At 54.0% G+C, this 230,686-nt stretch carries 211 protein-coding genes, 2 pseudogenes and 1 riboswitch (1 of these 214 cut by a window edge); of the genes and pseudogenes, 126 read left to right on the plus strand and 87 right to left on the minus strand.

What is annotated here, in order from left to right:
- Positions 1–263: 263 nt before the first annotated feature.
- A complete protein-coding gene (locus ACA373_RS00005; RefSeq protein WP_370733794.1) occupies positions 264–1,130 on the plus strand; it encodes a hypothetical protein in 867 nt (288 codons plus the stop codon).
- Positions 1,131–1,519: 389 nt separating this feature from the next.
- Here ACA373_RS00005 and ACA373_RS00010 read toward each other — a convergent pair whose 3' ends face one another.
- A complete protein-coding gene (locus ACA373_RS00010) occupies positions 1,520–2,251 on the minus strand; it encodes a hypothetical protein (protein WP_370733795.1) in 732 nt (243 codons plus the stop codon).
- 91 nt (positions 2,252–2,342) lie between these two features.
- Between ACA373_RS00010 and ACA373_RS00015 the strand changes: the two genes are divergently transcribed.
- Positions 2,343–2,627, plus strand: a complete 285-nt coding sequence (locus ACA373_RS00015) for a hypothetical protein (RefSeq protein ID WP_370733796.1) — start codon at positions 2,343–2,345, stop codon at positions 2,625–2,627.
- A gap of 54 nt (positions 2,628–2,681) precedes the next feature.
- On the opposite strand, the gene ACA373_RS00020 is transcribed toward ACA373_RS00015, so the two are convergent.
- The 5 genes from ACA373_RS00020 to ACA373_RS00040 all read right to left on the minus strand — a co-directional run bounded on the left by ACA373_RS00020 (position 2,682) and on the right by ACA373_RS00040 (position 5,310).
- A complete protein-coding gene (locus ACA373_RS00020; RefSeq protein WP_370733797.1) occupies positions 2,682–2,957 on the minus strand; it encodes a hypothetical protein in 276 nt (91 codons plus the stop codon).
- Entirely contained in the window at positions 2,950–3,111 is a 162-nt protein-coding gene (locus ACA373_RS00025; RefSeq protein WP_370733798.1) for a hypothetical protein, read from the minus strand. The genes ACA373_RS00020 and ACA373_RS00025 overlap by 8 nt, the downstream gene beginning before the upstream one ends.
- A 399-nt stretch (positions 3,112–3,510) precedes the next feature.
- Positions 3,511–4,131: a hypothetical protein gene (locus tag ACA373_RS00030; RefSeq protein ID WP_370733800.1), complete on the minus strand. Its 621-nt coding sequence runs from the start codon at positions 4,129–4,131 to the stop codon at positions 3,511–3,513.
- A gap of 16 nt (positions 4,132–4,147) precedes the next feature.
- Positions 4,148–4,921, minus strand: a complete 774-nt coding sequence (locus tag ACA373_RS00035) for a DUF2971 domain-containing protein (RefSeq protein WP_370733801.1) — start codon at positions 4,919–4,921, stop codon at positions 4,148–4,150.
- A 44-nt stretch (positions 4,922–4,965) separates the two neighbouring features.
- On the minus strand, positions 4,966–5,310 hold the full coding sequence (locus ACA373_RS00040; RefSeq protein ID WP_370733802.1) for a hypothetical protein: 345 nt from the start codon (positions 5,308–5,310) through the stop codon (positions 4,966–4,968).
- Between the two features lie 222 nt (positions 5,311–5,532).
- Between ACA373_RS00040 and ACA373_RS00045 the strand changes: the two genes are divergently transcribed.
- Positions 5,533–6,210: an EAL domain-containing protein gene (locus ACA373_RS00045; RefSeq protein WP_370733803.1), complete on the plus strand. Its 678-nt coding sequence runs from the start codon at positions 5,533–5,535 to the stop codon at positions 6,208–6,210.
- 38 nt (positions 6,211–6,248) lie between these two features.
- On the opposite strand, the gene ACA373_RS00050 is transcribed toward ACA373_RS00045, so the two are convergent.
- Positions 6,249–7,448 (minus strand): DUF3800 domain-containing protein, encoded by a 1,200-nt coding sequence (locus ACA373_RS00050; protein ID WP_370733804.1) that lies wholly within the window; start codon positions 7,446–7,448, stop codon positions 6,249–6,251.
- 117 nt (positions 7,449–7,565) lie between these two features.
- On the opposite strand from ACA373_RS00050, the gene ACA373_RS00055 reads away from it, so the two are divergent.
- The 18 genes from ACA373_RS00055 (at position 7,566) to ACA373_RS00140 (ending at position 28,094) form a co-directional block, all read left to right on the plus strand.
- Entirely contained in the window at positions 7,566–8,102 is a 537-nt protein-coding gene (locus ACA373_RS00055) for a hypothetical protein (protein WP_370733805.1), read from the plus strand.
- Entirely contained in the window at positions 8,014–9,927 is a 1,914-nt protein-coding gene (locus ACA373_RS00060) for a terminase gpA endonuclease subunit (protein WP_370733806.1), read from the plus strand. The genes ACA373_RS00055 and ACA373_RS00060 overlap by 89 nt, the downstream gene beginning before the upstream one ends.
- Positions 9,928–9,941: 14 nt before the next feature.
- Positions 9,942–10,430 (plus strand): hypothetical protein, encoded by a 489-nt coding sequence (locus ACA373_RS00065; RefSeq protein WP_370733807.1) that lies wholly within the window; start codon positions 9,942–9,944, stop codon positions 10,428–10,430.
- Positions 10,430–11,941, plus strand: a complete 1,512-nt coding sequence (locus tag ACA373_RS00070) for a phage portal protein (protein ID WP_370733808.1) — start codon at positions 10,430–10,432, stop codon at positions 11,939–11,941. Before ACA373_RS00065 ends, ACA373_RS00070 begins: the two co-directional genes overlap by 1 nt.
- Complete coding sequence (locus ACA373_RS00075) at positions 11,895–13,781, plus strand: phage major capsid protein (protein ID WP_370733809.1); 1,887 nt, start codon at positions 11,895–11,897, stop codon at positions 13,779–13,781. The genes ACA373_RS00070 and ACA373_RS00075 overlap by 47 nt, the downstream gene beginning before the upstream one ends.
- An 11-nt stretch (positions 13,782–13,792) precedes the next feature.
- On the plus strand, positions 13,793–14,092 hold the full coding sequence (locus ACA373_RS00080; protein ID WP_370733810.1) for a hypothetical protein: 300 nt from the start codon (positions 13,793–13,795) through the stop codon (positions 14,090–14,092).
- 1 nt (position 14,093) lies between these two features.
- Positions 14,094–14,531, plus strand: coding sequence for a hypothetical protein (locus ACA373_RS00085; protein ID WP_370733811.1), 438 nt, complete (start codon positions 14,094–14,096; stop codon positions 14,529–14,531).
- 5 nt (positions 14,532–14,536) lie between these two features.
- Positions 14,537–16,225: a hypothetical protein gene (locus tag ACA373_RS00090; protein ID WP_370733812.1), complete on the plus strand. Its 1,689-nt coding sequence runs from the start codon at positions 14,537–14,539 to the stop codon at positions 16,223–16,225.
- Positions 16,225–19,050, plus strand: coding sequence for a hypothetical protein (locus ACA373_RS00095; RefSeq protein WP_370733813.1), 2,826 nt, complete (start codon positions 16,225–16,227; stop codon positions 19,048–19,050). Before ACA373_RS00090 ends, ACA373_RS00095 begins: the two co-directional genes overlap by 1 nt.
- A 53-nt stretch (positions 19,051–19,103) precedes the next feature.
- On the plus strand, positions 19,104–19,577 hold the full coding sequence (locus tag ACA373_RS00100) for a hypothetical protein (protein WP_370733814.1): 474 nt from the start codon (positions 19,104–19,106) through the stop codon (positions 19,575–19,577).
- A 47-nt stretch (positions 19,578–19,624) separates the two neighbouring features.
- On the plus strand, positions 19,625–19,915 hold the full coding sequence (locus ACA373_RS00105) for a hypothetical protein (RefSeq protein ID WP_370733816.1): 291 nt from the start codon (positions 19,625–19,627) through the stop codon (positions 19,913–19,915).
- A 56-nt stretch (positions 19,916–19,971) separates the two neighbouring features.
- The gene (locus ACA373_RS00110; protein ID WP_370733818.1) at positions 19,972–20,280 is read left to right on the plus strand and encodes a hypothetical protein; all 309 of its coding nucleotides are present in this window, start codon (positions 19,972–19,974) and stop codon (positions 20,278–20,280) included.
- On the plus strand, positions 20,270–22,453 hold the full coding sequence (locus ACA373_RS00115) for a hypothetical protein (protein ID WP_370733819.1): 2,184 nt from the start codon (positions 20,270–20,272) through the stop codon (positions 22,451–22,453). Before ACA373_RS00110 ends, ACA373_RS00115 begins: the two co-directional genes overlap by 11 nt.
- Positions 22,454–22,642: 189 nt before the next feature.
- Positions 22,643–23,197 (plus strand): hypothetical protein, encoded by a 555-nt coding sequence (locus ACA373_RS00120; protein WP_370733820.1) that lies wholly within the window; start codon positions 22,643–22,645, stop codon positions 23,195–23,197.
- Between the two features lie 2 nt (positions 23,198–23,199).
- Positions 23,200–23,838 carry a DUF2163 domain-containing protein gene (locus ACA373_RS00125; protein ID WP_370733821.1) on the plus strand — a complete coding sequence of 213 codons (639 nt, stop codon included), beginning with the start codon at positions 23,200–23,202 and terminating at the stop codon, positions 23,836–23,838.
- A 2-nt stretch (positions 23,839–23,840) separates the two neighbouring features.
- Positions 23,841–24,236: a hypothetical protein gene (locus ACA373_RS00130; protein ID WP_370733822.1), complete on the plus strand. Its 396-nt coding sequence runs from the start codon at positions 23,841–23,843 to the stop codon at positions 24,234–24,236.
- 6 nt (positions 24,237–24,242) lie between these two features.
- Positions 24,243–27,770, plus strand: a complete 3,528-nt coding sequence (locus ACA373_RS00135; RefSeq protein WP_370733823.1) for a fibronectin type III domain-containing protein — start codon at positions 24,243–24,245, stop codon at positions 27,768–27,770.
- A gap of 51 nt (positions 27,771–27,821) precedes the next feature.
- Complete coding sequence (locus ACA373_RS00140; RefSeq protein WP_370733824.1) at positions 27,822–28,094, plus strand: hypothetical protein; 273 nt, start codon at positions 27,822–27,824, stop codon at positions 28,092–28,094.
- A gap of 24 nt (positions 28,095–28,118) precedes the next feature.
- Here the strand turns inward: ACA373_RS00140 and ACA373_RS00145 are convergent, their stop codons facing one another.
- Positions 28,119–28,565: a glycoside hydrolase family protein gene (locus tag ACA373_RS00145; protein WP_370733825.1), complete on the minus strand. Its 447-nt coding sequence runs from the start codon at positions 28,563–28,565 to the stop codon at positions 28,119–28,121.
- A 40-nt stretch (positions 28,566–28,605) separates the two neighbouring features.
- On the opposite strand from ACA373_RS00145, the gene ACA373_RS00150 reads away from it, so the two are divergent.
- Genes ACA373_RS00150 through ACA373_RS00165 form a run of 4 tightly spaced genes read left to right on the plus strand, consistent with a single transcriptional unit; the run spans position 28,606 to position 30,263 of the window.
- Positions 28,606–29,037, plus strand: coding sequence for a hypothetical protein (locus ACA373_RS00150; protein WP_370733826.1), 432 nt, complete (start codon positions 28,606–28,608; stop codon positions 29,035–29,037).
- Positions 29,037–29,645 carry a hypothetical protein gene (locus ACA373_RS00155; protein WP_370733828.1) on the plus strand — a complete coding sequence of 203 codons (609 nt, stop codon included), beginning with the start codon at positions 29,037–29,039 and terminating at the stop codon, positions 29,643–29,645. Before ACA373_RS00150 ends, ACA373_RS00155 begins: the two co-directional genes overlap by 1 nt.
- Position 29,646: 1 nt before the next feature.
- Positions 29,647–29,976 carry a hypothetical protein gene (locus tag ACA373_RS00160; RefSeq protein ID WP_370733830.1) on the plus strand — a complete coding sequence of 110 codons (330 nt, stop codon included), beginning with the start codon at positions 29,647–29,649 and terminating at the stop codon, positions 29,974–29,976.
- Complete coding sequence (locus tag ACA373_RS00165) at positions 29,973–30,263, plus strand: hypothetical protein (protein ID WP_370733831.1); 291 nt, start codon at positions 29,973–29,975, stop codon at positions 30,261–30,263. The genes ACA373_RS00160 and ACA373_RS00165 overlap by 4 nt, the downstream gene beginning before the upstream one ends.
- A gap of 26 nt (positions 30,264–30,289) precedes the next feature.
- On the opposite strand, the gene ACA373_RS00170 is transcribed toward ACA373_RS00165, so the two are convergent.
- The 3 genes and pseudogenes from ACA373_RS00170 to ACA373_RS00180 form a co-directional block, all read right to left on the minus strand.
- Positions 30,290–30,892 (minus strand): hypothetical protein, encoded by a 603-nt coding sequence (locus ACA373_RS00170; protein WP_370733832.1) that lies wholly within the window; start codon positions 30,890–30,892, stop codon positions 30,290–30,292.
- A 98-nt stretch (positions 30,893–30,990) separates the two neighbouring features.
- Positions 30,991–31,809: a pyridoxal phosphatase gene (locus ACA373_RS00175; RefSeq protein WP_370733833.1), complete on the minus strand. Its 819-nt coding sequence runs from the start codon at positions 31,807–31,809 to the stop codon at positions 30,991–30,993.
- Positions 31,810–31,947: 138 nt separating this feature from the next.
- Positions 31,948–32,184, minus strand: a pseudogene (locus ACA373_RS00180) (HAD-IIB family hydrolase); the annotation flags it as partial.
- A gap of 149 nt (positions 32,185–32,333) precedes the next feature.
- Between ACA373_RS00180 and pgl the strand changes: the two are divergent.
- Positions 32,334–33,329: a 6-phosphogluconolactonase gene (gene pgl, locus ACA373_RS00185; RefSeq protein ID WP_253454848.1), complete on the plus strand. Its 996-nt coding sequence runs from the start codon at positions 32,334–32,336 to the stop codon at positions 33,327–33,329.
- A gap of 33 nt (positions 33,330–33,362) precedes the next feature.
- On the opposite strand, the gene ACA373_RS00190 is transcribed toward pgl, so the two are convergent.
- Genes ACA373_RS00190 through ACA373_RS00200 form a run of 3 tightly spaced genes read right to left on the minus strand, consistent with a single transcriptional unit; the run spans position 33,363 to position 35,588 of the window.
- A complete protein-coding gene (locus ACA373_RS00190; protein WP_253454847.1) occupies positions 33,363–33,839 on the minus strand; it encodes a kinase inhibitor in 477 nt (158 codons plus the stop codon).
- A 14-nt stretch (positions 33,840–33,853) separates the two neighbouring features.
- A complete protein-coding gene (locus tag ACA373_RS00195) occupies positions 33,854–34,534 on the minus strand; it encodes a type 1 glutamine amidotransferase domain-containing protein (protein ID WP_253454846.1) in 681 nt (226 codons plus the stop codon).
- 1 nt (position 34,535) lies between these two features.
- Positions 34,536–35,588 (minus strand): NADP-dependent oxidoreductase, encoded by a 1,053-nt coding sequence (locus ACA373_RS00200; RefSeq protein WP_253454845.1) that lies wholly within the window; start codon positions 35,586–35,588, stop codon positions 34,536–34,538.
- A gap of 657 nt (positions 35,589–36,245) precedes the next feature.
- Between ACA373_RS00200 and ACA373_RS00205 the strand changes: the two genes are divergently transcribed.
- The 5 genes and pseudogenes from ACA373_RS00205 to ACA373_RS00225 all read left to right on the plus strand — a co-directional run bounded on the left by ACA373_RS00205 (position 36,246) and on the right by ACA373_RS00225 (position 41,228).
- Positions 36,246–36,845, plus strand: coding sequence for a fimbrial protein (locus ACA373_RS00205; RefSeq protein WP_253454844.1), 600 nt, complete (start codon positions 36,246–36,248; stop codon positions 36,843–36,845).
- Positions 36,846–36,914: 69 nt separating this feature from the next.
- Entirely contained in the window at positions 36,915–37,655 is a 741-nt protein-coding gene (locus tag ACA373_RS00210) for a molecular chaperone (RefSeq protein ID WP_370733834.1), read from the plus strand.
- 23 nt (positions 37,656–37,678) lie between these two features.
- Positions 37,679–39,889 (plus strand): annotated as a pseudogene (locus ACA373_RS00215) (fimbria/pilus outer membrane usher protein); the annotation flags it as partial.
- A gap of 33 nt (positions 39,890–39,922) precedes the next feature.
- Complete coding sequence (locus ACA373_RS00220) at positions 39,923–40,153, plus strand: FimD/PapC C-terminal domain-containing protein (protein WP_370734440.1); 231 nt, start codon at positions 39,923–39,925, stop codon at positions 40,151–40,153.
- 37 nt (positions 40,154–40,190) lie between these two features.
- Positions 40,191–41,228, plus strand: coding sequence for a fimbrial protein (locus ACA373_RS00225; RefSeq protein ID WP_253454841.1), 1,038 nt, complete (start codon positions 40,191–40,193; stop codon positions 41,226–41,228).
- Positions 41,229–41,237: 9 nt separating this feature from the next.
- Here ACA373_RS00225 and bioA read toward each other — a convergent pair whose 3' ends face one another.
- The gene (gene bioA, locus ACA373_RS00230) at positions 41,238–42,527 is read right to left on the minus strand and encodes an adenosylmethionine--8-amino-7-oxononanoate transaminase (RefSeq protein WP_370733835.1); all 1,290 of its coding nucleotides are present in this window, start codon (positions 42,525–42,527) and stop codon (positions 41,238–41,240) included.
- 86 nt (positions 42,528–42,613) lie between these two features.
- Here bioA and bioB point away from each other — a divergent pair, with 86 nt between their 5' ends.
- From bioB to bioD, 4 genes are read left to right on the plus strand one after another with little or no spacing between them, the layout of a single operon-like run.
- Positions 42,614–43,645 (plus strand): biotin synthase BioB, encoded by a 1,032-nt coding sequence (bioB, locus tag ACA373_RS00235; protein ID WP_253454839.1) that lies wholly within the window; start codon positions 42,614–42,616, stop codon positions 43,643–43,645.
- Positions 43,646–44,800 (plus strand): 8-amino-7-oxononanoate synthase, encoded by a 1,155-nt coding sequence (gene bioF, locus ACA373_RS00240; protein WP_253454838.1) that lies wholly within the window; start codon positions 43,646–43,648, stop codon positions 44,798–44,800.
- The gene (bioC, locus tag ACA373_RS00245) at positions 44,781–45,539 is read left to right on the plus strand and encodes a malonyl-ACP O-methyltransferase BioC (protein WP_370733836.1); all 759 of its coding nucleotides are present in this window, start codon (positions 44,781–44,783) and stop codon (positions 45,537–45,539) included. Before bioF ends, bioC begins: the two co-directional genes overlap by 20 nt.
- Complete coding sequence (gene bioD / locus ACA373_RS00250) at positions 45,532–46,203, plus strand: dethiobiotin synthase (protein WP_253454836.1); 672 nt, start codon at positions 45,532–45,534, stop codon at positions 46,201–46,203. The genes bioC and bioD overlap by 8 nt, the downstream gene beginning before the upstream one ends.
- A 35-nt stretch (positions 46,204–46,238) precedes the next feature.
- On the opposite strand, the gene ACA373_RS00255 is transcribed toward bioD, so the two are convergent.
- Positions 46,239–46,955 carry an ABC transporter ATP-binding protein gene (locus ACA373_RS00255; protein ID WP_253454835.1) on the minus strand — a complete coding sequence of 239 codons (717 nt, stop codon included), beginning with the start codon at positions 46,953–46,955 and terminating at the stop codon, positions 46,239–46,241.
- Between the two features lie 897 nt (positions 46,956–47,852).
- Between ACA373_RS00255 and uvrB the strand changes: the two genes are divergently transcribed.
- Positions 47,853–49,874, plus strand: a complete 2,022-nt coding sequence (gene uvrB / locus ACA373_RS00260; protein ID WP_301251296.1) for an excinuclease ABC subunit UvrB — start codon at positions 47,853–47,855, stop codon at positions 49,872–49,874.
- 53 nt (positions 49,875–49,927) lie between these two features.
- On the opposite strand, the gene yvcK is transcribed toward uvrB, so the two are convergent.
- Positions 49,928–50,836: a uridine diphosphate-N-acetylglucosamine-binding protein YvcK gene (yvcK, locus tag ACA373_RS00265; RefSeq protein ID WP_301251295.1), complete on the minus strand. Its 909-nt coding sequence runs from the start codon at positions 50,834–50,836 to the stop codon at positions 49,928–49,930.
- A 177-nt stretch (positions 50,837–51,013) separates the two neighbouring features.
- Positions 51,014–51,147: riboswitch (molybdenum cofactor riboswitch) on the plus strand.
- On the opposite strand from yvcK, the gene moaA reads away from it, so the two are divergent.
- The 8 genes from moaA to ACA373_RS00305 all read left to right on the plus strand — a co-directional run bounded on the left by moaA (position 51,134) and on the right by ACA373_RS00305 (position 55,857).
- Complete coding sequence (gene moaA / locus ACA373_RS00270) at positions 51,134–52,123, plus strand: GTP 3',8-cyclase MoaA (protein ID WP_253461063.1); 990 nt, start codon at positions 51,134–51,136, stop codon at positions 52,121–52,123. It overlaps the preceding riboswitch by 14 nt.
- 15 nt (positions 52,124–52,138) lie before the next feature.
- Entirely contained in the window at positions 52,139–52,654 is a 516-nt protein-coding gene (gene moaB, locus ACA373_RS00275; protein WP_253454832.1) for a molybdenum cofactor biosynthesis protein B, read from the plus strand.
- Positions 52,655–52,657: 3 nt separating this feature from the next.
- Positions 52,658–53,143 (plus strand): cyclic pyranopterin monophosphate synthase MoaC, encoded by a 486-nt coding sequence (gene moaC / locus ACA373_RS00280; protein WP_253454831.1) that lies wholly within the window; start codon positions 52,658–52,660, stop codon positions 53,141–53,143.
- Positions 53,136–53,381 carry a molybdopterin synthase sulfur carrier subunit gene (gene moaD / locus ACA373_RS00285; protein WP_253454830.1) on the plus strand — a complete coding sequence of 82 codons (246 nt, stop codon included), beginning with the start codon at positions 53,136–53,138 and terminating at the stop codon, positions 53,379–53,381. The genes moaC and moaD overlap by 8 nt, the downstream gene beginning before the upstream one ends.
- Before the next feature lies 1 nt (position 53,382).
- Positions 53,383–53,835 (plus strand): molybdopterin synthase catalytic subunit MoaE, encoded by a 453-nt coding sequence (moaE, locus tag ACA373_RS00290; RefSeq protein ID WP_125288839.1) that lies wholly within the window; start codon positions 53,383–53,385, stop codon positions 53,833–53,835.
- 122 nt (positions 53,836–53,957) lie between these two features.
- The gene (locus ACA373_RS00295; RefSeq protein WP_253454829.1) at positions 53,958–55,046 is read left to right on the plus strand and encodes a DUF1615 domain-containing protein; all 1,089 of its coding nucleotides are present in this window, start codon (positions 53,958–53,960) and stop codon (positions 55,044–55,046) included.
- Between the two features lie 108 nt (positions 55,047–55,154).
- Entirely contained in the window at positions 55,155–55,538 is a 384-nt protein-coding gene (locus ACA373_RS00300) for a type II toxin-antitoxin system RelE/ParE family toxin (protein ID WP_370733837.1), read from the plus strand.
- Positions 55,531–55,857 carry a DNA-binding transcriptional regulator gene (locus tag ACA373_RS00305; protein WP_301251287.1) on the plus strand — a complete coding sequence of 109 codons (327 nt, stop codon included), beginning with the start codon at positions 55,531–55,533 and terminating at the stop codon, positions 55,855–55,857. The genes ACA373_RS00300 and ACA373_RS00305 overlap by 8 nt, the downstream gene beginning before the upstream one ends.
- Before the next feature lie 50 nt (positions 55,858–55,907).
- Here ACA373_RS00305 and ACA373_RS00310 read toward each other — a convergent pair whose 3' ends face one another.
- Positions 55,908–57,851, minus strand: coding sequence for a methyl-accepting chemotaxis protein (locus ACA373_RS00310; RefSeq protein WP_253454826.1), 1,944 nt, complete (start codon positions 57,849–57,851; stop codon positions 55,908–55,910).
- Positions 57,852–58,078: 227 nt separating this feature from the next.
- On the opposite strand from ACA373_RS00310, the gene ACA373_RS00315 reads away from it, so the two are divergent.
- Positions 58,079–58,789, plus strand: coding sequence for a Bax inhibitor-1/YccA family protein (locus ACA373_RS00315; RefSeq protein WP_125288836.1), 711 nt, complete (start codon positions 58,079–58,081; stop codon positions 58,787–58,789).
- Positions 58,790–58,818: 29 nt separating this feature from the next.
- Here ACA373_RS00315 and ACA373_RS00320 read toward each other — a convergent pair whose 3' ends face one another.
- The 3 genes from ACA373_RS00320 to ACA373_RS00330 are packed head-to-tail and all read right to left on the minus strand — an operon-like array spanning position 58,819 to position 61,795.
- Positions 58,819–59,787, minus strand: a complete 969-nt coding sequence (locus tag ACA373_RS00320) for a lysylphosphatidylglycerol synthase domain-containing protein (protein WP_370733838.1) — start codon at positions 59,785–59,787, stop codon at positions 58,819–58,821.
- Complete coding sequence (clsB, locus tag ACA373_RS00325; protein ID WP_370733839.1) at positions 59,787–61,037, minus strand: cardiolipin synthase ClsB; 1,251 nt, start codon at positions 61,035–61,037, stop codon at positions 59,787–59,789. Before clsB ends, ACA373_RS00320 begins: the two co-directional genes overlap by 1 nt.
- On the minus strand, positions 61,034–61,795 hold the full coding sequence (locus ACA373_RS00330) for an endonuclease/exonuclease/phosphatase family protein (RefSeq protein WP_370733840.1): 762 nt from the start codon (positions 61,793–61,795) through the stop codon (positions 61,034–61,036). The genes clsB and ACA373_RS00330 overlap by 4 nt, the downstream gene beginning before the upstream one ends.
- Before the next feature lie 186 nt (positions 61,796–61,981).
- Between ACA373_RS00330 and ACA373_RS00335 the strand changes: the two genes are divergently transcribed.
- From ACA373_RS00335 to ACA373_RS00350, 4 genes are all read left to right on the plus strand, one after another.
- Positions 61,982–62,362, plus strand: coding sequence for a YbhQ family protein (locus ACA373_RS00335; protein WP_253454822.1), 381 nt, complete (start codon positions 61,982–61,984; stop codon positions 62,360–62,362).
- A 265-nt stretch (positions 62,363–62,627) separates the two neighbouring features.
- On the plus strand, positions 62,628–64,028 hold the full coding sequence (gene rhlE / locus ACA373_RS00340; RefSeq protein ID WP_301729814.1) for an ATP-dependent RNA helicase RhlE: 1,401 nt from the start codon (positions 62,628–62,630) through the stop codon (positions 64,026–64,028).
- 88 nt (positions 64,029–64,116) lie between these two features.
- Entirely contained in the window at positions 64,117–65,064 is a 948-nt protein-coding gene (gene dusC / locus ACA373_RS00345) for a tRNA dihydrouridine(16) synthase DusC (protein WP_253454820.1), read from the plus strand.
- 101 nt (positions 65,065–65,165) lie between these two features.
- A complete protein-coding gene (locus ACA373_RS00350; protein WP_369894954.1) occupies positions 65,166–66,356 on the plus strand; it encodes an MFS transporter in 1,191 nt (396 codons plus the stop codon).
- 34 nt (positions 66,357–66,390) lie between these two features.
- Here ACA373_RS00350 and ACA373_RS00355 read toward each other — a convergent pair whose 3' ends face one another.
- On the minus strand, positions 66,391–67,998 hold the full coding sequence (locus ACA373_RS00355) for an inorganic phosphate transporter (RefSeq protein ID WP_370733841.1): 1,608 nt from the start codon (positions 67,996–67,998) through the stop codon (positions 66,391–66,393).
- 220 nt (positions 67,999–68,218) lie between these two features.
- Between ACA373_RS00355 and ACA373_RS00360 the strand changes: the two genes are divergently transcribed.
- Positions 68,219–69,232, plus strand: coding sequence for a DUF481 domain-containing protein (locus ACA373_RS00360; RefSeq protein WP_253454817.1), 1,014 nt, complete (start codon positions 68,219–68,221; stop codon positions 69,230–69,232).
- 58 nt (positions 69,233–69,290) lie between these two features.
- Here ACA373_RS00360 and treB read toward each other — a convergent pair whose 3' ends face one another.
- The 3 genes from treB to ACA373_RS00375 all read right to left on the minus strand — a co-directional run bounded on the left by treB (position 69,291) and on the right by ACA373_RS00375 (position 74,178).
- Positions 69,291–70,712 (minus strand): PTS trehalose transporter subunit IIBC, encoded by a 1,422-nt coding sequence (gene treB, locus ACA373_RS00365; RefSeq protein WP_253454816.1) that lies wholly within the window; start codon positions 70,710–70,712, stop codon positions 69,291–69,293.
- A gap of 247 nt (positions 70,713–70,959) precedes the next feature.
- Positions 70,960–72,192 (minus strand): L,D-transpeptidase family protein, encoded by a 1,233-nt coding sequence (locus ACA373_RS00370; protein ID WP_370733842.1) that lies wholly within the window; start codon positions 72,190–72,192, stop codon positions 70,960–70,962.
- Positions 72,193–72,363: 171 nt separating this feature from the next.
- Positions 72,364–74,178, minus strand: coding sequence for a glycoside hydrolase family 15 protein (locus tag ACA373_RS00375; protein WP_253454814.1), 1,815 nt, complete (start codon positions 74,176–74,178; stop codon positions 72,364–72,366).
- 142 nt (positions 74,179–74,320) lie between these two features.
- On the opposite strand from ACA373_RS00375, the gene ACA373_RS00380 reads away from it, so the two are divergent.
- The gene (locus tag ACA373_RS00380) at positions 74,321–75,097 is read left to right on the plus strand and encodes an SDR family oxidoreductase (RefSeq protein ID WP_370733843.1); all 777 of its coding nucleotides are present in this window, start codon (positions 74,321–74,323) and stop codon (positions 75,095–75,097) included.
- 39 nt (positions 75,098–75,136) lie between these two features.
- Here the strand turns inward: ACA373_RS00380 and ACA373_RS00385 are convergent, their stop codons facing one another.
- Positions 75,137–75,712 (minus strand): DedA family protein, encoded by a 576-nt coding sequence (locus tag ACA373_RS00385; protein ID WP_253454812.1) that lies wholly within the window; start codon positions 75,710–75,712, stop codon positions 75,137–75,139.
- Between the two features lie 219 nt (positions 75,713–75,931).
- On the opposite strand from ACA373_RS00385, the gene ACA373_RS00390 reads away from it, so the two are divergent.
- From ACA373_RS00390 to ACA373_RS00400, 3 genes are all read left to right on the plus strand, one after another.
- Positions 75,932–76,519, plus strand: a complete 588-nt coding sequence (locus ACA373_RS00390; protein WP_125288822.1) for a Yip1 family protein — start codon at positions 75,932–75,934, stop codon at positions 76,517–76,519.
- Between the two features lie 179 nt (positions 76,520–76,698).
- Entirely contained in the window at positions 76,699–77,637 is a 939-nt protein-coding gene (gene pbpG / locus ACA373_RS00395; protein ID WP_253454811.1) for a D-alanyl-D-alanine endopeptidase, read from the plus strand.
- Positions 77,638–77,722: 85 nt separating this feature from the next.
- A complete protein-coding gene (locus tag ACA373_RS00400; protein WP_370733844.1) occupies positions 77,723–80,158 on the plus strand; it encodes a DUF3772 domain-containing protein in 2,436 nt (811 codons plus the stop codon).
- 281 nt (positions 80,159–80,439) lie between these two features.
- Here the strand turns inward: ACA373_RS00400 and dld are convergent, their stop codons facing one another.
- Positions 80,440–82,173, minus strand: coding sequence for a D-lactate dehydrogenase (gene dld / locus ACA373_RS00405; protein ID WP_370733845.1), 1,734 nt, complete (start codon positions 82,171–82,173; stop codon positions 80,440–80,442).
- Between the two features lie 148 nt (positions 82,174–82,321).
- Here dld and bglX point away from each other — a divergent pair, with 148 nt between their 5' ends.
- A complete protein-coding gene (bglX, locus tag ACA373_RS00410) occupies positions 82,322–84,619 on the plus strand; it encodes a beta-glucosidase BglX (protein ID WP_253454808.1) in 2,298 nt (765 codons plus the stop codon).
- A 56-nt stretch (positions 84,620–84,675) separates the two neighbouring features.
- Here bglX and ACA373_RS00415 read toward each other — a convergent pair whose 3' ends face one another.
- The 3 genes from ACA373_RS00415 to ACA373_RS00425 all read right to left on the minus strand — a co-directional run bounded on the left by ACA373_RS00415 (position 84,676) and on the right by ACA373_RS00425 (position 86,523).
- Positions 84,676–85,161, minus strand: coding sequence for a GNAT family N-acetyltransferase (locus ACA373_RS00415; RefSeq protein WP_253454807.1), 486 nt, complete (start codon positions 85,159–85,161; stop codon positions 84,676–84,678).
- Between the two features lie 364 nt (positions 85,162–85,525).
- On the minus strand, positions 85,526–85,915 hold the full coding sequence (locus ACA373_RS00420) for a lysozyme inhibitor LprI family protein (RefSeq protein WP_253454805.1): 390 nt from the start codon (positions 85,913–85,915) through the stop codon (positions 85,526–85,528).
- Positions 85,916–86,280: 365 nt separating this feature from the next.
- Positions 86,281–86,523: a hypothetical protein gene (locus ACA373_RS00425; protein WP_370733846.1), complete on the minus strand. Its 243-nt coding sequence runs from the start codon at positions 86,521–86,523 to the stop codon at positions 86,281–86,283.
- Between the two features lie 221 nt (positions 86,524–86,744).
- On the opposite strand from ACA373_RS00425, the gene ACA373_RS00430 reads away from it, so the two are divergent.
- The 3 genes from ACA373_RS00430 to idi all read left to right on the plus strand — a co-directional run bounded on the left by ACA373_RS00430 (position 86,745) and on the right by idi (position 89,458).
- On the plus strand, positions 86,745–87,617 hold the full coding sequence (locus ACA373_RS00430; RefSeq protein WP_370733847.1) for an oxygenase MpaB family protein: 873 nt from the start codon (positions 86,745–86,747) through the stop codon (positions 87,615–87,617).
- Positions 87,618–87,717: 100 nt separating this feature from the next.
- Complete coding sequence (locus ACA373_RS00435) at positions 87,718–88,824, plus strand: suppressor of fused domain protein (protein ID WP_370733848.1); 1,107 nt, start codon at positions 87,718–87,720, stop codon at positions 88,822–88,824.
- 85 nt (positions 88,825–88,909) lie between these two features.
- A complete protein-coding gene (gene idi / locus ACA373_RS00440; protein WP_369894945.1) occupies positions 88,910–89,458 on the plus strand; it encodes an isopentenyl-diphosphate Delta-isomerase in 549 nt (182 codons plus the stop codon).
- Here idi and ACA373_RS00445 read toward each other — a convergent pair.
- On the minus strand, positions 89,427–90,917 hold the full coding sequence (locus ACA373_RS00445) for an MFS transporter (RefSeq protein ID WP_370733849.1): 1,491 nt from the start codon (positions 90,915–90,917) through the stop codon (positions 89,427–89,429). The two genes, idi and ACA373_RS00445, sit on opposite strands and share 32 nt — an antisense overlap.
- 183 nt (positions 90,918–91,100) lie before the next feature.
- Between ACA373_RS00445 and ACA373_RS00450 the strand changes: the two genes are divergently transcribed.
- Genes ACA373_RS00450 through ACA373_RS00465 form a run of 4 tightly spaced genes read left to right on the plus strand, consistent with a single transcriptional unit; the run spans position 91,101 to position 94,843 of the window.
- The gene (locus ACA373_RS00450) at positions 91,101–92,018 is read left to right on the plus strand and encodes an ABC transporter substrate-binding protein (RefSeq protein ID WP_301251268.1); all 918 of its coding nucleotides are present in this window, start codon (positions 91,101–91,103) and stop codon (positions 92,016–92,018) included.
- Between the two features lie 14 nt (positions 92,019–92,032).
- Entirely contained in the window at positions 92,033–93,187 is a 1,155-nt protein-coding gene (locus ACA373_RS00455) for an ABC transporter permease (RefSeq protein ID WP_370733850.1), read from the plus strand.
- The gene (locus ACA373_RS00460) at positions 93,184–94,116 is read left to right on the plus strand and encodes an ABC transporter ATP-binding protein (protein WP_370733851.1); all 933 of its coding nucleotides are present in this window, start codon (positions 93,184–93,186) and stop codon (positions 94,114–94,116) included. Before ACA373_RS00455 ends, ACA373_RS00460 begins: the two co-directional genes overlap by 4 nt.
- Before the next feature lies 1 nt (position 94,117).
- Positions 94,118–94,843, plus strand: a complete 726-nt coding sequence (locus tag ACA373_RS00465) for an ABC transporter permease (RefSeq protein ID WP_253454796.1) — start codon at positions 94,118–94,120, stop codon at positions 94,841–94,843.
- Here the strand turns inward: ACA373_RS00465 and ACA373_RS00470 are convergent.
- Positions 94,830–94,934: a protein YohO gene (locus tag ACA373_RS00470; RefSeq protein WP_125288804.1), complete on the minus strand. Its 105-nt coding sequence runs from the start codon at positions 94,932–94,934 to the stop codon at positions 94,830–94,832. The genes ACA373_RS00465 and ACA373_RS00470 overlap by 14 nt on opposite strands.
- Positions 94,935–95,066: 132 nt before the next feature.
- Complete coding sequence (locus tag ACA373_RS00475; protein ID WP_253454795.1) at positions 95,067–95,798, minus strand: MerR family transcriptional regulator; 732 nt, start codon at positions 95,796–95,798, stop codon at positions 95,067–95,069.
- A gap of 217 nt (positions 95,799–96,015) precedes the next feature.
- Between ACA373_RS00475 and ACA373_RS00480 the strand changes: the two genes are divergently transcribed.
- The 6 genes from ACA373_RS00480 to ybiB all read left to right on the plus strand — a co-directional run bounded on the left by ACA373_RS00480 (position 96,016) and on the right by ybiB (position 101,656).
- Positions 96,016–96,546: a GNAT family N-acetyltransferase gene (locus tag ACA373_RS00480; protein WP_253454794.1), complete on the plus strand. Its 531-nt coding sequence runs from the start codon at positions 96,016–96,018 to the stop codon at positions 96,544–96,546.
- Positions 96,547–96,698: 152 nt separating this feature from the next.
- Complete coding sequence (locus ACA373_RS00485) at positions 96,699–96,971, plus strand: type II toxin-antitoxin system RelE/ParE family toxin (RefSeq protein ID WP_301251263.1); 273 nt, start codon at positions 96,699–96,701, stop codon at positions 96,969–96,971.
- A gap of 70 nt (positions 96,972–97,041) precedes the next feature.
- Positions 97,042–97,410, plus strand: a complete 369-nt coding sequence (locus tag ACA373_RS00490) for a helix-turn-helix domain-containing protein (protein ID WP_253454792.1) — start codon at positions 97,042–97,044, stop codon at positions 97,408–97,410.
- A gap of 187 nt (positions 97,411–97,597) precedes the next feature.
- Entirely contained in the window at positions 97,598–98,374 is a 777-nt protein-coding gene (locus tag ACA373_RS00495; RefSeq protein ID WP_301251262.1) for a DUF3750 domain-containing protein, read from the plus strand.
- Between the two features lie 127 nt (positions 98,375–98,501).
- Positions 98,502–100,664, plus strand: coding sequence for an ATP-dependent DNA helicase DinG (gene dinG, locus ACA373_RS00500; RefSeq protein ID WP_253454790.1), 2,163 nt, complete (start codon positions 98,502–98,504; stop codon positions 100,662–100,664).
- A gap of 20 nt (positions 100,665–100,684) precedes the next feature.
- Positions 100,685–101,656, plus strand: a complete 972-nt coding sequence (gene ybiB, locus ACA373_RS00505; protein ID WP_370733852.1) for a DNA-binding protein YbiB — start codon at positions 100,685–100,687, stop codon at positions 101,654–101,656.
- A 190-nt stretch (positions 101,657–101,846) separates the two neighbouring features.
- On the opposite strand, the gene ACA373_RS00510 is transcribed toward ybiB, so the two are convergent.
- The 5 genes from ACA373_RS00510 to ACA373_RS00530 all read right to left on the minus strand — a co-directional run bounded on the left by ACA373_RS00510 (position 101,847) and on the right by ACA373_RS00530 (position 105,314).
- Complete coding sequence (locus ACA373_RS00510; RefSeq protein WP_253454788.1) at positions 101,847–101,999, minus strand: hypothetical protein; 153 nt, start codon at positions 101,997–101,999, stop codon at positions 101,847–101,849.
- Positions 101,980–102,555: a hypothetical protein gene (locus ACA373_RS00515; protein WP_370733853.1), complete on the minus strand. Its 576-nt coding sequence runs from the start codon at positions 102,553–102,555 to the stop codon at positions 101,980–101,982. Before ACA373_RS00515 ends, ACA373_RS00510 begins: the two co-directional genes overlap by 20 nt.
- Positions 102,556–102,650: 95 nt before the next feature.
- Positions 102,651–103,805: a M20 aminoacylase family protein gene (locus ACA373_RS00520; RefSeq protein ID WP_370733854.1), complete on the minus strand. Its 1,155-nt coding sequence runs from the start codon at positions 103,803–103,805 to the stop codon at positions 102,651–102,653.
- An 80-nt stretch (positions 103,806–103,885) separates the two neighbouring features.
- A complete protein-coding gene (locus ACA373_RS00525; protein WP_253454785.1) occupies positions 103,886–104,410 on the minus strand; it encodes a 5'-3'-deoxyribonucleotidase in 525 nt (174 codons plus the stop codon).
- A gap of 271 nt (positions 104,411–104,681) precedes the next feature.
- Complete coding sequence (locus ACA373_RS00530) at positions 104,682–105,314, minus strand: flavin reductase family protein (protein ID WP_253454784.1); 633 nt, start codon at positions 105,312–105,314, stop codon at positions 104,682–104,684.
- A gap of 125 nt (positions 105,315–105,439) precedes the next feature.
- Here ACA373_RS00530 and rlmF point away from each other — a divergent pair, with 125 nt between their 5' ends.
- Complete coding sequence (rlmF, locus tag ACA373_RS00535) at positions 105,440–106,372, plus strand: 23S rRNA (adenine(1618)-N(6))-methyltransferase RlmF (protein ID WP_253454783.1); 933 nt, start codon at positions 105,440–105,442, stop codon at positions 106,370–106,372.
- Positions 106,373–106,393: 21 nt separating this feature from the next.
- Here rlmF and ybiO read toward each other — a convergent pair whose 3' ends face one another.
- From ybiO to rhtA, 7 genes are all read right to left on the minus strand, one after another.
- Positions 106,394–108,625, minus strand: a complete 2,232-nt coding sequence (ybiO, locus tag ACA373_RS00540; RefSeq protein WP_370734441.1) for a mechanosensitive channel protein — start codon at positions 108,623–108,625, stop codon at positions 106,394–106,396.
- Positions 108,626–108,785: 160 nt separating this feature from the next.
- Positions 108,786–109,508, minus strand: coding sequence for a glutamine ABC transporter ATP-binding protein GlnQ (glnQ, locus tag ACA373_RS00545; protein ID WP_125288793.1), 723 nt, complete (start codon positions 109,506–109,508; stop codon positions 108,786–108,788).
- The gene (gene glnP / locus ACA373_RS00550) at positions 109,505–110,164 is read right to left on the minus strand and encodes a glutamine ABC transporter permease GlnP (protein WP_125288792.1); all 660 of its coding nucleotides are present in this window, start codon (positions 110,162–110,164) and stop codon (positions 109,505–109,507) included. The genes glnQ and glnP overlap by 4 nt, the downstream gene beginning before the upstream one ends.
- Positions 110,165–110,245: 81 nt before the next feature.
- Positions 110,246–110,992, minus strand: a complete 747-nt coding sequence (gene glnH / locus ACA373_RS00555) for a glutamine ABC transporter substrate-binding protein GlnH (protein ID WP_253454782.1) — start codon at positions 110,990–110,992, stop codon at positions 110,246–110,248.
- Positions 110,993–111,258: 266 nt separating this feature from the next.
- A complete protein-coding gene (locus ACA373_RS00560) occupies positions 111,259–111,522 on the minus strand; it encodes a DksA/TraR family C4-type zinc finger protein (RefSeq protein ID WP_253454781.1) in 264 nt (87 codons plus the stop codon).
- Between the two features lie 96 nt (positions 111,523–111,618).
- Positions 111,619–112,122: a DNA starvation/stationary phase protection protein Dps gene (dps, locus tag ACA373_RS00565; RefSeq protein WP_125288897.1), complete on the minus strand. Its 504-nt coding sequence runs from the start codon at positions 112,120–112,122 to the stop codon at positions 111,619–111,621.
- A 372-nt stretch (positions 112,123–112,494) separates the two neighbouring features.
- A complete protein-coding gene (rhtA, locus tag ACA373_RS00570; RefSeq protein WP_301251257.1) occupies positions 112,495–113,391 on the minus strand; it encodes a threonine/homoserine exporter RhtA in 897 nt (298 codons plus the stop codon).
- Between the two features lie 377 nt (positions 113,392–113,768).
- Here rhtA and ompX point away from each other — a divergent pair, with 377 nt between their 5' ends.
- From ompX to ACA373_RS00610, 8 genes are all read left to right on the plus strand, one after another.
- A complete protein-coding gene (gene ompX, locus ACA373_RS00575) occupies positions 113,769–114,281 on the plus strand; it encodes an outer membrane protein OmpX (RefSeq protein WP_253454779.1) in 513 nt (170 codons plus the stop codon).
- 335 nt (positions 114,282–114,616) lie between these two features.
- Complete coding sequence (mntR, locus tag ACA373_RS00580) at positions 114,617–115,069, plus strand: manganese-binding transcriptional regulator MntR (RefSeq protein WP_253454778.1); 453 nt, start codon at positions 114,617–114,619, stop codon at positions 115,067–115,069.
- 21 nt (positions 115,070–115,090) lie between these two features.
- Positions 115,091–116,206 carry an SLC13 family permease gene (locus ACA373_RS00585; protein ID WP_301729795.1) on the plus strand — a complete coding sequence of 372 codons (1,116 nt, stop codon included), beginning with the start codon at positions 115,091–115,093 and terminating at the stop codon, positions 116,204–116,206.
- A gap of 108 nt (positions 116,207–116,314) precedes the next feature.
- A complete protein-coding gene (locus ACA373_RS00590) occupies positions 116,315–117,490 on the plus strand; it encodes an HlyD family secretion protein (RefSeq protein WP_253454776.1) in 1,176 nt (391 codons plus the stop codon).
- Positions 117,487–119,055 (plus strand): DHA2 family efflux MFS transporter permease subunit, encoded by a 1,569-nt coding sequence (locus ACA373_RS00595; protein ID WP_301251253.1) that lies wholly within the window; start codon positions 117,487–117,489, stop codon positions 119,053–119,055. The genes ACA373_RS00590 and ACA373_RS00595 overlap by 4 nt, the downstream gene beginning before the upstream one ends.
- Position 119,056: 1 nt before the next feature.
- A complete protein-coding gene (locus ACA373_RS00600; protein WP_253454774.1) occupies positions 119,057–120,619 on the plus strand; it encodes an efflux transporter outer membrane subunit in 1,563 nt (520 codons plus the stop codon).
- Between the two features lie 448 nt (positions 120,620–121,067).
- Positions 121,068–122,555: a sugar porter family MFS transporter gene (locus tag ACA373_RS00605; protein WP_253454773.1), complete on the plus strand. Its 1,488-nt coding sequence runs from the start codon at positions 121,068–121,070 to the stop codon at positions 122,553–122,555.
- Between the two features lie 102 nt (positions 122,556–122,657).
- Complete coding sequence (locus ACA373_RS00610) at positions 122,658–124,250, plus strand: ABC-F family ATPase (RefSeq protein ID WP_253454772.1); 1,593 nt, start codon at positions 122,658–122,660, stop codon at positions 124,248–124,250.
- A gap of 56 nt (positions 124,251–124,306) precedes the next feature.
- Here the strand turns inward: ACA373_RS00610 and ACA373_RS00615 are convergent, their stop codons facing one another.
- The 4 genes from ACA373_RS00615 to moeA all read right to left on the minus strand — a co-directional run bounded on the left by ACA373_RS00615 (position 124,307) and on the right by moeA (position 128,533).
- Entirely contained in the window at positions 124,307–124,735 is a 429-nt protein-coding gene (locus tag ACA373_RS00615) for a hypothetical protein (protein ID WP_370733855.1), read from the minus strand.
- A 138-nt stretch (positions 124,736–124,873) separates the two neighbouring features.
- Entirely contained in the window at positions 124,874–126,418 is a 1,545-nt protein-coding gene (locus ACA373_RS00620; RefSeq protein ID WP_370733856.1) for a diguanylate cyclase domain-containing protein, read from the minus strand.
- Positions 126,419–126,545: 127 nt separating this feature from the next.
- Positions 126,546–127,298, minus strand: a complete 753-nt coding sequence (gene moeB / locus ACA373_RS00625; protein ID WP_370733857.1) for a molybdopterin-synthase adenylyltransferase MoeB — start codon at positions 127,296–127,298, stop codon at positions 126,546–126,548.
- Positions 127,298–128,533, minus strand: coding sequence for a molybdopterin molybdotransferase MoeA (gene moeA, locus ACA373_RS00630; protein WP_253454768.1), 1,236 nt, complete (start codon positions 128,531–128,533; stop codon positions 127,298–127,300). The genes moeB and moeA overlap by 1 nt, the downstream gene beginning before the upstream one ends.
- Before the next feature lie 253 nt (positions 128,534–128,786).
- On the opposite strand from moeA, the gene ACA373_RS00635 reads away from it, so the two are divergent.
- From ACA373_RS00635 to ACA373_RS00660, 6 genes are all read left to right on the plus strand, one after another.
- Positions 128,787–129,749 (plus strand): isoaspartyl peptidase/L-asparaginase, encoded by a 963-nt coding sequence (locus tag ACA373_RS00635; RefSeq protein ID WP_253454767.1) that lies wholly within the window; start codon positions 128,787–128,789, stop codon positions 129,747–129,749.
- Between the two features lie 9 nt (positions 129,750–129,758).
- Positions 129,759–131,612 carry a glutathione ABC transporter ATP-binding protein GsiA gene (gene gsiA / locus ACA373_RS00640; protein ID WP_370733858.1) on the plus strand — a complete coding sequence of 618 codons (1,854 nt, stop codon included), beginning with the start codon at positions 129,759–129,761 and terminating at the stop codon, positions 131,610–131,612.
- 34 nt (positions 131,613–131,646) lie between these two features.
- On the plus strand, positions 131,647–133,179 hold the full coding sequence (gene gsiB, locus ACA373_RS00645) for a glutathione ABC transporter substrate-binding protein GsiB (protein ID WP_253454765.1): 1,533 nt from the start codon (positions 131,647–131,649) through the stop codon (positions 133,177–133,179).
- A 55-nt stretch (positions 133,180–133,234) separates the two neighbouring features.
- Positions 133,235–134,155, plus strand: a complete 921-nt coding sequence (gene gsiC / locus ACA373_RS00650) for a glutathione ABC transporter permease GsiC (RefSeq protein ID WP_253454763.1) — start codon at positions 133,235–133,237, stop codon at positions 134,153–134,155.
- A 9-nt stretch (positions 134,156–134,164) separates the two neighbouring features.
- Positions 134,165–135,070 carry a glutathione ABC transporter permease GsiD gene (gene gsiD / locus ACA373_RS00655; protein WP_253454762.1) on the plus strand — a complete coding sequence of 302 codons (906 nt, stop codon included), beginning with the start codon at positions 134,165–134,167 and terminating at the stop codon, positions 135,068–135,070.
- A 61-nt stretch (positions 135,071–135,131) separates the two neighbouring features.
- Entirely contained in the window at positions 135,132–135,581 is a 450-nt protein-coding gene (locus ACA373_RS00660; RefSeq protein WP_301729788.1) for a DUF4385 domain-containing protein, read from the plus strand.
- A 47-nt stretch (positions 135,582–135,628) separates the two neighbouring features.
- On the opposite strand, the gene ACA373_RS00665 is transcribed toward ACA373_RS00660, so the two are convergent.
- Together ACA373_RS00665 and ACA373_RS00670 are read right to left on the minus strand one after the other, a co-directional pair.
- Positions 135,629–136,477, minus strand: a complete 849-nt coding sequence (locus ACA373_RS00665; protein WP_253454760.1) for a manganese catalase family protein — start codon at positions 136,475–136,477, stop codon at positions 135,629–135,631.
- Positions 136,478–137,132: 655 nt separating this feature from the next.
- On the minus strand, positions 137,133–137,840 hold the full coding sequence (locus tag ACA373_RS00670; protein ID WP_253454759.1) for a phage antirepressor KilAC domain-containing protein: 708 nt from the start codon (positions 137,838–137,840) through the stop codon (positions 137,133–137,135).
- 201 nt (positions 137,841–138,041) lie between these two features.
- On the opposite strand from ACA373_RS00670, the gene ACA373_RS00675 reads away from it, so the two are divergent.
- The gene (locus ACA373_RS00675) at positions 138,042–139,154 is read left to right on the plus strand and encodes a PQQ-dependent sugar dehydrogenase (RefSeq protein ID WP_301251245.1); all 1,113 of its coding nucleotides are present in this window, start codon (positions 138,042–138,044) and stop codon (positions 139,152–139,154) included.
- Positions 139,155–139,199: 45 nt separating this feature from the next.
- Here ACA373_RS00675 and ACA373_RS00680 read toward each other — a convergent pair whose 3' ends face one another.
- Complete coding sequence (locus ACA373_RS00680) at positions 139,200–139,856, minus strand: HAD family phosphatase (protein WP_301729921.1); 657 nt, start codon at positions 139,854–139,856, stop codon at positions 139,200–139,202.
- Positions 139,857–140,090: 234 nt separating this feature from the next.
- On the opposite strand from ACA373_RS00680, the gene ACA373_RS00685 reads away from it, so the two are divergent.
- Positions 140,091–141,293: a serine hydrolase gene (locus ACA373_RS00685; RefSeq protein ID WP_370733859.1), complete on the plus strand. Its 1,203-nt coding sequence runs from the start codon at positions 140,091–140,093 to the stop codon at positions 141,291–141,293.
- 47 nt (positions 141,294–141,340) lie between these two features.
- Here the strand turns inward: ACA373_RS00685 and ACA373_RS00690 are convergent, their stop codons facing one another.
- The 3 genes from ACA373_RS00690 to ACA373_RS00700 form a co-directional block, all read right to left on the minus strand.
- Positions 141,341–142,600, minus strand: coding sequence for an HAAAP family serine/threonine permease (locus ACA373_RS00690; protein ID WP_253454757.1), 1,260 nt, complete (start codon positions 142,598–142,600; stop codon positions 141,341–141,343).
- Between the two features lie 499 nt (positions 142,601–143,099).
- A complete protein-coding gene (ybjG, locus tag ACA373_RS00695) occupies positions 143,100–143,705 on the minus strand; it encodes an undecaprenyl-diphosphate phosphatase (RefSeq protein WP_253461051.1) in 606 nt (201 codons plus the stop codon).
- Positions 143,706–144,090: 385 nt separating this feature from the next.
- The gene (locus tag ACA373_RS00700; protein WP_253454756.1) at positions 144,091–145,776 is read right to left on the minus strand and encodes an aspartate:alanine antiporter; all 1,686 of its coding nucleotides are present in this window, start codon (positions 145,774–145,776) and stop codon (positions 144,091–144,093) included.
- 263 nt (positions 145,777–146,039) lie between these two features.
- On the opposite strand from ACA373_RS00700, the gene ybjM reads away from it, so the two are divergent.
- Positions 146,040–146,408, plus strand: coding sequence for an inner membrane protein YbjM (gene ybjM, locus ACA373_RS00705; protein WP_253454755.1), 369 nt, complete (start codon positions 146,040–146,042; stop codon positions 146,406–146,408).
- 78 nt (positions 146,409–146,486) lie between these two features.
- Here ybjM and ACA373_RS00710 read toward each other — a convergent pair whose 3' ends face one another.
- The gene (locus tag ACA373_RS00710) at positions 146,487–146,750 is read right to left on the minus strand and encodes a GrxA family glutaredoxin (protein WP_125288765.1); all 264 of its coding nucleotides are present in this window, start codon (positions 146,748–146,750) and stop codon (positions 146,487–146,489) included.
- 186 nt (positions 146,751–146,936) lie between these two features.
- On the opposite strand from ACA373_RS00710, the gene ACA373_RS00715 reads away from it, so the two are divergent.
- The 8 genes from ACA373_RS00715 (at position 146,937) to potI (ending at position 153,929) form a co-directional block, all read left to right on the plus strand.
- Positions 146,937–147,221, plus strand: a complete 285-nt coding sequence (locus ACA373_RS00715; RefSeq protein ID WP_253454754.1) for a DUF1418 family protein — start codon at positions 146,937–146,939, stop codon at positions 147,219–147,221.
- Complete coding sequence (nfsA, locus tag ACA373_RS00720) at positions 147,205–147,927, plus strand: oxygen-insensitive NADPH nitroreductase (RefSeq protein ID WP_253454753.1); 723 nt, start codon at positions 147,205–147,207, stop codon at positions 147,925–147,927. Before ACA373_RS00715 ends, nfsA begins: the two co-directional genes overlap by 17 nt.
- A 20-nt stretch (positions 147,928–147,947) precedes the next feature.
- Complete coding sequence (rimK, locus tag ACA373_RS00725) at positions 147,948–148,850, plus strand: 30S ribosomal protein S6--L-glutamate ligase (RefSeq protein WP_253454752.1); 903 nt, start codon at positions 147,948–147,950, stop codon at positions 148,848–148,850.
- A gap of 86 nt (positions 148,851–148,936) precedes the next feature.
- On the plus strand, positions 148,937–149,416 hold the full coding sequence (locus ACA373_RS00730) for a YbjN domain-containing protein (protein WP_253454751.1): 480 nt from the start codon (positions 148,937–148,939) through the stop codon (positions 149,414–149,416).
- 396 nt (positions 149,417–149,812) lie between these two features.
- The gene (gene potF, locus ACA373_RS00735; RefSeq protein ID WP_253454750.1) at positions 149,813–150,922 is read left to right on the plus strand and encodes a spermidine/putrescine ABC transporter substrate-binding protein PotF; all 1,110 of its coding nucleotides are present in this window, start codon (positions 149,813–149,815) and stop codon (positions 150,920–150,922) included.
- Positions 150,923–151,014: 92 nt separating this feature from the next.
- Positions 151,015–152,148: a putrescine ABC transporter ATP-binding subunit PotG gene (gene potG, locus ACA373_RS00740; RefSeq protein ID WP_125288891.1), complete on the plus strand. Its 1,134-nt coding sequence runs from the start codon at positions 151,015–151,017 to the stop codon at positions 152,146–152,148.
- A gap of 12 nt (positions 152,149–152,160) precedes the next feature.
- The gene (potH, locus tag ACA373_RS00745) at positions 152,161–153,087 is read left to right on the plus strand and encodes a putrescine ABC transporter permease PotH (protein WP_367652763.1); all 927 of its coding nucleotides are present in this window, start codon (positions 152,161–152,163) and stop codon (positions 153,085–153,087) included.
- Positions 153,084–153,929 (plus strand): putrescine ABC transporter permease PotI, encoded by an 846-nt coding sequence (gene potI, locus ACA373_RS00750; protein ID WP_253454749.1) that lies wholly within the window; start codon positions 153,084–153,086, stop codon positions 153,927–153,929. Before potH ends, potI begins: the two co-directional genes overlap by 4 nt.
- A 59-nt stretch (positions 153,930–153,988) precedes the next feature.
- Here potI and ACA373_RS00755 read toward each other — a convergent pair whose 3' ends face one another.
- Genes ACA373_RS00755 through ACA373_RS00765 form a run of 3 tightly spaced genes read right to left on the minus strand, consistent with a single transcriptional unit; the run spans position 153,989 to position 156,237 of the window.
- Complete coding sequence (locus tag ACA373_RS00755; RefSeq protein WP_370733860.1) at positions 153,989–155,092, minus strand: M20 peptidase aminoacylase family protein; 1,104 nt, start codon at positions 155,090–155,092, stop codon at positions 153,989–153,991.
- A gap of 13 nt (positions 155,093–155,105) precedes the next feature.
- Positions 155,106–155,579 (minus strand): YjiG family protein, encoded by a 474-nt coding sequence (locus ACA373_RS00760; RefSeq protein ID WP_370733861.1) that lies wholly within the window; start codon positions 155,577–155,579, stop codon positions 155,106–155,108.
- A complete protein-coding gene (locus tag ACA373_RS00765) occupies positions 155,569–156,237 on the minus strand; it encodes a nucleoside recognition domain-containing protein (protein WP_125288756.1) in 669 nt (222 codons plus the stop codon). The genes ACA373_RS00760 and ACA373_RS00765 overlap by 11 nt, the downstream gene beginning before the upstream one ends.
- Before the next feature lie 262 nt (positions 156,238–156,499).
- On the opposite strand from ACA373_RS00765, the gene ACA373_RS00770 reads away from it, so the two are divergent.
- Positions 156,500–156,952, plus strand: a complete 453-nt coding sequence (locus ACA373_RS00770) for a YbjO family protein (RefSeq protein WP_301251309.1) — start codon at positions 156,500–156,502, stop codon at positions 156,950–156,952.
- A 48-nt stretch (positions 156,953–157,000) separates the two neighbouring features.
- Complete coding sequence (gene rlmC / locus ACA373_RS00775; protein WP_369894913.1) at positions 157,001–158,128, plus strand: 23S rRNA (uracil(747)-C(5))-methyltransferase RlmC; 1,128 nt, start codon at positions 157,001–157,003, stop codon at positions 158,126–158,128.
- On the opposite strand, the gene ACA373_RS00780 is transcribed toward rlmC, so the two are convergent.
- From ACA373_RS00780 to ACA373_RS00805, 6 genes are all read right to left on the minus strand, one after another.
- Positions 158,114–158,875, minus strand: coding sequence for a transporter substrate-binding domain-containing protein (locus ACA373_RS00780; RefSeq protein WP_301251236.1), 762 nt, complete (start codon positions 158,873–158,875; stop codon positions 158,114–158,116). The genes rlmC and ACA373_RS00780 overlap by 15 nt on opposite strands.
- A gap of 131 nt (positions 158,876–159,006) precedes the next feature.
- The gene (gene artM, locus ACA373_RS00785; protein ID WP_253454743.1) at positions 159,007–159,675 is read right to left on the minus strand and encodes an arginine ABC transporter permease ArtM; all 669 of its coding nucleotides are present in this window, start codon (positions 159,673–159,675) and stop codon (positions 159,007–159,009) included.
- Complete coding sequence (artQ, locus tag ACA373_RS00790; RefSeq protein ID WP_253454742.1) at positions 159,669–160,391, minus strand: arginine ABC transporter permease ArtQ; 723 nt, start codon at positions 160,389–160,391, stop codon at positions 159,669–159,671. The genes artM and artQ overlap by 7 nt, the downstream gene beginning before the upstream one ends.
- Positions 160,392–160,395: 4 nt before the next feature.
- On the minus strand, positions 160,396–161,127 hold the full coding sequence (gene artJ / locus ACA373_RS00795; protein WP_370733862.1) for an arginine ABC transporter substrate-binding protein: 732 nt from the start codon (positions 161,125–161,127) through the stop codon (positions 160,396–160,398).
- 14 nt (positions 161,128–161,141) lie between these two features.
- Positions 161,142–161,870, minus strand: coding sequence for an arginine ABC transporter ATP-binding protein ArtP (gene artP / locus ACA373_RS00800; protein WP_253454740.1), 729 nt, complete (start codon positions 161,868–161,870; stop codon positions 161,142–161,144).
- A gap of 187 nt (positions 161,871–162,057) precedes the next feature.
- On the minus strand, positions 162,058–162,594 hold the full coding sequence (locus tag ACA373_RS00805) for a lipoprotein (protein WP_370733863.1): 537 nt from the start codon (positions 162,592–162,594) through the stop codon (positions 162,058–162,060).
- Positions 162,595–162,698: 104 nt separating this feature from the next.
- On the opposite strand from ACA373_RS00805, the gene ACA373_RS00810 reads away from it, so the two are divergent.
- Both ACA373_RS00810 and ACA373_RS00815 read left to right on the plus strand, forming a co-directional pair.
- On the plus strand, positions 162,699–163,022 hold the full coding sequence (locus ACA373_RS00810; RefSeq protein ID WP_125288747.1) for a heavy metal-binding domain-containing protein: 324 nt from the start codon (positions 162,699–162,701) through the stop codon (positions 163,020–163,022).
- A complete protein-coding gene (locus ACA373_RS00815; protein ID WP_370733864.1) occupies positions 163,022–163,840 on the plus strand; it encodes an N-acetylmuramoyl-L-alanine amidase in 819 nt (272 codons plus the stop codon). Before ACA373_RS00810 ends, ACA373_RS00815 begins: the two co-directional genes overlap by 1 nt.
- Here the strand turns inward: ACA373_RS00815 and ltaE are convergent.
- The 4 genes from ltaE to cspD all read right to left on the minus strand — a co-directional run bounded on the left by ltaE (position 163,837) and on the right by cspD (position 168,908).
- Positions 163,837–164,847 carry a low-specificity L-threonine aldolase gene (gene ltaE / locus ACA373_RS00820; RefSeq protein ID WP_370733865.1) on the minus strand — a complete coding sequence of 337 codons (1,011 nt, stop codon included), beginning with the start codon at positions 164,845–164,847 and terminating at the stop codon, positions 163,837–163,839. The two genes, ACA373_RS00815 and ltaE, sit on opposite strands and share 4 nt — an antisense overlap.
- A gap of 59 nt (positions 164,848–164,906) precedes the next feature.
- A complete protein-coding gene (poxB, locus tag ACA373_RS00825; RefSeq protein WP_370733866.1) occupies positions 164,907–166,628 on the minus strand; it encodes a ubiquinone-dependent pyruvate dehydrogenase in 1,722 nt (573 codons plus the stop codon).
- A gap of 129 nt (positions 166,629–166,757) precedes the next feature.
- Complete coding sequence (gene hcp / locus ACA373_RS00830) at positions 166,758–168,395, minus strand: hydroxylamine reductase (protein WP_369894911.1); 1,638 nt, start codon at positions 168,393–168,395, stop codon at positions 166,758–166,760.
- A gap of 279 nt (positions 168,396–168,674) precedes the next feature.
- Positions 168,675–168,908: a cold shock-like protein CspD gene (cspD, locus tag ACA373_RS00835; protein ID WP_125288742.1), complete on the minus strand. Its 234-nt coding sequence runs from the start codon at positions 168,906–168,908 to the stop codon at positions 168,675–168,677.
- A 317-nt stretch (positions 168,909–169,225) separates the two neighbouring features.
- Between cspD and clpS the strand changes: the two genes are divergently transcribed.
- The gene (gene clpS / locus ACA373_RS00840; protein ID WP_125288741.1) at positions 169,226–169,546 is read left to right on the plus strand and encodes an ATP-dependent Clp protease adapter ClpS; all 321 of its coding nucleotides are present in this window, start codon (positions 169,226–169,228) and stop codon (positions 169,544–169,546) included.
- Between the two features lie 28 nt (positions 169,547–169,574).
- A complete protein-coding gene (gene clpA, locus ACA373_RS00845; RefSeq protein ID WP_125288740.1) occupies positions 169,575–171,851 on the plus strand; it encodes an ATP-dependent Clp protease ATP-binding subunit ClpA in 2,277 nt (758 codons plus the stop codon).
- A gap of 86 nt (positions 171,852–171,937) precedes the next feature.
- Here the strand turns inward: clpA and infA are convergent, their stop codons facing one another.
- From infA to trxB, 5 genes are all read right to left on the minus strand, one after another.
- The gene (gene infA, locus ACA373_RS00850) at positions 171,938–172,156 is read right to left on the minus strand and encodes a translation initiation factor IF-1 (protein ID WP_125288739.1); all 219 of its coding nucleotides are present in this window, start codon (positions 172,154–172,156) and stop codon (positions 171,938–171,940) included.
- A 257-nt stretch (positions 172,157–172,413) separates the two neighbouring features.
- Positions 172,414–173,106: a leucyl/phenylalanyl-tRNA--protein transferase gene (aat, locus tag ACA373_RS00855; RefSeq protein ID WP_253454730.1), complete on the minus strand. Its 693-nt coding sequence runs from the start codon at positions 173,104–173,106 to the stop codon at positions 172,414–172,416.
- A 33-nt stretch (positions 173,107–173,139) separates the two neighbouring features.
- A complete protein-coding gene (gene cydC / locus ACA373_RS00860; RefSeq protein WP_370733867.1) occupies positions 173,140–174,849 on the minus strand; it encodes a cysteine/glutathione ABC transporter ATP-binding protein/permease CydC in 1,710 nt (569 codons plus the stop codon).
- Positions 174,846–176,603: a cysteine/glutathione ABC transporter permease/ATP-binding protein CydD gene (cydD, locus tag ACA373_RS00865; RefSeq protein WP_370733869.1), complete on the minus strand. Its 1,758-nt coding sequence runs from the start codon at positions 176,601–176,603 to the stop codon at positions 174,846–174,848. The genes cydC and cydD overlap by 4 nt, the downstream gene beginning before the upstream one ends.
- Positions 176,604–176,751: 148 nt before the next feature.
- Positions 176,752–177,717, minus strand: coding sequence for a thioredoxin-disulfide reductase (trxB, locus tag ACA373_RS00870; protein ID WP_125288736.1), 966 nt, complete (start codon positions 177,715–177,717; stop codon positions 176,752–176,754).
- A gap of 521 nt (positions 177,718–178,238) precedes the next feature.
- Between trxB and lrp the strand changes: the two genes are divergently transcribed.
- From lrp to ACA373_RS00900, 6 genes are all read left to right on the plus strand, one after another.
- Positions 178,239–178,733 carry a leucine-responsive transcriptional regulator Lrp gene (lrp, locus tag ACA373_RS00875; protein WP_006118610.1) on the plus strand — a complete coding sequence of 165 codons (495 nt, stop codon included), beginning with the start codon at positions 178,239–178,241 and terminating at the stop codon, positions 178,731–178,733.
- Between the two features lie 119 nt (positions 178,734–178,852).
- The gene (locus ACA373_RS00880) at positions 178,853–182,629 is read left to right on the plus strand and encodes a DNA translocase FtsK 4TM domain-containing protein (protein WP_370733870.1); all 3,777 of its coding nucleotides are present in this window, start codon (positions 178,853–178,855) and stop codon (positions 182,627–182,629) included.
- 172 nt (positions 182,630–182,801) lie between these two features.
- On the plus strand, positions 182,802–183,413 hold the full coding sequence (gene lolA, locus ACA373_RS00885) for an outer membrane lipoprotein chaperone LolA (RefSeq protein WP_125288734.1): 612 nt from the start codon (positions 182,802–182,804) through the stop codon (positions 183,411–183,413).
- Between the two features lie 7 nt (positions 183,414–183,420).
- On the plus strand, positions 183,421–184,764 hold the full coding sequence (locus ACA373_RS00890; RefSeq protein ID WP_301729777.1) for a replication-associated recombination protein A: 1,344 nt from the start codon (positions 183,421–183,423) through the stop codon (positions 184,762–184,764).
- Between the two features lie 86 nt (positions 184,765–184,850).
- Entirely contained in the window at positions 184,851–186,143 is a 1,293-nt protein-coding gene (gene serS / locus ACA373_RS00895) for a serine--tRNA ligase (protein ID WP_125288732.1), read from the plus strand.
- Positions 186,144–186,459: 316 nt separating this feature from the next.
- On the plus strand, positions 186,460–187,611 hold the full coding sequence (locus ACA373_RS00900) for an MFS transporter (protein WP_253454718.1): 1,152 nt from the start codon (positions 186,460–186,462) through the stop codon (positions 187,609–187,611).
- Positions 187,612–187,648: 37 nt separating this feature from the next.
- On the opposite strand, the gene pflA is transcribed toward ACA373_RS00900, so the two are convergent.
- From pflA to ycaO, 4 genes are all read right to left on the minus strand, one after another.
- Entirely contained in the window at positions 187,649–188,389 is a 741-nt protein-coding gene (pflA, locus tag ACA373_RS00905) for a pyruvate formate lyase 1-activating protein (protein WP_253454716.1), read from the minus strand.
- A gap of 137 nt (positions 188,390–188,526) precedes the next feature.
- On the minus strand, positions 188,527–190,809 hold the full coding sequence (pflB, locus tag ACA373_RS00910) for a formate C-acetyltransferase (protein WP_370733871.1): 2,283 nt from the start codon (positions 190,807–190,809) through the stop codon (positions 188,527–188,529).
- A 71-nt stretch (positions 190,810–190,880) separates the two neighbouring features.
- Entirely contained in the window at positions 190,881–191,738 is an 858-nt protein-coding gene (gene focA / locus ACA373_RS00915; RefSeq protein WP_253454714.1) for a formate transporter FocA, read from the minus strand.
- Between the two features lie 359 nt (positions 191,739–192,097).
- Positions 192,098–193,855: a 30S ribosomal protein S12 methylthiotransferase accessory factor YcaO gene (gene ycaO, locus ACA373_RS00920; RefSeq protein ID WP_369894902.1), complete on the minus strand. Its 1,758-nt coding sequence runs from the start codon at positions 193,853–193,855 to the stop codon at positions 192,098–192,100.
- A 307-nt stretch (positions 193,856–194,162) separates the two neighbouring features.
- Here ycaO and serC point away from each other — a divergent pair, with 307 nt between their 5' ends.
- The 12 genes from serC (at position 194,163) to ACA373_RS00980 (ending at position 208,164) form a co-directional block, all read left to right on the plus strand.
- Positions 194,163–195,248 (plus strand): 3-phosphoserine/phosphohydroxythreonine transaminase, encoded by a 1,086-nt coding sequence (gene serC, locus ACA373_RS00925; protein ID WP_370733872.1) that lies wholly within the window; start codon positions 194,163–194,165, stop codon positions 195,246–195,248.
- A 78-nt stretch (positions 195,249–195,326) separates the two neighbouring features.
- Positions 195,327–196,613 (plus strand): 3-phosphoshikimate 1-carboxyvinyltransferase, encoded by a 1,287-nt coding sequence (gene aroA, locus ACA373_RS00930; protein ID WP_370733873.1) that lies wholly within the window; start codon positions 195,327–195,329, stop codon positions 196,611–196,613.
- Between the two features lie 207 nt (positions 196,614–196,820).
- Complete coding sequence (cmk, locus tag ACA373_RS00935) at positions 196,821–197,507, plus strand: (d)CMP kinase (protein ID WP_125288724.1); 687 nt, start codon at positions 196,821–196,823, stop codon at positions 197,505–197,507.
- A gap of 117 nt (positions 197,508–197,624) precedes the next feature.
- A complete protein-coding gene (gene rpsA, locus ACA373_RS00940; protein ID WP_125288723.1) occupies positions 197,625–199,298 on the plus strand; it encodes a 30S ribosomal protein S1 in 1,674 nt (557 codons plus the stop codon).
- Between the two features lie 86 nt (positions 199,299–199,384).
- Entirely contained in the window at positions 199,385–199,669 is a 285-nt protein-coding gene (ihfB, locus tag ACA373_RS00945; RefSeq protein WP_013201528.1) for an integration host factor subunit beta, read from the plus strand.
- Between the two features lie 230 nt (positions 199,670–199,899).
- On the plus strand, positions 199,900–202,161 hold the full coding sequence (locus ACA373_RS00950) for a ComEC family protein (protein WP_369894898.1): 2,262 nt from the start codon (positions 199,900–199,902) through the stop codon (positions 202,159–202,161).
- 36 nt (positions 202,162–202,197) lie between these two features.
- Positions 202,198–203,946, plus strand: coding sequence for a lipid A ABC transporter ATP-binding protein/permease MsbA (gene msbA, locus ACA373_RS00955; RefSeq protein ID WP_253454708.1), 1,749 nt, complete (start codon positions 202,198–202,200; stop codon positions 203,944–203,946).
- Entirely contained in the window at positions 203,943–204,923 is a 981-nt protein-coding gene (gene lpxK, locus ACA373_RS00960) for a tetraacyldisaccharide 4'-kinase (protein WP_370733874.1), read from the plus strand. Before msbA ends, lpxK begins: the two co-directional genes overlap by 4 nt.
- A 39-nt stretch (positions 204,924–204,962) precedes the next feature.
- Positions 204,963–206,168, plus strand: a complete 1,206-nt coding sequence (locus tag ACA373_RS00965; protein WP_370733875.1) for a winged helix-turn-helix domain-containing protein — start codon at positions 204,963–204,965, stop codon at positions 206,166–206,168.
- Between the two features lie 80 nt (positions 206,169–206,248).
- Complete coding sequence (locus tag ACA373_RS00970; RefSeq protein WP_125288718.1) at positions 206,249–206,431, plus strand: Trm112 family protein; 183 nt, start codon at positions 206,249–206,251, stop codon at positions 206,429–206,431.
- Positions 206,428–207,174, plus strand: coding sequence for a 3-deoxy-manno-octulosonate cytidylyltransferase (kdsB, locus tag ACA373_RS00975; RefSeq protein WP_253454703.1), 747 nt, complete (start codon positions 206,428–206,430; stop codon positions 207,172–207,174). The genes ACA373_RS00970 and kdsB overlap by 4 nt, the downstream gene beginning before the upstream one ends.
- A 96-nt stretch (positions 207,175–207,270) precedes the next feature.
- The gene (locus ACA373_RS00980; protein WP_301251212.1) at positions 207,271–208,164 is read left to right on the plus strand and encodes a YcbJ family phosphotransferase; all 894 of its coding nucleotides are present in this window, start codon (positions 207,271–207,273) and stop codon (positions 208,162–208,164) included.
- On the opposite strand, the gene elyC is transcribed toward ACA373_RS00980, so the two are convergent.
- Complete coding sequence (gene elyC / locus ACA373_RS00985; RefSeq protein WP_370733878.1) at positions 208,129–208,920, minus strand: envelope biogenesis factor ElyC; 792 nt, start codon at positions 208,918–208,920, stop codon at positions 208,129–208,131. The two genes, ACA373_RS00980 and elyC, sit on opposite strands and share 36 nt — an antisense overlap.
- Before the next feature lie 129 nt (positions 208,921–209,049).
- Here elyC and cmoM point away from each other — a divergent pair, with 129 nt between their 5' ends.
- From cmoM to ACA373_RS01020, 7 genes are all read left to right on the plus strand, one after another.
- Complete coding sequence (gene cmoM, locus ACA373_RS00990; protein ID WP_253454699.1) at positions 209,050–209,832, plus strand: tRNA uridine 5-oxyacetic acid(34) methyltransferase CmoM; 783 nt, start codon at positions 209,050–209,052, stop codon at positions 209,830–209,832.
- Entirely contained in the window at positions 209,829–211,151 is a 1,323-nt protein-coding gene (gene mukF, locus ACA373_RS00995; protein WP_125288713.1) for a chromosome partition protein MukF, read from the plus strand. The genes cmoM and mukF overlap by 4 nt, the downstream gene beginning before the upstream one ends.
- Positions 211,132–211,842, plus strand: a complete 711-nt coding sequence (gene mukE, locus ACA373_RS01000; protein ID WP_125288712.1) for a chromosome partition protein MukE — start codon at positions 211,132–211,134, stop codon at positions 211,840–211,842. Before mukF ends, mukE begins: the two co-directional genes overlap by 20 nt.
- Positions 211,839–216,290, plus strand: coding sequence for a chromosome partition protein MukB (gene mukB, locus ACA373_RS01005; protein WP_370733879.1), 4,452 nt, complete (start codon positions 211,839–211,841; stop codon positions 216,288–216,290). Before mukE ends, mukB begins: the two co-directional genes overlap by 4 nt.
- Before the next feature lie 157 nt (positions 216,291–216,447).
- Positions 216,448–218,238: a L,D-transpeptidase gene (ldtD, locus tag ACA373_RS01010; protein WP_301251209.1), complete on the plus strand. Its 1,791-nt coding sequence runs from the start codon at positions 216,448–216,450 to the stop codon at positions 218,236–218,238.
- A gap of 187 nt (positions 218,239–218,425) precedes the next feature.
- A complete protein-coding gene (locus ACA373_RS01015; protein ID WP_253454695.1) occupies positions 218,426–218,980 on the plus strand; it encodes a YcbK family protein in 555 nt (184 codons plus the stop codon).
- Between the two features lie 34 nt (positions 218,981–219,014).
- Positions 219,015–219,644 (plus strand): MBL fold metallo-hydrolase, encoded by a 630-nt coding sequence (locus ACA373_RS01020; RefSeq protein ID WP_301251207.1) that lies wholly within the window; start codon positions 219,015–219,017, stop codon positions 219,642–219,644.
- Between the two features lie 83 nt (positions 219,645–219,727).
- On the opposite strand, the gene ACA373_RS01025 is transcribed toward ACA373_RS01020, so the two are convergent.
- The 5 genes from ACA373_RS01025 to pncB form a co-directional block, all read right to left on the minus strand.
- Positions 219,728–220,918 (minus strand): amino acid aminotransferase, encoded by a 1,191-nt coding sequence (locus ACA373_RS01025; protein ID WP_301251206.1) that lies wholly within the window; start codon positions 220,916–220,918, stop codon positions 219,728–219,730.
- A 182-nt stretch (positions 220,919–221,100) separates the two neighbouring features.
- Positions 221,101–221,466 carry a hypothetical protein gene (locus ACA373_RS01030; RefSeq protein ID WP_301251205.1) on the minus strand — a complete coding sequence of 122 codons (366 nt, stop codon included), beginning with the start codon at positions 221,464–221,466 and terminating at the stop codon, positions 221,101–221,103.
- A 259-nt stretch (positions 221,467–221,725) separates the two neighbouring features.
- Positions 221,726–222,886, minus strand: coding sequence for a porin OmpF (gene ompF, locus ACA373_RS01035; protein WP_301729766.1), 1,161 nt, complete (start codon positions 222,884–222,886; stop codon positions 221,726–221,728).
- A 300-nt stretch (positions 222,887–223,186) separates the two neighbouring features.
- Positions 223,187–224,587 carry an asparagine--tRNA ligase gene (gene asnS, locus ACA373_RS01040; protein WP_253454691.1) on the minus strand — a complete coding sequence of 467 codons (1,401 nt, stop codon included), beginning with the start codon at positions 224,585–224,587 and terminating at the stop codon, positions 223,187–223,189.
- A 167-nt stretch (positions 224,588–224,754) separates the two neighbouring features.
- A complete protein-coding gene (gene pncB, locus ACA373_RS01045) occupies positions 224,755–225,960 on the minus strand; it encodes a nicotinate phosphoribosyltransferase (RefSeq protein ID WP_253454690.1) in 1,206 nt (401 codons plus the stop codon).
- A gap of 263 nt (positions 225,961–226,223) precedes the next feature.
- On the opposite strand from pncB, the gene pepN reads away from it, so the two are divergent.
- Positions 226,224–228,839, plus strand: a complete 2,616-nt coding sequence (gene pepN, locus ACA373_RS01050; RefSeq protein WP_253454689.1) for an aminopeptidase N — start codon at positions 226,224–226,226, stop codon at positions 228,837–228,839.
- 64 nt (positions 228,840–228,903) lie between these two features.
- Here the strand turns inward: pepN and ssuB are convergent, their stop codons facing one another.
- The 3 genes in view from ssuB to ssuD are tightly spaced (at most 7 nt apart) and all read right to left on the minus strand, a layout consistent with a single transcriptional unit that may run on beyond the window.
- Complete coding sequence (ssuB, locus tag ACA373_RS01055) at positions 228,904–229,692, minus strand: aliphatic sulfonates ABC transporter ATP-binding protein (protein ID WP_370733880.1); 789 nt, start codon at positions 229,690–229,692, stop codon at positions 228,904–228,906.
- Positions 229,689–230,480 carry an aliphatic sulfonate ABC transporter permease SsuC gene (gene ssuC, locus ACA373_RS01060; RefSeq protein WP_253454687.1) on the minus strand — a complete coding sequence of 264 codons (792 nt, stop codon included), beginning with the start codon at positions 230,478–230,480 and terminating at the stop codon, positions 229,689–229,691. Before ssuC ends, ssuB begins: the two co-directional genes overlap by 4 nt.
- A 7-nt stretch (positions 230,481–230,487) precedes the next feature.
- Positions 230,488–230,686, minus strand: partial view of an FMNH2-dependent alkanesulfonate monooxygenase gene (ssuD, locus tag ACA373_RS01065; protein ID WP_253454686.1) — the final stretch only. It continues 947 nt past the right edge of the window; the window shows 199 of its 1,146 coding nt (coding positions 948–1,146); the start codon falls outside the window, past its right edge — the gene reads right to left on this strand; its stop codon occupies positions 230,488–230,490.

Consider the following 230,686-nt stretch of genomic DNA (forward strand, 5'->3'; position numbering starts at 1 on the left):
ATTACATCACGGGATATTACAGCCAGCTCAGACCTCATCAATATAACGGGGGTTTGACGCCAAATGAATCAGAGCGATTGTTCTGGAAAAACTCTAAAGCCGTGGCCAGTTTTTGTTGACCACTACAACAACAACTATTCAAAGACTTTGAAGATCTTTCTGATAAGTACGTAACCGCTAAAGCCATAACTGATTTTGATGATGATTTAGTACTTTCAATGGCTAAGTGTTTTGGCTTCATCCAAGACTATGATCACTTCGTCATGAATAGTAACTTCTTCGATAAGATCGGCAAAATAGGTAATCTTGATGTGTACTCAAACGAGAACAAGCAACTTACTATCCTTGCATGGGTGAACATAGCTAAGTACTCAAACCTTGATGTTACCTTCATGGCTAATAAGTTCGAAGAAAGCCTAATCTACAAGGGAATACCAGCCTTGTTTGAAGAGGTAGAGCTATCAGGTATGCGGGAACGTAAAGTACCAGTACAGGATCGCCTGAAGGTTTACTACTTCTCCGAGGAACGTTTCAGCCGTACCTACCGTAACGCGAATCCTGAAGCCTTACCGAAAGTATCAGCATGGATAAACGCAAACCTCACTGAGTACTTTTACACTACAAACTCAGATAGTAAGGGCATTCTCAATGGGCAGTACATTGATCCAGTTAGCCGGGGGATGAACACCTATCAGGACTATACAAAGTGCGTATGGCTTGCGAGTATGAAACCTTCACCAGTCGAAACCAAACAGTTAGAACTGATGTTCAATCTAACGCGTGAAGAGGTAGTACAGGCACGCGAACACGAGAACCTTTATCAGTTTATCAACCGTAGTAAATTACGTGCATATGATAGTGAACAGGTAGTTGAAGTGTATGTGTTCGATAAGGAACAGGCTTTATCTTTGAGTACTAACATTGAGCTGATAGATGTAGGTTTAGATAGTACTCAGGAAGTGTTTGTACCATTGAATCTTAGCGGTACTAAGAAACAAAGATTAAAACGAGTCACTAAAGAGAAATATCCTAGTATTGAAGAATTTGAAAAGTGGCTAGGAAAGAGTACTAACGCTGATCTAACGGAACGTGAGCGTGAACACTTTCGAAACAAGTACAATAAACTTTGATTTTTCACCATCACAACCCCTTTGAAATGTACCCAAATTACTAAAGGATCTATAGGTAAAAAAGGTACAGAAACGAGTAAGACAAGTACAAGAGGACGGGCTTTGCTCGTTCGATTGTACGAAGGATTGCGAGATAAGGCGGTTAGCTCGTCTAACTGCCTTCATAGAGATGTATAAAGAAGCACAAACGCTAAGGCGTTCGGCTTGAATTAATTAATTTCGTATACCTCGCAAGCGAGCTACTTAAAATTAAATAATTCTCTTATTTGCATTAAGTACTCAACAATTGTCTTGGCGGCACTGCGTGCCTAAACTATTCGTGAGTAACTACCGCACTTCGCTTTGCTCCGCTTGCTTAGGTCGTCGGCTGTTGAAGCCTCCTATAATACCTACGTTATTATGGTGAAATAATCATTGAGGTTGTCGCTGTAGTCACTCATTACTTTGTTAAGATTTTTTAAATTAGCTATTTGCTCAGTTACTTTTGAAGAGATTTTTATAATCTCTGCTGCATAGTTATCATAGTCTTCAACTGAAGCATCTTCATTTACCATCAAGGATCTGGTTTTACGCCAAGCTCTTAAGTTTAGTAAGGTAAGTGAATAACTATATTCAAGCATTTCACTATGAATATGAGCAATGTCTTCATTGACAGAAAATTTTAGTTTCCTCAAATTTGAAAACTTGTGATTTAGGATAACAGGTTTTAGTTCAAGATCTCTGATGGCTGACATGAAGTTATCACAATCGCTTAATGTCACGAAATCATATGGATTATGACTGATAAATCGCAGATTGAATCCAAGCATTGATAGTTTATGACTGGCAGTAAACCAACTCAGATAATATTCATTATAATCATTAAGAACGAGTTCTTTTAGAAGAGTATATCCGTCTTCTTCTTGCTTTTGATGTAGCCACTTAGGAGCATTTTTATATACAAGATAAGCGACTACTAAGGTTCCTAAAGTACCTAAGGTATTGAAGAAATCCATTAAACTTCCGAATTCAAAATGACCTTTAGCCTGCTTTAAGGATGCGTTCACTACAAGCCAAAGTGAAAGTACTAAAAGCGTTGCTATAGCCACTTTTACAAATAAGTTATAAGCCTTGCTAAGCATAGATAATCCCGTCCAAAAAAGAGAGCTTTTAACACAAAACCTAAGGAAAATCTAGGTTTGTAATAAATAGTTAGTCTAAAAAGGAGGATTTATGAAGACTGAATTTAACATATACGATGACGATACTTACTACTTCTTGTATGTAACTGATGAAGTACGTATTGAAACTGATGGCATTGACGGATTAATGATAGAAGACCGCAATTGCAACCTACGCAAAATATCCGATCCCATGAAGTACCTTACAATAAAAAATGAACCTGATGAGTACTTTAACGAAAGCTTGATCAACCCACATATTGATACGCTGATAGAGGCCGTAAAAGTACTAAAAGTAATGTATGGTAATGAGTTCAGGATGAATAGTTTAAAATAGGGCGTATAAGCCCTAACTTATTGTAATTTTAATGAATGAAATCTGGATGCTAATTTAGTCAAATTTGCTCTTTAATAGCTTGAGAAGGGTGCTTTTAGCTCGGTTCACAAACTGGTCTTCTGTTTCTCCTGGCAACACGTCACCAACTTTATCATCTAGTTTAATAATAAACTCATCACTTTGTACAAACTTCATGACATCATCAGTAAATTCTTCAGCTTTGCTACTACCTACAATTGGGGTGGTTAATTTAGTTAACTGCAATTTTGAGTTCTCTAACTTATTAGCAGTTAAAGTTTTTTTCAGCAAAATTAATTCACTTTTATGCATTTTTCTTTTCTCCTGTTTTGTTTTTATACATCTGTCTAAATAATGCTTCAAACATATCTAAGAACAGAGCATAAATTTTTTCTTTGGTTTCAGGTGGTAGTGAAGAGAAAAAGTTAAAAATCGTCATTACGATTTTGATAAGTGTAGATAGCATCGCAATTCCCTCTAAGAAGTGATGCAAGTACTATCGGCAATGCACCAAAAACCTTTAACAATTTTGATAATTTTGAGATAATTTTAGTGGCCCTGAACCGTCTACAGCGGGTGTTCTGCAAAAACTTTCCGTGGTTCAGGGCTATCACTTTAGTTGCTTTAAACCAGCTATCTACCAATTCTGCATAGTATCCAATCAACGCTAAGTGGAAAAAGGCTACTTTCCACCTGTAAAGCAAAAAAACGTTTGAATGCTCAGAGTGCTAAGTACTTTTGAGAATATCAGAAAGAACATCCTGTTCTAGATGAAAAAGCGTTAACCAATAATTGAGAGCTATAGAGATGTGCGAAATGAATCAATTAAATATATTTAAGCTCGTAAATTGCTTCTGCGTAATTATTATTTGAATAAGAAAATCGCTTCTATGTCACATTGGAAAGATTTAGCATCCCTAATGATGTGGTTTTTAGTATTGATCAATTTATCTTGTTCTTTATGAAATTTGTCTTTATCTCCTAAATCTGAACAATGTAATATTGTAAGTGATGTGGAGCAGAAGTCTTGAAGAAGGGCAAAAGCATCATACACTTTTACTGGAACACCTATTTTCCATCTCCTGCAAGACCCAAGTTTTTCTCGCAATGCTATTATTCTATATGTATGTTCAATTAATTGTTTGCTTATTTCTTCATTACGAAATTTTTGGTAATTAATGCTTGCGATATCAAAATATAGTTTCTGCAAGTCCAGTTGAATTTCATCATATTCAGACATGAGAGAGCATACATGGTTAAATCCAGTCTCATTTTGTTTTTGTTTTAGCCAGTTAGGAGCTGCTTTATATGCAAGATAAGCAATTATAGTTGTAATAATTGATGAGGCAGCACTGAACCAATCAGATACACTCCCCCATTCAAAATTATCTTGGTCAATAAAAAATATCTTTACTAAGATAATGGTTTCGATGATCATTAAGGTTGATAAAATCGCAACTAATGTACTCTTTGAATTATGTTTCATGTAGTTATCCTAAAAGTCACATTCTGAATGGTATTTTAGTCAATTCGAATTTATCATAAGCCATGACAATATCATGCTTTCTGATTTTCGTGCCAGTATAATTATTTGAACTATCAACTAAGCGAGATATTTCCTTTTTATCACTACTAGAAACTTTCATACCAAAGTATATTCCCGTCATTTGATTTCTTTCAAATGAGTATATTCCTTCTGGCTTTTTGATTATCACTCTTAATTCTTTTTCATATTCCCATTCTTTAGATTTTGTCAAGGATGCATAGAAACCGGTAGTTTCAGTATCAGTTCTACCTTGATTATCATAAAGAGGAGGACGGTTAGGAGAATAATTTACATGAAAGGGAACGAGAATAATGTAAGACAACTTCCCCGTTAAAAGTAAAATGTCATTTGATGAGTAATCATCGGAATTAAACTCAAATTCAATCACACACCCTTTATGGTTATCAGCATAATGTGCCCACATAGGTAGTATATAAGGAGATTCGCTAAAACAACTAACTGACATTTCACCCGTATAAATCTCTCTAAACCTTTCACTACGGAGAGACTGCAAATGTTTCAAGGATTCGCGATGATTAGTTTTATAACGTTTAATACCTTGACCAAGCTCAGTGTTGAGTCTATTAGCAAATTTTTTAAACCCTGTCTCAAGTACAGCAGGATGATAATCAAAAGGGTCGTTAAAGTTTATTGGTGATGTGAACTTCAAGGTTCCATCCCTAATAATTATTTTTGCAACTTCCTGTGTAACATACTTATAAAATTTCATTTTGAGTTCTAATTGAATTTTTCAGACTTAAGATTGTATCAAGATCAAAAAGGCAATTCACCTTGCATATCACTGAACTCGTCCAGATCACCGTTATGTGCATCTAACATAGTCTGACGTGCATTGAACCAGCTACCTACAGCAAAGATGTTTACTGGCTTAGCTTCTTCAAGGACAAAGTAGTATGCGGTACTTGAAACGATACCAAACCAGTACATACGAGTACCATCATCTTTAGGCTTTGTTTCGAACAATACACATTGTCGATTCCCGATACCTGCTGAAGGTAAGTACCCGCCAGGGTGAACTACAACGATACGTTCACCTAATTCCCAATACACCTGTACACCTTTTCTTATACCCGGATCAAACCCATTCTTATTGCCCACTTTTTAGCCCTCTATGTTATGGATATACTGTAAATCTATACAGTGTTTGCTACCGTGGCAAGTTAGTACGTCAAAAATGCAAAAATGGGCTTTGCAATACCTTAGATGGAAAAAATCTGATAAAAATGATCATTTTCAAGCACTTAATGATCAAGGTGGCTCTTTCAATGATATCTAAAAATGATCAATAATTGATCTATTATTACTTTTAGAGATATCAGGATGATTACCAAAACCTTCTTTGCTGAACCAGTAATAAGCACCGACGGAAAGCTTTTAGGGGTAGAACTGCTAACTAAGTTCCATCATGCAGATATGCCTGTACTGGACAGTAAGTACTACATACTCGTAATGCCGATAGAGCAGAAGCGGCAACTACTGATACAACAACTAACAGAGATTCAGATCGCCGCATCCTGGTTCAGGGACTACGGATTGTTCTGTTCCTTGAACGTTGATAGGCATCAGGCAAGGTTATGTGCGTATGACCGTGAGTTAGTTGAATGGCTACAGGGATTATGTGATGTAGTACGTATCGAGATCTCAGAAGACTTTGAAGGTTTAGAGTACGGTATCAATGAACCCTTACTGAGAAAGCTGATTGCCAATGGTAATGATCTTTTTCTTGATGATTTAGGTGCAGGGCGGGCTAACTTAGCTGCACTAACCACAGGCTGCTATCACACTGTAAAACTTGATAAGGCTTTCTATCGTCATGAAGTACAAAAGCCAACCTTCAGTACTCTGATCAAGAACATTAAGCGTTATTGTGATCGCATCATCATTGGAGGCGTAGAAGAGAAGGGCGAACTTAAAATTTTAAATGATGCGGAAGTATGGGGCGTGCAAGGCTATCTGTACCGTTCAGTAATTTTTCATAAATTAGAAGTATTGCTTTAAACTAGAGATAAAACCCTCAGAAAACGAGGGTTTCAAAATCATATAAAAGTTAATGCTCTTGATATTCTATATATTTCTTGTTCGATACCATCTAAAACTGATAATGAATTGCGGCTACGAGATGTGATTTCTTCAAGTATATAACGATTGAGATGGCTTTTTGAGTTAGAAGGATCTAACAGCTCAGGCGTGGGCACAACACAACACTGCCAGTAAAATACTTCCTTTTCAAAAATATTAATCCATTTTTTATGAAAACTTTCACTATGGTTTTTTTTCTTCATGAGATAATTACTCATGGCGGCTACTATATCAGCTATTTGTATTCCATATGCCTTTTTTGAATCTGCAAGAATTAAAGGCTCAGACAGCATAAATGTAAATGGTAGATTTTTTCCATCAAAGCTTTGATAAGCAATTTTTTCTGAACCAACCATTTTATTAAACATCTCTTGATTAGAGATTAATGGCTTCGATTCGTCACAGATGGCACGTATTTTCCCAAACTTAACGCTTACATCGCATAATAAATTATAGAGGGATGTGGTTGTTAAATCCAGCATCCATTTTTCAATGCCAGTGCCTTCTGATCCATTATATTCCTCTTGAATAATGTCAATATGAATTCTCGCAAAATCATGAATATCCTTCATGAAGTCAGAATATTTCGAATCAGCTACCGGTTGCAAAAATTGATCTACTGAAATATTCCTACGCGAAAAATCTTCAAATCTGTTATGAAGTTCATTTGAATATCCATCATTAGCTATCATAGAAAAATACATCATATTAGATATGAATCTGTGAAAATTTAAATTATAAAAGATAGAGCTTTTAGCTGCGAGGACAGGTTCAAAAACATATTCAAAAAACTTCCCAGAGAGAGCATATTTTTTTTCATTGACGACAACACGCATTCTGCCTCTATAGTGAGTGAGTATTTCATCAACAGCTTTCTGAAGCCTTTTACTGTTAACTAATGTGCTTCCTTTTAATTCACCCGCCGAAATTTTATACTTATCAATAATACGTTCAACAAAGGCCTTGCTTTCTTCTTCATCACTAACTACAGCAGCATAACTGAAAAAAGGCTGGTCTCTTGAAAGCAGGTTGTTGCCAGTAAATCCAGATTCATCGAAATAAACCGTTTTAACCATTTCGTTACCTTGGAATTGAAAGGATCTGATTGAAATAAATATAATAGCATTTTGGTTTTTAACTTCAAGCAGAACGCTCATGTAGCTTCAAATAAAGCAAGGTACTCCGACGAAATTTCAAAAAATCGCGTAGTTTCGCCGCTCGATGTGTTTTTTGTATGTGAAGTTTTGAAGCCTATTCATTCAGCAGAGGAAAAGATGACATATAGCCAGCTAGCAAAGATCTATGGATACGATCCAGTAACTGTAAGCAGGGACTGGAATTCGAGAGGACTAGATATTTCCCTAAGCGACGACGAAATCTACCAGTGGGTAGCAGACAATGTACTAACACCGCTTAGAGGCCAAACAGATTTAAAAACAGAAACGCAGATAGAGCAGCTAAGGCTTGCTAAAGCGAAAGCAGACATTGAAGAAATGGAAGCAGATTTAAAAAGAAAGAATTTAGTAGAAGTAGATTACGTGACAGAAACACTATTAGGTTACTTCAACCAATTGAAGAGTATGTTACGTAGTATACCTAATACTACCTATATCGAATTATTTTCAAGCGAGGATGCAAACCAGCTTAGAGAGAAACTAAAAGATAAAATTGATGAAGTACTTCGTGACATTGGAAGTTACGAATATGAAGAGGAAACTGAAAATGGATTTTCAGAATCAGAGGAAACTGATCAAGATACTGAACAAAGCAGTGAAGGCAATACTACCGCCAGAGAAAATAAAACCGAGTGATTGGGTACAGAAAAATTTAAAGTTCTGCGATGGAGAATTACAGGGATCTCCAATGCGGTTGTATGAGTTTCAGAAGGAACCACTAGACGCAATTATAGAACAAGGCGTACGTAAAATTTGTCTCATGAGCAGTGCACAACTTCTCAAGACGACAATAGTTACTGGTGCATCACTTTACTTTCTACACCATGATCCTAGCAATATGGTTATTGCAGGAACAACCGCGAATACAATTAAGAAGTATAAGAATGGTAAGTTTGATCCTACCATTCAGTTAACACCAAGCCTTGCAGAACTAATTACAAGTAAAAGCGACAGAACTAAAACTAACGATGCAACTACCCAAGAAACAACTCTAGGTACTTTTAACTATTTTGTTTCTTTATCATCACCTTCAACCCTTCGAGGTTTGACGGCGAAGAGGGTATTTTGCGACGAAATCAGCGGCTGCGATACAGAAGGTGCAGAAGGAAACCCAATAGCGTTAGTTTCACAGCGTTGTGAATCATTCCGTGATTCACTGATCATGATGTGCAGTACTCCACTAGTACCGGATGATCCGATCTGCCAGGAGTTCGAAATGTCGGATAAGCGGTACTTTTATGTACCTTGTCCGAAGTGTGGTAGTGAACAGCGTCTGATATGGGAAAACGTTAAGTTCAAATGGAAGGTAATCGACGGTGGACGCCGTTCTATCCCTGATGCGGATACTGCTTACCTTGAATGCCCTGACTGCAAACATCAGTACACAGAAGCAGAGCGTGTACGTTCGGTATCACAGGGTAGATGGATTGCAACTTGTCCAGAAGTGAAGGATGTACGCGGCTATCACATATCCCGCCTTTACTCGCCAGTAACAACCATTCGTAAGTTAGTACTGGACTTCGCAGAAGCTTTCAAAACCTTCGATCTGATGCGGTTCGTGAACAACTCTTTAGGTGAACCGTACTACGATAAAGAAAACGTAGAACATGATTTAGCAGTACTAGAACAGCTTCGAGACTTTAACCTAGATATAAACAACATACCTAACGATTGCGTAGGGGCGTTCTATTCTGTTGACCAGCAATTAGACCGATTAGAAGTAACATGCATAGGACTATCTGAGAAAGCATATTATGTTCTCGATCATAGAAGCTTCTACGCTGTTGATTGTAATAAATATGACTCGCCAGCTTATATAGAACTTCAGAACTTTATCAACAATACGCAGCTTAAAACCATAAACGGTACACCTTTACGTACTCTACAGGTATGGGTAGATAGTTCAAACGGTGCAGCCACTAATACTATATACCGCTTCTGTTCAAAGAAAGGAAACGAGATATACAAACCAATCAAAGGTGATGGACGTACTACCATTCCTCTGTACAAAGAAAGTACTTCAGGCGGCTATAAGTTTATGCTTTTGAATGTTAACGAGGGTAAGAACCGTATTCGTAAACTTTTAAATGCAGCTATTAACGAAGAAGAACATGAAGGTAAGCGTATCTATTTTAGCCATAAATTACCTGATGATGCATTCTTACAATACACAAGTGAAAAGAGAATAGTAAAAGCTGGTCAATTAGTTTGGGTAAAACGTAGTGGTTCTAAAGATGATCGTAATGAGATGCTGGATACATTGAATTACGCATTAATATCTATTGAGTACATGTTAAATAAGCTAGGTACTAATCCATATAAAACGCTCAGAACTTATAACGCTAATCAGGCTAAAACTAAATACAAGGAAGATACACAAACCGAGGAAGAACCAGCACCACATGTACCAACCCGAAAAAGGCGTAGGCGTGTAGCTGGTAAGAACTGGTTTAATGAATAAGGAAATTAACAGAAATGGCAGTTATTCGCAAAGTAGATTTCACGACTGATATTATCCAGGGTGAAACCATTGTGTTTAATTTTTCCGAAGATTCTGTAGTAGAGGTAGTGGATAGTAAAGGTATCAAAACATCATATAAGTATCCATACCAGCCTATTGATACATCCTCATGGGAAGACGGTGCATATACTGCGATCATTAATGATACCAGTTTTGCAGTACGTACTTTTCAGGTTGTCAATCCTACTACAACAGCGGATAAATATAATCAATATCTAAACATTATCAACGAAATTAACCAGGTTATAGAATCTAAAGTACAGGGCGGTGGTGTTATTACTCAAAGTATCAATAACAAAAGCCTTACTACTGAAAGTATGGATGCACTACTAAAACTTCGGTCACATTATACGAAACTTGCTAATCAAGAAAAAGCACGTATGAAAGGTATTCCCCTTGGTAATCCAATCAAATCAATTACTACTTTTAACAGGGGTGTTTAATGTTCTGGCGAAAGAAAGAAACTGTACCTGATAAACCAGTACAGCAACCAAAAATCTTTGAAAAGAAACCACTAACAGATGGTGCATTGAAGCGTGAACTACGAGAGATTCGTACCAGTACACAATCACCAATTGTTAGTTTCGGGTTTTCAGCAGGTAATGCAGCGGGTAATATCAATAGTATTATCAATATGTCTTTACCTGTATTAGTAGCAAAATCACGCGATCTAAGCCTTAACAATGGTATCGCTAAAAAGTACTTTCAAGTTAACAGTGATGGCGTAACAGGGGCTTCAGGTCTTTATATCCGTCCTGATGTTCATCTATACGATGACAACTCAGAGAATCTAAAAGTAAATGAAGAACTAGAGCAATTATTTTATAAGTACGCGGATAATCCTGAAGCCTTCTCTATGAATGGTAAGTTGGATATGGCCGCGTTCCAGCGTCTGGTAGAGCGTACTCGTTCTATCGATGGTGAAGCCTTCGTTGTGGTACATGAACTGAACGGTATAGTGAAGTTTGAACTGATTGACTCTATGCGAGTACCGGTAATCGGCAATCGTATGTTTGATGATGGTTCTTATGTATCTAACGGTATCCGGTTCGATCAGTACGGTAAACCTATTGAGTACTATGTAACGCGTCTAAACCCTACCAGCTACACATACCAGACAGGGGATTATGATGTAGTACCTGCTTCGCGGATGCTGCACCTAATGATTCAGGACTACCCAGGGCAAGAACGGGGCATACCAGACATCATAGCCGGTACTACCTTGCTCAAGGATCTTGAAGCTTTCATCAAAGCGGCAATTGTGAGTAAGAAGCTATCCGCGTCTGCAATGGCATTCATCACCAACCCTGATTCGGGCGATGCAGAAACCGACTTCCTAAAGAGTGATCAGCCTGAGTACTACGATAACGATAGTCTTCAGAGCGGTGCACTGGTTGAGCTACAACCCGGACAGAACGTAACCAGCGTAAACCCTAATGGGGCGACCGATGGCATTACCGAGTTCGTAGATACACAGATGCAGATGATCGCAATGTCATTAGGCATCACAGAACAGAACTTATCTGGTTCAACTGCAAACGCCAGCTTCTCAGCCGCAAAGCTTACCGATAAGTTGCAGCGTCAGACATTCAAAACACGTACTAATGCACTTACTACTTTTGTACTTAAACCTATCTACTCACGCTGGTTAAAGACAGAGGTACTTAGAAACCCCGAATTGAATGCAAGTGATTTCGATAAATTACTAAACGCTAAATATATCAGTGAATCAGTCGAATCACTTGATCCTCTAAAAGATGTACAGACCCAAGTATTGATGATCGATAACAAGATCAAAAGCCGCTCTATGGTTATTTCTGAATTCGGTTATGACCCATATCAGGTACAGAAAGAAATTGATGAAGAGGAAAAGGATAAAATAAATAATACACAGGAAGTAATTCAGGATGAAGAACCAACTAACGAGGGAACTAAACCTACAGAAGATAAGTAATGCTATTGATGTAGAAAACCGTACCGTAGAAATTGCCTTTGCTAGTGAAACACCGGTTAAGCGTGATTTCGGTGAAGGTCTTGGTGTACTTAATGAAATTCTACGCTGTACATCAGAATCAGTAAATCTATCAAGATTACTAAATGGTGCACCACTATTAGTAGAACACGATTTTACTAAACAAGTGGGCGTAGTACTGGACGCGAGAGTAGATAGAGATGGAGTATGTAGAGCAACAGTGAAGTTTTCTACTATTCCAGATGCTGAAACTATTTTCACAATGATTAAGGAAGGTATACGTACAAAAATATCTGTCGGATATAACATCGAATCATATCACATTGAAGGTAATAACCTCATCGTAGATTCATGGAATCCCTATGAACTAAGTAGTGTATCTGTACCCGCAGATGATCAAGTAGGTGTTTCGCGTTCACTAAATACAAATGAAATTCAACTTAGTGAAGGCGAACAAATGGAACTTGAAAACCAACCAGAAAATAATGAAGAAATTACTGAAGTAGAAACTTCAAATGAAGAAGTACCAGCGGTAGAAGAACGTGCCGTAGAAAATGATGAATCTGAATCACAAGAAGGTGCAGAAGAAGAATCAGACGCTACTGATGAAGTACTTGAACGTGCAGCCAATCTTATTAACTCGTTTGAGCGTGTGCAGGAAGAACTAAATAAGGTAGTGGAAAATGAACGTAAGCGTGAAATGGAATCTACGCGTGTTCGTGAACTAAATGCTATCGCGGAACTATTCAATGTAGATAGTTCTGAAGCAATTAAATCAGGTGTATCAGTTGAACAGTTTAAACAGGAAGTTCAAACCAGATCCCTAAACAAAGAAAAAAATCTAATTAACAAGGATGTTAAAATGAAGAAAAATCTAATTGGTGAACTAATCCGTGGTATCAACGAAGATAAATTTGATGCTGTTAAAGCTGAACTTGAACGTGGTCAACGCGGCTTTAAAATGGATTTCGCCCGTGCACTAGGTGATGCAACTGATACCAGTACTGCACCAGGCACAATCAAAACCGTTTTTGCAGATTCTTATATTTCTGCACTATTAGCGAATAGCGTACTTGGTCAACTAAACCCAACCATTTATTCAGGTCTAGGTTATAAAGGTGTTCTAAGTATTCCTCGTTTGTCTGGTCTAACTCCAGCAGCACCAGGTAACTTCAAATTCTATGAAGAAGGTGATGCAGTAGAAGACAGCATTGCAAGTTTTGATTCAATCAAACTTACCCCTAAGATGTTTGCAGGTTCTATCCCTGTAACTAAGCAACTAATGCTCAGTTCTGATACCGCTGCTACCTTCGTTCAAGATGCACTTATCAAGTATGCCGCTAACGGTCTTGAAATGCAGATCTTCAGTAAGCTACAGGCAGCAGCTCCAGTACAACTATCAGCAACCGCTGGTACTCTAACTGAAGCAGATGTACAGAAAGCTATCGAAGCACTAGGTACAGCAAATGTTGATGTAAGTTCATGTGTTGCTGTAATGCATCCAAGTACTTTAGCAAAACTACGTCAGACCGCAGTTCTTGGTAACACCGCAGCCGTATCTATGGTTGAAGGTCATCGTTATGAAATGTGGCTTAATGATGAAGTACGTGTAATTGAAAGTACTTTCGTTGCAGTTGATTCAGTATTGATTGGTGATTACCGTAATTTGATTATTAGTAGCTGGTCGGATGGACAAGAGATTGATGTAGATACCACTACACATCGTGCTGCACAAATTACCGTTTTCCGTTCTTTCCAGTTCCTAGATACTGCGATTGCTAACGAAGAAGGCTTTGTAAATCTAAAAATTAAATCAGCGTAATGGTGAAATAAATGAGAGCATTTTTTAGTAATTCGCAAAGCGAGTCACTACTTAATGCTTTTGGTGAAAAGCTCGTTATTGTTCAGGATGGTGTATCTTCAGAGATAACCGCTATTTTCGAGCAAGACGAGCTTTTTTTTGAAGATACAAAAACTACTGTAACGTATTTTAGTGCTAAGTCAGGCATCAAACTACAAAGTACTTTTACCTTTGATGGCGAAGAGTATGTAGTAAATAGTATAGATGATGATATGAGCGGAGTTTCTAATTATCACTATATAAAGAAACTTGATTTAGAAAAGGATATCTAAAATGCTTACGGCAGACTATACAATCAGAAAGTACTTAATCAATAAACTAAGTGCTTTATCTCATCTTCAATTTCCATCGAAAGCAACAGTAGATCATAAAGCTACTATCCATATTGGTGACAGTAATGTAGTAAGAACACAAATTGCACGAGCTAATACTATCCTTAACGGTCAGTTTGTACCTGATAGTGTCAGTAATTTATGTGAATTTCGTGTTGAATTTGTAGCAGTCGGACAAGATTTCAAAGGGGCTTCTGATCAGATTGAAAAGGTACTTGAAGCACTTTTCACACCGGGATTCTTTGATGATTTAGACAAGCTATTACCTATGCCTGTATTCAATATTAAGATTGAAGAAAGTCTTATGACTACTCAGGCCGAAGCTACAAAACCCTCATACGCACATACACAGACAATTTCATTAAGCTATGGGGAGTAATTATAATGGCACAAACTTTTTTAGGTAATCTAACTTCCGTCTGGATTACTACAGACAATATTAATACTGATCCAAATGCAAGTTCTTTTGAGAAAGTACAGAACCTTGCAGCATTCCCTAGCTTTGGTGAAAGTACATCAGTAAGTAGTACCGAAACGTATAACAGCGAGTACGTGCAGAAGACAACCGGAGATAGCTCATATGCAGATATGACGGTTGAAGTTAACTATGTACCTACAGAGCACGCAACGATAGATGCAATGGTTAATTCTCAGGCACTGGTACAGGTTAAGGTAGAGATGCTTGATGAAGGGGCTAACGATACATCGGTTAACTACGTTGTCTATAACGGTTACTTTACGTCTTACTCTGATTCTTCAGATGCTAACTCTGTTGTTACTCGTTCCTACGTATTCAGCCCTAACCAGATGGTATCAAGCGGTATTCTGGACGAGTCCATAGTAGTACTTAACCGTGGTGATTGGGGCTTAGGTTCTAACGGGGTAGAGTTCCCCAGCTATCAAGGCCGTGATGGTAACTCGTTCGTTAAAGTACCTTCTTCAAGTACCAGTACAGGTACAGATATGCTTGGTATCTCGAACCTTGATAACAACAATGGTACTCAGCTTGTAATCAGCAAGACGGGTACACCAGTTATCAACGTGCGTAACTTCTCCAGCTCCAGTACTGGTTCATGGTACAAGGTCTACACCAGTGCAGACAAACCAACACTAAGTGAACTAGGTGCAGCAGCCGCGACGAGTCTAGCCAACTATGTACCGATCACACGTACAATCAACAGTAAGCCGCTCAACGCGAACATCACATTGCTTGCAGCAGACATTACTGATGTGTACTCAAAGACTCAGACAGACAATAACTATGTACCGAAGGTCTTTCAGTTAAATGGTCATGCTCTATCAGGTACTTCACTAAACCTTGTCGCAGCAGATATTTTAGATGTGTATTCGCAGACGCAGGTTATTACTAACTTCGTTGCAAAGACCACTACAGTAAACGGCGTAGCATTATCAGGTAATATTACTCTAACGGCAGCACAACTAACCGATATGGCAAGCCTAAGTTATAGTAATAGTACTTTTGTCCCTAAGTCATTCTTGATAAACAACAAACCGCTTTCAGGTACTAATATTCAGTTAGTAGCAGCGGATATTGCAGATGTTTACTCGCGTACTCAGGCTAATGATCTCTTCGCATTACGTATTACTACCGTTAACGGCTATGCATTAAATTCTAACGTTACTCTGAACTTTGATGATGTTGGGGCATATTCTAAAGCACAGGTTGATGCAAAAGACAAAGCACTACAAGCTAACATTGATACTAAAGTAACAATCACAGACGATTTACTAGTACTAAATACCGTAGCAGACACTCTAGAACTTGATATGTCAGACGGAAAGCGAGTATTCACAGCTACATTATCAGTAGCAAGTACACAGGTAAGTATTATTAACGCCAGTGGTAATAAGAAGAATAGTCAGACAGTCACGATAGCACTTACACAAGGTACAGGTGCAAATAAAATAGAATGGCCTTCAAATGTAATTTGGTCTTATGGCCGTACTCCTGTTCTTACTTTTACTAAAGATTCGGTTGATGTTTTTCAATTCTTGTCAGTAGATGGGGGCAGTACCTGGTACGGATCTCTACTAATGGCGGATCTTCACTAATGATCAGAAAAGGAAATATAAGTAATGCCCTTCAGATGATGGAAGGGCATCTAAAATTTTTAAGTCGCAATACTGGACTAACTACAGATAATAAAACAGAACATTATGTAATCAATCCTGATTTTGTTATCGCAAACAACAGGCATTTTATTGCTGAAACTGGTTGGGAGGCTCAACCTGAAGGGGATAGCCCTACAGAAAGTGCGGCTTTAGGGATATTAGGTGCAATATATGCATACCAAGCTACAAAGGGATCACACTACTTAGAACTGGCAAAAAATTTGTTTAATGGTTATCACAAAGCGTTCTATAGAGGTGTAGCTTTTCCTGATCCAGCGGATGGTTCACTTCGTTGCAACTGGATATGTAACGGTAAAGCTCCTGTACTGGCACACTATCCCCTAGATCCAGAGTACCCAACACATGGTGGATTCAAAGGTACTTTGTTCACCTGGACGAACGGACAAACACAGATACCTTCAGGTGCACCACATTACGGTAACTATCTCGATGCTGTATGGTTCGCTTTTCCAGAACGTGCAGGCTTAGGATGGAATCAGGTAAACGCTACCGTATATGCATGGTTAGCTGATGAAGACTCTATTGATTGGGACACTAAAGCACCTACCTATGATGTTGACTGGATCATAGATCGTACAGGACGCAAGGTAGACAGTAACGGTGATGTACTGGCAGAAGGTCTAACAAACCAGATAGGTACTGTTCAGCTCAAAGATACTTCAATCAACGGTAATTACCGCTTTAACTATGCGACACGTAACCCTGTAGAAGAAGGCGGTTATCTCTTAGGACGTAATGAACGTTGGCACAATCGCCCGGTACACGTACCGATTGATAACTATGGTTCACTGGACTTTGCAGACAATGCTTCAGATGCTGAACTCTGGTTCTGTCATGCAAGTAAACTACTTTGGGACATTACCGGAGATAGGCAGTACTGGTTAGCCTGGCAGAACTCACTACTTACCTGTATCGGATACTCTGATATAGACAAGTACGATATGTTTTTCAGAAAATCTACACAGGCAATTAGCCCTTTTACTGATGGTATCTCATATGATTATTTCTATCCCAGCGATCAAGTAGCGAGTTATTCGCGTGATAGCGATGGATATGTAGTAATAAATCAGAATGCTTCAGCACAAACCACTTTAGAGCAACAATCTATTTGGTTTAAATTCAACAATAGTAGTAATTTCTATGTTGAATATGGCGGCTTTGATACTACAGGAACCTCACTAAGTCTAGGAGTAGCTCTAACAGTTAATAAAACAAAAACAGATAATGGATCAGTAAAATATCGTTGTGGTCTTCCAATCACAAATACGGATGGAAGCATTACCGCTATGAATATCCCAATGAATCATTTTACGCGAATCAATAAACCTGATGGCGGGCAATACCTAACCGCAGATATGCGTATGATTTCTGATTACGGTGATAACACAGTAACTAAACTAGAATACCAAAGCGGCATTGCAGGTACTTATTATGATAACGTCATTACCAGTACTATGGACAGTGACGGTAGTTCTACAGTAGGTTTCTGGATATTTGACAATGAAAAGCAGGATTTAATATCTTTCACTTATCGTACTTACAACGATGATTTCAACATCAGGATTACAGATGATCTTGGTTGGCGTTGGTGGGCTATGTTACCTGCAAGTAATAGTGCATGGGTTACACAAACCTTCTCTGTACTGAACTTCAAACTAAGTTCCTATCAGCCAGATCATGAAGAGGGTGATGAACAGCCGGGACAACCAGTACTGACCGGACGAGAAGAGTTTACGCTACTACTCGATACTGATCCTGTAGATGGTGTGTCAGGCCGTATTGACTGGTATTGCGTAAATGATTTACCCGCATTGTATGATGATGGCGGTACTGGCGATTACTCTGTACTGGTCAGTTTGACGTTTAATGATAGTACTGGTAATGGCTATACGGCACGGTTAGGTGACTGTGTAATTAAACAATATATGCTTGATAGTCTTGCATATACTCCTGGACTTATACCATTCAGTTCAATTACCGATCCATATGCAAATTTATACTCTGGATGGCGTGGACTACCATACCCTGGCTATCAATTGCCTACAATCTGGTGTTTTCAAGGTACTACTATTGATGAAACCAGATTAAATAACAGTATTAGATTTTTATGTGATGCTCAGAACTGGTTTACTAATAAATTTCATCCCGCTGTACCTGGTCCATGTGCTCAGGCTTTTGTATGGAACAGACAAGACGCATTAGCGTACTTACCGGATGGAGAACAACCAGATGTGTTTATTATGCAGCACTGGTATGAAGAAGCCTGGTCAGGGTATGAACCTCGTGCTTTCTATGCCGGGTGCGATGTAATACATGAATTATACAAACGTGGTGATTATACGATACCGAAAAATATTATTACCTATTGCCAGAACTGGATGAATTATCTGAAATGGTTCATGAAGAATAATGATGGTCATGCACCTACAAGATTCAAAGATGATGGGGAAGTACTCTATGATGGCTTTACTGGTCATATGTCTGGATTGTGGTTAGCGGGTGCTTCATTGATGGCTATTGCAGGTTATCCAGATCATGAATTACTGGATTTACTCTTTACTGAGATTCAGAACAACTATGATGTAGTTTCTGCTAATCATGTAATGAATGGTGGCTGGTCTTCAGCTATCAGAGGTGGTGATCCTACAACAGCTAAAAACAATTCGATGTATTTTGGTTTTTACACAGGTGAGCTACTTAGAGGTTTAGGACTATATACTAAGTACTACAACCTACATATATAAATAATACGGAAGGGTAAAAAGGATTTTACCCTAAAAATAAAGGAATATTAAATATGGCTTTTAATACTAACTTCGTTGGTAATAACGTAACGGTAGAAGTTGCAGACGCTCCTGCAAATGGTGGTCAGGCAACTACTTATAACTTAGTAGAAGATCTTGCAGCATTCCCACAGGCAGCAGGTGCAGAGTCTACTGTAATTAGCGTGAACGTGTTCGGTGAACAATATGCTAAAAAACTAATCGGCTCGCGTTCTGTACCAGATCTAACAATTTCTGTTAACTGGAAGCCGGGTGCAACTGGTCAGGAAATGCTTGCTACCGCTGCTTCTTCTCAGAAACTAGTACAAATCAAAGTAACTTATTATCAGAACATTGCAGATAAAGACGGCCCTGCATATTACAGCATTATAAATGGTTACGTGAATTCGGATGTTGTGAATGGTGATTTTGATGCTGTGGTAACTCGTGATTTTGTTGTGTCGGTTACTGGTGCACCTGTAGCCGTTGGTCAGGTATCTGGCAGCTAATAACTCTAAACTACAACTTCTAAAAATAAATCAAGGAATATAATAATATGGATATTGCAAATCTAATGAAGGCTATTGGTGTTAAGATGACGCCTTTTGAAGTAGCACAAGGCATCACTGTTTATATCAAACTACCATCAGTAAGCAAGTACTCTGAATGTTCTGATCCCTATAAAACAATCTTTTATTGTGTCGTGGATGAAGAGGGCAAGCAGATTTTTGATTCAGCCGAACAGGTTGAACATAAAGTTGATATGACTGTACAAGTAAAATTGAATCAGGAAATTAGCCGCTTATTCGTTGAAGCTATGAATATTGAAGATGTAGAGTCAAAGTAAGAAGCGACCCTTTTCTTAAACTATCACTAAAAATGTTAATTCAAAAAGGGTGTAGTGTGGATGAACTCTGCACTATGCCCTTTGATCTTTTCGTGCACTTATATGTGTATGAAGAGATAGTAAATCCTTCTTCTGCGAAAGTAGAACAGATCCGGCATACAGAGCTACTTCAAGCTATCTGGCTTAGTACTGGAAACATCAAAAAAGAAGATATACATAAATTCAGCATTACGGAACTGGATAGTTTAAACCTCATTTCTATGAAAACAATTAAAGAACAGAGTGATGAAAGGGAGAAGAGGATCGCAGAACAACAGAAAAATAACATGCTTAACTGGATGGGGATAAAATCTAATGGCAAGTAATCAATCATTAATATTTGAAATCAGAGGTGATGAAAGCGGTTTACAGAGGTCATTGAAAAATGCAGGTAACGGACTATCAGAATTCGGTGATAAGGCTGGCGGTATCTTTGGTGATCTTGGAAGTAATATCACTACTATCACAGGTCAGCTCTCAGGGTTCAGTACTGGTTTAGTTGGGGTAGCAGGTAGTGTAGGACTAGTTGCAGCCGGTATCTCTGGATTACTACTATCAAGTAATGAGTACGTAAAATCTTTGAATGAAGTATCACGTGCATCAGGACTATCAGTAAAAGAACTACAGCAACTTCAAAGTACATTTCAGGGCTTAGGGTTGGATATTGAAAAGTATGGTGATATTAACCGTGATGTACTTGATCACGTGGGCGATGCTTTCGCTAATGGCGGTTCTATTGCCGATGACTTGAAAAGCGTTGGGGTAAATGTTCAGGATATGAATAAGTACCTTAATCAAAGTGACGGCGGTATTAAAGCTATTGCCCATAGTTTCTATGAAATGCAAAAAGCAGGAAAAACTACAGCAGAAACTACTTTCTTACTTGAATCGATGGGTTCAGATGCATCAAAGCTTGTAGACGTGATGAAGCAGTACAAGAACGAAACAGAACTGATGAATGCTATCTATTCTCAGCACGCAATACTTACTGATGACAATGCGAAAAAATATCAGGAATTTGATAAAAAAGTTGCTTCATTAACTACTTCATTTTCTCTGTTTAAGGCTAATGCTCTTGCACCTACTGTAGATGAACTTAATACCATACTGAACATCCTTAACGGAGATGGCTGGACTACTAACAAGTTTACCGATTGGGCTAAGCAGTTCTGGTATGGCGGTGAAACGGCGATTGCTAAAGCTTTCCGTAAGCTTGATGGTGTAGGGGAAGTTGGGTACAGCATAGACGTAACCGCCAAGCTAACCAGCCAGGCACAAGATCTACTGGACTTTGTGAACAACAATACCGGTACTAAGAAAACGGTAGAAGCACCTAAAGGTGGTTGGGTAGATAAGGACGCTGAAGCAGCTAAGGCCAAAGCCGCAGCGGAGAAAGCAGAAGCCGAACGTAAGAAGGCAGAAGCCAAACGCATTCAGGCAGCAAAAGTACTACAGCAAACTCTAACTGGTATCGCCGGATCTGGTGCAATGGCTCAGGTACAGCAGTTCAATCAGGCACAGAACGATATAGAAAAACGCATCAGGGATAGTGCAAAGACGTTAGGTAAAACTGAAGCTGAAACTACTGAAATGTTGAAGCAGCAGTACGAGAACCGTAAACGACTATTCAAAGAAATGACGGATTCAATGCTTCAGGAATCTGATCCTAAAAAACTTGCACAAAATATTGCAGCAATTGGCGGGCAGAACGTAAACGGTACACAGCTAACAGATATTCAGAATGCACAGAATACACGATTAGGAATTGACAATACTGATCCGTTTAAGATGCAAGCAGATCAAAGTACTTTAGATAAAGTTCAATCTGACGGACAGGCAGAACTTGCATTAAACCAGCAGTTATACGAACAAAAGCTAGTATCTTTCCAAGACTATCAAAGCCGTATGGCAGCTATCAACACTTCAACTAATAATAAAATGCAACAGGCAAACATTGATGCTCAGCAGAAAACATTATCTATGTATGCAACTGGTGCACAAAACCTAGGTACTATGTTATCAGGTGCATTTGGTGAAAGTAATGCAGCAGCACAGGCAGCTTTTGCAATCAGTAAAGGTATCGCTATCGCACAAAGTATTATCAATATTCAGCAGGGTATTAGCCAGGCTATGTCTTTGGGCTGGCCTATGGGTATTGCAGCAGGTCTTAAAGTTGCCGCAGAAGGTGCAAGTATTATTAGTACTATCAAAGGTACTTCAATTCAGGGACAGGCTCATGATGGATGGGACAGCTTACCGAGTACAGGTACTTATAATCTAGAAAAAGGTGAGCGTGTTGTAGGTAAATCACTGAACCAGGATTTAACGAAGTATCTTTCTAATCAGGGCGGTAATAACTCAGGTGATATTAAAATTGAAGCACCATTGATTATTCAAAGTTCTGGTAATATTTCTGATTCTGATTTTCAGGCTATGTGTGACAAGCACGCTGATACTATCACACAGGCAGTGCGTAAATCTCAAAAGAATAACGTGTAATAAATAATTCAAAGCCCGCATTATGTGGGCTTATAAAAGGATAAGATATGACTTACGAAGAATTTAAAAAATTACTGGGCGAACACACTGATAAGATTATAAAGGTTGTGCTTAAATCAAAAAAGAATAACGTTCAATAAATACCGTGAAGCCTACAAGGAGTGGGCTTTTTAGAAAAGGAATATTCACATGTTAAATAATGCACTAATCAGTGATTACACTTTAACAGATAACATCCCCCAATATCAGAATCAAACCTGGTCAGGGGAAACTATTACACGAATGGTAGGTACTCAATACTTCAGTCTCAGCTTTAAAATCACTCTGAACAAAAAAGACCGTGCAGAACTCGCTAACTTCCTTGCCTTATATGGTAATGGTAAACCTTTTGATATGTCTCTAGGTTGGTGGGGTACTTACAGCGGTACACAGAACGCAGTGATTCAGGCAACGGCGGCACGTGCAGCAGGAGCTACTTCAATTGCTGTAAATTCAAATAGTCTGGAAGTAGGTAGCCTTGTTCAGTTCAATGGACATAAGAAGCTATACCGCGTACTAGCCAATACAGGAACCACTATCACTATTTTTCCTGGATTAGTTAACAGTATCCAGACAAGTGAAGTTATGAAGTACAACAACCTTCAGGGATCATTCATCCTTACCCCTCAGAACTCAGCTTATCAACTTCCTAGTACTAACGTGATTGAATTCACTGTACAGGCTACAGAAAATATCAGGGGTTAATTATGGCTATACCTGATAACGTATTAAACAACCCTGAATTAGTATCGTACTGGAATCTTGTCAGGGGTGATCATAAAACAGCATTGACAGAAAAAGAACTATATCAAAGTGGCATAATGGTTAAGCTAATCGATGTATTGCCACCACAGGGAAGTAACATCTATATTACTGACGCGATAGTAGAACAGAACTATAACGGTATCGTATATAAACCTGTACCTGATTTACTCGATACAAGCTTTGCCAACTATGTAGAAAAGAACCAAATCAACAATAACGGTACTACTTTCAAAGTAAGTAATGTCAGTCAGGACTATCTTTCTATGGCATTGCGTGGGCTATGGAATGATGCAAAGGTTAATATCTGGATGGCTATTGTTAATCCGGCTAACGGCTCAATCCTTTATGCTTACCGTATCTTTAGTGGTTATGTTGACTATTTCAGTTCTGATTTCAACAACAGCACTCAAAGTACTACTAACGAAACTACCGTTAACCTTAATAGCCTCTGGAAGAAGTTAGATCAAACCCAACGTTTACTATCAAGTACCAGTATTCATCAAAGCTTACATAAGGGTGATAAGTTCTTTGACCTAATCGGCATACTAAATAGTTCAGAACAAAACTGGAAGAGTAAGTAACAATGAAGAACGGATTCATAACAGAATACCTTAGCAGTCTTTCAGAGCAACCATTAGTTTATGGGGTGAATGATTGCCACATTATGGTATTAACAGTAATTGATATGATTTGCGGTACTACTTACCGTGATGAAATCTACGAAAAGTACAGTAACCCAACAGAAGGTAGAAAGTATGCAAAAGAAAATTGCTCTTTCCCTACGCTATTGGGCTTGTGCAAAGAAAAAGGTCAGGCAGTAACTGAACCATTGGACGGGGATATTATTCTTGCTTCTGGTCACAGTACGGTGTACTGGCGTGGGAAAGTTATAACGCTATCAGAAGATAAATCAAAATATATCGTTTCATATTACTACCCACAAGAAAAACAAAAAATATACAGATTCAAAGGGGAGTAATATTTTATGGCAATTGCAGCAGTAGCTGTAGCAGTAATCGCAGGTGCATCAGCGGCAGCCGCCGCATATGCCGCAGGACTTGCATTACTCGCTGTAGTAGCAATAGGTGTTGGTGCAGCCGCTCTATCGTATATCAGTTCATCGCAAATGATGAGCGTTGGTCAATCGGGGGTATCGTATCCAAGTACCAGCAGTACTAACGCACGATCAACAAGCCCAAGTACCGGTATCCCGATCAGTTATGGCGGTTCTAACCGTAACGCAACAGAGGATGCATACAACAAGTTAGGCTCTATCGTTGTATGGCAGAACGTATACAAGGGAACCTCCAATACTCTCTGTACCGTGCACTGTATCAGTATCGGGGAAGTAGGTCAGGTGCCGGGTGCACAGTCTGGCGGCGTAATCAAACAGATCTATATCGATAACAGCCCTGTACTGATAGATGGTGCATACATCACTACTGAAGGTCAGATACCTACTTCAATGATGATTGAGAAGTACCGTAAGTACCTTCAGTTAGAAGTACGCTTTGGTAAACCTTCTTACGGTGGTTCTATGACGCTAGCACGTCAGTACGGCGGTGATCGCTGGACTGATGATATGCGGGGTGATGGACTCGTACAGATTTGTAGTGTTATCAAGAAAACCAATGATTCTTTGATTGACGGTATTTTGACTAATGAGAACTATACGCTATCAGTAGAGATGAAAGGGCGGTTGATCTATGACCTAACAGATAATGTTAAAAAACCTAGTTCTAATCCACCAAGCCAACTTTATGATTTTATCACTAATACAGAGTTTGGTTTCGGACTTGATCCAAATGATATTGATATTACAAGCTTTAGGCAAATGGCACAGTATTGTTCTAATAATCATTTCTATTCGAACGGCTCTATCCAGTACGATAAAAGTTTCAAAGAAAACATTGAAGCAATTCTATCTACTTTTGGGGGTGTACTATATGAATCAAACGGTGTGCTTTACCTTACAGTAGATGCACCAGATATACCAGTACAGCATTTCGATGAAAGTAATATTCTTGGTTCAGTGAACGTTACTACAGGTTCTAAATCTGACTACTTCAATACGATGGATAGTACTTATACTAACCCTGATAATGATTTTTCTCAGGATATTATACGATTCCCTAGTGATGCAATCAGTAATGAATCTATTGCAGCAGATGGTTATATCATCAAGAAAGATTTAAATTACCTATGGGTACTTGATAAAACTCAGTTGGCAACTCTGAGTAATATCGAACTTCTTAAATCGAAGTACATCAGCAATACGATTACATTCAATACCTACATAACCGATATGAAGGTATTCGATGTTTTCACTATTAGTTTCAAAGAAGCTGGTTTTAGTAATAATAAGTACCGTGTAGTTTCTCGTACCGTACCAATGACAGTAGATAAATCAGGTATCGTTCAGATCACCGCGATTAGTTATGATGATGGTATCTATCAGGGGAAAGATCCTGGTAAGTTCCCACAGGATGGATTGACTAACTTACCGTCACCAACATATGTATCACCACCAAGTAACTTACAGGCACAACGCTTAGGGGCTACTGTTTCAGGTAATGCAGTATTGCTTACATGGGACCTTAGTCAGGATACATCAGTACGTGGTTACAAGATTCGCTATAAACGCAGCGATTCCGGTACTTGGGTCAACATCGGTAATGTAGGGCCGTATACAACCAGTTTTGAGATTTTAAATCTTCTGCATGGGGTTCAGTATGACTTTGCGATTGAAGCCTACAACACCTTGGGTTACACCTCAGAACTTATAGCTATCTACAACCAAACACCGCAGGTAATCTTTGCTTTACCGAAGATCACCAGCCTGGACATGGTGAACGATGATGTAGGGCTAAACCAGACCTACGCACAGGATTTTATTTTTACATGGGATGATCAGAGCGGCTTAGCTGTGAACGGTAAGACATTCGCAGATTTTTTTAAGTACTATGAAATTCGTGTGTATGACCGCTACCGTAACTACATCAAGTCGTACTACACCACAGTAAGCAACTGGACGTATACCTTTGCCATGAATACCAGTGATGGCCTAAGCCGCTATCGTGTATTCGGTATCATCGCACATGGTTACGGTACTGGTATCTACAGTGAAGAAGTACAGATCGAAGTAAGTAACCCACAGCATCCACAGGTATTAGGTATCACATTACGTAGTGGCTATGATTCAGTGTTCATTGACTGGACAGAATCTAACGTACCGGATTACTCAGGTATCGTTATGCAGATTGCGAAAGATGAAGGTTTCAGTTCAGACGCACACTACTTCAGTAGCTCTAACCGCTACAGTGCATCTTTCGGAGTTGAAGACGGTTCCTGGTTTGCACGTATTGCGGCTTATGATGTGTTCGGACAGGATGAACTTGTATGGTCGCCTACCATCGGCTTTAACCAGAATACGAAGGTTCCATACTCCAAGCTGAATGATGATGTAGTAGATGGTCTACTTAACAGTGATACAGCAACAGGTATCGTTGAGAAACAGATCGTTGATCAGCTTGGTTCCCGCTGGCAGGTACAGGTATCGAACAATGGAAACGTAACAGGTATCGCACTTGCAGCAGATGAGAAAGAATCTGTGTTTACGGTTATGGCAGACCGTTTCAGCATCATCAGTACAGATAGTGCAAAGCAAAGTGATAAGGTCTATCCGTTCGTAGTACAGGGTGGTAAGACTTACATCAACTCAGCAGTTATTGCAGATGCAAGTATCAATACCGCTCAGATAAACAACTTAGCAGTATCTACCGCCAAGATTCAAAACGCTGCAATAGATAATACTAAAATTGCAAATGCTGCAATTCGTAATGCACATATCATGAATGGTGAAATTGATTCTGCGAAGATTAGTCAGCAGATACAATCCAGTAATTGGGATGGTACTAACGGTTGGATGATCAATAAGAATGGTAATGCTAACTTTGGTAACGCTACTATTCGCGGTACGATTTATGCAAATAGTGGTGTATTGAACAACGTTACCATTAACGAGAACTGTAATATATTAGGTACTTTAAGTGCTACAAGAATCATAGGTGACATATGTAGGCCACAGTCTACAGGTATCTCTTCAATACCTTTTTTATGGGGTTCTAAGACGGTATCAGGTGGACAACAGGCACTACCGCCTGTAGCGAATCAACACTATGTAGCTTTGCGGATTCGTGGAGAAGATTTTGATCGTATACTAGATAGTAACGCTACAATATCAATGGCATCTAGCGAAAGACAATATTTTTATGTACGTATGGGTGGTGATGGAATTGGCCTAACAAACTTATTCTATTACGATGCAGGTAACGGCGGTTCAAGCACAGCTTACAGGTTAAATGGTATCAGTATTCCGGCTGTTGGCCGTGGTAGATGGAATTATATATACATAATGTGTACTACTGATCGTAGAAGTTATGCAGCCTTAAACATTCCTACTGATTTTCAATCTTTCGTATACCGTGCAGGCGATCAACCTTTATATAACTAATAAATACTTTGGCACATGTTGTGCCAAGATAATAAGTATAAAAGGAATGATATGATTGCTACTATAAGTGCGATTGGTTCATTAATTGTTGCTGTACTTGTTCTGCTATGGACAGTCTACCGTGATTCTTCTTCTGATAACACAGTGTTGGAATCACGGATTAATGGCGTTGAAACTAAGGTGGCTCTAATGAAACAATCATTAGTTGCATTAGAACAAGAACAGGATCAGATGAAAAGTACTCTGAAGAATCTAGAAAATGGACTACATGAACTAGATCTGAAGATTGAAAGGATTCTAACAATTCTGGATACCAAAAAATAATTAAGGGGCGTAATGCCCCTTTTTTTATTTGTTTACTAACTGTTCTAACATATCGTTTAAGCGATTTGGTGTCTGTACATACCACCGGCTGTCTTTTGCCTGTTTAATGGCTTCTTTGTAATCCTGCACTTTCAACGCAGCAATCATCTTCTTAAACTTCTGAACGCCAGCTAACCCAAGTTGGAAAATCATAATGATCATGAAGTCTTGCCAATCGTTAGGAAGATATAGACCAAGCTTACTGTACTGGATTTGTGCTGTCTGTATGTCCTGTTCTAGCAAAGCATCAGCTTGTGCTTCTGTAATGCCCTGTGAATAATCCAGGCTGTTTGCCATCAAATGACCATAGCCGATAGTTTCGTATCCCAATGAATCTTTGTATGGGTAGAACTTACCATTTTTAAAGTACTTTAATTTTGCCTGATACTCTCTAGTACCTTCGTATTGTTTTAATCTGTTTTTTAATTCCATTCACTAAATACCTTTATAACAATAATAAGGGTATTTAATTATGAAAGAATGGAAGGTTTATAACTCAAATGAGTGGGCGATAGATGATATTACTAGTGGTAACTATGCTGCATTCCTCTATCTAATGGTATTTGAAACAGGTGAGTTCTATATAGGCATGAAGCATGTCTATGTGAAGGTAAGAGACGCTAAGAAGATCAAAGATAAATCTAAGGAATCAAACTGGAAAAGTTATACCAGTAGTTCTAATTCAGTAAAGAATATGATTGAAAACGGGGTAGGTTATGAGAAGTACTTACTATGGTGTTTCCCTACAAGTAACCAGACAGCGTTAGTAGAAGCAATCTTGATTGGCCTCTTTGGTACAAGGCATGATTGCGTGAACAAAGCAGTACTATGTAAATCCAGACTACCAAAAGATAACGGTGAGACTTTCAAAATAGTGCAGCAATTAATACAGGAATTACAGTAATGACATGGCGAAGAGGGCATAGCCCCGGCGATATGAAAAGGTTCATCAACAGGAACAGCCCGAAGATAGGACAGCAATTCAATAAAGAACTAAGTAAAAGTATGAGTACAGTAACGCAGCAGATGCAGGCAAAGACCAATACAGATGTAGCTGGCGGGGCGGTTCCATTCACTACTAAAAGTATGTTTTTCAACTTCAAGAAGATTAGTGAATTCGAGTCAGTTAATCAGATTATCTTAAAATCTAATCAAACATCCTATCTGAAGTACATCCTAGATCCCCAAAGTGCAGCAACTGTAGAATCTAAAATTATTCCATACAAGAACGCACCTCTGACTAAGCAAGGAAACATCACACAGCTTCGTTCCAGGTCTAAGAACAATAAATATAAAAAGGTAAAGAGCAAGAGCGGTAACACGTACTTAATCGATACTACAAAGAAATCTGCTAAGCGTAATCCAAAACTGGCACGTGAAAAGAGAGTAATTGGCTATTACGGTTCAGTAGGAAGAAGACCACTGTTTGACTACTACGATGAAACCGAAAAGAAAGTAATACAGCAATTAAGGAATTTACGCGGTATCTTTGATTACCGATGGAGAAATTAAGATGAATAACTTAGAACAATTCCCATGTTACGATCATTCTGTACTAGAAGATTTTTCATTTCAGGCTATCAAGCCAGTAAGTGTTACCATACCATATGATAAAGCACTATCTGGAAATAAGCTTATCAAAAAGAAAGTAGATGATGAACATGGTAAATTAGTAGTGTATAGCTTCAATCATGATAATACACCTCGTGTAAACGTAGACGATGTATTAACTGTTGAGCTAAGCAAAGAGAAGACAGAAGTAAAGGTACTATATTCTTACAATCACATCTATAAAGGTCATCGCGTTTATTCCTGTGTTTGTCAGATACAGGAGGATGTATGATAAATATTCTTATCGATTTATTTAAAACGGCTACAACGTTCTTTACTAAGAAGCAAGAAAGTAAAGATGAGTTAGTAGCTAAGAACTCAGAGCAACAAAACGAAATTACTTTAGAGGAAACGAAGAAGGGGTTTACCTGGCGGCAAGCACTAGGATACGTACTAACGTTCATTGTGTTTTATAACTACGTTGTGATTCCTATCCTGGCTCTATTCGGGATAGTACTTCCCGCAATCCCATTACAGGATGTTTGGAAAGTACTTATTATATTGATAGGCGGAAGTTAATACCGAAATTTCCGAGTTGTTGAGTTTTATTTAGTGATGTACTCCGGTTTTTTTTTCGCGACTTCCTCAATATCTCTAATTATTCTATTGTTACGTTGATTATTGTGTTGATTGTTATTATTTGCTAATAAACCTTTTAATTTATTATATAAATCCGCTCTTTTGCTTGCTCTTTCTATAACTTTTTCTTTGTGTTCAAGTTCTTTTGCTTTACGCTGATTTTCTTCTGCTTTATGTTCTTCCAGAGCATGTGCAGCGTCTCCAAAAAGAAGACCGGTTACAGTAACAGTAAGGAAAAGATTAAGAGCAAAGACAGGCAATGATGGGGAAGGAATTAATTCACTAGGGTGGAAGAAAGCAATACAGCTAGAAATCATATTACTTAAAGTTATAGCGTAAGAAAAAATTGCTATCGCATCAATCCCTTGACCAATCTTAAGTTTACGATTATCTTTTTTGAAATAATTGCTATTAGATATAGTGGCTAGTATTAGAGAGATATAAGCACTTGATTGAAGGTAAGAGGCGAAGTTGTGAGCAAATAACTGATGTGCGAGAATAATTAATAAAAAGATCGATATTAGAGTGCAAGCTACAGCTCTATTTTTTAATTTTTTAAAAATATTCATAGATTATCCTTTCAGTGAAATTTGAGGGCGATTATCTTGGTTTTGATTCCAATGTCGCCCTTCTTTTGATAAAAATCAAATTGACTATTTCCAGCACGCTATCTAAATTTTTTTTCTAAAAAATCAGCAATGCTAGGCTCAGTATTATTACCGATAACTAAATCAGCACGTGCTTTTATCTTGTCAGAAGCATTACCCATCGCTACACCAAGACCTGCACTCTCTAGCATACTTAAATCATTATAATTATCACCAAAGGCAATAACCTGATTCATTGACAAGCCTTGAGATTCAACCCATTGAGCCAATCTTTTTCCTTTGCTGTTTCCGCTTTGAGCAATATCAACTTGATCATGCCAAGACCATTCACAAGATAGGCCAAGCTCACGCTCAACAACTTCAGTAAATTCTTGCAATTTAACTATATCATTACCAGTAAGTGCAAACTTCCAAATCTTATCAACAGCCCTTGCTGATTCTCTTAGCGAATCTACTTTTCGAAATACCGGACGCTGTGATTCTGGTAAAGATCTCGCCCAATTTTCTGTACGAATAATATGGCCCGTTGGTTCCTGATAAATCATCGCATCGTCGGCGTACATCAAACTATGAACATTATAACTATCAAGCAGATCAATTAATTGAGTAGCTTGGTTCGGCTGCAATGGATCAGACGCAAGCACCTTCTTTCCTTGATAATCGTACAGTAATGCACCATTGCAACATATTGCAGGTGTATCTAACTCAAGTGCTTGATAGAAAGGATGAATTGCAACAAAGTGACGTCCAGTAACAATGATAACTTTTGCTCCAGATTCACGTACTTTTTTTATTGCACTTAGTGATTCAGGAAGGATTTTTTTCTCTGGGGTTAACAAAGTACCGTCTAGATCAAGAGCTACTACCTGATAGTTCATATCTTGTTTCGCCGTCATTAAATGATGAGTTTTTCCGATAGTACACCGCTTAATGCCTACTTCAAACTTACCACGTAGTGGTAAAGGTAGGTGAGCAGGGTAAGCAACAGAATGAATTCAATGTAGTTTTAGGCTTTTTGTTTGTATACTGTAGCCTCTATTCAAATAGGTGCCATTACAGCAGATTGCAGGTGTGTCGAGCGCCAGCGCCTGATAAAAAGGGTGGATAGCGACGTGATGGCGGCCGGTCACTATCACAATTTTTACGCCAGCCTGCCGGGCCTTTTGCAGCGCTTCCAGCGATTCAGGAAGAATGGTCTTACGCGGCGTCAGCAGCGTACCGTCCAGATCTAAAGCAATAACGCGATAACTCATAAATCGTTCCGAATGTGGTTTGAAAACGAATTTTTGAGTCTACACCCTGTGGCGGCGCTGACAAAATCGTCCGGCACAAATCCGCCTGCGTGGCCTGCGAAAACGCGCTACGCTGAAGCAGACCCGATTGACCTGAAAAAGGAGCATTTATGAAACAAGTCGTTTATACCGCCAGCCCGGAAAGCGGGCAGATCCATGCCTGGCAGCTTGACCCGCAGGGCGCGCTGACGCTGCTGCAGGTGGTCGATCTGCCAGGCCAGGTTCAGCCAATGGTGGTCAGCCCGAATAAAGCTTTTCTGTATGTCGGTATCCGTCCTGATTTCCGCGTTATCGCTTTTCATATCGACAGCGAAGGCAAGCTGACCAAAGCGGCAGAAGCGCCGCTGCCGGGCAGCCCGACCCATATTTCTACCGATCTTCAGGGACGCTTTATTTTTACCGGTTCCTATAACGACGCCTGCGTCAGCGTCACGCCGATCGATGCGCAAGGCCTGCCGGGCGAACCGTTGCAGGTGATTAAAGGGCTGGATGGCTGCCACTCGGCTAACATCGATCTTAAAAACGAAACGCTGTTCGTCCCGGCGCTAAAACAGGATCGCATCTGTCTGTTTGATTTACAGGAAGACGGTCAGCTGCTGCCGCACGCGCAGCCTCAGGTCAATACGGTTGAGGGCGCTGGCCCGCGCCATATGGTGTTTCATCCGAACCAGCAGTACGCCTACTGCGTAAACGAACTGGACAGTACGGTTGACGTCTGGCAGCTGAATAACGCGCATGGCGAAGTCGAACGCGTGCAGAGCCTGGATATGATGCCCGCAGGCTTCAGCGACACGCGCTGGGCGGCGGATATTCGCCTGACCCCGAACGGTCGTCACCTTTACGCCTGCGACCGTACCGCCAGCGTACTGACCACGTTCAGCGTCAGCGAGGACGGCGGACTGTTGACGATTGAGGGCCATCAGCCAACGGAAACGCAGCCGCGCGGCTTTAACATCGACGCCAGCGGTCGCTACCTGATTGCGGCGGGACAGAAGTCGCACCATATTGCAGTCTATAGCATTGCGGAAGAGAGAGGACTGCTGACGCCGCTGGGACGTTATGCGGTAGGGCAGGGGCCGATGTGGGTGACCATCACGGAAATTTAAAGGACAGGCGGCGATAAGGCCGCCTGTTTTTTATCAGCTGTAGATAGCGGTAAGCGAAGCGCTCGCCAGCTGATGGAAATGCACGTTAAAGCCCAGCATCGCGCCGCTCGCCTGCTCGTCCACGTCCAGCTTTTCCACGTCCAGCGCATAAACGGTGAAAATGTAGCGATGGCTTTCGCCTTTTGGCGGTGCCGCGCCGCCATAGCCCGCTTTGCCGAAATCCGTGCGGGTCTGCACCGCACCGGAAGGCAGTTCGGCCACGCCGGAGCCTGCGCCCTGCGGCAGCACGCGCGTGTCGGCAGGCAGATTGGCCACGCCCCAGTGCCACCAGCCGGAGCCGGTTGGCGCATCGGGATCAAAACAGGTGACGACAAAACTTTTGGTGCCGGCGGGCACGTCATCCCAGGTCAGATGCGGCGACAGGTTATCGCCTTCGTAGCCCATCCCGTTAAAAACCTGGCGCGCCGGTAGCTTGTCGCCGTCGTTAAAATCCTGACTAAAGAGTTTCATTTCCCCTCCTGGCATTATTGATGAAGCAGTTTCAGCAGCTCCTCGGCTGCGGCGACGGAGGATGCGGGATTCTGGCCGGTCACCAGGTGACCGTCCGTAATGGCGAAACTGCCCCAGTCATGGGTTTTTTCATAGTTGCCGCCCAGCCCTCTCAGCGCATCCTCAACCAGGAAAGGTACCACATTCGTCAGCCCGACGGCGCTTTCTTCACTGTTGCTGAAGCCCGTCACGCGTTTTCCGGCCACCAGTGGCGAACCGTCCGGCTTTTTCGCCCGCTTCAGCACGCCCGGCGCGTGGCAGACCGCGCCGACCGGTTTGCCGTTAGCGTAAAAACTCTCAATCAGTTCAATGCTCTGCCGATCCTCCGCCAGATCCCAGAGCGGGCCGTGGCCGCCGGCATAAAACACCGCGTCGAATTTGCTGCTGTCGATGTTGCCCAGCTGCTGGGTATTGGCCAGCGCCTGCTGAGCGGCAATATCTTTACGGAAGCGTTCGGTATCGGCGCTTTGCGCATCCGGCTCGTCGCTTTTGGGATCCAGCGGCGGGTGTCCGCCAGCGGGCGACGCCAGCACCACGTTGATGCCCGCATCGCGGAAAATGTAATAAGGCGCTGCGAACTCCTCCAGCCAGAAACCGGTTTTTTTGCCGGTTTCGCCAAGTCGGTCATGCGAAGTCAGCACCATTAAAATTTTCATTTCAGGCTCCTGTTGGCGTGTCGCCAGCCACTTTAATCAGCACTTTACCGAAGTTTTTACCTTCGAGCATGCCGATAAAGGTTTCCGGCGCGTTGTCCAGACCCTCTACTATGTCTTCGCGGAAAACAAAACGATCTTCCGCGACCCACTGACTCATCTGCTGGAAAAATTCGTTAAAGCGATGACCGTAATCCTGATTGATAATAAAGCCCTGAACGTGCAGGCGTTTACGCAGGATGGCGCTCTGGAAAAGCGGCAGGCGATTTGGCCCTTCCGGCGCATCCTTGCTGTTGTAGTCGGCGATCAGGCCGCAGACCGGGATACGGCCTTTGGTATTCATCAGCGGCAGGACGGCGTCAAATACCGGGCCGCCGACGCTTTCAAAATAGACGTCGATACCGTCGCGGCAGTAGCGTTTAAGCGATTCTGATAAGTCGCCTGACCGATGGTTGAGGCAGCGGTCAAAGCCCAGCACATCTTCGGCGTAGCGGCATTTTTCTTCGCCACCGGCAATACCCACCACGTAACAGCCTTTCAGCTTCGCTATCTGGCCTACCATAGAGCCGACCGCGCCGGTTGCCGCCGCCACGACCACGGTTTCGCCCGGCTGCGGATTACCAATATCCAACAGGCCCATATAGGCGGTAAAACCGGTCATCCCCAGCATGCCGAGCGCCCACGAAGGGTGTTTCAGCACGGGGCCGCTGAGCTTAAACAGATCTTTGCCGTCCGACAGGGCAAAATCCTGCCAGCCGCTCTGGCTGACTACCCAGTCGCCAGGCTGGTAATCTTCATGATTTGATTGTTCAACGATGGCGACGGTGCCCGCGCCCATGACGTCGTTAACGGCGATCGGCGGCACATAGGAAGGCGCGTCGCTCATCCGGCCACGCATATAAGGATCCAGCGAGAGCCAGATCGTCCGAAGTAGAATCTGGCCTTTCCCTGGCGTTGGTACGTGCTGTGACTCCAGACGAAAGTTAGCTTCAGTCGGTGCGCCATGCGGGCGCGAGGCGAGCACGATACGGCGATTTGTCTGTTTGTCTTGCGGCATAGTTTTTCTCCTTTACAAAATACAACCCGTAAAAAGCGTAGTGCATATGTCTCGTGCTCGCTTTGCTCTGGGCCGTAAAACAGGTAAAACAGCGCCACTGAAATTTAGTGAGGCTTTTTAATCTTTTTCTGCTTGCCTGTGGGTTAAAACCGGGGCGGCAACGCAATTATTATTAACAATTTTTAAAAGCTTTATCGCGCAATCAATGTAAAAGCGTTCATATAATTAACGCAAAAATAGAGCTTGTATTGGGATATAAATAGGTTAGTTATTGCGTATTTCCTGATGAAGATGTGCGTTTCATTAACAATGTTTTAATTATTGTCCGGGCGAGAAATTCAGAATTTTAGGTATAAATTATGAATCTTCTGACAAAACTTAGTTTAACTTAAGAGTATTGTTAGTTAATTAATGTATTTATATTTATTTTTATCGTTACCCTTAACATAATTTACTATTTATCTAAACAATAGCTAAGCTTTTTGATGGGACTGTTTAATTAGATTTGTCCTAAAAACTATTTACAAGAAATTAGAAATAGGGCGATAATAAGGCTCGGGGCCTTCTTAAGGAATGCTATATTCCTGAGCTGGAATGTTCCTGATGAATTTATATCTAAAAAGTCAGCCACATAAACATGTGAAGTAGAGGGAATTTATGGAAGAATTTAAAAAATTATTATTAGCTACCGCTATGGCGGGTACCCTTTTTACTGGCAGCGTATATGCAGCAACCGGCACCTCTGTCGCCGGGGGCACTATTACCTTTAACGGCGCGGTCAGCGACACAACCTGTAATGTCACCACGAATAGCGGGTCGGACTTTACCGTTAACGTGTCGCCTGTCACTAAAGAAGACATGGGCACCACGCCAGGCGTGATCGGCAGCAGCGCCACGCCTTTTACGATTACCGTTTCGGGCTGTAGCGGTTTTGATGACGCCAGCACGGCCGCACAGTCGTTGAATATTGTCTTCACCGGCGCCAATGTTTCTGATGATATGAATTACCTGAAAAACGAATCGGGTTCAGCCGAAGGTGTCGGTATCGCCATCACTAAAAACGGTAGCGATCTGGTAAAAATGAACGAGGCTCTGGCAACAGGACTGGCTACAAGCCAATCCGCTGCCAGTGGGAATTACGATACGGCTGCGGCAGGCGACATTAATCTTTACGCGCATTATTACAACTACGGCGGCAGCAACGTTTCTACTGGTTCAGTAGTGACTACCGCAACTTATACGTTCAGCTACGAATAATCTACCTTGCACCCGGACAGGAGAGCGTCGGCTTTCCTGTCTCTTCCGGACGGCATTTCAGGAGTGTTTGTGAAAAAGTTTTTGCTTATTATCGTCTGTTATGTCTTCAGCTGCGCCGCCAGCGCCAATGTTATTATTAATTCAACCCGCGTGATCTTTCCTGCCGACGCTAAAAGTGTTTCAGTGCAGCTAATCAATAAAAGTAAAGAACAGCATCTGGTGCAGGCATGGATAGATGACGGCAGACAAAACGAAAAGCCTGAAAACATCTCAACGCCCTTTATGGTGGTTCCCCCGGTGGTAAAAATTCAGGGTAACGATGGCCAGGTTTTAAGGATTAATCACAACGATCAGGTCAGAACCCTGGCCAAAGATCGCGAGTCGCTGTACTGGCTGAACGTGCTGGATATTCCTCCTGTACCGAAAAAGCTGGATGCGGCGGCTAACTATATGCAGGTCGCTATACGCAGCCGGATAAAAATTTTTTGGCGTCCGGCAGGACTAAAGATCTCGCCTGAAAATATTGGTCGGTACCTGAGCCTGAAAAGGAAAAACCAGAATGTCTGCATCAATAATGCATCGCCTTTTTATCTGACTGCCATACAGCTGATGAGATGGGACGGAAAAAGCACGCGCGTTCAGCAAGGAAAAAAACAGGATAATCTGATTAGTAAAACCGTTTCGGTACCGCCTTTTACCTGTCAGCCTCTTGATGCAGGAAAAGTATCCGCTTCAGGCGGCAAGTATCAGCTGACTTATATTGACGACTATGGCAGCAGAGTCCCTGTTACAATTGATTTAGTAAAATAAAAGGAATTATTCAGGAGCAAATAATGAAGGCGACAGTAAATTTGCTTGCCCCAACAGGCTATGGAAAGCTATTTTATCTCACCTGTATTATTCTGAACTGCTCTGTAGTCAACGCGGCTGAAACATTCAATACCAGTTTGATGGTAGGGGATTCTTCTCAGGCTGACTGGAATAATCAGGGGCAGACCATTTTATCCGGAGTTTACGATCTGGATATTTATATTAACGGCAGCTGGAGCGGTAATTTTCCGGTGAAAGTGGATTCAGGGGAAGCTTTCTGGCTGTCAGGCGCAACGCTTAAAGCTCTGCCAATTAAATATATTGATAAAAAAGCGATAACTAAAAAAGAGTGGGTGCCGGTAGCCGAAATACTTTACGGCGGACAGGCCACGCTTAACAGAGGAATGCTGCGCCTGAATCTGACTATTCCTCAGGCCAGGATAGATAAAAAAGATCGCCGCTGGATCGCGCCGGAACTGTGGGATGCAGGGATTAATGGCGCTTTTACCAATTACAGCCTCAGCTATAATAACCTCCAACAGCATAACAACGATGGCAATGCGGATAACGTTTTTCTTTCGCTCAGCAGCGGCATTAATTTAGCCCACTGGCAGTTGGTCGATAACAGCCAGTTTCAACGTACGCGTAGTCGCCAGGGAGAATGGAATACGCAATCCCGCTATGTCGAACGCGCGCTGCCAGCTATTAATTCGTTATTCAGGATAGGGGACAGCTATACCAATTCGCCCTGGTTCGATAACGTACGTTTTCGCGGCATCACCTTAAAACAAGACCAGCGCATGTATCCCGATTCTTATCGTACCTATATGCCGGTTATTCGCGGTAACGCCACGGCGAACGCCGTAGTCAGCGTTTATCAAAACGGCAGCGCCATTTATCAAACAAACGTGCCGCCGGGCCCTTTTGTTATTGACGATCTTATGCCTGGCGGATCGCGCAGCGATCTCACGGTAGAAGTTGCCAACGCTGGCGGCATCACCGAGCGTTTTACCGTCCCTTACTCTACCGTTTCCGATATGTTGAGAAGCGGCTCGTCAGAGTGGCTGTTAACGGCGGGTAACGTTCAGCTGCATGACGTGGATTTACACCCGGCCTTTGTTCAGGGCAATGGCTCACACGGCATTAATAACTATCTGACGCTCTATAGCGGCGCCACGCTAAGCCAGGATTATGCTTCTTTTCTGCTGGGCGGCGCGTTCAGTTTGCCACGGGTCGGATCATTTTCAACCAATGTGGACATGGCCCGCGCGCATCTGAACAGTGGGGAATCGATGCAGGGAGAGCGCTGGAAATTAGCTTACAGCCGCTTCTTTATGACCAAAACCAACCTGACGCTGGCGACTTACTATTACAATACGGCGCGCTATCTTTCCCTGTATGACACGGTACAAACCAATGCGCTAGCGCGTGAGGAGAATGGTAAGCAATACCTGCGAAGCAAACAGAGCTTCAGCGTTAACCTCGATCAGACCCTGCCGCCGGGCTGGGGACGGATTGCGATTGACGGCTTGTGGCGTCAGTACTGGAACAGCGATCGCATGCTAAAGCAATACAGCCTGACCTACAGCAACCTGTACAAAAAAGCGACGTGGAGCCTGGCCTTTCGCCGCAATCATTATGAATATGACGGCAGCGAAGAAGAGCGGCGTTACAGCAGCAAAAGCTACGATGAGCAGCGGATCGACCTGGCCGTTACTATTCCACTCTCTCTGTCCGGCAACCGCCACAGCGTCACGCTGCGTACCTCGTCGCAGGACGGTAAATATAGCGGTATGGAAGCCGGGGTCAACAGCTCGCTGGAAAGCCTGGACTACAGCCTTAACTTCAGCCATGACCGTACCGGACACAGCGCAAAGTTTGGGGCCTACAGCGCCTAGCGCACGCCTTATGCAAAGTTAACGGGTCAGTACAGCGAGGCGAGCGATTTCCGCCAGCTTGGCATAGGCGCCAGCGGCAGCGCCGTACTCTGGCGCGATGGCGTGTTGGCTTCAGGCAACACGGGCAATACTTTTGTGATCCTGGACGCGCCGGGTATTGCTCAGGCCACGGTCAACGGCAATCCCAATATGAGAACCAACCGCGCAGGCCGGGTTCTGGTTCCTTCCGTCACGCCTTACCGTATGAACACTTATCTGTTGGATAACCCTCGCGGTGAAAGCGAGGGCGAACTGCTGGGCAATATCGGACGCGTGACGCCCTGGGCAGGCAGCATTAACTATGTGCAATATAAAACCGACACGCGTGCCGTGTTTACCTTCAAAGCGCTGTTTGATAACGGGCAGCCTTTGCCTTTTGGGGCCGGCGTCACCGATGCAGAAGGCAACTCGCTGGGCTACGTAGCGCAGGGCAGCCTGATTTATCTCAAAGCGAAGCAGCTCCCCGAATGGCTGCACGTGCAGCTGACGGAAGGGCAGGAAAGTAAAACGTGCCGGATCCATTTAGCCAACGCGGCGCAGACCTCTTTTTGCGTGCGCTAAGCAGAAAAGGCGCCGCATTCATTTTCAGGGAGTCATCATGAAAAAATACTGGATAGCGTTACTGCTCGGGTTGTGCGCTGTTTCCGCAGGCGTGCAGGCGGGCTGTACCCTTATAAGCGGTTCGACGGTAAAGGCCAACGACAGCCTGAACCTTTCAGGTTTGCTGACCGCGCAGGATAGCCACAGCGAAACCCGAACGGCAACCTGGTCAGTGCCGGTAACATGCTATCTTATTTTCAATAGCAACGCGGTGCACTTTGTCAGCCCGATACAAAATGGCTTTTGGGTGAAGTTTGTTAACGCAGCGGGCACGGCACGCTGGATAAAACTTCAGACCAGTGGATTTATCGAAAAGATAGATTATGAAAACGGCGACAGAACGCTGCAAGGCTCGGATTTTAGCTATCAGCTTACCGCCACCTTACTGGACAGCGATCCGGGCGTAACCGACAGCAAATTTTACAAGGTGACCGACGCCGGGAGCGCGGAGATCGTGACCATGGTGATGCATAACGCCAACTTTATTGGCTCCACGCCTACGGTGGAGCAGGCGGCTGAAGTGGCGGCTTCGGGCAACTGGAACAATGATTACCTGGGCTATCAGTCCCTGACGGTGACCTTTAACCCGGCGGAAACCACCTGTGAAATGCCGGATCAGCAGGTGACGCTACCCAGGGTGTCGTTGAATATGCTGCGTAACGGCATTGCCACCGACAGTACCTCTTTTACGCTGCCGATCAGCTGCTCTGCAACCCTGGCGGGTGGCGCTACGCGTTCGGTTAATGCCTGGCTCTATAGCGCCGACCTGGTGGAGAACAGCCAGCAGATTATGCGTAACAGCCGCTCCAGCTCGCAGGGCGTCGGCATCGTCTTGAGCGACAGCGCCGGTAAGGCCGTTTCTCTGTCAGGCGGGACGGCGGCAGGTGAAGCCACTTCGCTGCTGTCGATTACCAAAGGCGCCGACATTCATGCCAGCGCCATTAACCTGAACGCTGCCTATAAGGTGTTCGATCCGGCTAATCTCAGTCCAGGGTCGGTCGTTGCCACCGCGACTATTTATTTTGACTATGACTGATCGCCGTCGTCAGGATAAAAACAGCGTGGGGCAGGCAACCGCCGCCGCTATCGCTGTCGTCAGCTTTTGCAGCGCTTCCGGCTCGATAACGTAAGGCGGCATCAAATAGATAAGCCTGCCGAAAGGACGGATCCAGACGCCGCGCTCAACGAAAAAGCGCTGCAGCGCCGCCATATTCACCGGTCGACGAGTTTCGATAACGCCAATCGCACCCAGTACCCTGGCATCCGCCACTTCCGGCTGCGCTTTTAGCGGCAGCAGCGCGGCTTTCAGCTGCGCTTCAATCGCGCTTACCTGCTGCTGCCAGCGATTTTCCTGCAGCATCGCCAGGCTTTCGCTGGCCACCGCGCAGGCCAGCGGATTGCCCATAAACGTCGGGCCGTGCATAAAACAGCCCGCCTCGCCGTTGCTGATGGTATTGGCAACCTCGCGCGTGGTCAGCGTGGCGGAAAGCGTCATGGTGCCGCCGGTCAGCGCTTTGCCAACGCACAGAATATCAGGCGATATCCCGGCGTGATCGCAGGCGAAAAGCTTGCCGGTACGGCCAAAGCCTGTTGCGATTTCATCGGCTATCAGCAGCACGTTGTGGCGATCGCACAGCTCGCGCACGCCTTGCAGATAGCGCGGATGATAGAAGCGCATTCCGCCCGCGCCCTGCACGATGGGTTCCAGGATCACCGCGGCCAGTTCGTGCGCCTGTTCGCCAATCAGACGGGCAAAATCGGCGATATCGCTTTCCTGCCACTCATCGTCGAACCCGCAGCCCGGCGCGGCGGCGAACAGGTGGTTCGGCAGATAGCCCTGATAGAGCGAATGCATGGAGTTCTGCGGATCGCATACCGACATCGCGGCAAAGGTATCGCCGTGATAGCCGTTGCGCAGCGTCAGAAAGCGCTGACGCCTTTCGCCGCGCGCCTGACAATATTGCAGCGCCATTTTCATGGCAACCTCAACGGCTACCGAGCCCGAATCCGCCAGAAAAACGCACTCCAGCCCCTGCGGCGTCATCTCTACCAGACGACGACAGAGCGCCACGGCCGCAGGATGGGTGATCCCGCCAAACATCACGTGCGACATCTGCTCGATCTGCGCGTGCATCGCCTGGTTCAGGCGCGGATGGTTATAGCCGTGGATAGCTGCCCACCAGGAAGACATGCCGTCCACCAGCTCGCGGCCGTCAGCCAGCTGCAGCGAGGTGCCAGAGGCCGCGACCACCGGATACACCGGCAGCGGTTTGCTCATTGACGTGTAGGGATGCCAGATATGGTCGCGGTCAAAAGCGAGGTCGAGAGGGGTCATAAAATACTTGTAAACCAAAATTAAAAAATTTAGTTTACAAGTATAACCGTAAAATGAACATGAGATCTTTTCTTTTGGAGCAAGCAATGGCAAATCGCTGGACAGTCGCCCAGGCCCAGGCCCTTTTCGACAAGCCTTTTCTGGAGCTGATGTTTGAAGCGCAGCAGGTGCATCGTCAACATTTCGATCCGCGTCAGGTGCAGGTCAGCACGCTGCTGTCGATCAAAACCGGCGCCTGTCCGGAAGACTGTAAATATTGTCCGCAGAGCGCCCGCTACAAAACCGGCCTGGAAGCGGAGCGCCTGATGGAAGTGGAAGAGGTGCTGACCTCTGCCCGCAAAGCCAAAGCCGCAGGATCTGACCGCTTCTGCATGGGCGCGGCGTGGAAAAACCCGCACGAACGCGATATGCCTTATCTGGAGCAGATGGTCAAAGGCGTTAAAGCAATGGGGCTGGAAACCTGTATGACGCTGGGCACGCTGAGCGATGAGCAGGCGCAGCGGCTGGCGCACGCCGGGCTGGATTTCTACAACCATAACCTGGATACCTCGCCGGAATTCTACGGCAGCATTATCACCACCCGCAGCTATCAGGAGCGCCTGGACACGCTGGGCAAGGTACGCGACGCGGGCATTAAAGTCTGCTCCGGCGGCATCGTCGGCCTGGGCGAAACCGTTAACGATCGGGCCGGTCTGCTGGTGCAGCTGGCTAACCTGCCGGTGCCGCCGGAAAGCGTGCCGATCAACATGCTGGTCAAGGTCAAAGGCACGCCGCTGGCCGACAACGACGATGTCGATCCTTTCGATTTTATCCGCACCATCGCCGTGGCGCGCATTATGATGCCGACCTCCCACGTGCGTCTTTCCGCCGGCCGCGAGCAGATGAGCGAGCAGACGCAGGCGATGTGCTTTATGGCTGGCGCCAACTCGATTTTCTACGGCTGCAAGCTGCTGACCACGCCGAACCCGGAAGAGGACAAGGATCTGATCCTGTTCCGCAAGCTGGGCCTGAATCCGGCGCACACCACCACGGAAGCGGGCGACAACGAGCAGCAGCAGGCGCTGGCGGGTCAGCTGCTGAATGCCGATACCGACCAGTTCTATAACGCGGCCGTGTAAATGGGCTGGCAACAACGCATCAGCCTGGCGCTTGCGGAGCGCCGGGAGAAGCAGCAGTTTCGCCAGCGCCGCGTCAGCCAGCACGACGACGTGCGCACCCTGTGCGTGAACGACCGTCGCTACCTGAACTTCTCCGCTAATGACTATCTGGGGCTGAGCCGGGATCGGAACGTTATCGCCGCCTGGCAGCAGGGGGCCGAACGCTACGGCGTCGGCGCAGGCGGATCGGGTCACGTTACCGGCTATGGCGCGCCTCATCAGGCGTTTGAGCAGCAGCTGGCCGACTGGCTGGGCTATCCGCGCGCGCTGCTGTTTATTTCAGGCTTTGCGGCGAATCAGGCAATCATTGCCGCAATGCTGCAGAAAAACGATCGCATCTTCGCCGATCGCCTGGCGCACGCTTCGCTACTGGAAGCGGCCTCGCTCAGTCCGGCTACGCTGCGCCGCTTTGCGCACAATCAGCCGGAAGCGCTGGCGAAACTCTTCAGCCCTGCCGACGGCGGCGAAACGCTGGTGGTGACGGAAGGCGTTTTCAGCATGGACGGCGACAGCGCGCCGCTGCAAGAGCTGCATCAGCTTACCGCTCTGCACAACGGCTGGCTGCTGGTGGACGATGCGCACGGCATCGGCGTAACGGGCGAGCAGGGGCGCGGCAGCTGCTGGCAGCAGAACGTGCGTCCGGAACTGCTGATCGTGACTTTCGGCAAGGCATTTGGGCTGAGCGGCGCCGCAGTGCTCTGTAGCGAAGAGACGGCGGACTACCTATTGCAGTTCGCGCGTCATCTGATCTACAGCACGGCGATGCCGCCCGCGCAGGCTTTCGCGCTCCAGACGGCTTTACGCGCCGTACAGCAGGGCGACGACCTGCGCGCGCGGCTGCAAAAGAATATCCGCCTGTTTCGCGAAGGTGCGGCGGCTGGCGGGCTGGCGATCCTGCCTTCTTCAACGGCTATTCAGCCGCTGCTGGTAGGTGAAGAGCAGGCGGCACTGCGGCTGGCGGAACGGCTGCGGGAAAGGGGATGCTGGGTAACGGCTATCCGCCCGCCCACCGTGCCGCCGGGAACGGCGAGGCTGCGCATCACGCTGAGCGCGGCGCATCAGGAAGAAGATATTCAACGACTGCTGGAGGCGCTGCATGACGCAAACGGTCAATAAAGCGGCGATCGCCAGAGCCTTCGGCCGGGCGGCGCAGAGCTACAACCGGCACGCGGAGCTGCAGCGTCTGAGCGGCGAAGCACTCTTTTCGCTGGCGCGCGGCCGTGAGCAAAAGCAGGTGCTGGATGCGGGCTGCGGGCCGGGCTGGTTCAGCAAGCGCTGGCGCAGTGCGGGCAACAGGGTCACCGCGCTGGATCTTTCTCCGGCCATGCTGAACGAGGCGCGGCTTGGCGACACCGCCGACGCCTATCAGCTGGGCGATATCGAAGCGCTGCCTTTTACCGATGCCGCCTTCGACGTGTGCTGGAGCAACCTTGCCGTGCAATGGTGCAGCGACTTACGGCTGGCGCTGGCCGAAATGCGCCGCGTGACCCGGCCTGGCGGCCAGGTGCTGTTTTCAACGCTGGCCGCCGGCTCGCTGAACGAGCTTAACCAGGCCTGGCAGGCGCTGGATCTGCCCGCGCCCGTTAACCGTTTTCTGAGCGAGGCGCAAATAGCGGACGCAGGAAGCTCGCTCGGGCTTCGGCTGGAGGCGCAGACGCAGACGCTGGCTTTCCCGGACGTGCTCGGCGCGCTGCGTTCACTGAAGGGCATCGGCGCCACGCATCTGCATCAGGGCCGCCGTGACGGCCTGCTGAGCCGTCATCATCTGAGTCAGCTGGCGCAGAGCTGGCCGCGCGACGAGCGCGGTTTCCTGCTCAGCTATCATCTGCTGTATGGAGTGATTGATTGTGAGTAGCTGGTTTATTACCGGAACGGATACGGAAGTAGGGAAAACGGTCGCCAGTACCGCGCTGTTGCAGGCTGCCCGCGCCGCCGGATTGCGCAGCGTAGGCTATAAGCCCGTTGCTTCCGGCTGTGAAATGACGGCGGAAGGTATCCGCAACAGCGACGCGCTGGCTTTACAGCGCAACAGCGTGCTGACGCTGCCTTATGAGCAGATCAATCCGCTGGCCTTTCTGGAGCCGACGTCTCCGCATATCGTCAGCGCGGAAGAGGGCAGGCCCATTGAGTTTACTCAGCTTTCGGCTGGCCTGGCGGCATTGCGCGAGCAGGCGGAGTGGGTGCTGACCGAAGGCGCGGGCGGCTGGTTTACGCCGCTTTCAGCCACGACGACCTTCGCGGAGTGGGTGACGCTGGAACAGCTGCCTGTGGTGCTGGTGGTCGGCGTCAAGCTGGGCTGCATCAATCACGCCATGCTGACGGCGCAGGCCGTCACGGCCAGCGGTCTGCGTCTGGCTGGCTGGATAGCCAATACGGTGCAGCCGCCGGGCAGGCGTCATGCGGAATACATGGCGACGCTGCAACAGCGGCTGCCCGCGCCGCTGCTGGGTGAAATCCCTTATCTCACCGACAGCGCCGATTTTGACCGGCTTGGTCACTACGTGCGCCTGCCGGAATAAGGCGATGCCCTCAGGCAGCGCGCCGGAGAGCATGACTAAACGGTCAGCCAGGTGTTGACTATTCTCTCATCCAGCTGCGCCACGCTGCCGTGGGCCACGTTGCGCCCACGATGCAGCAGCAGGAAATAGTCCGCCACCTTACGGATAAAAGAGATCCGCTGCTCCAGCAGCAGAATGGTCAAACCGAAATCGTGATTCAACCGATGGATCAAATTCCCCATCTCCTCTTCCAGCCACGGCGACATGCCCTCCGTCGGCTCGTCCAGGATCAGCAGCTTCGGCTGGAGCACCAGCGCTCTGGCCAGCGCCAGCTGCTGCTGCTGATCGAGCGGCAGTTCGCCGCTGCGCCGGTGACGAAGCGAATAAAGCGCGGGAAAAAGATCGAAAACCATCGGCGGAATGGCCGGATGGCGCTGTTGTCCTGCGCCCGCCAGCAGCGCTATCTGCAAGTTCTCCTCGACGCTGAGCTGTGAGAAAATATGCCGCCCCTGAGGCACATAGCCGATGCCGAGCGCCGCGCGTTTTTCTACCGGCTGCTGCAGCAGATTTTGCGGCGGCAGATTGCCTTCCTGCCACATAATGGTGCCGCTGTTAATTGGCAGATGGCCCATAATGCAGTTGACCAGCGTGGTTTTCCCCATTCCCGGCCTTCCCAGCACGCCCGTACAGGTGCCCGGCGGCAGTTCCAGATCCACATCCCATAAAATATGATCCTGCCCGTAAAACTGATTTATCGCATGTAAGCTCAGCATCTGACACTCTCCTCCAGACAGTTTTCGAGCGCGCCTTCGTAGCGTGACGAAGGATTGACCATGGACGCAGCGTCCATGGCTTGGGCTTCTCGCTCTAGTATGTTGAAAGCGTGAGGCGGTCAACAGGAACTGCAATTCGCAGGCCAGGTTTTAAAATGCAGAAAAAAACGACCGGCAAATCAGGAAAGCAGGGCGGGTAATTGGTCAGAAAAGGTTAACAATTGCCGACGGAAATTTCCGACTGCACTTTGATGGTGCCGTAAACCCAACATTTATGGTGCAGGCGCCTGCCTGTAAGGCAGAACGGCCGCCCGACCCGCTGAAAAAAAAGCCTTAATGGGGATAGCCCTGAAGGCAGAAGTATGCTTCAGGTCGGACAAGACCGCGCAGGACAGGTAAAAAATTTAAGGAAAAAATTTTTTTTGCGTACGCGCTCACAGGACGCTGCGTTTTATACACAGCAGACGGGTTGGGCGTTGAAATCAGTTATCCACCATTCCTGTGGATAACCATGTGTATGAATGACTGAAAACCTGTAAAAGGCGAGAGCCGGCGCGGCTTAAGCTTGAGTTGGTGCTAAACTCGGCTGAAATAACATTGCATTAAATTTCAATGCGTTAGTGAAAATCAAGCGGGGAAGGATCGCAGCATATTTTGCCCGCGCCATTTTGTCAGGATGTCTTGACAAATGTTAAAGTTTCAGTCCGGCTGGGGATAACCCCTTCACTTTCTTGCCGCTTAAGCATCCGTTCAACGCTGTTGGCCCACACGCGCGCTGCCTTCCCTTTGTTCTAATCGATAACTGGAGATATATCCAGTATTTTTTGCTGGCAAAATCGTCATAGCAGAGTAAAATTACCACCCTGTCCGCGCTTTTCATCATCAGGTAGCCATGCAATGAGCAAAGTCTTTAAACTTAATTCCGCCTTTCAACCTTCCGGCGATCAGCCTGAAGCCATTCGCCGCCTTGAAGAAGGGCTGCAGGATGGACTGGCGCATCAGACGCTGCTCGGCGTAACGGGGTCGGGCAAAACGTTTACCGTTGCCAACGTCATCGCCGATCTCAATCGGCCTACGATGGTGCTGGCGCCGAATAAAACCTTAGCGGCGCAACTTTACGGGGAGATGAAGGAATTCTTTCCGGAAAATGCCGTGGAGTATTTCGTCTCCTACTACGACTACTATCAGCCGGAAGCCTACGTGCCCAGTTCGGATACCTTTATCGAAAAGGACGCCTCCGTTAACGAGCATATTGAACAGATGCGTCTGTCGGCGACCAAAGCGCTGCTGGAGCGTCGGGATGTCATCGTGGTGGCGTCGGTGTCGGCGATTTACGGCCTGGGCGATCCGGATTCCTATCTGAAAATGATGCTGCATTTGACGCGCGGCATGGTTATCGATCAGCGCGCCATTCTGCGGCGTCTGGCGGAGCTGCAATACAGCCGCAACGACCAGGCTTTTCAGCGCGGGACTTTCCGCGTACGCGGCGAAGTGATCGATATCTTCCCGGCGGAATCGGACGACTATGCGCTGCGCGTCGAGCTGTTTGACGAAGAGGTCGAACGGCTGTCGATTTTCGACCCGCTGACGGGCCAGATCACCTCGGTGATCCCGCGCTATACCATCTATCCAAAGACGCACTACGTGACGCCGCGCGAGCGCATCATACAGGCGATGGAAGACATTAAAGTCGAGCTGGCCGATCGCCGTAAAACGCTGCTGGCGAACAATAAGCTGCTGGAAGAACAGCGTATTTCCCAGCGCACGCAGTTCGATTTAGAAATGATGAACGAGCTGGGCTACTGCTCGGGCATTGAGAACTACTCGCGCTACCTTTCCGGCCGTGGGCCTGGCGAGGCGCCGCCGACGCTGTTTGACTATCTGCCGGCGGATGGCCTGTTGGTGATTGACGAATCGCACGTCACCATCCCGCAGATCGGCGGCATGTATCGCGGCGACCGGGCGCGTAAAGAAACGCTGGTGGAGTACGGCTTCCGCCTACCGTCGGCGCTGGATAACCGTCCGATGAAGTTTGAAGAGTTCGAGGCGCTGGCGCCGCAGACCATCTACGTTTCCGCTACGCCAGGCAAGTACGAGCTGGAAAAATCGGGCGGCGAAGTGGTGGATCAGGTGGTGCGTCCGACCGGCCTGTTGGATCCGCTGATCGAAGTGCGTCCGGTCGCTACTCAGGTTGACGATCTGCTGTCGGAAATCCGCAAGCGCGTGGCGATTGACGAGCGTGTGCTGGTGACGGTGCTGACCAAGCGTATGGCGGAAGACCTGACCGAGTACCTCACCGAACACGGCGAGCGGGTGCGCTATCTGCACTCGGATATCGACACCGTAGAGCGTGTGGAGATCATTCGCGACCTCCGCCTCGGCAAGTTTGACGTGCTGGTCGGCATCAACCTGCTGCGTGAGGGTCTGGATATGCCGGAAGTTTCGCTGGTGGCGATCCTGGATGCCGACAAAGAGGGCTTCCTGCGTTCCGAACGCTCGCTGATCCAGACTATCGGTCGCGCCGCGCGTAACGTTAACGGCAAGGCTATTCTCTACGGCGATAAAATTACGCCGTCGATGGAAAGGGCGATTGGCGAAACTGAACGTCGCCGCGAGAAGCAGGAGATCTACAACAAGGAAAAAGGCATTGTGCCGCAGGCGCTCAACAAGAAGATCGCCGACATTCTGGAGCTGGGCCAGGGCATCAACAAAAATAAACCGAAACGCCTTAAATCGCCTCGCGATGTGGTGGAGGACGATGCGGCGGTGGTCGATTTATCGCCAAAAGGGTTGCAGAAGCGTATCCGCGAGCTGGAAACGAAAATGCAGGAGCACGCCAAAAACCTGGAGTTCGAAGAGGCCGCCAACGTACGCGATCAGCTGCATCAGGTACGCGAGCTGTTTATTGCCGCTTCCTGAGACGCGGCACCAGGCCGTCGCCGTCTCGTCCTGGGAGCAAGGGTTTCGGCGCGCTAGCCCAGTCGCTGGATCGCGTGCTCCAGCGCGCTGTGCAGCAGCTGGCGGTCGTGGCGGTATTTGATATCCGCCGCCTCCAGCGGCTCCTGCACGATCAGGCGTTCGCTGACGCCCGTAGTATCCACATGCGGGCCGACCACGACGGCATCAATCACCTTCCTGCCGATATATTTTTCCATGACGGTCAGCTTATCCGCCAGCGTCAGCTGTGCCGCCGCCGGGCTAAGCTCTTTGCCCAGATTACCGATAAACACCATCGGCGCGGGCGTGCGTCTGAGCGCCTGCGCCATATCCGGCAGCAGCAGCACCGGCATCAGGCTGGTATAGAAACTGCCTGGCCCAATCAGGATCAGGTCGGCCTCGTGGATTGCCTCAACCGCTTCTTTGGTCGCGTTGGCTCTGGCCGAAAGCAGCAGCTCGCGCGGCGGCATGGCAAGCTTGTCGATCGCCGTTTCGCCGTAAACCTGCTGACCCCGATCGTCAAGGGCTATCAGGTCGACCGGCTGTTCGGACATGGGGATCAGAAAAGCATCCACCTTCAGCAAACTGCGGATCAGATTGATCGCCTCGATCGGCCGCACGCTCAGGTGATCCAGCGCTTTCAGCATCAGATTACCCAGGTTATGTCCGGCCAGCTCGCCCTGGCCACCGAAGCGATACTCGAACATGGCGGAGGCCACGCTGGGTTCGGTAATCAGCTGGTTCAGGCAGTTGCGCATATCACCCCAGGCGATGCCGCCTTCCGCATGACGAATACGTCCCGTGGAGCCGCCGTTATCGGTGGTCGTGACAATGCCGGTCAGGCGTGAGCCGAGCGACGACAGCGCGGATAAAACACGGCCCAGGCCATGCCCGCCGCCAAGCGCCACGACGCGATCGAGATCGGCCAGAGTACGGTTACGCATAAAATTCCTTCAATATGTTAACAGTGCAGCCAGCCTGTCAGTGGTTTTTGCCTTATTTTACGCTAAGGTGCCGTAAAACGGCGGTAAAAAAACGTTATATATCAAAATACATAGCGAAATTCCTTACTGGCAACCGCGCTTCGTTAGCAGTAGACTTTTACTACCATGGCTTACCATACCGGTAAGTCACACTTAGCCCTGGCGCCTAAGTCTTCGGATAGGGTGCTTTGGCCGCAACTTTACGTTGCCAGGGTGCAGAAAGAAATGCCTGCATCTCCCGATATTTGGAAAGGTGTTCTGGTGTCACAATTTACTGATAATTTCGACCGCAGCTTTTACTATCTGCGCCTGTCGATCACGGACGTTTGTAATTTCCGCTGTACCTATTGCCTGCCGGATGGCTACAAGCCGCAGGGCGTCACCAACAAAAGCTTCCTCTCGCTGGATGAAATCCGGCGCGTCACCCGTGCCTTTGCGGCGGCGGGCACGGAAAAGGTGCGCCTGACGGGCGGTGAACCTTCGCTGCGTCGCGATTTTACCGACATTATCGCCGCGGTGCGCGAAAACAGCGCTATTCGTCAGCTGGCGGTCACCACTAACGGCTACCGGCTGGCGCGTGACGTGGCGTCCTGGCGTGAAGCGGGGCTGACGGCGCTGAACGTCAGCATCGACAGCCTTGATGCCCGTCAGTTTCACGCTATCACCGGTCAGGACAAATTCCATCAGGTCATGGCGGGTATTGACGCGGCCTTTGACGCAGGCTTCAGCAAGGTCAAAGTCAACACCGTGCTGATGCGCGACGTTAACCATCACAGCCTGCAAACCTTCCTTGACTGGATCCGCGACCGGCCAATCCAGCTACGCTTTATTGAGCTGATGGAAACCGGCGAAGGCGGCGATCTGTTCCGTAATCACCACGTATCAGGCGAGGTGATCCGCGACCAGCTGCTCCAGCAGGGCTGGGTTCGCCAGCTACGCGGGCGCAGCGACGGCCCGGCGCAGGTGTTCTGCCATCCGGACTATGCCGGTGAAATCGGCCTGATCATGCCCTACGAGAAAAATTTCTGCGCCAGCTGTAACCGCCTGCGCGTGTCGGCCGTCGGCAAGCTGCACCTCTGTCTGTTTGGCGATGGTGGCGTGTCGCTGCGCGATCTGCTGCAAAGCGACGATCAGCAGGCAGAGTTGCAGGCGCGCATTGCCGCCAGCCTGAAAACCAAAAAGCAGACGCATTTTCTGCATCAGGGCAACACCGGCATCACGCAGAATCTCTCTTTTATCGGCGGCTAACGCATGGAGTCTACAATGGCAAAATCGACGGCGGAATTTATCCCGCTTAACGTGGCGGTGTTGACCGTCTCCGACAGCCGCGACGCGGCGGAAGATACCTCGGGCGACTATCTGCGTGAAGCGCTGGCGGAAGCCGGGCATCAGGTGCTGGATCACGCGCTGGTGAAAGACAACCGCTACCGCATTCGCGCCGTGGTCTCCAGCTGGATCGCCAGCGCGGATGTCCAGGTGGTGATCGTGAACGGCGGGACGGGCTTTAACAGCAAAAACAGCACGCCGGAAGCGCTGCTGCCGCTGTTCGATCGTGAAATCGACGGCTTTGGCGAGCTGTTCCGCATGGTTTCCTGGGAAGATGTCGGCAGCGCGACCATTCAGTCGCGCGCCGTCGCGGGCATGGCCAACCAGACGGTGATTTTTGCCGTTCCCGGCTCCACCCGCGCCTGTCAAAGCGCCTGGGAAAGCATTATCCGCGATCAGCTCGACGCCCGCACTCGTCCCTGTAATTTTGTCTCGCACCTGAAGAAGCCCTGAACTATGTCCCAACTGACCCATATTAACGCCTCCGGCGAGGCGCACATGGTGGATGTCTCCGCCAAAAACGACACCGTACGTGAAGCGCGTGCGGAAGCCTTTGTGGTGATGCATCCCGATACGCTCCAGATGATCCTGGACGGCAGCCATCACAAGGGCGATGTCTTCGCCACGGCGCGCATTGCGGGTATTCAGGCCGCCAAGCGTACCTGGGAGCTGATCCCGCTGTGCCATCCGCTGCTGCTAAGCAAGGTCGAAGTGACGCTGAGCGCCGATACCGCCAACAGCCGCGTGCGTATCGAATCGCTGTGCCGTCTGACCGGCAAAACCGGCGTAGAGATGGAGGCGCTGACGGCGGCCTCGGTGGCCGCGCTGACCATTTACGACATGTGCAAAGCGGTGCAGAAAGATATCAGCATTGAACAGTGCCGACTGCTGAGCAAAAGCGGCGGCAAATCCGGCGATTTTAAGGCGGATAAGCATGATTAACGTTCTTTTTTTTGCGCAGGTGCGCGAGCTGGTCGGCACCGACAGCATCAGCGTTACCGAAGACTACGCCACCGTGGAAGCGCTGCGTGCGGCACTGGCGCAGCGAGGCGATCGCTGGTCGCTGGCGCTCTCGTCAGACAAGCTGCTGGCGGCGGTCAATCAGACTTTGGTTTCCGCCCAGCATCCGCTGAAAGCGGGCGACGAGGTCGCGTTTTTCCCACCGGTAACCGGAGGTTAAAATGGAAACCCGGATCAGAGTAGGGCAGGCGCCGTTTGAGATGGCGGAAGAGTACCGCTGGCTGGCCGCCTGTGATGAAGATGGCGCCGTGGTGACCTTTACCGGCAAAGTGCGCAATCACAACCTGGGCGATAACGTTTCTGCGCTGACGCTGGAGCATTATCCGGGGATGACCGAAAAGGCGCTGGCGGAGATCGTGGCCGAAGCGCGCGAACGCTGGCCAATGCAGCGCGTGACGGTGATCCACCGTATCGGCGAGCTGTTTCCCGGCGATGAAATCGTGCTGGTTGGCGTCAGCGGCGCGCATCGAGGCGCGGCTTTTGCGGCGGCGGAATTTATTATGGATTATCTGAAAACCCGCGCGCCGTTCTGGAAAAGAGAAGCCACGCCGGAAGGCGAGCGCTGGGTTGATGCCCGCGACAGCGATAAAGAAGCCGCCTCGCGCTGGGCATAGCGGTTCTTTGCCGCCGGTCGGCAAGGGCGGGCCGTTCCGGAGGCTGTTTTAGCCCGCTCTGATGGATTAATCATGTTTCGCTGTGTAACCTTGAGGTAAATTTTTTTTACACATGGAAAGTCATGGTTTACTCCGCCGTTAAACGTCTGTCGCTGCTGGCCTTGCTGGTGCTGGCAGGCTGTAGCACTCAACCTGAAAAGAAGCTGCCCGAGCGGCGCCCGGCCGATGTAAAAGCGCAGATCACCCGGCTGCTGCCGTCCAAAGTCAGCGATCGTCAGGGCTGGACTGACGACATCTTCGCCGCGTTCACCAGCCAGAAGCTCGATCCTTCCGTCAGCAACGTCTGCGCCGTTATTGCCGTCGCCGATCAGGAAACTACCTTTAATGCTAACGCCAGCGTGCCGGGCCTGCCGAAAATCGCCTGGGGCGAAATCGACCGCCGCGCGGGCAAGCTGCATATTCCCTCCTTCGTGGTGCGTACCGCGCTGCGGATCAAATCGCCGAACGGCGAGAGCTATACCGACAGGCTGGACAAGGTGCGCAGCGAAAAAGAGCTGAGCGCCATTTTTGATGATTTTATCAATATGGTGCCGATGGGGCAGACGCTGTTTGGCAACCTCAACCCTATCCACACCGGCGGCCCGATGCAGGTCAGCATTGCTTTTGCCGAGGCCCATGCCGATGGCTACCCTTACCCAATCGATGGCACTATTCGTCGGGAAGTGTTCAGCCGTCGCGGCGGCGTCTGGTTCGGCACCCGCCATCTGCTTGGCTACCCGGCTAACTACAGCAAAACGCTTTACCGCTTCGCGGATTTCAACGCGGGCTGGTATGCCAGCCGCAACGCGGCGTTTCAGGCTGCTGTGGCGCGGCTTAGCGGCATTAAACTGGCGCTGGACGGCGATTTGATCCAGTACGGTTCGGATGCGGCCGGCTCCACCGAGCTGGCGGTACGGGCGTTGCACTTAGGGTTAAGCGACGGCGCCATCCGCAGCGCGCTGGAGAAAGGCGAAACGCTGGCGTTTGAAAAAACCGACTTATGGCAGCAGGTGTTTGCCCGGGCGGATAAAAATGCCGGCAGGCGTCAGCCGCGCGAGATGCTGCCCGGTATTAAGCTGGAAAGCCCGAAAATTACCCGCAGTCTGACTACCGCCTGGTTCGCGCAGCGCGTGGACGGACGTTATCAAAGCTGTCTGGGACGGGCAAACTAAGTCGGTATGGTTAAATATTGCGCTTTGCTACTGTCCTTAGTACTATAGTAAGGTAAGGTCTGTCAGGGCGCAGGAAGCGCCGGGTAATTGATAGCAAGGATAGCGATAATGGCGATTTTTGTATTAAAGCCGTTCGACAGAAGTCTCAAGGGGACGGGTATTGATAACGATAAGATTCGGCAGGCCGCCAGAGAAGTAATAGCCGGTTATTATGAAGCCAGTCTGGGCGGCCATGTCTATAAAAAGCGCATTCCGCTGGAGGCTGGAAAAAGCGGAGGCGCGCGTGCTGTGGTGGTGTTTAAATTGCAACAGCATCTTTTCTTTGTTAACGGTTACCCTAAATCCGCTGCAAAAAAAGCGGGTAAGGAAATTTCAGCCAGCGAGCTTGAAGCATACAGAAAAATTGCGGCGGAGCTGTTCACTATGTCGCCTGAAATAGTGGAAAAAGCGCTGGCCGCAGGAAAAATGCGAGAGGTTAAATTTGATGGTTGACCATTTAAAGGACTTACAGGAAATCGCCCACGACTTTCATGAAGTCGGCGGCGTTTCTGCTGAAACCGTGCACTACATTGATGCCCGTGTTCGATTGCAGGAGCTACGCCAGCGTCTTCCGGCGGTGCAGGATATGCCCGGCCAGGCGATACGGCAGCTGCGCGAGCGTTTCGATCTCAGCCAGGCGATGCTGGCCGAATACGTCAATATGTCGGTGGTAACCATTTCCAAATGGGAGCGGGGCGAAAAGAAACCTAACGGCGCGGCGTTAAGGGTACTGAATACGCTGGCGCGCAAAGGCCCGGATGCTTTTGCCTGACGTTATCCTGAGCGATTAAGGCAGCCTCACTAAGAGGCTGCCATCTTCCGTTATGCCGATTCCAGCCTGAAAATTTGTACCGTTTGCGCCAGCTGTTTCGCCTGATCTTCCAGCGAAGCGGCGGCGGCGGACATTTGCTGAACCAGCGCGGAGTTCTGCTGCGTCGCGCCGTCCATCTGGTTGACGGCCACCGTCACCTGGCCAATGCCCTGCGACTGCTCGTCGGAAGCGTGCACGATCTCGCCGATAATCGTCTTCACGGAATTCACGGCGGTATTCATCTCCTGCATGGTTCTGCCCGCGTCCTGCACCAGCGAAACCCCGGTATTCACGCGCTGCGTTGATTCGCCAATCAGCGCCGAGATGTCTTTTACCGCGTTGGCGCTGCGCTGCGCCAGACTGCGTACTTCCGACGCCACCACGGCGAAACCACGGCCCTGTTCGCCAGCCCGAGCGGCTTCCACCGCGGCGTTAAGCGCCAGAATATTGGTCTGGAAAGCAATGCCGTTAATGATGCTGGTGATCGCACCGATTTTCTGCGAGCTTTCGTCAATCTGCTGCATGATTTCCACCACCTGCTGCACCAGCTGCTCGCCTCGCTGTGCGATAGCGGTGGCGTTATCGGTCAGCTCGGTGGCGCTGTGCGCGTTATCGGCATTGTGCTTCACCGTGGCGGTAAGCTGTTCCATGCTGGCGGCGGTCTCTTCCAGCGCGGCGGCCTGCTGTTCGGTACGTGATGCCAGATCGAGGTTGCCGGAAGCGATCTCTTCTGCGCCCTGGCGGACGGAATCGCTGGCGGAAATGATCTCGCCAACCATCGTGCGCAGCTGCTGCTGCATGGTCTGCATGGCGAAGAAAATGCTTTGCCTGTCCTGCGCACCAACCGGAATATCCGCGCTGAGGTTGCCTTCCGCCACGCCAAGCGCGATTTCTGCGGCCTGAGAGGGTTCGCCGCCCACCGGCCGGGAGATTTTTCGGCTGAACAGCACACCCAGCACGGCGCAGACAATCACAATGCTCAGCACCATCATAATCAGCGCATGGATCAGCTGACGGTTGGCCTCAGCCATTACCGCACTGACCGGCGCCACCACGCCCAGATACCAGGGCTGCTGGCTGTTGCCGATGGTCACAGGGCGCCAGGTTTCCAGCACATCCTCGCCCAGCACGCGGTCAAAATGCTGCACCACATCCTGGGTAAAGCCGTTGGTTTCGCCTTTATACGCCTTGCCCGCTTCCGCTTTGTCAGGGCTGGACACCACCAGGCCTTTGTTGGAAAGCAGCAGCGCATAGCCGGTGCCGCTCCAGGGCTTCACCGCGCCCACGCTTTTTTGCAGCGAGGCGAGCGAGATATCGGACGTGGCGACCGCTTTCAGCTGGCCGTTATCCATAATCACCGCCGCCACCGAGGTCAGCAGCGTCGGCACGCCGTTATAGGCGTAGCTGTAAGGTTCAATCAACACATCCTTTTGCAGCTTTTGCGGGATCAGATAGTAGTCGCCCTGGCCGGGCGTGAAGATGGATTCCAGATTATGCATGGCGAAATTGCCCGCGCTGTCGCGATCGACAAAGCGCGCGAAACGTCCCTGCGGCGGCGTACCGGGCCGGGCGGCGAATTCCGCATCTTTGCCGTCAAAGGCATTGGCTTCAAAGGTGATCGACAGCGACAGATAGTCCGGATTCTGCTTCATGGCTGCCTTCATTAACTCTTCCGCGACTTTGCGATCGGGCACGCCAGCGGCGGGCAGGGCGAGAATGCTCTGGCCCATATCTCTGGCTACCGTGCGGGCGTAATCAAGGCTTTGCTGCACGCTGAGCGCGTTGCTTTGGGCAATTTGTCCCAGATACTGCTCGGCGATTTTGCGCTGTTGCTGGCTGGACTGCCAGCTGAGCAGACCAATAGTGATGGTAAAACCGAGCGTGATAGTTAACGCGCCGGTCAGGAGCATCATGGTGCGCGTGCTCATTTTTCGCTTCTGGTGTGGCTTGTTCATCAGGAACCCCTGGAGTGAATTAAATTGTTCTCAGACTTCCCGGTAAGCGTTCTCCCTGTGTTCACTCTATCGGCAAAAAATGGTTGACCTTTATACAGTCGCGGGGCGTCAGGCCAGGTTTGTGGTGCAAGGGGAATTTTTGTCACGAAAAAGCTACAGGCGCTGCTGGCCCAACCCGGCCGGACTGTGCCAGACTTAGCAGTAAATTCACCTTAAAGGAGAGCATCATGGAAAGATATCCTCGTTCCAACGGTTCTATTGTTTCCGGCGCCACCACGGGCCTGCAAACCTACATGGCGCAGGTCTACGGCTGGATGACCTGCGGTCTGCTGCTGACCGCTTTCGTGTCCTGGTTTGCCGCCAACACCCCTGCGGTCATGCAGCTGGTTTTTGCCAATAAAATTACCTTTTACGGGCTGATTATCGCCCAGCTGGCCGTGGTCTTTGTGCTGTCCGGCATGGTGCACAAGCTGAGCGGCGCGGTCGCGACCGGTCTGTTTATGCTCTATTCGGCGCTGACCGGGCTGACGCTGGCCAGCATCTTTTTGCTATACACCTATTCGTCTATCGCCAGCACTTTTGTGGTCACGGGCGGGATGTTCGGCGTAATGAGCTTCTGGGGCTATACCACTAAGCGCGATCTGAGCCGGATGGGCAGCATCCTGTTTATGGCGCTGATCGGCATTTTGCTGGCGTCGCTGGTCAACTTCTGGCTGAAAAGCACCGCGCTGATGTGGGCGGTTACCTATATCGGCGTGCTGGTGTTCGTCGGGCTGACCGCGTATGACACGCAGAAGCTGAAAAATATCGGTGAGAATATTGATGTGCGGGATAAAGAGAATCTGCGCCGCCACTCGATTATGGGCGCGCTGACGTTGTATCTGGACTTTATTAACCTGTTCCTGATGCTGCTGCGGATTTTCGGCAACCGCCGTTAATGAACAAGGGGCGTTTACCGCCCCTTTTTTTACGCCTGCTTTTGCATATCCTGCTGGTTTTTATGCCGCAGGCTTTTCGCCCGGCTCTCCAGCCACAGATAAAGCACCAGCGCCAACAGCAGCGGCGCGATAAAGTAGATGACGCGATAGGCCAATAGCCCGGCGATAATGGCGCCGTGCGACAGATGCTCGCCGCTCAACAGCGCCAGGAATACCGCTTCCAGCACGCCAATTCCGGCAGGGATATGAATAATCACGCCCGCAATACTGCTGATCAGCAGCACGCCCAGCACCTGAGGATAATCAACCTGCTGCGCAAACAGCAGCCAGATAATCATCCCCATCACCAGCCAGTTAGCGCTGGACACCGCAAACTGCAGCATCGCCATACGGAAAGAGGGCAGAGCCAGCTTGTGGCCTTTTACCGTCCAGCGGCGACGTTTGGAGAAGGCGCAGAGTGCAAGATAAAACACCACAAAGGCCAGCAGCCCCGCGCCGATCGCGCGCAGCGTGCCTTCGCCGATAAACCAGCCTTTGGGGATCGGCACCGCGCCGCTGCTGAAGACGATACCGGCCACCAGCACGTAGCCCAGCCAGTTGGTGGCGATACTGAGCGAAAAAATACGCGTAATGGTGCTGCCGCTCAGGCCGAGCCGCGAATAGAGCCGGTAGCGCATCGCCACGCCGCCTACCCAGGTACTGAGCGTCAGGTTAAAGGCGTAGCAGATAAACGACACCAGCATCACCTGCCGCTTTTGCAGCTTGTGGCCGCAGTAGGCCTGGCCGATTAAATCGTAGAGGCCATAGGTCAGATAGCTGACCACCACCAGGCCTACGGAGGCGAGAATAGCCGTGCGGTTATAGTTGGTGATAACGTTAAGCACGTCATGCCAGTTAACCTTGCGGGCGTAAATCACCAGCAGCACGATTACCGCGATAAAAAACAGGCCGGTCAGCCCTTTTTTTATCCATTTCCAGCGAGTATGTGACTGAGACATCAGGATTTAGCCCTCTCTTTTTCACTGTCAGATTCGACGCGATCCTGGGTTTCCATTTCAGGCTGCACCGGCGGCGCGATCTGCGCCAGCTTAGGCGTATGCGCGGGCAGCCAGCCGGCAATCGCCGGGAAATGCCGCAGGAAGTGGAAGACCACAATGCTTTTCCCCAGCTGCCACCAGTTTTGAGGAGGGAGCTTATCTTCATCCACCCGTACGCAATCCTCGGCCAGCAAACGCGCCAGTTCGGTGCGCAGGGTCTGGTTGAATGCGCGATCGTGAATGATCAGATTCGCCTCCAGGTTCAGCGACAGGCTAAGCGGATCGAGATTGCTGGAGCCAACCGTTGACCAGAAGTTATCCTGGATGGCAATTTTGGCATGGAGCGGACGCCGGATATATTCGTACACCTCCACGCCGCCGCCGACCAGATAGTTATACAGTAGCTCTGCGCCGACCTTGACGATCGGCATATCGGGCTTGCCCTGCACGATCAATTTCACCGATACGCCGCGCTGGGCCGCCGAGCGCATTTCGCGCAGCAGACGATAGCCGGGGAAGAAATAGGCGTTGGCGATAATCACCTCTTCTTTGGCCTCGCGCAGCATATCGATATAGTGTTGCTCGATATCGTCGCGGTGCTCGTCGTTATCGCGCCAGACAAACAGCACCTGCGCATCGCCCGGCGCACGGTTGCGCACGGCGCGGTGCGACCGTCCGTTCCACCAGCGCCTGACCGGCTGTTCGCTGTTGATCGCCTCCTTGACGTAGCGGGCAATATCTTCCACCACCGGGCCTTTGACCTCGACGGTGTAGTCCTGCTTCGCTTCTTCGCCGTAGCTGGAATTATGCTCGGCGGAATAGTTAATGCCGCCGACAAAAGCGATTTCACCGTCGCAAACCACGGTTTTACGGTGCATGCGGCGGAAAACGTTGGTTCTCATGCCAAACACCAGCGGGCGCGGATCGTAAAAGATAAAGCGCACGCCAGCGGAGGTGAGACTGCGGATAAATTCCGGCGAAAGGTCGTTAGAGCCATAGCCGTCCAGCAGCATTTCAACCTTCACGCCGCGCGTGGCGGCATCCAGAATAACTTCCTGCAGGGCTTTCCCGACTTCATCCTCAAAAAGAATAAAAGTTTCCAGCAGCACGCTCTCTTTTGCGCGGCGGATCGCCTCGAAGACGCGGGGAAAATATTGTTCGCCATTGGCCAACAGGCGCAGGCGATTACCGTCACGCCATTCCGTTTTCATAAGTGTATCTCCACAGCCAGAGGCGCGTGATCGGACAGGTGCGACCAGGGTCGCAGCGGTATTTTGTGCGGATGACTGACGGCGGCATTACGAACGTAAATTCGATCCAGTCGTAACAGAGGAAAGCGGGCAGGGAAGGTACGTGCCGGGCGGCCGTTTTTCTGGCTGAATACCTCTTCCATCCCCGCTCCTCGTTGTAATATTTTATTGGCTTTTTGCTGCCAGTCGTTGAAGTCGCCCGCCACCACCACGGGTTCATCCGGCGGCAGACTATTAAGCAGCTCGCAGAGCATGGTTAGCTGAGCGGCGCGATGCGCGTCCCGCAGGCCCAGATGCACGCAGACGGTATGCAAAATCTTGTCGCTGTCGGGGAGCGTTATTTTACAGTACAGGAGGCCCCGCTTTTCCGTGCCCTCTACGGAGATATCCCGGTTTTCATAGGACAAAATGGGAAAGCGGGACAGCAGCGCGTTGCCATGATGGCCTTCAGGATAGACGGCGTTGCACCCATAGGCGAAATCTTGCCACATCATCTCGGCAAGAAATTCGTAATGGGGCGTGTCGGGCCAGTTCTGCACCTTAATAGAGTGCAGATCGTGAGAGCCCATGACCTCCTGCAAAAAGACAATATCGGCCGAGGTATCTCTGACCGCATCCCTTAATTCCGGCAAAATAAAACGCTTATTGGTCGCGCTGAAACCCATGTGCGTATTGATCGTCAGGACTTTTAATGAAAATCCTTGCGGTTTTTGTGACATACTGTGCGCGCTCTCCTCTTCGGATCAGGAAGAGTAAAGTGTAGTCCTTGTCACAAAAGTGTGCCGCTAAGTGCAGAAATTTACGGCATTAATTAAGAACTACGGTAGTCTGATGAAATGCGTTGTCACTTACTGTGACAGCCAGGCTTGGGCAGACCTCAGTCAGGTCTGTCGGGAGATAAAATAATGAAATGGTCCAATCGTGTTCAGATTGTTACCGGACAAACCTGTGTCCATATCACGCTGCACCTGCTGCTGATTGCCGCCCTTGTCTGGGGCTGGCAGCATCATGCGCTGTTCCAGGTGAGCTCGGTGTTACTGGCGATGTACGCCAGCGTCTTTATCGTCATGCTGCCGGCCCAGCGCCTGCCGCGTTTACGTCGCCTGGGCGACTTCCTGGAAGACGTCACCACCACTTACTATTTTGGCGCCGCGATGCTGGTGCTGTATCTGCTGTCCCGCGTAGTGCATAACAACCTGCTGCTGGGCTGCGTTGGCGTGGTCATGCTGACCGGGCCCGCCGTGGTTTCGCTGCTGGCTAAAGAGCCGGTGCGCGTTCGCCGTTAACGCCGGGCGGGCCGCGACGGCCCGCCATCCTGCAGCTTCCCGCCATCCTGCAGCTTCCCGGCCCCTGTTCCCGTGATAAACCCGCCGCTTTTTTGACCGTGAAAGAATATTTCGCGCCGGGCGTGGAACATCTGTTATAATCCGGCCCTTACGCACCGTGGTTTGTGCCCCCTTTCAAGCGTCAGGCTGAGCCTGGCGTCATATTCTCCCCCTGGAAACTACACCGCTTGTCGCGGTCAGGGCGGAACCGGAGTCAGTCAACTTTATGTCATTTGATTCTCTCGGCCTTAATGCCGATATTTTGCGTGCAGTTAACGAACAGGGCTATAACGAGCCAACCCCTATTCAGCGTCAGGCGATCCCTGTCGTACTGGGCGGGCGCGACCTGATGGCCAGCGCCCAGACCGGTACCGGTAAAACCGCTGGTTTTACGCTGCCGCTGCTGCAGCTGCTGAGCAGCTCAAGCCCGCATCCAAAAGGTCGCCGCCCCGTTCGCGCGCTGATCTTAACCCCAACCCGCGAGCTGGCCGCGCAGGTTGGCGAAAACGTGCGCGATTACAGTAAATATCTGGATCTGCGCTCGCTGGTCGTCTTTGGCGGCGTCAGCATCAACCCGCAGATGATGAAGCTGCGCGGCGGCGTTGACGTGCTGGTGGCAACACCGGGCCGTCTGCTGGATCTGGAGCATCAGAACGCGCTGGATCTGTCACAGGTTGAAATCCTGGTGCTGGACGAAGCGGACCGTATGCTGGATATGGGCTTTATCCACGATATCCGTCGCGTGCTGTCCAAGCTGCCGGCTAAGCGTCAGAACCTGCTGTTTTCCGCTACCTTCTCCGACGAGATCAAAACCCTGGCGGAAAAACTGCTGCATAACCCGGAGCAGGTGGAAGTGGCTCGCCGTAACACCGCTTCCGAGCAGATTACCCAGCACGTGCACTTTGTGGACAAAAAGCGCAAGCGGGAACTGCTTTCTTTCCTGATTGGTCGCGACAACTGGCAGCAGGTGCTGGTGTTTACCCGCACCAAGCACGGCGCTAACCATCTGGCTGAACAGCTGAATAAAGATGGCATCACCGCCGCCGCCATCCACGGCAACAAGAGCCAGGGCGCGCGTACCCGTGCGCTGAGCGACTTTAAAGACGGCAACATTCGCGTACTGGTGGCGACCGACATCGCCGCGCGCGGTATCGATATTTCCGAACTGCCGCACGTAGTTAACTACGAGCTGCCGAACGTGCCGGAAGATTATGTGCACCGTATCGGCCGTACGGGCCGTGCTGCCGCCACCGGCGAAGCGCTGTCGCTGGTCTGCGTGGACGAGCACAAGCTGCTACGCGATATCGAGCGCGTGCTGAAGCGTGAGATCCCGCGTATCGCTATTGAAGGCTACGAGCCGGATCCGAGCATCAAAGCGGAGCCGATTCAGAACGGTCGTCAGCAGCGTGGCGGCGGTGGCGGCGGTGCAGGCCGTGGTCGCGGCGCGCCGCAGGGCAATCGCGGCGGCGAACGCGGTCGTAGCGGTAACGGCGGTGGCCGTGGCCAGGCAGCCAGCGGCGAGCGTAGCCAGTCGGAGCGTCAGGGCAGCGGCCCACGTCGTCAGGGCGAAAGCGCTGGCGCACCGCGCACCAACAAAACCCGTCAGCGTCGCTCTAACCCGGCGTAACGGTAAATAAGGGGGATCGCCCGATCCCCTTGTTTTCGCTGGCGGTTAAGCCAGCCTCCTCTTTCCTTTATCAGCAACGGTTTGTGACATGCGCGTTTTACTTGCCCCGATGGAGGGCGTGCTTGATTCACTGGTGCGCGAACTGCTCACCGACGTCAACGATTACGATCTCTGTATCACCGAGTTTCTGCGGGTGGTCGATCAGCTTTTGCCTGCCAAATCCTTTTACCGGCTCTGTCCGGAGCTGCTTCACGCCAGCCGTACGCCTTCCGGCACGCTGGTGCGTATTCAGCTGCTGGGTCAGTATCCTGAATGGCTGGCGGAAAACGCGGCGCGCGCGGTGGAGCTGGGCTCCTGGGGCGTCGATCTGAACTGCGGCTGTCCTTCCAAAACCGTTAACGGCAGCGGCGGCGGCGCCACCCTGCTGAAAGATCCCGAGCTGATTTATCGCGGCGCGAAAGCGATGCGCGCAGCCGTTCCTGCGCATTTGCCGGTGACGGTGAAGGTGCGGCTGGGATGGGAGTCAGGCGCGCGACAGTTTGAAATCGCGGATGCGGTAGAGCAGGCCGGCGCCAGCGAACTGGTGGTGCACGGGCGAACCAAAGAAGATGGTTACAAGCCGGAGCGGATTAACTGGCAGGCGATTGGCGAGATCCGCCAGCGTCTGACTATCCCGGTTATCGCCAACGGTGAAATCTGGGACTGGCAAAGCGCGCAGGATTGTCTGCGGGTAACGGGCTGCGACGCCGTGATGATCGGGCGCGGCGCGCTTAACGTGCCCAATCTGAGCCGGGTGATTAAATATAACGAACCGCCTTTGCCCTGGCCGCAGGTGGTGACGCTGCTACAGCGCTACGTGCAGCTGGAAAAACAGGGCGATACCGGGCTTTATCATGTTGCCAGGATCAAACAGTGGCTGGGCTATCTGCGCAAAGCCTATCAGGAAGCCAGCGATCTGTTTAGCCAGGTGCGCGCGCTGAAAACCTCAGGCGAGATCGCGCTGGCGGTGGATCGCTATGCGTTAACGGTGAGATAACTCGCCGTTCCTATTACAAATTTGTAACATTTGGCCGCAGGATCTCACCTTGTGCTAAGGGTATGATGTGAGGCTTATCACACTTATTTTCCGGCTCTGACATGTCTGCGATCCCAGCCTTATCCAGCGCTCAGCTCAACAAGCGCATTATTTCCGTGGTGATTTTCACCTTCTTTTGCTACCTCTCTATCGGTCTGCCGCTGGCGGTTCTGCCTGGCTACGTGCATAACCAGTTGGGCTACAGCACCTTTATCGCTGGCTTAATTATCAGCCTGCAATACTTCGCTACCCTGATCAGCCGTCCACAGGCCGGGCGCTATGCCGATCTGCTCGGCCCGAAAAAAGTGGTGCTGATGGGCCTGGTGCTGTGCGGCGCCAGCGGTTTGTTCAGCATCCTGGCGGTGATGTTTAGCACGCCGCTAACCAGCCTGATTTTATTGGCTATCGGGCGCGTTATGTTAGGACTGGGCGAAAGCCTGACCGCCACCGGCTCCATTCTCTGGGGCATTAATATTGTCGGCACCACGCAAAGCGCGCGGGTAATCTCCTGGAACGGCGTGGCGACCTATCTGGCGATGGCGATGGGCGCGCCGCTGGGCGTGATGCTTAACGCCGCCTTCGGCATCCCTGGTTTTGCCGGATTGATTGTGCTGATGGCGGTTTTTGGTTTCTGGCTGGCGTCTCGCCGTGCGGCGGTGGTGGTCACTACAGGCCAGCGCATTCCGTTTAACCAGGTGTTTTCCCGTATCTGGCCGTACGGACTCTGTCTGGGGTTGGGCACTATCGGCTTCGGCGTTATTGCCACCTTTATCACGCTCTATTTTGCCAGCCACGGCTGGCGCGGCGCGGCCTTTTCGCTGACGCTGTTCAGCGCGGGTTTTGTGGCGATGCGTCTGGTGTTCAGCAACTTTATCAGCCGGTTTGGCGGCCTGCGCGTTTCCGCCTGCTCTTTCGCTATCGAGTGCGTTGGCCTGCTGATTATCTGGCAGGCGCACTCGTCGCTGGTGGTGGATATCGGCGCGTTTCTGACCGGCTCCGGCTTTTCGCTGATCTTTCCGGCGCTGGGCGTGGAGGCTATCAGGCAGGTGGCGCCGCAAAACCAGGGATCGGCGCTCGGCCTCTATTCTGCCTTTCTGGATTTTGGCCTGGGCATCACCGGGCCGGTGGCGGGACTGCTGATAGGGCGCTGGGGTATTGATACCGTTTATCTGGCAGCGGCTGTGGTGGTGGCTTTTGCGCTGGTGGTGATTATGCGGTTACGCCTGCGGGCGGGCGCAGCGTTAGAAAACTAAGGCTGCATCAAGGTGATGCAGCCTGAAGCGGCGGTTAAAAGCGGGTAAAAAGCCAGTAAAGCGAGGCGGAAAGCAGGATCGACACCGGCAGCGTTAATATCCAGGCCATGGCCAGGTTGCGCAGCGTGGCAAGCTGTAGCCCGGAACGGTTAGCGGCCATGGTGCCCGCCACGCCCGAAGAGAGCACGTGCGTGGTAGAAACCGGCAGGCCAAAACCATCTGCGGCGCCGATAGTCGCCATTGCCACCAGCTCCGCGCTGGCGCCCTGGGCGTAACTCAGGTGCGTTTTGCCGATTTTTTCACCCACCGTTACCACGATCCTGCGCCAGCCCACCATCGTCCCCAGACCCAGCGCGATAGCGACCACCACCTTCACCCACCAGGGAATAAAGCGCGTGGCGTTATCCAGCTCTGCCTTCAGCGCATCCAGATCCCGCTGCGTCTGCGCGGGCAGCCTGAACTGCGGGTCGCTCTTCAGATGCTTGATGGTTTCCGAAGCCAGATACATAGTATTGCGGGTATTAGAAACGGCCTGCGCCGGGATCTTATCCACGGTGCCGTATTGTCGGATCTGATCGCCGATAGCGCCGGTTAGCTGCGCCAGCGCGGGAAGAACCTGCGGCGTCAGCGTGGTGGTGCGTACGTAGGCCGTCAGCACGTCGTAGGGCGAAGCGGGCATCGGCACGCCGGACGACTGGCGCAGCAGCTCCTGTTGCGTCACGGTAGCCAGCGCCGCCACGCGCGGGCTTTGTTCAGCAGGGATAGAACGGTTCAGCGCGTAGGCCATCGGCATGGTGCCGACCAGGATCAGCATTATCAGCCCCATGCCTTTCTGACCGTCGTTGGAACCGTGCGCGAAAGAGACGCCGGTACAGGTTAAAATCAGCAGCCCGCGTATCCACACCGGCGGCTTGCGGTTGCCCTGCGGCGCGCTATACAGGCGACGATTTTTCACCACGCGCTTCATCACCAGCAGCAGCAGGCCCGCGCAGACAAAGCCCACTACCGGCGACAGCAGCAGCGCATAGCCCACTTTCAGCGCCTGATCCCAGTCCACGCCGCTGGTGCCGGTACGGCCGTGGATCAGCGCGTTCGCCACGCCGACGCCGATAATAGAGCCGATAAGCGTATGGGAAGAGGAGGCGGGCAGGCCAAACCACCAGGTGCCCAGGTTCCAGAGAATAGCGGAAAACAGCAGCGCATAAACCATCGCGAAGCCGCCGCCGCTGCTCGCCTGTAAAATCAGCTCCACGGGCAGCAGCGAAATAATGCCGAAGGCGACCACGCCGCTGGAAAGCAGCACGCCCAGGAAGTTAAAAAATCCCGACCAAATCACCGCCACGGTTGGCGTCAGCGAGTGGGTATAGATCACCGTCGCCACGGCGTTGGCCGTATCGTGAAAGCCGTTGACGAACTCAAAGCCCAGCGCAATCAGCAGCGCCATGCCGAGCAGCAGATAGGGAACGTAGCTGGTGCTGGCGCCGCCCGCGTCGCTGACGTCACGAAAGAGGTTCACGCCGGCGAAGGCGATGCCCAGCACCAGCAGCAGAATAAACAGCAGCACGGAGAGCCGACTGTTCTTTTGGAAAACGGGGCGACTGCTGGCCGCCGGATAGTGCGGTACTGCGCTATTGTCGCTCATAAATCCTCTCAGCCGTCAGCGAAAAAGAGACACCTGTCTGAAGATGTACGCAGGCTTGATGACAGTAAGATGACCGAAATAGTGTCTGATAACGCCTACTAACGCAGCATATAACGTTAATCGCCTCATTTATCAGATATATTCCCGTGCTTAGCGCCCGCGTTATCAATTAGGGTATAAAGACATTCGCCCGCCGTTTCAGAGGATTCTGTTCACGCCTATGTCTTTTTCTTTATTTCGCTCGCCGCTTACCGGCCTGCTATTACTGCCCGTGCTGGCGACGGGGGCTGCCCGCGCCGATACGGTCTGGATGAAAAATGGCGATCGCCTCAGCGGTACCATCCGTTCGTTAAGCGACGGCAAACTGGTGATGGACAGCAGCTACGGCGGTACGCTTTCGCTGGACTGGGGGGCGGTCAGCACGCTTTCCAGTGAAAAGGCGATAGATCTGCGCAGCGGCGATACGGTGTTTAAAGCGCAGCTGGAAGCCGCCGATCGGGGCTATATTGTGGTGCGGCGCGGCGATGACGAGCAGCGCGTTCAGGTTGCGAAGTTCGACGAATTTATGAAGCCTAAACCCAAAACCGACGCGCTGACCTGGACCGGCAATATCGATGTGGGCGTCAGCCTGAAAAAAGCCTCTACCCATACTCAGGACTCGCATTTCGCTTACAACAACAAGGTCAACGTGGGCAAATGGCGTAACGATTTCGGCGGCACCTATACGCGCGAAAAAGAAGACGACAGCATGAACACCGAAAACTACAGCCTTCGCTATGCGCTGGACTATAAGTTTCAGGATCGGCTGTTCTGGCAGGGCAGGGCCAGCTACAAGCGCGACTGGGTGGAGGATCTTTCCGAACAGGCGCTGCTGGGCACCGGCCCTGGCTATCAGTTCTGGGATGACGAGCTGGGTTCTTTCTCGCTGGCCCTGCTGGGCGGCGCGTTTACCTATGGCTATAGCGACGGCAGTTATGACAGTCATTTAGGCGCGTCGCTGCGCTGGGACTATCAGCGCTTTCTTGAGGGCAGAAAGATCGCGCTGTTCAGCCACGGCGACGCGGGGCATTCGCTGGATGGCAACATCTTTACGCTGGATGCAGAGGTCGGCCTGCGTTACCAGCTGACCAGCTGGTCTTCGCTGAACGTCAGCTACGGCCATAACCTGGTCAGCGGCACGCGCGATACGCTCAACGAGCGTAACTTTACTACCGGACTGGGCCTGAAATGGTAGCGCCCGGAGGCCTTCGCCGCAGACGGACTAACGCTCCGTCATTTTTAGCGGCCTTTTCTCAGACTACCAGCAGCTTGCCGGCGGCCTGTTTGCGTTTGTAAATCGCCATCGTAAGCAGCAGCGGAATAACAATAGCGACGACCATCGCCATGCCAAACACGGCCCAATATTGCGTTTTAACCGACAAAATAGCCGGCAGCCCGCCAACGCCAATCCCGTTCGCCATCACGCCGGAAAGCCCGCAGATAAGACCGGCGCAGGCCGATCCCACCATGCCGCACAGCATGGGAAAACGGTATTTCATGTTGATCCCGTACATGGCCGGTTCGGTTACGCCCAGATAAGCGGAGATAGCCGCTGGTACGGAGATTTCACGCTCGTTCACTTTTTTGCTCATAAAGATGATGCCGAGCACCGCTGACCCCTGCGCCATGTTCGACAGGGCGATAATGGGCCAGACCGGTGTGCCGCCAAGATTCTGGATCAGCTGTAAATCTACCGCCAGCGTGGTCTGATGCACGCCGGTGATAACCAGCGGGGCATACAAAAAGCCAAACAGCGCGGAGCCGACGGGGGCAAAAGGCCCGGTCATCAGGTGGCTTACGCCCCAGGCGATACCGTTACCGACAATGCGGCCAAAAGGCCCAATAAGGGTATGCGCCAGAAACACCGCGATCAGCAGCGATACCACCGGCACCACCACCAGCGTTAAATAATCCGGCACGATACGCTTCAGCTTAAGCTCAATCCATGCCAGCGTCAGGCCAGCCAGAATTGAAGGGATAACCTGAGACTGATAGCCGACCTTATCGATAGTAAACCAGCCAAAATTCCACGACTCAGGCACCTGCTGGCCTAACAGGTAAGCATTCATCAGCTGCGGCGAAACCAGGGTGATCCCCAGCACGATCCCTAAAATCGGGGTACCGCCCATTTTTTTAACCACAGACCAGCACAGGCCTACCGGAATATAAAAGAAGATCGCCTCGCCAATTAACCACAAGAAATCGTAAACGCTTTTCCATACTACCGATGCGGCGGTAAGCGGAGCATCGTTATAAAGCGGTAAATCCCCAATCAGATTACGGAAGCCTAATATTAACCCTCCGCTGATAAGCGCCGGCAGCAGCGGGAAAAAGATTTCGGCAAAGTGCGAGATCAGGCTTTCGTGCCATTTCATATTCTGCCTGGCGACCCGCTTGGCGCTTTCTTTATCGGTGCCGCTAAGCTGTGTTTGTTTGAGCAATACCTGATACCAGTCATCGACATCCGTGCCGATAACCACCTGAAACTGACCGGCATTGGTAAAACAGCCTTTCACCATCGGCAGCGTTTCAATCTCTTTGGGCCTGGCTTTCGCCGGATCGTTAAGCACAAATCTGAGCCTCGTAATACAATGGCTCACCGTTGCTATATTTTCTTTTCCGCCCACCAGTTCGATCAGTTTATCAATATCCTGAGCATTACTTTTTTTCGCCATTTTTGCCTTCCAGAGGTGAAAGATAAGTCTTGCTGGCCATTATTGTTTTAATGGGATGTCGTTGCGTTTTTAAAACGTAGCCGTTTAAAAAATAATCTCTGGCAGGAATGTAGTAATTATTGAAAACGATCACAGAACAGGTTGAGAAAAAAATGAAAGTTGCGGGAGAGAACGGTCAGAAAGCCCACGGCGTGCAATAAAAAACGGGCCATAAGGCCCGTTTTTGCTGGTGAGTGAGCGAGTTCGGTTACGACTGCGCTGGCACCGCGACTTTCGCTGCCGGTTTGGTAGTCTTATCGTAAACCGGGCCAGGCTGCGCCGGCACGACAAAGCCGTTGTCGCCTGCTGCCGGTGCCTGCGGCGCGTCGGTTGCGCCTTCGCCGGTGGCCTGACCGTCTACGGTCGCGGGCGCGGGCTGGCCGTCTACCGTAGCCGCCGGGGCCGCCTCGCCGCCCACGTTAGCGCCCTGCGGCGTAACTGGCGTGGTTGGCTGCTCTGTTGGCTGCGCGCTGTTGTTCTCCTGAACAGGGATCGGGGCCGCATAGCCGTTGCCGGACGCGCCGTTGACCTTGGTCGGCATGCCGGTACGGGCTTTCAGCGCGGCTTCGAGGCTCGCGCTGTCCACGCTGGCGTCGCCAACCACTTTATTCACGGCGGCGGTCAGCGTCAGCGGCACCGGCTCGCGTGAGTTGAACTGCTCTTCGGTCTGCGACAGCGGGTTGTGCACCTCGATATAGCGGGTGCCGTCCGGCTCCACGCTCGCCTTCACCGGCTGGTCGATAAACTGTACGCGCGTACCCACAGGCACGTTGTCGAACAGCCATTTGATATCGTCGGCGCGCAGACGCACGCAGCCGTGGCTGACGCGCAGGCCGATGCCAAAGTTAGCGTTGGTGCCGTGGATAGCGTACAGGCGGCCGATATAGAGCGCGTAAAGGCCCATCGGGTTGTCCGGGCCGGCCGGGAAGATCGGCGGCAGCGGCGAACCGGCCGCCGCGGCGTCTTCATGCATCTTTTTCGTCGGCGTCCAGGTTGGGCCGTCTTTCTTGCTTTGTACCGTTGTCGTCCAGTTTACCGGCGTATCTTTACCCAGTTCGCCCACGCCGACCGGCAGCACGACCACGGTCTTACCGCCTTTCGGATAGTAATAAAGACGCATTTCAGCGCTGTTGATCACCACCCCTTCGCGCGGCGCGTCGGGCAGGATCAGCTGCTGAGGCACGATCAGTTTTGAGCCTGCTTTCGGCAGATAGACATCCACTCCGGGGTTGGCTTCGAGCATGTTGCTCAGGCCCATCTGATACTGTGCGGCAAACGCCTCCAGCGGCAGTTTGCTGTCCTGAGGCACGGTAATTTCAATGTTTTCGCCAATAAGACGGCTGTTGGCGGCGGGCAGATTATAAACCACGGCAAAAGCAGACTGGCTGTAAGCGGTGGCGGCCAGCAGTAAAGTGGCTAACGCGCGGATGCTTTTTTTCATATTCTTCAAGGTATTGCGCCATGTAAACTGTGGATAAAGGAGCCTGTGCAGGTCGGCTGTGACCGGCTGCACATTATATGGTCATAACTCAGCAGGAATAAACCTGCATTTGCGGCCAAAGGCCAGCTTTACGTAAATTTAGCCGCAGAGCGTTCTCTGCGGCACGCCGCGTCAGGGCTGCCATAGCGGATCGTCGCCGTTCAGCTTGCGGTTCAGGAAAAAGGCCGCGCTGATCAGCGCCAGATGGCTGAGCGCCTGCGGCGTATTGCCCAACGCATAGCCCTGGTGATCGAACTCCTCGGCATAAAGCCCGAGCGGATTGGCATAGCTTAGCAGTTTTTCAAATTCAAAATGGGCTTCGTAAACCCGCCCGGCGCGCGCAAGGCACTCTACGTACCAGAACGAACAGGCGGTAAAGGAGCCTTCCGTGCCTTCCAGCCCGTCAGCCGGCGTTTCGGTTCGGTTATAGCGTTTAACCAGGCCGTCACTGACCAGCTTATCTTTAATGACGTCGAGCGTCGCCAGCCAGTCAGGATCGGTCGCGCCGACGAACCTCACCAGCGGCATCAGCAGCATTGAGGCGTCAACAAAGTCGCCGTGGCGTGTGGCAACGAAATGGCCCTGTTCTTCATTCCAGAAGTTTGTCCAGATATCTTCGCGGATCTCGTCGCGGATGCGTAGCCAGCGCTCATAGGGAAACGACAGCGAGCGCTTCTGGCCCAGCCGTATCGCCCGATCCAGCGCCACCCAGCACATCAGGCGCGAATGCAGAAAATGCTCCGGTTCACCGCGCATTTCCCAAATCCCCGCATCGGGCTTGTTCCAGTTTTCGCCGACGTGATCGATCATTTTACTGACGTGTAGCCAGCCGCGATGGGAGATGGCCTCGCCATATTTATTAGCCAGGTAAACGGCGTCCATCAGCTCGCCATAGATATCCAGCTGCGTCTGATTCCAGGCGTCGTTGCCGATGCGTACCGGCGTGGAGTTCGCGTAGCCGGAAAGATTAAGCAGCTCGCTTTCGTGCAGCTCGGTACCGCTGTCGATGCGATACATTACCTGAAGTTTTTCCACGTCGTGATGGCTGTTTTCGACGCAGCGCCCAACCCAATGCGTAAAGTGGCGGGCTTCATCGACGTAGCCCAGCCGCATCAGCGCGTACATGCTGAAAGAGGCGTCGCGCAGCCACGAGGCACGATAGTCCCAGTTGCGTTCACCGCCCAGCTCCTCCGGCAGGCCGAAGGTGGCGGCGGCGGCGATCGAGCCGTGCTTCCACGAGGTCAGCAGCTTCAGGGTCAGCGCCGAACGGGTCACCATTTCCTGCCAGCGGCCGCGATAGGTGCTTTTCGCGCTCCAGTCCCGCCAGAAACGCAGCGTATCCTGGAAACACAGGGCGGTCTTTTCCTCATCCACCTTCTCGTCGTCCGCGCAGCCCAGCACGAACTCGCGGTGTTCGCCAGCCTGTAAGGTAAAAGTAGAAGTTGCCGCGTTGCGCGCCAGCTGGAAGTCAGCTTTACCGCTCAACCGCAGCGTGGGCTGGTTCTCCGCGCTGAAGAGTACGTCGCCCTCGCTCAGGCTGGCCGTGGTTTCCGCGCGGGCATAGTCATGAACCGGCGCGCAGCGCAGCGTAAACGTTGCTTCGCCATGAATGACCTTAACCCGTCGGATCAGGCGTGGCTGCCGGTCTTCCGGCTGGCAGAGCGGCATATAGTCGGTAATTTCCGCCACGCCTTTGCGATCCAGCCAGCGGGTTTGCAGAATATTGGTATCAGGCAGATAAAGCTGCTGGCGGCGCGCCTCCGGCCAGTCAGGCTCAATGCTGAACAGGCCCGCTTCGTCACCGTCCAGCAGCGCGGTAAACACGGACGGGCTGTCCAGATCCGGCCAGCAAAAGTAGTCGATTGCGCCATCGTTGGCGACTAAAGCACAGGTGCGTAAATCCCCGATAACGCCATGATCCTCGATCTTTCTTTTTATCTTGCTCATGCCCCTTCCTCGGGTAGCCGGTTGTTTTTTAACTATAGCCAGCGTCCGGCGGGACGGGCGTCAGGAAGCGCAAGCAAGTGTAAATGCCGCTGAATCTCCCTCATCTATACTTAGCTTTTTTACAGCGACCGAGGAGAAACCCATGAGTAAAGCAGAGCAGAAAGTTGCCGTTGTTACCGCTTCCGATTCCGGGATAGGCAAGGCCAGCGCGATTATGTTAGCGGAGCAGGGGTACGATATCGGCATTACCTGGCGCTCGGATGAAAAGGGCGCGCAGGATACGGCGGAACGGGTGCGTGCACTGGGCAGGAGAGCGGAAATTCAGCATCTTGACCTGGCGGATCCGCAGGAGGGCGGCAAGGCGCTGGAGGCGTTAATCAGTAAACTCGGCCGCATTGACGCCCTGGTCAATAACGCCGGCACCAACGATAAATCTCCTTTTCTGGAAACCTCGTTTGATTCGTGGCGGAAAGTCTTTACCGTGGACGTGGACGGCGCTTTTGTCTGTGGGCAAATCGCCGCGCGCCATATGGTTGAACAGGGCGAGGGCGGCAGGATTGTCAATATTACCTCCGTACACGAGCACACGCCGTTGCCGGATTCAACGGCCTACACCTCCGCCAAACATGCGCTGGGCGGCCTGACCAAATCGATGGCGCTGAGCCTGATGCCGCATAACATTCTGGTAAATTCGGTAGCGCCCGGCGCGATCGCCACGCCGATGAACGACATGAGCGACGATGATGCCCGTAACGTTTCTATTCCGGAGATCCCGGCAGGCCGACCGGGCGATCCGCGTGAAATAGCCAGCATGGTCGCCTGGCTCTGTTCCGAATGGGCCAGCTACACTACCGGGCAGTCTTTTGTGATAGACGGCGGCTTTACGCTGGCGAACCCGCAGTTCTATATTCAGAAGTAGCCGATGACAAAGGGCGACCTCGCCCTTTGTCTGTCAGCATTACTCTTCATCCGTCTGGTGCGCCGCGCGGCGCTTAAACCAAATCCTTACTCCCCAGACCAGCGCCACAATCAGCACCACCCAGAAAATCTGCTTGAGGTGGCGATCCAGCGTATGCAGCCACGGCGCGATAACCTGGCCGCCGATATAGCCCAGCGAAACGAAAATCAGCGCCCACAGCACCGCGCCAATCACGTTCAGCAGCATAAATTTTTGCGGCTTCAGGCGGCTGGAACCGATGATAATCGGGCCGACAATTCTCAGGCCGTACATAAAGCGTACGCCGATCACAAACAGTACCGGCCGCTTACGGATTAACGAGTTGGCTTTTTTGATCTGCTTCTGATGTTTTGTAAATTTTTTAAGGATATTTGCGCCGTAGTAACGGCCCAGGAAAAAGAGCGCGGTATCGCCCAGAATGCCGCCCGCCATCGCCACCAGCACCACCAGACCGTAGTGCAGCAGGCCTTCATGCGCCGCCACGCCGCCCAGCAGCGTGAAGGTTTCCCCTTCGGCAATACAGCCTAAAAACAGCGCCACGTAACCGTACTGCGTGATCAGTTGATTGATATCCATTTGCCTTTGCTCCTGCGGTTAATGCGCTAAAAGCTCTTAGTCTAAACGTTGATGACCAAAGCGGGACAAAAGTTGCCGTAAAGCGCACTTTTTTTCGTAACAAACAGAACCGCTTAGCCTGAGGATGCAGCGTTTAAAAAATAAACAGTTTACGATCGTTTATACTTTATCCTGACCCGCCAGTCCGCTGCGGCCTCTCAAAGCTAAAGGAGTGAAGATATGAACCATGTCTGGGGACTTCTTGCGCATCCTGACCGTGAAATGCGCGATATCCGGCAAGAAAACGAAACCGTTTCGCATCACTATACCCATCACGTTTTATTGATGGCGCTGATCCCGGTGATTTGTGCGTTTATCGGCACCACCCGATTAGGTTGGGACTTTGGCGCGCAGCGTACCGTTCAGCTGTCACTGATGACTGCTTTTGCCCTCGCCATTCTGTTTTATGGCCTGATTTTAGGCGGCGTTGCGGTGATGGGCCGGGTGATCCACTGGATGGCGCGGAACTATCCGCAACGTCCCAGCCTGCAACGCTGTACCGTTTTTGCGGGCTATGTCGCTACGCCGCTGTTTATCAGCGGGCTGGTCGCGCTTTATCCGCTGGTCTGGCTTTGCGTTTTTGTCGGCGCGCTGGCGCTGGCCTATACCGGCTATCTGCTGTACCTCGGCATCCCTATGTTTCTGAATATCGACCGGGAAGAAAGCCTGCGCTTTTCCGGCTCGACGCTGGCGATTGGCGTGCTGGTCTTTGAAGTGCTGCTGGCCATGACCGTGGTTCTTTGGGGCTACGGCTATCGCCTGTTCTGACTGTCGCCGCCGTCGGGTCGCCGACGGCGGATTCGTTACGCCCGGATACGAATATCCCTTAGGAAAAAGATGAGTCACCATCGTATGATGACGCCGCCAGCCCCCGCGTGGCGTGCATTGTGCGGCGGCGGCGTATGGCCTGGCCATACCTGAATCACTACCCGATTAAGTTTTCAATAATGCCTGCAAAAATTCGCTTGTCTCTTTTAAGTTTGGCCCTGCTTTTTTCCGGACAGGTTGCTGTGCATCAGGCCGCTGCCAGCCCGCACGAGGTCTCGCTGGCGCAACCGCAGATTGCCTCCGGCAGCGCGATGATTGTCGATCTCAATACGAATAAAGTGATCTACGAAAGCCATCCCGATCTGGTACGGCCGATGGCCTCTATCACCAAGCTGATGACGGTGATGGTGGCGCTCGATGCGCATCTGCCGATGAACGAGATGCTGAAAGTGGATATCAGTCATACGCCGGAAATGCGCGGCGTCTTTTCCCGCGTGCGTTTAAACAGCGAAATCAGCCGCAAAGATATGATGCTGCTGGCGCTGATGTCCTCGGAAAACCGGGCGGCCGCCAGCCTGGCGCATCACTATCCCGGCGGCTACGACGCCTTTATCCGGGCGATGAACGCGAAAGCGCGCGAGCTGGGCATGACCCATACCCGTTACGTAGAGCCTACCGGGCTGTCGATTCAGAACGTGTCGACCGCGCGCGATCTCACTAAGCTGCTGATCGCCAGCAAGCGCTATCCGCTGCTTGGGCAGCTGAGCACCACCCATGAAGAGATGGCGACCTTCGCCAATCCACCCTATACGCTGCCGTTCCGCAACACTAACCATCTGGTTTACCGGCCGGACTGGAATATCCAGCTGACCAAAACCGGCTTCACCAATCAGGCGGGCCACTGCCTGGTAATGCGCACCGTCATCAAACAGCGTCCGGTGGCGCTGGTGGTACTGGACGCTTTTGGAAAATATACCCACTTTGCCGACGCTAATCGTCTGCGCAGCTGGCTGGAAACGGGGAAAGTTTCGCCGGTTCCCGCCGCCGCCCTGAGCTATAAAAAGCAGCGCGCGGCGGAAATGGTCAGCAATGGCGGTAACGGCGACGTTACTGAATAGTTAAGCATCTGCTGGTTTTCAGGCGGGCAAACCCCTAAAATAGCGCGCGTTTGCCCGTCCGATTGTCTGATATCTGGAACTTTTCATGTCTACCATAGTGACTTTTTTACGCGCCTGTCTGTTTGCGCTGATCGCGTTTTCGCCCGCGCTGAGCTGGGCCGCTGACGATGATGCCAGCCAGCAAACCGCCGAGGCACCGGCCAAACTCAACGCCGCCGTTGAGCTGCCTAAAATGCAGAAGGTGCTGGATAAAATCAAACAGCAGGTTTCCGGCGAAACCAACGACAGCAAGCTTAGCGCGCTGAACGAGATGGCGCAGGAGCTGTCCGGCGACGCCGACACGCTGGTGCAGGCCATTACGCCGCAGCGTGCTCAGCTTCAGGCCCAGCTTGACGTGCTCGGCCCGCCGCCGAAGCCGGAAAGCGGTGTCAAAGAGACTTCGGAAGTCACCAGCAAGCGTAAAAATCTGCAAAACCAGAAGGCAAAAATCGACGATCAGATTAGCCAGGCGGAAGCGATTAAAAGCGGCGCGACCAACCTGTCTACGCAGATCGTCAGCCTGCGCCGCGATGCGTTAAAGACCCAGCTGGCCCTTAACGCGGGCAGTATTTTCGGGCCGCGCTTCTGGTCGCCGCTGTACAACAGCCAGAGCAACGACAATGAGAAAGTGAAAGGCTTTCTTGACGAGCTGGCCGATACGGCGGTGCTGGCCTGGCAGCCGGACTGGCGCATGGGCACGGTGGTGTGGATAGTGTTAGCGGGCCTGGTGGCGACGTTCGGACGCCGCTATATGGAAGAGTTTCTTGCGTGGGTGGGTATCCACCGTCTGCCGGAAGGACGTTTGCGCCGCAGTTTTCTTGCCGCCGCGATTGCGCTGACCACGCTGGCCGCCGTGGTGCTGGCCTTTAACTTCCTCAACCTGGCCTTTACCCGTCATCCTGACGTGACGGACGACGTGCGCGCCTTTGCCGATAAGCTGGTCGGCCTGAGCATCTTCTGCGGTCTGATTGCGGGCCTGGGCCGGGCGTTTCTCTCCACGCGTCGGCCTTCCTGGCGTCTGCCGACGATTTCCAACGAAGTAGCGCTGGCGTTAAAACCCTTCCCGCCGCTGATGGCGGGACTGGTGTTTGTGTTTCAGGCGCTGGAAAACCTTAACAGCAGCGCCAATACCAGCGTCGCCACCACGGTGATGGCAAACGGCATCACCGCGCTGCTGATCGGCGCGGCGGCGCTCTCTATCAGTTTCCGCACCAATCGCGTGCGCCGCAAACTGGCGCTGGAAGGCGCGCAGCCGGAAGCCAAATCGACGCTGGTTGGCCTGATCCAGATGGCGATCACGCTGACCGGCGTGGCGATTATGGCGGCGCTGGTGATCGGCTACGTCACGCTGGCGCGCTTTCTGAGCTACGAGCTGGTTTGGGCGGGGATCGTCTGCGGCTCGTTTTATATTCTCAGCCACCTGGTGGCCGACGCCAGCGAATCGCTGTTTTCTACCAGCAACGCCACCGGCAAAGGCATTCAGCGCTCGCTGAATATCGACGAGCGCCACCTTTCCCAGGTCGCTGCGCTGCTGGGCGCGCTGGGTAAAACCGTGCTGGTGCTGATCGCCGCGATAGCCTTGCTGAACGGCACATTCAGCAGCGCCACGCCGATTGAGCTGGTGCAAAAAGCCATTGAGTTCTGGGGCGGCAAAGGGCTGGAGTCGCTGAACATCGTGCCGGCGCACGTGCTGAACGCGCTGCTGTGCCTGATTGTCGGCATCTACGTGCTGCGTTCGGCTCGCCGCTGGCTGGATCAGGATTTCCTGCCGAAAACCACTATGGACACCGGGATGCGGGTGTCGCTGATTACGCTGTTCAGTAACCTGGGCTATGTGTTGGTGATCCTGCTGGCGCTGTCGGTGATGGGGCTGCAATGGAACAAGCTGGCCTGGATCGTCAGCGCCCTGTCGGTCGGTATCGGTTTCGGCCTGCAGGAAATCGTTAAAAACTTTATCTCTGGTCTGATCCTGCTGACCGAACGGCCGGTAAAAGTGGGCGATCTGGTCAGTATCAGCGGCATTGAAGGGGATATCCGTCGTATTAACGTGCGCGCCACCGAGATCCAGCTGGGCGATAAATCCACGGTGATCGTGCCGAACTCGCAGTTTATCTCGCAGAACGTGCGTAACGCGACAATGGGTAACGCGCAGGGCGTGGCGACCATTACGCTGACGTTCCCGCTGGATATCGATCCGGTCAAGGTGCGCCAGCTGCTGCTGGACGTTTATGTCGATAACGAGCGCATTCTGGATACGCCGGAGCCTTCCGTCACCTTTAAGGATCTTACCCCGGCCGGCATTGTGCTGTCGGTGACCGGCAACGTCACCAGTCCGCGCCAGGTTTCCGGCGCGAAGAGCGATCTGCTGTTTGATATTCTGACGCGGCTGCGCAAAGAAGGCATCGTGCTTTCCACGCCGCAGACGATGATCGTCGAGCAGCGTAACGGTCAGAAAGTGGTGGTGCAGGACGGCGAGGCGTAAACGCCAGGCGGCATATGCCGCAGGAGATTACTGACAAACTCATATGCTGTCACCAGGTCGCGTTCGGGCCGGTGAAAAGCAGCAGAGGCAGATCGGAACACGGACGCGCACGTCCCTCCAGGCTCGTTTGGCGCGTCCATGCGCCAAAACGGTCCGCTTATCCGCTCAGCCTCTGCTGCTGCGGGGCTGCGGTTTCGCTGCAAAAAGTCCGGTTCGCACGTATTCTTTATCTTTGTCAGCAGTCTGAGGCGGCATGCCTATCGGTCATGCCGCTATCTGGCTTAGCGTTCCGCTTTCCCTGTACAGCCACACTCCGCCCAGTTTTTCGCCCGGGTGGTTTTGCCGATGCCGGGGTTAAAACTGTTGGTGGGATCGAGCTGCTGATAAAAAGCTTTCAGCTGCGGTTTGGCCTGGTAAAGATGGCCTACGTTATGTTCGGCAGGATATTCCGCGCCGCGCTCGCTGAGGATCTGCAACATCTTCTCCTTCAGGGCATGCGCGTCAACGCCCTTTTTCACGATGTAATCCTGATGGAAGACGTGGCAGAAAAAGTGGCCGTAATAGAGACGATGCACCAGCGCGTCGTCAAATTCCGGCGGCAGCTTTTCAAACCAGTCGCGATCGTTGCGGCGCAGGGCGATATCCAGCGCCAGAATATCCTCCACTTCCTGCTGATGCACCGCATGATAGCGAACGGCCGCGCCCGCTGCGGCAAAGCGATGCAAAAAGGCCTTGCCGCCTTCTTCCGGCGTGCACTCAAAATAGTCGCCGTCCGCCTGCTGAAAATAATCTTTCAGGTACTGGCGCGCTTCCTCCACGCCCGGCCCGGCCATTTTCAACATCAGATGATGCTCGAAACGATCGCGGTAAGCTTTCAGCCTGGCGGGAAGGTGTGAAGGCAGCAGGCCGCTGATTTTTTGCATCACGCGGTCGGTAAGGTTGGGCTTAATAAACGAGAAGCGCTTCAACAGCGCGTCGGTATGGCCTTTCAGCGCGAAAAACAGCGGCATTTTATCGGTGCCGAGTTTATCGATCATCACAAAGGTGTCTTTACCGTAAGTTTCGGCAATATCAAACATATCGCGGTGCAGATATTCGCCTGCCACCGGCAGTTGGTTAAAGTGTTGCAGGATATGGCGGCGCAGCTCGTCCAGCACGGCAGGCTGATTGGTGCCGATATAAAAAACCTGCTGGGCTTTTTCGCTGGTGAAGGTATCCAGCCGCACGGCGAAGACGGCCAGCTTGCCCGCACAGCCGGAAGCCTCAAACAGCCGCCGCGCATCGGCGTTAAAGCGGGAGGGCGTATCCGCCTCGACTTCGCGCACGCGTTCCGCGTAGTCGTGATCCGACGCGTGTCGCCTGTCGTAGCGCACATCTTCAGGCCGCCAGGTTTCATCATCAAGCCGGCTGAGAATTTGCTCCGGCGTGCTGCCCAGCTCAATACCAAGATGGTTTACCAGCACCAGCCTGCCGCTGGCATCTTTTTGCGCATAGAGCGCCATTTCGCTGTAGGCCGGGCCGCGCTTAATCAGCGAACCGCCGGAGTTGTTGCAGATGCCGCCCAGCACCGACGCGCCAATGCAGGAGGAGCCAATCACCGAATGCGGTTCGCGCCCCAGCGGCTTAAGGATTTTTTCCAGCTGATAAAGCGTGCTGCCGGGAAACGCCAGCACCTGTTTGCCGTCATCCAGCAGCTGAATTTTATCCATCCGGCGGGTGCTGACAATCACGATGTCGCGATCGTAATCGTTGCCGTTTGGCGTCGAGCCTTCGGTAAGGCCGGTATTGGCCGCCTGCATCAGCACGATGACGTCTGCCGCCACGCAGGCCTGTAAAATGCGCCACTGTTCCAGCAGCGTGCCGGGAAACACCACGGCCAGCGCTTCGCCTTCGCCAGAGCGGAAGCCTTTGCGGTAGCGTTCGGTTTTTTGCGGATCGGTCAGCAAGTGGGCGCGGCCGACGATGCGGCCCAGTTCCGAAACCAGCCTGCTGCCGGTTGATGAGGGTCTGTTCATATCCTTGTGTCCTTTTTTATCGCACGCCCTAACTTTAGCACCGCTGAACTAAAGCAGGCTCAACCGGCTTGAAAACTACCTGCTATCCTCAACTTATGGCACACTCGCCGCACGATTTTCTGTCGTTTACCTGAGAGAAACTACCCTGATGAAATGGATTTGTTCTGTTAGCTTCGCCGTTGCGCTGGCGCTACAGCCTGCCTTTGCCGACGATAACCACGGGCAGCACCCGCTGACGCCCGAAGCTCGCGATGCCTTTGTGAGCAACCTCCTGCAGAAAATGACGCTGGATGAAAAAATCGGCCAGCTCCGGTTAATCAGCGTCGGCCCGGATAACCCGAAAGAGGCTATCCGGGAAATGATCAAGCAAGAGCAGGTCGGCGCGATCTTTAATACCGTCACGCGCCACGATATCCGCGCGATGCAGGATCAGGCGATGCAGCTCAGCCGCCTGAAAATTCCGCTGTTCTTTGCCTATGACGTGGTACACGGTCAGCGTACCGTTTTCCCTATTCCGCTGGCGCTGGCGGCAAGCTGGGATCTGGATGCTATCGCAACCGTGGGGCGCGTGTCGGCTTATGAAGCGGCGGACGACGGCCTGAACATGACCTGGGCGCCGATGGTGGACGTCACGCGCGAACCGCGCTGGGGCAGGGTATCGGAAGGGTTCGGCGAGGATACCTGGCTGACCTCGGAGATGGGCCGCATGCTGGTGGAATCCATGCAGGGCAAAAGCCCGGCGGATCGCTATTCGGTGATGACCAGCGTGAAGCACTTCGCCGCCTATGGTGCGGTAGAGGGCGGTCGCGATTACAACACGGTGGATATGAGCCCGCAGCGGCTGGCGCAGGACTATCTGCCGCCTTACAAAGCGGCGCTGGACGCGGGCAGCGGCGGCGTGATGGTCTCACTGAATTCAATCAACGGCGTGCCTGCCACTTCCAATAGCTGGCTGCTGAAAGATTTGCTGCGGGATGACTGGAAGTTCAAAGGCATCACCATCAGCGATCACGGCGCGATCAAAGAGCTGATGAAGCACGGCGTGGCCAGCGATCCGCAGGATGCCGTACGTGTCGCCATCCAGTCCGGCGTGAATATGAGCATGAGCGACGAATACTACAGCAAGTATCTGCCGAACCTGGTAAAAAGCGGCGCGGTCAGCATGGCGGATATCGACGATGCCACGCGCCACGTGCTTAACGTCAAATATGATATGGGGCTGTTTAACGATCCCTACAGCCATCTTGGCCCGGCGGAGAGCGATCCCAAAGACACCAATGCCGAAAGCCGCTTACACCGGCCGGAAGCGCGTGATGTCGCTCGCAAAAGCATCGTGTTGCTGAAAAACCGCAATGACACGCTGCCGCTGAAAAAAGCGGGCACTATTGCGCTGATCGGCCCGCTGGCCGACAGCCAGCGCGATATTATGGGCAGCTGGTCGGCGGCAGGCGTTGCCTCGCAGTCCGTTACCGTCATGCAAGGCATTAAAAACGCTACCGCAGGCAAAGCCACGCTGCTTTACGCCAAAGGCGCTAACGTCAGCGACAACAAGGGCATTCAGGACTTTCTGAACCTCTATGAAAAAGCGGTCACGGTGGATGCGCGCACCCCGCAGCAGCTGTTGGACGAAGCGGTAGAGACGGCGAAAAAAGCGGATGTGGTGGTTGCCGTGGTGGGCGAAGCGCAGGGCATGGCGCATGAAGCGTCCAGCCGCAGTGATATCACCATTCCGCCTTCGCAGCAGGCGCTGATTAGCGCGCTGAAGGCGACCGGCAAGCCGCTGGTGCTGGTGCTGATGAACGGGCGCCCGCTGGCTATCGTTAAAGAGAGCCGCGAAGCGGATGCGCTGCTGGAAACCTGGTTCAGCGGCACCGAAGGCGGCAACGCCATCGCGGACGTGCTGTTCGGCGATTACAATCCGTCCGGCAAGCTGCCGATGTCTTTCCCTCGTTCGGTAGGGCAGATCCCAATCTACTACAACCACCTGAACACGGGGCGGCCTTACGATCCGGCAAGGCCGAACAAATATACCTCGCATTACTATGATGCAGAGAATGGCCCGCTTTATCCGTTTGGCTACGGGCTGAGCTATACCAGCTTTACGGTATCGCCGGTCACGCTTTCGGCTAAAACCATGCCGCGTAACGGTCAGGTTTCGGCTTCGGTCACGGTGACCAACACCGGCAAGCTTGACGGCGCGACCGTGGTGCAGCTTTACCTGCGTGACCAGGTCGCCAGCGTTAGCCGCCCGGTGAAGGAGCTGAAGGGCTTTAAGCGCATTATGCTGAAAGCGGGCGAGTCGCAGACCGTGACCTTCCCTGTTGACGTGAAGGCGCTTAAATTCTGGAACGCCAAAATGCAGCAGGTGGCGGAACCGGGTAAATTCAGCGTGATGATCGGGCTGGATTCTGTTCACACCAGCGATGCGGAATTTAATTACCTGTAAAAACCGGGCGTGAAGGCCCGGCTGTAGACATCAGGAGGCGAATATTCGCCTCCTTTTCACTTTCCTGCTTCGGCAAATTTCAGCAGCGCGTCGCCGTCCAGGCGATAACGCACCCATTCGCTTTGCGCCACGGCGCCAATGCTTAAATAGAAGTCGATAGCGGGCTGATTCCAGTCCAGCACGCTCCACTCCAGACGACCGCAGCGGCGCTGCACGGCCAGCTGCGCAATATGCTTAATCAGCGCTTTGCCCGCGCCGTTGCCGCGCGCATCGGGCGAAATATAGAGATCTTCCAGATAAATGCCGTTGCGGCCAAGCCAGGTTGAGTAGCTGGTAAAAAACACCGCATAGCCGACGGCGGTGCCGTCCACTTCGCAAATCAGCGCTTCGGTTTTGCTTTCTGCGCCAAACAGCGTCTCGCGAATTTCCTCCGGCGTGGTCACAACTTCTTCCGGCGCTTTTTCATAAACGGCCAGTTCATAAATCATCGCGTAAATGGTTTGCGCGTCTGCCGGACGGGCCTGGCGGATAGTGATACTCATGGCTTTTCCTTTTCCCTGCGGGTTAAAGCGGATAAGCATAAAGGTTATTGCGTGCGGAATTAAGCGCAATCAAACTTTTTACCTGCGCCCGACTCTCCCTGTGATGCGAAGTTTCCGCACCGATATGGTGGATTTTTCAGTCAGGAACCACGCGTGACCTTTTTACATAATCTGGATAACAGCTGGAAAGCTTTCGCCGCCGCTACGATCGCCAGCTTGCCGCTGCAGAGGGCATTTGTGCATTTCGTCGTGGTATGGCCGCCGATTTGCTACCGTAGACGGCGTTTGTACATTCCTGCCCCCTGGCGGCAAGAAAATCCGGGCAACTAACGGTGAGCATACCGGCTGGCGTGGCTTGTACTGGTTAAATATTGGCTATCATTTCTGCCAGCTCCGTGACTCTTTTTTCCGACATATCAGTAACACATTGATTAATTGCCGCGGTATGACGCTGGTTATTTTCGTCGATCTGAAAGGCATAAATATCACAAGTAGCGTGCATATAATTAAGCCATGCTACCTGAGATTTTTTAATTTTAGCCAGAAGATCCTCACCAATATTTTTATGCTCAGTGTAGCTATGAGTAACTTCAGTTAAATACTTACTGTAAACAGCATCCAGCCTTTTGGTAGCGGCCTCCTTTTTGATATATGAGCAGTTATAGTACTGCTCGCTATTGGTGATCGTCGCGCAATTCTCCTGAGCAAAGCTCGCCTGGCAGATAAGTAATACGAACGCGAGAGATTTTTTCATCGCGACTCCAGTAAATAGTTTACTCTTCGTCTGGCAGGCTCATCATCACGAAGGGCCGGCGTATTTCTTATATAATTAATAAGTTCCTGTGGATTGTTATGTGCACCAGCCAGCATAGGGCGCGCGCTTTTGGTATAGCCTTGATAAACGAAATCAATTAAAACATTTTTGATGGCCAAACTTAGGGATCCCCAGGGAACGATATCCGATCTGTTTTTTAGCCAGGAGTTATAGTTGTTTTTCGCCCTTACTTCATAATCAGGATGTATTTTTTCAAACAATTTTACCTGTTGAATTTCAGTAATAATGCCAATTTCATGATGATGCTTTTTTACAAAATTTCGTGCTTCACACCCTGTCAGGCGTTATGCTTCAGCAAGCTTTTTCGCTTTACTGACCGGCAAGCCCGCATAAGTAAGGTCACTGATGATTTCTGACCGGCTACGGTGACCCAGGTCGTAGCCTCTGCCGAGCGTGACGCCTGACAAAACGCCATCACATCTTTCTGCATCCTGCGGGAAATGAATTTTTCTGGAAAAATAAAGGCTACTTTTATTATTGCTGCCTTCAGCTCTGAAGGTTAATAATCCTTTTTCTGGTTCAAGCATATTCCCTTATCCTTTTGATATCTGATTTAAAGGCTGAGTAAGCTACTCGAGAAATATAACGAAGTATCATCTTGCTTGCAAAGTCTAAAAAAGAACAAAGGAATATTATATAATTTATTACATCGGCAAGGCCGGATGTCACGTTGGCACGAAGATGAACTGCCCGAAAACGCAGCCTGGGCTGTATCAGACGTCATTAACGCCCCAAAATCAGGAAAATAATGCTTTCACTCAGAGACAGGATCCAGCAGCAGGTCTTTCGCCTGAACGGGCTGGCGATGAACGACTTCGACCTCAGCCAGCCGCCTGGCGATCCCGGTCTTTACGGGCCGGACAGCGTTATCTGGCAGGTGCACGGCGATTTCTCGTCGATGCTGTGCGGCGGTATCTCCGCGCTGCTGATGCAGATGCTGCATCCGCAGGCGCTGGCAGGCGTCTGGGATCACTCAACCTTTCGCGAGGATATGTCAGGCAGGCTGCGGCGCACCAGCCAGTTTATCGCCGTGACCACCTTTGGCAACACGGCGGACGCCCATACGTTAATTGAGCGCGTAAAACGGATCCATCTGCGGGTAACGGGCGTTGATGGCCAGGGCAACCCCTATGCCGCCAGCGATCCGGCGCTGCTGACCTGGGTACACGTGGCGGAAACCAGCCGCTTTCTGGCTGCCCATTTACGCTATAAAAATCCGCAGCTCAGCCGCGAGGATCAGGATCGCTATTATGCGGAGGCCGCCGTGGTGGCCGAAGCGCTGGGCGCGGAGCAGGTGCCGAAAACGGTACAGGAAGTTGAGGCTTATCTGACGGCGATGCGGCCGCAGCTGCGCTGTGACGAGCGCACCAGAGCGGTGCTCGCCGTGCTGCTGACCATGCCCGCGCCGAGCTGGCAGGCGCGTCCGGCCATGCGCACTATGATGATGGCGGGCATTGAGCTTTTGCCCGAATGGACGCAGCAGCAGTTTGGCTTTCGCTTTTCCGGCTGGCGGCGGGCGCTAATCCGCCAGCGGATGAAATGGCTGGCGGCCGGGCTGCGCTGGTGCGTGCGTCGCGGCGGCTATTATCGTGCCATGCAGCGCATGGGGCGCGAAATTTGAGATTATTACCCTTGTTGTGACATGGCGCGCACGGGCATCCTGCTCTATTCTCCGGGAAATTCCGGGAAAAGGGATGACCCTGAACCCTTGTCGAGGCGCTATGACACAGACGTACCGGCTGGCTGAAGTCTTTAATCAGCAACAAACCCTTATTGCCACGGTTGAGCAGGATGAGCGCACCGCCTATTTTTACATTCGTCCGGCCGAGCCGTTTCGCGGCCAGTTTGCCGTGCGCGGCTGTTGGCTGAGAAACCTGCTGCCTGCGCCCGCGCAGGAAGACAGCGAGGCGATGGCGCAGGGCATTCCGCCGCTGCTCAGCGCCGAATACTGCCGCACGCTGGAAGCGGAGCCGATATTGCATCCGGCAGGCCTGCAGGTTATCTGGACGCCCGGCGATGACGGTGCGGCGCTCTGGTATCAGGGGCAGCTGCTGGCGGTTATTCCCGGCTGGAGCCTGTATCAGGATAAACAGGTCAGCTTTTCCGCTGGCTGCATCAAAGAGAACCGGCTGACCGCGCCGCTGGGTTCCGCCTCTACCAACAGCTGGTACGCGCGGGCGGAGAAAGATCGTCTTTTCTGGCGCGACTGGCAGGATGCCCAGCCGTGGGAAGGCATTCAGCGAGAAATGCTGCGCTGCTACGAGGCGCAATATGGTGAGTCGCTAAAGTACTACGCTATCGACCAGGGCAGCTGGCCGCCAATGGCCATCTCGCAGCACTATCATCAGGGCAACTGGTATTTTCTGACGCTGGGTATGAGCATCCGGCCCATGCCGTGGATCGATTTCCTCTATAAGGATAAAGACGCTGCCGATCATCGCCGTATCGAGCTGGCGATGGCGATCGACGGCGAGGTGATGAGCGAAGAGAACGCGGTGCAGATGGCCAGCGCGCTGGCAAGCTTTGCGCATTTTCCCTGGGCGCGCCTCAGTTGGCTGGGCGAAGGGCACACGCTCTCTTCCGCCGTCGCGCCGATAGGTTTTGAAGGCTTTTTGCTTTCGGCCACGCTGGGCGACAGTTTCACACTGCCGCCGCGCGAAGGAGAAAAAGTGACGCTGTTATGGGCCACGCCGGTGACGGCCGCCGAGCAGGAATTCGTCGAACAGAAACCACAAGGCGGCCTGCAATTAGTGGAACGCTTAACCGAGGCGGGGTGTAATCCTGTCTTCCGGGCGCGGCCCGAGCTGGTGGATCCGCCGGCTGGCTAAGCCGTCATACTTTCGCACGATTTTACCCAGCCACGGCCGCCAAAGATATGCCACAATTATCTGAGATAATTCTTAAGAGGTGTGCATGTCTGCAATCGAAGTTATCCTGGTCGATGACCAGGATCGCGCCATCGGTCGAATGGAAAAGCTTGAGGTTCATCAGAAAGGATTGCTGCATCGCGCGGTCACCGTTTACGTGTTTAACTCCCACCATCAGCTGCTGCTGCAACAGCGCGCCAGCGGTAAATACCACTGCGGCGGGCTGTGGAGCAACACCACCTGCGGCCATCCTTACCCGGAAGAGTCGACGCGACACGCGGCCGAGCGACGCCTCAATGAAGAAATGGGGTTATCGCTGAGGCTACAGCCCATGTTTGAGCTGAGCTATTACCTGCCGCTGGCAAATGGCCTGATCGAACATGAATATGGTCACGTCCTGTTTACCCTGAGCGATGAGCTGCCGCAGCCTAATCCGGAAGAAGCAGACGACTGGCGCTACGCTTCGCTGCCGGAAATTCAGCAGGAAATGGCGGCGCACCCCGAGCGTTTTACGCCGTGGTTTCTGCATACCTTTGCCCGCATCCCCGCCGAATTTGCCCGCTTTACTGCGGCCGCGCTGGCGGTTCAGCCGTAAAATCCTCGGCGTCCACGTCGTAGCCTGACGGCTCCCAGCGTACCAGCAGCAGCGCCAGCAGGCCCGCCAGCGGCGCAAAGCCGATAACCCAGAATACGTTAGTACCCAGCGCCGCCGACAGCAGCGGAAACAGAAACAGCGACAGGGTAGAGCTGCCGCGCATCAGCGTCTGGTTCATACCCACGCCCACGCCGCGTAGCGAGGTTGGATAGCTAAGCGAGGCAAAAGTCATGGTATGCGAGCCTGGCCCAAAGCCCTGGCCCAGCAGAAACAGCGCCAGCATGGCGACAGACACCGCCGCCTGCGTGCCGTCGTCCGGCCTGCCTACCAGCGCCAGGCCGAGCAGCGCCACAAACTGGCAGCCGTAGCCGGCTACCGTCATCCGCCAGGCGCCCAGACGCGGCACTAAACGTACCGCCAGCAGCCCGCCAACAAAGGCGAACAGCAGATTCAGCGCCAGCGAGACCAGGATGGTGGTCAGCATCGACTGCGCCAGAAAGCTGGAGAGGATCACCGGCAATCCAAACGCAACGGCGTTATAGGCGAAAGCCGAAGCGACGGCGGTAACGGTAGCGAGCAGCGCACGACGCAGGTAAATGCCCTTAAACAGTTCGCCATAGTTGCGCCAGCTGGCGCGACGAACCGGCACGGCGGGCGTCAGATCGGCTTCTTTCGCCACCTGTGCATTGATGCCGTAAGAGCGCCGTAAAATAGCGGCCGCACCATGCAAATCGCCCTGGTTAGCGGCCCAGACGGGCGATTCGCTCATATAGCGGCTGCGAACGGCGATAATCAGCAGCGCGGGTACCGCGCCAAAGCCCAGGATAATCCGCCACAGCCAGCCCGCCTGTGCTTCCGGTAGCACCGAGTAAAAAAACAGCACCAGCAGATAAGAGACAGAAATAGCGGCATACCAGGTAGGGCACCACATGGCAATGCTGGCCGCCTTGTTGCCTCGTCCTTTCAGCTTCGAGAACTCCGCTAAAAAAGCCATCGCTACCGGCAGATCGATGCCCACGCCCAGCCCCATCACAAAACGCGCGCCCGCCAGTACGTATTCGTTTGGCGCAAAAGCGCAGGCCAGCGCGGCCACCACAAAGAAAAACATATCGGCCATAAACACGCGGTAGCGGCCAATTTTATCGGTGAGATAGCCGCCAATCAGCGCGCCGACGATAGCGCCAAAGGCAATAGCGGAAGCCACCATGCCTGCGCCCGCAGGCGTCAGGCCAAACTCTTTGGTTACGTCCTTCATGCCAAACGCCAGCGCGCCCAGATCGTAGGCGTCCAGAAACACGCCGCCCAGCGCAATCGCGATCACGATATGCGCATTGCTACGCGCCTGGGTACTGTTGTTGACCAGCGTTGCAACGTCCGCAGCCTGACGGATAAACAACGTTTCGCCCGTTGGCTCGCTCCCTGCCGTGGCGACATGCGATTCAGCCGTTAAGTCAGTCATGAGGTTATATTCAGTTTTAGTGGTGTGGTTTGTGAGCATACTCCCGGCGCTGGCAGAGTTAAATTCCCGCTCGTTATAAGTTACAACCAAACGGTGCAATGTAATTTAGTTGTAAGGCGGCGGTTTTAAGTGGTTAATTCTTCAGCTACTCTTGAAGCTGAGTCGATAACAGGGAAACGCGAAATGGCTAAAAGCATAAGATTGGGCGGCGCGCTGGCGCTGGCGGTTTGGCTGGCGATGGCGGGCGGCGCGCAGGCGGCGGAGGCGGTAAAGGTCGGGTCGAAAATTGATACGGAAGGTTCGCTGCTGGGCAACCTGATTTTACAGGTGCTGGATAAACACGGCGTAAAAACCGTGAACAAAATTCAGCTGGGAAATACGCAGGTCGTCAGGGGCGCCATCACGGCGGGCGAACTGGATATCTATCCGGAATATACCGGCAACGGCGCTTTCTTCTTCCACGACGAGAAAAACCCCGCCTGGAAAAATGCCCAGGCAGGCTATCAGCTGGTTAAGAAGCTCGACGGCGAGAAAAATCATCTGATCTGGCTGACGCCGTCGCCCGCTAACAATACATGGACCATCGCGGTACGCGGCGATGTGGCGCAGAAAAACAAGCTCGCCACGCTGGCCGATCTCAGTGCCTGGCTGAAAAGCGGCGGCGAATTTAAGCTGGCGGCCTCGGCGGAGTTTATCGAAAGGCCCGACGCGCTGCCCGCTTTTGAGCGTGCCTATCAGTTTAAGCTGGATCAGGATCAGCTGCTGTCGCTGGCGGGCGGCGATACGGCCGTTACGCTGAAAGCGGCAGCGCAGCAAACCTCCGGCGTTAACGCGGCGATGGCTTACGGCACCGACGGCCCGGTAGCGGCGCTTGGCCTGCAAACGCTGAGCGATCCCAAGGGCGTGCAGCCCGTATACGCGCCGACGCCGGTTATCCGCGAAGCGGTGCTGAAAGCGTATCCGCAAATCGGCGACTGGCTGAAGCCGGTTTTCGCCTCGCTGGATGAAAAAACGCTGCAGCAGCTTAATGCCAAAATTGCGGTAGAAGGGATGGACGCGAAAAAAGTGGCCGCCGACTATCTGCAACAGAAAAATCTGTAGCCACGCGCGGCAAAATGACTATTCGGGTACATAACCGCGTCACATTGACGCTGGCGCTGCTGCTGACGGCAGCGCTGACGGCGCTGCCGTTTCTCAACTGGGCGCCGAACCGGCTTGTTTCCGGTCAGCCGCTTGGGCTGCAACAGGTAGCCAACGGCCTGGGCTGGTGGCTGTTGCTGCCCGCATTGTTACTGATGCTGCTCGCTTTTTGGCCGCAGAAGCGCACCAGCCTGGCCTTAACGCTGTTCTGTAGCGAAACGCTGTTTATCGCGCTGATCGCCGCTGGCGGTTATGCGGCCGCCTCGCTGGCGCAGCAGGGCCATCCGCTGGCAAGAACCTCTCTGGGCAGCGGCTTCTGGCTGGCAGCCGCGCTGGCGCTGCTGATGGCGACAGATGCCATCAGCCGTTTGACCCGACAGGCGTTATGGCGTTTGCTGCTGAACGCGCAGATCTGGCTGCCGGCGGTCTTTTTGCTGCTGAGCGGCCAGCTCGACGCGCTTTCCCTGCTGAAAGAGTATGCCAACCGGCGCGATGTCTTCGACCAGGCGCTGTCACGACACCTGCTGATTTTGGGCGGCACGCTTTTGCCGGCGCTGCTGATCGGCGTGCCGCTGGGCTGGTACTGCTGTCGTCGTCCGGCCATACAGTCATCGGTTTTCGCCACGCTGAATATCATTCAGACCGTGCCTTCCGTCGCGCTGTTTGGCCTGCTTATCGCCCCGCTCAGCGGGCTGGCGCGCGAGTTTCCGGCACTGACCACGTTAGGCATCAGCGGCATCGGTATGGCGCCCGCGCTAATCGCGCTGGTGCTCTATGCGCTGCTGCCGCTGGTGCGTAGCGTCGTGAGCGGATTGCAGAACGTGCCGCAAGCGGTGATTGAAACCGCGCGGGGCATGGGCATGAGCGGCGGCCAGATATTCCGCCAGGTCGAGGTGCCGCTGGCGCTGCCGGTACTGCTTGCCGGCCTGCGCGTCACGGCGGTGCAAACCATCGGCATGGCGGTTATCGCCGCGCTGATCGGGGCGGGCGGCTTCGGGGCCGTCATTTTTCAGGGCCTGCTCAGCAGCGCGCTGGATCTGGTCATGTTGGGGGTGATCCCTGTTATCGCCCTGGCGGTGGCGGTGGATACGTTATTTAAGCTGTTGCTCTCCGGGATACAACGCCAGTGATTGAATTCAAAGAGGTGAGTAAATATTTTGCGGGCAAGGCGGCGGTCAGCGATTTGACGCTGCATATCGCCAAAGGCGAATTTACCGTGCTGATCGGCACGTCCGGCTGCGGTAAATCGACCACGCTGAAGATGATTAATCGTTTGATCGAACACGATAAGGGCGCGATACGTTTTGGCGGCGAAGAGATCCGTCGCTTCGACCCGCAGGCGCTGCGGCGGCGAATGGGCTACGTTATCCAGTCCACCGGGCTTTTCCCGCACTGGACGGTAGAAAAAAATATCGCCACCGTGCCGAAACTGCTGGGCTGGAGCAAGCCGCAAATCGACGCGCGCGTCAGTGAACTGCTGGCCTTGCTGAATATGGAAGAGACGTTTCGCCATCGCTATCCGCATCAGCTTTCCGGCGGGCAGCAGCAGCGTATTGGCGTGGCGAGAGCGCTGGCAGCCGATCCGGAAGTGCTGCTGATGGATGAGCCTTTCGGCGCGCTCGATCCGGTGACTCGCGCCACGCTTCAGCAGGAAATTGCCCGTATTCATCGCCTTTCCGGCAAGACGATAGTGCTGGTAACGCACGATATCGACGAGGCGCTGGCGCTGGCAGACCGGCTGGTCTTAATGGACGGCGGCAAAGTGGTGCAGCAGGGCACGCCGACGGCGCTGCTGACAAAACCCGTTAATGACTTTGTGCGTCGCTTTTTCGGCCAGAGCGAATGGGGTATTCGCCTGCTTTCGCTGGGGCTGGCCGGTGAGGCGGCGCGGCGCGGCGAGTGGCTGGAGGAGGAAAGCATTGCGGAAACGCTGACGCTGCGCGAAGCCCTGTCGCTGTTTATCGCGCGTGGAACCGACCGGCTGGCGGTACGGGACAGCAATCAGCAGCCGCTCGGCGTGCTGCACTTTGCTGATTTACTGCGGCAGAAGAAGCCATAATATGCGCCTGCTTCGCGATCCGCTCCTCTGGCTGATTTTACTGTTTGTAGCGCTGCTGCTGCTGATGCCCTATAGCGGCCCGCTGTTCGCGCGCGCTTTTCCCCAGCTCGACAGGCCGCTTTACCAGCAGGAAAGCTTTATCCGGCTGGCGCTGGCGCATATCCGGCTGGTGGCGTTCTCCAGCTTCGCTGCGGTGATAGTGGGTTTGGGCGCCGGTATTGCGGTAACGCGCCGGGCGGGAAAGGCGTTTCGCTCGGTAGTAGAAACGCTGGTGGCCGCAGGCCAGACCTTCCCGCCGGTGGCCGTGCTGGCGCTGGCGGTGCCGGTTATCGGCTTTGGCGAACAGCCTGCGATGGTCGCGCTGCTGTTGTATGGGCTGCTGCCGATCTTACAGGGCACGCTGGCCGGTATTGACGCGGTGCCGCCGACTTTGCGCGAGGTGGCGGCGGGCGTCGGTATGAGTCCGCGTCAAATACTGTTTAAGGTAGAGCTGCCGCTGGCCGCGCCGGTGATCCTGGCCGGGATCCGCACTTCGGTGATTATTAATATCGGCACGGCCACCATCGCTTCAACGGTGGGCGCTAACACGCTGGGATCGCCGGTGATTATCGGGCTGAGCGGCTTTAATACCGCCTATATCTTACAGGGAGCCTGCCTGGTAGCGCTGCTGGCGATCGTGACGGACCGCCTTTTCGAGCGCCTGCTACGGCGGTTTAAGCGCGAATAAGGATGGTGTAGCCGGTCAGCATGACGCCGCCGATACCGCCCAGCGCCATCATTAAGAAGATAAAAATTACGCCGATTTTCTGCCAGTTCATACCGTTATCCGCCTGCCGTAAAAAAGAGAGCAAAGTATATCGCTTTTACTGAGCGGACGTTAAGCCTTTGCTGGTTTTTAGCAGGAGAAAACGGACGAGGCCAGCAGGGCGCTGGCGACGATGACCATAAAGCTAAGCGGCCTGATGCGCCACGGCGTAGCCCTGTTCCTGCCAGTGGGCGATCTGCTCCTGCTGGCGGCGCGTCAGAGGTTTGCCGGTGAAAATAAACAGCTGCTGGCCGGGAAAAAGTTCAGGACGCGGCATCTCCAGCGGTTCGGCCAGCACTTCCATACGCCAGCCCTGCTGCGACAGACGCCAGGCCTCCAGCCAGATGCGCGTACGATCTTCCGTGCCCCAGCCGATAATCAGCGCATCCTTGCCGGGCTTCTTGCGGCTGCCTGCAAGGCAGAAGGTCACGTAATCGATCAGGATGCCGTCAAGCAGGCTGCACATCGTTCTGGCCGTATTTTGATCCAGGTTCAGTCGCTGGCGGATAGGAATAAAAACATGGTCAATCAGCGCCGCCGCCGGATGTTCCCGACCGGCCGTTGCCACTTTTGCTCTGAGCTTAGCGGGCCTGACGTGACGCAATACCGTCATCATCTCTTCCTGTAGCGTCATCCAGCCGTCGTGCGCGTTAACGCTTTCACCTTCCAGCAGCGCTTTAACTTTGCCTACCGGTACGCCGCTCTCTATCCAGCGTTTAATCTCTTCAATACGCTGTATATCTTCATCATCAAACTGACGATGGCCGCCTTCGGTGCGCTGCGGTTTCAGCAAACCGTAGCGGCGCTGCCACGCACGAAGCGTAACAGGATTTATCCGACAGCGTTCGGCGACGTCACCAATACTGTATAAAGCCATGCCTTTCCTTAAACCTGTTTGACTCCCCTGAGCCTAACCAACTCTCTATTGTTGTACAACTATTATTTAATTGTACAACTTGCCGGGCGAGGCGCCACGTCGTATATCTTATTGAAACGCGGCGGGAAACCCTCAGTCTCCGTCACGCACGATAACGGTAGTCTACCCGTTAATCCACGTGTCGCCAAAGCACGATTTACAGGACGATCTGCTACTTATGACCACTATCACTTATTCGCTTCTTACCGCAGAAGAGGCCGCTAAAGGCCAGGATGAATTATACAATGTATTGAGCGCTTGTGTTGCGCTGGGCGCCAGTATCGGCTTTGTCAGTAACGAACCTGCACCTATGAAACAGTTCTGGACAGGGGTAATCGCCAGCCTCGCCAGCGGCGAAAAGCGGCTGCTGGTTGCACGTCGACAGCAGGAGATTGTCGGCACGGTCATCGTAGAATTTTGCGGCAAGCCAAACGGCTCTCATCGTGCAGAAATCGCCAAATTGCTGGTACATCCTGATGCCAGACGGCAGGGCATCGCTCGTGAGCTGTTAGGCCGCGCTGAACGGCTGGCGGAGCAGGAGGGCAAAACGCTGCTGGTGCTTGATACGCGCTCCGGCGATGCGGCCGAGCAGCTTTACCTGGCGCAGGGCTGGCAGGTTTGCGGGCAGATCCCGTATTTTGCTCTCTCGACCCGTGGCGAACCGGAAGCGACTACCGTTATGTACAAACAGGTCACGGCGGGTGTATAGCTACAGCCCTCGCAGTCCCGGATACAATAGCCGTCGCCAGTTTTTATAGATAAAAACACGACGTAGTTCTATTTTTATGTTGTTCTCATAGAATATAATATCTATATTTATCGAGTTTGATAAGGATGTATCCTTTAAAAGGTGGGCAAGGAATGCCGGAACTGAAATGGCGCAAAGCAGCGCGGAAACAACTTCTTGCTATCAAAAGCAAAAGCGACAGAGAAGCGATTAACGCAGCGGTGAATGAGTTAAAAAATTTTCCGCTGCACACGCCAAATCTGGACGTAAAGCCCTTGACGGCAGGTGAAGCCGATTACCGGCTAAGATGGGGTAACTATCGGGTATTATTCGACTATGTAAAAGACGGGGAACCCAAAATCATTGCCATCCAGCAAATTGCGAGGCGTACCAGCAAAACTTATTGAATAAAATTCGATTTGCCGAATTTGTCTTAAATAACTTCATTATTGCCGGTCTACTACAATGAGAAACGATATGATTGAATTCATCACTGACAGCGCCGGAAATCGCAAGGCGGCAATAGTGCCAATAGCGCTATTTGAAAAACTAACGCAAAGCGCCGATCTGGCTGAATTATGGGAATCAGTACCCTATGTTGCGGGAAAAAATGATGATGCTTTTATCCCCGGCGAGGTAGTCGATATTTCTGTGCAAAAAGGCGTAACGCTTCATGCGGCGTGGCGTCTTTATCGTGGCCTGACCCAAAAGCAGGTCGCTGAGGCGCTGAACATTACTCAGGCTTCTGTATCAGCCATGGAAAAAAGCGAGAGACCACGCAATTTTAATTTGCACAAGCTGGCGGAGCTGTACGGTTGCCAGCCAGAGCAATTAACTGACGAATAACTAAAAGGCCGGGCAACCGGCCGGTTTTTGTGAATTTTACTCACGACGGCATGCGGTGGACAAAGATTGAATGCCGCGCCGGTTTTCAGTAATGTGATTCTGCTCACACCTTAAGCGACAGCATGCTGCTCGCTGATGTTATCCCACTCTCTGATCCGACCCGCAGCTGCGGGCAGCCAAAGGTATTATGTTCCTTGTAAAAGTGATAGGTATCAGTTTTATCTGTATGCTGCTGCTCTCTTTCGCGCAGAGCTACGTTAAGGCGACCCACAGCGGCGTCGCCATCAATGGCCAACATTGGTCCACAGCCAGACGTGATTCGGCAGAGATGGCGCCCGATCCGCAGAAGTTTATCGATACGGCCATCGTGCAGGTTTATACCGCGCCGACCTTTGGCTGGCGTGGACTGTTCGCCGTCCATCCGTGGATCATTTTTAAAAAGGCCGGCGAGAGCCAGTATCACCGCTACGAGGTGGTCAGCTGGGGCAGCAGCAACGTTATTCGCCATAATTACGCTTTGCCCGACGGCTACTGGTTTGGCGCTAAGCCCAGACTGCTGGTCGATCATCGCGGCGAACGCGCGGCGGCGATGATCCCGTCGATCGAAGCCGCTATCGGCAGCTATCCCTGGCCGCACAGCTATCGGGTCTGGCCCGGCCCCAACAGCAATACTTTTCTGGCCCATATCGGCAGAGAAGTGCCGGAGCTGAAGCTCGATCTGCCTGCGAACGCCATCGGTAAAGATTTCCGCCCGCTGAGCCGTCCGGTGGGGCTGCCCGCCTCAGGCAAAGGCTTGCAGGTTTCACTGCTGGGCGTGCTTGGGCTGACGCTGGGTGCGGAGGAAGGCGTGGAATTTAACGTGCTGGCCTTTAATTTCGGCATCGATTTTAAGCATCCGGCGCTGCGGCTGCCTTTTACCGGCAGGCTGGGCACCAATAAAATCGAAACGGACAGCGGCGAGTAAATTCGGCCCGTCAGCAGGCGCGGACAGCACCAGGTTGCGAGCCGCGCCGCAGGATTAACCTTCAGGGACTATTGCTGAACGAAATACTGTGTAAAAATACAGGCCGTTTCAATAAAAAGTGATTGATATGGCGCTAACTGCCGCGTTAAAAGCGCAAATTGCCGGCTGGTATAAGGCTCTCCAGCAGCAAATCCCCGATTTTATTTCCCGAGCGCCGCAGCGGCAGATGATTGCCGAAGTGGCGAAAACGCTGGCGGGCGACGAAGGGCGCCATCTGGCGATTGAAGCCCCGACCGGCGTCGGCAAAACGCTCTCCTATCTGATCCCCGGTATCGCCGTCAGCCGTGCGGAAGATAAGCCGCTGGTGGTCAGCACCGCCAACGTGGCGCTGCAGGATCAGATCTTCACGAAAGATCTGCCGCTGTTGCAGAAGATCATCCCCGATCTGCGTTTTACCGCCGCGTTTGGCCGGGGTCGCTACGTCTGCCCGCGCAACCTGTCCGCGCTGGGCGGCGATGAAGAAAAGCAGGGCGATTTGCTGCTGTTTCTTGATGATGAAATGACCGCCAGCAAGGATGAGCGGGCGCTCTGTACTACGCTGGCGAAAAACCTCGATCGCCATCAGTGGGACGGCCTGCGCGACCACTGCGAAGAGACGATTGAAGATTCGCTCTGGCAGCGCATCAGTACCGATAAAGCCAACTGTCTGGGCAGCAACTGTCACTGGTTCCGTGAATGCCCGTTCTACCTGGCCCGGCGGGAAATCGAAAACGCCGACGTGGTGGTGGCTAACCATGCGCTGGTCATGGCGGCCCTGGAAACGGAATCGGTGCTGCCGCCGCCGAAAAATCTGCTGCTGGTACTTGATGAAGGGCACCACCTGCCGGACGTGGCGCGCGACGCGCTGGAAATGAGCGGGGATATCACGCCCGCCTGGAGCACGTTACAGCTCGACCTTTTCTGTCGTCTGGTTGAACAGTGTATGGCGCAGTTCCGGCCGAAAAAGCCGCCGCATCTTGGCAATCCGGAGCGGCTTAAAGCCCACTGTGAAGAGGTGCGCGAGCAGCTGCAACAGCTGTCGCAAATCCTGGTGCAGCTGTTGCCGCCCGGCAATCAGGAAGGCGAATACCGTTTCGAGATGGGCCAGCTGCCGGAAGAGGTGATGACGCTGTGCGCGCGCCTGTTCAAACTCAGCGACGGGCTGCGCGGGCTGGCAGAGGCGCTGCTGAACGATCTCAGTGAAAAAACGGGGCAGTTCGACGTAGTGCGCCTGCACCGTACGCTGATCCAGATGAACCGCGCACTGGGCTGGTTCGAGGCCAGCAGCAAGCTGTGGCGGCTCGCCTCAATGGCGCAGGCTTCCGGCGCGCCGGTGTCCAAATGGGTGACGCGTGAGCTGCGTGAAGGTAACCCGCACCTGCTGTTTCACTGCGCCGGTATTCGCGTCAGCGAGCAGCTGGAAAAACTGCTGTGGCGTAAAATCCCGCACGTGGTGCTGACCTCGGCCACGTTACGCTCGCTGAACAGCTTTCAGCGCCTGCAGGAAATGGCGGGCCTGAGCGAAAAGCCGGGCGATCGCTTTGTCGCGCTGGATTCGCCTTTTAACCACGTTGAGCAGGGCAAGCTGATTATCCCGCAGATGCGCTACGAGCCGATGCTGGCTAACGAAGTGGAACACCTGGCGGAAATGGCGCACTTTTTCCGCCAGCAGATTAAAGAAGGCAAACACAAAGGGCTGCTGGTGCTGTTTGCCAGCGGGCGGGCGATGCAGCAGTTTATCTCTTACCTGCCGGAGCTGCGGCTGATGCTGCTGGTGCAGGGCGACAGGCCGCGTCCGGCGCTGGTGGCGCTACATCGTAAAAAGGTGGAGCAGGGCGAAACCAGCGTGCTGGTGGGCCTGCAATCCTTTGCCGAAGGGCTGGATCTGAAGGGTGACCTGCTGTCGCAGGTGCATATCCATAAAATTGCCTTTCCGCCGGTGGACAGTCCGGTTATTTTGACGGAGGGCGAATGGCTGAAAAGCCTGAAGCGCTATCCTTTTGAAGTACAAAGCCTGCCGAGCGCCTCCTTTAACCTGATCCAGCAGGTGGGCAGGCTGATCCGCAGCCACGACTGTTTCGGCGAGATAGTGATTTACGATCGTCGTTTGCTGACCAAAAGCTATGGCGCGCGCCTGCTGGGCGCGCTACCGGTTTTCCCCATTGAGCAGCCGCCTATGCCGCCGGGGGAGCCGCCAAAAGCCGTTGCGGCCGTACCGGGTAAGAAAACCGTACGTCGCCGCCGTCGCTAACAACCCAACAGAGCAGAAGCATGGACTATACAAAAATTATTAAAGAGATCGGCCGAGGGAAAAATCATGCCCGCGACCTCGATTTCGCTACCGCCAGCGAGCTTTACAGCCGGATGCTGGCGGACGAGGTGTCGCCGCTTGAGATGGGCGCGATCCTGATTGCGCTGCGAATCAAAGGCGAGGGCGAGGAGGAGATGCTCGGCTTTTATCAGGCCGTACAGGCGCGCGTGCTGAAACTACAGCCGCCTGCCAGCCTGCCTATGCCGGTGGTGATCCCAAGCTATAACGGCGCGCGTAAACAGGCGAACCTGACGCCGCTGCTGGCGCTACTGCTCTCCCTGCTCGGTTTTCCTGTGGTGGTGCACGGCGTTAGCGATGACCCGACTCGCGTTACCAGTGAGGCGGTGTTTGCCGCGCTGGGCGTTAAGGCGGTATCGGACATGCAGGAAGCGCAGCAGCGGCTGGAAGAGGGCAAACTGGTCTTCGTGTCGGTTGAAACGCTTTGCGCGCCGCTGGCGCGGCAGCTCTCGCTGCGCTGGCTGCTGGGCGTACGCAACAGCGCACATACGCTGGCGAAGCTGCTGACGCCGTTTGGCGAAGATGCGGCGCTGCGGCTTTCCAGCGTGTCGCACCCGGAATATATCCCGCGCGTGGGCAAATTCTTCCAGGCCATCGGCGGCCGCGCGCTGCTGCTTAACGGTACGGAAGGCGAGGTTTATGCCAATCCGCAGCGCTGCCCGGCGCTGAACCTGATTGCCGGAGAGGAGCCAGAGGTGCTGTTACCACGCCAGCCGGAAAGCCATATCGCCCGCGACGCGCTGCCTGCGGGTAAAGAGGCTGAAACAACGGCTGAATGGATCGGGCGTTGCCTCAACCGCGAAGTAGCGGTGCCACAGTCGCTGCGTCAGCAGATCGCCTGCTGTTACGTCGCTACGGGCCGCGCGGTGGACGTAGAGAGCGCGCTGGAGCAAATCGCGAAGGCCGGATACTGAGGCGGACCGGGCGTTTTAGCCAGGGCGGCGATAAGCTGTTTATCGGGGCAACGATTTTGCCGGGCTGAGGCTGAACGCTTTACCAGATGAATGGCCTCGCCAGACTGATGCTGAACGTTTTGCCGGATGGATGGCTTCGCCGGGCAGGTAAGCGTTCGAAAGGTAAGGCTTTGCAAGCCTTACCTGGCGGTTACGCATCCGGCCTGAAAAAAATAACGGATGCGCTGCGCTTTTTGTCCTGCTTCTGAAAGTGCTCATAAACAGCTTTCATCCGCCGGGCTTTAAGCGCGATGGCCTCTTCCAGCGTCAGCGGCCTGGTGGGTTTATCTGAGTTTAACGGCATAACCCCTCCTGTGAGGATCAAGGTTTGGGTAAACGGCGGCTATCCGCTGCGGCTGGCTTCTGCTGAGCAGTAGTATTCGCAAGCGATAAGCTCGTGAAAGCAGTTCGTCAAAAGCCAAAAACGTATAGCAATAAGGCCGGTACGCAGTGTAGTGCTTGTCGATTATATAATCAATAATGCAGTTCAGAGCCTGCGCGCGCTGACCCCTAAATCGCCTTTTAAAAAAGGGCGTGCCGGCTTCGATATTATCCAGGCTGTCAAAAGCGATATCATAACAGCCGCCCTTCAACGTTAGCCTGTGCGGTCGTTTACCTGTCAGTAGCCCCTGCGGCAAATTAATAAGTGAATCCTCAACCGTAACAATTTCCGTTAACTGCACCAGGTAAACGCCCGCTTCGCCTGCCTCAACCCGATATAACATGGCGTGTCTGCCATCCGGCAGTACGCTTCGCGTTCTGTGCATAAATCCCGCCTTCCCTGAAAAATCTGCCGTCAGGATAAAGCGGTTTGGCCGTGAAGTCAGCGACGTTTTCATGAAGCGGAACAGGTCACGCAAAGTTTTTTACGTGCCTGCCTGCTTCTTGCATTCTTTTTTGAAGTGGATCTAAAAAGCGAGGCAGCCTTCCCGTCGGGCCGGAAAGCGCATGGCGCTTATCCGAGCGGCAGAAGCTTTTCCGCCAGCGCCGTCCAGAACGTAACGCCTTCCGGGATAACATCATCGTTAAAATCGTAGCGGGCGTTATGCAGCGGAGCAGAAGGCACCTCGCCGTCTGCTCCTATCCAGAAATAGGCACCGGGGCAGGCTTCCAGCATGCAGGCAAAATCTTCCGACGCCATTGATGGGCTGGTTTCCCAGTGCACCTGTTCTGTCGGCAGTAATGCCAGCGCGCAGTCGCGAACCTGCTGTGCGGCGGCGGCGTGATTGCAGGTCACCGGGTAATCGGTCAGGTAGTCAATGCTGCCGTCAATACCCAGCGGCGCGGTAAAAGTAGTGACAAAGTCGTCAATCATGCCGCGCACCCGGCTACGCACATCGGCCTGCAGGCATCTTAGCGTGCCGCGAAGCACCACGCTTTCCGGGATAACGTTAATGGCTTCGCCGCCATTAATTTGCGTGATGCTGACTACCGCAGAGGAGAGCGGCGACAGGCGTCGGGCCGGGATAGTTTGCAGCGCAAGAATGAGCTGCGCGGCGGCTACGATCGGATCTGCGCCGTTTTCCGGCATCGCCGCGTGGCAGCTTTTCCCGCGCAGCGTAATTTCGAAAGCGTCCAGCGAAGCCATCATGGGGCCGCTGTTCACCGCCACATGACCGACCGGCAGGCCTGGCCAGTTATGCAGGCCGTAGATAGCGTCCATGGGAAACAGCGTAAACAGGCCGTCGGCGACCATTTTTCTGGCACCGCCCAGGTTTTCTTCCGCCGGCTGGAAAACAAAATGCAGCGTGCCGCTGAACCGCCGCGTGGCGCTGAGATGTTTCGCCGCCGCCAGCAGCATGGCCGTGTGGCCATCGTGTCCGCAGGCGTGCATCACGCCAGGCTGCGAGGAGCGCCACGGCGCATCGCCCAGCTCGGTGATGGGCAGGGCGTCCATATCCGCACGCAAACCGATAGCGGGACCGGGACCGTTCTCCAGCGTGCCCACCACGCCGGTGCCTGCCAGGCCCGTATGCACCTGCAAACCAAACTCGCGCAGCAGCGCCGCTACGCGCTGTGAAGTCTCATCTTCGTGATAGCCCAGCTCCGGCCTTAAGTGAAACTGTCTGCGCCATTCAATGGCTTCCTGAATCAGCGAAACGGGGATCATATCTTCTCCTTTGCGGACGATAAGCCGGAAGGCGAGCGCGGCACTGCTGCCTGACAGGTATTTTTCAAAAGTGAGGGAGCTCAGAGCAACAGGTTCTCTATTTCCTGCCAGTTTTTAACCCGCCTGTAGCCGGTTACCTGCAGGTTGTGCGGGGCGCTATAAAGGATGCCTTCTCCGCAAAACCCTGTGAAATTATGGGCGTTATCATCAATCATATAATCCGCATTGATAATGCTTTTGTTGCCGCAGAACACAATATTACTGGGTTTGATGGCCGGGAAATGGGTATTTAACCAGCGGAATTTTGCATTAAACGAAGAGGGCATCTGCATGGCGGCCGTGGTGATAAAGATCTCGTAACGATGGCTTAGCGCCTCAATCACGCGCTGGCTGTCGGCAATTACGCCCAGATCGCCAAAAAATTCCGCGTCTTCGCTGACCCGGCTAAAGATCTCCTGCAGCATCTCGGGCTTTTCCTCTGCCAGGCTGAACAGATTGAATTCGCTGTGCGCCAGTTCCAGCGAGAAATGGCGGTTAAACGTGGCGACCATTTTAGGATGGAAATCGGCAATGACCTCATCCATATCAATAGCAATTCTCTTCATTATCACTCCATGATGGCTTTCGGGATGCATAACATCATACCAAAAAAAGGTGCGCAGCAGGGTTTCCTGCTCGCGTTGAAAAGCAGAGCTGCGCGTCTAAAAACAGCGCGGGGCGTGGCCGTTCACTCAGGCTTTTCGTGGCTGCGGCCGCTTACGGCGCGGCCGCCAGCATGTCTGCGCCAGGCTGCCCGGCGAGCTTGCCTGATAGCAATGCTGTATAAGCTAAAAGAAAGCGATCTAAGCCGCCCTGTATAAGGCGGCACAGAACGGCTCAGGACTGGCGTGCGTCCGGCCGTACCAAATCAAAACGTAAATCGTCGCTAATGGCGTAATAGGCGCTGGGGCCGCCCGCACGCAATATAGGGTTGGCTTTCGCCGTCTGATAGATGCCGTTTTCCAGCAGTTTGTGATCGATATGGATCGCCACCGCTTCGCCCAGCACCAGCCACTGCTCCAGCTTGCCGCCGTCGGCGTCTTGCAGCTGGATAACCTGCGTCAGCTTGCATTCAAAATTCACCGGGCTTTCGGCTACCATGCTGACCGCTACCTGCGTGCCGGGAATGGGCGTCACGCCGGAAAAAGCGAATTCATCCTCGCCGCGCGGCAGCGAAGCCGAACTTTCATTCATCGCCACGGCCAGCTCGCGGGTAGCCAGGTTCCAGACAAACTCGCCTGTTTCCACGATGTTCGCCACGCTGTCTTTCCAGCCCTGGCTGGAGAAACCAATAATAGGCGGCTTATAGTTAAAGCAGTTAAAAAAGCTGTAGGGCGCCAGATTGCGCTCGCCGCTGGCGCTTTGGGAACTGATCCAGCCGATGGGACGCGGGCCGATAATGGCGTTCAAAGGATCATGAGGCAGACCGTGGCCAAGACGCGGTTGATAAGTATGGCGGGAAGAGGACATCTGAACTCCTGATAAAGGGATAGTTATTACATAGTAGCCGCTTCGCCGTGGGAAAAAAGGCGGGAATTGTTTACGATCTTTACCGCAGCAGGTATCTTACGCGCCTGCAGATAAGAGAGCCGTTCATGAAAAAGATTGTCGAAAAAACCCAGCTTCATCCCCGTAACCGCCATCGTGGCCGCTATGATTTTCCTGCCCTGATTGCCAGCCATCCGCCGCTGGCGGAGTTTGTGGCGGTTAATCAGTACGGTGATGAATCGGTGAATTTCGCCGATCCGGCCGCGGTAAAAATGTTAAATCAGGCGTTGCTGAAGCATTTCTATCAGGTTGAACAGTGGGCGATCCCGGATGGTTTTCTTTGTCCGCCGGTGCCGGGCCGGGCTGACTATATTCATCATCTGGCCGACCTGCTGGCGGAAGATAACCGCGCCGTCGCGCCGCGCAATATTAACGTGCTCGATATCGGCTGCGGTGCCAACTGCATTTATCCGCTGATTGGCTATCGGGAATATGAGTGGCGCTTTACCGGCAGCGAAATCAATGAAGAGGCGATGCGCGCCGCTAACGCCATTATCGCCGCCAATCCGGGCCTGAATCGCGGTATTCGCCTGCGTCGTCAGAAAAATACGCAGGCGATTTTTCACGGCGTTATTCATAAAAACGAGCAGTATCATGCCGTGCTGTGCAACCCGCCGTTTCACGCGTCCGCCAGCGAAGCGCAGCAGGGCACCCAGCGCAAGGTGCGTAATCTCGGTCTGGATAAAAACGCGCCGTTAAATTTCGGCGGCCAGCAGGAGGAGCTGTGGTGTGAAGGCGGCGAAAAAGCCTTTATCAGCCGCATGATTAATGAAAGCGTGGATTTTGCGAAACAGTGCGTGTGGTTTACTTCGCTGGTGTCCCGCCGCGAAAACCTGCCCGAGCTGTGGCGTGCACTGGAGCAGGTCGATGCGGTGGCCGTACGCACCGTGGAAATGGCTCAGGGCCAAAAGCAGAGCCGTTTTATCGCCTGGACCTTTATGGAAAAGACGGCTCGCGAACGCCAGATGAGCCGTCTTTAATACCGCCAGTACGGCCGTCCGTTACTCCGGCGCAGGCAGCGCAGGCACAGCGGCGGCGGCGTCCAGCCCGCTGCCGTTTTGCATGACCTGCACCGTTGGATGCGGCGCTTTGATCCCCGCCGCATCAAAATGCTTCTTCACCCTATTGTCGAGCGCGAAACGCACCGTCCACTGCTTCAGCGGTTGGGTAGTAAAGGAGACGCGCACGGTAAAGGCCTGGTTGGTCAGCCCGACCAGTCCGGCGAAATTAGGCTCGCCAATAACCATGCCGCGAATGGTTTCGTCCTGCATCAGTTCGTTCACCGCCTCGCGCAGCGCGGCATTCACCTTATCGCTGTCCTCACTGCGATCCACATCGTAATTCGCCACGAAAGAGCCAATGCCGCGCACGAAATTGGCGAAGGTGGTGATCGAAGACCAGGGGATAATATGGTAAGCGCCGGTATCCTGGCGGACGCCCACCGAGCGGATTGACATGCGCTCCACCGTGCCGGTAATGGCGCCGATAGTGACCAAATCGCCCGTGTTCATTCCGTTCTCAAACTGAATAAAAATACCGGTAATAATATCCTTAACCAGCGTTTGCGAACCAAAGGATACCGCCAGGCCCAGCGCGCCTGCGCCCGCCAGCAGCGGCGCGATATTCACGCCGATTTCCGACAACAGGATCATGATAGTGATGGTACTGATGACCACGGCCAGCGCGTTGCGAAACAGCGTCAGCAGTGTGCGGGTTCTGGCGCTGGGCATCGGCCTGCCGTGAGAATCGGAAGCGAGACGGCTCTCGATCAGACTGGCAAGCAGTGTCCAGCCCACCGCCGAGAAAAACAGGATCATGACAATACGGATGATCACATCTACCAGCTTCACGCCTGCGCCGACCGTCAGCCAATGCCAGAGGTCGAAAAGATTCCAGGCGTTCAGCAGCAGTAGGCAGACGGCAAACACCGTCAGCGTACGCGCCAGCTTTAACATCATGGAAACCCAGCCGTTCACTCTTTTTTGTAGCTCGGGATAGTTGCGACGCAGCTCTGGCGAGAGAATAATGGTTTTTGAGATCCAGCGGCTGAGAACGCCGGAAATCAGCGCGCCCAGCCCTATTATTGCCAGCGAACGCACGGTAGCGGACATCATAAATCTGAGGCTGTCGCCGGGGTTAAAGATCGAGAGCAGGAACAGCGCGATAAAATAGGCGCTGGCAAGCCAGTGCCAGATGACGGCGAAAGCGCGGATAAACAGTGAAAAAAAGCTCATCGAGCGGTCGGCCAGCTGAACCAGCGCCAGCTGCACGGGGCGGCGGTTGCGGAAAATCAGATAAAGCGCCCACCCGGTGATCAGACACATCAAAACCAGGTTAACCAGCGCCGCCGCTTGCACGTTAACCTGATTAGAAACAATAGGCACGATAACCAGCAGTCCGTAGCCGATAACGCTGCTCAGCCAGCTTAGCCGCGTATTCCAGTAGTTAGCGCGCTCGTCGGAAAGATGGAAAAAACGCAGCTGCGGATAGCGCGGGCAGAAAATCAGCCGCAGGATCGCCTTAAAGAATTCAATCAGTGCAAAAGCGCTTAAGAACAGGCCCTGCTGGCGGGCAATCGTCCTGCTACCGGCATTGAGCGTATCGCTGAGCATCTGGCCGACAAACAGCGCGATGCCCAGCAGCAGCAAATCAATGATAAACGCGCCCAGGATCATCGCCGGAAGGTGCAGCCAGCTGGTGCGCTCGCTATTTTTACGGCGGCCCCATGACCCCATGCGGCGATAAAGCGGCGTCGCCGCCCGGCAGAGCAGCCAGTAGAAAGCGAACAGTGCGATGGCCAGCATCGCAAAGTGGCTCAGCGCGTTATAAAAAGTTTTTGGGTTAAAGGTTTTATGAGGAGCGTTAACGATATTGCGGTGGAGTTTTTCTACTTTACCCAGCACCTCGCTGCCAAACTGACGGCTGACGTCGGTGACGCTTTCCAGCACCGTTTTATCTTCTTCTTCATCCGGCGGCGTCAGCACGGGATCTTCAGTTTTAGCAGTGCTTTCGGAAGCGCTCCGCAGCTGGTTAATCAGCTCGGTTCGCGATTGATCATTTTGCAAAATGTTGGCCAGCGCGGCGTAGGCGGCTTTTTTCTCTTCCAGGCTCGGTTCGCCGGAAGCATCGGCCGCGGGTTGCGACCGGGACGCCGCAACGGCGGCGACAGGCAGGCTGACGGCCTCAGCCTGACAGCAAAAAACAGCAGCGACTAACGGTAGCCATCTGAACATACAGCGCCAGAAGGGCGGGGTTCCCGACATCATATTCTCCTTTAACGGCGCAAAGAAGCGTCGAGCAGCAAGTATAGCCGGACAAAGAAAAGGAGAGAGGGGGGGAAGAGTTTTTTAAGAGCGGGCCGGGAAAGCGGGGCGGCCTGACCGCCCCAAAAAATTAGGAGACGTGCTGTAAGAATTCCTGCAGGCGTGCGCCCGGCGGGTTATCAATCAGCTCTGCCGGATCGCCGTCTTCCGCAATGCGGCCTTTATCGATAAAGATCAGGCGTGAAGCGACTTTCTTCGCAAAGCCCACTTCGTGCGTCACAATAACCATGGTCATGCCTTCTTCCGCCAGGTCCTGCATTACCTTCAGCACTTCATGACGCAGCTCCGGATCCAGCGCGGAGGTTGGCTCATCGAACAGCATCATCTTCGGCTTGACCGCCAGCGCGCGGGCAATGGCCACACGCTGCTGTTGGCCGCCGGAAAGCTCCGACGGGAAATGGTGCGCGCGTTCGGCCAGGCCGACCTTGCCCAGCAGCTCTTTTGCCAGACGCTGCGCATCGGCTTTGCTGGCGCCGCGTACGCGGATTGGGCCAAAAGCGACGTTATCCAGCGCGCTCATCTGCGGGAACAGATGGAACTGCTGGAACACCATGCCCGCTTCCTGGCGGATCAGGCGATCGTCTACTTTAGGATCGTTGACCTTCAGCCCGTCCACAATCAGCTCGCCGGTGGTGATCTCTTCCAGCTTGTTAATGCAGCGCAGCAGCGTGGATTTGCCGGAGCCGGACGGCCCGATAATCACCACGACCTCGCCCTGTTTAATAGTCAGATCGATATTATGCAGAACCTGCGTTTCGCCAAAATGTTTGGAGACGTTTTTAAATTCAATCACAGGATCTTCATCCTTTTTTCAATGCGACGCAGAACAAAGCTCAGCACCAGCGTAATAAACAGATAGATAACGGCTACGGCGCTCCAGATTTCCAGCGCGCGGAAGTTACCGGCAATGATTTCCTGGCCCTGGCGAGTCAGCTCCGCCACGCCGATAACGATAAACAGGGAGGTATCCTTGATGCTGACGATCCACTGGTTACCCAGCGGCGGCAGCATACGGCGCAGCGCCAGCGGCATGATAACGTAGCGCAGCGTTTCGCGACTGGAAAGACCCAGCGCCAGACCGGCTTCACGAAAGCCCTTATTGATTGACAGCACGGCGCCACGGGTAATTTCAGCGATGTAAGCGCCGGAGTTAATCATGATGGTGACCACTGCCGCGCTAAAAGGGTCGATGCGCAAATCGTTAAAGGCCATCGGCAGCGCAAAATAGATAAACATCACCTGCACGACAATCGGCGTGCCGCGGATCAGTTCAATAAAGACCAGGGCGATATTACGCGACAGCCAGCCGCCGTAAGCGCGGGCAAAACCCGCTATAAGGCCGATAATCAGGCCGCCAATCAGGCCGAGGACGGATATCCACAGCGTCAGGCGGGCGCCCTCGAGCAGGGCCGGAATAGATGGCCAGATGGCGCTCCAGTCAAACTGCATTCTTATTTCTCCGGATCAAAACCATATTTCGTTGGTGTGGAAAACGCAGGCGCACAGCGCGCCTGCGAAAAGTAAAAGCGATTATTTAGGCTCGGAACCGAACCATTTTTTATAAATTGTGTTGTAGGTACCGTTTGCACGCAGCGTTTTCAGCGCGCCGTTTACTTTTTCACGCAGCTCGTCGCTGCCTTTCGGGAAGGCGATACCGTAATCCTGCGCTTCGATCGATTCGCCTACGGCTTTGAACTGGCCTTTGCCTGCGGTGTTAATGAAGTAAAGGATGTTTGGCGTATCGTGCAGCACGGCGTCCGCACGGCCCGTGCCCAGCTCCATATAGGCATTATCGATATTAGGGAACTGGCGCAGATCTTTGGTTTTGATGTGCTGCTTAGCGTAATCCACGGAGCCGGTGCCGCTTTTCACCGCAACGACTTTGCCATCAAGATCTTTCAGACCCTGAATTTTGTCGTTATTGGCTTTGACCATCACCAGCAGACCGCTTTTATAGTAGCTGTCGGAGAAATCAATCGCCTGCTTGCGGGCGTCAGTGATAGTGATACCGGCCAGCGCCAGATCGACATTACGCGTCTGCAGACCCGGAATGATACCGCTAAAATCCATTGGTTTAAGGGTATAGTCCAGCTTCAGTTCCTTCGCGATAGCCGCCCACAGCTCCACATCGAAGCCCACATATTGGTTACCCTGTTTGAACTCAAAAGGAACAAAGGCGGTATCGGTGGCGACAACCAGCTTTTTTTCTGCGGCGGTAGAAGAGACGGCAAACGCCAGCGTCAGCGCAGCCAGGGAAAACTTAACAAGTGACTTCATCTTTTTATCCTTATTGCAGTCGGACAAGCGCCTTGTCCGATTGAATGCCAGCAGCCATATGAAAAAACTATGCCAGGTTTTCAAAATATATTGAAAACAGCACGTTGAGTCAATTTAACAGGGATAATTACGCCTTAAGTAGCGCGATGCACCATAATGAGGCACCAAAACAGTGCGCTGGTTTCATTATGGTGCAATCCAGTTTTAACCTGGCGGAGGATAAAAAACAAAGTAAAAAAGGAAAGGGTGCGAGAGCGCTCGCGTGATTAACGCAGCTGGCTGTCTTTACTGCCGCGGCGATTAAAAAGCGTCGACTGCTGCTGTTTGTCTCGCTGTGCCTGGCATTGAATACAATATTGCACGCCGGGCAGGGCCAGACGGCGAGCTTCAGGAATGGCATCCCCGCACTCTTCGCAATATTTTGCGCTGGCGCCATGATGAATGGCGCGCCGGGCGCGATTAACGGCATCTTCTACCGTTGAGTCGATCTGTTCCTGTACGGCATCATCACGTGCCCAACCACTGGCCATCGCTTTCCTCCATATAAGAAGAGCAGATGAAAGGCCTCATCTGCTCGCAAAACCACGCTATGAAAAGTGGGGCTACTGAGCGCAGCCCGCATCGACTTACTCGATGTTAGATTCGATAAACCACAGGAATTTATCCAGGTCGCGGGAAGCGGCGGTAAAGATATCTGCGGTGTCTTCGTCTTCAACTTCACTAATCGCTTTACGAGTATCGTTAGCGACAACGGCATAGCGTTCTGCCAGCGCTTTAAGGTGATCCTGAACGGTATGAATGTTCAGCGGATAGCTTTTCAGCGGAGTGCGATCGTTCACTACCTGAGTGGTGCCCAACGCCACGCCGCCCAGCTGTACTACGCGCTCTGCAATGGTGTCCTGATGATCGGTAATCGTAGTGCGGAAACCGTCCAGCATTTCGTGTACGCCAATAAAGTTAGCGCCGCGCATATTCCAGTGCGCCTGTTTGGTAATCAGGGACAAATCAATGAATTCCGTTACCAGACGATTCAACACCTCAATGGTGGCTTTCTTTTCCTCATCGGCCACGTTGTTGCGGGTGTAATGCAGATCGGTCGCAGTCGTTTTTACCAGTTTAGCGGTACTCATCATTAATATCCTCTTAATGGTCAGTTGTCCTGAATGTACCGAATAAGTATAGCAGCGCTTTTCAACATTGCCATCACGATACTGCCTATCGCACAAATAGTAGCGGCCTTAGGGTTTAACTGACTGGTATTAAAGAGGAATAATTTATCGAATGCGATTAATAAATATTCTCATTTAGATTGATAAAGATAAATGACTGATAAAAAATAGATTTTTAATTTATCGTTTCGTTACAAATTGCGTAAAAAACCCTGTTAAAAAGCCACGATTTATTAAATTGGCTCAGAATTATCCGAGCCATATATGACATATTCCTTTTTTAACAGACGCCTCTTTAAATTTGTCTGCCGGGATAAACTTTTCTGAATATAGCTATTCACGCAGCTCGCTAATCGGAACGACTTTTTGCTTAGCGGGACGCAGACTCAGCGTAGCGCCTGCCGAGGCGATAATAATCGACAGCAGGCCCAGCCATTGCGGCAGCGTCAGCAGCTCGCCCAGGAAAATCATGCCGGAAAGCGCGCCCATGGCCGGCTCCAGGCTCATCAGTGTGCCAAACGTCCTGGCCGGCAGCCGGGTCAGCGCGACCATCTCCAGCGTATAGGGGAACGCGCTGGAAAGAATGGCGACAATAAGCGCAACCGGTAAAACTGCCAGGTTCCAGACGCCGCTTTCGGCAAACGTAAAGCCAACAGGGACAAAGACCAGCGAAGCGATCAGCGATCCCATGGCGACGGTAGCAGGGCCGTGCTCCGCTCCTGCGCGTTGGCCGCTCAGAATATAGATGGCCCAGCAGGCACCAGCCAGCAGCGCAAAAAATGCGCCTTTGGGATCGATGCCCGACATGCTCTTGCCAAGAGGCAGCAAAAGCCACAGCCCAAGCAACGCCAGCGCCACCCAGAGAAAATCGCGAGGCTTTCTCGACCCCACCAGCGCCAGCGTCAGCGGACCGACAAATTCCAGCGCAACGGCAATGCCCAGCGGGACGGTACGCAGCGCCAGATAAAACGTATAGTTCATGCCGCCCAGCGCCAGGCCATACAAAACCAGAGGTACTACGCGATCGCGGCTGAACCGCAGCCGCCAGGGTTTGAAGATAAGGCAAAGAATAAGCGTGCCCAGCCCAAGACGCAGGGCGGTGATCCCCGGTGCGCCGACTACCGGAAACAGGGTTTTTGCCAGCGCGGCCCCGCCCTGAATTGAGGTCATGGCGAGCAAGAGCAGTAAGACAGGAAACCAGATTGAAGAACCGCGTGAAGAGGGAGACATCCTTTTGACCAACCTTATTTGTCCATCGAACGGGAGAAAAGTTCCCCGAAGTGTACCAACAGATTGTGCAAACCAGGCAAAAATGGCCTGGGAAAACGTTAAAGAAATTCGGAAAATTCGTCGTCAAGCGCACGCAGACGGGTAAAGAAGTGTCAGTTTAATTAAGATTTATCTCAATGAACAAATTTTTACATTGCTGGTCAGGCGAAGCGGCAAAGAGAGAAACATAAGTAAAAAGAATGAGATAGAAAGAATCATTAACGTCCTGTTACACCAAACATTGTCTTGGACAACAAAAACGGGGCAGAGTTTCTGGCTGAGGTTTGTTATATTTTCAGCGTTGTCAGGAGATAAGTACTTTCACATTTGAGGTGGTTATGAAAAAAATTGCATGTCTTTCAGCACTGGCTTGTGTACTGGCAGTTTCTGCTGGTTCAGCGATGGCACAGAGCACAGTTTCCGGTGGTTACGCACAAAGCGATATGCAGGGCGTGGCTAACAAAGCTAACGGTTTCAACCTGAAATACCGCTACGAAAACGGCAGCGATCCACTGGGCTGGATCGGTTCTTTCACCTACACCGAGAAAGATCGTACCGACGCTGGCGTCTATAACAAAGGCCAGTACTACGGCATCACCGGTGGTCCTGCTTACCGTCTGAACGACTGGGCCAGCATCTATGGCGTGGTTGGTATCGGTTACGGTAAATTCCAGCAGAACGCACCAGCGCGTGACAAGTCTGACTCAAGCGACGTAGGTGTTTCCTACGGTGCGGGCCTGCAGTTCAACCCAGGCATCGAAAACGTTGCTCTGGACGTTGGTTACGAGCAGAGCCGCATCCGCAGCGTAGACGTTGGCACCTGGATTGCTGGTGTTGGCTACAGCTTCTAAGATTGCCTGAAACCAGCTTCGGTTGGTTGATAAAAAATCCGCCCACGTGGCGGATTTTTTTTATGGCTGAATCAGCCGCCGGGATTTTTTTCTGCTGTCAGCATCTCCAGCAGCATCAGCCGTAGCGTAAAAGGCGAACGACAGAGCAGCTGTAGTAAAAGTGGTTTTTTCATGGTCTCCTCCGTTCGCTTTATGTACAGGTATAGCACAGGCTATAATTCGTAGCCAGCGCTATTGCGCGAGATTTTGTGCTTCCGTGCGCTTCGTTTACAATGTGGCACCATCAGGCTGATGCGAGCGCCCGCACGCGCCAGAAATAATAATGAGGAAGCTGAATGAGTCGTCGCGCTAAAACCGCAGTGCCTGCGCCACTGAAAGAGATAGAAGAGCATGTCGAAGGCTTCCGTCAGGTCCGTGAAGCCCATCGGCGTGAATTAATTGATGACTATGTTGAGCTGATTTCCGATCTGATCCGTGAATTTGGCGAAGCCCGCCAGGTTGATATGGCGGCGCGGCTCGGCGTTTCCCAGCCTACCGTTGCCAAAATGTTGAAACGCCTGGCTACGGTTGGACTGGTCGAGCAGGTTCCCTATCGCGGCGTGTTCCTGACTGCTGAAGGAGAGGCGCTGGCGGAAGAAAGCCGCAAACGCCACCATATTGTGGAAACGTTTTTGCTGGCGCTGGGCATCAGCCCTGATACCGCCCGCCGCGATGCGGAAGGGCTGGAACATCACGTTAGTGACGAAACCCTGGCTATTTTTCAGCAATTCTACGAAAGCCGTCAGTAATTTCCTCTCAGGTGAGTCCGTATGGCAACGCTGCTCAGGCCTTTTTTGCACGATCGCTTTCTGCATCTGTTAATTTTACTGGGCCTGCTGCTGGCCTGCTTTGCGCCTTTCTCGCTGCGGCAGCTGCCTGCGGCGGTGGACTGGTCGACCATACTGACGCTGGGCGGGCTGTTGATGCTGACCAAAGGCATCGAAGCCAGCGGTTATTTCGACGTGTTGGGACGTCGCCTGGTGCAGCGCTTTCAGTCAGAGCGTTCGCTGGCGCTGTTTCTGACCGCTGCCGCCGCGCTGCTGTCCACTTTCCTGACCAACGATGTCGCACTCTTTATCCTGGTGCCGCTGACGCTGACGCTGCGTCGCTACTCCTCGCTGCCGATCGCCCGGCTGGTCATCTTTGAGGCGCTGGCGGTTAACGCCGGATCGCTGCTCACGCCCATAGGCAATCCGCAAAATATCCTGCTGTGGCAACACGGCCACGTCGGCTTCGCCGGTTTTATCGGCCAGATGCTGCCGCTGGGCGGGGCGCTGCTGGCCAGCCTGCTGCTGCTTACCGCCGTCAGTTTTTCGGCGAAACGGATCGAGCGCTCGTCACAGTCGCCGGAAACGCAATGGCAGCGCTCGTTGCTGATTGCCAGCGTCGTGCTCTATTTGCTGTTTATTATCGCGCTGGAGATGGGCTATGCGGGCTGGGGCGTTCTGCTGGTATTTGGCGTTTTCCTGCTGATGGCACGCCGCACGCTGCTGGCGATCGACTGGAGCCTGCTGGCGGTATTTATCGCCATGTTCGTGGATGTTTTTCTGTTAACCCGACTTCCCGCTTTACAGCATCTGCTCCAGCAAATTCCGCAGCTGCCGGAGGGCGGGAAATATCTGCTGGCGATCGGCCTGTCGCAGATTATCAGCAACGTGCCGGCTACTATTTTACTGCTGGCGAATCTGCCAGCCAGCACGCTGCTGGCCTGGGCGGTGAATATCGGCGGTTTCGGGCTGCTGCCCGGTTCGCTGGCAAACCTTATCGCGCTGCGGATGGCGAAAGATCGCTCTGTCTGGCTGCGTTTCCACTTCTACTCGCTGCCCATGCTGCTGTGGGCGATGGCGCTGGGCTGGGTGCTGCTTTTAGGCATTGATGCGCTGTAGCCTGAATCTTTTCTGACTTTGTAAAGAAACACTGGCATTTGTCAATTTAGGCCCTATGTTTATAACAGCGTGAATCTTGCGGGCTTGGCTTGAGCCCGCCGTAACCTGATGAGAACTATGGCTAATCAATCAAATTCTTCCTCAGATGATGACCAGCGTCATCCGCAGAATAATTCGCAGTCTGACGACCAAAACGACAAACCGCAGCAGGACGACCAGCAGCAGGACGAGGGCCAGGCGGAACGTAAACGCCCCGGCAAAAAGCCGCTGATTATTCTGGCGATTGTGGTGATCGTCATGATTATTGTCGGCTTTTACTTCTGGTTTACCGGCCGCAATATAGAAACGACGGACGACGCCTTTACGGAATCGGACGCCGTGACTATTGCGCCTAAAGCCTCCGGCTATGTCACTAAGCTGCTGGTTACCGATAACCAGCGGGTGAAAAAGGGCGATCTGCTGGTAGTTATCGATCCGCAGGATACCCAGGCGCAGCGCGATCAGGCTCAGGCCCAGCTTGGCCTGGCCGTGGCGCAGCTGCATCAGGCGCAGGCTTCTCTGGCGCTGTCTAAAGTGCAGTATCCGGCGCAGAAAGATCAGGCGCTGGCGCAGCAGGCCAAGGCGGAAGCTAACTTCCTTAACGCTCAGGAAGATTACAAACGCCAGCGCGGCGTCGATCCGCGTGCAACCTCGCAGCGTAATATTGATGCGGCCAGCGCGCAGTTAAGAAGCGCGAAGGCCGAGCTGGAAAGCGCGAAAGCGCAGGTAGAAGTCGCTTCGCAAATCCAGCTGCAAATTCGCCAGCAGGAAACCAACGTGGAAGCTCGTCAGCAGCAGGTCGAACAGGCCAAAGCGCAGCTGAACACGGCTAACCTCAACCTTTCCTATACAGAAGTGCGCGCGCCTTACGATGGCTTCGTCACTAAACGTAACGTGCAGGTCGGCACGCTGGTTCAGGCTGGCACCTCGCTGTTTTCGCTGGTTTCGCCAGATGTCTGGATCACCGCCAACTTTAAAGAGTCGCAGCTGGAAAGAATGAACCCTGGCGATAAAGTGCATATTTCCGTGGATGCCTGGCCGGATATGAAGCTGGAAGGGCACGTGGAAAGCATTCAGATGGGTTCAGGCTCCCGTTTCTCTACCTTCCCGTCGGAAAACGCGACCGGCAACTATGTGAAAATTGTCCAGCGCGTGCCGGTCAAGATCGTTATCGATAAGGGACTGGATCCGAACAAGCCGCTGCCGCTGGGGCTGTCGGTGGAGCCTGAGGTAACAGTGGAATGAGTCAAAGCCAGAGCTGGCAGCCGGCCAGTAACCCCTGGCTGGTCGCGATGACGGTGACGCTGGCGGTGTTTATGGAGATCCTGGACACCACCATTGTCAACGTGGCGCTGCCGCACGTCGCCGGTTCGCTCTCATCCAGCTATGACGAGTCAACCTGGGTGCTGACCTCCTATCTGGTGGCGAACGGCATCGTGCTGCCGATCTCCGCCTTCCTCAGCCGCGTATTTGGCCGCAAGCAGTTCTTTCTGATCTGTATTGTGATGTTTACCGTCTGCTCTTTCCTGTGCGGCATCGCTACCGAGCTGTGGCAGATCATTCTGTTCAGGATCCTGCAGGGCTTTTTCGGCGGCGGCCTGCAGCCGGTACAGCAATCGGTACTGTTGGACTACTTTAAGCCGGAAGATCGCGGCAAGGCATTTGGTCTTTCCTCTATCGCCATTATCGTCGCGCCGGTGCTTGGCCCGACGCTGGGCGGCTGGATCACCGATAACTACAGCTGGCGCTGGGTATTCTTTATCAATATTCCGGTCGGCATCCTCAGCGTGCTGGCTATCTATCAGCTGCTGGAAGATCCGCCGTGGGAGCGTAAGTGGGCGAAAGGAAAACTGAATATCGACTATATCGGTATCGGTTTAATTACCCTGGGACTGGGCTGTTTGCAGGTCTTTCTCGATCGCGGCGAAGATGACGACTGGTTCAGCTCTAATTTTATTATGACCTTCGCCATACTGAGCGCCATCGGGCTGGTCGGCGCGGTTTACTGGCTGCTGTACGCCAAAAAGCCGGTGGTGGATCTGCACGTGCTGAAAGACCGTAACTTTGCCGTCGCCAGTATTCTGATGTCCGGCATGGCGGCCATCCTCTATGGCAGCTCGGTGGTGATCCCCCAGCTGGCGCAGCAGGATCTGGGCTATACCGCCACCTGGTCAGGGCTGGTGCTTTCGCCCGGTGCGGTGCTGATTGTGCTGACCATTCCGCTGGTGCTGAAGCTGATGCCGATCGTCCAGACGCGCTGGATTATCGCCTTCGGTTTTACCTGCCTGTTTGTCTCTTTTCTCTATTCCGCGAAGCTGACGCCCAATATCGATTTCACCACGCTGGTGATGATGCGCAGCGCGCAGACCATCGGGCTGGGTTTCCTGTTTGTGCCGTTAACGACCATTGCGTTCGTGACTATTCCACAAAAGCTAAATGCGGATGCGTCAGCGCTGTTCACCATGTGTCGTAACGTGGCGGGTTCGATAGGCATTTCGCTTTCTACGGCGATGATTACCGAGCGGGAGCAGGCGCGTAGCGCGCACATGGTGCATAACATGACGCCGCTTAACGAGCCGTTCAATCTGACGGTAGAACGCTGGGCGCAGGGGGTCAGAGACTTTACCTCAGCGGTGGGCGATCCGATTACGATAGCGACAGGGCAGGTCTATAAAGAGATGATCGTCCAGGCGCGTATTCTGGCCTATATCGACGTTTTTATGGGCCTGAGCATTGTCGCCCTGGTTCTTATTCCATTTTGTTTACTGCTGGCGCCGATTAAGAGCGAGGGCAGTGCAGGAGCACACTGACATGAACGTTTCTCCTTTATTTACGCGTTCGCGGCTCGGCGTGCTGCTGGTTGCGGCTATTACGCTGTCGGCCTGTAGCGTCGGGCCGGACTACCGGGCGCCGAAACCGTCCACGCCCGCTGCTTTCAACTCGCTGGCATCGGATCGCGCGTCTCGTCCCCAGGCCACCGTCACCAATCCGGGCTGGTGGAAATCGTTTAACGATCCGCAGCTAAACAGCCTGATCGATCGCGCCATCGTCGGCAATCTGAGCCTGCAGCAGGCTGTTTTGCGCATCGCCGGTTCTCGTCAGCAGCTTAATCAGGCTCGCGGCGCATGGTTCCCCTCGATCAACGGTGCCGCCTCGGCACAGCGCCAGCAGCTGGGCCTGAAAGGCGAGCTGGAATCGAAAGGCGTCTACAGCCAGCTGGATGAGGTCAGCGGCGATACCGACGTTCGCTCGGCGCTGAACGGGCTGACCAAGCCGGTCGGGCTTTACCAGGGTAGCTTCGACGCCTCCTGGGAGCTGGATCTGTGGGGCAAAGTCCGTCGGCAGGTTGAGGCGGCAGGCGCGCAGCAGCAGGAGTCGCTGGAAAGCCGTAACGACGCGCTGGTTTCGCTTGAGGCTGAGGTGGCCCGCACCTATTTACAGCTGCGCGGCGCGCAGCTGATTAGCCAGACGCTGCAAACGCAGATTGAAGTGGCGCAGCAAACGCTGGAGCTGACGCAAAGCCAGCAGCGCAACGGCCTCGCGCCTCAGATGGACGTGGAAAACGCTCGCGCCCAGCTGCATTCTCTGCGCGCGCAGCTGCCGCAGTATGAATCGCAAATGCATCAGGCGATGAACGGGCTGGCGGTGCTGATCGGCAAGCCGCCGGGGGCGCTGGATGCCGAACTGGCCGCGCCGAAAGCGATGCCGGCCTTGCCAAAAGCGGTATCGGTGGGTCTGCCGTCCACGCTGGCGCGCCGGCGTCCGGACGTGCGTCAGGCGGAAGCGAGACTGCATGAGGCGACAGCCAGTATTGGCGTTTCCGTCGCACAGCTGTTCCCGGATTTCTCGCTGACCGGGCAGTTCGGAATGCGTAATACCGACGCCAGCTATCTGGATAACTGGAGCAGCCATTTCTACAGCTACGGCGCCTCGGTCTCGCTGCCGATTTTCCAGGGCGGCAGGCTGGTTTCTGGCGTAAAACTCGCCAGAGCGGAGCAGGCCAGCGCCGCGCTTGGCTATCGGCAGACGGTTCTGACCGCCTTGCAGGATGTGGAAAACGCGTTAGTCAGCTATCGCACCGATCAGCAGCAGGTGGAAGGGTTGGATCAAACGGTTGACGCGCTGCAAAACGCCTTCGATTTGGCTAACGACAGCTATGGCAAGGGGCTTTCTTCGTTTATCGACGCGCTAACCGCGCAGCGCCAGCTGGCTCAGGCGAAGCAGCAGGCCGCATCTGCCAGGGTGCAGAGCAGCCTGGATCTGGTCGCGCTCTATAAAGCGCTGGGCGGCGGCTGGGAGCTTTATCAAAACGTGCAGCTGCCGGACTACTCCGTTTTCGGCCCCGCAGAAAGCGGCGATACGCCTGCGGGCTGAGACCCTTTCCCAACCGGCGGTAACGCAACGTCGCCGCCGGTCGCCTTACCTGGCTTTGCCCGTTCCTGCCAGTGCCGCCTTTTATGAAAACATCTGCCTCGCCTGTTACAGCCGTTTTTCCCTCCACGATCGAAATGCTTAACGGTCATAAACCGCCCACGGCAAAATTATCCGATACTTTTTCATTAAAATGAAATAAAAGTTTTAGTTGGATAAGGGCGCGCTTTTCTGTTTTAACCCAGGCAGGGTAAGGTTTGGCGACAGGTTGCGCCCCACTTATGATACTTGCGTCACAAAAGCAGCGATGCGGTGAGAGCTGTGCCGCAAAATTTAATTTTCATTGTTATTTTAAATGAAAGAAATGCACTAAGTTAAGAGCCTGGAGAACACACCAGGCGCCACTTTATTTCTGGCGGCCTGACCTGCGAATAACGAAGAGGTCAACATAATGCCTAAAGAACAATATCTCACGCCCAATCGGGCCTCGGGGCCTAACAGCACGTCGCGAACGGAACCCTTCGTCAAAGTGATCGCCGTTATCGCCACGCTGGGCGGCCTGCTGTTTGGTTACGACACCGGGGTTATTTCCGGTGCGCTGCTGTTTATGGGCACGGAGCTGCATCTTACGCCATTCACTACCGGCCTGGTGACCAGTTCGCTGCTGTTCGGCGCCGCGTTCGGCGCGCTGATTTCCGGTCATTTCGCCGCGGCAGCCGGGCGGAAGAAAATCATTATCGTTCTCGCCGTCATTTTCGCCATCGGCGCACTGGGAACCTCACTGGCACCTGATGTGCACTGGATGATTTTCTTCCGCCTGGTATTAGGCGTGGCGGTAGGCGGCGCGGCGGCAACCGTGCCGGTCTACATTGCCGAAATCGCGCCTGCCAACAAGCGCGGACAGCTGGTTACGCTCCAGGAGCTAATGATCGTGTCCGGTCAGATGCTGGCCTATATTTCCAATGCCGGTTTTAACGCGGCCTGGGGCGGCGAGCAGACCTGGCGCTGGATGCTGGCGGTCGCTACCGTACCCGCCGTAGCGCTCTGGTTCGGCATGATGTTTATGCCCGATACGCCGCGCTGGTACGCGATGAAGGGACGTCTGGCGGAGGCGCGCAAGGTGCTGGAGAGAACCCGTGCCAAAAGTGACGTCGAGTGGGAGATGACGGAAATTGAGGAAACGCTCAGCGAAGAGGAAAACAAAAACAAGCCCAGCCTGAAAGAGCTGCGCAAGCCCTGGCTGTTCAAACTGTTTCTTATCGGGATCGGCGTAGCGGTGATCCAACAGCTTTCCGGCGTAAACACCATTATGTATTACGCGCCTACCATGCTGAAGGCGGTGGGTATGAGCACCGACGCTGCGCTGTTTGCCACTATCGCCAACGGCGTGATTTCAGTACTGATGACCTTTGTGGGGATCTGGCTGCTGGGCCGTTTGGGACGCCGCACCCTGACCATGATCGGTCAGTTCGGCTGCACCGCCTGCCTGCTGTTTATTGGCTGCATCAGCTATTTTATGCCGGAAACGGTCAATGGCCAGCCGGACATGATGCGTAGCTATCTGGTATTGCTGGGCATGCTGATGTTCCTTAGCTTCCAGCAGGGCGCGCTGTCGCCGGTCACCTGGCTGCTGCTTTCGGAAATCTTCCCGACTCGCCTGCGCGGGATTTTTATGGGCGGCGCGGTATTTGCTATGTGGATTGCCAACTTCATTATCTCGCTGGTTTTCCCGATGCTGCTGGCCACGGTAGGGCTTTCCGGCGCGTTCTTTATCTTCGCCTTTATTGGCCTGTTTGGCGCGGTCTTTGTTATCAAATGCGTGCCGGAAACGCGCAACCGCAGCCTGGAGCAGATCGAACATTATCTGCATGACTGGCTGAGTAACGACGTTGAGACACGAGCCGTACGATCGCCGGAACGTAAAGCGGAAAGTCATTAGCGAAATCGGGAAGCTTCAGCGGGCGGCGGTGTATTCGCCGCCCCTTTTTTTTGGCATACTATGCGCTGATTTATTCCCCCATCGTAAATGAAAGGCAATCCTGTGCTAGTTTCCAGCAACGTCACCATGCAGTTTGGCAGTAAGCCGCTGTTCGAAAACATCTCTGTCAAATTTGGCGGCGGCAACCGCTATGGCCTGATCGGTGCCAACGGTAGCGGCAAGTCCACCTTTATGAAAATTCTCGGCGGCGACCTGGTGCCGTCTGCGGGCAACGTGTCGCTCGATCCTAACGAGCGCATCGGTAAACTCCGTCAGGATCAGTTCGCCTTTGAGCAGTACTCGGTGCTGGATACGGTCATCATGGGCCACGGCGAGCTGTGGGAAGTGAAAGAAGAGCGTGACCGTATTTACGCGCTGCCGGAAATGAGCGAAGAAGACGGCTATAAAGTGGCCGATCTGGAAGAAAAATACGGCGAAATGGACGGTTACACCGCAGAATCGCGCGCTGGCGAACTGCTGCTGGGCGTGGGGATTCCGCTGGAGCAGCATTACGGCCCCATGAGCGAAGTTGCGCCGGGCTGGAAGCTGCGCGTGCTGCTGGCGCAGGCGCTGTTCTCTAATCCAGAGATCCTGCTGCTCGACGAACCAACCAACAACCTGGACATCGATACTATTCGCTGGCTGGAGCAGGTGCTGAACGAACGTAACAGCACCATGATTATTATTTCGCACGACCGTCACTTCCTGAATATGGTCTGCACCCATATGGCCGATCTGGATTACGGCGAGCTGCGCGTTTATCCGGGCAACTATGACGAATACATGACGGCGGCAACCCAGGCGCGCGAACGTCTGCTTGCCGATAACGCCAAGAAGAAAGCGCAGATTAACGAGCTGCAATCTTTCGTCAGCCGCTTTAGCGCCAACGCCTCTAAATCGCGTCAGGCAACTTCCCGCGCCAAGCAGATTGATAAAATCAAGCTGGATGAGGTGAAGGCCTCCAGCCGTCAGAACCCGTTTATTCGCTTCGAGCAGGATAAAAAGCTGTTCCGTAATGCGCTGGAGCTGGCAGGACTGACCAAAGGCTTCGATCAGGGCCCGCTGTTTAAAAACGTTAACCTGCTGCTGGAAGTAGGCGAAAAGCTTGCGATTATCGGGCCGAACGGTATCGGTAAATCCACGCTGCTGAAAACGCTGGTGGGCGAACAGCAGCCGGATAACGGCACGGTTAAATGGTCAGAAAACGCCCGCATCGGCTATTATGCGCAGGATCACGCGCATGATTTTGCCAACGACCTGACGGTGTTCGACTGGATGAGCCAGTGGATGCAGGAAGGGGATGACGAGCAGGCAGTACGCAGCATTCTGGGTCGCCTGCTGTTCAGCCAGGACGATATCAAAAAGCCAGCGAAAGTCCTCTCCGGTGGCGAAAAGGGCCGTATGCTGTTTGGCAAGCTGATGATGGAAAAGCCGAACGTGCTGATTATGGATGAGCCGACCAACCACCTGGATATGGAATCCATCGAGGCGCTGAACATGGCGTTGGAGATGTACGAAGGCACGCTGATTTTCGTTTCGCACGACCGTGAGTTCGTCAGCTCGCTGGCGACCCGCGTGATTGAAATGACGCCGGGCAAAATCCACGACTTCACCGGTAATTACGAAGATTACCTGCGCAGCAAAGGTATCGCCTGAATTAAATAAAAAGGCGGGGCATCTGCTCCGCCTTATTGGCCCGGTAAGCTATCGGGTCAGATTTTCAGGATCGCGGTTTTAACAAACCACAGAAGAACGGCCACCAGCGCCGGTATCATCAGCGTCCAGGTGATCCTGCTGTTGATATCGTTAAACTTCTCAAACATTCGCTCGAATTTTTCATCTATTCGCTCGAATTTTTCGTCTATTCGCTCGAATTTTTCATCGATCTTTTCAAATCTGATATTAGTGCGCGCCTCGCTGGCGGCTATCTCTTTTATCAACTCGGCTCTGAGTTCCGCCACGTCCGTTTTGGTGGCAAAATTTTCTGAACGAGCCGTAAGCACGGCAAGATCGAGTTTTATCTGTCGCGTATCTTCTTCAAGTCGCTCAACGCGCTGTTCCAGAATATCCATATTTTCTCCGTTTCCTTCGTCCTTATGCCAGACATCACTCATGTCAGACGGGCATAAATAGCTACCCATATCCCTGTTCCTTGTGTCCTGTAAACTACGCCAGCGGGGCGAGATAAGCAAAGGGCTGGCTGGTTTGGCGCGTAAAGAATAAAGGATAACAGCGCAGAAAAAGGTGAAGGTGCGCAACTATTTGATGTTTTCTGGAAATTACTGGAATATTTCCACTCTATTCCTTCCGGCTAATTTTGCCTGATAAAGCGCTTTATCCGCCTGGCCTATCAGCGTCTGGCGATCTTCCGGCTGATTGCTCTGCATCACATGGAGACCTATGCTGATAGTCACTACTTTAGCCGCGCTTTCGCTGTTACGATGTGGGATCTCCAGCGCGGCAACGGCTTCTCTTATCCTTTCCGCCACTTTCATCGCCGCCTCCTGGCCGCAATCGGTAAGGATCACCGCAAATTCCTCGCCGCCGTAGCGTGCGATCAGGTCATCGGAGCGAAGCCCAATGTTCAACAGGGCGTTGCCGACGTATTTCAAACACTCGTCGCCGGCCAGATGGCCGTAGGTGTCGTTGAACCGCTTAAATGAATCCACATCTATCATCAGCAGCGCCATCGGCGAACGCAGCTTATTGGCGCGCTCCAGGCTGCGATCCAGATAGAGGTCGAACTGGCGGCGATTCGCCAGACCGGTAAGGCTGTCCACCAGCGCCAGCGTTTGCAGCGTACGGTTTATCGCCGTCAGCCGGTCGCGCGCCGTGGCCAGCTCCTCCTGATCGCGGATAGTATGGCCAATATTACGCAGCAGCAGCCAGCCCAGCGCGGCAATCACCAGCAGCAGCAGCGCGCACAGCGACAAATAAACCACCAGCTCGGCCAGCCAGGCCTGCACCAGCTGCTTTTTGTCATAGCCGACGGTAATCACCAGGGGATAGCGTTTCAGGCTCGCATAGCCAAAAATACGTTCGACGCCGTCAAGCGCGGCTTTGTAGCTTGCCGTTCCGTTGGGGGAAATTTTTAACAGATGCGTAAACAGCGGACTGTTGGCTATGTTGCGGTTAAGCAGATTATCGACAAAAGGACGAACGTAAAGAATATTGCCCGTATGGGTCATCAGCGCCAGCAGGCCTTTGTCACCCAGGCTGTAATAGCCAAAAATCTGCCGAAAATAGTCGATGCGCAGCGTAGCCAGCAGCACGCCGCGAAAAGTGCCGTCGCGGTTGTTCAGCCTCATTGAAACGGGAATAACCAGCTCGCCGGTGGTGCGGCTGCGAATGACCTCATCGATATGCAGATCCAAATCGCTATGCTGCTGATGATATTTAAAGTAGGCGCGATCGGCATTATTGCTGCGCTGGTTAAGCATTCCCTGAGAAGTCAGCACCCAGTTGCCTGCGCGGTCGTAGACAAACAGGCCGTGCAGCTGCGGCAGCGAAGCTTTTCGCTCCATTAACAGCGTGCGCAGGTAGTTTTGCCGCTCGGCGTCCAGACCGACCAGCGTAATACGATCGCGTAGATCCTGCAGCGTCAGCTCGACCGGCAGCAGCGTATCTTCGGCTTGTCGTGACAGCGATTGTGATAAATTCCGGGCGTTATTCTGAGTTTCATTCACAACGCGCTGCCAAATACTGTAAACCACCCATCCGTTCACCAGCACAACGGCACAGCCTATCACCAGCAAAAATACAACCAGCAGGCGACGCAGACTCTGCATGCTGACATCCGGTTGCGGGTGATGCTCCTCACTCATGCAATACTCCCTGGCGCGACATTCGCAGTGATCTAACTATAGCGGCAGCCGGAAGAATGGCTTGTTTTTACAGACTAAGCGGGCAAGTAATGAGCGCGCCGTTGCAAAAAAAGGCGCGCTAAGAAGGTCAGCCGCCGCAAACCTCGCAGCAGGGGTCTTTGGCAAGCTTAAGCGTGCGGAACTGTAATGTCATCGCATCATACATCAGCAGTTTTCCCGCCACGCTGTCGCCATATTTGCTCAGCAGGCGGATGGCTTCCATCGCCTGGAGCGAGCCGATGACGCCGACCAGCGGCGCCATCACGCCCGCTTCCACACAGCTGAGCGCGGCATCGCCAAAGAGGCGGCTCAGGCAGCGATAGCAAGGCTCCGCTTCCTGCCAGGTAAAGACGCTAATCTGGCCTTCCATGCGGATAGCCGCGCCGGAAACCAGCGGCGTTTTGCTGGCGAAGCAGAGCCGGTTTAGCTGCTCGCGGGTCGCCACGTTATCCGTACAGTCCAGCACCACGTCATGCCGGGCGATCAGATCGGCTAGTACTGCCTCTTCAAGCTGGCGATCGATGCTTTCCAGCACGATATGCGGATTGATTTCACCTAGCTGACGGCGTGCGGAGTCAACCTTCGGCAGGCCAACCTGCGCATCGCGATGCAGGATCTGCCGCTGCAAATTAGAAACGGAGACGTGGTCAAAATCGAGCAGCGTCAGATGGCCCACGCCAGCGGAAGCCAGATAGGGGCTGGCGGCGCAGCCTAAACCGCCCAGCCCAACGATTAATGCTTTTGCCGCCTTCAGCGCTTCCTGGCCGTCGAAATCGAAGCCGCGCAGCACAATTTGCCGGTTGTAGCGCAGCATCTCTTCGTCGCTCAGTTCCGGTTTCATTACCCCTCCAGCAGGCTGTTGAACGGCTCGACTTCCACCCATTCCCCGGCCTGTACGTTGCCGCGATCGCGCTCCAGCACGATAAAGCAGTTCGCCTGGCTGAAAGAGCTGAAGACGTGCGATCCCTGCGGGCCGGTGCTGCTGACTTCCAGCTCGCCCAGCGCATTGCGCGACAGTTTGCCGCGCTGAAAATCGAGCCTGCCGGGCGTTTTTTTCAGGCTACTGGCGCTTTTCACTCGCTGGCGCGGCGGCAGCGCGGCAGCGGTCAGGCCGCTAAGCTTCGCCAGCAGCGGCTGCACCAGCTGATAAAAGGTCAGCACCGCGGAAACGGGATTGCCCGGCAGGCCGCAGAACCAGCTGTTTTGTAGCCGGCCGAAAGCAAAAGGTTTGCCCGGCTTGATCGCCAGCTTCCAGAAGCCGATTTTGCCCAACTCTTCCAGCATCGCTTTGGTGTAGTCTGCTTCGCCCACCGAAACGCCGCCGCTGCTGATCACCACGTCGGCCCGGCTGTCCGCTTCAATAAAGGCGGCGCGCAGCGCGGCCTGATTATCGCGAATAATGCCAAGATCTATCACCTCGCAGCCCAGCTTTTCCAGCATCAGGCGCACGGCAAAACGGTTAGTGTCGTAGATCTGACCGGCGGCCAGCGGTTCGCCGACCGGCTGAAGCTCATCACCGGTAGAGAATACCGCCACGCGCAGCCGACGTTTAACGGCCACTTCCGGCACGCCCAGCGAGGCCAGCAGCGGCAGCTCCGCCGTGCCCAGACGAATACCGGCGCTCAGCACGCTGGCGCCCTGAGCAATATCCTCACCGGCCAGGCGAATATTCTGCCCGGCGTTGACCGTGGCCAGGAACTTCACCGCTTCGCCAGCCTGTTCGGTTTCTTCCTGCATCACCACGGCCTCCGCACCTGCCGGTACAGGCGCGCCGGTCATAATGCGAATGCAGCTGCCGACCGGCCACTCGCCGCTAAAGGGCGTTCCGGCAAAGGCTTTCCCGGCGACGGGCAGCGGATTTCCCGTCGCCAGGTCGGCCAGGCGTACGGCGTAGCCATCCATAGCGGAGTTGGCAAAGGGGGGAACATCAACAGGAGAGATAACGGCGGCGGCGGTAATTCTGCCCGTGGCCGCGGTCAGCGGCACCGTTTCGGTTTCTGCAACCGGCGTGACGCGATCCAACATGGTAGACAGCGCGTCGTCAAGGGAGATAAGTCCCGCAGTAAAAGCTTCCATAACGTCCTCGGCATGCCCGACAGCCGGGCAGGCGTATACAATCAGATGGCAAATAGTATGGCGTGAATTATTGGCGCGGTCACGTAAAGCTACCAACAGGTTATAAACCATAAGCTTTCGTTATTACCGCCGTACCCACTTTCCGCTTTACATCACTTTACAGCCTGCCTATAGTCAAAAACGGTCACAATTTGACAAAACCATTCTAACACAGTGTTTTTCTTGCCGATTTGGCACGCAGGGTAAAAGGATTATGAGCAGAGCAGCAATCGTCATTCATGGCGGCGCTGGCGCTATTGCCCGCGCCAGCCTGAGCGCGGAAAAAGAACGGCTTTATATCGAGGCGCTTTCCGACATCGTCGCCAGCGGACAGGCTATCCTGGCGCAGGACGGCAGCGCGCTGGATGCGGTAACGGAAGCCGTGCGCCTGCTGGAGGAGTGCCCGCTGTTCAATGCGGGAAAAGGCGCGGTCTTTACCCATCAGGGCACCCATGAGCTCGACGCCTGCGTGATGGACGGCAGATCGCTGGAAGCGGGCGCGGTCGCGGGGGTCAGGCAGGTACGCAATCCGGTGCTGGTCGCGCGTGCCGTGCTGGAGAAAAGCCCGCACGTGCTGTTTATTGGCGAGGGCGCGGAGCGGTTTGCCGTTGAGCAAGGCTTCGCGCCGGTGCCGCCCGACTTCTTTTCTACGCCGGAACGCTACGAGCAGTTACAGCGAGCCTTAAAGATGCAGCAAACCATGCTGGATCATGACGGCGCGGCGCAGGCGTCCGACGATCCGCTTGACCCCGATCGTAAATTCGGCACCGTAGGCGCGGTGGCGCTGGATCGGCACGGCAATCTGGCGGCGGCTACCTCAACAGGCGGCATGACCAACAAGCAGGCCGGACGCGTCGGCGACTCGCCAATTGTCGGCGCAGGCTGCTACGCCAATAACGCCAACGTAGCGGTTTCCTGCACCGGCAGCGGTGAAGTTTTTATGCGTACGCTGGCGGCCTACGACATCGCTGCCCTGATGGAGTACGGCGGCCTGTCGCTTAAGCAGGCCAGCGAGCGCGTGGTGATGGAAAAAATCAGCGTGCTGGGCGGCAGCGGCGGCGTGATAGCGATAGATCGCGAAGGCAACATTGCGCTGCCGTTTAACAGCGAAGGCATGTATCGGGGTTTTGGCTACGTGGGCGATGCGCCAAACGTGGGAATCTATCGCGAAGAATAGGGAGTCAGGATGGCCAGTGGATCCGATCTGTCCGCCGGACAGGTTTTGTCGGTCAAAAACTTGAGCGTCAGCTTTGCGCAGGAAGGCGACACCGTGCAGGCGGTGAAAAACCTTTCGCTTGAGGTGCAGCGTGGCGAAACGTTGGCGATAGTAGGCGAATCCGGCTCGGGAAAATCCGTCACCTCGCTGGCGCTGATGCGGCTGGTGGAGCAGGGCGGGGGACGCATCGACAGCGGCGAAATCTGGCTCCGGCGCCGCAACGGCGAAGCGATCGATCTGCTGCGCACGCCGCAGTCGGGGCTGCGCAGAGTACGCGGCGCGGATATGGCGATGATTTTTCAGGAACCGATGACCTCGCTTAACCCGGTCTTTCCCGTCGGCGATCAGATCGCGGAATCGATTGTTCTGCATCAGGGTAAAAGCCACCGCGAGGCGCTGAAGGAAGCCGAACGGATGCTGGATCTGGTGCGCATCCCGGAGGCCAAAAACGTGCTGGGCCGCTTTCCGCATCAGCTTTCCGGCGGCATGCGTCAGCGGGTGATGATTGCGATGGCGCTCTCCTGCCGTCCGGCGCTGCTGATTGCCGACGAACCCACCACGGCGCTGGACGTCACCATTCAGGCACAAATCTTACAGCTGATCCGCGTACTGCAAAAAGAGATGCAGATGGGCGTTATTTTCATCACCCATGATATGGGCGTGGTGGCGGAAATGGCCGATCGCGTGCAGGTGATGTATCGCGGCGACGTGGTAGAAACCGGGCCGGTTGAGGCCATTTTTCAGCATCCGCAGCAGGATTATACCAAAGCGCTACTGGCCGCGGTGCCTAAGCTGGGCGCGATGCGGGGCAGGCCTTTCCCGGCTCGTTTTCCATTGTTAACGGCCGACAGCGAAACGGCGCAGGAAAAACAGGATACCGTGGTGAACGACGCGCCTCCGGTGCTTCAGGTGCGGGATTTAGTGACGCGTTTCGATATACGCAGCGGCATTCTGAATCGCGTCACGCGGCGCGTTCATGCCGTGGAAAAGGTCAGTTTCGATCTGCGCGCGGGTGAAACGCTGGCGCTGGTTGGCGAATCGGGCTGTGGGAAATCCACCACCGGTCGTTCGCTGCTGCGGCTGGTCGCCAGCCAGGGCGGCACCATCACCTTTAACGGCCAGCGCATCGACAACCTTACCGGCGCGGCGCTTTCTCATCTGCGGCGCGATATTCAGTTTATCTTTCAGGATCCCTACGCTTCGCTCGATCCACGTCTGACGGTTGGCTTTTCTATTATGGAGCCGCTGCTGGTGCACGGCGTGGCGAAAGGCAAAGAGGCCGAGGCGCGCGTGGCCTGGCTGCTGGAGCGCGTCGGCCTGCTGCCGGAACATGCCCGGCGCTATCCGCACGAGTTTTCCGGCGGCCAGCGCCAGCGTATCTGCATTGCGCGAGCGCTGGCGCTCAATCCTAAAGTGGTGATTGCTGATGAATCCGTCTCGGCGCTGGACGTGTCGGTACAAGCGCAAATCGTCAATCTGATGATGGATCTGCAACGGGAGTTTGGCATCGCCTTTCTGTTTATCTCTCACGATATGGCGGTAGTGGAACGGATCAGCCACCGCGTGGCGGTGATGTACCTCGGGCAGATCGTTGAGATAGGTTCGCGCCAGGCGGTATTCGAAAATCCCCAGCATCCCTATACGCGTAAATTAATGTCTGCCGTGCCGGTAGCCGATCCGCAGCATCGCCGTCGCGAACGGGCGCTGCTGGCGGATGAGATACCCAGCCCGATTCGGGCTATCGGCGAAGAGCCTGAAGTCGCGCCGCTGGTAGAAGTCGGCGCGGGGCACTATGTTGCCCGTCATGCCGTCGGCGGCGTCTGAATATGCTGCATAACAAAATCACTGGAGAAAAAGCATGATTATTGAACGCAAGCTGCTGTTGGCTGCCGGGATCCTGAGCAGCCTGACGGCGATCCCGGCCTGGGCGGCAAAAGATGCGGTGATCGCCGTTGGCTCTAATTTCACCACGCTCGATCCTTATGACGCCAACGACACGCTGTCGCAGGCGGTCGCCAAATCTTTCTATCAGGGCCTGTTCGGCTTTGATAAAGAGATGAAGCGGATTAACGTGCTGGCGGAGAGTTTTGACGCCAGCAAGGACGGCCTGACCTACACCATTAAACTGCGCAGCGGCATCAAGTTCCAGGACGGTACCGATTTCAACGCTGAAGCGGTGAAGGTGAATCTGGATCGCGCCAGCAACCCTGATAATCACCTCAAGCGCTACAACCTGTTTAAGTCGGTGGCGACCACGGAAGTGATCGATCCCACTACCGTGAAAATTACCCTGAAACAGCCGTTCTCCGCTTTTATCAACACGCTTGCCAGCCCGGCAGCGGCGATGATTTCACCAACTGCGCTGAAAAAATATGGCAAAGAGATCGGCTTCCACCCGGTGGGCACCGGCCCGTACGAGCTGGAAACCTGGAACCAGACCGATTTTGTAAAGGTGAAAAAATTTGCGGGCTACTGGCAGGCTGGCTATCCGAAGCTGGACAGCATTACCTGGCGGCCGGTAGTGGATAACAATACCCGTGCGGCCATGCTGCAAACCGGCGAGGCGAATCTGGCTTTCCCGGTGCCTTACGAGCAGGCCAAGCTGCTGGAAAAAAACAGCAAATTAGATTTGGTGGCTACGCCTTCCATCATGCAGCGCTATATCAGTTTTAACGTCACGCAGAAGCCGTTTGATAATCCCAAAGTGCGCGAGGCCATCAACTACGCCATCAATCGCCAGGCGCTGGTGAAGGTCGCCTTTGCCGGTTACGCCACGCCGGCCACGGGCATCGTGCCGCCATCGATTCAGTATGCGCAAAGCTATCCGCCGCTGGCGTACAACCCGGCGAAAGCGCGCGAGCTGCTGAAAGAAGCGGGCTATCCGAACGGCTTCAGCACCACGCTGTGGTCTTCGCATAACCACAGCACGGCGCAGAAAGTGTTGCAGTTCACCCAGCAGCAGCTGGCGCAGGTAGGCATTAAAGTTACGGTCACCGCCATGGATGCCGGCCAGCGCGCGGCACAGGTTGAGGATAAAGGGCAGAAAGAGAGCGGCGTGAAAATGTTCTATACCGGCTGGAGCGCCTCGACGGGCGAAGCCAACTGGGCGCTGACGCCGCTGTTCGCCACGCAGTCCTGGCCGCCGACGATTTTCAATACCGCTTTCTACAGCAATCCGCAGGTGGATAAAGATTTAGCCGATGCGCTAAACACCACCGACGCTCAGAAGAAAGCCTCGCTCTATAAAGACGCGCAGGATCGCATCTGGAACGATCGCCCGTGGGCGCCGCTGGTGGTGGAAAAGCTGGTTTCAGCCAATACCAAAAACCTGACGGGCTTTTATGTCATGCCGGATACTTCGTTCAGCTTTGAAGAGGCCGATCTGAAGTAACCGCTCCGGCGGCGCCAGGTGTGGCGGGCGCCGCCGTGAACGTGTCAGGAAACCTATGCTTAACTATTTTATTAAACGACTGCTGGGCCTGATCCCCACTTTGCTTATCGTGGCGGTGCTGGTCTTTCTGTTTGTGCATATGCTGCCGGGCGATCCGGCCAGGCTGGTGGCCGGGCCGGAAGCGGACGCCACCGTCGTGGCGCTGGTACGCCAGCAGCTGGGCCTGGATCAGCCGCTGATTCAGCAGTTCTGGCATTTTATCAGCCAGGCGATACGGGGCGATTTTGGTCAGTCGATGGTTTCCCGTCGGCCTGTTTCGGCGGAAATCGCCCAGCGTTTTCTGCCCACGCTGTGGCTGACGCTAAGCAGCATGGTCTGGTCAGTGATTTTCGGCATGACTATCGGCATCGTCTCGGCCGTCTGGCGCAATCGCTGGCCGGATCGTATCGGCATGACGCTGGCCGTTTCCGGCATCTCTTTTCCCGCCTTCGCGCTGGGCATGCTGCTGATGCAAATCTTCTCCGTGGAACTGGGCTGGCTGCCTACCGTCGGCGCGGATGGCTGGCGCAACTATATTCTGCCTTCCATCACTTTGGGTGCGGCCGTTGCCGCAGTGATGGCCCGTTTTACCCGCGCCTCTTTTGTGGAGGTGATGCAGGAAGATTACATGCGTACCGCGCGGGCGAAAGGCGTGCGCGAAACGTGGGTGGTGATCAAGCATGGCCTGCGCAACGCGATGATCCCGGTCGTCACCATGATGGGCCTACAGTTCGGCTTTTTGCTGGGCGGATCGATTGTGGTGGAGGTGGTGTTCAACTGGCCGGGACTGGGGCGCCTGCTGGTGGATTCGGTAGAAATGCGCGACTACCCCGTGGTACAGGCCGAAGTATTGCTGTTTTCACTGGAATTTATTCTTATTAACCTGGTTGTCGATATGCTGTACGCGGCGATTAACCCGACTATTCGCTACAAATAAGGACGGGCGATGAAAAACTGGCGACGTAGCGCGGCCCTGGCCGCGATGCCAACGATAAAACAGCATCGCGTACGCACGCCGTGGCGGGAATTTTGGCGGCGCTTTCGTCGCCAGCCGGTGGCGATGACGGCCGGCCTCTTTATTATCCTGCTGATTGCGGTTGCCTTTGTGGCGCCCTGGCTGGCGCCCTTCGACGCGGAAAACTACTTTGATTACGATCGCCTGACGGAAGGGCCATCGGCGATGCACTGGTTCGGCGTCGATTCGCTGGGCCGCGATATTTTTAGCCGCGTGCTGCTGGGAACACGCTTATCGCTGATTTCCGGCTTTTTTTCGGTAGCGATCGGCGCGGCCATCGGTACGGTGCTGGGGTTGCTGGCGGGCTATTATGAAGGCTGGTGGGATCGCATTATTATGCGCATCAGCGACGTGCTGTTCGCTTTCCCCGGAATTTTACTGGCGATTGCCGTGGTCGCTATTATGGGCAGCGGCATGGCGAACGTGGTTATCGCCGTGGCTATTTTCAGTATTCCTGCCTTTGCGCGTCTGGTGCGCGGTAACACGCTGGTGTTGAAACAGATGACATACATTGAATCCGCCAGAAGCATTGGCGCTTCAGATGTCACTATTATCCTGCGCCATATTCTGCCGGGTACGCTCTCCTCTGTGGTGGTCTATTTTACCATGCGTATCGGCACCTCGATTATTACCGCCGCCAGCCTCTCTTTTCTGGGGCTGGGCGCGCAGCCGCCGACGCCGGAATGGGGCGCGATGCTGAACGAAGCGCGCGCGGATATGGTGATGGCGCCGCACGTGGCGATTTTCCCCAGTCTCGCCATCTTTTTGACCGTGCTGGCATTTAATCTGCTGGGCGACGGGCTGCGCGACGCGCTGGATCCTAAACTGAAAAACTGAGCCGTGCTGGCGTCTTTTTCTTTTCCTGTGCCAGGCTTACCTCTTTACCCAGAGGTGGGCCGTGAAGGAATTTGATTACGAGCAGGATTTTAAAACCATCGATTTTCGTCAGCATCCTGAGCTTTATCAGGTTGGGCGCGGTGAACAGGGCGTCCTGATGGTCGAGCCTTATAAAGGCGAAATATTACCGCACTGGCGTTTCAGAACGCCCGCCATTGCGGAAGCCTCGGCTAAAAAAATTATGGCGCTGTTCGAAGAGTACCGTGCAAAAGATGATTTTGTCGGTATGGACATGGCGCGAAAATTTATTCAGATGGGCTATACGCGAGCCAGGCGCTACGCCAATCATAAAGGCGGCCGCAAATATGACGAAGATCGGCAGGTACTGCCTTATCACGTGAATGAAGAGAAAGCGGAAGCGGCGGCTATTTTTAAAGTCTGGTGGGATAAGATCCGTGAGGACGAAGATTACCTGAAACGTAAAAAAGCCCATCAGGCGAAATATGGCTAACGCGGTTAAACGTTAAAAGGCCGCAGTTAAGCGGCCTGAATACAGCATTATTTTTCCAGCGGAGCGCCCGGCTGGATCTGTTCTTTCTGCGCGCCGGAACCCGGTCTGGCCGGGCCAAGGATAGGTTCCTGTCCCAGGATGTCCGGTTTCTCTTTCGCGGTAAACTGCCCTACGCCGTCGTAGGCCGGGCCTTCACTCCAGCGGCCTTTCGGCAGCGGTTTATCCAGCGAAGTGTTCAGACAGTAATAAGAGTGCTCCTGCGCCTCCTCCGACTGCGGGAAGCTGTTCGGAACAGGCATAGACGCACCGATACCGCCCATATCCTCAATTACCGCCAGCCACTGCTGCTGGTGCATGGTATCGCGGGCAATCAGGAAAGAGAGGAAATCCTTCATGCCTTTGTCTTCCGTCAGGTTATACAGGCGGGTTGCCAGTACGCGGCCGGTAGCCTCTGCGGTAACGTTAGCCAGCATATCCGCAGCGACGTTGCCGGAAGCGTAAATGTGACTCATATCAAAAGACATCCCGTTGGCGTTGACGGGCATGGCCGCCAGGCCTGACGACAGAATATGACGCGGATTCATGCCGCCCAGGATAGCGTTAACTACCGGATCCTTTGCCGACTCTTCCTGATAGGAGAGCGGTGCGCCTTCAAGGTTAAGCGCGACGGCGTGACCAAGCATTTCGATATGAGCCAGCTCTTCGGTAGCGGTGGAGATCAGCAAATCTTTAATGCGTGGATCGCCGCGAGTCCCCATCGCCTGGAAAAAATATTGCATAGCAACGCGTATTTCCCCTTCGACACCGCCGATGGCCTGCTGCAACAGCATGGCAAATTCTGGATCGGGCTTGTCGACTTTTACCGGATATTGCAGTTTCGATGAATGATGAAACATGTTTTCCTCCTGGTAGATTACGTTAGTTAAGCAACGCAATAAGCCTGGTAGAAATTGGTAAAAATGGGAAGGCAAACACGATAGATTCTCATTTACCCACACCGGATGCCCAGAAAACAAGCAGATACAGCGCGCGTCAAAACGTGGCGGAAAGCAGGCATGGCGCTGAAAAGCGCTTAAAACCGAACGGAATACTCCAGATAAGCCTCCCCGCAAAAACAGACTTTTCTGAAGCCTGCAGCGCGTCACAAATCTTCAGGCGGGATGATTAACAGCGGTCAGCTACAACAGGCAACGAGTTTTATCCATATAACTAACTGCAGCCGGTTTCAGGCAGGAAACTGTCAGGCGGAAGGGAGAGTCATAGCATAAACGATGGTTCTGAAAGCCGATTACCGGTACCGGGTTTAAGACAGGATATCAGATAGCATAACCGGCAATCAGGAGGGTTAGCCTCAGCATAAAAGACGGCTCTTAAAGCCGCCCAACTGTACCGGGCTCCAGGCGGAATAACCGACAAGCGGAAGGGATAGCCTCCGCATAAACAACAGCTCTGAAAGCAGGCGTGCTGCGGATTATTTTAGCCGGAACATCAGCCACCCGATCAGAGTGACAACACGCTATAACCCAGCCAGTCCATGGCCGATTACTGCTGTTATGCCGCTGCGCCTTTTGGCTGTGCAGCAAGATGCGCTGCCCACAGGTTAGTCACCCATTTCACGCCTTTAGCAGTAAAGCGCGCCTGTGAAAAGGCGTGCAGGTTCTCGCCTACGCTGGTGCGCACCGTAAAGTAGCCCGCCTGCACATGGTGCTGCTGCGGCATCAGCGTGCCGTTGGCGCGGTACATAATATTGCGTTCAAACAGGAACTGACGGAATTCAGGTTCTTTCACCTTCAGCATTTTGCAGAGCTGGCGAAAACCCAGCGAATCTTCCACCTGCACAAAGCGGTCAAAAAACTCCGCCTTTGGGGCGAAAAGGGCAAGCTGCTGCTCGGCTGCCTGGCGCTGTTCAAACTGTTCGGCCCAGGCACGCGCCGCCGCTGCGGGATTGGTGAAATCCGGCAGGCGAGTACTTCTCTCGCGTTCCTGCCAGCTGTCCAGCGCCTGGGTGATAAACGCGGGCGCAAGACGCGCCACAGCCAGTAACGAATCGCGCTTGTTCAGGCAATACTCCTGACGCGTTTCGCCGTCACGCTCGTAAACACCAATCGTCAGCGGTTGAGAAAGACGCTGGGTGGTTTCCAGCGTTTTGATCAGCCGTTTTACTTCGCCGTGCGGAATACCAGCTAACTGAGCGATTTCCCGGCTGCTCATCGTGACCGATTGATTCAGCGAGCTGAGGTTTTCTGTCGAAATCATCATAGGTTTTACCCCCAAGCTTTTCAAAAGACACCCGAGCGGGCAGTAGAAATATTATACAGTTGCCTGTTTAAATATCCAGTACTTTTTTTAAGCGATCGAGTTAATTGAATCTGCTATCAATTTTGAATTTTTGTAAAGGTAGCCCGCCTGAAAAGCATCTCCACTAGAGTTATTTCAGCCCCTTTTATCTGGAGAAAAAGTATGTCCCGACTGCTGCAAACTTGCCTGCTGAGCGCCTCGCTTTTGACCATGGGAACGGCTGTGGCCGAAGAAGTTACCGTGACCGAACTCCAAAAAGGATTAGATCATCCCTGGGGCATCGCCTTCCTGCCGGAGGAGCAGGGATTGCTGATCACCGAACGCGGCGGGCAGCTGCGCCTGTGGCAGCAGGGAAAGGGGCTGTCGGCGCCGCTGACAGGCGTCCCCAAGGTCTGGGCCGAACGACAGGGCGGCCTGCTGGATATCGCGCTGGCGCCTGATTTTGCGCAAAGCCGTCGGGTCTGGCTCAGCTATACGGAAGCAGATAAAGAGGGACGTGCCGGCGCGGTTGTAGGTTATGGCAGGCTGAATACAGCCCATACCGGGCTTGAGAGTTTTCGCGTTGTACTGCGTCAGGAACCGAAACTCTCAGGCGGCGCCAACTTAGGTTCACGGCTGGCTTTTGATGACAAAGGCTATCTCTACATCAGCTTTGGCGATAATTTCCAGGCCGCGACGGCGCAGGATCTTAAAACGCTTACCGGCAAAATTGTGCGGCTGAAAGCGGATGGCAGCGTGCCTGAAGATAATCCATTTGTGCAGCAAAAGGACGCACGGCCTGAAATCTGGACATACGGCATGCGCAATCCGCAGGGGCTGGCGCTGAATCCGACGACGCGGGAAATGTGGGAAAATGAGCACGGCCCGCGCGGCGGCGATGAGATTAATCTTCTGCGTAAGGGAGAAAACTACGGCTGGCCGCTGGCGACCTGGGGCATAGATTATGGCGGCGACAAAGTGCCCGGTTCTCAGGGCGGCGAAGCACCGAATACGGTTCAGCCGCAGCTTTACTGGAAGGTTTCGCCTGCGCTCAGCGGAATGGCGTTTTATCAGGGCGATCGCTTTCCGGCATGGAAAAACTCGCTCTTTATCGGCGCGCTGAAAGACAAAAGTCTTATCCATCTGACCGTGGATGGCGAAAAGGTGACGGAGCAGGCCCGCCTGCTTAAGGATCGCGGCGAGCGCATTCGGGACGTGCGCACCGGCCCTGACGGCTATTTGTACGTATTAACGGATGAAACAGACGGCAAACTGCTGCGCATTGCGCCGAAATAAAACCGGCCGAGGGGCCGGTTTACCAGGGAAAGCGAGGGCAGCCCGCTATTTTATCCAGCGGCACACTTCCCAGCCGCGCTGTAGCGCCAGCTGATAGAGCGGCTCTGCTGGATTAATAACGTGGGCGCGATCGGCACGTTCCAGCAGCGGCAGATCGTTAATGGAATCGCTATAGGCCCAGATTTGCGTAAACCGCGCGTCATCCTCTAGCGCCAGCCAGTCCGTCAGTCTGGCCGTCGCATCCCTGCCGTTATTGCCTACGCTGCAGGGGCGGCCGCTGTAGCGATCGTTGACGATCTCCACGCCGACAGCCAGCGCGCCATCTGCGCCAAGCTGCTGCGCGATAGGCGTCGCCAGATGGTCGCCGCCTGGCGACATCACCATCACTTTATCGCCACGCTGCTGGTGCCATGCCAGCTTTTCGCGCGCGGCAGGATAGAGGCGAGGCAGGATATCGCGCTGAATAAAGCGCCTGACCCAGCCGGCAACGGTAAGCGTACCCATGCCTGCCAGCGGCGTTAGCGTCGCCTGCATATACTCCTCTGCCGACAGCAGGCCCTCACGATAACGAGCCATTAGCGCTCTTTCCTGCTCTACCAGCACGGCCGGCGCATACCCTTGCGAAACCAGCCAGCGGCACCACAGGCTGGCGCTGTCTTCGCAAATAAGCGTTTCATCAAGATCGAACAGGGCTAAATCCATCATGTTGACTCCACCAAGAGACTGAATTCAGATTAGCGGAGTTTTGTGACGGACTTAACAGCCTGCTGCAAAATCAGACTAACGCCCCTGTGGCGCGGTGAGTTTCTCTAATAAATTTTAAAAAACTTTACTGAATCAAGGTTCTTTTTAGCGGCCATAAACGCTAGCGTAAAAGACCCTTCGCCCGTAAATGCGACAAGCTTTTATTTTTCATAAGGATAGCCAGAAACCGCCATGACCATGATGCGCCTCTCCGCCGGAATTCACGCTGCCACGCTCCCTGTTTTGTTGCTCGTGGCCTCTTTTAGCAGCCGCGCAGCGGAAGCCCCTGTGCCGCCACAGGTTGAGGCCAAAGCCTGGATCCTGATGGACTACTACAGCGGTAAGGTACTAACCGCATCCAATGCGGACGAGCGCCACGATCCGGCCAGCCTGACCAAAATCATGGCCAGCTATGTTATTGGACAGGCGATGAAAGCGGGAAAAATTCACGATGACGATCTGGTCACCATCGGCCAGGATGCCTGGGCTACCGGTAACCCTATACTGAAAGGCTCTTCGCTGATGTTTTTAAAGCCGGGCGATCGCATTCCCGTCGCCGAACTGAACAAAGGCGTGGTGATCCAGTCCGGCAACGATGCCAGCATCGCGCTGGCGGATTACGTGGCGGGAAGCCAGGACGCCTTTGTGGGGCTGATGAACAATTACGTCCAGGCGCTGGGGCTAAAAAACACGCATTTTAAAACCGTGCACGGGCTGGATGCAGACGGCCAGTACAGCACCGCCCGTGATATGGCGCTGCTTGGCCAGGCTTTGATCCGCGACGTGCTGGCGGAATACGCGCTGCATAAAGAGAAAGAATTCACGTTCAATAATATCAAACAGCACAATCGTAACCGTCTGCTGTGGAGCACAAATCTGCAGGTAGACGGCATCAAAACCGGCCATACCGCCGGGGCGGGAAACAACCTGGTCGCTTCAGCGACGCAAGGAGAACAGCGGCTGATCTCCGTGGTGCTGGGCGCAGCAACCGACGCCATACGCTTTCGCGAAAGCGAAAAACTGCTGACGTGGGGTTTCCGTTTTTACGAAACTATCACGCCGATAAAAGCCGACAAACCCTTTGCTTCGCAGCGGGTCTGGTTCGGGGATCGGAAAGAGGTGCGTTTGGGCGTGGCGGAAGATGCAGCGATAACCTTGCCAAAAGATCGGGCAAAGGAGCTGAAAGCGAGCTTTACGCTCAACGAGCCGCAGCTGACGGCGCCGTTAAAGAAAAATCAGATCGTCGGCACCATTGATTTTCAGCTGAACGGTAAAACTATTGAGCAACGTCCGCTGGTGGCGATGGATGAGGTAAAAGAGGGAAGCGTGTTTGGCCGGATGTGGGACTTTGTGCTGATGAAGCTGCAAGGCTGGTTCGGCAAATGGTTAGGCTAAGCGCTTAATATCGACATGCTACGGCGCCATCCGTGGCGCATCCCTGATCAGAACAGGTCGTAAGCGATAGCCGAAATGGCGATCAGGCCTGTCAGCACCACAAATACGTTGCTGATTTTCCCGCTGTACTGGCGCATCGACGGCACCTTGTTAATCGCGTACATCGGCATCAGGAAAAGCAGCACGGCAATTACAGGCCCGCCCAGCGTTTCAATCATCCCCAGAATGCTGGGGTTTTTGGTTGCTACCAGCCAGGTGGTCAGAAACATAAAGACTGCCGTTATCCGGTTCAGTTTGTTTTCCGCCGGCGGCTGGCGGAAAGTCCTGGCGATCAGGCCGTTAAAGCCTTCGCGCGCGCCCAGATAGTGGCCCAGAAACGATTTGGTGATAGCGACCATCGCGATCAGCGGCGCAAGCCAGCCCATCAGCGGGGTATTAAAATGGTTAGCCAGATAAGAAAGAATAGAGATGTTCTGCTCTTTCGCTTCCGCCAGGTTTTCCGGCGACAGGCTAAGCACACAGCTGAAGACGAAAAACATCACCGTCACTACCATCATCAGATGACTGCGGGCCAGAATGCGCGCGCACTTTTTTGCCGCGTTATCGCCATATTCCTGACGCTTTGCTACCGCAAAAGCTGAAATAATCGGTGAATGATTAAAAGAAAACACCATGACCGGGATAGCCAGCCAGAGCGTCATCCACAGGCCCTTGCTGCTGCCTTCCGCATGATGAAAAATCGTGCTGTTCCAGTGTGGGATCAAAAATAGCGCCAGCGCCATCAGCACCAGGACAAAAGGATAAACCAGCACGCTCATGGTTTTAACGATGGTCTCTTTGCCGAAGCGCACGATTGCCATCAAACCCGCAATCAAAATCAGCGACAGCAGCACTCTGGGCGGCGGCGACAAATGAAGCTGATGGGTGATAAAGCTCTCGACGGTGTTGGTGATAGCCACGCTATAAACCAGCAGGATAGGATAGATAGCAAAGAAATAGAGCAGGGTAAGCAGCGTGCCCGCGCCCGCGCCGAAATGTTCTTCCACCACGCCGGTAATATCCCGATCGCCGCGTCCGGAGAGTACAAAGCGACAGAGACCGCGATGAGCGAAAAAAGTCATAGGAAAAGCGAGAGCCGCCATAATAAGCAGAGGAATCAGCCCGCCGATACCGGCATTGATCGGTAAAAACAGCACGCCAGCGCCGATAGCCGTGCCGTACAGGCCGAGCATCCACGTGGTGTCGCTTTTGCGCCACTCTGTCGACGCGTCCGTTGACGGCAGCGTAGCCGTTTTAGTGGATTCCATTGACAATCTCCCGGTTGAAAATAGTGAGCTAAATAACCTGAACGTAAAGCAGGAAAACGGCGCTCGTCAGCGTAATTAACTACTCTGGCTGAGGCGAGCAACACTCTATCACCAGAAAAAGAAGAAGAAAGGGAAAATTAGAAGGCACAGATCTCAGATAAAGGGATTACTTTGCGTATTTATAGCGCGATCGTCTGAATGGAAAGGTGAGCACCATAAGAAGTGCTGAGTGGAAGCGGTTACTATAGTCATTAAAACTAAATCTGGCCGCTGCGCGATTGGTTAAATAATGCTCTCTCACGAGCATTTACAGTATTTATGAGTTTTATATAAATAAATCAACAACTTAAAAATTAAGCTTCAATGCGTAGGGGTAATTTTATTCGTTTGCGCAACGGACGAATAAAAGGCGTTTATTATTTCGGCCTGTTGCGCAATATTGTGTCGATAATGTAAGCCGTTGCTTCGGCCTGATTATTACACTTAACCTGGCAAAGTATTATTCACGCACCCAGCCTTTGCGAATAGGGAAAGCAAACAAGAGTCGGTAAAGCGAAGAAATATTATGCAATAAGCGACGGCCGCAAAAATGCCACGTAACCTGCGCCACCAGGCAGGAAAGCATCCCCAACAGCAGGCCGCCCAGCATATCCATTGGCCAGTGAACGCCCAGGAAGATGCGTGACCAGGCAATTGCCAGGCCGGCCGCCAGCAGCACTACACCTGACCAGGCGCGATGCCAGCAGAAAAAGGCGATGGCAAAAGTGAAAATAATGGTGCCGTGATTGCTGGGATAGGATTCCGTCGCGTCGTGCGCAAGAAACTGATGGCCCAGTCCGATAACAAAGGGGCGTGGATGAGGATACAGGCTGCCAATCAGCCAGGATACGGTTAAGGCGCAGGCCAAAGCGATAGCGGTTTTCAGGACCAGCCGGCGCTGCGAGCCAACCTGACTTCTCGGCCCCCACAGCCACAGCGCGACAATAAGTACGGGCACAATGGTGATCAGATCGCGAGCCACCAGGGTAGCCAGCGATATCAACCAGGCGGGCGTGTCGGGCGTGGCGTTAATCCAGAGAAACAGCGACCGGTTTAGCGCTTCCAGCATGGTTATTTCCTCATCTCGTTCAGCGGTACCTGACGTACCTGAAAGTAAAAACGGGCCGGTGAGGCCTTAAAGTGTCGCAATCTGCTCAGAGGTTTGCGCGGCGGCCAGGCCGTCACGGCATCCCTGAAGGCAGCCGCATAAGGTAGAAGCGGCCCAATAAAAGTTAAATAGGCTCGCTCTTAATTCCGTTAGCGGTTGTGGTTTCGTTAAGGATTGAGGACAGAAAAAGGGGAACGGGCAGGAAACAGCGGAAAACAAAAAGAAAAAAACCCGTCAATCATAAGATTAACGGGCTCCACAATCTGGGGATTTCAAAGAAAAGCAGTGGCATTAATTATGACTGCGGGCACCAGCAAAAGTTCGCAAACAATCGGAAATTATTTTAGCCACCCATCATTGGCCAGATCAGCACGATTAACGTTCCGGCCAGCGTGAGCAGGACGTTAGCGATAGCGTAAGTTCCCGCATAGCCGAGGGCCGGAATATTGCTGCGGGCCGTGTCGCTGATAATTTCCATGGCTGGCGCGCAGGTGCGAGCGCCCATAATGGCGCCAAACAGCAAGGCGCGGTTCATTTTCAGTACCCAGGCGCCAAAAACAAAGCTGATCACCACCGGCAGCAGGCTGACCGTCAGGCCGGCCGCCAGCATCAGCAGACCGGTATCGCCCATGCCGTGCGAAAGACCGCTGCCCGCGCTTAATCCTACGCCCGCCATAAATACCATCAGGCCAAACTCTTTCACCATCGTTAAGGCGCCCTGCGGGATATAACCAAAGGTCGGATGGTTCGCCCGCAGAAAGCCCAGCATGATCCCGGCGAACAGCAGGCCAGCCGCGTTGCCCACGCTAAAGCTGAAGCGGCTGAACTGAAAGGTGACCATGCCCACCATCAGCCCGATAATAAAGAAGGCGCAAAAGGCCAGCAGATCGGTAACCTGGCTGTGAATAGAAATAAAGCCGATTTTGTCAGCCACCGACTTCACCCGCCGCGCTTCACCGCTGATTTGCAGCACGTCGCCTTTGTTTAAAATAATGCTGTCATCAATAGGCATTTCAATCTGGCTACGGATCACACGGTTCAGAAAGCAGCCGTGATCCGTCAGCTTGAGCTGGCTGAGCCTTCTGTTCACGGCGTTATTGTTTTTGACCACGATCTCTTCGGTGATGATGCGCATATCCAACAGATCGCGATCGAACACCTCTTTGCCGTTGCGGAAGCTGGGGTCAAGACGGGAATGCGCATCCGGGTAACCCACTAATGAAATCTCGTCTCCCTGCTGCAGGACGGCATCGCCGTCAGGATTGGCAAGAATGCCGTTGCGGCGGATACGCTCTATATAGCAGCCGGTTTGCCGATAGATGCCCAGCTCGCGCAGGTTCTTACCGTCAATCCAGGCGACCAGCTCCGGCCCTACGCGATAGGCGCGGATCACCGGCAGGTAAACCTTGCGCTGTTCGGCATCCAGGCCACGCTCACGGGCAATCTGCTGCGCGCTGGTCGGCAGATCCTGGTGCTGAAGCCGGGGAAGATAGCGTGCGCCGAAAATCAGGCTGACCAGCCCGACCAGGTAGGTCAGCGCATAGCCCAGGCTGAGGTTGTTCTGCGCCTGGCTCAGCATCGCACCGCTGGGATAGGTATGGCGCAGCGTGTCGCCAGCCCCCACTAATACCGGCGTGGACGTCATGGAGCCTGCCAGCATACCGGCGGTCAGACCGATATCCCAGCCAAAGAGTTTGCCCAGCCCCAGCGCAATCAGCACCGCGCTGGAAACCATGACCAGCGCCAGCATCAGATAATTTTTGCCGTCGCGGAAGAAAATAGAGAAAAAATTCGGCCCGGCTTCCACACCCACACAAAAAATAAATAACATAAAACCGAGATTAAGGGCGTTGGGATTCATCGTAAAATGCTGCTGGCCAAGCAGAAGAGAAACAACTAAAACGCCAATAGAATTACCCAGTTGGACTGAACCCAGGCGTAATTTACCCAGACAGAGCCCGAGCGCCAGTACGACGAATAATAACAGAATGTCATTTCCACTTAACAAATCTGCGACGTTTATATTCACGGTTTAACTTCTTGTTTACTAGTAACATGTTGAATTAAAGGGTGTTTTACGCTAAATTTATTGCACTGCCATCAGAGCAGCGGCAACATTCAGGAATTTCCGCGAATTACAGCCCAGAGCCAAATAAAACGGTCGTCATTTTAATCGCTTCACGCTTTTTCAGCCAGTAAAAGCCATGGCTTTTGTTTATTTAGAACAGGGAAAATCAGTCCGGCGTCATTCCGGCCAGGTGATAACATCAATTACCGAGAGAAGATCCTATTATGTTTAAGGGTATGTCCTGGACAAGCGTAGCGTTTAGTTTTGTTCTCTACAGCATCGTTTTTCTGGCGGTACGTTACGGTATGGTCATAGAGGGGACGGCCTGGGCACAGGCGAGGCCGGGCCTGTTGATGTTTACTCTGCCGGGCGCTATCGCGGCGCTGACCTCAAAAGAGCACCCGCTGACGATAGCGTTATTGGGCGCTTTACTGGCTACGCCGCTTTGCCTGATTTTTCTGCACTACTATTCGCTGCACTATCACGCACCGTTGCAGGAGCTGGCTTTTGATACCAGCGCGATATTCTGGTGCGGTTCCGGCGCGCTGGCCGTTATGCTCTGCCGCACGCTGTTCTGGCATTCGCACAGCTAAGCGCGGCAGGCAAAAAAAAGAGGGCCGCATGGCGGCCCTCTTTTTTATCATCCCAACAAAAGTCAGGAACAGAAAGTCTTACTGGAACAGGCCCAGGTTTTCTTTGGCATAGGCTTCAAAATCGGTGCAGCCGCCAATGTGAGTCTGGTCGAGGAAAATCTGCGGTACGGTTTCCACCGGTTTGCCCACGGTTTTTTCCAGATCGGCTTTGGTGATGCCTTCAGCGTGGATGTCCACGTAGCGGAAGTTAAAATCTTCACGCTCTTCGGTCAGTTTTTCAGCCAGTTCTTTAGCGCGGACACAATAAGGACAGCCAGGACGTCCAAAAATTACGGCAAACATAGGGTTCTCCTCAAAGGTCAGATTTAGTGTGATGTACATCACAACTTATCATGTAATGGCGCTTATCATGCCCACTTCCGCAGGTGAAAGAAAGAAGGAATTACCTGTCGTTTCGATTCGTTTCATCTATATAGAGATAAACCGGTTACGCTGTATGAACGCTTAACACCCAGAGACGGAGGCGGTATGGGCGGTTTAACCTTCAGTAACATGCCTAAACCAGTGCTGATTGCCGAGGCGCTGGGCGGAATTATCCTGCTGCTCTCTTACTTAGCGCTGCATCAGGTGCTACCCTTGCCTGCATCTTTTTCCGGAGCCTTTGCTGCCACGATCCTGCTTATCGTTGGCCTTATGATGATGCTGCCCGCCGCCATTGTGATGATGTGGCGTACGGCGAAAGCAATGGCGCCGGAGCTGTTTAACTTGTCTGAAAAATCCTCACCAGGAGAGAAGCATGACGCCGACCATTGAGCTACTTTGCTCCCACCGTTCTATCCGATCTTTTACTGACCAGCCCATAGGCGAGGCTGAACGAGCGGCGATTATCGCGGCCGCGCAGGCGGCTTCCAGCTCCAGCTTTTTGCAGTGCTCTTCCATTATCCGCATCACCGACAAAGCGGTGCGTGAGAAGCTGGTCGAGCTGACCGGCGGACAAAAATATGTTGGCCAGGCCGCCGAGTTTTGGGTTTTTTGCGCCGATTTTAACCGTCATCAGCAGATCTGTCCGGAAGCGCAGCTGGGCCTGGCGGAGCAGCTGCTGCTGGGCTGCGTGGATACCGCGCTGATGGGGCAAAACGCGCTGGTGGCCGCAGAATCGCTGGGGCTGGGCGGCGTTTATATCGGCGGCATCCGTAACAGCATCGCCGAAGTCACCGAGCTGCTGGGTCTGCCGAAGTTCGTGCTGCCGCTGTTTGGGCTGTGCCTGGGCTGGCCTGAGCAGATCCCGCAGTTAAAACCCCGCATGCCGGCCGCTATGCTGGTTCACGAGAATCGCTATCAGCCGATCGACCCGGACACGCTGGCCGCTTATGACGCCCAGCACGAGGCGTATTATCTGACGCGTGAAAGCAACGCGCGGCGTGAAAGCTGGAGCGAACATATCCAGAAAACCATTATCAAAGAAAGTCGTCCGTTTATGCTTGATTACCTGCATAAGCAGGGATGGGCAACCCGTTAAAACCCTTTCGGAGAAATCGGGTGAAAATAGCGATTCTTTCCCGGGACGGCTCGCTCTATTCCTGCAAGCGGCTGCTGGCAGCCGCCCAGCTACGCGGTCACAGCGTTGAAGTTATCGATCCGCTGTCCTGCTATATGAATATCAATCCCGGATCGTCGGCCATTCATTACCAGGGCAGGCAGCTGAGCCATTATGATGCGGTTATCCCGCGTATTGGACCGGCTATCACCTTTTACGGCACGGCCGTTTTGCGGCAGTTTGAGGTTTGCGGCAGCTATCCGCTTAACGAATCGGTCGCTATCACCCGCGCGCGCGACAAGCTGCGTTCTTTGCAGCTGCTTGCCAGGGAAGGCATTCCCATGCCGATTACGGGCTTTGCGCATTCGCCGGACGATACCAGCGATCTGATCGAGATGGTGGGTGGCGCGCCGCTGGTCGTCAAGCTGGTGGAGGGCACGCAGGGCATCGGCGTGGTGCTGGCGGAGACGCGTCAGGCGGCCGAAAGCGTGATTGACGCTTTCCGCGGCCTTAACGCGCATATTCTGGTGCAGGAATTTATCAAGGAAGCCAGAGGCAAGGATATCCGCTGCCTGGTGATCGGCGGCAGGGTAGTGGCGGCTATTGAGCGGCAGGCCAAAGAAGGCGAGTTCCGCTCGAACCTGCATCGCGGCGGCAAAGCGCGCAGGGTGGAGATCACCGACAGCGAGCGGGAGATTGCCGTGCACGCGGCGGCGACGCTGGGTCTGGACGTGGCGGGCGTGGATATTTTACGCGCCGAGCGCGGGCCGCTGGTGATGGAGGTTAATGCCTCACCGGGTCTGGAAGGCATCGAAAAGACCACGGGGAGGGATATCGCCACGCAGATGATCGCCTGGATTGAGCAGCAGGCGAAGCCTGGTTTCTGTCTGAAAACCGGCGGTTGACCTGATATTTACTACACAGCCGTGGTGTTCAGGGGCTTTTTTACGTAAGCTAGGGCGCAATTTTAAGGCAGTAAGAGACCAATTACATGGATTCACTCGTCGTTCCCGATATCGAGCTTTTACGACGTTGGCTGGATCAGCAGAGCATCACCTGGTTTGAGTGCGATTCCTGTCAGGCGCTTCACCTGCCGCATATGCAGAATTTCGACGGGGTGTTTGATGCCAAGCTGGATCTGGTGGACAACGTTATTCTGTTTTCCGCGCTGGCGGAAGTCAAACCCACCGCACTGATCCCGCTGGTGGGCGATCTGTCACAGATCAACGCCAGTTCACTGACGGTGAAAGCTTTCGTTGATATCCAGGATGATAATCTGCCCAAGCTGATTGTCTGCCAGTCGCTTACCATCACGGCTGGCCTGACCTATGGGCAGTTCGTGCATTTTATGAAGCAGAGTGAAGAGCAGATCTCAATGGTAGTGATGGAAGCCTTTGCCAATCATCTGCTGATGATGAGCGAAGAGGAAGATCGCGGCGAAATCATCGCTTCACACTCTATGCTGCACTGATTTTCAGTCACTATTTCAGGGCCTGGCGGCCCTGACGGACGCATATCTCCCTGTTTAAGGCCGCATCCGGCCGTTTCCTTCATTTTTCCCCCGCGCTTTTCCCGCTTTTATGCTGGCTCAGGGCCGTTTTTCCCCTATTTTCTGCGCCGTTTTACCGCTCCCGGCTCGCTTGCATAGAGTAAAACCAGGCGAATATCGATAAAAGGCGTTTTTTGCGCCCGGCTCTGGTCTGGCCTGCATTGTGGGACTATCCTTGCGAAACTGCATTTTGTGTGCAAGGTCGCAGCAGGTATAGGTTTTTTCTATTTAACAGCGCGGCGGCTAATCCTTACAGTAAGCGAAACGCCGTTGGCCCGCTTTTAGCCGTAATTATCTCTGTTCAGGAGGATGGAAAACATGTTCAACCAGCGTAAAAAATGGTTGTCAGGCTTGGTTGCTGGCATGGTGATGGCGGTTTCAGCTGGCGCCACGGCGGCGGATAAGACGCTGCACGTCTATAACTGGTCCGACTATATTGCGCCCAATACCGTGCCTGATTTTGAGAAGCAGAGCGGCATTAAAGTCGTCTACGACGTGTTCGACTCCAACGAGGTGCTGGAAGGCAAGCTGATGGCCGGCAGCACCGGCTACGATATCGTGGTGCCATCCTCCAGTTTTCTGGCGCGCCAGCTACAGTCCGGCGTCTTTCAGCCGCTGGATAAGAGCAAGCTGCCAAATTATAAAAACCTCGATCCTGATTTGCTGAAAAAGGTTGAGCAGCACGATCCGGGCAACAAATACGCCATTCCCTACCTTTGGGCCACCACCGGCATTGGTTATAACGTCGATAAGGTGAAAGCCGCACTGGGCAAAGATGCGCCGGTTAACAGCTGGGATCTGGTGCTGAAGCCGGAGAATCTGGAAAAACTCAAAAGCTGCGGCGTCTCTTTCCTGGACGCCCCGGAAGAGATTTTTGCTACCGTTCTGAACTACCTGGGCAAAGATCCTAACAGCAGTGATGCCAAAGATTATTCCGGCGCGGCGACCGATCTGCTGCTGAAGCTGCGTCCGAGTATCCGCTACTTCCACTCTTCGCAGTACATTAACGATCTGGCGAACGGCAATACCTGCGTGGCTATCGGCTGGGCGGGCGACGTTCTGCAGGCGAAGAATCGCGCTGCCGCCGCGAAAAACGGCGTGAACATCGCCTATAGCATTCCAAAAGAGGGCGCGCTGGCGTTCTTCGATATGCTGGCCATTCCTAAAGATGCGAAGAACATGGATGAGGCTTATCAGTTCCTGAACTATCTGATGGAGCCAGCCGTGATGGCGAATATCTCCAACAAGATTTTTTACGCCAGCGGCAATAAAGCGTCGGTGCCGTTAGTGGAGGCCAGCGTACGCGACAATCCGGGCATCTATCCCAACGCGGAGACGATGGCTAAATTGTTTGTGCTGAAAGTCCAGGATCCGAAACTCGATCGTGTGCGCACGCGGGCATGGACTAAAGTTAAAAGTGGCAAGTAGCTGAAGCCTCACTGAGTTATCACAGAGGCGACCCCGCCTCTGTTTTCTTTTTATACGGCATGACCGTTTAAAAGCGCCGGAGTGTAATGGAAGTGAACGACGCGATCCCTCGTCCGCAAAAAAAAGTCAGCAGGGCGGTTACGCCGCTGCTGGAAATTCGCAATCTGACCAAGTCCTTTGACGGACAGCACGCGGTTGACGACGTCAATCTGACAATTTACAAAGGTGAGATCTTCGCTCTGCTGGGCGCTTCCGGCTGCGGCAAATCCACGCTGCTGCGGATGCTGGCCGGGTTTGAAGCGCCTACCTCCGGGCAGATTATGCTGGATGGCCAGGATCTCTCCCACGTGCCGCCCTATCAACGCCCGGTCAATATGATGTTTCAGTCCTATGCGCTTTTTCCGCATATGACGGTAGAGCAAAATATCGCCTTCGGCCTGAAACAGGATCGGCTGCCCAAGGCTGAGATCGCCGAGCGCGTCAGTGAGATGCTGGCGCTGGTGCATATGCAGGAGTATGCAAAGCGCAAGCCGCACCAGCTTTCCGGCGGACAACGGCAGCGCGTGGCGCTGGCCCGCAGCCTGGCTAAACGCCCTAAGCTGCTGCTGCTGGACGAGCCGATGGGCGCGCTGGATAAAAAACTCCGTGACCGGATGCAGCTGGAGGTGGTGGACATTCTGGAGCGCGTTGGCGCGACCTGCGTGATGGTTACTCACGATCAGGAAGAAGCGATGACGATGGCCGGACGTATCGCCATTATGAATCGCGGCAAGTTCGTGCAGATCGGCGAGCCGGAAGAGATTTACGAGCATCCCACTACGCGTTACAGCGCCGAGTTTATCGGTTCAGCAAATATTTTTCAGGGAATGCTGCGCGAGCGCCAGCCAGACGGTCTGATTATCGACAGTCCAGGCCTGATCCATCCGCTGAAGGTTGATTCCGACGCATCCATTGTGGACGGCGTGCCTGTACACGTGGCGCTGCGCCCGGAAAAAGTCATGCTGAGCGATGAAGTGCCCGCCGATGGCTGTAACTTTGCCGTGGGCGAAGTGGTGTATATTGCCTATCTGGGCGATCTCTCCATCTACCATGTGCGCCTGCACAGCGGCCAGATGATCAGCGCGCAGTTGCAGAATGGCTATCGCTTCCGTAAAGGGGCACCGACCTGGGGAGACGAAGTCCGCCTCTGCTGGGATACGGATAGCTGCGTCGTGCTGACGCAATAAGGGGAGGCGTTTATGACTCAAGTTACTGCGTCCAGACGTCCGGCATTGCTGAACAGGCTGCGCTCAAGCCGCAAGCTGGCGATCGCGCTGCCTTATCTCTGGCTGGTCCTGCTGTTTCTGCTGCCGTTTCTGATCGTGCTCAAGATAAGCTTCGCCGATATTGCGCGAGCTATCCCACCCTATACGGACCTGTTCAGCTGGGCGGATGGTCAGCTGACCGCGGTGATCAATTTTGGCAACTATCTGACGCTGACGGACGATCCGCTCTATATCGATGCCTATCTGCATTCGCTTCAGGTGGCGGCAATTTCTACCGTAGCTTGCCTGATTATCGGCTATCCGCTGGCGTGGGCCGTGGCGTACAGTTCGCCTTCTACCCGCAATATCCTGCTGCTGCTGGTGATCCTGCCTTCCTGGACCTCCTTTTTGGTGCGCGTTTATGCCTGGATGGGCATTCTGAACGATAACGGCGTGCTGAACCGTTTTCTGATGTGGAGCGGCATTACCGATCATCCGGTGGCAATCCTTTATACCAATCTCGCGGTCTATATCGGCATTGTCTACTGTTATCTGCCTTTTATGGTGCTGCCTATTTACACCGCGCTTACCCGTATCGACTATTCGCTGGTGGAAGCCTCGCTGGATTTAGGTGCCCGTCCGCTGAAAACGTTCTTTAGCGTGATAGTGCCGCTGACCAAAGGCGGCATTATCGCCGGCTCCATGCTGGTGTTTATTCCGGCAGTCGGCGAGTACGTTATCCCGGAACTGCTCGGCGGCCCGGACAGCATCATGATCGGCCGCGTGCTGTGGCAGGAGTTCTTTAACAACCGCGACTGGCCGGTCGCCTCGGCGCTGGCGGTAATTATTCTGCTGATCCTGATCCTGCCTATCATCTGGTTTCATAAGCATCAGAACAAAGAGCTGGGAGAAAAAGCATGAGTGCTTTGCCGACCGTGCGCTCCCCGTGGCGTATTGCAATCCTGATAGTCTGCTTTTTCTTCCTGTACGCGCCGATGGTGCTGCTGGTGGTCTATTCCTTTAACTCATCGCAGCTGGCCGCCTGGGAAAGCTTCTCGCTGCACTGGTACAACGTGCTGTTCCACGATGGCGCGATGATAAGCGCGGTCACGCTGAGTCTGACCATCGCCGCGCTGTCGGCAACGGCCGCGGTGATTTTGGGCACGATGGCGGCGGTAGCGATCGTCCGCTTCGGTCGCTTTAAGGGATCAACCGGCTTCGCCTTTATGCTTACCGCACCGCTGGTGATGCCGGACGTGATCACCGGGCTGTCGCTGCTGCTGCTGTTTGTGGCAATGGGCAATACCTTTGGCTGGCCTGGCGATCGCGGCATGCTCACTATCTGGCTGGCGCACGTTACTTTCTGTACGGCCTATGTAGCGGTAGTGATCAACGCCCGTCTGCGCGAGCTGGACCGCTCTATTGAGGAAGCGGCAATGGATTTAGGTGCCACGCCGCTGAAGGTCTTCTTCGTGATCACCGTACCGATGATCGCGCCCGCGATCGTCACCGGCTGGCTGCTGGCCTTTACGCTGTCGCTGGACGATCTGGTGATTGCCAGCTTCGTTACCGGGCCGGGCGCGACCACGCTGCCAATGCAGATTTTCGCCACCGTGCGGCGCGGCGTTAATCCGGAGATTAACGCGCTGGCGTCGCTGATCCTGTTTGTGGTGGGTATTGTTGGCTTTATTGCCTGGCGGTTTATGGCGCACGAAGAGAAACAGCGCATTCGGGATGCGCAGCGCGCGCAAAAAGGTCACTAACGGCAGGCCGATCAGGGACGATCGGCCTGGCGGCGCCGCCAGCCTGAATGGCGGCGCGACTAGCCTAAAATCTTTATCACGCAGGCCTTAAAGATTTTCACCCCGACCGGCAGCGCATCCAGGTCAAAACGCATATCCGGATGGTGCAAACCCGGCGTCAGGCCGGTGCCCAGCCCCCAAAACCCTGCTTTGATTGCCGGACGCTGCACGGGATAGTGGAAGAAATCTTCACTGCCCGGCGTTGAGCGTACCGGCATTAACGCCGCTTCACCCAATACCTCTTTGATCGCTTCCGCCACCAGCGCCGTCATCTCCGCATCGATCTCAGCGGCGGGCATCGCTTTCAGCACTGCAATTTTAGCGGTAGCGCCGTAGGCCGCCGCGCTTTGCGTTATCGCTCGCTCCACCCGACTTTGCAGCTGCGTCATATCCTCGTTTTCCGCCGCGCGCAGGTCAAACACTACGCGGGCCGTGTCGGGAACGGAGTTAGTGACGCCCGCATCGCATAAAAACCGGGTGGCCTTGGCGCTCCAGCTTTTACCCGGCGCCATATGCACGGCGTTAACAGCCTGTACGGCGCTGACCGCGGCATCCAGCGCGTTGATGCCCAAATGCGGCCGCGCGGCGTGAGCGGTTTGCCCACCTATGGTGGCTTCAAGAGTGACGCAGGCGGAATAGTACATGGCGGGGATCGCGGTGCCGACGGCGCACTCCTCCGCCGGACGAAGATGAAAGCCCAGCAGCATATCCACATCCTCGACCGCGCCGCCTGCTACCATTGCCAGCGCGCCGGTGCCCAACTCTTCCGCTGGCTGGAAAATGAGCTTCAGGCGGCCTCGTTTAACTGCGTTCTCTGATTTTAGCTCCTGCGCGGCGGTCAGCACCACGGAAGAGTGCGCGTCGTGCCCGCAGGTATGGCGCGCGCAGGCCTCGCCGTCGATGATATGCCCCAGCGCGTCCATATCGGCGCGCAGCGCCAGCGTTGGGCCGGGTACGCCGCTGTCGAGCAGGGCGACGATACCGGTTGTGCCGTTGACGTTTTCCGTCACCTGAAACCCGGCAGCTTTCAGCTGCTGACCCAGGTAAGCGGAAGTCTTAAACTCCTCAAATCCCAGCTCCGGGATTTCATGCAGAAAGGCGTAATGTTCCAAAACTTTTAACACGATAAAGCCTCCATTAAGCGATAAAACGCATCACCAGCATGGCGATAACGGCATTCAGAACGCTGGTCAGCATCAGTAGCGGCCAGTGCTTTTTCGGCACGTCGGCCACGCCCAGCAGGCGACCCATATATTGCAGCTGCGATCCCATCAGAAAGATGGCCGGCGCCAGGATGGTAATATCGGTGCCGGTCAGCACGCCTTTCGCCAGCAGGCTTACCGCCACGCCGGTTCCGGCCGACGACGAAAGCCAGGCGGTTAGCAGCACCGTCACGGCTTCGCCCGGTAGCCCAAACAGGCCCATTACGGGCGCAAAGACCTTGCCGATAAAGGCCATCACGCCCAGCAGGTTAAGCATCTCGGCAATCACGTACGCCATAATGACGTTAGGCATTAAATTATGAATAGCGATATGAAACCCTTTGCGCGCGCCAACCACGAACACATCAAAAGGATTATGGGAAACGGCAACGGGCGGATTATTTTTCATGCTGGAAATCCTGCTTATAAACAGTAGCTAACACCAGGCGCACCACGGCAGCGCCAACAAACTTTAATACAAACATCAGCACCAGCGGCACCAGCACCGGGACGGAAAGCGAGACGAACAGCGCCGAGCCAATGGCAAAATAGTTGTTAATCAGCCCCGCGCCGGAGTATTGCCAGGCGGCCATAATCACCACGTCCTTTTTACCTATCTGTTTCTCATCGTGCAGCTCTTTGGTCAGCGCCGCGCCCGCGTCGGTGCTTTGCAAATCGGTGATCAGCGCCAGCCCGCAGCGGCCCGGAATGCCGAGCAGAGGTTTTAACAGCGGCGTCAGCAGTTTATGCGCGGCGCGGATGGCGCCATAGTGGGTGAAGATTTCCAGCAGGCCCAGCGCCAGCATCACCGTCGGCACCAGCGAAAGCGCAAACAGAAAACCGGCTTTAGCGCCCGTGCCGCCCTCACCGAGAAAGGTGGCGCGCGCGGCATCCTTAATGGTGCCGAACTTGCCGCCGAGGGTGGTGAAGTCAAACGCGCCCAGCCATTTTGCCCCTTCCACGTTTAAAAACAGGCCGGAAAAAAAGAGAATAGCCACGATCAGGGCCAGATAAGCGCCAATGCCTGGCGTCCAGTGTTCACGAGCTTTTGCCGATCCAGTCTCCATTTCTGTCTCCCGAGTAGCGATCCGAAAAATCTTATCCAGTGGCAATTGTGCGTAAACTGGACTAAACATAAATTGCTGCCAATTCAACAGGTGAGAAGCAGTTATCGTGCCAGGAAAGAGGATCGAGCAAAGAAAGCCTCGCGCTTTCTTTTTCTCTGGCGCTAACGAAGCGACAGCCGTGGCCGAAAGCACGGCAAACGAGGGCAGGGGAACGCTGCACGGGCATACCTGCACTAAAACGGAGCATGGACGGGAGAAAATGATGTCAGAGGTGCTGAAACAGGAGCCAGCCTGCGAGATCCCCGTCCCGGTGGTGGTGGCGGCAATCGCTATCATTATGACACGCTGCCTGAGCGTCGCGCTGGAAGTGCATGAAATGGGGCTGAATACGCTGCTGAATGTTATCCATCTTGCCGCGCAAAGCTGGAGCGCCACCCTGATATTTATCGCCAGCCAGCTGCTCTTTTTTATTGAGCTACGCTGTGCGCTTGCGCTATTGCATGGCCGCCGCTGGGGACGTCTGGGCTACGGCTGTTCGCAGCTAATCGTGATCGGTTATATGCTGATGGCGTCGGCGGGCTGGATCGGCCCGGAAATATTTTCTTTACACGGCGAGCAGGGGCATCTGCTGCTCTCGCAAAAGCTGCCTGACCTGCTGGTGCTGGGGCTGCTCTTTTTCCCTGCCAGCAGCCGGGAATTTTTTCAGCAGCGCTGATCCCACAGTGGTACAATCCCCGCCCGCTTTTGTTTGACGAGATTTGACATGCACTGCGCCCTTTATGATGCCGATCGCTGCCGCTCCTGCCAGTGGCTGGATCGCCCCTATTCGCAACAGCTGAACCAGAAGCAGTCTGAGCTGCAACAGCTTCTGTCCGCGCAGGCGGTCAGCGAATGGCTGCCGCCGGTCACTTCGGCGCAGCAGGGTTTTCGCAACAAGGCGAAAATGGTGGTCAGCGGCAGCGTGGAGCGCCCGCTGCTCGGCATTGTGCATCGCGACGGGACGCCAGTCGATCTTTGTGGCTGTCCGCTTTATCCCGACAGCTTCGCCGCGGTATTTGCGCAGCTGAAACCCTTTATCGCCCGCGCGGGTCTGACGCCGTATAACGTGGCGCGCAGGCGCGGCGAGCTGAAGTTTATCCTGCTGACGGAAAGCAGCCGCAGCGGCGAGCTGATGCTGCGCTTTGTGCTGCGATCCAAAGAGAAGCTGGCCCAGCTCACTAACGCGCTGCCCGCCCTGCAGGCGCAGCTGCCGCAGCTGAGCGTGATTTCAGCCAATATTCAGCCGGTGCATATGGCGATTCTGGAAGGCGAAGAAGAGATCCCGCTAACGGAAAATCAGGCGCTGGCCGACCAGCTGAACGACGTGCCGCTGTGGATCCGGCCGCAGAGTTTTTTTCAGACCAACCCGGCGGTAGCCGCCTCGCTGTACGCTACGGCAAGAGCATGGGTAAGCGAGCTGGGCGTCAAAAGCATGTGGGATCTGTTCTGCGGCGTAGGCGGCTTCGGCCTGCATTGCGCCACGCCAGAGATGTCGCTGACCGGCATTGAAATCAGCGCGGAGGCCATTGCCTGCGCTAAACGGTCAGCGGAAAAGATGGGGCTGGAGAAAGTCAGCTTCGCCGCGCTGGACTCTACGGCGTTTGCTACCGGCGAAGGCAGCACGCCCGATCTGGTGCTGGTCAATCCGCCGCGTCGCGGTATTGGCGCCGCGCTCTGCGAGTATCTGAGCCGCATGGCGCCGCCGTTCATTCTTTATTCCAGCTGCAACGCGCAGACCATGGCTACCGATATCGCCCGCCTGAGCGAATACACCCTTGTTAAAGTCCAGCTGTTCGATATGTTCCCGCATACCGCGCACGGCGAAGTGCTGACGCTGCTACGGCATCTCTGACTCGGCGGGCAGGTCAGCCGCCGGGCCAAGCCAGCGTTGCTTCAGCATGTGCAGCGTACCGTCATCGCTCAGGCTTTGTAGCGCGCCATTCAGCTGCTCCAGCAGCGCCTTATCGCCTTTACGTACCGCGATACCCAGGCCTGCACTGAAATAGCGATTATCCGTAATCGGCTTGCCTACGGCGTCCAGGCCGGGATTGCTTCTCAGGATGGTCTGCATGGAAGGCGTCTCGCCAAAAATGGCGTCGAGCCTGGCGCTGCGGATATCCAGAAGCGCATTCTGATAGTTGTCGTACGCGACAGGAATGATATCCGGCCACGAACTTTGCAGCCAGGCCTGTAAGGTTGTGGCATCGGCGACGCCAACGCGCTTGCCGCGTAGCTCCGCTAAAGAGGCGTAGCGGCCTTTAACCGCAATCACCATGCCGGAACTTTCCAGATAAGGCTGGGTGAAATCCGCCTCTTCCCGGCGCTCTTCGGTAATATCCAGGCCGGAAATCACCGCGTCATAGCGGTTGAATTTTAGCGAAGGCAGCAGGCGGTCAAAATCATTATTGGTAAAGAGACACTGCCGCGCTATTTTTTCGCACAGGGCTTTTGCCAGCTCGATATCAAACCCCACCAGCTGATGCCCGGCATTCAGGTAGACAAAAGGCGGATAGGTCGCCGAAGTGGCAAAGCGAAGCGGGCCGCTGGCCAGCGCGTTGGCAGCAAATGCGACAAGCAGAAAAACGCAAACCTTAAGCATGTCTCCGGCCCTTGCGTAAATATTATCGGGATAGTATGACGGCTGCCGCCGCGGCGTTATGCGCGGATTAACTGACGGTTAAGCGCTGTTATTTGACGAATGCCGACGACCGATGCCGCCGGCATGGTGGCTCAGCTACGGCGCTCGAAAGCCAGCGCTCGTCGTTCTATCAGGCGCATCATCAGCGTCAGCAGGCCGTTAACGCACAGGTAAATGACGCCTGCTGCGGCAAAAACCGTCACGTCGTAGGTTCGCCCGTAAAGCTGCTGTCCCTGGCCCATCACTTCCATTAGCGTAATGGTATAAGCCAGCGAGGTGCTCTTAAATACCAGCACCACCTCGTTGGAATAAGAGGAAAGCGCGCGTTTAAACGCGTAGGGCAGCAGAATGCGCAGCGTATCTTTACGGTTCATCCCCAGCGCGGCACAGGATTGCCACTGACCGGCAGGAATAGCTCTGACCGCGCCGTAAAACAGCTGGGTGGTATAGGCCGCGCTGTTAAGCGAAAGCGCGAGCAGGGCGCAAAGCCAGGGCTGCGACAGCCCGTTCCATAGCCACGGGATCGCCTGAATGGAAGGAAACTGTCCCGGCCCATAGTAAATCAAAAAGATTTGCACCAGCAGCGGTGTGCCGGTGAACAGCGTAATATAGCCGCGCACGACCTGGCTCAGTACCGGGATCTTCAGCGACAGGATCACCGTGAACAGCAACGCCAGCAGCAGCGCCAGCAGCAGTGAGGCCACCGTCAGCGTCAGGCTGGTATGCAGCCCTTTCAGCAGCTCGGGTAAATAGCTCAGCATCCGTTATTCCCCTGCTCAAAACGGGTGGTACGCGCTTCGATACGCTTTAAAACCTGCTGGCTGAGCAGCGTGATAATTAAATAAATCGCCGCCGCCACCATGTACCAGGTAAAAGGCTCCTGCGTGCGTGAGGCGATGCTTTTGGTTTGCAGCATAATATCGTTGACGCTGATCAGCGATACCAGCGCCGTATCCTTCAGCAGCACCAGCCACTGGTTGCCCAGGCCCGGCAGCGCGTGACGCCACATCTGCGGCAGGATCAGACGGAAGAATATCGCCGGCGTTTTCATGCCCAGCGCCTGGCCCGACTCCCACTGTCCCTGAGGCACCGCCTTCAGCGCGCCGCGCAGCGTCTGCGAAGCGTAAGAGGAATAAAGGATCGACAGCGCGATAACGCCGCAGAGAAACGGGCTGACGTCGAAATTCTCAATCGTCATCTGCACCGGCAATGAAGCGAAGCCCAGATGCAGCGTAAAGCCGTCGGAAAGCGTCAGTAACAGCTGCGAGGCGCCAAAATAGACGAACAGCACCACCAGAATTTCCGGCAGCCCGCGAAACAGCGTCACCAGCGCGGTGCCGATCCAGGCGACCGGCCGCCAGCGGGCGGATTCCCAGACGGCGAAAATCATCGCCAGAATCAGGCCTGCGGCCAGCGCAGAAACGGCAAGGCCGACGGTCATCCCGGCGGCGCTTGCAAGAGGATAAAATTCGTTCATTCCGTTATTGCTGGAACCATTTGCTGTAGATGGTTTTATAGGTGCCGTCGGCTTTCACTTTATCCAGCGCGGCGTTGAATTTGCCCTGAAGCTGGGTGTTGCCCTGGCGCAGGGCGATACCCAGTCCGGTGCCGAAGTAGTCTTTATCGGTGACCTTCTCACCAACCGCGGCCAGCGAGGTGTTCTGCTTCAGCCACTCGTTAACCACCGCCGTGTCGCCGAATACGGCATCAATACGGCCGTTTTTCAGATCCAGAATGGCGTTCTGATAGCTGTCGTAAGGCACGGTTTTTACCTCCGTCAGTTTCTCGGTCAGGTATTTCTGGTGCGTAGTGCCGTTCTGCACGCCGACGCGTTTGCCTTTCAGCGCGGCTACGTCAGCAACTTTGCCTTTCTGCGCGATAAATAAAGCGGAATTATCGTAATAGGCTTTGGTAAACAGCACCTGTTTTTCACGCTCGGGCGTAATATCCATTCCGGCCATCACGGCGTCGAAGCGACGGAACTTCAGGCTTGGGATCAGGCTGTCGAAAGCCTGATTGGTAAAGGTGCAGGTCGCGTCCATCTCTTTACACAGCGCGTTCGCTAAATCGACATCAAAACCCTGAATTTTGTTGTCGGAATCGACAAATTCAAAAGGAGGATAAGAGGCTTCAGTAGCAAAACGGATGGTCTGCGCGGCGCTGGCGCTCAGGCTTACACCGGCTAACAGCGCGGCAAGTACGATTTTTTTCATCATTATGTCCTGCATCAGTGCGAAAGATAATTGGCAAACGCTTCGGTTTGCGGCTGTGTAAAGCGGCTGGCGTCACCCTGTTCCACGATATAACCATTCTCCATATAGACGACGCGGCTGGCCGTTTTGCGCGCCACTTCGACCTCATGGGTAACGATCACCTGAGTGATATTGGTTTCAGAGAGTTCCTGAATAATCGCCACGATCTGCGCCGTGATTTCCGGATCCAGCGCCGCCGTTGGTTCATCAAACAGCAGCACGGCCGGTTCCATCATTAATGCGCGGGCGATAGCAACACGCTGCTGCTGTCCACCGGACAGGTGCAGAGGAAAACGGTCGGCGAATTTGGTCAGGCGCAGGCGTTCCAGCAGTTTTTCGGCACGAGCCAGCGCCCGATCCTTGCTTAATCCCAGCACGCGGCAGGGCGCTTCGATCAGGTTCTGCATCACCGTCAGGTGCGGCCAGAGATTGTACTGCTGGAACACCATGCCGACGTTTTGACGCAGCTCGCGGATAGCCGCGTCGCCCGGCGCTTTGCTGAAGTCGAAATGGTGACCGGCGATCCCCAGCGTGCCGGAGCGCGGCATCTCCAGCAGGTTCAGCACGCGCAGCAGCGAGCTCTTGCCGGCGCCGCTTGGGCCGAGCAGCACCAGCGTCTCGCCTTCCGGGCAGGTCAGCTGAATATCAAAAAGCGCCTGATGGGCGCCATAAAAGCAGTTTACAGCGTTTAGTTGAATACTCATGCGCAAAAAGTGAATAGCGATTAGTTCTGCGAATCTTAACGTTGACGGCATAGTTATGCAATCAGCGCGGCGAAAAATTCGCTTATGCAGGCAAGTTAACTACAAGGCTAGCACAAAATGAGGGAGGCTGGATGAAAATGCAGCAGAGGAAAGAGGCGCACCGCTCGTCGGCGGTGCGCGGAAAACACTATCGCAGCAGGCGCTGGCTGAGGGAGCCGCCTTCAATATGCGGCGCGGGGCCAAGATAGCGCACGTCGTCCACCGCCCAGCAGGTGCCCTCATGGATCATCAGCACTTCATCCTGCCAGCTTTGCGGCTTGTCACCGTCGCGGCTGAGCTTAACCCGCAGCGGAATATTGCGCGCGTCGTGGTTAGGGATTGACGATGAATCCGCTACGCTCGCCGAGGTGGCGCCCGCCGGCTGGCTTGAGAAGATATCCCCGCGCAGGGTCGCTTCTTTTTGCGGATCGCTATCGGCCTTCAGCAGCGTCTGATAGAGCCTGTCGCTGAGGTAAGGACGATATTTAGCCAGCTGGGTGGCGTTCGGCAGGCCCTGAGCAGGCTGCTCAAGGCGCAGATCGTAAAACGCCTGGGCAACAGAATCCGGGCCGCCTTCGACGCAGGGAGAGGTGCGGCTGCCATTATCCTTAAAGACGGGTTGTACCGTGGTACAGGCGCTGAGCAGCAGCGCCAGCGGAGCCAGAGCGGCAAGCTGTAACTTCATCTTGATTTCCTTATGGTTTCTGGATGGCGTTTTTTAGCATAAAGTATAGCTGGTCTGCCTGGCCATAAGAGCTAAAACCCTGGATTGAAGTTAAGGAGAAAATCATGCAATTTTCCACTACCCCAACGCTGGAAGGCCAGCCCATAACGGAATACTGCGGCGTCGTGACCGGCGAAGCGATACTGGGCGCCAATATCTTCCGCGATTTCTTTGCCGGCATTCGCGATATCGTCGGCGGCCGTTCCGGCGCATATGAGAAAGAGTTACGCAAAGCGCGCCAGATAGCCTTTGCCGAACTGGAAGAGCAGGCGAAGGCCATGGGCGCGGACGCCGTGGTCGGGATTGATATCGATTACGAAACCGTTGGCAAAGACAGCAGTATGCTGATGGTCAGCGTCAGCGGCACCGCGGTTAAAACACGGCGTTGATGCGCCTGCTGACGGCGCTGGTGGCGGCCATTGTACTGAGCGCCTGTACATCCGGTCTGGAAAAACAGAATGGCTACGTCGTGGATACGCGCCACGCCGCTTACGGGGCTCGTCCGCGTATTAAGGTGCTGGTTATTCACTATACCGCTGAGGATTTTCCCCGCTCGCTGGCTACGCTGACCGACCGGGAAGTCAGCGTGCACTATCTTATTCCGGCCAAACCCTTCCAGCATGGAAAACAACCGGTGGTGCTGCGGCTTGTGCCGGAATCCGAGCTGGCGTGGCACGCGGGCATCAGTTTCTGGCGCGGCGCGACGCGGCTCAATGATACCTCGCTTGGTATCGAACTGGAAAATCCGGGCTATCGCCGCACGCCGCAAGGGCGAGCCTGGTATCCTTTTTCCCGCGAGCAGATGGCCGCGCTGATGCCGCTGGCGCGGGATATCACCCGGCGCTACGGTATTCGCCCGCAGGATGTCGTCGGACACAGCGATATCGCGCCGCAGCGCAAGCAGGATCCCGGCCCGCTGTTTCCGTGGCGCTGGCTTTATCAACAGGGCATTGGCGCGTGGCCGGACGAGGCTCGCGTAAGCTATTACCTGGCGGGAAGAGCGCCTGGCCAGCTGACGGACAGCGGGCATCTGCTGTCGCTGCTGGCGCGCTACGGCTATGAATCGACGCCTGATATGTCGGCCACGCAGCAACAGCGGGTGATTGCCGCTTTTCAGATGCATTTCCGGCCCGCTGACTATTCAGGCGTGGCGGACGCGGAAAGCGAGGCTATCGCCGAGGCGCTGTTAGAAAAGTATGGCGGTTAGTCCGGCTGGCTGGCCAGAAACGCTTTCCATTCCGCGACCACTTTTTCCAGCGCCGGACGATCGACATCCAGATGCGTGACCAAACGCGTCACCGCGCCGGTATGCAGAACGATGCCTTTGCCACGCATCCAGGCTTTAAGCGGCTCAGCCTGATGTGCCGGCAGACGCACAAACACCATATTGGTGTTCTGACTGGAAACCTGCACGCCAGCGGCCTTTAGCTGCGCAGCCAGCCAGGCGGCGTTATCGTGATCGTCCTGGAGCCGCGTGACGTTGTGCTCCAGCGCGTAAAGCCCGGCCGCCGCCAGAATGCCCGACTGCCGCATGGCGCCGCCGGTCATTTTGCGCCAGCGCTTCGCGCGCTCGATATAGTCTTTGCTGCCGCACAGCAGCGAGCCGACCGGCGTACCCAGACCTTTCGACAAACAGATTGTCAGCGTATCGCAATACTGCGTAAGATCGCGCAGCGTGACGCCCAGCGCCACGGCCGCATTGAAAATGCGCGCGCCGTCCACATGCAGCGCCAGCTTATGGCTGCGCGTGAATGCCCAGGCTTCCTGCAAATAGGCCAGCGGCAGCACTTTGCCGTTATGGGTGTTTTCCAGGCTCAGCAGCCGGGTGATGGCAAAATGAAAATCATCCGGCTTGATAAACTGTTCGACCACGTCCAGCGGCAGCGTACCGTCTTTTGCTGCAAGGATCGGCTGCGGCTGAATACTGCCGAGTACCGCCGCGCCGCCAGCCTCATATTTGTAGTTATGCGCCAGCTGGCCAACGATGTATTCTTCGCCGCGCTGGCAGTGGCAGAGCAGCGCCACCAGGTTGGCCTGGGTGCCGGTCGGCAGAAAAAGCGCGGCCTCTTTCCCGCTGAGTGCGGCCGCTTTGGCCTCCAGCGCGTTAACCGTAGGGTCGTCGCCATAAACATCGTCGCCGGTTTCCGCCGCCATCATTACGGACAACATCGCGGCGGAAGGGCGGGTTACCGTATCACTGCGTAAGTCGATCACCGTTGCGCTCCTTAAAGGGCAAAACGGACGCCGCAGCGTCCGTGAGACAGACCAATGTTTTACCGCAGCCAGTTGGTTTTAGCCAGCTCGACCACTTCGTCGCCGCGACCGTTGATCAGCGCGCGCAGCATATAGAGGCTAAAGCCTTTCGCCTGCTCCATCTTGATCTGCGGCGGCATCACCAGCTCTTCGCTGGCGGTGACCACATCCAGCAGCACCGGGCCGTCGTGCGCCAGCATCTCTTCGATGGCGCCGGTCAGCTCGGAAGCGCGCTCCACGCGAATGCCCTTCACGCCGCAGGCGTTGGCGATATCGGCAAATGCCGGGTTTTGCAGTTCGGTGCCGTCGGTCAGATAGCCGCCGGACTGCATTTCCATCGCCACAAAGCCCAGCACGCTGTTATTAAACACCACCAGCTTCACCGGCAGCTTAAGCTGTGCTACCGACAGGAAATCGCCCATCAGCATAGAGAAGCCGCCGTCGCCGCACATCGCTATCACCTGGCGCTGCCTGTCAATAGCCTGCGCGCCCAGCGCCTGCGGCATGGCGTTGGCCATGGAACCGTGGTTGAACGATCCCAGCAGACGACGTTTGCCGTTCATTTTCAGATAGCGTGCGGCCCAGACGGTAGGCGTGCCGACGTCACAGGTAAAAATCGCGTCTTCGCTGGCCAGCTCGCTAAGCTGCTGCGCCAGGTACTGCGGGTGGATCGCCTGTTTGTCATTGGCGGTCGCCAGCTCGTCCAGACTCTTTCTGGCTTCCTGGTAATGCTTCAGCGCCTTATCCAGAAACGCGCGATCCTCTTTTACTTCGAGGCGCGGCAGCAGCGCGCAAAGGGCGGCCCGAACGTCGCCGACCAGCGCCATATCCACATGGCAATGCGACCCGATACTGCCCGGATCGATATCAATCTGGATAATTTTCGCTTTTTCAGGATAAAAAGCGCGGTAAGGGAAACGCGTTCCCAACAGGATCACCGTATCGGCATTCATCATGGCGTGATAGCCGGATGAAAAGCCAATCAGGCCGGTCATACCGACATCGTAAGGGTTGTCATACTCAATATGTTCTTTGCCGCGCAGCGCGTGAACGATGGGCGCTTTCAGCGTTTCCGCCAGCTGCACCACTTCCGTATGCGCGCCCGCACAGCCGTAGCCGCACATCAGCGTGATATTTTTTGCTTCATTAAGCAGCTGCGCCAGCTTGTCCAGTTCGCTGGCGGGCGGCTGCACGATAGGGAACTGCGGCGGATACCATTCGGCGCGAGCGTTTTCCGGCGCGGGCTGTAGCGCCACGTCGCCAGGAATAACCACGACCGACACGCCCCGATTGATAATAGCTTTACGCATCGCGATGCCCAGCACCTGTTGCAGCTGCTCGGGATTGGAAACCAGCTCGCAGTAGTGGCTGCACTCTTTAAACAGCTCCTGCGGATGCGTTTCCTGGAAATAGCCGCTGCCGATCTCGCTGGAGGGAATATGCGCGGCAATCGCCAGCACCGGCACGTTGTTGCGGTGGCAGTCGTACAGGCCGTTGATCAGATGCAGGTTGCCCGGCCCGCACGAACCGGCGCAGACGGCAAGCTGACCGCTGATTTGCGCTTCGGCCCCGGCAGCGAAAGCGGCGACTTCCTCATGACGAGTCGGCATCCATTCGATGGTGCCCATGCGGTTCAGGCTGTCGCTCAGCCCGTTAAGCGAGTCCCCGGTTACGCCCCAAATGCGTTTTACGCCGGCGTTTTCAAGTGTTTTCGCCACCAGTGCGGCTAGCGTTTGCTTCATTTCTGCTCCTTTAAAGCTTTAATCAGTGTCCCGAAGGGAGAGATCTTCAGCAAAAAGCATAGTCGAGGCTGAGCAAAGGGTAGGGCATTATACGGCGCGCGCCGCAGGCGAAAATAATGCGGCAAGGCATCAATGCAGCGCCGTTGCCAGATCTGCGGGTACGGAAGATGTCGGCCGCAGACCAAACTCTTTTTTCAGCAGCGCCTGAAGATTATCCGTGAGAAAACCCGGCGCCGTCGGGCCGGTGTAAATGTTTTTTACCCCGAGGGACAAGAGCGTCAGCAGCACGACAATCGCTTTCTGCTCAAACCAGGAGAGCACCAGCGATAAAGGCAGATCGTTAATGTCGCAGTTTAATTTTTCCGCCAGCCTGACCGCCAGCACGATAGCCGCATAGCTGTCGTTGCACTGGCCCACATCCAGCAGACGAGGCAGGCCGCCCAGCGTGCCGAAAGCCAGTTTGTTAAAGCGATATTTACCGCAGCCCAGCGTCAGGATCAGACAGTCATCGGGAATGGCGGTGGCCAAATCGGTAAAGTAGCTGCGCTGCACGCGATTGCCGTCGCAGCCGCCTACCAGAAAGATATGCCTCAGCTGATGCTGTTTCACCAGCTCAATCACGCTGTCGGCGGCGTCAAGCAGCGTCTGGCGGCCAAAGCCCGTAGTAATGGTGCGGGGGATCTCGCTGGTGGAGAAGCCCGGCATCTGCTGCGCCTGCGCGATAACGGCAGAAAAGTCGTCGTCGTGCAGGTGATTCACGCCGGGCCAGCCGACAATGCTGCGGGTCCAGATACGCTGCTGATAATCGCCTCTGAAAGGATCGATAATGCAGTTGGAGGTCATAACGATCGGGCCGGGAAAGGCGGCGAACTCTTTTTGCTGGTTCTGCCAGCCGCTGCCATAGTTGCCGACCAGATGCGCATAGCGCTTCAGTTGCGGATAGCCATGTGCCGGCAGCATTTCGCCATGCGTGTAAATGTTGATACCGCTGCCTGCGGTTTGTTCCAGCAACAGTTGCAGATCCCGCAGATCGTGCCCGGAAATCAGGATCGCTTTTCCCGCCACCGGCCGGGTATTAACCGCCACGGGCTGCGGCGAACCGTAAGTGGTGGTCTGCGCCTTATCCAGCATCGCCATGATGGCGAAATTCATTTTGCCGATATCCATCGCCGCCGCCAGCAGATCGCTGGCGCTGTCCGGCTGCGCACCCAGCCAGACCATGATCTGATGAAACTGTTGGTAAATGGTGTTATCGAAGTAGCCGTGAACATGGGCATGTTCCATATAGGCCGCCGCGCCTTTCAGGCCATACAGGCACAGCAGGCGCAGACCGATAATATCCTCATGCGCATGGCCGCGATTGGGGCGCCACGCCAGCGCCTGTTGCTGTAGCTGCCCAGGGTCATCGCTTTCCAGGACTATTGCCGCCGCAGGATAATTTTCTGCGCTGCAAGGAAGCTTGCAGCACGCTTTTAGCTGTTCCCGGTAGCTGGTGGCCTGACGGGCAAGCGCTACGATGCGTGAGGAATCAAAATTGACGTTAGTTAGCGTGGCAAACAGCGCCTTTGGTATGAAACTGTCGATATCATGCAGAATAATACCCTGCTGTCGCGCCACCAGCGCCCAGGCGGAAAGCCCCTGAAGCGTGGCAATCAGCAGATCCTGCAAATCTGACGTTTGTGCCAGTTTCCCACAGGCGCCGCGCACGCCGGTACAGCCGTTACCCGTAAGACGGCGTTGAGTTTGTTCACATTGCACGCAAAACATAGCCTTATCCTTTAAAGTTGCATTTAAAATGCAACATTAATCCTTCAGGACATAATCTGTCCTGAAAAAACGCAGCCAGGTTGATTTAACGCAAATTTACTGCGCTGAAACGCGGCGGAGGGCAAGAAGCGAGGATGAAAATTAATTTCGTGCAAAAAGGGGGCTTGAAAAATGACAGGACGGCGCCACTTTACTAAGGTTGGTAAAAGTTGCCCATAAAAATGCCAGCGACGCTGGCTGGCATTTTATTGCAAGGTTGGTCAGAATATCACTAAGCGGTCAGGCGCTGACAGCAACTGCCGCTTCGGCATTAACGGGGACAATCAGGCTGGCGTGATTGCCTTTTGGCCCCTGGTGCACATCAAACTGAACCTGCTGCCCGGCTTTCAGCGTTCGGTAGCCATCCATCTGGATAGTGGAATAATGAGCAAAGATATCTTCGCCGCCACCGACCGGACAGATAAAGCCGAAGCCTTTGGCATTGTTGAACCATTTAACAGTACCCGTCTCCATGCTTTTGGATCCCTCGCAAGACATTCAAATGGGTGAGGTAGTGAGGCATTGGCCTCCAGGCTGGTTAAAACGCATCCAGCATACGCCTGTACTGTAGAGAAATCGTACCAGGCGTCAAGCGAATGAAGAGGAGATGCCGGGATGAATTCATCAAAATTTGAAGCAGTTAACGCTATTGCTATTTTTGTGATGAAGGTCGCGTAGTTGCAGGTTGGTGCAAAAATTCACCGGCTTCGGACAGCATTTCGGGCGTGCTAAACTTACGCTTAAGGGTGTTAGTCTGATGCAGGCAGGCAACGTTTTCATATTGGGTACGTATGGGAAACACTAACGATTGGCTTAATTTTGAACATCTTGCAGAAGACAAACTCCGCGAAGGTCTCAAGCCGCCTTCGATGTATAAAGTTATTCTGAATAATGACGATTATACACCTATGGAATTTGTTATTGACGTACTGCAAAAGTTCTTTTCTTATGATGTTGAACGTGCAACGCAACTGATGCTGACGGTTCACTACCAGGGAAAGGCAATCTGCGGTGTCTTTACCGCCGAAGTGGCGGAGACCAAGGTCGCGCATATCAATAAATATGCGAGGGAGAACGGACATCCGTTGCTGTGTACGCTGGAAAAAGCCTGAATAAGGCGATCTAATGGGGGAGGTGCCTATGCTCAATCAAGAACTGGAACTCAGTTTAAATATGGCTTTCGCCAGAGCGCGCGAGCACCGACATGAGTTTATGACCGTCGAGCATCTGCTGTTGGCGTTGCTCAGTAACCCATCAGCAAGAGAGGCCCTTGAAGCCTGCACGGTGGATATTGTGGCTCTGCGGCAGGAGCTCGAAGCCTTCATCGAACAAACAACCCCGGTGTTGCCGGTCAGCGAAGAAGAGCGCGACACACAGCCTACGCTCAGCTTTCAGCGCGTTCTACAGCGCGCCGTTTTCCACGTGCAGTCATCCGGCCGCAGTGAAGTAGCGGGCGCTAACGTGCTGGTCGCTATCTTCAGCGAACAGGAATCCCAGGCTGCCTATCTGCTGCGCAAGCATGAAGTCAGCCGCCTTGACGTGGTTAATTTTATTTCTCACGGCACGCGCAAAGATGAGCAGGGGCCCGCTTCGGGCGCAGAAAACCCTGTTAACGAAGAGCAGGCAGGCGGGGAGGAACGTATGGAAAACTTCACCACCAATCTTAACCAGCTTGCTCGCGTAGGCGGTATCGATCCGCTGATCGGGCGGGATAAAGAGCTGGAGCGTACCGTTCAGGTTCTCTGCCGCCGCCGGAAAAACAATCCGCTGCTGGTGGGCGAATCGGGCGTGGGTAAAACCGCGATCGCCGAAGGGCTTGCGTGGCGTATCGTGCAGGGCGACGTGCCTGAAGTGATGAAAGACGCCACTATCTACTCGCTGGATATCGGGTCGCTGCTTGCCGGTACTAAATACCGCGGCGATTTCGAGAAGCGCTTTAAGGCGCTGCTGAAACAGCTTGAGCAGGATAACAGCAGCATTCTGTTTATCGATGAGATCCATACTATCATCGGCGCCGGTGCCGCTTCCGGCGGGCAGGTAGATGCCGCCAACCTGATCAAACCGCTGCTTTCCAGCGGCAAAATTCGCGTGATGGGGTCCACCACCTATCAGGAATTCAGCAATATCTTTGAGAAAGATCGCGCGCTGGCGCGTCGTTTCCAGAAAATCGATATTACCGAGCCTACGGTAGATGAAACGGTGCAGATCCTGAACGGCCTCAAGCCGAAGTATGAAGCGCACCATGACGTCCGCTATACCGCAAAAGCAGTACGTGCAGCGGTTGAGCTGGCGGTGAAATATATCAACGACCGTCATCTGCCGGATAAAGCGATTGACGTGATTGACGAAGCGGGCGCGCGCGCACGCTTGCTGCCGGTCAGCAAGCGCAAGAAAACGGTTAACGTGGCGGATATTGAATCCGTGGTTGCCCGTATCGCGCGTATTCCTGAGAAGAGCGTTTCCGCCACGGATCGCGACACTTTGAAAACGCTCGGCGACCGGCTGAAAATGCTGGTGTTTGGTCAGGACAACGCTATCGAAGCCTTAACCGAAGCGATCAAGATGAGCCGGGCCGGTCTGGGGCAGGATCGCAAGCCTGTCGGTTCCTTCCTGTTTGCCGGCCCTACGGGCGTGGGTAAAACAGAGGTCACCGTACAGCTGGCGAAAGCGCTGGGCATTGAGCTGCTGCGTTTTGATATGTCGGAATATATGGAACGCCATACCGTCAGCCGTCTGATCGGCGCGCCTCCGGGCTATGTCGGTTTCGATCAGGGCGGGCTGCTGACGGACGCGGTGATCAAGCATCCGCACGCCGTGGTGCTGCTTGATGAGATCGAGAAAGCGCATCCGGACGTCTTCAACCTGCTGCTGCAGGTGATGGATAACGGGATGCTGACCGATAACAACGGGCGTAAAGCCGATTTCCGCAACGTGGTGCTGGTGATGACCACGAACGCTGGCGTACGTGAAACCGAACGTAAATCTATTGGTCTGATCCATCAGGACAACAGCACCGATGCGATGGAAGAGATCAAAAAGATCTTTACGCCAGAGTTTCGTAACCGCCTGGATAACATTATCTGGTTCAAACACCTCGACAGCGAGGTTATCCATCAGGTAGTGGATAAGTTTATCGTTGAGCTGCAGGCGCAGCTGGATGCGAAAGGCGTCTCGCTGGAAGTCAGCGACGAAGCGCGCAACTGGCTGGCAGAAAAAGGCTACGATAAAGCGATGGGCGCGCGTCCAATGGCGCGTACGGTGCAGGAAAACCTGAAAAAACCGTTGGCGAACGAGCTGCTGTTTGGCTCCCTGGTGGACGGCGGGTCGGTTTCGGTGGCGCTCGACAAAGAGCAGAACCAGCTGACTTACCAGTTCGTGAGCGCCGAAAAGCGCAAAACGGAAGGCTCTGTACATTAGGCGTAAAAAAACTAAAGGCCGAAGATTCTTCGGCCTTTTTTTTACCCGTGCGGCGCATCAGGCGCCAGCATCTGCAGTAAATCAGGTTAGCGGATACGGAAGGTGATACGACCTTTGTTCAGATCGTATGGGGTCAGTTCTACGGTAACCTGGTCGCCCGTTGAGATACGGATATAGTTTTTGCGTATCTTACCGGAGATATGCGCAGTAATGACGTGTCCATTTTCCAGTTCAACACGGTACATAGTGTTAGGTAATGAATCCACTATCTTACCCTGCATTTCAATATTATCTTCTTTGGCCATCAAATCCTCTGGGTGTTATAACCTTTGTCTCGAATCAGCAAATAATGCCGATTTAAGAACGTTATGTAAAGAATAGCTGATGATTCCACCAGCGTCGGCCTCCCTGCGGCATAAGCAGCGCACGGAAACGCGTAATCAAGAGTTGGTACAAAACCGGGGGGAAAGTGCGGTCTTCAAAAAGGCTTATACACGCATACCAAGCTCTCATATTATACCATTATTATCCTGGTCTGCGTGGAAAACATCACCGTACGGTCTTAAAAAAGGGTCTGCTGACGCCAGCATTCGGGCGGAAGCGGCTGTTTGGCCAGCAAATCAAGCTGTTTAAGATAGTCAGCGCGGGACATCTCTTCGGCGCCAAGCGAAGCGGTATGGGGATTCAGCACCTGACAATCGATCAGCCTGCCGCCCTGCTGTAGAAAATAGCGGCTGAAAACCAACAGTGCCGTTTTTGAGGCATTTTCACAGCGGCTGAACATCGATTCGCCGCAAAAAATCTGCCCCAGCGCCAGGCCGTACATACCACCAACCAGTTCTTTGTCGTGCCAGACCTCGATGGATTGCGCTTCGCCAGCATCAAACAGCTGCTGCCAGGCGTGCTTCACGGCGGGCGTGATCCAGGTGCCTTCCTGACGATCGCTGGCGCAGCCTTCCACTACTTCGCTAAAGCTTTGATTCAGCGTCACGCGATAGGGCGATCGCTGATGAAAACGCTTCATGCTGCGGCTAAGGTGAAACTTTTCCGGCCACAGCACCGCGCGCGGATCCGGCGACCACCATAAGATAGGATCGCCTGGCGAAAACCAGGGAAAAATCCCGCGCTGATAGGCGCTGAGCAGGCGGGGCAGACTTAAATCGCCGCCCATCGCCAGCAGGCCGTTCGGTTCACGCAGCGCCATCTCCGGCGGTGGAAAATTAAGTGATTCTCTTGAGAGCTGCATCAGGCGCATAGTCACTGTCTCAGTAATGCGAGAAGGCTATGACTATACCGTAATCCGCTGCAGGAAAGCGCTGTAACGGCTGCGTTTTGAGATTAATTCGACGTGGGTTCCCTGTTCGACCACGGTGCCGCTTTCCATAAGGCAAATTTTGTCGAAATGGCGTAGCCCCTGCGGACGATGCGTGACCACGATCATCGTTTTGCCGCGGGCGGCTTCCCGCAGCAGGGTAAGGATCTGCCGTTCGGTGTGGGTGTCCAGCCCTTCCGTCGGCTCGTCGAGCAGCAGTAAAGGGCCGTCGTGCAACAGCGCGCGGGCCAGCCCCAGCCGACGCCGCTCGCCACCCGACAGCTGACGGCCGCCTTCGCCCAGCCAGGCATCGAGGCCTTCAGCGTTAATCAGCGTTGTCAGCCCGACTTTTCGCAGCATGGCGAGCAGCTCGTCGTCATGGCGATGCGGCGCGGCCAGCAATAAATTATCGCGTAACGTGGCGTTAAACAGATACACGCGCTGCGTCACAACGCCGGTAGCCCTGCGTAATGTGGCTTCATCCCACGCGGCCAGCGGACGATCGTTTAACCGGATTTCGCCGTTTGTCGGATCCCATGCGCGGGTGAGCAGCTGAAGCAGCGTGGATTTACCGCAGCCGCTGCTGCCCAGCAGCGCAACGTGTTCACCTTGTGCAATGTCCAGGGAGATCGAGCGCAGCACGGGAAAACCTTCGTTATAGCTGAAGCTGACATCATGCAGCTTTAGTCGGATACCGGCAGGGCTTTTGCCCTGCTCAGCCGGAAAGTTCACGGCCGGATTTTGCAGAATCACTTCATTAACGCGACGGGCAGAGGCGAAGACTTCCCCCAGATGCAGAAAGGCGCCGCCAACCGGAGCCAGGGCTTCGAAGGCCGCCAGCGCGCAAAACAGGAACAGAGCGAGCGTGGCGTCATGAAACAGCGCTGAGGCTGACCAGAGCAGTAAAACGGCCGTCGCGCCGGTAATAATCGTCAGCAATCCCTGCGATAAGCCGGTAAGACGGGCGCGGAAGCGCTGAGCGCCCAGCCAACGCGCTTCCGTGTTATCAAGCCGGGCGCGAAAGCGCTGCACGCCGCCATAAATTCGCATCTCCGCCTGGCTTTGCAGCCATCCCGTCAGCTGGCTACGATACAGGGCGCGCAGGTGCGCCAGCGCTTCGCCTTCTTTCCGTCCCAGGCGGTAAAAGATTGGCGGCAGCAGCAGCAGCGTCGCCAGCATGATACCGCCCAACATCAGCGCCAGCGGCCAGTTCAGCGAGCCGAGCAGAAGCGTTACCGTCACAATCGCGACAAGCGCGCCGAGTAGGGGAGAGAGCAGGCGCAGATAAAGGTGATCGAGCGTATCCACATCGGCTACCAGCCGATTCAGAAGGTCACCCCGCTGGAAACGAGCCAGCGCGCCGGGCGAAAGCGGGATCAATTTATTAAAAGTGAACACGCGTAAATCTTCCAGAATACGAAAAGTACCGTCATGGCTGACCAGCCTTTCCGCATAGCGAGCGACGGTGCGTAAAATTGCGGCGCCTCTTACGCCAGCCGCAGGAAGCATATAGTTAAAACTGTAAAGCCCGGCGGCGCCCGCCAGCGAGCAGGCCGCAAGAAACCAGCCGGAAAGCGTCAGCAATGCGATGCTCGCCAGCAGCGTCACGACCGCCAGCAAAATGCCCAGCATCAGGCGCGGAGCATGCGGGCGCAAAAGCGCAAGCCAGGGTCGGATTAGCTTCATGCCTGCGCCTCCTCAACCAGCGCTTTAAAGGGGCCGGGCCGTTGCAGCAGCTGCGCTTTACTGCCCTGCTGGACGATTTCTCCCGCCTGGAGCAGCCAGACTTCATCCCACTCCGCTAAGCGATCGAGCCGATGGGTAATAAACAACGTGGTCTGATTGAAAGAGGCGGCCAGCAGCGCCCGGTTTACGTGCTCGCCAGCCGGGCCGTCAAGGCTGGCATCAGGCTCGTCGAGCAGCAGCAGTCGACAAGGCTTGTAAAGCGCTCTCGCCACAGCGATGCGCTGCGCCTGCCCTACGGAGAGGGCCGCCGCCTGTTCGCCGACCGCGCTTTCCAGGCCTTCAGGCAGGCGCGCCAGAAACTCGTCCACGCCAGCCAGCTCGCAAACCTGCTGTAACCTGAGCGGATCGCCCTCGCCATGCGCAACAATATTTTCGCGTACGGTCTGCGCAGGTAAATGTGGGTTCTGTCCCACCCAGGCAAGCTGCTGTTGCCACCAGGACGGCAGGATATCACGCAGCTCCGTATCGTTTATTTTCAACGATCCCTGATAGGGCAAATACCCGGCCAGGACGTTCAGCAAAGAGGTTTTGCCCGCGCCGCTTCGCCCAATCAGCGCCACTCTTTTCCCTGCGCTAAGGGTAAAATTGAGCGGCCCGACAAGCTCTATCCCCTCGTGCGTCATAATCCGCAAATCAGCGGCGGTAAGCGTCATACCTTGCTCAACGTTGGGCGTCAGCGTGCCGGATGATGCCTGAAGCCGTTCCGCTGTCAGGAATTTTTCCAGCGCGTCAGCGGCGCCTGTAGCCTGCGCTTTGGCATGATAAAACGTGCCCAGCTCTCTGAGCGGTTGAAAAAATTCCGGCGCAAGGATAAGCGACAGAAAGCCGGCAAAAAGCGTGATGCCGGTGCCGTAATGGCCGAAGTTCAGCTCGCCGAGGTAGGAAAAACCAAAATAGACCGCCACCACTGCTACAGAAACGGCAGCAAAAAACTCCAGTACGGCGGAGGAGAGAAAGGCCAGCCGCAGTACTTCCATGGTTCGTTGACGAAAGCTGGCCGAAGCGGTGCGAATACGATCGGTTTCCGCGTCGGCCTGATTAAACAACCGCAGCGTTTCCATGCCCTGAAGGCGGTCGAGAAAATAGCCGCCGAGCCGTGCAAGGGCCTGAAAATTACGCCGGTTAGCGTCAGCCGCGCCCATGCCGGCCAGCGCCATAAACAGCGGAATAAGCGGGGCCGTCAGCAGCAGGATCAGCGCTGCCACCCAGTTTACGGGAAACAGAACAGCAAGGATCAGGCAGGGGATGAGCGCGGCCAGCAGCGTTTGCGGCAAATAACGCGCGTAGTAATCCTGAAGGTTATCAATTTGCTCCAGCAAAAGCGTGGTCCAGCTTCCGACAGCCTGACCCTGGATAACGGCGGGGCCAGCCTTAGTCAGCTTGTCCAGAATATCGCGGCGCAGTTTCTCCCGGATGGCCCGGCCCGAAGCGAACCCGGCCAGCTCACGCAGCCACAGCAATACGCCGCGCAGCACAAAACAGGAAAGCAGCAGAATAAATTGCGGAAGAAGCGCATCGCGAGAAAGATGATCAACGATCAGCCCTTGCAGCAGGGTAGCCAATACCCAGGCCTGGTAAACAATAAGCAGCGCGCCGACCATGCCGATTAGCAGCGATAGTCTGAACCAGAAATTGCCGCAGATACGCTGTTTTTTTAGCCAGGAAAGGAGCTGTTGCTGTCGGAATTTATCCATGCTGTACCAATATGCCGCGCGTTGGGGCAGGTAAAATTGCAATGCCATGCCCTTAGTAAGGGTAATCGCGAGCAATGGTACAGCGCAGAAAATAAAAAGGCGACCTTAACAGGTCGCCTTTACCGAGATCGCATCAAAGCAGTAACGATTACTGAGATTCTTTAACTAAACCATCCAGATAGCGTTCCGCATCCAGCGCGGCCATACAGCCGGTGCCGGCAGAGGTAATCGCCTGACGATAGGTATGATCCATAACGTCACCTGCGGCGAACACGCCCGGAATGCTGGTTTGCGTTGCATTACCGTGCAGGCCTGACTGCACTTTGATGTAGCCGTTTTCCAGATCCAGCTGATCTTTAAAAATCGCCGTATTCGGGCTGTGGCCGATAGCGACAAACAGACCGGCAACGCTCAGTTCCTGCTGCGACTCGTCCAGCGTGGAGCGCAGGCGCAGCGAGCTGACGCCCATCTGATCGCCCATGACCTCGTCCAGCGTCTGGTTGGTATGCAGCACGATATTGCCGTTACGCACTTTTTCCATCAGGCGATCGATAAGGATTTTCTCTGCGCGGAAGCTGTCGCGACGGTGGATCAGATGCACTTCCGACGCAATATTCGCCAGATACAGCGCTTCTTCTACGGCCGTATTGCCGCCGCCGATCACGGCTACCTTCTGATTACGGTAGAAAAAGCCGTCACAGGTTGCGCAGGCTGAAACGCCGCGGCCTTTAAACGCTTCTTCAGAAGGCAGGCCAAGGTAGCGAGCGGAGGCGCCGGTAGCAATAATCAACGCATCTGCCGTGTATTCACCGCTGTCGCCGATCAAACGGAAAGGGCGATGCTGTAAATCAACGCTGTGAATATGATCGAAGATAATTTCAGTATTAAATTTTACCGCATGTTCATGCATACGTTCCATCAGACCCGGACCGGTCAGATCGTGCGGGTCGCCGGGCCAGTTTTCCACATCCGTGGTGGTGGTCAGCTGGCCGCCTTTTTCAAGCCCGGTGATCAGCACGGGGTTGAGATTAGCGCGCGCTGCGTAAACAGCCGCCGTGTATCCAGCGGGGCCGGAACCTAAGATAAGTAATTTACTGTGTCTGGCCGTGCTCATGAGACCCTCATTATTTAGCTGCCAACTATGTTGCGATTGTAGGGAATTTAGGTCGGCAACAAAAGCGTTCTGCGATTTTGTTAGCGATGGTTGCAAAAGGTTTAACCGATTTCCCTTAGGGAGCAACGGCACCACTGCGCCAAAGCAGGGCGAAACGCGCTGTAAAATGGTGCAATGAGTAAATTTTTTCATTATAAAACAGTCATGCAGCGCAACATCTGGCATGTTGTACTGATTTTGGTTGTTTTACTTTGACAATCGGCTGTGCTTTTGCGAAAACAGTGGGGGAAGCAGAGGACATTTGAGCTTACAAGACAGATTTTTCCTGTTTTGGGACATCCGGCTCAATAAACTCAGTCTGTCATTGGTCATGACGCATGGTGTGGACAGACAACATGCGTCATACGGATGGGCGTGATAACACCGCAACAGGCTCCAGACTTCACTTAGAACAACCCTGCGATAATGATTTCGTTCAGGGTGTGGCAGGCAAAGGGAAGGCATTAAGAGAGACAATAATAATGGTAGACAATAAAAAACGGCCTGGAAAAGATCTCGACAGAATCGATCGTAATATCCTTAACGAACTGCAAAAGGATGGACGTATCTCTAACGTCGAGCTTTCCAAACGCGTAGGTTTATCACCTACACCATGCCTTGAGCGCGTTCGTCGTCTTGAAAGACAGGGGTTTATCCTTGGCTATACCGCCCAGCTGAATCCGCACTATCTGGATGCCTCGCTGCTGGTATTTGTTGAGATTACTCTGAATCGTGGCGCGCCCGACGTGTTTGAACAATTTAACGCCGCAGTGCAAAAACTTGAGGAAACTCAAGAGTGTCACCTCGTTTCAGGCGATTTCGACTACCTGTTGAAAACGCGCGTGCCGGATATGTCCGCCTACCGTAAATTGCTGGGTGAAACCCTGCTGCGCCTGCCTGGCGTAAACGATACGCGGACCTATGTGGTCATGGAAGAAGTGAAACAAAGTAACCGCTTAGTCATTAAGACGCGGTAACACAGGGCAGGTGCAAAACCTGATAGGTTTCGGTACACTCCTGTGAATTCATACAGTTTCAGCGTCGGGCCTGCCCGACGCTGTTGCCTCCATTGTTTACAGGCACCTGGAGAGTACTCTTGAGCCAGGAATATACAGAAGATAAAGATGTTTCTCTACAGTCGCTGAGCAGCGGTCGTCGCCTGCTTGAAGCGTTACTGATTGTTGTGGCGCTTTTTGCCGTCTATTTGATGGTGGCGCTGTTGAGCTTTAACCCCTCCGATCCCAGCTGGTCGCAAACCGCCTGGCATGAACCCATCCATAATTTGGGCGGCGGCATTGGCGCATGGCTGGCAGATACGCTGTTCTTCATTTTTGGCGTGATGGCCTACGCCATTCCTGCGGTTATCCTCGGACTATGCTGGATCACCTTCCGCCAGCGGCATTCGCAGGATTACATTGATTACTTTGCGGTGGCGCTGCGCCTGATCGGCGTACTGGCGCTCGTGGTCACATCCTGCGGCCTGGCGGCGCTAAACGCTGACGATATCTGGTATTTTGCTTCCGGCGGCGTAATTGGCAGCCTGCTCAGCAATGCGATGGCGCCATGGTTTAACGCCGCAGGCGGCACCCTGACGCTGCTGTGCGTGTGGGCGGCCGGTCTGACGCTTTATACCGGCTGGTCCTGGCTGACCATCGCTGAAAAAATTGGCGCGGCTGTCATGGGCGTACTGACTTTCGCCAGCGGGCGTTCGCGCAGTGACGAATACAGATATGACGATTATGACGATGAAGAAGAGCCGGATGAAAAACCGGTTCCGAAGCAGCGTGCCCGCTACGATGATGAAGACGATATCCTGCTGGCAGTGCCGGCAACGGCCGAAGAGGACGACAACGATCCGCTGCTGAGCAAGCCTGCGGCAGCCCCGACGGCGGCCGCTGCCGCTGCACAGACGGTTCCCACGGTAGCACCTGTGGCGCCGGTAGCGTCCGCAGCTACCGCAACGCCGGCTTCCACAGTTACTGTAGCGCCCGGGAGCGCTCAGCAACAGGCCGAGCCTGCTGCACAGGTTTCCACGCCGTCAGCAGCGGCAGAGCCTGAACTTTATCGCTTCGAGATGCCGGCGGAAACGCCTGCGCCATCGGTTCCTGTCGCTGATGAAGATGATGCTCCCCGCATGGGCAACTGGCGGGAAGCGGATGCCTCACCTTTCGATTTCTCTACGACGCAGCCGGCTCAGCCGCAGCAGGTCGCACAGGATCTGGCCAGCGCGGCGCAGTCTGCCGCCGCCCCCACAGCGTTTATGCCAGGCTTCAGCGCCACCAGCGAGGCGGCTCCGGCTAATCCGCAGGTCAAGCAGGGTATTGGCCCCGCTTTGCCGCGGCCGAATCCGGTTAAGCTGCCGACGCGTCGCGAGCTGGCTTCCTATGGTATTAAGCTGCCTTCGCAGCGTATAGCGGAAGAAAAAGCGAAAGAAGAGGAGCAGCGTCTTCAGGCTTCTGCGCCAACAGGGGCGGAAGAGCCGGGCCAGGATGAAAGCCATCTGCGCGACGCTTTTGCCGCTCAGCAGCAGGCGCGTTACGCTGCGCCTGATAGCGCAGCAAACAGCGCGCCTGTAGCAGAAAGCGCTGAGGAAGATGAAGAGGAAGCGCGTCATCAGGCCGAGCTTGCCCGTCAGTTTGCCGGACAGCAAAGCCAGCGTTATGGACAGCCGCAGCAAAGCGCACCTGCCTCCACGTTGGATACCGGTGGCGCATTTGATTTCTCGCCTAAAGAAGATTTGGTTGATGATGGCGCAGGCGAACCGCTGTTTACGCTGCCGCCTGAAAATCAACAGAGCAGGCCCGCTGCGCAGTGGCAGCAGCACAGCCAGCCTCAGGAACCTGTAAAACAGGCTGCACCAACGTGGCAGTCAGCCGCTCAGGAGCCCGTACAACCTGCCGCGCCAGCATGGCAGCCAGCCGCTCAGGAGCCCGTACAACCTGCCGCGCCAGCATGGCAGTCAGCCGCTCAGGAGCCCGTACAACCGGCCGCGCCAGCATGGCAGTCAGCCGCTCAGGAGCCCGTACAACCGGCCGCGCCAGCGTGGCAGCCAGCCGCTCAGGAGCCTGCGCAACCGGCCACGCCAGCATGGCAGCCAGCCGCTCAGGAGTCTGCACAACCGGCGGCGCCAGCGTGGCAGCCAGCGGCTCAGGAGCCTGCACAACCGGCTGCGCCAGCATGGCAGCCAGCCGCTCAGGAGTCTGCACAACCGGCTGCGCCAGCGTGGCAGCCAGCGGCTCAGGAGCCTGCACAACCGGCCGCACCAGCATGGCAGCCAGCGGCTCAGGAGCCGGTACGCCAGGCTGAACAAATCCAGCCGGAAGTCAAGCCACAGGATAGCCTGTTCCATCCATTCCTGGTGCGTCATGAGCAGCCGCTTGAGAAACCAACCACGCCGCTGCCTACCCTGGATCTACTGACGGCACCGCCAGCGGAAGCCGAACCCGTCGATATGTTTGCTCTTGAGCAGACTGCCCGCCTGGTGGAAGCCCGCCTGGCCGACTATCGGGTTAAAGCCGAGGTGGTTGGTATCTCTCCAGGGCCGGTTATTACCCGCTTTGAACTGGATCTTGCGCCTGGCGTGAAGGCCGCGCGTATTTCCAATCTGTCGCGCGACCTGGCCCGCTCGCTTTCTGCCGTAGCGGTTCGTGTGGTGGAGGTGATCCCCGGCAAGCCTTACGTTGGACTGGAGCTGCCAAACAAGCATCGCCAGACCGTTTATATGCGTGAAGTGCTTGAATGCGATAAGTTCCGCGACAATCCGTCGCCGCTATCGGTGGTGTTAGGAAAAGATATCGCAGGCCAGCCGGTGGTGGCCGATCTGGCGAAAATGCCGCACCTGCTGGTCGCCGGTACAACTGGTTCCGGTAAGTCCGTTGGCGTTAACGCCATGATTATTAGCATGCTTTATAAAGCCACGCCGGAAGAAGTGCGCTTTATTATGATCGACCCGAAAATGCTTGAGCTGTCGGTCTATGAAGGCATCCCGCATCTGTTGACCGAAGTGGTCACGGATATGAAAGATGCCGCCAACGCGCTGCGCTGGAGCGTCGGCGAAATGGAGCGTCGCTATAAGCTGATGTCGGCGCTGGGCGTGCGTAACCTGGCGGGTTATAACGAAAAAGTTAAGCTGGCGGAAGAGATGGGGCGGCCTATTCCCGATCCGTTCTGGAAGCCGGGCGACAGTATGGAAACATCGCCGCCGATGCTCGAAAAACTACCTTACATCGTAGTGCTGGTGGATGAGTTCGCCGATCTGATGATGGCCGTGGGTAAAAAGGTGGAGGAGCTGATTGCGCGTCTGGCGCAGAAAGCGCGTGCCGCCGGTATTCACCTGGTGCTGGCGACGCAGCGTCCGTCGGTGGATGTGATCACCGGCCTGATTAAGGCTAACATCCCAACCCGCATCGCGTTCACGGTTTCCAGCAAGATCGACTCGCGCACCATTCTTGATCAGGGTGGCGCGGAATCGCTGTTGGGCATGGGCGATATGCTTTATATGCCGCCGAACTCTTCAATGCCGGTGCGCGTACATGGCGCCTTTGTGCGGGATGAAGAAGTTCACGCCGTGGTACAAGACTGGAAGGCGCGTGGTCGTCCGCAATATATCGAAAGCATTACCGCTGGCGAAGAGAGCGAAAGCGCGTCGCTGGGGCTGGATGGCGATGAAGAGCTCGACCCGCTGTTCGACCAGGCGGTCGCCTTCGTGGTAGAAAAGCGTCGTGCGTCTATTTCCGGCGTGCAGCGGCAGTTCCGTATCGGTTACAACCGTGCAGCCCGTATCATTGAACAGATGGAGGCGCAAAGTATCGTGTCGCCGCCTGGCCATAACGGCAACCGCGAGGTGCTTTCGCCACCGCCGCACGAGATGTAATATTTTGTCAAAAGCAGCGGGTCGGTTATACCGACCCGTTGAATTTCAGCGCTTTGTCCCCATCTCCGATCTATCGCAATCAGCTTATTCCCCTGTTGCTTTCTTTGCTGCCTGGCTACAGTTAAGCCTGCCCGCTAATCGGGATACAAAAGTTTCAATAAGGATGTCGTAAATGAAAAAACTCACTATCACATGCTGTCTGCTTGCTACTTTTGCCTCTGCCAGCGCTATGGCGGACGCTTCTTCCGACCTGCAGCAGCGTCTGGATAAAGTCACCAGTTTTCACGCCAGCTTCCAGCAAAAAGTCACCGACGGCAGCGGCCAGTCCGTGCAGGATGGCGAAGGCGAGCTGTGGGTTAAACGTCCCGATCTTTTCAACTGGCATATGACCGCGCCGGACGAAAGCATCCTGATCTCGGATGGCAAAACGCTGTGGTTCTATAATCCCTTTGTCGAGCAGGTCAGCGCGACATGGCTGAAAGACGCCACCAGCAATACGCCGTTTATGCTGATTGCCCGCAACCAGCGCAGCGACTGGAAGCAGTACAACATCAAACAGCTTGGCGATAACTTCGAGCTGACGCCAAAATCAGCCGATGGCAACCTGAAGCAGTTTACGATTAACGTCTCCGCCAGCGGCACCATCAATCAGTTCAGCGCCGTTGAACAGGACGGGCAGCGCAGCAGCTATACGCTGAAAAGCCAGCAGAACACCGCGGTCAGCCCCGACAAATTCCGTTTTACGCCGCCCAAGGGCGTGACGGTGGACGATCAACGTCAGTGAGGTCAGCGTGAGCACACTCTCTCTGGATTTCTCTCATAACGAGTTTCAGCCTCTGGCCGCGCGTATGCGGCCACGCACGCTGGCGGAATATATCGGTCAGCAGCATCTGCTGGCGGCGGGGAAGCCGCTGCCGCGGGCCATTGAGGCAGGGCACCTGCACTCAATGATCCTTTGGGGGCCGCCAGGTACCGGCAAAACCACGCTGGCAGAAATCATTGGTCGCTACGGTCAGGCGGATGTCGAACGCATTTCTGCCGTCACTTCAGGCGTAAAAGAGATCCGTGAGGCCATTGAACGTGCGCGGCAGAACCGCAATGCCGGACGTCGCACTATCCTGTTTGTCGATGAAGTGCATCGCTTTAATAAAAGCCAGCAGGACGCCTTTCTCCCGCATATTGAAGACGGCACTATTACCTTTATTGGCGCTACGACGGAAAACCCTTCTTTCGAGCTCAATTCCGCTCTGCTTTCCAGGGCGCGCGTCTACCTGTTGAAGTCTCTGACCGTTGAAGATATAGAAAGCGTGCTGGATCAGGCGATGCAAGACAGCGAGCGGGGCTACGGCAAGCAAAACATCGTGCTGCCTGATGCTACGCGCAGAATGATTGCGGAGCTGGTCAACGGCGACGCTCGCCGCTCATTAAATACCCTGGAAATGATGGCCGATATGGCCGAGGTCAGCGACAAAGGCGAGCGTCTGCTAACGCCGCAGCTGCTTAACGAAGTTTCCGGTGAACGTAGCGCCAGGTTCGATAATAAAGGCGATCGCTTTTACGATCTGATCTCCGCCCTGCACAAATCGGTGCGCGGCTCTGCGCCCGATGCTGCGCTTTACTGGTATGCCCGTATTATTACGGCAGGCGGCGATCCGCTTTATGTGGCCCGTCGCCTGCTGGCTATCGCCTCCGAAGACGTGGGCAACGCCGATCCGCGTGGCATGCAGGTGGCTATTTCCGCCTGGGACTGCTTTACGCGTGTAGGGCCGGCCGAAGGCGAAAGGGCTATTGCTCAGGCGATTGTTTATCTTGCCTGCGCGCCGAAAAGCAATGCCGTTTATACCGCCTTTAAGGCAGCGATGCGCGACGCGCGCGATCGGCCAGATTACGATGTGCCTGACCATCTGCGTAACGCGCCTACAAAGCTGATGAAAGAGATGGGGTTGGGCGCCGAATACCGCTATGCGCATGACGAACCCGGCGCCTACGCTGCGGGGGAGAACTATTTCCCGGGGGAAATGGCGCAGACGCGCTATTATCAGCCGACCTCGCGCGGGCTGGAAGGAAAGATTGGCGAAAAGCTGGCCTGGCTTGCTGAACAGGATCAAAATAGCCCGACAAAACGCTATCGTTGATCCGGGCGTTGCGGTAAGGTTAGCAAGGAATTCAATGCATTCGCCTGGCGAATGCGCCCACTTTTTTTACTGATCACAGGACAAGCATGCTCGATCCCAATCTGCTGCGTAATGAGCCAGACGCAGTCGCTGAAAAACTGGCACGCCGGGGCTATAAGCTGGACGTTGAAACGCTGCGCTCGCAGGAAGAGCGCCGCAAAGTTCTGCAGGTCGAAACCGAAACGCTGCAGGCTGAACGTAACTCCCGATCCAAATCTATCGGGCAGGCCAAAGCGCGTGGGGAAGATATCGAGCCGTTACGTCAGGAAGTGAACGCGCTGGGCGAACGCCTGGATGCGGCCAAAGCGGAACTGGATGCGTTACAGAACGAAATTCGTGATGTCGCTTTAGCGATCCCCAATATTCCCGTTGACGAAGTGCCGCTGGGCAAAGACGACAGCGAGAATCAGGAAGTCAGCCGCTGGGGCGAGCCGCGCAAATATGATTTTGCCGTGCGTGACCACGTCGAGCTGGGCGAAATGGCCGCCGGTCTGGATTTTGCCGCCGCTGCCAAACTGACCGGTTCGCGCTTTGTGGTAATGAAAGGGCAAATTGCGCTGATGCATCGTGCGCTCAGCCAGTTCATGCTCGATCTGCATACCGAACAGCATGGCTATCTGGAAACTTACGTCCCTTATCTGGTTAACCACGCCACGCTTTACGGAACGGGCCAGCTGCCGAAGTTCGGCGAAGATCTTTTCCATACTCGTCCGCTGGATGAGGAAGCCTCGGCCAGCGATTATGCGCTGATCCCTACCGCAGAAGTGCCGCTGACCAACCTGGTCCGTGATGAAATTCTGGAAGAAGAGTCGCTGCCGTTGAAACTGACCGCGCATACGCCTTGCTTCCGCTCTGAAGCTGGCGCCTACGGTCGTGATACGCGCGGGCTGATCCGCATGCACCAGTTCGACAAGGTTGAAATGGTGCAGATCACGCGGCCGGAAGACTCCATGCAGGCGCTTGAAGAGCTGGTAGGCCATGCGGAGAAGGTGCTGCAGCTGTTGGAGCTGCCTTACCGCAAGGTGCTGCTGTGCACCGGCGATATGGGCTTCGGTTCATGCAAAACTTACGATCTGGAAGTTTGGCTGCCCGCGCAGGATACCTACCGTGAAATCTCTTCCTGTTCCAATATGGGCGATTTCCAGGCTCGTCGTATGCAGGCGCGCTGCCGTAGCAAAACGGAGAAAAAACCGCGTCTGGTGCACACGCTCAATGGCTCTGGCCTGGCGGTAGGCCGCACCCTGGTTGCCGTTCTGGAAAACTATCAGCAGGCAGACGGCCGAATTCAGGTGCCGGAAGCGCTGCGTCCTTATATGAAAGGCCTTGAGTTTATCGGCTAATCTTCGGGACAGCTAAAAAACCTGTGGTTCATACCCACAGGTTTTTTTTGCCTGCGGTTTTAGCAGCCCTTAACCATGCAGGCTATCCAGCAATAAATATCATCGATAAATAAACCCGTTTTCGTTATTAGCTATTCATTATCAAAGGGTTAAACAGGTATGGGTTGCCTTTTAATCAGTGCTTACAGAGCTGCGGATAAAAAATTTAAATCACCGCACGGCAAATTGTGCGGTGCCCCAAAACGCCCCGTTGACAATAATTCGGCCAGTGGCATTATGCGCGCAAAATCTTCCTTTATTTTGGTCATTTCTGACTATGTCTACCTGGTCCCGTCCCGTTATTGTGCTGCTTTGCGGCCTGCTGCTGCTGACTATCGCCATCGCCGTGCTCAACACATTGGTGCCGCTCTGGCTTACTCATGAGGCTCTGCCTACCTGGCAGGTCGGCACGGTCAGCTCCGCTTATTTTACGGGAAACCTGATCGGCACCCTGATAGCTGGCTGGCTAATCAAGCGACTGGGCTTTAATCGCGCTTACTACATTGCTACCGCGCTGTTTGCCCTGGCTACGGCCGCGCTGGGCTTCGAACACGGTTTCTGGGCATGGTCCGTCTGGCGTTTCGTCGCGGGTATCGGCTGCGCTCTGATATGGGTAGTGGTTGAAAGCGCCTTATTGTGCAGCGGCACCTTGCGTAATCGTGGTCAGCTGCTGGCGGCCTATATGATTGTCTATTATGTGGCGACGGTGATTGGTCAGCTGCTGGTCAGCAAGGTGTCAACGGAACTGCTGCATACTCTGCCCTGGGTAACCGGTTTTATCGTAGCGGCTATTCTGCCGCTGGTCTTTACCCGGATTACCGCCAGCGGCGAGGGAGAAGAAGCTCCTGCCGGGCGCATGTGGTCTATGCTGCGTCGACGCAGCGCACGCCTGGGGATCAACGGCTGCATTATTTCCGGGATCCTGCTGGGATCGCTGTACGGCCTGATGCCGCTGTATCTTTCCCATCAGGGAATGAACGACTCCGCCGTCGGCTACTGGATGGCGCTGTTGGTCAGCGCCGGCATTATCGGACAGTGGCCGGTAGGGCGCCTGGCCGATCGCTATGGGCGGCTGCTGGTGCTGCGCGTGCTGGTGTTTGGCGTCATCCTGGGCGCGGTAGCGATGCTCAGCAATGCGGCTATGGCACCCGCGCTCTTTGTGCTGGGTTGTTCAGGCTTTACGCTTTACCCTGTCGCGATGTCCTGGGCCTGCGAAAAAGTGGCGCATCATGAGCTGGTGGCGATGAATCAGGCGCTGCTGCTGAGCTATACCACCGGTAGCCTTGCAGGACCGGCGCTGACCTCAATGTTGATGCAGAGCTATTCTGACCGTGTACTGTTTGTAATGATTGCGGGCGTGGCGTTGGTTTATCTGATGATGCTGCTGCGCAAGGCCGATCGTCATGCCACGCCGATCGCACATGCCTGATGGGCGAAAAGTAAAATAACGAGCGGGTCTCCGCTCGTTAATACATCACTTTATGCCCGTATCCTTCGAGGATATGTTTGACCCGCTCCATCGTCTCTTTTTTGGGAGGATGGACGCCGTCCAGCTTATACTCCTCACCCATTGCCAGCCACTTGTGTTTACCCAGCTCGTGATAGGGTAACAGCTCTATTTTCTCGACGTTGCCCATGTCGCGGGTAAATTCGCCCAGCCTGTGTGCGGAGTCATCATCATCGGAATAACCGGGGACAACCACATAGCGTATCCAGGTACGGATATTCTTTTTGGCCAGATATCGGGCAAAATCCAGCGTGCGATGGTTAGAGACGCCGACGAGGATTTGGTGAACATCATCATTGATTTGCTTGAGATCCAGCATCACCAGATCGGTTACTTCCAGCAGTTCATCAATAACCGGATCGTAGCGGCGAACAAAGCCGTTGGTATCCAGACAGGTATGAATGCCTTCTGCATGACAGGCGCGAAACCAGTCGCGGACAAACTCAGCCTGCAGGATAGCTTCACCGCCCGAAGCGGTAACGCCGCCGCCTGATGCGTTCATAAAATGACGATAGGTGACAACTTCTTTCATCAGCTCTTCCACCGTAACCTCTTTACCGCCGTGCGTATCCCAGGTATCCCGGTTATGGCAGTAGAGGCAGCGCATCAGGCAGCCCTGAAAAAAGGTGATAAAGCGGATGCCGGGGCCGTCAACGGTCCCGCAGGATTCGAACGAGTGGATACGACCTTTAACTGACATTGCGGTGAATTCTCCATAGTCATGCCGCTTGTAGCGGCTGCGCAGTCTGAAGCTGCGTTAAGTCTGTTTTGCCAGCCGCCTGCGAAGAAGAGGGCTGGCAAAGCAGGCTGGGCTCCGGCGAACCGGAGCCCTGAGGCTTACATCGTTTGCGTAAAGGTACGGGTAATCACATCCTGCTGCTGCTCTTTGGTCAGCGAGTTAAAACGCACCGCATAACCCGAAACGCGAATGGTCAGCTGAGGATATTTCTCAGGATTATCCATCGCTTCCAGCAGCATTTCGCGATTCATCACGTTAACGTTCAGGTGCTGACCGCCCTCAATGCTGGATTCATGATGGAAATAACCATCCATCAGACCGGCAAGGTTGGCTTTACGTACATCGTCATCTTTACCTAACGCGTTTGGCACGATAGAGAAAGTGTAGGAGATGCCGTCTTTAGCGTAGGCAAATGGCAGCTTCGCAACGGAGGTAAGCGAAGCCACAGCGCCTTTCTGATCGCGGCCGTGCATTGGGTTAGCGCCTGGGCCAAAAGGTGCACCGGCACGGCGACCGTCTGGCGTGTTGCCGGTTTTCTTACCGTATACCACGTTAGAGGTGATAGTCAGCACTGACTGAGTCGGGACAGCATCGCGATAAGTTTGCAGCTGCTGAATTTTCTTCATAAAGCGTTCAACAAGGTCACAGGCAATATTATCTACGCGTGAGTCATTGTTGCCGAACTGCGGATATTCACCTTCAATTTTGAAATCAACGGCCAGCCCATCTTCGTCGCGAATAGGGGAAACTTTGGCATATTTGATCGCGGAAAGTGAATCAGCAGCGACGGACAGACCGGCAATACCGCAGGCCATGGTGCGATAAACATCGCGATCGTGCAGCGCCATCAGCGAAGCTTCGTAGCTATATTTGTCGTGCATATAGTGAATGATATTCAGCGCGGTAACGTACTGTTTCGCCAGCCAGTCCATGAAGTGATCCATGCGATCCAGCACTTTTTCATATTCCAGCACGTCGTCCATCATCGGCGGATCTTTTGGGCCTACCTGCATTTTAAGTTTTTCATCCATGCCGCCGTTGATAGCGTAAAGCATGGTTTTAGCGAGGTTGGCGCGGGCACCGAAGAACTGCATCTGCTTGCCGACGATCATCGGGCTGACGCAACAGGCGATAGCATAATCGTCGTTGTTGAAGTCAGGACGCATCAGATCGTCGTTTTCGTACTGAACGGATGAAGTATCGATTGAAACCTTGGCCGCAAATTTCTTGAAGTTCAGCGGCAGTTTTTCAGACCACAGGATGGTCATGTTTGGCTCTGGCGAAGGACCCATAGTGTACAGGGTATTCAGGAAGCGGAAGCTGTTTTTGGTTACCAGCGTACGGCCGTCAACGCCCATACCGGCCAGCGATTCCGTTGCCCAGATTGGGTCGCCGGAGAACAGCTCATCGTATTCAGGCGTACGCAGGAAGCGCACCATACGCAGCTTCATCACCAGGTGGTCAATCAGTTCCTGTGCATCCTGCTCGGTGATTTTGCCCGCCTGCAGATCGCGTTCAATGTAGATATCCAGGAAGGTGGATACGCGACCAAAAGACATTGCCGCGCCATTTTGCGATTTAACGGCGGCCAGGTAGCCAAAGTAGGTCCACTGCACGGCTTCCTGCGCCGTTGTGGCCGGGCCGGAAATATCACAGCCGTATTTGGCAGCCATTTCTTTAATCTGCTGCAGCGCGCGATGCTGGTCGGCGATCTCTTCACGCAGACGGATTGTCGCTTCAAGATTGACGCCATTTTCAAGATCGCTTTGCAGCGAGGCAAACTGGGCGAATTTATCTTTCATCAGCGCATCAATGCCGTAAAGCGCAACGCGACGGTAGTCGCCAATGATGCGGCCGCGGCCGTAGGCATCTGGCAAACCGGTAAGCACGCCGGACTTACGGCAGCGCAGAATATCCGGCGTATAAACATCGAATACGCCCTGGTTATGCGTTTTGCGGTACTCGGTAAAGACTTTTTTCAGGCCGGCGTCCAGCTCGCGTCCGTAAACTTTACAGGAGCCTTCCACCATCTTAATGCCGCCAAAAGGGATCAGCGCGCGTTTCAGCGGCGCTTCAGTCTGTAAGCCGACAATGGTTTCCAGTTTGCGGTCAATATAGCCAGCGTCATGGGAGGTAATAGTAGAGGCTAAATCGGTATCGAAATCGACCGGCGCGTGGGTGCGGTTTTCGAGCTTGATGCCCTCCATTACCTTATCCCACAGCTTAGTGGTCGCTTCAGTTGCGCCGCTCAGGAAGGATTCATCACCTTCATAAGGCGTATAGTTTTTCTGAATGAAGTCACGGACGTTGATGCTGTTCTGCCATTCGCCCTCTGCAAAGCCTGCCCAGGCAGCAGCCTGGTTTACATTTTGCTCGCTCATGTGATCACCTTTTCAATGAAGTTCTTTCGTTCCTGCTGCAGCACAGCAGGGCTTAATCCTGTTGTCGGCAATCAGTGATGATCGCCGTCCCGCAAATAGATAACCCAGTAGGTCAGGCCGACCAGCAATCCACCGCCAATAATGTTGCCAAGCGTCACGGGGATAAGATTGTCAACAATGAAGTTGCCTACTGTCAGACTGGAAAAGTGTGCTGCCGTGGTTCCCGTGGCCTGCCAGAACTCCGGTGCGGCGAAATCTTTAATAACGATCGCCATGGGGATAAGGAACATGTTGGCGATACTGTGCTCAAAACCACTGGCGACAAACATCGCTACGGGCAGCACCATCGACAGCATTTTGTCCGTCAGGCTGCGGCCGGAATAGCTCATCCAGACCGCCATGCAAACCATCAGGTTAGCGAGGGTGCCGAGGCAGACAGCTTCAATAAAAGTATGGTGCATCTTATGGTCAGCCGTTTGCAGAACATTTAACCCCCATGCACCATTTGCCACCATATACTGGCCGGCAAACCAGATCAGCCCGACAAAAAACATCGCGCCGAAGAAATTCCCTATATAGACATTGAGCCAGTTGCGCGCCAGCTGACCCCAGGTAATCCGTCCGCTGGCTTTAGCCACCATGGTTAACACGGTCGAGGTGAAAAGGTCGGCACCGCAGACCACGACCAGCATCAGCCCCAGCGAAAAGCAGATGCCGCCAATAAGCTTCGCTACGCCATAAGGGATAGTTTCAGTCCCTGTTGTGGCCGTGATATAAAAAACAAACGCGATGGAAATAAAAACGCCTGCGGTAATCGCCAAAAAAAACGTGGTGAAGGGGTGCTTTTGAGCTTTATAGACACCGGCTTCCTCAGCGACTTTAGCCATTTCAGACGGTAAAAGTAAATCGAACGGATTGCCAGCTTTCACACTAACGTCTCCTGAAGTTTATCAACAACGAAATACTAACAAAGCAGTATAGGTGAGAAATTGATGTGGATCATATTGACGCCGGACATTGTCGGAACGAGTTAAAAAAAAGGCGTGTAAGGTGGGTTAATTTATTGATTTTATTATTTAAAATTTATTTTAATTTATCTATTATTTTTTAAATAGCATCTGCTTTTCTGGTTAACAACTGCAATAAAATAGATCCCGAATAAATAAATTTTTTAATACCTGGAAATAAATAAACTACTTTTTATTAACCTTAAGAAAAATTAATGGATTAATTGGCGTTAAAACTGGCCCTGATAAAAGGCCCGCTTTTGTCGAGCGGGCCAAAAATATTATTTCCAGTAACGGCGTTTCGCCTGCTGCAGCTTTTCATAGGCAGCCAGCAGCGACTGATGAGCCGGGAAGGCCAGCAGCTCTTCATCCACGCTCTGCAACCCGTAGAAAGGCGCTTCACCGCTAATGGCGGCAGATGCCGCGTCTACGGCTTCCTGTCCATACATACGTACGAAAGCAGTATGATACTGCACAGGATCGCGTTCATCCTCAAGGCTCAACAGCAGCAGCGTTTGCAGACAGCGATAGTAGTTGGCGCGGGCGGGTGAAAACAGGGAGGCATTAAACTCCATAGTCCATTCCGTCCAGATCAGCGCCTGATCGATATCGCCGCCTGCCAGGGCCAGCATCGCTTTCAGCTCGCCGATACGCAGCGTGTACCAGCCGTTGTCTTTGCCTGTCGCCAGGCCCAGCAGCTCGCGTACGCGGGTAAAGTCGTCATGGCCGTCTTCGTCCAGGCGTTCAATCAGCGCCAGGTAATCCTCTTTTTCCCACTGGCTGTCGGGCAGTGATAACAGCGTATCGCGCAGGTAAGCGCCCATGCTGTTATTAGCCAGCAGCAAATCTTCCGCAGGATAGATATCTGACATGCCTGGCACGATGATACGGCAGGCATACACGTCCAGATGCTGATAGTCAGCAATATAGACTTCTTTATCTTCCGCTTTAAAGATGGCCATCAGCGTGGCGAATTCTTCCTGCGTGGTGCCGGCAAAGCTCCAGTCGACAAAAGGATAATCCGCCTCGTCCTTGAACATATCCCAGGAGATCAGACCGCTGGAATCGATAAAGTGCGTTTCCAGATTAGCGTGCTCGGCGACTTCTTCATCATCAAAGGTTGGCGGCGTAAAGACATCCAAATCTTTCAGCCCGCGTCCCTGCAGCAGTTCTGTCACGGTACGCTCCAGCGCCACGCCAAAATCAGGATGCGCGCCGAATGAAGCAAAACAGGTACCGTTTTGCGGGTTGAAGAGCACCACGCAAATAACCGGATAGTTGCCGCCCAGTGAAGCGTCGTAAGCAAAGATTGGGAAGCCTTCAGCTTCCAGTTTAGCAATGGACTCCACTACGCCCGGATAGCGGTTAAGCACCTCCTGCGGGATGGCCGGCAGACTGATAGATTCGGCGATAATGCGGTTTTTGATATAGCGCTCGAAGACTTCAGAAAGGCCCTGAACGCGCGCTTCGTTGGCCGTGTTGCCTGCCGACATGCCGTTAGAGACGTAGAGGTTACCGATGATGTTCATCGGAATATAAACCGTTTGCCCATCGGACTGACGCGTGAACGGCAGGCCGCAGATGCCGCGTGCGGCATTGCCGGACTGCAGATCGATCAAATCGCTGGCGCTAAGTGCCTGCTCAGGATCGTAAAACGCCTTCAGTCGCGCATCAAGAATGCCTTCCGGCAGGCTGTCGTCATCCGGCAGCGGAAACCATTTTTCGTCAGGATAATGCACGAAATCGCCGTTGGCGATCGCGTTACCTAACCAAAAATCAGCAAAGAAATAGTTGGTCGACAGACGCTCAAAATATTCACCCAATGCCGAAGCCAGCGCCGCTTTTTTGCTGGCGCCTTTACCGTTGGTGAAGCAGAGCGGGCAGTCGCGGTCGCGAATATGGACCGACCATACATGAGGAACCGGATTCAGCCAGGAGGCCTCTTCAATATGGAAGCCAAAATCCTGTAATTTTTGCTGAAAGCGTGCGATGGAATCTTCCAGTGCGGCGTCTTTGCCTGGAATATAAGTTTGCGTCATAGTGCCCACTCGTTTTTGGGTTGTGCCGAAAACGCGCCATGATACGGGGTTTCCCGACCATTCGCTATCCGACGAACTGTTTTACCCGGCTATTGTGGCATTTTTGCCTGCGCAGATCGGCCATAAAAAAAGCTAACCGGAAGACGCCTCACAAAATATCGTGGTCACTATATTTCACGCTACAAGCTGTTGCGGCGCAGGCCGCATAACTGGTCGGCTGACCCGATTAAACATTGCAGCGCCAGGGTGGCAATGATAAAACCGGTAGCAGACTCGAAATCGATTGATCTGAAAGTGGTGAGGGGAAATGAGCCAGGTTTTCAATTTTAGCTCCGGTCCAGCAATGCTGCCGGTAGAAGTGCTACGTCGTGCCGAACAGGAACTCTGCAACTGGCAGGGTTCAGGAACTTCCGTGATGGAGATCAGCCACCGCAGCAAGGAATTTACGCAGGTGGCCGTGGAAGCGGAAAAAGATTTTCGCGATCTGCTGAAAATCCCCTCAAATTACAAAGTATTATTCTGTCACGGCGGCGCGCGCGCGCAGTTTGCTGCCGTTCCGATGAACCTGTTGGGCAGCCAGAGTACGGCAGACTATGCCGACGGCGGCTACTGGGCGCACAGCGCGATTAAAGAGGCGGAAAAATACTGTACGCCTAACGTCATCGACGTGAAAACAACCGTTGACGGGCTGCGCGCTATTACGCCTATGAGCCAATGGGCGCTTTCAGATGAAGCAGCCTATGTTCACTATTGTCCAAATGAAACCATTGACGGTGTTGCTATTAATGAAGAGCCGGACTTCGGCGATAAGATTGCTGTGGCCGATCTCTCTTCCACTATTCTTTCCCGTCCGTTGGATATTAACCGCTATGGCGTCCTTTATGCCGGTGCGCAGAAGAACATTGGGCCGGCTGGCCTGACGCTGGTGGTCGTACGTGAAGATCTGCTGGGCAAAGCCCAGAAAGCGCTGCCGTCAATCCTGGATTACACGGTATTAAACGAAAACGACTCCATGTTTAACACGCCGCCGACTTTTGCATGGTATCTTTCCGGCCTGGTCTTTAAATGGCTGAAAGAACAGGGCGGCGTAGCGGAGATGGACAAGCGGAATCAGGCTAAAGCCGATCTGCTTTACGGTATCATTGATAACAGTGATTTTTACCGTAACGATGTGGCTCACGTTAATCGCTCGCGCATGAATGTGCCTTTCCAGCTGGCTGATGCAGCGTTGGATAAGGTTTTCCTCGAAGAATCATTCGCGGCTGGCCTGCATGCGTTAAAAGGTCATCGTGCCGTAGGCGGAATGCGCGCTTCAATTTACAATGCTATGCCGCTGGCAGGCGTTAAAGCGCTAACCGAATTTATGACTGATTTTGAACGTCGTCACGGTTAATTAGCCGGTACGGTTTTGATAGTAAAACCTCGCCCGGTGCGGGGTTTTGTTGCATTTTATCTGGAGAAGAAGTCTCACATGCAGGAATCCCTGACTTTACAACCCGTCGCGCGAGTAGAAGGTACCATTAACCTACCTGGTTCCAAAAGCGTCTCAAATCGCGCTTTGCTGCTCGCTGCGCTGGCAAAAGGCACTACTCGTCTGACCAACCTTCTGGACAGTGATGACGTGCGTCATATGCTGAACGCGCTAAAAGCGCTGGGCGTAAGCTTTACGCTTTCTGAAGACCGCACAGAGTGTGAAGTGACTGGTCAGGGCGGCCCTCTGCAGTCGACGCAGCCGCTGGAGCTTTTTTTAGGCAATGCCGGGACGGCGATGCGCCCGCTGGCCGCCGCGCTTTGCCTGGGTTCTAACGATATTGTGCTGACCGGAGAGCCGCGGATGAAAGAGCGTCCGATTGGTCATCTGGTCGATGCGTTGCGCCAGGGCGGCGCGCAGATCGACTATCTTGAACAGACGGATTATCCGCCGCTGCATATCAAAGGCGGCTTCAGCGGGGGCGAAGTGGCCGTCGACGGTAGCGTCTCCAGCCAGTTCCTGACCGCGCTGCTGATGACCGCGCCGCTGGCTCCACAAAACACGACCATTGCCATTAAGGGCGAGCTGGTTTCAAAACCTTATATCGATATTACCCTGAACCTGATGCAGACCTTTGGCGTCACGGTAGAAAACGATAATTACGCTGTATTTCGTATCAGGGGCAACCAGAACTATACCTCGCCAGGCGATTATCTGGTGGAAGGCGATGCCTCTTCCGCCTCCTATTTCCTCGCAGCGGCCGCAGTCAAAGGCGGTACGGTTAAAGTCACCGGTATCGGTCGAAAAAGTATGCAGGGCGACATTCATTTTGCCGACGTGCTGGAAAAAATGGGCGCGGTTATTGAATGGGGCGACGACTATATCGCCTGCACGCGCGGCGAACTGAACGCTATCGATCTGGATATGAACCATATTCCGGACGCGGCGATGACTATCGCCACAGCGGCGCTGTTTGCCAAAGGCACTACGGTAATGCGTAATATCTACAACTGGCGCGTGAAAGAAACCGATCGTCTTGCGGCAATGGCGACCGAGCTGCGTAAAGTTGGTGCTGAAGTCGAAGAAGGGCATGACTATATTCGCATCACGCCGCCTGAAACTATTCAGTATGCTGAAATCGGCACCTACAACGATCACCGTATGGCGATGTGCTTCTCGCTGGTGGCCTTGTCTGCTACGCCAGTGACCATTCTCGATCCGAAATGCACGGCCAAGACCTTCCCGGATTATTTCGAGCAGTTTGCACGTCTCAGCCAGCCGGCATAACGAACGCCCCCGCTGCATAGCTGTGCAGCGGGTTGCGATCTGCTTCACGCTCCTGGCATTGGTTTCCTGGGAAATCCTTTTGCGGCTCTCGATTAATTTCAGCCCGTCTACGCTTAAGGGGTAACGATCGTCAGTAGAGCAGCGTATAATATGCGGCGTTATTTGCCTGAGCAGGTTAAGCAGGCATTCCACCAACAGGAGAACGACATGACGCCTATAGCCCAGGTGATCACCATTGATGGTCCAGGCGGAGCCGGTAAAGGGACCTTGTGCAAGGCAATGGCTGAGGCATTAAACTGGCATCTGTTGGATTCAGGCGCTATTTATCGCGTGCTGGCGCTGGCCGCGTTACACCATCAGGTAGACATGACTTCTGAAGAGGCGCTGGTCCCTATCGCGGCGCATCTGGATGTTCGCTTTGTGCCCAGCGATGGCGAGATGGAAGTCATCCTTGAGGGCGAAAACGTCTCAAGCGAAATTCGCACTCAGGATGTCAGCAATACGGCTTCGAAAGTCGCCGCTTTCCCGCGCGTACGTGAAGCGCTGCTGCGCCGTCAGCGGGGATTCCGGGAAGCACCAGGCCTTATTGCGGACGGAAGAGATATGGGTACGGTGGTTTTTCCGGACGCCCAGGTAAAGATTTTTCTGGATGCCAGCCCTGAAGAGCGTGCGCATCGCCGTATGCTACAGTTGCAGGAGAAGGGCTTTAGTGTTAACTTTGAACGCCTTTTATCTGAGATAAAAGAGCGTGACGATCGCGATCGCAACCGTGCTATCGCACCGTTAAGACCGGCAGAAGACGCGTTAGTGCTGGATTCAACCAGCATGTCAATCGAGCAGGTGATTGAAACTGCTCTGAATTATGCGCGCGAAAAACTTTCTCTGCCGCAGTAGCATCGCAGAACCGATTTTTTTAACCCTTTGATATGGATATCACAGGGCATGTGAAACAACCCCACCCGGCAGGATGTCAGGTGGACGTTAAATTGAAGAATCCTGAAGATTATCAATATGACTGAATCTTTTGCTCAACTATTTGAAGAATCCTTAAAAACAATCGAAACCCGCCCGGGTTCCATCGTTCGTGGCGTTGTTGTCTCTATCGACAAAGACGTAGTTCTGGTTGATGCGGGTCTGAAATCTGAATCTGCAATTCCTGCAGAGCAGTTCAAGAACGCAGCCGGCGAACTGGAAATCCAGGTAGGCGACGAAGTTGACGTTGCTCTGGACGCAGTGGAAGACGGCTTCGGTGAAACCCTGCTGTCCCGTGAGAAAGCTAAGCGTCATGAAGCCTGGATCACGCTGGAAAAAGCTTACGAAGATGCTGAAACTGTTACCGGTGTTATCAACGGCAAAGTGAAAGGTGGCTTCACAGTTGAGCTGAACGGTATTCGTGCGTTCCTGCCAGGTTCCCTGGTTGATGTTCGTCCAGTACGCGACACGCTGCACCTGGAAGGCAAAGAGCTTGAATTCAAAGTAATCAAGCTGGATCAGAAACGTAACAACGTGGTGGTTTCACGTCGTGCGGTTATCGAATCCGAAAACAGCGCAGAGCGCGATCAGCTGCTGGAAAACCTGCAGGAAGGCATGGAAGTTAAAGGTATCGTTAAGAACCTCACTGACTACGGTGCATTCGTTGATCTGGGCGGCGTTGACGGCCTGCTGCACATCACTGACATGGCCTGGAAACGCGTTAAGCACCCAAGCGAAATTGTCAACGTTGGCGACGAAATCACTGTTAAAGTGCTGAAGTTCGACCGCGAACGTACCCGTGTTTCTCTGGGTCTGAAACAGCTGGGCGAAGATCCATGGGTCGCAATCGCTAAGCGTTACCCGGAAGGCACCCGCCTGACTGGTCGTGTAACTAACCTGACCGACTACGGCTGCTTCGTTGAAATCGAAGAAGGCGTTGAAGGCCTGGTGCACGTTTCAGAAATGGACTGGACCAACAAAAACATTCATCCGTCTAAAGTTGTTAACGTGGGCGATGTTGTTGAAGTTATGGTTCTGGACATCGACGAAGAACGTCGTCGTATCTCCCTGGGTCTGAAGCAGTGCAAATCTAACCCATGGCAGCAGTTCGCAGAAACCCACAACAAGGGCGACCGCGTTGAAGGTAAAATCAAGTCAATCACTGACTTCGGTATCTTCATCGGCCTGGACGGCGGCATCGACGGCCTGGTTCACCTGTCTGACATCTCCTGGAACGCTACCGGAGAAGAGGCAGTTCGTGAATACAAGAAAGGCGACGAAATCGCTGCTGTGGTTCTGCAGGTTGACGCAGAGCGCGAGCGTATCTCCCTGGGCGTTAAGCAGCTGGCAGAAGATCCGTTCAACAACTACATCTCTCTGAACAAGAAAGGTGCCATTGTTAACGGTAAAGTAACTGCAGTTGACGCTAAAGGTGCTACAGTTGAACTGGCAGACGGCGTTGAGGGTTACCTGCGCGCTTCTGAAGCTTCAATCGACCGTGTAGAAGACGCTACGCTGGTTCTGAACGTTGGCGACGACGTTGAAGCTAAGTTCACTGGCGTGGATCGCAAAAACCGCGTAGTGAGCCTGTCTGTTCGTGCTAAAGACCAGGCTGACGAGAAAGAAGCTATCAATACTGTTAACACCAAACAGGAAGAAGGCAACTTCTCTAACGCTATGGCTGAAGCATTTAAAGCAGCTAAAGGCGAGTAATTGCGTTTGCATCAGGGCGGCTTAAGCTGCCCTGAACCAGCCGTGATTGCCAAAGCTTTTTCCAACAGGGATTAACCGGAGGATTTATGACCAAGTCAGAACTGATTGAAAGACTTGCTGGCCAGCACTCTCATATTCCGGCGAAAGTCGTTGAGGATGCGGTAAAAGAGATGCTTGAGCACATGGCCACTACGCTGGCCCAGGGCGAACGCATCGAAATCCGGGGCTTCGGCAGTTTTTCTTTGCACTATCGCGCTCCCCGTACCGGTCGTAACCCTAAAACGGGTGACAAGGTTGAGCTGGAAGGTAAATACGTTCCGCACTTCAAACCGGGCAAGGAATTACGCGATCGCGCGAATATCTACGGCTAAGGTTTCGCATTACCACGCAATAAAACGACACTTCGGTGTCGTTTTTTTTTGCCTGCAGCATAGCTGGATCCAGTCCGATAGTGGATTAACCAGAGCCTCCTCGCAAACCCTGTATTGCTTTCTGCAACCTGATAAAAATGTTGCGCTACGTTTCTGAAGACTGAGAAATGCTGGCTGCGCCCGTAACGAAACCCCGTCAGACTTCCGTCATGCGTAACGGAGGTAGCATTATGTCCTATAGCCTTAGCCGACTCTCGCTGTGGATGATTATCGCAGCGCTGCCGCTTTGTTGGTTGCGGGCGCTGCCTGATACAGCCGCCATCCAGCTTTTGCTGGGGCTGATTGCGCTCCTGTTGATAACCCGACAGCGCTGGTTAAGAGAAAGTGCCCTGGTTCTGCTGCTTTTTATCTGGGCCGTTATCCCGGCAAAAACGCTTCTACAACAAACCGCCTTTCTCTCAGCGGCTCCTGTTGAAGCCGTAGTGGGCATTGAACAGCTACAGCCGCAGTCGCAACGCGTCAAAATACGCATTGAAAGCGTGGCGGAGAAACGTCTTTTTCCACCTGTTTACGCCCTGATCGCTATACCGGGTACCCAAACGTTTTGTCCGGGCCAGCATTGGCGTATGAAGCTCAGGCTGCGGCCCGTGCATGCGCGCCTTAACGAGGGCGGCTTCGATGCGCAACGTTTCGCGCTGGCTGTCAGCACGCCGCTGACGGGCAGGGCGCTGACATGGCAGATTGTCGACAGCCGCTGTGGCTGGCGTGAAAAAGTCATGCAGAAAAGTCGTGACTATTTCGCCGCCTTGCCCTGGCATAGCGTTATCCTGGCGTTGACGTTTGGTGAACGTAGCGAACTAAGCAGCGAGACAAAAGCGTTGCTGAGGGAGACCGGGACGGCGCATTTGATGGCGATTTCAGGCATGCATATAGGCCTGGCTGCGAGCGTAGGCTGGCTGATAGCGCGAATTTTCCAGCCTTGCTTCCGCGCCAGCTGGATAGAGTATCGTTTTCCCCTGTTTAGCGGCATCGCGCTGGCGCTGATCTACTGCTGGCTTTCCGGCGGAAGCCCTCCGGCGCTGCGGGCGATAGTGGCGCTGCTTAGCTGGAGCCTGCTGCGCCTGAAGGGGCGTAACTGTAGCGGCTGGCAGGTTTGGCGGCTGTGTATCGGTGCTATTTTGTTTTTCGATCCCTTAAGCATTTTGTCGGACAGCTTATGGTTGTCAGCTGTTGCCGTCGCCGGGTTACTTCTCTGGTATCAATGGTTTCCGCTTTCCGGACGCTTTATCGGGAAAAAACGCTGGCTGCCGTTACAGCTGCTGCACTTACAGACCGGGCTGTTTTTATTATTGATGCCGCTACAGATCTTTATTTTTCACGGCGTGAGCGTCAGCGCGCTGCTGGCTAACCTGTGGGCAGTGCCGCTGGTCACGTTGCTTACGGTACCGCTGATCCTTGGCGCCGTTTTATCGCTGCCTGTCGCATCGCTAAGCCAGCTGCTCTGGTGGGCGGCGGATCGCTCATTGGCGCTGGTTTTTTATCCCTTACGGCAGCTGCCCGACGGCTGGCTTACCGTCAGCCAGCAGGCATTATGGCTCAGTCCCGTGTGCCTGCTGCTGCTCTTTGCCTGGCGCTTTCACTGGTGGCGAAGTTCCCCTTTTACGCTGGCCAGCTTATGTCTGGCGCTGCTGTGCTGGCGGCTGCACGTCAGGCAGCCAGAGTGGCGTATGGATATGCTGGATATCGGTCATGGACTGGCCGTAGTAATTTCGCAGCGGGGAAATGCGGTTGTGTATGATACCGGCAACAGATGGGCAGGGGGCGACGCGGCCTCAAGCCAGATTATTCCCTGGCTTCGCTGGCAGGGCATAAGCCTACAACACATTATCTTAAGCCACGGCCATCTCGACCATATCGGCGGCCTGGAAAGCCTGCACAAGGCGTTTCCCGCAGCGAAAATCCACAGCGATTTGGGCGTATCGGGACATTTACCCTGCTATCAGGGCCAAAACTGGCGCTGGCAGACGTTAAATTTTCAGGTTCTCTGGCCGGAGCGACCGCAGAAAGAGCACGGTAATAATCAGTCCTGCGTCGTAATGGTGACGGATGGTAAATGGCGGGTTTTGCTGACCGGGGATATTGAGACGCCCGCAGAGCTACAGCTTGTCAGGCGCTATGGCGAAGCGTTACGGGCGGATCTATTACAGGTGCCGCATCACGGTAGCGGAACGTCGTCTTCGCCGCCCCTGCTGCGAAGGGTGGCTGGCCAGGCCGCGCTGGCTTCCGCTGCCCGCTATAGCGCCTGGAAGCTACCGGCGGAAAGGATAATTACCCGCTATCTGAAGAACAATTACAGCTGGTACGACACGGCTGTGGCAGGGCAAATCAGCGTAGAATTTTCTAAGGATAACTGGCGTGTTTTAAGCTTAAGAGCGCAAATAATGCCCCGTTGGTACCATCAGTGGTTTGGCGTAACACGTTATTCCAGTTAGAATGAGCGGCTATTTCAATTGGAAGCTGGTTAACACATGCATCAGGACAAAGATCTCTCCACCTGGCAGACCTTTCGACGCCTCTGGCCGATGATCAAACCCTTTAAACCGGGGCTGGCCGTCTCCTCCGTTGCTCTTATTATTAACGCAGCGGGCGACGTGCTGATGATGTCCTTACTTAAGCCGCTGCTGGACGATGGTTTTGGTAAAGCGGACTCCTCCGTACTGGTCTGGATGCCCCTCGCCGTTATCGGCCTGATGCTGGTACGCGGCATATCAAGCTATATCTCAAGCTACTGCATCTCCTGGGTATCGGGCAATGTGGTGATGTCGATGCGTCGGCGTCTTTTCAGCCATATGATGGGGATGCCGGTCGCTTTCTTCGATCAGCAATCTACCGGCACGTTGCTGTCGCGCATTACTTATGATTCCGAACAGGTCGCCTCATCGTCTTCCAGCGCGCTGGTAACGGTAGTGCGCGAAGGCGCATCCATTATCGGCCTGTTTATTATGATGTTTTACTACAGCTGGCAGCTGTCGCTAATCCTGATCCTGCTGGCGCCGGTCGTCTCCTTTGCAATCCGTATGGTGTCAAAACGCTTTCGTAATATCAGCAAAAGCATGCAAAACACCATGGGCCAGGTGACCACCAGCGCAGAACAGATGCTGAAAGGGCATAAAGAAGTGCTGATCTTTGGCGGACAGCAAATCGAAACCCAGCGTTTTGACCGCGTCAGCAATCGGATGCGTCAGCAGGGGATGAAACTGGTTTCCGCTTCTTCCGTGTCCGATCCTATTATTCAGCTTATCGCTTCGCTGGCGCTGGCTTTTGTTCTGTATGCTGCCAGCTTCCCAAGCGTAATGGCAACGCTGACACCGGGCACGATTACCGTCGTCTTTACCTCTATGTTTGGTTTGATGCGCCCGCTGAAATCGCTGACGAACGTTAACGCCCAGTTCCAGCGCGGCATGGCCGCCTGCCAGACGCTTTTCTCCATTCTCGACAGCGAGCAGGAAGTTGATACGGGCACGCGCGTGATTGAGCGCGCTCGCGGCGATGTGGAGTTCCGCAATGTGACCTTTACCTATCCGGGACGCGAAACGCCTGCGCTGCATAATATCAACCTGGCGATCCCGGAGGGCAAAACCGTTGCGCTGGTGGGACGGTCTGGATCGGGTAAATCCACGATTGCCAGCCTGATGACGCGTTTTTACGATATCCAGCAGGGCGAAATTCTGATGGATGGTCACGATCTGCGTGAATATACGCTCAGCTCGCTGCGAAATCAGGTCGCTTTAGTCTCGCAAAACGTGCATCTGTTTAACGACACGGTAGCCAATAATATCGCCTACGCCCGCAACGAGCAGTACAGCCGGGAAGATATCGAAAAAGCGGCAACGATGGCGCACGCTATGGACTTTATCAGTAAAATGGATAACGGCCTGGATACGGTCATCGGTGAAAATGGCGTGCTGCTTTCCGGCGGCCAGCGCCAGCGTATTGCCATTGCCCGCGCGCTGCTGCGTGACTGTCCGATCCTGATCCTGGATGAGGCTACTTCCGCGCTGGATACCGAGTCGGAGCGCGCTATTCAGTCAGCGCTGGATGAGCTGCAAAAAAACCGTACCTCGCTGGTTATTGCGCATCGCCTTTCCACTATTGAAAAGGCAGATGAAATCGTTGTGGTTGAGGATGGCCATATCGTGGAGCGCGGCAGCCATACCGAGCTGTTAGCGCGCCAGGGTGCCTATGCTCAGCTTCATAAAATGCAGTTTGGTCAATGATTGAGCGCCTCTGGAGCGGTCGGTCCGGCCTCTGGCGGCTGCTGCTGCCGTTCAGCTGGCTGTACGGGCTGATCACCAGCCTGATCCGCTTTAGCTATCGTCAGGGCTGGCGAAAGGCCTGGCGCGCGCCGGTGCCCGTGGTCGTGGTCGGGAATCTGACGGCTGGCGGCAACGGCAAAACGCCGGTGGTGATTTGGCTGGTGCAGGCACTGCAGCAGCGTGGTCTGCGCCCCGGCGTGGTATCCAGAGGCTACGGCGGTAAAGCGGAAGCTTATCCGCTGGTGCTTGATGGCAATACGACCACTAGCGAGGCGGGTGATGAACCGGTACTGATCTATCGCCGCACCGGCGCGGCGGTGGCCGTTTCACCCCGCCGTAAAGACGCCGTGCAGGCGCTGCTGGCGCAGGGCGAGGTGGATATTATTATCACCGACGACGGCCTGCAGCATTACGCGCTGGCCAGAGATTTTGAAATAGTCGTTATTGATGGTCAGCGTCGATTTGGCAACGGCTGGTGGCTGCCGGCCGGTCCAATGCGCGAGCGGGCATCACGCCTGCAAACGGTGGACGCGGTCATTACTAACGGCGGCGCGGCGCTGGCTGATGAAACAGCGATGCGCCTGACGCCCGGCCTTGCTGTCAATCTGCAAACCGGCGAAACCCGCCCTGCGGCATCGCTTGGCGACGTGATCGCTATGGCAGGTATCGGTCATCCGCCGCGTTTTTTTGCCACGCTGCGTCAGCTGGGCGTTATCCCGATTAAGGAAGTCTCTTTCGCCGATCACCAGGCCTACAGCGAGGCGCAGCTGGCCCCGCTGGCGACTGCACACCAGGCGCTGCTGATGACGGAGAAGGATGCGGTTAAAGCCAGCCGCTTTGCCGCGGCTAACTGGTGGTATCTGCCGGTGGACGCGGCGCTGCCGACGGATCGGGCTGACGCGCTGCTGAACCGCATTATTGCCCTTACGCAAAAATAACTCGCTAAACTGAATGCACTATGTGAATACAGGTGCATTATGTCGATTTCTCTCTCACTAATTCAGGCCCGCCATATTCATCTTGCCGCTCAGGGGCTGCTTCGTCCGTCGCAGCGCAAAGCACGATTTACCGATCTGCTTAATTGCGTGCGGCAAATGTCTCTGCTGCAAATCGACACTATCCATGTAGTCGCCCGCAGCCCTTATCTGGTGCTGTTCAGCCGACTTGGCGACTATCCGTCCGCGTGGCTGGAAGAGGCGTTGGCTACCGGCAGGCTGTTTGAATACTGGGCGCATGAGGCCTGTTTTATTCCTGCTGAGGATTATCCGCTGCTGCGCCACCGTATGCTTTCGCCGCAGGCTATGGGCTGGAAATATAACGGCGCATGGGCAGAGACGCGGCAGCAGGAGGTCGCGCAGCTGCTGGCGCATATCAAAGATCACGGGCCGGTAAGATCGGCCGACTTCGCCGCGCCGCCGGGCCAGCAGTCCGGCTGGTGGGCGTGGAAACCGCACAAGCGCCATCTGGAAAACTTATTTACCGCCGGGGAATTGATGGTGGTCGAACGGCGTAATTTCCAGCGGGTTTATGACCTTCGTCAGCGGGTGCTGCCGGAATGGGATGATGCGCTGCACGCGCTGGAAGAGAAAGAGGCGGTCAGGCAAATGTTGTACAACAGCGCGCAAAGTCTGGGGCTTTTCCGGGCCGAGTGGCTGGCAGATTACTATCGGCTGAAGCGTGCGCCGGTAAAAGAGCAGCTGGCAGAGTGGATTGAGGCGGGCACGGTAGTGCCGGTGGAGGTCGAAACGTTAGGGCAGTGCTATCTCCATCACTCACAGCTGCCGATGCTGGAGCAAAAAAGCCAGGCCACGCATACTGCGCTGCTGTCGCCTTTCGATCCGGTGGTGTGGGATCGCAAGCGGGCGCTGGAACTGTTTAACTTCGCCTATCGTCTGGAGTGCTATACGCCGGAAGCGAAGCGGCAGTATGGCTACTTTGTTTTGCCGATACTGCATCGCGGCGCGCTAAAAGGGCGGCTGGATGCCAAAATGCAGCGCAAAGAAAAAGTTTTGCTGATCAGGCAACTGTGGCTGGAGCCGGGCGTGAGGATCACCGCCGGGCTGCTGACCGATCTTCAGCAGGCCATCAGCCGTTTTGCCCGCTGGCAGGGCGCGCAAAAAGTACATCTGCTAAACCTGCCTGCGGAACTGGCCGCGATCTGGCCAAAAGAATGGGCGCTTTAAGCCGACGGGGAGGTTAACCGCTCAACCGCGAGCTATGATATTCTAACGTTCTGTCTGATCGGATCCACCAGGGAGACACCATGGATCATCGTTTGCTTGAAATCGTTGCTTGCCCGGTTTGTCACGGTAAGCTGTATTACAATAAAGATCGTCAGGAACTTATCTGCAAGCCTGACGGGCTGGCTTATCCGGTGCGTGACGGCATCCCCGTTCTGCTTGAAACGGAAGCGCGCTCGCTGACGCTGGAAGAGACGCATCCATGAGTTTCGTCGCAATTATTCCGGCGCGCTACGCTTCCACCAGGCTGCCCGGAAAACCGCTGGTCGATATCCACGGCAAGCCGATGATCGTGCATGTTATGGAACGCGCGCGTGAATCAGGAGCCGAGCGCGTGATTGTCGCTACGGATAATAATGACGTCGCGCGTGCTGTAGAAGCAGCGGGCGGCGAAGTTTGCATGACGCGAGCCGATCATCAGTCCGGCACGGAAAGGCTGGCCGAGGTGATTGAGAAATACCGTTTCCCTGACGAGACGGTGATCGTCAACGTGCAGGGCGATGAGCCGATGATCCCGCCGGTCATCATCCGGCAGGTAGCGGATAATCTGGCGAAAAGCAGCGTAGGTATGGCGACGCTGGCGGTACCAATCGAGTCAGCGGAAGAAGCGTTTAACCCTAACGCCGTGAAGGTGGTCAGGGATGCGCAGGGCAACGCGCTCTATTTTTCGCGCGCGACCATCCCGTGGGACCGCGAGCGGTTTGCCGTTTCTCAGCAGGCGATTGGCGATCATTTTCTGCGCCATATCGGCATTTACGGCTATCGTGCCGGCTTTATCCGCCGCTATGTCAGCTGGCAGACCAGCCCGCTGGAGCAGATTGAGCTGCTCGAACAGCTGCGGGTACTGTGGTACGGCGAAAAAATCCATGTTGACGTGGCGCAGGCCGTTCCGGGCGCGGGTGTTGATACACCGGAAGATCTGGAACGTGTGCGGGCAGCCATGCAGTAACTATTTTCAGGGCCGGCAGCGGCCCTGGTTCTCTGCTTCTTGCTATTACCAGGAAAAAAACGGCAATCCGACTTCGCTTGCGATCAGGAGCAGCAGATGGAACATCTTCGTTCAGAACTTTCGATAGTGCTGGGTGAGACGCTAAGCCGTCTCGAATGCATCAGCGAACAGCCTTATGCCAGCCTCTACTCGCTTTACGATGGGAAAGGCCACTCTCTGCCGCTGATGGCAAAATACTTCAATACCAAAGGAATCGCCTCGCAGGAAGCCTATAAGCTGTCGATGCTGGCGCGCGAAAGCACCGTGCGTATGCCGACGGTATACGGGCTGATCGTCAGCCAGCTGCCGCCGCAGCATGAGATCCTGCTGATTGAGCGCATGGGCGGCGTTTCGGTCGAAGCGCCCACCCGCACGCCGGCTCGCTGGCAGCAGCTGCAGGATCAGATCGTCGCCGCGCTGCTGGCCTGGCATCGCATCGACAGCCACGGTCTGGTCGGTACGGTAGACAGCACGCAGGAGAATAACTGGCCCGCCTGGTATAAACAGCGGGTTGAGGTGTGGTGGTCAACGCTGAGCTATATGCGCCCGGAGCGGCTGACGATGGAAGATCACCGTTTTCTCTTTCGCTGTCGCCAGAACCTCTGCGCGCTTTTTGACGACTTCGACGATCCCTGCGTGCTGGTGCACGGCAACCTGTCGCTCAGCAATATGCTGAAGGAAGCCTGGAGCGACCAGCTGCTGTCAATGATCAATCCCGGCAGAACGCTCTGGGCGCCGCGTGAATACGAGCTGTTTCGCCTGAGTGAGGAAGGCCCGGCGGAAGCGCTGCTGTTCCGCTATCTGCAACAGGCGCCCGTCGCGGAAGGATTTATCGCCAGACGCTGGCTCTATATGCTGTGGGAAGAAGCGGATCGGCTGATCCATACCGGCCGTTTCAACCGCGCCCGCTTCGATTTAGCCGCTCGCTCCCTGCTGCCCTGGCTTGAGTGAAGGCGACGTTATCTTTTGCCAGAGTCGTCCCAGCGTCTCATAGATGGCGCGCTCGCTGTGACCAAGCCACAGCGAGGAGGGAATGGCTTTCTCCCACGCGTTCAGCGGCGAAGCGATAGCCAGCTGATTAGCCGGCGCGGGCAGCGGATCCAGCCCCTGCTGCTGAAAAAACAGCATGGCGCGCGGCAGATGCGAGGCGGAGGTCACCAGCAGGAAAGGGCGGCGGCCAACCACTTTAGCCACCTCCCGCGCTTCCTGGCTCGTATCGCGCGGCTTATCCAGCGTAATAATGGCGCTGCGCGGTACGCCCAATGACTGCGCCACTCTGGCCGTGACTTCCGCCGAGCTGACGGGATTGTTCTGCGCGGCCGCGCCGGTAAAGATCAGCGTCGATCCTGGATTTTCACGCCACAAACGGATCCCTTCCACCAGCCTTGGCAAACTGTTGCCGATCATATTCGATCCCGGCGCCCACTGCGAATTCCACGTATAGCCGCCGCCCAGCACCACAACGTAGTCCACCTTCCGGCTCTCCTGCCACGTAGCGAAACGGTTCTCAACAGGGGACAGCAGGCTATCAGCAACAGGCTGAAGGCTGATCAATAACAAGATTAGCCAGGCAGAAGAGAGTATAATTTTCCCGGTTTTTTGCCAGCGGCTGCGCCAGAGCAGAAAAAGTCCGACCGCCATCACTAACAGCAGCAGCGGCAAGGGCATCAGCAGGCCGCCAATCGCTTTTTTAAGCGTAAAAAGCATAAAAACAGCTTCCTTTTGTCCGAAAAAACGCCACCCGAAAGCGAAGCAGTGACGGAAAGGTTCATTCTCCCTCAGTGTATGCCAAAATAGCCGCCGGATTCACCCTTTTGCCCAGCCCGGAGCCCGCTTATGCAGGATCGCAACTTTGATGATATCGCGGAAAAATTTTCGCAGAATATCTACGGCACCACCAAAGGCCGCATTCGCCAGGCCATCGCCTGGCAGGAGCTGGAGGCGATTCTGGCGACGCTGCCGCAAAGGCCGCTGAGCGTGCTGGATGCGGGCGGCGGCGAAGGCCAAATCAGCTGTGGGCTGGCGAGCCTTGGCCATCAGGTTCTGCTATGCGATTTATCCGAAGAAATGCTGCAGCGCGCGCGCCTTAACGCCAGCCAGCAAGGTGTGAGCGACCACATGGAATTCAGACAAATCAGCGCGCAGGAAGTCGGTCAGCATTTGGTTCAGCCTGTCGATCTGGTATTGTTTCACGCTGTGCTTGAATGGGTTGCCGAGCCGGAAGCGGTGCTGGCCGCGCTTTACGATACGCTGGCGCCCGGCGGCGTGCTCTCGCTGATGTTTTACAACCTCAACGGGCTGATGATGCAGACGCTGGTGCTGGGCAACTTTGGCTATATGCAGGCCGATTTGCGCAAGCGCAAACGTAAAACCCTGTCGCCGGACTATCCGCGCGACCCGGAGCAGGTCTATCGCTGGCTGGCGGAGATCGGCTTCACCGTCGAAAGCAAAGCCGGCGTGCGCGTTTTTCACGACTATATGCGCGATAAGCACAAGCAAACAGAACGATTTGACGAGATCCTGGCGCTGGAAAAGCGCTTTTGCCGCCAGGAGCCATTTTTAAGTTTGGGTCGCTATATCCACGTAACAGCGCGGAAGCCCATAAAGGACGAAGCATGAGTGAATTTTCCCAGACAGTACCGGAGCTGGTTGCCTGGGCGCGAAAAAATGATTTTTCCGTCTCGTTGCCTACCGAACGTCTGGCTTTTTTGCTGGCGGTCGCCACGCTTAACGGCGAGCGCATGGATGGCGAGATGAGCGAAGGCGAACTTACGGACGCCTTCCGTCACGTCAGCGAAGGATTTGAACAGACCAGCGAAACCGTCAGCGTCCGCGCCAACAACGCTATCAACGACATGGTGCGGCAGCGTTTGCTTAATCGCTTTACCAGCGAACAGGCTGAAGGGCAGGCCATTTACCGCCTGACGCCGCTCGCGATCGGCATCACCGATTACTACATTCGCCAGCGTGAGTTTTCTACGCTGCGGCTCTCCATGCAGCTTTCTATCGTGGCAAGCGAACTGAAGCGCGCGGCGGATGCGGCGGATGAAGACGGCGATGACTTTCACTGGCACCGCAACGTCTTCGCGCCGCTAAAATATTCCGTCGCCGAGATTTTTGACAGCATCGATATCACCCAGCGCATTATGGATGAGCAGCAGCAGGCGGTGAAAGACGATATCGCGCAGCTGCTCAACAAAGACTGGCGCGCGGCGATTGAAAGCTGCGAGATGCTGCTGAATGAAACCTCCGGCACGCTGCGCGAACTGCAGGATACGCTGGAAGCCGCAGGCGACAAGCTGCAGGCCAACCTGCTGCGGATCCAGGACGCCACTCTGGGCAGTCCCGACCTCGGCTTTATCGACAAGCTGGTGTTCGATCTGCAAAACAAGCTTGACCGCATTATCAGCTGGGGCCAGCAGGCCATCGATCTCTGGATTGGCTACGACCGCCACGTGCATAAATTTATCCGTACCGCGATTGATATGGATAAAAACCGCGTCTTCGCTCAGCGCCTGCGTCAGTCGCTGCAAAACTATTTCGACGCGCCGTGGGCGCTGACCTATGCCAATGCCGAACGCCTGTTTGACGTGCGTGACGAAGAGCTGACGCTGCGTAACGAAGAGGTGATGGGCGAACTGCCTGCCGAACTGGAATACGAAGAGCTGAGCGAAATTCGCGAGCAGCTGGCCGCCATGATCGAAGAGGCATTGGCCATCTATAAAGCCCAGCAAAAACCGCTGAATCTGGGCGTGGTGATGCGCGACTATCTGGCGCAATATCCCCGCGCCCGCCATTTTGACGTGGCAAGGATCGTGGTCGACCAGGCCGTGCGTTTAGGCGTCGCCGAAGCTGATTTTTCCGGTCTGCCCGCCGAGTGGCAGGCCATTAATGATTACGGAGCCAAGGTACAGGCGCATGTCATCGATAAATATTGAACAAGTGATGCCGGTTAAGCTGGCGATGGCGCTGGCTAATCCGTTATTTCCTGCGCTCGACAGCCAGCTGCGCGCGGGCCGCCATATCGGTATTGAGGAGCTGGACAACCACGCTTTTCTGATGGATTACCAGGAATATCTGGAAGAGTTTTATCTGCGCTATAACGTGGAGCTGATCCGCGCGCCGGAAGGCTTTTTCTATCTGCGTCCGCGCTCTACCACGCTGATTGCGCGTTCGGTGCTTTCCGAACTGGATATGATGGTGGGCAAAGTCCTGTGCTGGCTTTACCTCAGCCCCGAGCGGCTGGCCAATGAAGGCATCTTCACCCAGCAGGAGCTGTACGACGAACTGCTGACGCTGGCGGATGAAAGCAAGCTGCTTAAGCTGGTAAACCAGCGCTCAACCGGTTCGGATCTGGACCGTCAGAAGCTGCATGAAAAAATGCGCGCCTCCTTAAGCCGCCTGCGTCGTCTGGGCATGGTGTGGTTTATGGGCCATGACAGCAGCAAGTTCCGCATCACCGAATCCGTGTTCCGCTTTGGCGCCGACGTGCGTAGCGGGGACGATCCTCGCGAAGCGCAGCTGAGAATGATCAGAGACGGCGAGGCAATGTTTACGGAAAGCGGCCAGGCCCGCCAGAACGAAGAAGAGCAGGGTAACGACGCCGGCCAGGCGGAGGAAGAAGAATGATTGAACGCGGAAAATTTCGCTCGCTAACGCTGGTTAACTGGAACGGCTTTTTTGCCCGAACCTTCGATCTTGACGAACTGGTTACCACGCTGTCCGGCGGTAACGGCGCGGGGAAATCGACCACGATGGCCGCTTTCGTTACCGCGCTGATCCCCGATCTGACGCTGCTGCACTTTCGTAACACTACGGAAGCGGGCGCGACCTCCGGCTCGCGCGACAAAGGCCTGCACGGCAAGCTCAAGCCGGGCGTCTGCTATGCGGCGCTGGACGTGGTTAACTCGGTGCACCAGCGCGTTATCGTCGGCGTGCGCCTGCAGCAAATCGCCGGCCGCGACCGCAAAGTGGATATCAGACCGTTCAGTATTCACGGCCTGCCGACGTCCATTAACCCGACGGAGATCCTGACCGAAACGGTTAACGCTCGTCAGGCTCGCGTGCTGCCGCTCAGCGAGCTGAAAGAGAAGTTCGAAGCGATGGAGAGCGTGCAGTTCAAGCAGTACAACTCCATTACTGAATACCACTCGATGATGTTCGATCTGGGCATTGTGGCGCGTCGTCTGCGCTCTGCGGCGGATCGCAGCAAATACTACCGCCTGATCGAGGCGTCGCTGTACGGCGGCATCTCCAGCGCCATTACGCGCTCACTGCGTGACTACCTGCTGCCGGAAAACGGCGGCGTGCGTAAGGCTTTCCAGGATATGGAAGCGGCGCTGCGTGAAAACCGGATGACGCTGGAAGCGATCCGCGTAACGCAGTCCGATCGCGATCTCTTTAAGCATCTTATCTCAGAAGCGACCAGCTACGTGGCCGCCGACTATATGCGCCACGCCAACGAGCGCCGCGTTCATCTGGACGGCGCCATGCTGCAGCGCAGCGAGCTTTTCGGCAGCCGTAAACAGCTGGCCGCCGAGCAGTATCGCCATGTAGAAATGGCGCGCGAGCTGGCGGAGCATAGCGGGGCGGAAAGCGATCTGGAAACGGATTACCAGAGCGCCAGCGATCACCTTAACCTGGTGCAGACCGCCATGCGCCAGCAGGAAAAAATCGAGCGTTACGAAGGCGATATCGATGAGCTGACCTATCGTCTGGAAGAGCAGAACGAGGTCGTTGCTGAAGCGCGCGAAGTCCATGAAGAAAACGAAGCGCGGGCGGAAGCCGCCGAGCTGGAAGTGGACGAGCTGAAAAGCCAGCTGGCCGACTATCAGCAGGCGCTGGATGTACAGCAAACGCGCGCTATTCAATACCAGCAGGCGCTGGCGGCCTTACAGCGCGCTCAGGAAATTTGCCAGATCCGCGAGCTGACTATTGAGAACGCTCAGGAATGGCAGGAAACCTTCCGGGCGAAAGAGCAGGAAGCCACGGACAGGCTGCTGATGCTGGAGCAGAAAATGAGCGTGGCGCAGGCCGCGCACAGCCAGTTCGAGCAGGCGTTTGAGCTGGTGACGCGTATTGCCGGGCCGGTGAGCCGCAGCGAAGCCTGGCAGACCGGCCGCGAGCTGCTGCGCGACGCCGGCAATCAGCGCTATCACGCCGATCAGCTCCAGTCGCTGCGCTCGCGTCTTTCAGAGATGGAGCAGCGGCTGCGCGAGCAGCAGGAAGCCGAGCGGTTGCTGAACGAGTTCTGCAAAAAGCACGGTCAGCAGTACGCGCCAGAAGAGCTGGAAGCATTGCAGTATGAGCTGGAAGCGCGCATTGAGCAGCTTGGCGAGAGCGTTGCCGACGCTGGCGAACGACGTCTGGCGATGCGCCAGGAGCTGGAGCAGGTGCGTGAACGTATCGCCCGCCTGACGCGACAGGCGCCGCAGTGGCTGAACGCGCAGGAAATTTTAACCCAGCTGCGCGAGCAGACCGGCGAGGCGCTGGAAAACGGCCAGCAGGTAACCGAGCATATGCAGCGCCTGCTGGAGCGCGAGCGTGAAACCACCGTTGAGCGTGATGAAGTCGCCAGCCGCAAACGCGAGGTGGAAAGCCAGATCGATCGGCTGAGCCAGCCGGGCGGATCGGAAGATGCGCGACTGAACCAGCTGGCCGAGCGTTTCGGCGGCGTGCTGCTTTCTGAAATTTATGATGACGTCACCATTGAGGACGCGCCTTACTTCTCCGCGCTGTACGGCCCTGCGCGCCACGCTATCGTGGTGCCGGATCTGTCGCTGGTGCGTGAACAGCTGGACGGGCTGGAAGAGTGCCCGGAAGATCTGTATCTGATCGAAGGGGATCCGCAGTCGTTCGACGACAGCGTCTTCAATGTTGAAGAGTTACAAAAAGCGGTCGTGGTCAAAGCGGGCGATCGTCAGTGGCGCTATTCCCGCTTTCCGAAAGTCCCGCTGTTTGGCCGCGCCGCCCGTGAAAACCAGCTGGAGCTGCTGCGTGCCGAGCGCGAAACGCTGGCGGAACGCTACGCCACGCTCTCCTTCGACGTGCAGAAAACGCAGCGCCTGCATCAGGCGTTCAGCCGCTTTATCGGCGGCCATCTGGGCGTGGCCTTCGAGCCGGATCCGGAAGCGGAAATTCGTCAGCTGAATGGCCGCCGCGGCGAGCTTGAGCGCGCCATCAGCTCACATGAAAGCGAAAACCAGCAGCAGCGCCAGCAGTTTGACCAGGCGAAAGAGGGTGTCGCTCAGCTTAACCGACTGATGCCGCGCGTTAGCCTGCTGCTGGACGAAACGCTCCAGGATCGTCACGAAGAGCTGCTGGCGCGCCTGGACGAAGCGCAGGAAGCCGCACGCTTCCTGCAGCAGCACGGTGCCGCCCTCGCTAAGCTGGAGCCGCTGGTGGCGGTGCTGCAAAGCGACCCGGAACAGCATGAGCAGCTCAAGCTGGATTATCAGCAGGCGCAGCAGGCGCAGCGCGATGCGCGTCAGCAGGCTTTCGCCATCACCGAAGTGGTGCAGCGACGCGCGCATTTCAACTATGCGGACTCGGCCGGAATGCTTGACGGCAACAGCGACCTCAACGAGAAGCTGCGTCGTCGTCTTGAGCAGGCAGAGGCCGAACGTGCGCGTGCGCGCGAGCAGCTGAGAAACCATCAGGCGCAGCTGACGCAATACAGCCAGGTGCTCGCCTCGCTGAAAAGCTCGTATGATGCCAAGCGAGATATGCTGAAGGAGCTACAGCAGGAAATGCAGGCTATCGGCGTGCAGGCGGATGCCAGCGCGGAAGAGCGCGCGCGGCTGCGTCGCGACGAGCTTTATACGGCGCTGAGCAATAACCGCAGCCGCCGCAACCAGCTGGAAAAACAGCTGACCTTCTGTGAAGCGGAAATGGACGCGCTGCAGAAAAAACTGAAGCGCGTCGAGCGTGATTATCACCAGAGCCGCGAACAGGTGGTCAGCGCCAAAGCCGGTTGGGTCGCCGTTCTGCGCATGGTGAAAGATAACGGCGTCGAACGTCGTCTGCATCGCCGCGAGCTGGCCTATCTGGGCGGCGACGAGCTGCGCTCCATGTCGGATAAGGCGCTGGGCGCGCTGCGTCTGGCGGTCGCCGATAACGAGCACCTGCGTGATATCCTGCGCCAGTCGGAAGATCCTAAGCGGCCTGAGCGTAAAATTGAGTTCTTTATCGCCGTTTATCAGCATCTGCGCGAGCGTATCCGTCAGGATATTATCCGCACGGACGATCCGGTAGAAGCGATCGAGCAGATGGAAATTGAGCTGAGCCGTCTGAGCGAAGAGCTGACCGCTCGTGAGCAGATGCTGGCTATCAGCTCGCGCAGCGTGGCGAACATCATTCGCAAAACCATCCAGCGCGAGCAGAACCGTATCCGCCAGCTGAACCAGGGCTTGCAGAGCGTCAGCTTTGGTCAGGTACACAGCGTGCGGCTGAACGTCAACGTGCGGGAAACGCACGCCACGCTGCTGGACGTGCTTTCAGAGCAGCACGAACAGCATCAGGATCTGTTCAAGAGCCAGCGTCTGACCTTCTCCGAAGCGCTGGCGAAGCTCTATCAGCGCCTGAATCCGCAGATCGATATGGGACAGCGCACGCCGCAAACTATCGGCGAAGAGCTGCTGGACTACCGCAACTACCTTTCTATGGAAGTGGAGGTTAACCGCGGTTCCGATGGCTGGCTGCGCGCGGAAAGCGGGGCGCTGTCGACGGGCGAGGCGATCGGCACCGGGATGTCGATTCTGGTGATGGTAGTGCAAAGCTGGGAAGAAGAGTCTCGCCGCCTGCGCGGTAAAGATATATCGCCTTGCCGCCTGCTGTTCCTGGATGAGGCGGCGCGTCTGGATGCCAAATCTATCGCCACGCTTTTTGAACTGTGCGATCGCCTTGAAATGCAGCTGATTATTGCCGCGCCGGAGAATATCAGCCCGGAGAAAGGCACGACCTATAAGCTGGTGCGTAAGGTTATCAACAACAGCGAGCACGTTCACGTGGTTGGCCTGCGCGGCTTCGCGGCCGAGCCTGCCAATATTTCGGCAGAGCCTGCCGAACTCTCCTCCTGAGTCGAACAGCACAAAATAATCGGCGGCACGTATAGCAAAATCCGTGCCGCCGAATTACTCTCTCAGGCGCGCCGCTGCATACGCGCGCCGTTTTCTTTTCTATACTAATAACATTATTCAGGCGTCGATCGTTCAGACCCGCTACAGGAGGCAAGGGATGTTGCTGACAGGAACTCATTTTGCAAAGCTTAGCCTGGCCTGCTGCCTGGCGTTAGCGCTGGGGCAAGCCGTACCCGCCGCTGCGGCCATGCCGCATTCGGCCGCCGTTTCCGCTTCGCAGGCGCAGGTAAAGCTACAATCGCTGTTTACTAACGGCTACCGGCCTTTTTATCTTAAAACGCTGGCATCGTTATATGCTACGCAGCATATGCAGCCTCTGTGGCAGGATCGCCAGGCCGTGCAGCAGTTTCAGCAGCAGCTGGCGGAAGTCGCGATTTCCGGCGTACAGCCGCAGTTCACGCAGTGGGTTAAATTATTAACCGATCCTGCGGTAACAGGTTTGGAACGAGACGTCGTGCTTTCCGACGCTATGCTTGGCTATCTGCAATTCGCTTCGACGGTGCCGGCTAAAGGCGAAACCTGGCTTTACAGCAATGTCCCCTACAAGCTGGAAGTTCCTGCCTTATCGGTGATTAACCAGTGGCAGCGGGCAATTGAGCATGGCGCCACGCATGCTTTTGTCGCCTCTTTGGCGCCGCAGCATCCACAGTATCCTTTAATGCACCAGGCGTTAAAAGATTTGCTGGCGGACAACCGCGCCTGGCCGCAGCTGACCGACAGACAAAGCCTGCGCCCTGGGCAGCTGAGCGACGATGTGCCTGCGCTGAGAGAAATTTTGCAGCGCACCAATATGCTGACGCCCGGCAGCGATACGCCAAAACCTGATGACGATGCGGTGCCGACCACGCCGGTCCCGGCTTCCTTCGTAGATGAAGAAATCGCGGTTAGCCCTTCGGCCTCTCCCGCTGAGCAAACTCCGCAGGCGAATACGCCGGAGCAGGCCGGCCACGTAGAAAGTGGTACGCTCAGTAATCCTGCCCATATCTATTCTGAAGATTTGGTGGCGGGTGTGAAACGCTTTCAGCGCTGGCAGGGCCTGGAGGCCGATGGCGTTATCGGGCCAAGAACGCGTGAATGGCTAAACGTTTCTCCGCAGCTGCGGGCCTCGCTGCTGGCGCTGAACATTCAGCGGCTAAGGCTGCTGCCGGATGATATGCATAACGGCATCATGGTGAATATTGCTAACTACTCGCTGAAATATTATCTGAATGGCAATCAGATCCTGGATTCCCGCGTTATCGTAGGCCGTCCGGATCGTAAAACGCCGCTCATGCGCAGTGCCTTAAACAACGTGGTGCTTAATCCGCCATGGAATGTACCCACCACGCTGGTGCGCAAAGATATTATCCCGAAGGTGAAGCAGGATCCGAGCTACCTGTACAAGCACAACTACACGCTGCTTTCCGGCTGGAGCAGCGATGCTGAAGTGATCGATCCTTCCATGATTGACTGGCGGATGGTTTCGGCAGCTTCGTTCCCGTATCGTATCCGTCAGGCGCCAGGGGCAACGAACTCGCTGGGTCGTTATAAATTTAATATGCCAAGCTCGGACGCTATCTATCTGCACGATACGCCTAACCACAATCTTTTCCAGAAGGATATCAGGGCGCTGAGTTCCGGCTGCGTCAGGGTAAACAAGGCGTCTGATTTGGCTAATCTGCTGTTACAGGATGCGGGCTGGAATGATTCGCGTATCTCCAGCACGCTGAAGCAGGGTGATACCCGTTATGTGCCGGTGCGTCATCACATTCCGGTCAATCTGTATTACCTGACCGCCTGGGTCGCTGACGACGGACGTACGCAATATCGTACAGATATTTACAATTATGACCTGACGGCGCGCTCCGGGGCGCAGGTATTGGCGAAAGCTGGTCAATTATTACTCTAGTGGTTGATTCTTCAGGTTTTCTGATGTTGGCCTGCGGCCAGCCTGCCTGACGGGTACGGCAGCCTCTCCAGGAATTGCCGTATCCGTCACGTTTCGTCGGTTGACGCCACATTTCTACCCGGTTATGGTTCCGGGCGGTGAACGTTTCCACCGTTTCAGAACTTTTTTAGCCGGGTAACACAGATTAATGGATAAATTCGACTCTCATCGCCGACAATTACTGGCCCTGGGCGGCGCGGCACTAGGCCTGTCGCTGCTTCCTGGACAGGCTTTCGCTTCGCTTTCCACCTCACGTCCTCGCATTCTGACGCTGAATAATTTACATACCGGAGAAAGCCTTAAAACCGAGTTTTTCAACGGGAAAAGCTATGACAAGGATGAGTTAACGCGCCTTAACCATTTTTTTCGTGATTATCGCGCCAACAGGATCAAAAGCATCGATCCACATCTTTTCGATCAGCTGTATCGGCTCCAGGCGCTGTTGGATACGCGCAAGCCCGTACAGCTGATTTCCGGTTACCGTACGCTGGCGACCAACAACTCGCTGCGCGAACGCGGCAGCAGCACCGGCGTAGCTAAGCACAGCTATCATACGCTGGGCCAGGCAATGGATTTTCATATTGAGGGGATCGCCCTCAGCAATATACGCAAAGCGGCTCTTTCCATGCGGGCAGGGGGTGTAGGATACTATCCTAAAAGCAACTTTGTGCATATTGATACCGGGCCGGCAAGGCACTGGTAAGAAAATCCGGGCTGACCGGAATTAATGGAGCCTTATGAATTATCAAACTATTCCGGTAACGGCCTTTTCGCAGAACTGCTCTTTGATCTGGTGTCCGGTGACGCTGCAGGCCGCCATTGTCGATCCTGGCGGCGACGCGGAAAAAATTAAAGCGCAGACGACGGCAAAGGGCGTAACAGTTACGCAAATTCTGCTGACGCATGGCCATCTGGACCACGTAGGCGCGGCGGCTGAACTGGCTGCTTTTTATGCCGTACCGGTTGTTGGGCCGCATAAAGCAGATGCGTTCTGGCTGGAAGGGCTGCCGATGCAGAGCCAGATGTTTGGTTTTCCTGAATGTGCGCCGTTAACGCCCGATCGCTGGCTGGAAGAGGGTGAGGTTGTGCACGTGGGCGATATCTCGCTTGAGGTTCTGCTCTGTCCGGGCCATACGCCGGGTCATATCGTATTTTTTGATCGGGCTTCTCGCCTGCTGATCTCCGGCGATGTGATCTTCAGCGGCGGCGTGGGACGTACCGATTTCCCTCAGGGCAGCCATAGCGACCTGATTGCCGCGATCAAAAACAAGCTGCTGCCGCTTGGCGATGACGTCACCTTTTTACCCGGCCACGGCCCCAGCTCGACGCTGGGCAGAGAGCGGATTTCCAATCCTTTTCTGCAATAAAGCTGCCGTATAAAAAAGCCTGCGTAATGCAGGCTTTTTTATTGCGTGACGGATAAAATATTTCGCATCCGCTTTATGTGCACTTACAGCACGGCGGCAATCGCTTCGCACAGCGGCGCCATATTGTCCGGCGTCATTCCCGCTACGTTAACCCGGCCTGAATTGACCGCATAAACGCCAAACTCTTCCCGCAGTCTAATCACCTGATCTTTGGTCAGGCCGCTAAAAGAGAACATACCGTTCTGGTTGATAATAAAGCTGAAGTCGCCTTTCGCCCCTTTTTCCTGCAGGGTATTAACAAACAGCTGACGCATACGGTGGATGCGCTGGCGCATATCGGTCAACTCCTGCTCCCATAGGGTACGCAGCGCATCGTTGCCCAGGATAGTGGCGACGACCGCCGCGCCATGCGCAGGCGGATTAGAGTAGTTTGCGCGGATGGTAGCTTTAACCTGGCTAAAGGCCGTGTCGGCAATATCGGCCGCGCTGGCGACCAGCGTGAACGCGCCTACGCGCTCATTATAAAGCCCGAAGTTCTTCGAATAAGAACTGGCGACAATCAGCTCCTGGTGTCCGGCAGCAAAAATGCGCAGGCCCTCTGCATCTTCTTCCAGCCCACGCGCAAAGCCCTGATAGGCAAAGTCGAACAGCGGCAGCCAGCCTTTCGCCAGCGACATCTCGGCAAGCTCCTGCCACTGTGCGGCCGTAGGATCGATGCCGGTAGGGTTATGGCAGCAGCCGTGGAACAGCACAATATCGCCCGCCTGCGCTTCACGCAGCGCGTTCAGCATTCCGTCGAAATCCAGCGAATGGCTGGCCGCATCGTAATACTGATATTCACAGACTTCCAGTCCGGCGGACTGAAACACATTTTTATGATTAGGCCAGCTAGGATTGCTGACCCAAACGCGCCTGGCGCCGGTTTGCGCGGCAATAAAATCCGCCGCTACGCGCAGCGCGCCCGTACCGCCAGGCGTTTGCGCTGTACGCGCACGTTTGTCACGCAGGATGGCGTTATCTTTGCCAAACAGCAGCGCCTGCGTACATTTGCCAAAATCGGCCAGGCCATCAATGCTCAAATAATTTTTGGTCGTTTCATTTTCCAGCAGATACTGCTCGGCTTTTTTCACGCTGGTCAGCACCGGCGTTTTGCCGGTTTCGTCCTTATAAACGCCAATGCCAAGGTTAATTTTGTCAGGACGGTCGTCCGCACGATAAAGGTCGGCTAAGCCAAGGATAGGATCTGCGGGTGCAGCTGCAATGCGTTCAAACATAATGAAAGTCCGTTATAACCTGAAACGAAATGAGAATTCAGGGTACCGCCACTATGATAAAAATGCCAACCGTTTGCGCTAAAAACAGTGAAAGAATGCCCTGGATAAAGGTAGCGGCAGCCAGCTGCTATAAACACCTGTAAAGGTAAAATAAGCGCGGCCGCTTTCCTGGCGTACGGGGCCTATAGCCAATGAAAACCTCTGGCCATAATGTAGGCCAGGCCCAGCGCAACGCCGATCAGCGCGCTAAACATCAGGCGAAAATCAGTCTGCATATCTTTGCGGATATCTTTCATCTCACCGCGTACGTCCTGTATCTCACCGCGTACGTCCTGTATCTCACCGCGCACGTCCTTTATCTCGCCGCGTACATCCTTTATTTCCCCACGAATATCATGGAGCTCGTTTCTGATATCGTTAACGTCATGTCTGAGCCAGGCGATATGCATTTCGATACGGGTAAAGCGCGCTTCCGTCTCGGTTTCTTTTTTTTCCTGCTGGTTGCTGTGGTTTGACAGCGTTAGCAGAAGAGGGCTGTCCATATCCATATTGGCTCTCCTTAAGCTAAATCCAGACTGATTTTTTCATGTTCACGCGTGGCTAACAAACACTTTTGGAAATTTTTCAGGAACGCTGCGGCATGGCTCGAATTTTTATGAAACGGAAAAAGAAATTACATAGGGAAGCGACAGGTTTTATTTAGCAGCACGGGCAAGTCAGGAAGGGAATAAGGGCAGGCAGAGAAAAGCGAAGGTGCAGACAATAAAAAAGCGGGGCCGAAGCCCCGCCAGACGATTTGTTGCTTGATTAGAACTGGTAAACCAGACCTACAGCCACGGTGTCGTCGGTGTTCAGACCCAGTGGATTGTTGTCATCCAGCAGGTTGATCTGGTAGTCAACGTAAGTAGACATGTTTTTGTTGAAGTAGTAGGTTGCGCCCACATCAACATATTTGATCAGGTCAGCATCGCCAACGCCTTCGATATCCTTGCCTTTAGACTGCACGTAGGCCAGGGATGGACGCAGACCGAAGTCAAACTGATACTGCGCAACCAGCTCAATGTTCTGAGCCTTGTTAGCGAAAGAGTTAGCAGACCAGGAAGTGCTGTCAGCGTCGCTAAAATTGCCGCTGTAAGAAATTGGCGTGGCGTTACGGGTTTCACCGTACATCGCTGCCAGGTAAACGCTGTTAGCGTCATATTTCAGCGCGGTAGCCCATGCTTCAGCACGTTTACCCGCGCCGCTATTGATGGTGACGGATTCAGCGGAGTTATTCGGGTTAGTCACGGTACGCACGCCAGCTGCCTGCGCATCGGTACGGTCATAAGAACCATAAGCTGCAGACACGCCTACACCGATTGGCGCGGTATAGCTGGTAGAGACTGCGTAACCGTCTCCGTTAGCGCGGCGAATGTCGTCTTCACGCTCGTTTTTACCCTGATACTGTACGGCAAAGTTCCAGCCGTCAACCAGACCAAAGAAGTTGGTGTTGCGGTAGGTCAGCACGCCAGTCGTACGGCCGCCCAGGATGCCCAGGTCGCTATAGGCAGAGTCGCCGCCGAACTCTGGCAGCATATCGGTCCAGCCCATTGGATCGTACAGCAGGCTGTAGTTACGGCCGTAATCGATAGAGCCGTACTCAGCGAATTTCAGACCAGCGAAGCCCAGACGGGTTTTGTTGCCGTCCTGCGCGTCGGAGCCGCCTTCAGAATTGTTTGCCTGGATGTTGTATTCCCACTGGCCGTAGCCGGTGAGCATATCGTTAATCTGGGTTTCACCTTTGAAACCAAAACGCACGTAGCTCTGGTCGCCATCGTTGCCGTCGTTATCAGAGAAATAGTGCAAACCAACTGCTTTCCCATAGAGGTCCAGCTTATTGCCGTCTTTGTTATAGATTTCTGCTGCATTGGCTGCACCAGCGGCTAACAGGGCTGGGATAACCAGTGCCAGAATATTGCGCTTCATCATTATTTATTACCCTCATTGGAGTTATCTGGACACCTGCCACTGCCGTCAATAATTCTTTACAGAACTACGATGAGAGTTTGGTGTCTTCCTGTATCTGCACGCATCTTTCCATTCGCGGTGCGGTTAATCTACCTCGAAAATGCTACTAATATCCTATTCTGGTTACAGGAAGAAAATTTGTGTTTCTATATGTAAATAAAACGGAACTTTGTGAACTATATCTAAATTTACAAAAATAAAAAAAGGCCAGCGAGGCTGGCCTTAGTTATATATATGAATTTCTTATATTTAATGCAAAAATCAGAAGCTGGCGTTGCGCGGCGTCCTTGGGAAGGCGATGACGTCCCTGACATTTTGCACGCCGGTAACGTAGGCGATCAGGCGCTCAAAACCTAAGCCGAAGCCGGAATGAGGCACGGTGCCGTAGCGGCGCAGATCGCGATACCACCAGTAGTCTTCTTTGTTCAGCCCCATCTCCGCCAGACGCGCGTCCAGCACGTCCAGACGCTCTTCACGCTGCGAACCGCCGATGATTTCACCAATGCCCGGCGCCAGAACGTCCATCGCCGCCACGGTTTTGCCATCGTCGTTCAGGCGCATATAGAACGCCTTGATGTCTTTCGGGTAGTTTTTCACTACGACCGGCGCTTTAAAATGTTTCTCCGCCAGGTAGCGCTCGTGCTCGGACGAGAGATCGATACCCCAGGAGACGGCGTTTTCAAACTTCTCGCCGCAGGCTTTCAGGATCTCGATAGCATCGGTGTAATCCACCTGCGCAAAATCGGTAGTAACAAATTGCTCCAGGCGAGTAATCGCTTCTTTGTCTACGCGTTCGGCAAAGAAAGCCATATCGTCGGCACGTTCGGCCAGGACGGCCTTAAAGACGTACTTCAGCATGGCTTCAGCCAGCGCGGCGTTATCTTCCAGATCGGCGAAGGCCACTTCCGGCTCCAGCATCCAGAATTCCGCCAGGTGACGGCTGGTATTGGAGTTTTCAGCGCGGAAAGTCGGGCCGAAGGTGTAGATTTTGGAAATCGCGCTGGCGTAGGTTTCACCGTTAAGCTGGCCGGAAACGGTCAGGAACGCCTCTTTACCGAAGAAATCTTCATCGTAATTGACTTTGCCTTCCGGCGTACGCGGCAGGTTTTCCATATCGAGCGTGGAGACGCGGAACATTTCACCAGCGCCTTCCGTATCGGAAGCGGTGATCAGCGGGGTGGAGACCCAGAAAAACCCCTGCTCGTCAAAGAAGCGATGCAGCGCCTGCGCCAGCGTATGGCGAACGCGCGCGACGGCGCCGATCAGGTTAGTGCGCGGACGCAAATGCGCCACTTCACGCAGATACTCGATGCTGTGACGCTTGGCCGCCATCGGATAGGTGTCCGGATCGTCGACCCAGCCCACGACTTCCACCGCGCTGGCCTGGATCTCAAAGCTCTGGCCCTGGCCTGGCGAGGCCACGACTTTTCCGGTGATTGCCACGGAACAGCCGGTGGTCAGGCGCAGCACTTCTTCCTGGTAATTATTCAGAGAATTATTAACGACGGCCTGGACAGGATTAAAGCAGGAACCGTCGTAGACGGCGATAAAGGAAATACCGGCTTTTGAATCTCTTCGGGTACGCACCCAGCCGCGAACGGTGACTTCGCTGTCAACCGCGATCCGGCCTTGCAGTACATCCGCTACAGGCACAACGCTCATATAAGTCTCTCTTTTCATCAGAATTAAAATTACCCGAAACCGGGGCAATGCTATGTTACTTGCCAGAAGATGAGACACAAGAAGAATTCGTTGCGAGGCAGGAGATTTCTTAACGAAAGGCAATCAGAAAGAGGGAAAGGCAGGGCGCCTTTCTCTCTGTAGGCAGCCTAGCTGGCTTTTTTCACCAGCGGCAGATCGAACGCCTTGCGCAGGGCGCGAACAAAAGCTTTATCCTGGCAAATGGTTTTGCCGGGGCTGTCGGAGAGTTTGGCGACCGGTTTGCCGTTGCACTCCACCAGCTTAATGACGATATTCAGCGGTTTTACCTGAGGGATATCGCAGGTCAGCCGCGTGCCGATACCGAAAATAACCTCGATGCGCTGGCCAAAGTGGCGATAAAGCTCCACCGCTTTTGGCAAATCGAGATTGTCTGAAAAGACCAGCGTTTTTTCCTGCGGATCGATGCCGAGCTTTTCGTAATGCGCGATGGCTTTTTCACCCCATTCCACGGGATCGCCGGAGTCATGGCGCAGTCCCTGATAGCTGCTGGCGAAATTCAGGCCGAAATCACGCAGGAAAGCGTCCATGGTGATGCAGTCGGTCAGCGCGATACCCAGACGGTTCGGATACTCCTCCAGCCAGGCCTGCAAGGCGGCGCGCTGGCTGTTGGCCAGAACAGGGCTGATCTGCTGATGTGCCTGGAACCATTCATGCGCCTGTGTGCCCACCGGCGCGAGCTGTAGCTGCCGGGCAACATCGTAGTTGCTGGAGCCGACCAGCCAGGGGAAATCGGCTTTTAGCGTGCTGACAATCGCCAGCTGCACATCGCGGGAGAAACGGCGGCGCGTACCGAAGTCCATCAGCTTAAAGCGGGACATATCCAAATCTGCCGTCAGCTTGCCGAAGTCAAGCAGCTTGCTTTGCAGACGCTCGACGGCCATCGCGGGGACGACCAGCGGCGAGCGGTGGCGGTGCACCACTTCGCTGATCAGCGCCAGCAGCGGCACCTCCCACATAATCACCTCCCGCCACGGGCCGGCGATGCGGATATCCAGCTTGCCCTGATGATTGCGGATGCGCACCTGAGCAGGGTCATAGCGGAATTGTTTCAGCCACTGCAGATAATCCGCGCTGAAAAACGGCAGTCCGGCAAGATAGCGGCTCTCTTCGTCGCTGAGCGCCAGCGACTGCATCAGGGTCACCTGTTGAGCGATTTCCTCAGCGTAGATGCCAAGCAGATCGTCGCCACGGCAGCGAAACTCAGCCACTACGGAAACGTTCTGATAGCGATGAAATACCGCCTGCTGCATATGCAGCTTATAGGCGTCCGTATCCAGCAGCGTGGTCAGTATCGGGGAAGCATGTCGTGTCATGGTGCGTTTCAGCATCCTCTGGCGAAGAGCGTTATCCCTGGTTTAAAAAATAGTAATGACGCAGGAGTATAACTTGAATACTCATTTATTGAACCCGATCACAGCACAATTCGATCCGGCAGGTCGAGGGCAATCCGTGCGATTGTTAAGAGGATGTAGCTTTTAACAGCAATTCCGACCGCCCGACGCGATTCTCCATGGCAACATTGCAGGAAGCGGAATAGACTTGCAAAGTTAACTAATTATCGACATGAGAAGCACTTATGACGCAACTGCCACAAGCCAAAAATCGCCATGATTATCGTGCGCCGGATTACACCATTACCGACATCGATCTGACGTTTGAACTGGATGCCGCAACCACCCGTGTGACGGCCGTCAGCCGCGTAAAGCGTTTGGGCCAGGCTGATGCGTCGCTGCGTCTGGATGGGGAAGATCTGACGCTGGTCTCGCTGGAGATTGACGATCGGCCCTGGACGGATTACGCGCTGGAAGAGGGCGCGCTGATAGTTTCCGGCCTGCCGGAGTCATTCACGATGAAAATTGTCAACGATATTCATCCGGATAAAAACAGCGCGCTGGAAGGCCTGTATAAATCGGGCGAGGCGCTTTGTACCCAGTGCGAGGCCGAAGGCTTCCGCCATATCACCTGGTATCTGGATCGGCCTGACGTGCTGGCTCGCTTCACCACGACCATCATCGCGGAACAACAGCTTTATCCGTATCTGCTGTCAAACGGCAACCGGATAGCCGGCGGCGAAGCGGAAAACGGACGTCACTGGGTAAAATGGGAAGATCCTTTTCCAAAGCCGTGCTACCTGTTTGCGCTGGTGGCAGGCGACTTTGACGTGCTGCGCGACAGCTTTAAAACGCGCTCCGGCCGGGATGTTGCGCTGGAGATCTTCGTGGATCGCGGCAACCTCGATCGCGCCGACTGGGCAATGACCTCGCTGAAAAACAGCATGAAGTGGGACGAGCAGCGTTTCGGCCTGGAATACGATCTGGATATCTTTATGATCGTCGCCGTCGACTTCTTCAACATGGGCGCGATGGAAAATAAAGGCCTGAACGTCTTTAACTCTAAGTACGTGCTGGCGAAAGCGGAAACGGCGACGGATAAAGACTATCTGGGCATTGAGGCGGTGATCGGCCACGAATATTTCCACAACTGGACGGGCAACCGCGTCACCTGCCGCGACTGGTTCCAGCTTAGCCTGAAAGAGGGCCTGACCGTATTCCGCGATCAGGAATTCAGTTCCGATCTCGGCTCTCGCGCGGTCAATCGTATCGATAACGTGCGCGTGATGCGCGGCGCGCAGTTTGCCGAAGACGCCAGCCCAATGGCGCATCCGATCCGCCCTGAGCAGGTGATCGAGATGAACAACTTCTATACGCTGACCGTGTATGAAAAAGGGTCTGAAGTTATTCGTATGCTGCACACCCTGCTGGGCGAGGCGAATTTCCAGAAAGGCATGCAGCTTTACTTCGAGCGCCACGACGGCAGCGCAGCGACCTGCGACGATTTTGTGCAGGCGATGGAGGATGCTTCCAACGTCGATCTTTCCCAGTTCCGCCGCTGGTACAGCCAGTCCGGCACGCCGGTGCTTTCCGTACGCGATGACTATAACGCCGAGCTACAACAGTACACGCTGCACGTTACCCAAATGACGCCGCCAACGGCCGATCAGAAAAACAAGCTGCCGCTGCATATTCCGCTGGATATCGAGCTTTACGACAGTGAAGGCAACGTCATTCCTTTGCAGCACAATGGTCATCCGGTTCATCATGTGCTGAACGTGACGGAAGAATTCCAGAGCTTTGTGTTCGACGAGGTTTATCAGCAGCCGATCCCCTCGTTGCTGCGTGAATTCTCCGCGCCGGTGAAGCTGGACTACAACTGGAGCGATGCGCAGCTGACTTTCCTGATGCGCCATGCCCGTAACGATTTCTCACGTTGGGATGCCGCGCAAAGTCTGCTGGCGACCCATATCAGGCTGAACGTCGCCCGCTTCCAGCAGGGCCAGCCGCTTTCGCTGCCGCTGCACGTTGCCGATGCTTTCCGCGCCGTGCTGCTGGAGGAAAACAGCGATCCGGCATTGATGGCGCTGATCCTGACGCTGCCTGGCGAAAACGAAATTGCCGAGCTGTTTGAGGTAATCGATCCGGTAGCCATTGCGGAAGTGCGCCGTGCGCTGCTGAGCACGCTGGCTACGGAGCTGGCGGATGAGTGGCTGGCGGTTTACAACGCGCATCGTGTGGACGAATATCGTATCGATCATGCCGATATCGGCAAGCGCGCGCTGAAAAATACCTGTCTCAACTACCTGGCCTTCGGCGAAACAGGGCTGGCCGAGAAACTGGTTACCGCCCAGTTCCGTCAGGCGAACAATATGACCGACTCGCTGGCGGCGATGACGGCCTCGGTTGCCGCGCAGCTGCCGTGCCGGGAAACGCTGCTGGCCGAATTCGACGAGCGCTGGCATAAAGATGGCCTGGTGATGGACAAGTGGTTTACTTTGCAGGCCACCAGCCCGGCTGCGGACGTACTTAGCCGCGTTCGCGCGCTGCTCAGCCATCGTTCCTTTACGCTAAGCAATCCAAACCGTATCCGTTCGCTAATCGGCGCGTTCGCCTCGGCTAACCCTTCCGCCTTCCACGCTGCTGACGGTAGCGGTTACCAGTTCCTGGTGGAGATCCTGACCGATCTGAATACGCGCAATCCTCAGGTTGCCTCGCGCATCATTGAGCCGCTGATCCGCTTTAAACGCTACGACGAAGCCCGTCAGGCGCTGATGCGCGGCGCGCTTGAGAAGTTAAAGGCACTGGAGAACCTTTCCGGCGACCTTTACGAAAAAATCAGCAAGGCGCTTCAGGACTAATCGTCCGGCGTAAATGACAAAAAGCCCCGACAGTCGGGGCTTTTTCTTTTAGCAACGGCGTAAATCAGCGTTGCGCGTAGCGTTTTTCTTCTTCCACCGGCGAGCGTTTCATGACGCGATCCAGCACTTTCGCTTCCAGCTCTGCCAGCCGCACGGAGCCTTTACGGCGCGGGCGCGGCAGGTCGATTACCAAATCCAGCCCGATATTGCCTTCTTCAATCAGCAGCACCCGGTCAGCCATCGCCACGGCTTCGCTGACGTCATGGGTGACCAGCAGCACGGTGAAATGATGCTGCTGCCACAGCGACTCGATCAGATCCTGCATTTCAATACGCGTCAGCGCATCCAGCGCGCCTAAAGGCTCATCCAGCAGCAGCAAACCCGGCCGGTGGATCAGCGCGCGGGCCAGCGCCACACGCTGCTTTTGCCCGCCGGACAGCGCCGCAGGCCATTCGTTGGCGCGTTCCGCCAGGCCGACGGCTGCCAGCGCCTCCAGCGCGTCGCTTTTCCAGGCACGGCCTTTCAATCCCAGGCCAACGTTATCGATAATGCTTTTCCACGGCAGCAGGCGCGCATCCTGAAACATCAGGCGGGTATCGTCTCTGGCTTCGCTCAGCGGCGCGCTACCGGCCAGCAGCTCGCCGGCGCTGCTTTTTTCCAGCCCGGCCAGCAGGCGAAGCAGGGTGCTTTTACCGCAGCCGCTGCGTCCGACCACCGCCACAAACTGGCCGGAAGGAATATGCAAATCGATGTTATTCAGCACGGAGCGGCCGTGATACTGCTTGCTGACGCGGTTAACGATCAGAGGCGTACCGGCGTTAAGACGCGCTGGAGAAGACGTTAACTCGCTCATGCGTTTTCCTCTTTAAGTTGATAAGCCGGATGCCAGCGCAACCAGACGCGTTCCAGTAACAGCGCGCTGACGTCAGCCAGTTTACCGAGCAGGGCATACAGGATAATGGCAACCACCACGATATCGGTCTGCAAAAATTCGCGCGCGTTCATTGCCAGATAGCCGATGCCGGAGTTGGCGGAAATGGTTTCCGCCACGATCAGCGTCAGCCACATCAGGCCCAGGGCAAAGCGCACGCCGACCATAATGGAGGGCAGCGCGCCCGGCAGCACCACCTGAATAAACAGGCTCCAGCCGGAGAGGCCATAGCTGCGGGCCATCTCTACCAGGCCGCGATCGATATTGCGGATGCCGTGATAGGTATTGAGATAAATAGGGAACAGCGTACCCAGCGCCACCAGAAAAATCTTGGCGGATTCGTCAATGCCAAACCACAGGATCACCAGCGGGATCAGCGCCAGGTGCGGCACGTTACGCAGCATTTGCACCGACGTGTCCAGCAGCCGTTCGCCCAGGCGCGACATGCCGGTAATCAGGCCGAGGATCAGGCCGATGGAACCGCCAATGCTGAAGCCGACCGCCGCACGCCAGCTGCTGATCGCCAGGTGCTGCCACAGCTCGCCACTGGCCGACAGCTTCCAGAACGTAATCACTATGGCTTCTGGCGAAGGCAAAATACGGGTAGAAAGCCAGCCGGTCTGTGAGGCGATTTGCCACACGATCACCAGCGCAATGGGCAGTGCCCATGGGATCAGCTGATTGCCGATACGATTAAGCGGTTTGCTCATAGCCACCTCAGCTCTGCGACACTTTTTGTGGAGCGAAATCATGCGCTACGGCTTCGCCGTGCGCGGTAATGTTGTTCGGCTGCGGCACTTCCGGCACGTTCAAATCGAGATGCGGGAACAGCAGCTCGCCGACGCGATAGGCCTCTTCCAGATGTGGATAGCCGGACAAAATAAACGTCTCGATGCCCAGATCGGCATACTCCTGC

Origin of the sequence: Erwinia sp. STN24, assembly GCF_041320675.1 — a bacterium.
GTDB lineage: Bacteria > Pseudomonadota > Gammaproteobacteria > Enterobacterales > Enterobacteriaceae > Erwinia > Erwinia aeris.

What these genes read in the sequence shown, in the direction of transcription:
- ACA373_RS00005 (WP_370733794.1), top strand. Translation starts at nt 264, where the DNA reads ATGAATAGTAACTTCTTCGATAAGATCGGCAAAATAGGTAATCTTGAT.
- ACA373_RS00010 (WP_370733795.1), bottom strand. Translation starts at nt 2,251, where the DNA reads ATGCTTAGCAAGGCTTATAACTTATTTGTAAAAGTGGCTATAGCAACG.
- ACA373_RS00015 (WP_370733796.1), top strand. Translation starts at nt 2,343, where the DNA reads ATGAAGACTGAATTTAACATATACGATGACGATACTTACTACTTCTTG.
- ACA373_RS00020 (WP_370733797.1), bottom strand. Translation starts at nt 2,957, where the DNA reads ATGCATAAAAGTGAATTAATTTTGCTGAAAAAAACTTTAACTGCTAAT.
- ACA373_RS00025 (WP_370733798.1), bottom strand. Translation starts at nt 3,111, where the DNA reads ATGCTATCTACACTTATCAAAATCGTAATGACGATTTTTAACTTTTTC.
- ACA373_RS00030 (WP_370733800.1), bottom strand. Translation starts at nt 4,131, where the DNA reads ATGAAACATAATTCAAAGAGTACATTAGTTGCGATTTTATCAACCTTA.
- ACA373_RS00035 (WP_370733801.1), bottom strand. Translation starts at nt 4,921, where the DNA reads ATGAAATTTTATAAGTATGTTACACAGGAAGTTGCAAAAATAATTATT.
- ACA373_RS00045 (WP_370733803.1), top strand. Translation starts at nt 5,533, where the DNA reads ATGATTACCAAAACCTTCTTTGCTGAACCAGTAATAAGCACCGACGGA.
- ACA373_RS00050 (WP_370733804.1), bottom strand. Translation starts at nt 7,448, where the DNA reads ATGAGCGTTCTGCTTGAAGTTAAAAACCAAAATGCTATTATATTTATT.
- ACA373_RS00055 (WP_370733805.1), top strand. Translation starts at nt 7,566, where the DNA reads ATGACATATAGCCAGCTAGCAAAGATCTATGGATACGATCCAGTAACT.
- ACA373_RS00060 (WP_370733806.1), top strand. Translation starts at nt 8,014, where the DNA reads ATGGATTTTCAGAATCAGAGGAAACTGATCAAGATACTGAACAAAGCA.
- ACA373_RS00065 (WP_370733807.1), top strand. Translation starts at nt 9,942, where the DNA reads ATGGCAGTTATTCGCAAAGTAGATTTCACGACTGATATTATCCAGGGT.
- ACA373_RS00070 (WP_370733808.1), top strand. Translation starts at nt 10,430, where the DNA reads ATGTTCTGGCGAAAGAAAGAAACTGTACCTGATAAACCAGTACAGCAA.
- ACA373_RS00075 (WP_370733809.1), top strand. Translation starts at nt 11,895, where the DNA reads ATGAAGAACCAACTAACGAGGGAACTAAACCTACAGAAGATAAGTAAT.
- ACA373_RS00080 (WP_370733810.1), top strand. Translation starts at nt 13,793, where the DNA reads ATGAGAGCATTTTTTAGTAATTCGCAAAGCGAGTCACTACTTAATGCT.
- ACA373_RS00085 (WP_370733811.1), top strand. Translation starts at nt 14,094, where the DNA reads ATGCTTACGGCAGACTATACAATCAGAAAGTACTTAATCAATAAACTA.
- ACA373_RS00090 (WP_370733812.1), top strand. Translation starts at nt 14,537, where the DNA reads ATGGCACAAACTTTTTTAGGTAATCTAACTTCCGTCTGGATTACTACA.
- ACA373_RS00095 (WP_370733813.1), top strand. Translation starts at nt 16,225, where the DNA reads ATGATCAGAAAAGGAAATATAAGTAATGCCCTTCAGATGATGGAAGGG.
- ACA373_RS00100 (WP_370733814.1), top strand. Translation starts at nt 19,104, where the DNA reads ATGGCTTTTAATACTAACTTCGTTGGTAATAACGTAACGGTAGAAGTT.
- ACA373_RS00105 (WP_370733816.1), top strand. Translation starts at nt 19,625, where the DNA reads ATGGATATTGCAAATCTAATGAAGGCTATTGGTGTTAAGATGACGCCT.
- ACA373_RS00115 (WP_370733819.1), top strand. Translation starts at nt 20,270, where the DNA reads ATGGCAAGTAATCAATCATTAATATTTGAAATCAGAGGTGATGAAAGC.
- ACA373_RS00120 (WP_370733820.1), top strand. Translation starts at nt 22,643, where the DNA reads ATGTTAAATAATGCACTAATCAGTGATTACACTTTAACAGATAACATC.
- ACA373_RS00125 (WP_370733821.1), top strand. Translation starts at nt 23,200, where the DNA reads ATGGCTATACCTGATAACGTATTAAACAACCCTGAATTAGTATCGTAC.
- ACA373_RS00130 (WP_370733822.1), top strand. Translation starts at nt 23,841, where the DNA reads ATGAAGAACGGATTCATAACAGAATACCTTAGCAGTCTTTCAGAGCAA.
- ACA373_RS00135 (WP_370733823.1), top strand. Translation starts at nt 24,243, where the DNA reads ATGGCAATTGCAGCAGTAGCTGTAGCAGTAATCGCAGGTGCATCAGCG.
- ACA373_RS00140 (WP_370733824.1), top strand. Translation starts at nt 27,822, where the DNA reads ATGATTGCTACTATAAGTGCGATTGGTTCATTAATTGTTGCTGTACTT.
- ACA373_RS00145 (WP_370733825.1), bottom strand. Translation starts at nt 28,565, where the DNA reads ATGGAATTAAAAAACAGATTAAAACAATACGAAGGTACTAGAGAGTAT.
- ACA373_RS00150 (WP_370733826.1), top strand. Translation starts at nt 28,606, where the DNA reads ATGAAAGAATGGAAGGTTTATAACTCAAATGAGTGGGCGATAGATGAT.
- ACA373_RS00155 (WP_370733828.1), top strand. Translation starts at nt 29,037, where the DNA reads ATGACATGGCGAAGAGGGCATAGCCCCGGCGATATGAAAAGGTTCATC.
- ACA373_RS00160 (WP_370733830.1), top strand. Translation starts at nt 29,647, where the DNA reads ATGAATAACTTAGAACAATTCCCATGTTACGATCATTCTGTACTAGAA.
- ACA373_RS00165 (WP_370733831.1), top strand. Translation starts at nt 29,973, where the DNA reads ATGATAAATATTCTTATCGATTTATTTAAAACGGCTACAACGTTCTTT.
- ACA373_RS00170 (WP_370733832.1), bottom strand. Translation starts at nt 30,892, where the DNA reads ATGAATATTTTTAAAAAATTAAAAAATAGAGCTGTAGCTTGCACTCTA.
- ACA373_RS00175 (WP_370733833.1), bottom strand. Translation starts at nt 31,809, where the DNA reads ATGAACTATCAGGTAGTAGCTCTTGATCTAGACGGTACTTTGTTAACC.
- pgl (WP_253454848.1), top strand. Translation starts at nt 32,334, where the DNA reads ATGAAACAAGTCGTTTATACCGCCAGCCCGGAAAGCGGGCAGATCCAT.
- ACA373_RS00190 (WP_253454847.1), bottom strand. Translation starts at nt 33,839, where the DNA reads ATGAAACTCTTTAGTCAGGATTTTAACGACGGCGACAAGCTACCGGCG.
- ACA373_RS00195 (WP_253454846.1), bottom strand. Translation starts at nt 34,534, where the DNA reads ATGAAAATTTTAATGGTGCTGACTTCGCATGACCGACTTGGCGAAACC.
- ACA373_RS00200 (WP_253454845.1), bottom strand. Translation starts at nt 35,588, where the DNA reads ATGCCGCAAGACAAACAGACAAATCGCCGTATCGTGCTCGCCTCGCGC.
- ACA373_RS00205 (WP_253454844.1), top strand. Translation starts at nt 36,246, where the DNA reads ATGGAAGAATTTAAAAAATTATTATTAGCTACCGCTATGGCGGGTACC.
- ACA373_RS00225 (WP_253454841.1), top strand. Translation starts at nt 40,191, where the DNA reads ATGAAAAAATACTGGATAGCGTTACTGCTCGGGTTGTGCGCTGTTTCC.
- bioA (WP_370733835.1), bottom strand. Translation starts at nt 42,527, where the DNA reads ATGACCCCTCTCGACCTCGCTTTTGACCGCGACCATATCTGGCATCCC.
- bioB (WP_253454839.1), top strand. Translation starts at nt 42,614, where the DNA reads ATGGCAAATCGCTGGACAGTCGCCCAGGCCCAGGCCCTTTTCGACAAG.
- bioF (WP_253454838.1), top strand. Translation starts at nt 43,646, where the DNA reads ATGGGCTGGCAACAACGCATCAGCCTGGCGCTTGCGGAGCGCCGGGAG.
- bioC (WP_370733836.1), top strand. Translation starts at nt 44,781, where the DNA reads ATGACGCAAACGGTCAATAAAGCGGCGATCGCCAGAGCCTTCGGCCGG.
- ACA373_RS00255 (WP_253454835.1), bottom strand. Translation starts at nt 46,955, where the DNA reads ATGCTGAGCTTACATGCGATAAATCAGTTTTACGGGCAGGATCATATT.
- uvrB (WP_301251296.1), top strand. Translation starts at nt 47,853, where the DNA reads ATGAGCAAAGTCTTTAAACTTAATTCCGCCTTTCAACCTTCCGGCGAT.
- yvcK (WP_301251295.1), bottom strand. Translation starts at nt 50,836, where the DNA reads ATGCGTAACCGTACTCTGGCCGATCTCGATCGCGTCGTGGCGCTTGGC.
- moaB (WP_253454832.1), top strand. Translation starts at nt 52,139, where the DNA reads ATGGCAAAATCGACGGCGGAATTTATCCCGCTTAACGTGGCGGTGTTG.
- moaC (WP_253454831.1), top strand. Translation starts at nt 52,658, where the DNA reads ATGTCCCAACTGACCCATATTAACGCCTCCGGCGAGGCGCACATGGTG.
- moaD (WP_253454830.1), top strand. Translation starts at nt 53,136, where the DNA reads ATGATTAACGTTCTTTTTTTTGCGCAGGTGCGCGAGCTGGTCGGCACC.
- moaE (WP_125288839.1), top strand. Translation starts at nt 53,383, where the DNA reads ATGGAAACCCGGATCAGAGTAGGGCAGGCGCCGTTTGAGATGGCGGAA.
- ACA373_RS00295 (WP_253454829.1), top strand. Translation starts at nt 53,958, where the DNA reads ATGGTTTACTCCGCCGTTAAACGTCTGTCGCTGCTGGCCTTGCTGGTG.
- ACA373_RS00300 (WP_370733837.1), top strand. Translation starts at nt 55,155, where the DNA reads ATGGCGATTTTTGTATTAAAGCCGTTCGACAGAAGTCTCAAGGGGACG.
- ACA373_RS00305 (WP_301251287.1), top strand. Translation starts at nt 55,531, where the DNA reads ATGGTTGACCATTTAAAGGACTTACAGGAAATCGCCCACGACTTTCAT.
- ACA373_RS00310 (WP_253454826.1), bottom strand. Translation starts at nt 57,851, where the DNA reads ATGAACAAGCCACACCAGAAGCGAAAAATGAGCACGCGCACCATGATG.
- ACA373_RS00315 (WP_125288836.1), top strand. Translation starts at nt 58,079, where the DNA reads ATGGAAAGATATCCTCGTTCCAACGGTTCTATTGTTTCCGGCGCCACC.
- ACA373_RS00320 (WP_370733838.1), bottom strand. Translation starts at nt 59,787, where the DNA reads ATGTCTCAGTCACATACTCGCTGGAAATGGATAAAAAAAGGGCTGACC.
- clsB (WP_370733839.1), bottom strand. Translation starts at nt 61,037, where the DNA reads ATGAAAACGGAATGGCGTGACGGTAATCGCCTGCGCCTGTTGGCCAAT.
- ACA373_RS00330 (WP_370733840.1), bottom strand. Translation starts at nt 61,795, where the DNA reads ATGTCACAAAAACCGCAAGGATTTTCATTAAAAGTCCTGACGATCAAT.
- ACA373_RS00335 (WP_253454822.1), top strand. Translation starts at nt 61,982, where the DNA reads ATGAAATGGTCCAATCGTGTTCAGATTGTTACCGGACAAACCTGTGTC.
- rhlE (WP_301729814.1), top strand. Translation starts at nt 62,628, where the DNA reads ATGTCATTTGATTCTCTCGGCCTTAATGCCGATATTTTGCGTGCAGTT.
- dusC (WP_253454820.1), top strand. Translation starts at nt 64,117, where the DNA reads ATGCGCGTTTTACTTGCCCCGATGGAGGGCGTGCTTGATTCACTGGTG.
- ACA373_RS00350 (WP_369894954.1), top strand. Translation starts at nt 65,166, where the DNA reads ATGTCTGCGATCCCAGCCTTATCCAGCGCTCAGCTCAACAAGCGCATT.
- ACA373_RS00355 (WP_370733841.1), bottom strand. Translation starts at nt 67,998, where the DNA reads ATGAGCGACAATAGCGCAGTACCGCACTATCCGGCGGCCAGCAGTCGC.
- ACA373_RS00360 (WP_253454817.1), top strand. Translation starts at nt 68,219, where the DNA reads ATGTCTTTTTCTTTATTTCGCTCGCCGCTTACCGGCCTGCTATTACTG.
- treB (WP_253454816.1), bottom strand. Translation starts at nt 70,712, where the DNA reads ATGGCGAAAAAAAGTAATGCTCAGGATATTGATAAACTGATCGAACTG.
- ACA373_RS00370 (WP_370733842.1), bottom strand. Translation starts at nt 72,192, where the DNA reads ATGAAAAAAAGCATCCGCGCGTTAGCCACTTTACTGCTGGCCGCCACC.
- ACA373_RS00375 (WP_253454814.1), bottom strand. Translation starts at nt 74,178, where the DNA reads ATGAGCAAGATAAAAAGAAAGATCGAGGATCATGGCGTTATCGGGGAT.
- ACA373_RS00380 (WP_370733843.1), top strand. Translation starts at nt 74,321, where the DNA reads ATGAGTAAAGCAGAGCAGAAAGTTGCCGTTGTTACCGCTTCCGATTCC.
- ACA373_RS00385 (WP_253454812.1), bottom strand. Translation starts at nt 75,712, where the DNA reads ATGGATATCAATCAACTGATCACGCAGTACGGTTACGTGGCGCTGTTT.
- ACA373_RS00390 (WP_125288822.1), top strand. Translation starts at nt 75,932, where the DNA reads ATGAACCATGTCTGGGGACTTCTTGCGCATCCTGACCGTGAAATGCGC.
- pbpG (WP_253454811.1), top strand. Translation starts at nt 76,699, where the DNA reads ATGCCTGCAAAAATTCGCTTGTCTCTTTTAAGTTTGGCCCTGCTTTTT.
- ACA373_RS00400 (WP_370733844.1), top strand. Translation starts at nt 77,723, where the DNA reads ATGTCTACCATAGTGACTTTTTTACGCGCCTGTCTGTTTGCGCTGATC.
- dld (WP_370733845.1), bottom strand. Translation starts at nt 82,173, where the DNA reads ATGAACAGACCCTCATCAACCGGCAGCAGGCTGGTTTCGGAACTGGGC.
- bglX (WP_253454808.1), top strand. Translation starts at nt 82,322, where the DNA reads ATGAAATGGATTTGTTCTGTTAGCTTCGCCGTTGCGCTGGCGCTACAG.
- ACA373_RS00415 (WP_253454807.1), bottom strand. Translation starts at nt 85,161, where the DNA reads ATGAGTATCACTATCCGCCAGGCCCGTCCGGCAGACGCGCAAACCATT.
- ACA373_RS00420 (WP_253454805.1), bottom strand. Translation starts at nt 85,915, where the DNA reads ATGAAAAAATCTCTCGCGTTCGTATTACTTATCTGCCAGGCGAGCTTT.
- ACA373_RS00425 (WP_370733846.1), bottom strand. Translation starts at nt 86,523, where the DNA reads ATGCTTGAACCAGAAAAAGGATTATTAACCTTCAGAGCTGAAGGCAGC.
- ACA373_RS00430 (WP_370733847.1), top strand. Translation starts at nt 86,745, where the DNA reads ATGCTTTCACTCAGAGACAGGATCCAGCAGCAGGTCTTTCGCCTGAAC.
- ACA373_RS00435 (WP_370733848.1), top strand. Translation starts at nt 87,718, where the DNA reads ATGACACAGACGTACCGGCTGGCTGAAGTCTTTAATCAGCAACAAACC.
- idi (WP_369894945.1), top strand. Translation starts at nt 88,910, where the DNA reads ATGTCTGCAATCGAAGTTATCCTGGTCGATGACCAGGATCGCGCCATC.
- ACA373_RS00445 (WP_370733849.1), bottom strand. Translation starts at nt 90,917, where the DNA reads ATGACTGACTTAACGGCTGAATCGCATGTCGCCACGGCAGGGAGCGAG.
- ACA373_RS00450 (WP_301251268.1), top strand. Translation starts at nt 91,101, where the DNA reads ATGGCTAAAAGCATAAGATTGGGCGGCGCGCTGGCGCTGGCGGTTTGG.
- ACA373_RS00455 (WP_370733850.1), top strand. Translation starts at nt 92,033, where the DNA reads ATGACTATTCGGGTACATAACCGCGTCACATTGACGCTGGCGCTGCTG.
- ACA373_RS00465 (WP_253454796.1), top strand. Translation starts at nt 94,118, where the DNA reads ATGCGCCTGCTTCGCGATCCGCTCCTCTGGCTGATTTTACTGTTTGTA.
- ACA373_RS00470 (WP_125288804.1), bottom strand. Translation starts at nt 94,934, where the DNA reads ATGAACTGGCAGAAAATCGGCGTAATTTTTATCTTCTTAATGATGGCG.
- ACA373_RS00475 (WP_253454795.1), bottom strand. Translation starts at nt 95,798, where the DNA reads ATGGCTTTATACAGTATTGGTGACGTCGCCGAACGCTGTCGGATAAAT.
- ACA373_RS00480 (WP_253454794.1), top strand. Translation starts at nt 96,016, where the DNA reads ATGACCACTATCACTTATTCGCTTCTTACCGCAGAAGAGGCCGCTAAA.
- ACA373_RS00485 (WP_301251263.1), top strand. Translation starts at nt 96,699, where the DNA reads ATGCCGGAACTGAAATGGCGCAAAGCAGCGCGGAAACAACTTCTTGCT.
- ACA373_RS00490 (WP_253454792.1), top strand. Translation starts at nt 97,042, where the DNA reads ATGATTGAATTCATCACTGACAGCGCCGGAAATCGCAAGGCGGCAATA.
- ACA373_RS00495 (WP_301251262.1), top strand. Translation starts at nt 97,598, where the DNA reads ATGTTCCTTGTAAAAGTGATAGGTATCAGTTTTATCTGTATGCTGCTG.
- dinG (WP_253454790.1), top strand. Translation starts at nt 98,502, where the DNA reads ATGGCGCTAACTGCCGCGTTAAAAGCGCAAATTGCCGGCTGGTATAAG.
- ybiB (WP_370733852.1), top strand. Translation starts at nt 100,685, where the DNA reads ATGGACTATACAAAAATTATTAAAGAGATCGGCCGAGGGAAAAATCAT.
- ACA373_RS00510 (WP_253454788.1), bottom strand. Translation starts at nt 101,999, where the DNA reads ATGCCGTTAAACTCAGATAAACCCACCAGGCCGCTGACGCTGGAAGAG.
- ACA373_RS00520 (WP_370733854.1), bottom strand. Translation starts at nt 103,805, where the DNA reads ATGATCCCCGTTTCGCTGATTCAGGAAGCCATTGAATGGCGCAGACAG.
- ACA373_RS00525 (WP_253454785.1), bottom strand. Translation starts at nt 104,410, where the DNA reads ATGAAGAGAATTGCTATTGATATGGATGAGGTCATTGCCGATTTCCAT.
- ACA373_RS00530 (WP_253454784.1), bottom strand. Translation starts at nt 105,314, where the DNA reads ATGTCCTCTTCCCGCCATACTTATCAACCGCGTCTTGGCCACGGTCTG.
- rlmF (WP_253454783.1), top strand. Translation starts at nt 105,440, where the DNA reads ATGAAAAAGATTGTCGAAAAAACCCAGCTTCATCCCCGTAACCGCCAT.
- ybiO (WP_370734441.1), bottom strand. Translation starts at nt 108,625, where the DNA reads ATGTTCAGATGGCTACCGTTAGTCGCTGCTGTTTTTTGCTGTCAGGCT.
- glnP (WP_125288792.1), bottom strand. Translation starts at nt 110,164, where the DNA reads ATGCAGTTTGACTGGAGCGCCATCTGGCCATCTATTCCGGCCCTGCTC.
- glnH (WP_253454782.1), bottom strand. Translation starts at nt 110,992, where the DNA reads ATGAAGTCACTTGTTAAGTTTTCCCTGGCTGCGCTGACGCTGGCGTTT.
- ACA373_RS00560 (WP_253454781.1), bottom strand. Translation starts at nt 111,522, where the DNA reads ATGGCCAGTGGTTGGGCACGTGATGATGCCGTACAGGAACAGATCGAC.
- dps (WP_125288897.1), bottom strand. Translation starts at nt 112,122, where the DNA reads ATGAGTACCGCTAAACTGGTAAAAACGACTGCGACCGATCTGCATTAC.
- rhtA (WP_301251257.1), bottom strand. Translation starts at nt 113,391, where the DNA reads ATGTCTCCCTCTTCACGCGGTTCTTCAATCTGGTTTCCTGTCTTACTG.
- ompX (WP_253454779.1), top strand. Translation starts at nt 113,769, where the DNA reads ATGAAAAAAATTGCATGTCTTTCAGCACTGGCTTGTGTACTGGCAGTT.
- mntR (WP_253454778.1), top strand. Translation starts at nt 114,617, where the DNA reads ATGAGTCGTCGCGCTAAAACCGCAGTGCCTGCGCCACTGAAAGAGATA.
- ACA373_RS00585 (WP_301729795.1), top strand. Translation starts at nt 115,091, where the DNA reads ATGGCAACGCTGCTCAGGCCTTTTTTGCACGATCGCTTTCTGCATCTG.
- ACA373_RS00590 (WP_253454776.1), top strand. Translation starts at nt 116,315, where the DNA reads ATGAGAACTATGGCTAATCAATCAAATTCTTCCTCAGATGATGACCAG.
- ACA373_RS00595 (WP_301251253.1), top strand. Translation starts at nt 117,487, where the DNA reads ATGAGTCAAAGCCAGAGCTGGCAGCCGGCCAGTAACCCCTGGCTGGTC.
- ACA373_RS00600 (WP_253454774.1), top strand. Translation starts at nt 119,057, where the DNA reads ATGAACGTTTCTCCTTTATTTACGCGTTCGCGGCTCGGCGTGCTGCTG.
- ACA373_RS00605 (WP_253454773.1), top strand. Translation starts at nt 121,068, where the DNA reads ATGCCTAAAGAACAATATCTCACGCCCAATCGGGCCTCGGGGCCTAAC.
- ACA373_RS00615 (WP_370733855.1), bottom strand. Translation starts at nt 124,735, where the DNA reads ATGGGTAGCTATTTATGCCCGTCTGACATGAGTGATGTCTGGCATAAG.
- ACA373_RS00620 (WP_370733856.1), bottom strand. Translation starts at nt 126,418, where the DNA reads ATGAGTGAGGAGCATCACCCGCAACCGGATGTCAGCATGCAGAGTCTG.
- moeB (WP_370733857.1), bottom strand. Translation starts at nt 127,298, where the DNA reads ATGAAACCGGAACTGAGCGACGAAGAGATGCTGCGCTACAACCGGCAA.
- moeA (WP_253454768.1), bottom strand. Translation starts at nt 128,533, where the DNA reads ATGGAAGCTTTTACTGCGGGACTTATCTCCCTTGACGACGCGCTGTCT.
- ACA373_RS00635 (WP_253454767.1), top strand. Translation starts at nt 128,787, where the DNA reads ATGAGCAGAGCAGCAATCGTCATTCATGGCGGCGCTGGCGCTATTGCC.
- gsiA (WP_370733858.1), top strand. Translation starts at nt 129,759, where the DNA reads ATGGCCAGTGGATCCGATCTGTCCGCCGGACAGGTTTTGTCGGTCAAA.
- gsiB (WP_253454765.1), top strand. Translation starts at nt 131,647, where the DNA reads ATGATTATTGAACGCAAGCTGCTGTTGGCTGCCGGGATCCTGAGCAGC.
- gsiC (WP_253454763.1), top strand. Translation starts at nt 133,235, where the DNA reads ATGCTTAACTATTTTATTAAACGACTGCTGGGCCTGATCCCCACTTTG.
- gsiD (WP_253454762.1), top strand. Translation starts at nt 134,165, where the DNA reads ATGAAAAACTGGCGACGTAGCGCGGCCCTGGCCGCGATGCCAACGATA.
- ACA373_RS00665 (WP_253454760.1), bottom strand. Translation starts at nt 136,477, where the DNA reads ATGTTTCATCATTCATCGAAACTGCAATATCCGGTAAAAGTCGACAAG.
- ACA373_RS00670 (WP_253454759.1), bottom strand. Translation starts at nt 137,840, where the DNA reads ATGATGATTTCGACAGAAAACCTCAGCTCGCTGAATCAATCGGTCACG.
- ACA373_RS00675 (WP_301251245.1), top strand. Translation starts at nt 138,042, where the DNA reads ATGTCCCGACTGCTGCAAACTTGCCTGCTGAGCGCCTCGCTTTTGACC.
- ACA373_RS00680 (WP_301729921.1), bottom strand. Translation starts at nt 139,856, where the DNA reads ATGGATTTAGCCCTGTTCGATCTTGATGAAACGCTTATTTGCGAAGAC.
- ACA373_RS00685 (WP_370733859.1), top strand. Translation starts at nt 140,091, where the DNA reads ATGACCATGATGCGCCTCTCCGCCGGAATTCACGCTGCCACGCTCCCT.
- ACA373_RS00690 (WP_253454757.1), bottom strand. Translation starts at nt 142,600, where the DNA reads ATGGAATCCACTAAAACGGCTACGCTGCCGTCAACGGACGCGTCGACA.
- ybjM (WP_253454755.1), top strand. Translation starts at nt 146,040, where the DNA reads ATGTTTAAGGGTATGTCCTGGACAAGCGTAGCGTTTAGTTTTGTTCTC.
- ACA373_RS00710 (WP_125288765.1), bottom strand. Translation starts at nt 146,750, where the DNA reads ATGTTTGCCGTAATTTTTGGACGTCCTGGCTGTCCTTATTGTGTCCGC.
- ACA373_RS00715 (WP_253454754.1), top strand. Translation starts at nt 146,937, where the DNA reads ATGGGCGGTTTAACCTTCAGTAACATGCCTAAACCAGTGCTGATTGCC.
- nfsA (WP_253454753.1), top strand. Translation starts at nt 147,205, where the DNA reads ATGACGCCGACCATTGAGCTACTTTGCTCCCACCGTTCTATCCGATCT.
- ACA373_RS00730 (WP_253454751.1), top strand. Translation starts at nt 148,937, where the DNA reads ATGGATTCACTCGTCGTTCCCGATATCGAGCTTTTACGACGTTGGCTG.
- potF (WP_253454750.1), top strand. Translation starts at nt 149,813, where the DNA reads ATGTTCAACCAGCGTAAAAAATGGTTGTCAGGCTTGGTTGCTGGCATG.
- potH (WP_367652763.1), top strand. Translation starts at nt 152,161, where the DNA reads ATGACTCAAGTTACTGCGTCCAGACGTCCGGCATTGCTGAACAGGCTG.
- potI (WP_253454749.1), top strand. Translation starts at nt 153,084, where the DNA reads ATGAGTGCTTTGCCGACCGTGCGCTCCCCGTGGCGTATTGCAATCCTG.
- ACA373_RS00760 (WP_370733861.1), bottom strand. Translation starts at nt 155,579, where the DNA reads ATGAAAAATAATCCGCCCGTTGCCGTTTCCCATAATCCTTTTGATGTG.
- ACA373_RS00765 (WP_125288756.1), bottom strand. Translation starts at nt 156,237, where the DNA reads ATGGAGACTGGATCGGCAAAAGCTCGTGAACACTGGACGCCAGGCATT.
- ACA373_RS00770 (WP_301251309.1), top strand. Translation starts at nt 156,500, where the DNA reads ATGTCAGAGGTGCTGAAACAGGAGCCAGCCTGCGAGATCCCCGTCCCG.
- rlmC (WP_369894913.1), top strand. Translation starts at nt 157,001, where the DNA reads ATGCACTGCGCCCTTTATGATGCCGATCGCTGCCGCTCCTGCCAGTGG.
- ACA373_RS00780 (WP_301251236.1), bottom strand. Translation starts at nt 158,875, where the DNA reads ATGCTTAAGGTTTGCGTTTTTCTGCTTGTCGCATTTGCTGCCAACGCG.
- artM (WP_253454743.1), bottom strand. Translation starts at nt 159,675, where the DNA reads ATGCTGAGCTATTTACCCGAGCTGCTGAAAGGGCTGCATACCAGCCTG.
- artQ (WP_253454742.1), bottom strand. Translation starts at nt 160,391, where the DNA reads ATGAACGAATTTTATCCTCTTGCAAGCGCCGCCGGGATGACCGTCGGC.
- artJ (WP_370733862.1), bottom strand. Translation starts at nt 161,127, where the DNA reads ATGAAAAAAATCGTACTTGCCGCGCTGTTAGCCGGTGTAAGCCTGAGC.
- artP (WP_253454740.1), bottom strand. Translation starts at nt 161,870, where the DNA reads ATGAGTATTCAACTAAACGCTGTAAACTGCTTTTATGGCGCCCATCAG.
- ACA373_RS00805 (WP_370733863.1), bottom strand. Translation starts at nt 162,594, where the DNA reads ATGAAGTTACAGCTTGCCGCTCTGGCTCCGCTGGCGCTGCTGCTCAGC.
- ACA373_RS00810 (WP_125288747.1), top strand. Translation starts at nt 162,699, where the DNA reads ATGCAATTTTCCACTACCCCAACGCTGGAAGGCCAGCCCATAACGGAA.
- ACA373_RS00815 (WP_370733864.1), top strand. Translation starts at nt 163,022, where the DNA reads ATGCGCCTGCTGACGGCGCTGGTGGCGGCCATTGTACTGAGCGCCTGT.
- poxB (WP_370733866.1), bottom strand. Translation starts at nt 166,628, where the DNA reads ATGAAGCAAACGCTAGCCGCACTGGTGGCGAAAACACTTGAAAACGCC.
- hcp (WP_369894911.1), bottom strand. Translation starts at nt 168,395, where the DNA reads ATGTTTTGCGTGCAATGTGAACAAACTCAACGCCGTCTTACGGGTAAC.
- cspD (WP_125288742.1), bottom strand. Translation starts at nt 168,908, where the DNA reads ATGGAGACGGGTACTGTTAAATGGTTCAACAATGCCAAAGGCTTCGGC.
- clpS (WP_125288741.1), top strand. Translation starts at nt 169,226, where the DNA reads ATGGGAAACACTAACGATTGGCTTAATTTTGAACATCTTGCAGAAGAC.
- clpA (WP_125288740.1), top strand. Translation starts at nt 169,575, where the DNA reads ATGCTCAATCAAGAACTGGAACTCAGTTTAAATATGGCTTTCGCCAGA.
- infA (WP_125288739.1), bottom strand. Translation starts at nt 172,156, where the DNA reads ATGGCCAAAGAAGATAATATTGAAATGCAGGGTAAGATAGTGGATTCA.
- aat (WP_253454730.1), bottom strand. Translation starts at nt 173,106, where the DNA reads ATGCGCCTGATGCAGCTCTCAAGAGAATCACTTAATTTTCCACCGCCG.
- cydC (WP_370733867.1), bottom strand. Translation starts at nt 174,849, where the DNA reads ATGAAGCTAATCCGACCCTGGCTTGCGCTTTTGCGCCCGCATGCTCCG.
- cydD (WP_370733869.1), bottom strand. Translation starts at nt 176,603, where the DNA reads ATGGATAAATTCCGACAGCAACAGCTCCTTTCCTGGCTAAAAAAACAG.
- trxB (WP_125288736.1), bottom strand. Translation starts at nt 177,717, where the DNA reads ATGAGCACGGCCAGACACAGTAAATTACTTATCTTAGGTTCCGGCCCC.
- lrp (WP_006118610.1), top strand. Translation starts at nt 178,239, where the DNA reads ATGGTAGACAATAAAAAACGGCCTGGAAAAGATCTCGACAGAATCGAT.
- lolA (WP_125288734.1), top strand. Translation starts at nt 182,802, where the DNA reads ATGAAAAAACTCACTATCACATGCTGTCTGCTTGCTACTTTTGCCTCT.
- serS (WP_125288732.1), top strand. Translation starts at nt 184,851, where the DNA reads ATGCTCGATCCCAATCTGCTGCGTAATGAGCCAGACGCAGTCGCTGAA.
- ACA373_RS00900 (WP_253454718.1), top strand. Translation starts at nt 186,460, where the DNA reads ATGTCTACCTGGTCCCGTCCCGTTATTGTGCTGCTTTGCGGCCTGCTG.
- pflA (WP_253454716.1), bottom strand. Translation starts at nt 188,389, where the DNA reads ATGTCAGTTAAAGGTCGTATCCACTCGTTCGAATCCTGCGGGACCGTT.
- pflB (WP_370733871.1), bottom strand. Translation starts at nt 190,809, where the DNA reads ATGAGCGAGCAAAATGTAAACCAGGCTGCTGCCTGGGCAGGCTTTGCA.
- ycaO (WP_369894902.1), bottom strand. Translation starts at nt 193,855, where the DNA reads ATGACGCAAACTTATATTCCAGGCAAAGACGCCGCACTGGAAGATTCC.
- serC (WP_370733872.1), top strand. Translation starts at nt 194,163, where the DNA reads ATGAGCCAGGTTTTCAATTTTAGCTCCGGTCCAGCAATGCTGCCGGTA.
- aroA (WP_370733873.1), top strand. Translation starts at nt 195,327, where the DNA reads ATGCAGGAATCCCTGACTTTACAACCCGTCGCGCGAGTAGAAGGTACC.
- cmk (WP_125288724.1), top strand. Translation starts at nt 196,821, where the DNA reads ATGACGCCTATAGCCCAGGTGATCACCATTGATGGTCCAGGCGGAGCC.
- rpsA (WP_125288723.1), top strand. Translation starts at nt 197,625, where the DNA reads ATGACTGAATCTTTTGCTCAACTATTTGAAGAATCCTTAAAAACAATC.
- ihfB (WP_013201528.1), top strand. Translation starts at nt 199,385, where the DNA reads ATGACCAAGTCAGAACTGATTGAAAGACTTGCTGGCCAGCACTCTCAT.
- ACA373_RS00950 (WP_369894898.1), top strand. Translation starts at nt 199,900, where the DNA reads ATGTCCTATAGCCTTAGCCGACTCTCGCTGTGGATGATTATCGCAGCG.
- msbA (WP_253454708.1), top strand. Translation starts at nt 202,198, where the DNA reads ATGCATCAGGACAAAGATCTCTCCACCTGGCAGACCTTTCGACGCCTC.
- lpxK (WP_370733874.1), top strand. Translation starts at nt 203,943, where the DNA reads ATGATTGAGCGCCTCTGGAGCGGTCGGTCCGGCCTCTGGCGGCTGCTG.
- ACA373_RS00965 (WP_370733875.1), top strand. Translation starts at nt 204,963, where the DNA reads ATGTCGATTTCTCTCTCACTAATTCAGGCCCGCCATATTCATCTTGCC.
- ACA373_RS00970 (WP_125288718.1), top strand. Translation starts at nt 206,249, where the DNA reads ATGGATCATCGTTTGCTTGAAATCGTTGCTTGCCCGGTTTGTCACGGT.
- kdsB (WP_253454703.1), top strand. Translation starts at nt 206,428, where the DNA reads ATGAGTTTCGTCGCAATTATTCCGGCGCGCTACGCTTCCACCAGGCTG.
- ACA373_RS00980 (WP_301251212.1), top strand. Translation starts at nt 207,271, where the DNA reads ATGGAACATCTTCGTTCAGAACTTTCGATAGTGCTGGGTGAGACGCTA.
- elyC (WP_370733878.1), bottom strand. Translation starts at nt 208,920, where the DNA reads ATGCTTTTTACGCTTAAAAAAGCGATTGGCGGCCTGCTGATGCCCTTG.
- cmoM (WP_253454699.1), top strand. Translation starts at nt 209,050, where the DNA reads ATGCAGGATCGCAACTTTGATGATATCGCGGAAAAATTTTCGCAGAAT.
- mukF (WP_125288713.1), top strand. Translation starts at nt 209,829, where the DNA reads ATGAGTGAATTTTCCCAGACAGTACCGGAGCTGGTTGCCTGGGCGCGA.
- mukE (WP_125288712.1), top strand. Translation starts at nt 211,132, where the DNA reads ATGTCATCGATAAATATTGAACAAGTGATGCCGGTTAAGCTGGCGATG.
- mukB (WP_370733879.1), top strand. Translation starts at nt 211,839, where the DNA reads ATGATTGAACGCGGAAAATTTCGCTCGCTAACGCTGGTTAACTGGAAC.
- ldtD (WP_301251209.1), top strand. Translation starts at nt 216,448, where the DNA reads ATGTTGCTGACAGGAACTCATTTTGCAAAGCTTAGCCTGGCCTGCTGC.
- ACA373_RS01015 (WP_253454695.1), top strand. Translation starts at nt 218,426, where the DNA reads ATGGATAAATTCGACTCTCATCGCCGACAATTACTGGCCCTGGGCGGC.
- ACA373_RS01020 (WP_301251207.1), top strand. Translation starts at nt 219,015, where the DNA reads ATGAATTATCAAACTATTCCGGTAACGGCCTTTTCGCAGAACTGCTCT.
- ACA373_RS01025 (WP_301251206.1), bottom strand. Translation starts at nt 220,918, where the DNA reads ATGTTTGAACGCATTGCAGCTGCACCCGCAGATCCTATCCTTGGCTTA.
- ACA373_RS01030 (WP_301251205.1), bottom strand. Translation starts at nt 221,466, where the DNA reads ATGGATATGGACAGCCCTCTTCTGCTAACGCTGTCAAACCACAGCAAC.
- ompF (WP_301729766.1), bottom strand. Translation starts at nt 222,886, where the DNA reads ATGATGAAGCGCAATATTCTGGCACTGGTTATCCCAGCCCTGTTAGCC.
- asnS (WP_253454691.1), bottom strand. Translation starts at nt 224,587, where the DNA reads ATGAGCGTTGTGCCTGTAGCGGATGTACTGCAAGGCCGGATCGCGGTT.
- pncB (WP_253454690.1), bottom strand. Translation starts at nt 225,960, where the DNA reads ATGACACGACATGCTTCCCCGATACTGACCACGCTGCTGGATACGGAC.
- pepN (WP_253454689.1), top strand. Translation starts at nt 226,224, where the DNA reads ATGACGCAACTGCCACAAGCCAAAAATCGCCATGATTATCGTGCGCCG.
- ssuB (WP_370733880.1), bottom strand. Translation starts at nt 229,692, where the DNA reads ATGAGCGAGTTAACGTCTTCTCCAGCGCGTCTTAACGCCGGTACGCCT.
- ssuC (WP_253454687.1), bottom strand. Translation starts at nt 230,480, where the DNA reads ATGAGCAAACCGCTTAATCGTATCGGCAATCAGCTGATCCCATGGGCA.